The sequence below is a fragment of the Mesorhizobium sp. M0001 genome (genome assembly GCF_040324255.1).
Lineage (GTDB): Bacteria > Pseudomonadota > Alphaproteobacteria > Rhizobiales > Rhizobiaceae > Mesorhizobium.
This window is the reverse complement of the sequence record NZ_JAMYVS010000003.1, coordinates 229417-455809: the sequence shown is the minus strand read 5'-3', so window position 1 is coordinate 455809 and position 226393 is coordinate 229417. Positions and strand designations below refer to the sequence as shown.

The window sequence follows — 226393 nt, the reverse complement described above, 5'->3', positions numbered from 1 at the left end:
CTGCCGGTCAGCTTCTGCTTCGCGCTGGTCGCCTGCTCGGCCTGGCTCAACCTGGTGCTGACCTTCCGCTATCCAGCAGCGCACCGGCTGACCCCGTTCTCAGCCTTTTTCATCCTGACCTTCGACAGCCTGCAGCTTGCCGGCCTGCTCTATTTGACTGGCGGCCTCACCAACCCGTTCTCGGTGCTGATGACCGTGCCCGTCGTCATCTCGGCGGCCTCGCTGCCGCTGCGGCTGACTGCGGTGCTCGGCGCGCTGGTCATGGCGGCGGCCACGTTGCTGGTCTTCTTCCACCAGCCGCTGCCATGGTATGAGGGCGCGCCTCTGCCCATGCCATTCATCTATGTCGCCGGCATATGGATGGCGGTGTTTTCCTCGATCGCCTTCACTGCCATCTATGCCTTCCGCGTTGCCGAGGAAGCCCGCCTGCTCGCCAATGCGCTTGCCGCCACCGAACTGGTGTTGCAGCGCGAGCAGCATCTGTCGGCTCTGGATGGGCTTGCCGCCGCCGCCGCGCACGAACTCGGCACGCCGCTCGCCACCATCGCCCTTGTCTCCAAGGAGATGGAAAAGGCACTTGGCGACGACCCAAAATACGGTGAGGACGTCAAACTTCTGCGGTCGCAGAGCGAGCGCTGCCGCGAGATCCTGAAGCGGCTGACCAGCCTGTCCTCCGAGGGCGAGGCGCATCTGTCGCGTCTGCCGCTGACCTCGCTGGTCGAGGAGGTGACCGCGCCGCACCGCGATTTCGGCATCTCGATCAAGCTTCGGCCGGGCGAGCGCGTCGGCCCCGAACCGGTGGGACGGCGCAACCCCGGCGTCATCTACGGCCTCGGCAATCTGGTCGAGAACGCCGTCGACTTCGCCCGCAACAGTGTGACGGTGCGATGGAGCTGGGACGAACTCGACGTCACCTTCTCGATCATCGATGACGGGCCGGGCTTTCCCCCCGAAATCATCGATCGCATCGGCGAGCCCTATATGTCGACACGCCAGGGCAACGAGGCTGGCGGTGGCCTGGGTCTCGGGCTGTTCATCGCCAAGACCTTGCTCGAACGCTCCGGCGCCACGCTCGATTTCCGCAATTCGAGCGGACTGGGCGAAGGCGCGATCGTGCAGATATCGTGGCCGCGCACGGTCTTCCTCAACCCGGAATCGGTGGGGATCTCGATGTTCGACACCGCGTAAAAGCCTTGGCGGAGGCGGCAAAATTGGACAATGGCGTTCAGGAACTATATCTGCGTAAAATTAAGGCAGCAGGATTTTTTGAGATAATGACTGGCGAAGAAGCAATTGGCGCAATGGTCGAAGGCGAGGACACCTCGCTGCTCATCGTCGACGACGACAAGCCGTTCCTGACGCGGCTGGCCCGCGCCATGGAAACCAGGGGTTTCGTGGTCGAGACGGCCGAGAGCGTCGAGGAGGCAGTGGCCAAGGCGCGCGCCCACCCGCCGGCCTATGCGGTGGTCGACATGCGGCTTGGCGACGGCAACGGCCTCGACGTCGTCGCCGCCATCCGCGAGAAGCGCGACGATGCCCGCACCGTCATCCTCACCGGCTACGGCAACATCGCCACCGCGGTGACCGCGGTGAAGCTCGGCGCCATCGACTATCTGTCGAAGCCGGCTGACGCCGACGACGTGTTTGCAGCGCTCACCCGCACCGCCGGCGAGCGCGCCGCCCCCCCGGAAAATCCGATGTCGGCCGACCGCGTGCGCTGGGAACACATCCAGCGCGTCTACGAAATGTGCGACCGCAACGTGTCGGAAACCGCGCGCCGGCTCAACATGCATCGCCGCACGCTGCAGCGCATACTCGCCAAGCGCGCACCACGCTGAGGTTCCGGCGCCGGCCGCCAATTGCCGAACCTCAGCGCTGCCCCTCACCTGCCTGCCGGCATCCTCTCCCCGTATAGAGACGGGGGAGAGGGGCGCTCTCATCGCCGGTTTCGCCAATCGCCGGCGTTGCAGGAGACGACGGCTAGGCTGAAGCTGCCTCTTTCTCCCCGTCGCTATGCGGGGAGTTGAGGAATGGTCCGCGAAGCGGACGAAAAGCCAACTGCTTGGCTTTTCGAATAACGAACGTCCGGCAGGACAATGAGGGGCGGCGCCAACGCTGGAAACAGTTGCGCTTGCCGTGCCATCGACCTTTGCCCATCATCGGCAATAACGCCGCCGGAAAACCCGGCAACGGAGCACAGATGCGCGACAAGCAGCCGAAATCCATCCTTCGCGAATTCCTCGATGGCGAGGCGGCGGGCGGCATCATCCTGATGGTTGCGGCAGCCCTTGCGCTGATCGTCGCCAATTCACCATTGGCCGAAACCTATTTCGCCGCTCTCCACGCCTATCTCGGCCCGCTCAGCGTGTCGCACTGGATCAATGATGGGCTGATGGCGGTATTCTTCCTGCTGGTCGGCCTCGAGATCAAGCGCGAGATGCTCGACGGTCAGCTCTCGACCTGGCCGCGCCGCGTGCTGCCGGGCGTCGCCGCCGCCGGCGGCATGCTGGTTCCCGCGCTGGTCTATGTCGCCATCAACCGCAACAACGCCGCCGCGCTCTCCGGTTGGGCGATCCCGACCGCCACCGATATCGCCTTTGCGCTCGGCGTACTGTCGCTGCTCGGCAACCGCGTGCCGGCGTCGCTCAAGATATTTCTCACCGCGCTCGCCATCATCGACGATCTCGGCGCCGTCATCATCATCGCCATCTTCTACACAAGCGGCCTGTCGCTGGCCTATCTCGGTGCGGCCTTCGCCGTCATCGCGGTGCTCATCGTGCTCAACCGCATGCGGGTGACGAGGCTGACGCCTTACCTCGTGCTCGGCGCCGTGCTGTGGGTGCTCGTGCTGAAATCGGGTGTGCATGCGACGCTGGCCGGCGTGGCGCTGGCGCTCACCATTCCGCTGAAAACTTCTCCCGGCAGCGGGCACGATCTCGACCATTCGCCGCTGCACCGGTTGGAGCACGGCCTGCACAAGATCGTGCCGTTCTTCGTCATCCCGATTTTCGGCTTTGCCAATGCCGGCGTGTCGCTGGCCGGCCTCAGCGCCTCTGCCCTGGTCGAGCCGCTGACGCTCGGCGTTGCCGCCGGCCTGGTGCTGGGCAAGCTGGCCGGCGTCTTCGGCTCCTCGGCGCTGGCGATCCGGCTCGGCTTCGCCGACCTGCCGGTCAATGCCGGCTGGCTGCACATGATCGGCATTTCGCTGCTCTGCGGCATCGGCTTCACCATGAGCCTGTTCATCGGCCTGCTCGCCTTCGCCAACGACATGGCGCTGCAGGACGCCGTCAAGGTCGGCATCCTGGCGGGGTCCTTCGTTGCAGCGCTGCTGGGTGCCGCCGTGCTCCTGATGGCGCCGGCGGCAGGGGTGGAGGAGGTGGTGGAGTAGGTGTTCTTGGGTTCCTCGCCCCCGCAAAGCGGGGCGAGGAACTTGAGCTTCGTCTACTCGCTCTCTCCCGCCAGCGCCGGCACCGCCACACCCGCCAGTTCCGCCGCCAGCAGCCGCGCCGCACCCGCCCGTGCGATGCGCAGCATCAGCGCCTTGCGCGTTGCTGCGGCCATGCGGTGCTCGGGCGCCTCGCGCAAAATCTCGGCGCCGTAGCCGTCGGACAGGATGAAGCCGCATTCCTCCGGAAAAATATCCGAGGGCACGCCGGGATGCGTGGCGAAGAAGAAGCGGTCGGAGTGCAGCCGGTAATCAGGCCATTTGCGGTCGACGCGAAAATCCTCGATCGAGGATTTGATCTCGATGATCCAGATATCGCCCTGCCGGGTCAGCGCCACAAGGTCGGCGCGCCGCCCGGTGGCCAGCGACAGTTCGGGCAGCACATGCATGCCCATTTGCATAAGCAGCCGCTGCACGCCACGCCGCACCAGCATGGCGCGTTCCGACTGGCGGCCATCGATCAGGGGATTGAGGAGAATCGGGGAGATCATCGGCATGGCAGCCACCATGCCAGATTTTGTTCACGGTTTGAACCCGTGCTTGGACGGCGATTATCCGGTTGACAAACCCATAGGCGAATTTTCTCATCGCAATGATAAGAAGCACGGTCCTTGGCACGAGGGGAGACACCATGGGGTTTTTGGGATTCATCAACCGGCTTTTCCCCGCGACCGAAGAGTTGCGCCGGTACTCAGCGATCGCGGGTCCCTATTCATTCATGTTTCTGGTGAAGCGCATCCCAGCCGAAAACCGGAAATTCGTACGCTTCCGCCTCAGCCATATGGGAGCGGTCCAGGATAGTTACACATTCAGCGTCGAGGAGTTCGGTTCCCTCGTTGATGCCGTCCTGAAGACAAAGGCAGAGCTAGATGACCCACTGCTCACGAGCGCTACCCAGCCGTAGGGGAATGGCGGCAATTATACGGTTGACAGAACTGAGGCTACGACTTGATCCGAGCGCCTTCCGCGATCGCACCATATCTGTATCGGCGCGGTCTGGTATTGCTCCGGAACGCCCTTGCGTCCGCCGATCAACTTCCGTTCTTAGCTATAAGGCGGCCGGACTAAAGTCTTGCGCCGGGAACGCAAAGGTCTGATGTAACCGCTTTGGTTCCGTTCTTGTCCCTTGGACGTTCCCGTATTTTAGTCAGTCGAGATACTACCTATATGGCCGAAGCCGGCCTGTTCTCGAGCAGCGCAGCCCCCGCAATATCATCCAAAATCGGGCAGTCCGGCCGGTCGTCACCATGGCAGGCATGGATCAGCTTCTGCAAGGTCGTGCGCATCGACTGCAGCTCGCGCACCTTTTCCTCGATGGCGCTGACATGGGCGGCGGCAATCTCGCGCACATCGTGGCTGGCGCGGCTGCGGTCCCGGTAGAGCGCCATCAGCTGCCGGCAATCGTCGATTGAAAAGCCGAGGTTGCGAGCGCGGCGCAGGAAGGCTAGCCGATGGATGTCGTCGCTGGAATAATCGCGATAGCCATTGCCGGCGCGCGCCGGGGCGATCAGGCCGATCTCTTCATAGTAGCGGATGGTCTTGGCCGGCAGGCCGGACCGCGCCGCGGCATCGCCTACATTCATTGTGATTCCTCGATGTGGTTCCCTGATTCTAGGCTATCCGACAGGACCGACCATTGTTTTTCCTTCACAATCCCGTGAGTCCTGTTGCCGAAATGCCATAGTTGCCGGCTTACCGGCACGTAAGCTCCTGCATATAGGCATCGCGCGCTTGGCAAGCAAAGCAAATGCCAGCATGAATGATTTCAGGAAAAGCGGCCGTAACGTGTCGCGACATCTTGGTGGGGCATCGGACCATTTCATGCGCATGAAGTCATTTGCAATCGTCGCCGCACTTGCGTTGTCGGCCGCGATCTCGGGTTGCAGCACGATCGGCTCGCAGCTGTTCACCAACAACTACGGTTCGGTGAACGATGCAGGCTACCAACTGCCGCGCATCCCGATCGAGAGGGTGCCGCTGAAGTACCACCGGCAAGAGGTGAACTACGACACATCGGAAAAGCCGGGCACCATCGTCGTCGATACCCAGAACAAGTTTCTCTACTTCGTCGAAGGCGACGGCCGGGCGATCCGCTACGGCATCGGCGTCGGCCGCGAAGGCTTTGAATGGCACGGCACCGCCCATATCGCGCTGAAGCGCGAATGGCCGACCTGGACGCCGCCGCGGCAGATGATCCAGCGCCAGCCGGAGCTAGCGAAGTTCGCGAGCGGCATGGAGCCGGGCCTGAAGAACCCGCTCGGCGCGCGCGCCATGTATCTGTTCAACAAGGGCGGTGATATGGGCTACCGCCTGCACGGCAGTCCGGAATGGAATTCGATCGGCAAGGCGATGTCGTCAGGCTGCATCCGGCTGATGAACCAGGACATCATCGACCTCTACGACCGCACGTCGGTCGGCGCCAAGGTCATCGTGATGTAGGGACCATGATCCGGAACCGAGGTCCACGAAAGCGAAAAGTGGAACCGGTTTTCGGGAAGATCATGGTCAAAGTAGGCGTTACCCTTCGTACGCGGACCGTCTAGGCAACAACGGACGTCCAAAACAGAAAACCGGGCAATCTGGCCCGGTTTTTTGTTGCTCGCTCGAATGCGTGAAGGGGTCTTAGGAGACCTGCTCGACCTGCTGTACTTCCGGCACGAAGTGGCGGAGCAGGTTCTGGATGCCGTGCTTCAGCGTCGCCGTCGAGGACGGGCAGCCGGCGCAGGCGCCCTTCATGTGCAGGAACACGGTGCCGTTCTCGAAGCCGCGGAAGGTGATGTCGCCGCCATCCTGGGCAACCGCCGGGCGCACCCTGGTGTCGAGCAGTTCCTTGATGGTGATGACCAGTTGCTCGTCGGCCTTGTTGTAGAATTCGCCGGTCTGGCTGGTCTCGGCGGCGGGGCCGGCATTGACCATGACGGGCGCGCCCGACATGAAATGCTCCATGATGGCGCCCAGGATCGCCGGCTTCAGGTGCTGCCAGTCCGGGCCGTCCTTGGTCACGGTGATGAAGTCATAGCCGAAGAAGACGCCGGTCACGCCGGGGATCTCGAACAGCCGGCCTGCCAGCGGCGAGGCGCTGGCTGCACTGTCGGCGTCGCGGAAATCGGCGGTGCCTTCAACAAGGACTTCCTTGCCGGGCAGGAACTTCAGCGTTGCCGGGTTCGGCGTCGATTCGGTCTGGATGAACATGGCCGTCTCCGTGCCCCAGTCGGGCAGCTAGTTTGGAATAGTTCTAAATAGGCTCAATCGGCTGGACATTCAAGCGAAACGCGTCGCTCAAAACGGCTGGCTGGCGGAATGTTTTTGCTGGCTGGGAATGAATCCCGCGCGGGCTATAAATCCAGGATCGTGATGTTATCCGAAACCGCTTCACACTTCCGGCATCACTCTCTATGCGAGGCTGTCGATCTCCTCGTCAGACAGGTTCTGCGGCACCACTGTGACCGGAATAGGGAAGGCGGCGCCCTTGCCGGCAACAGCCCCGACCAGCGGCCCGGGTCCTTCCTTGCCGGCACCTGCCGCCAGCACCAGGATGGCGATGTCCTGGTCTTCCTCGATCAGCTTGTGGATCTCCTCGGTCGGCTTGCCTTCGCGCACCACCATCTCGGGCTCGATGCCGAGCTTCTGGCGCACCTTGTTGGCGTAGCCGTCGAGTGCCGCGCGCGCCGTGGCGTTGGCTTCCTCGCGCATGATCTTCTCGACGCCCAGCCAGTGCTGAAAGTCGTCCGGTGTGATGATGTAGAGCAGCACCAGCGTGCCGCTGGTGCTCTGCGCCCGCTTGGAGGCGTACGCGACGGCGCGCTCGCACTCCGGCGTGTCGTCGATGATCGTCAGGAATTTCCTGCGATGGCCGGCTTCGCGACTGAGGCGTTTGGAGACCATGTCTATCTACTCGATGTTTTCGGCCGCAATCTGCCACCGCGACAGACCGGCGGCAAGCCGCCGGCCTTGGGCCAGAATGGTGCGGTGCACTGACGGTAGGATCAGCCCTGCAACAGGCCGATAATGTCGCGTACTGTCTTCATGGTGGTCTCAGCCAGCGCGCCGGCGCGTTCGCCGCCGTCTCTCAGCACCGCGTCGACATAGGCGCGGTCGCCCTCGATACGGCGCATCTCGCCGGCGATCGGCGCCAGTTTTTCCACGGCAAGGTCGGCGAGCGCCGGCTTGAACACGGAAAACTGCTGGCCGCCGAATTCCTTCAGCACGTCCGCCTTCGACATCTCGGCCAGCCCGGCATAGATGCCGACCAGGTTTTCCGCTTCCGGGCGGCTTTCCAGTCCGTCGACTTCGCTTGGCAACGCTTCCGGGTCGGTCTTGGCCTTGCGGATCTTCTTCGAGATGGTGTCGGCATCGTCGGTCAAATTGATGCGCGACAGGTCGGACGGGTCCGACTTCGACATTTTCTTCGAACCGTCGCGCAGGCTCATGATGCGCGCCGCCGGCCCGCCGATCACCGGTTCGGTTATCGGGAAGAACCCGTTTACCGTCTCCTCGCCAACCTGCATCTCGACGCCGACGCCAAGACTGGCGATGCGGCTCGAAAAATCATTATTGAACTTTTGCGCGATGTCGCGGGTCAGCTCCAGATGCTGCTTTTGGTCCTCGCCCACCGGCACATGGGTGGCGCGGTAGAGCAGGATGTCGGCGGCCATCAGCGAGGGATAGGCAAGCAGGCCCAGCGAGGCGTTCTCGCGGTCCTTGCCGGCCTTGTCCTTGAACTGCGTCATCTTGTTCATCCAGCCGATGCGCGCCACGCAATTGAAGATCCAGGCAAGCTCGGCATGCTGCATCACCCGCGACTGGTTGAAGACGATGTGCTTCTTCGGGTCGATGCCGGAGGCAAGGAAGGCGGCGGTGATCGAGCGGGTCTGGTCTGCGAGGTCATCATGGACGAGTTGTGCCGTCAGCGAATGCAGGTCGACGACGCAATAGATGCAGTCTGACGTGTCCTGCAGGGCGACGAATTTCTTGATGGCGCCGAGATAGTTGCCGAGATGCAGATTGCCGGTCGGCTGTACCCCGGAAAAGACGAGCTGTTTGAAGGCGGTCATGGGTTCCTCATGGCTTGTGGAGGGCCGTATAAGCGTGATTCCGAAAAGTTGCAGACTTTTCGGAGCCAATCACGCGGCTGGAAACCACGCGCGGCGAAAGTCTTGCGACGGCGCGCTTATGGACGAAGGGGCGGAGAGGATCAAGACCGGTGTTGCTGTTAGCTCGCCCGGACTATTCGTCCAGATCGGCGTTTGGCGCTGGCGCCGCTGCCTTGCCCGAGCCGCGTTTCACATTGCGCCGGATCATTCCGAAATCGGCGCCGCCGGTGGCGAAAGCCGTGACGAAGTAGAGCAGCGCCCCGCCGGCCACCAATGAGAGAAGCGTCACGGCCTTGATCACCAGTGGCGAGCCGGGGCCGAGCCTGACGGCCAGCCAGTGCTCGGCGAAATAGAGCGCCACCGCCATCACCGCAGCCGACAGCACCAGGCGCGGAATGCGCTTCAGCAGCGGCGCGTCGCGGCCCCAATGGCCGCGTCGGATCAGCACGGCAAGCAGCATCACAGCGTTGACCCAGCCGGCCACGGCCGAGGCCACCGCAATGCCGGGCGCGCCCATTTTCGGGAACAGCGTCAGTGCCGTGATCACGTTCACGCCGACCGAAATGGCGGCGAACATCATCGGCGTGCGCGTATCCTCGCGGGCGAAATAGCCGGGAGTGAAGGCCTTGATCAGCACGAAGGCCGGCAGGCCGAGGCCGAAAATCGCCAGGATCGCGGCCACGGTCGGCGTCGAGGCGTTGGCGGCGAAGGCGCCGCGCTCATAGACCAGCCGCACGATCGGCTCCGCCATTACCCAAAGGGCCGCCGCCGCCGGCAAGGTCATGAACAGGGTGAACTCGACCGAGCGGTTCTGCAGATTGGCCGCCTCGACCAGATTGCCCGATTTCAGCGCCCGCGACAGCTCCGGCAACAGCACGATGGCCACCGCGACGCCGACGACGCCGAGCGGCAGCTGGTAGACGCGGTCGGCGTAAGCAAGCGACGACACGGCGCTGTCCTGCGCCGACGCGATCGCCGTGCCGATCAGCTGGTTGATCTGGGTGATGCCGCCGGTGATCGCCGCCGGCAGCGCCAGGATCAGCAGGCGCTTGACGTTGGGCGTCATCTTCGGCCGGCGAAAGCCGATGGCGATGCCGGCATTGCGCACCGCCACCCAGACAATGGCGAGCTGTACCAGCCCCGCCGCCAGCACGCCCCAGGACAGGCTGAAACCAACCTCACGGGCATCCATGCCGTGGTACCAGGCGTAGCCGAGCACGCTGATCAGGATGATGTTGAGGAATGCGGGCGCCACGGCAGCCGCGAAATAGCGGCGCAGCGAATTCAGCATGCCGGCCATCATGGCTGCGAGCGACATGCAGATGAGATACGGGAACATGATCGTCGCCAGCAGGACGGTCGTCTCGAATTTGCCCGGCGTGTCGGCAAAGCCCGGCGCCACGAGATAGCGCACGATCAGCGGCATCGCCAATTCCATGACGATGGTCAGCGCCAGAAGTGCGGTGAACAGGACGCCGAACACTTCCTCCGAAAAGCGCTTGGCGCCGTCGGTGCCGTGAGTCTCGATCTCCTTGGCAAACAGCGGCACGAAAGCGGCGTTGAAGGCGCCTTCGGCAAACAGCCGGCGAAACGTGTTGGGAAACTGAAAGGCGGCGTTGAAGGCGTCCGCCACCGGCCCGGTGCCGAGTGCGGCAGCCATCAGCATTTCGCGGCCAAAGCCAAGGGCGCGGCTCATCAGCGTGCCGGACGCAACCGTGGCGAATTTCTTGACGAGGCTCATGCGCGGGGAGATTGCCTGGATGATTGGGACAAAGGGGATGATTGGGACAAAGGGGGTGATTGGAACAAAGTGATGGTCACTCGGCCGCCGCCTTGGCCTTGCCGCCGCGCTCCGGGACAACGCCTTCAAGCGCCGCGATCAGCGTGGCGTGGATGGTGGCGGTGCGTGCCGGGTTGTCGATCTTCTGCCCCGTAAGGTCGGTGACATAGAAAGTGTCGATCACCTTCTCGCCGAAGGTGGTGATGTGAGCCGAGGCGATGTCGAGCGAGAGATCGGACAACGCACTGGTGATTTCCGACAACAGCCCAGGCCGGTCCAGTCCCTCGACCTCGATCACCGAAAACCGGTTCGACAGCGTGTTGCGGATTTCGGCGCGCGGCGGAATCTTGAACACCTTGGCGCCGCGCCGCGGCCGGGTGCGCTTCTCGATCATCTCCGGCAGCCAGCTCTTGCCCGACAGCACGTCCTCGATCAGCCGGCCGACGCGCTCGGCGCGACGGCGCTCATCCTCATCGCGGTCGAATTCCCGTGAGATCAGGATGATGTCCAGCGCGCGGCCGTCGGACGTGGTGAAGATCTGCGCGTCGACGATGTTGCCGCCGGCTCCCGCGCAGGCGCCGGCAATGACCGAAAGCAGGCGCGGATGATCCTGCGCCAGCACGGTTATCTCGGTCACCGCCTCGAATTGGTGGGTCCTGACCACGGTGGCGAGCTTCTTGCCTGCCGCGTCGGCTTCGCGGATGAATTCGGCATGGCGCAACTGATCGGGGAGGTCGACCGTCAGCAGATAGTTCTCGTAATGCAGGCCGACATAGCGCTTGCGGGCCTTGTCCGGCCAATCGGCCAGCGCCTCGGCCAGCCGCTCGCGCGCCGCCGCCGTCCGCTTGGCGCGCGACACTTCCGAGAAGCCGCCGGTCAAAAGCAGTTCGGTTTCGTAGTAGAGCGTGCGCAGGAGCTGGCCCTTCCAGCCGTTCCACACGCCCGGCCCGACACCCCTGATGTCGCAGACGGTCAGGATCAACAGCATTTTCAGCCGCTCGACCGATTGCACGATCGAGGCGAAATCCTCGATCGTCTTGCGGTCGTTGAGGTCGCGCGTCTGCGCCGTCATCGACATCACCAGATGGTTCTCGACCAGCCAGGCGACGGTCTCGGTGTCGGCGGCCGACAGCCCCATATGCGGGCAGATGCGGCGTGCGATCCGGGCGCCGGCCTCTGAGTGATCCTCCGGCCGGCCCTTGGCGATGTCGTGCAGCAGCACCGCGACATAGAGTGCCTCGCGGCTCTTCTCTAGCCCCGGCATCAGCGTGTGCGACAGCGGATGCACCTTTTCACCATCGCCGCGCTCGATCTCGGCCAAGACGCCGATGCAGCGGATCAGGTGCTCGTCCACCGTATAGTGGTGGTACATCGAGAACTGCATCATGGCGACTATTCTGCCGAAATCGGGGATCAGCCTGCCGAGCAGGCCGGCCTCGTTCATGCGCCGCAAATTAAGCTCGGCATTGCGGTCCGAGGTCAGGATGTCGAGGAACAGCCGGTTGGCCTCCTCGTCGCGCCGCAGCGACTTGTTGACCAGACCGAGCGAGCGGGTGAGCAGCTTCAGCGCATCGGGATGGAACTCCAGCCCGTGCTTGTCGGCGAACCAGAACAGCCTGAGCAGATTGACCGGGTCGCGCTCGAACACGCTGTCGTCGGCGACGTTGATGCGGTGATTGTCGACAATGAAGTCCGACGTGCCTGCCAGCTTGCGCTTGCGGCGCTGGAAGGTGAGGAAGATGCGGTTGAAGCCGGGCACATGCTTGGCCTGCTCTTCCTCGAGCGCGGCGCAGAAGATGCGGGTGAGGTCGCCGACATCCTTGGCGACGAGGAAGTAGTGCTTCATGAAGCGCTCGACCGCCGACAGACCGGGATGCGTGGTGTAGCCCAGCCGTTCGGCGATCTCGCGCTGGATATCGAAATGCAGCCGTTCCTCTGGCTTGCCGGTGAGGAAATGCATGTGGCAGCGCACCGCCCACAGGAAGTCTTCGGCCTTCTGGAATTCGCGGTACTCGGCTTCGGTGAAGACGCCCTTTTCGACCAGTTCCTCGCCGGTGCGCACGCGATAGAAGTATTTGGCGATCCAGAACAGCGTCTGCAAATCGCGCAGGCCGCCCTTGCCGTCCTTGACGTTGGGCTCGACCAGATAGCGGCTTTCGCCGGCCTTGGCATGGCGATCATCGCGTTCGGCGAGCTTGGCCTGCACATATTCCGGTCCGGTGGTGCGCACCACTTCATGGTCGAAGCGGGTCAGCAATTCGTCGAAGAGCTTCTGTTCGCCCCATAGGAACCGCGCTTCCAGGATCGTGGTGCGGATGGTGATGTCGCTGCGCGACAGCCTGAGACACTCGTCGATGTTGCGGGTGGCGTGGCCGACCTTCAACCCGAGGTCCCACAGCATATAGAGCATATATTCGACGATCTGTTCGCCCCACGGCGTCTGCTTGTAGGGCAGCAGGAACAACAGGTCGATGTCGGAGCCCGGCGCCAGCGTGCCGCGGCCATAGCCGCCGACGGCAACGACCGCCATGCGCTCTGCGGTCGAGGGGCTTTTCACCCGGTAGACGTGGGTCGCGGCGAACTCGTAGAGGGCGCGGATGATCTCGTCCATCAGATGCGACAGCCGGGCGGCGCAGGCCGTGCCGCTGCCATCGTCCATCAGCATGCGCTCGGCAACCTTGCGGCCCTCGGTCAGCCGATCCTTCAGCAGCCGGAGCGCACCGACGCGCGCGCCGGGCTCGGCGCCGCTGGCCGCCGAGATCAGCGCCGTCATGTCGCGGCGCAAAGCCTCGCTGTCGATCAGCGCGTCGAGCTTGAGGGAGATTTTTGCCATGGATTGCCGGTGGGCCTCGCCTTTGCGCGGCGTCTATAGCGCGTTTTCACGGCGCTGTGTATGGGGCGGACGGACGCGTCGGCCGCGATACCAGAAAGGGATGATCATCTCGCGCCGGAGCCGGAAGAGATCGGCGATCTGCCGCGTCAACCGCCTGGCCTCGATCCTTGCCTTGGCGGTGATTGGCTTCTGGCGCTGTTTACCTATCCCGCTTGCCACCCATTCCTCTGTTCGCTCCTGCTTGAGCAGGCTTGGCAATCTCACCGGAATGTCGCCGAGGAATTGTGCCTGCAGGCACAATGCCGGGACGAGTTGGTAAATGACCTTGTCGGACGAGGTCGCAAAACGCGGATTGAAGATGAGGTGATCGACGGGAATGCTGATCTCGTTCGTTGCCGCAAGAAGGTCCCGCGCGGCCTGTCTGGACAGGATGTATCCCGCCGTACCGATATGGAGCCCGTGCAGTCTGCTCGCGGAAAATCCGTGGCCGCAGGCGACTTGCTTGCGTGATATTACGGTTCGGTTGAAGAACGTTTCCAACTTGACGATGTCCGCATCGGCGGGGATCCAGCCCGCATCGGCAAGCAAAGCACCGGCTTTGTCCGGGAAAACGACATCGTCCTCGAAAATCGCCGCGTAAGCATCCTCACCTGTCGCGATCATCGACCAACACTGTTGGTGGCTGAGCAGGCATGCAATCTCGGCGTCGGCCAGACGCAAATGCTTCTTGCCCTGCGGCATTTCGGCCAGATCCGGCCGATCTCGCGCATCGATGGCGGCGACCCGCTCGAAGGCGGTGCCGATGCGCGCGAACTCCGCCGTTACATGGGCGAGGCGATCGCGGGACCGATCGAGATTGATAATCAGGCATTTCATTTGGGTGGGATCGATGCAGTGGGACGCGCGTCCATAGCATGGGAACAAAGTTGCGTAAGCGATTTTCCCTCGATGTGCGCGATGACGGCCATGATCGAAAAGTCGAAATCGCCCCTTGACCTTCCAGTTACTGGAAGCACTACCTCCTCACCCAGACAGATATAAGGCATTTTTCGATGGCGCATTCCGAGCATCACCACCACGCGCACGCGGCCGATGGCAACTGCTGTACGGCAAAGGCTGCTGAGCCGGCCGCCGAAGCCGTGGTGCGCGATCCGGTCTGCGGCATGAGCGTCGATCCGGCCGCGGGCAAGCCGACGGCCGAGCATGGCGGCCGTCTCTTTCACTTCTGCAGCGAGGGTTGCCGTACGAAATTCGTCGCCGGGCCCGAAAAATACCTGACCGCCACCGACCCCGTCTGTGGCATGAGTGTCGACCGCGCTACCGCCAGGCATTTTTTCCGCCACGAAGGCCAGGGTTTCTATTTCTGCTCGGCCGGCTGCCGGGCGAAGTTCGAGGCCGAGCCGCAAAACTATCTCGGCGACAGGCCGACGCCGTCGCCGGTGCGGAAAGGCACGCAATACACCTGCCCGATGCATCCCGAAGTGATAAGAGACAAGCCCGGCTCCTGCCCGTTCTGCGGCATGGCGCTTGAGCCGATGGGCGTTCCCACTGGCGATGAGGGCCCGAACCCCGAACTGGTAGACTTCACCAGACGGTTCTGGGTCAGTGCGATGCTGTCCGTGCCGCTGCTGATCGTTGCCATGGCGCCGATGCTCGGCCTGACGTTCCAGGCGTTTGTCGACGAGCGCACGATGGTCTGGCTGGAATTGGCGCTGGCCAGCCCGGTGGTGCTGTGGGCGGCCTTCCCCTTCTTCCACCGCGGCTGGGAGTCGCTGGTCAACCGCAGCCCCAACATGTGGACGCTGATTTCGCTGGGTGTGGGTGCGGCCTACCTCTACAGCGTCGTCGCCGCACTGTTTCCGGACATCTTTCCGCATCAGTTCCGTGGCCATGGCGGCACCGTCCCGGTCTATTTCGAGGCAGCTTCCGTCATCGTCGCGCTGGTATTCCTCGGTCAGGTGCTCGAATTGCGGGCGCGCGAAAAGACCGGCTCGGCCATCCGTGCGCTGCTCGACCTGGCGCCGAAGACGGCACGGCTGATCGGGGAGGACGGCTCCGACACCGACGTGCCGCTCGATGCGGTCAAGACCGGCGACCACCTGCGCCTCCGTCCAGGCGACGCCGTGCCGGTCGACGGCATCGTAACGGAAGGCCGTTCCTCCATCGACGAATCGATGATCTCGGGCGAGCCGCTGCCGGTCGAAAAAACGAAAGGCGATGCCTTGACCGGCGGCACGCTCAACAAGAACGGTTCGCTGATCATGCGCGCCGAAAAGGTCGGCTCCGAAACGACGCTTTCGCGCATCGTCGAGCTGGTCGCAAAGGCGCAGCGTTCGCGCGCGCCGATTCAAGGTTTAGCCGATCGCGTCTCCTTCTACTTCGTGCCGGCCGTCGTGCTGGTCGCGCTCATGGCCTTTGCCGCCTGGGCGATCTTCGGTCCCGAACCCAGCTTGATCTTTGCCATCGTCTCGGCGGTCTCGGTGCTGATCATCGCCTGCCCCTGCGCGCTCGGCCTGGCGACGCCGATGTCGATCATGACTGCCACCGGGCGCGGGGCGCACGCGGGCGTGCTGATCAAGGACGCGGCCGCGCTCGAGCGCTTCGCTTCGGTCGACACGTTGATCGTCGACAAGACCGGCACCTTGACCGAAGGCAAGCCTCGCTTGACCGATGTCGTCGCTGCCGAAGGCCTGTCCGAGAATGAATTGCTGGCGCTCGCCGCCGGCCTGGAAAAAGGCTCGGAGCATCCGCTGGCCGAGGCCATTGTCGGCGGCGCCGGCGAACGCGGCCTGACGCTCGTTGAGGCCGGCGGCTTCGACGCCGTCACCGGCAAGGGCGTATCCGGCACGGTGTCTGGCAGGAAGGTTTCGCTCGGCAACGCCGCCATGATGGCCGATGTCGGCATCGACACCGCTTCCCTGTCGGCCAGGGCCGAGGCGCTGCAGGCAGAAGGCAAGACGGCGATGTTCGTTGCGGTGGACAAAAAACTGGCCGGCATTGTCGCGGTCGCCGATCCGGTCAAGGCAACGACAGCCGAGGCGATCAGGGCGCTGCACGACAGAGGCTTGCGGATCATCATGGCGACCGGCGACAATGAATGCACGGCGCGCGCCATCGCCAAAAGCCTTGGCATTGACGAGGTGCGCGCCGGCCTGCTGCCGGAACAAAAGGCAGCCCTTGTCGAGGAGTTGCGTGCGAAAGGTGCCGGCGTAGCCATGGCCGGCGACGGCGTCAACGATGCGCCGGCCCTGGCCAGCGCCGATGTCGGCATCGCCATGGGCACCGGCGCCGATGTCGCTGTCGAGAGCGCCGGCATTACGTTGGTCAAGGGCGATCTCAACGGCATCGTCAGGGCCCGAACGCTCGCCCAGGGGACGATCCGCAACATCCGCCAGAATCTGTTTTTCGCCTTCCTCTACAATGTGCTTGGCGTGCCGGTTGCCGCCGGCGTGCTCTATCCGCTCACCGGCACGCTTTTGTCGCCGATGCTGGCGGCGGCGGCCATGAGCCTGTCTTCGGTTTCGGTCATCGCCAACGCATTGCGGCTGCGGACGTTGAAACTCTGAGCAAAGCCCCCAGATACGAATATCAATCAACAGGAGATCATGGATGACCTTGGCTAAGAAGATCGTGCTTTTGATGATGGCGGCGGGAATGCTGCTTGCCGTTTTCCTCGAAAGCGTCCCGGCGCAATCCGAAGAGATGAAACACGACATGGGCGCGATGGGCGCGCAAGGTCCTTCGACCGACGGCTACAAGGCGGCGATGGACAAGATGCACACCGACATGATGATCGAATATTCCGGCAATGCCGATGTCGACTTCGTGCGCGGCATGATCCCGCATCATCGGGGCGCGATCGACATGGCCAAGGTGGAACTCGCCAACGGCAAGGATCCCGAAATCCGCAAGCTGGCCGAAGATGTCATCGCCGCGCAGGAAGCGGAGATCACCAAGATGCAGGCCTGGCTCGCCGCCCATCCGGTCAAATAGCGCAGCAACGACTGCGGAGAAGAATGCGGGATCTATTCTGGATTTCTCCCTGTGCTTGTGATGCCATGCGCATTGACCGCCATACGAGGAGCCTCCATGCCCACGACCATAAGAACCACCACGTTGCCTTCGGGCGAGGCCGTCCAGGTGCTGGGACAGGGCACATGGAAGATGGGCGAGGATTCCCGCCGCCGCGCCGGGGAGGTCAATGCCCTGAAGCTCGGGCTGGACCTCGGCATGACGTTGATCGACACCGCTGAAATGTATGCCAGCGGCGGCGCCGAGGAGGTGGTGGCGGAAGCCATTGCCGGGCGCCGCGACAAACTCTTTCTCGTCTCCAAGGTATTGCCGTCCAATGCCTCGCGCGCCGGCGTGGCGCGGGCCTGCGAAAACAGCTTGAAGCGCCTGCGCACCGACCGCATCGATCTCTATCTCCTGCATTGGCCGGGCAGTGTGCCTCTAGGCGAAACGGTCGAGGCTTTCGAGGCGTTGAAGAAGGCCGGCAAGATCCGTCACTGGGGCGTCAGCAATTTCGACACCGACGAAATGGAGGAGCTGACCGGCCTGTCGTCTGGAGATCATGTCCAGACCAACCAGGTACTCTACAATCTGTCGCGGCGCGGCCCCGAATTCGATCTCGCGCCATGGAGCCGGCAGCGCGGCATCCCGCTGATGGCCTATTCGCCGGTCGAGCAGGGCGCGCTGGCGCGCAATTCCAGGCTGGAAACCATCGCCGCCCGCCACAACGCAACGCCGGCACAGATCGCCCTGGCCTGGGTGATGGCGCAGCCCGGTGTCATCGCCATCCCGAAGGCGAGCAGCCAGGAGCACGTCCGCCAGAATGTTGCCGCGCTCGACATCGAGCTGGAGGCTGAGGATTTCGTCGAACTCGACCGCGCCTTTCCACCGCCGACGCGCAAGCGCGGCCTGGAGATGATCTAGATTGGAACGGATTTCGACCGGGTATAATCATACGGCGTATAGAGTCGGAGCCATGACGGTCACGTCGCTGCGCGACGGTTACGTCGACATGCCAATCAGGCGGCTGCGCCAGCCCGGAGACCGGACATTCGGTGACAACCTGCCCTCGCATGTACCGCTCGTCGACGGTGCGCTCAGGCTGTCGGTCAACGCCTTCGCCATCGATGACGGCGACGACATCACGCTGATCGACACAGGGGCTTCGAACGCCTGGCACCCGACAATGGGGCACCTGCCCGAGGCGCTGCGCGAGGCGAAGATCGCCACCGAGCGGATTCGGACTGTTGCTTTCACCCACACCCATCTCGACCATATACACGGGCTCATCCTTGCCGATGGTGGCGACGGCTTCCCGCAGCTCTCTCGGCTGCTTGTCCCGCGCGCTGAGCTCGGCATGTTTCGCGACGTGGCGAGGCTGGAACGCTTCCACGATCGCGCCCAGCCTCTCGATGCTGGACAGCGCGTCAGCGCTGACATCGATACGATCGGCTCCGCTGGCCATGAAGCCGGCCACACTTGCTTTCGCGTTGTGAGCGCAGGCGAAACACTGTTGATCTGGGGCGACATCGTACATGTGCCGTCGCTTCAATTCGATCGACCCGAGATCACGTGGGAATTCGACGCAGACCAGCAGCAGGCGAGGGCAAGCCGGTTGCAAATGCTGGCGCTTGCGGCCAACAACGACTGCTACGTCGCCGGCGCGCATCTTGATTCGCCCGGCGTCGGCCGGGTTTTTCGAACCGAGACGGCTTTCCGCTTCGAGCCCTTGTAGCACTCTAGCCGAGCGCCGCCCACGCCCGTCGCAACGCGCGCGAAAACACTACGGTGTCGTCGAAGGCGCGCGCCAGCGTGAGCGCGCCCTGGATGGCGCCGACCGTTTCTTCGGCGAGTTCGTCCGCCCTGGCAGCGCTGTGCCCGCTTCGGGTCAGCGCTTCGGCAAGATGCGCCACCCAGCGGCCGAAATAGCTTTTGATCGCAATGGCGAAGAGGTCGCGGGATTCGTCCAGCGCGAAGGCGCCGATCAGGCACACCCGGCGTCCCGAGCGGAAATAGCTGTCGGTCGCTTCGAACATCCGATCGATGCCCGTGCGAGGGTAGGCCCTGTCCTGCAACGGCACGAAGACATTCTCCTCGAACCAGCCATCTATATGGGCAATGACAGCCGCCGCCATCTCTTCCTTGCCGCCGGGGAAGAAGTGGTAAAGGCTGCCTTTGCCTAGGCCGGTCGCCGCACCGATCCGCGCCAGGCTCGCCCCTTCATAGCCGTGTTCGCGGAAAACCTCGCCGATGATGGAGAGCAAATCGGCGCGATCGGGCGCGATCCTGCGCATGCGCTAGTTTTTCCGCTTGAGCATGATCTTTGCCGAAAACCGCGACACAGCTCTAGGGATCATATTCTAAAATCCGAGTTCGGACAGGCCGGGATGGTCGTCCGGCCGGCGGCCGAGCGGCCAGTGATATTTGCGCTCACCCTCGGCGATCGGCAGGTCGTTGATGCTGGCGACGCGCCTACGCATCAGCCCGGCCGCGTCGAATTCCCAATTCTCATTGCCGTAGGAGCGGAACCAGTGGCCACTGTCGTCGCGCCATTCATAGGCAAAGCGCACCGCGATGCGGTTGTCGTTCCAGGTCCAGACCTCCTTGATCAGGCGGTAGTCGAGCTCGCGAGCCCATTTGCGCGTGAGGAAGGAGACGATCTCATTTCTGCCCGAGACGAACTCGGCGCGGTTGCGCCAGGTGCTGTCCTGCGTATAGGCGAGCGAAACCCGTTCGGGATCGCGGCTGTTCCAGGCGTCTTCGGCAAGCCGAGCCTTCTGCGCGGCGGTCTCGGCGGTGAAGGGCGGCAGCGGCGGACGGCTCATGTCATTCTCCCATCGGCAAAGGCGATGGCGAGCATTGTACCAATCGGTACAATTGGTCAAGGCCGAAATCGGGCTAGGTTTTCCCCGCCAGCCCCTTCAGCCGGTAGAGCGCTTCCAGCGCCTCGCGCGGCGTCATCTCGTCTGGATTGATCTCACCCAGCGCTGCGCCCAATGCGTCGCTCTCCGCAGGCTTTGCCGCTTCCCGCTTCATTGCCACCGAAAACAGCGGCAGATCGTCGACCAGTCGGTTGGCCTTGCCGGAGACATCGCCTTCCTCGAGCTGATGCAGCACCTCTTTGGCGCGGCCGACCACCGCTTCCGGCAGACCGGCAAGGCGAGCGACCTGAACGCCATAGGAGCGATCGGCGGCACCCTTGCCGACCTCGTGCAGGAAGACGACGTCGCCTTCCCACTCCTTGACCCGCATCGTGACATTGTGCAGTCGCGGCAGCTTGCCGGAGAGTGCCGTCATTTCGTGGAAATGAGTGGCGAAGATCGCCCGGCAGCGGTTCTTCTCGTGCAGATACTCGACCGCCGCCCAGGCGATCGACAGGCCATCGAAGGTGGCGGTGCCGCGGCCGATTTCGTCGAGGATCACCAGCGCCCGCTCACCGGCCTGGTTGAGGATCGCGGCCGTCTCTACCATCTCGACCATAAAGGTGGAGCGGCCACGCGCCAGATCGTCCGAGGCGCCGACGCGCGAGAACAGCCTGTCGACGACGCCGATATGGGCCGATGTCGCCGGCACGAAGGAGCCGGTCTGGGCAAGGATGGCGATCAGTGCGTTTTGCCGCAGGAAGGTCGACTTACCGCCCATATTCGGACCGGTGAGCAGCCAGATGGCGCCGGCCTTGGCACCGTCTTGCGGCGACAGATCGCAATCATTGGCGACGAACGGCCCTTCGCCCGAACGGCGAAGCGCCTGTTCGACCACCGGATGGCGTCCGCCCGAGATGTCGAAGGCGAGGCTGGAATCGACCAGCGGCCGGCACCAGGCTTCGCTCTCCGACAACAGCGCGAGCGCCGCCGACACGTCGAGTACGGCGAGCGCATCGGCGCCGGCGCGGATCTTCTGCGCCTCGCCGACCGCCTCAGCCGTCAGCGTATCGAAAGCGGCAAGCTCGATGCTCAGCGCCCGGTCAGCGGCATTGGCGATTTTGGTCTCGAGTTCGGCAAGTTCCGTCGTGGTGAAACGCATGGCATTGGCCATGGTCTGGCGGTGGATGAAGCGTGCCTTGGCGCCATCGCTGCCGGTCATGATCGAATGATGGTTGGCGGTCACCTCGATGTAATAGCCCAGCACATTGTTGTGGCGGATCTTCAGCGAGCGGATGCCAGTCTCCTCGATCAGCGAGCGCTCCAGCCCGGCGATCACCTTGCGAGACTCATCGCGCAGCGCCCGCATCTCGTCGAGCTCGGCATGGTAGCCGCCGCGCACGAAGCCGCCGTCGCGCCTCAGCAGCGGCAGTTCCTCGCCAAGAGCCTGGGTCAGATGCCCGGCCAGCGCGCGCGGCAGCGCCTTTATCGCGGCAAGTGCCGCTGTCAGCTCCGCGGGCAGGACGGCCGTTCCGAACAGTTCGGCAATGGTGGCCGCCGCTTCGAAGCCGGCACGCAGCGCGCCGAGATCGCGCGGGCCGCCGCGGTTGAGCGCCAGCCGCGACAGCGCCCGCGGCATGTCGGCGACGCTCTTCAGGCCTGACCGCACCGCCTGGCAAAGCTGCGTCTCCGCACGGAAGAACGACACAGAATCGAGCCTGGCGCCGATCGCCGCCGGGTCAGTCAGCGGCGCCATCAGCCGGTCGGCGAGCAGCCTGGCGCCGCCGCCGGTGACCGTGCGGTCTATAGCCTTGAACAGCGAGCCGTCGCGGCTGCCCGACAGCGTGCGCAACAGTTCCAGATTGCCGCGTGTCGCAGGATCGATGAACAGCGTCGAGCCCTGCTCCTCGCGTTCGGGACGCGACAAAGGCGGCCGCTCGGCCTTCTGCGTCTTTTCGACATAGGCGATGGCGCCCGAGATCGCCGACAATTCGGCGCGCGAGAAGGCGCCGAAACTGTCCGGCGTCGCCACTTCGAAGAAACGCGCGATCCGCCCCGCTGCCGAAGCCGAATCGAAAAGCGACGGCGGCTGCGGGCTGGCAACGCGGCCGATGACGTCGAACACCGGCTTCAACTCGGGATCGTAAAACACCGGCTCGGCGACGATCAGCTCGCGCGGGTCGACGCGGAAGACATCGGCCAGCAGGCGGTCGGTCGTGGTTTCGGCGACGCGGAAGACGCCGGTCGAGATCTCGATCCAGGCCAGGGCGAAGGCGTCACCGCTGTTGCCGCCCTTCACCCGCCCTAGCGCCATCAGGAAGCTCGATTCCGACGGCGCCAGCAATTTGTCCTCGGTGATGGTGCCGGGCGTCACCAGGCGCACCACGTCACGGCGTACGACCGATTTGCCGCCGCGCTTCCTGGCTTCCGCCGGGTCCTCGATCTGCTCGCAGACGGCAACGCGAAAACCTTGGCCGATCAGCTTTTGCAGATAGTCGTCGGCCGCATGCACCGGCACGCCGCACATCGGAATGTCGTTACCCTGGTGCTTGCCGCGCTTGGTCAGGACGATGCCCAGCGCCTTGCTCGCCTTTTCGGCGTCGTCGAAGAACAGCTCGTAAAAATCGCCCATGCGGTAGAACAGCAGAGAATCCGGGTTCGCCGCCTTGATCTCGATAAACTGCTCCATCATCGGCGTGACGCTGCCGACGGGCGCAGACGGTGTCACCTCTGGGGCGTCGGTTTCTGCTGAAGTGTGCATGTTCATGCCCGCACGCTAGCAGATGTGGGTGCGGGGTTTAATGCAGGCGGCTCGAAAAGCAGGGGACGACCGGCCTCGACGGCGGCTTGTGCTCCCTCTATGCCGGGTGAAGCCGTTGGTTGCATCGGGCGACAACCAGACCCTATGATCGCCATGGCGGGGATAAGCGGCATGGATCAGGACAAACAGGAGGCGTTCGAAGAGCTGGTCGGTCCGGCTGGATCGGCGCTTGAGCGCCTGCTGCTGTTGGCGGCGCGGCGCGTCCACCGCACCAAAAGCAAGCTTAGGGGGACAGTGCGCAAGCGCGTCCCCTTCCTCCTGCCGACACGGGGACCGCTGTCCGATCTCGATAGCGGCATCGAGATGTCGCTGCATGTGCTCAGCCGCGACCCGCTGGTGCTCTATGTCCCGATTGGCGGAGCCCGTCCGCTCTATCCGCTGGCGGCCCTTGGCCGGCGCCTGGCGGGACGGCGCGTCACCTTCCTGACGATGCAGACCTGGACCATGGAGCGGCCGGCTGTCATCGCCCGGATGGGCCGCGATCTCGCCTGGTATGCCGGCCGGTTTCCGCTGCACGAAATCATCTTCCTGTGCAACACCGAGGAAGAGCGCCGTCTCGTCGCGGCTGCGGGCGGCAATGCCATCTTCTCCAACCACAATCTGATGGTGTCGGAGGATATATTCCGGCCGCTGCCGGACGTGCCGGTCGAATTCGACGCGGTCTACAATGGCCGCATCTCGCCGATCAAACGTCATCACCTGGCCTTCGACATAGAGCGGCTGGCCCACATCACCTATTCGATCGGCGAATTGCCGCCGGTTGCCGCCCTCGCCTTTGTTCGGCGACTGCAGGCGCGTTCGCCGCTCCACCAGATCGCCAATCCGCTCGTCGACGGCTGGCCGGGCAAGCTGACGGCGCAACAGGTCAACCACGTCTACAACCAGGCCGCCGTCGGGCTGTGCCTGTCGGCCGTGGAAGGAGCGATGTACTCCTCGATGGAATATCTGATGGCCGGCCTGCCGATCGTCAGTACGCCGAGCCTTGGCGGTCGCGACGTCTATTTCGATCCGGATTATTGCATCGTCGCCGATCCGGAACCGGCTGCCATTCGCCGCGCCGTCGATACGCTGCGAGATCGTGCCATACCGCGTCAGCAGATCCGCCGCCGCACGCTGGAGAAGGTTCACGCCCAGCGCATCGAACTCATGGCGTTCCTGACTGCATTGCTGCGGCGCAAGGGAAGCCGTGCGCCACCCATCGAGACGTGGCCTTTCCCCGGCACAGACGGCATGATGCGGCGGGGAACGGTGCGCGAAATCGCTGCCTTCGTCAGCGAGCCAGAGCCGACGTGACGCCGTTCGACTTCGGGAGATTCGCTGCGGGCGTGAAGATCGCTTGGCGATTTACAGCGGTGGCGTGTAGCCTTGATCCAGAAGTTTCAAAAGCACGCACCCGTCTCAAGGGGGCGACACCGGCGAGGAAATCAAAAGCATCATGGCCAAGAAAACCGAAAATAGCGGCCCCTCCGTCAGCGCCGAGGAGGCGCTGGAATTCCACGCCATGGGCCGCCCCGGCAAGCTGGAGATCGTCGCCACCAAGCCGATGGCGACGCAGCGCGATCTGAGCCTCGCCTATTCGCCGGGTGTCGCGGTTCCCGTGCTGGCCATTGCCGAAGACCCCAGCCGCGCTTTCGACTACACGACGCGCGGCAACATGGTCGCCGTCATCTCCAACGGCACCGCCATTCTCGGCCTCGGCAATCTCGGCGCGTTGGCCTCCAAGCCGGTGATGGAAGGCAAGGCGGTGCTGTTCAAGCGCTTCGCCGATGTCGATTCCATCGACCTCGAGGTCGACACCGAGGATGCCGACGAATTCATCAACTGCGTGCGCTTTCTCGGGCCGTCCTTCGGCGGCATCAACCTGGAAGACATCAAGGCGCCGGAATGCTTCATCATCGAGCAGCGGCTGCGCGAACTAATGGACATCCCGGTCTTCCACGACGACCAGCACGGCACCGCCATCATCTCGGCCGCCGGGCTGATCAATGCGCTGGAGATCACCGGCCGCGACATGAAGACCACGAAAATGGTCTGCAACGGCGCCGGCGCCGCCGGCATTGCCTGCATCGAACTGATGAAGGCGATGGGTTTCGCCCCGGAAAACATCATCTTGTGCGACACCAAGGGTGTCGTCTACCAGGGCCGCACCGAAGGCATGAACCAGTGGAAGTCGGCGCATGCGGTCAAGACCGACTCGCGCAGCCTGGCCGAGGCGCTCGATGGCGCCGACGTCTTTCTCGGCCTGTCGGCCAAGGGCGCGTTGACCACCAGGATGGTGCAGTCGATGGCCAAGAACCCGATCATCTTCGCCATGGCCAATCCCGATCCGGAGATCACACCGGAGGAAGTGGCCGAGATCCGCACCGATGCCATTATGGCCACCGGGCGTTCCGACTATCCGAACCAGGTCAACAATGTGCTGGGCTTTCCCTACATCTTCCGCGGTGCGCTGGATGTCAGGGCCACCACCATCAATGACGACATGAAGATCGCCGCAGCGAGAGCGCTGGCCGACCTGGCGCGCAAGGACGTGCCCGACGATGTCGCCGCCGCCTATCAGGGCAACCGGCCGAAATTCGGCCCGAACTACATCATCCCGGTGCCGTTCGATCCGCGCCTGATTTCGGCCATCCCGCTCGCGGTGGCCAAGGCGGCGATGGAGTCGGGCGTCGCCCGCAAGCCTATCCTCGACCTCGACCGCTACGCGCAGGAGCTGTCGGCCCGCCGCGACCCGATCGCTTCGACCTTGCAGCGCATCTACGATCGCGTCCGCCGCCAGCCCAAGCGCATCGTCTTTGCCGAGGGCGAGGAAGAACAGGTGATGCGCGCCGCCGTCTCCTATGTGAACCAGAAGCTCGGCACCGCGATCCTGCTCGGCCGCGACGATGTAATCAAGGAAAACGCCAGGCACGCCGGCATCGACCTGAACAAGCAAGGCATCGAGATCATCAATGCCAGGCTTTCGCGCCGCAACGGCATCTACACCGATTATCTCTACGAGCGCATGCAGCGCAAAGGCTTCCTGTTCCGCGACTGCCAGCGGCTGATCAACAACGACCGCAACCATTTCGCTGCCTGCATGGTGGCGCTGGGCGATGCCGACGGCATCGTCACCGGCGTCACCCGCAACTATTCCACGGCGCTTGACGATATCCGCCGCGTCATCGACGCCAAGCCCGGACACCGCGTCATCGGCGTCTCCATCGTGCTCGCGCGGGGCAAAACAGTCCTCGTCGCCGATACCGCCGTGCACGACATGCCCAATGCCGAACAGATCGCCGACATCGCCGAAGAGGCGGCGGGATTTGCCCGCCGCATGGGCTACGAGCCGAGGCTCGCCATGCTTGCCTATTCGACCTTCGGCCACCCGCAGGGCGAACGCTCCGAGCGGGTGCAGGAAGCGGTGCGTATCCTCGACAAGCGCCGCGTCGATTTCGAATATGACGGCGAGATGGCCGCCGACGTTGCGTTGAACGCCCGTGCCATGGCGCAGTATCCGTTCATCCGGCTGACCGGCCCGGCCAACGTGCTGATCATGCCGGCGTTCCACTCGGCCTCGATCTCGACCAAGATGCTGCAGGAACTCGGCGGCTCCACCGTCATCGGCCCGCTGCTGGTCGGCTTGAACAAACCGGTCCAGATCGTCTCGCTCAACGCCAAGGATTCGGACATCGTCAACATGGCTGCGATCGCGGCCTATAGCGCGGGAGCCTGATTGGCGGCAAAATCGCCAACGCATAAGAGATTGATAATATTCGGCTGCTATAGGGAACGTTCTCGCCCCCTATGGCCTTATGGCATTGGCGGCGCGCTCAGACCGCCAAAACGGGGGTGCGGCCATGAAGCATGACACGGCATCTGTGGTCGGCCAGGGGGTCTATCACGACGAGCGCCTGGATGCGCTGCTGAGCATCACCGGCCGCATGGACGGTTATCTCTACCGTTGCCGCAACGATGCGTCCTACACCATGCTCTACATCAGCGACGGCATTTTAACCGTCAGCGGTTATCGGCCGAGCGACTTCATTCAAAATGCCGTGCGCGACTATGTCTCGGCGATCCACCCGGATGATCTCGCTGCGGTCTATGCCGCCGTCGATACCGCGCTCGAGGCGCGCTGCAACTGGAACGTCGACTACCGCATCGTGCCACAGGTCGGCGAGCCGCTCTGGGTGCGCGAGATCGGAGGCGGGGTCTGGGATGGTGCCGGCGAACTCGAATTCCTCGAAGGTTTCGTCGTCGACATTAGCGACCGTAAGGTAGTCGAGGATCTCAATGCCGAACTGCTGCTCGAACTCAAGGCCGCCAATGAGGAACTCTCCGTACAAAAGCGCGAGATCGAGCTGGCCAAGCAGCAGAGCGATCATTCGGCCAACCACGATGCATTGACCGGCCTGCCCAACCGGCGCGCCTTTCACAACGAGCTGAGGTCGGTGATCGACCGCTGCGACAGCACCGGCCAGGCGGCCGGCCTGCTGTTCATCGACCTCGATAGGTTCAAGAAGGTCAACGACACGCTCGGCCACGAGGCCGGCGACGCGCTGCTGCAGGAGGTGGCGGGTCAGCTTCGCACCATCCTGCGCAGCGCTGATTTCGTGGCGCGGCTCGGTGGAGACGAGTTCGCATTCCTGTTTTCAGGAGAGGCTAGCCGGGCCCGACAGAAGGCCGTGGGCGTCGCCGAACGTATCCTGGAAAAGCTGCGGATCAAGGTGCCGACGCCGAATGGAGCCATCCATGTTGGTTGCACCGTTGGCGTCGCCATCTACCCGGCGGAAGCGTCCGATTCGGAGGCGCTGATAACGCTCGCCGACCGACTGATGTACATCGGCAAAAAGAGCGGCCGCAACCGGCTGGTCACCGCCGGGGCTTTGGAACCCGGGCCTACGTCCGACGACCTTCGCCGCACCGCCTGAGCGGAGCGCCGGACAGCCTGATCCGGCGGGAACCCCTCATCTGGCTCGGCGCTGCGCGCCGAAAGACGGCCCTACAGCAACCCCGCCAATTGGGCCGCGCTGCGCAGGTTTTGCCGCGGCCGTGGCCCGAGCTGCTGGATCACCAGCCCGGCGGCCAGCGAGCCGAGATCGCCGCAATCCTTCAGGCTGCGCCCCGAGGTGTAGCCGTAGAGGAAACCGGCGGCATAGAGGTCGCCGGCGCCGGTGGTGTCGACCAGTTCGCGGATCGTCGTCGCCTGAATGGTGACGGTCTCGTCGCCGCGCACGATCACTGAGCCTTTTTCGGAGCGGGTGACGGCGGCAATCTTGCAGTCTTTGCGGATAGCCGCCAGCGCCTCGTCGAAGGATTTTGTCTGGTAGAGCGACTTGATCTCGTGGCTGTTGGCAAAGACAATGTCGACAGTGCCCGAGCGCATCAGCTCGAGGAACTCGTCCCGGTAGCGGTCGACGCAGAACGAATCCGACAACGTCATCGACACTTCGCGCCCGGCCTCGTGTGCGAGCTTCGCCGTCTGCCGGATCGCCTCCTTGGCGCGCGGCGGATCCCACAGATAGCCCTCGAAATAGGTAACCTTGGCGCCGGATGCCTTGTCGGCCTCGACGTCTTCCGGGCCGAGTTCGACGCAGGCGCCGAGATAGGTGTTCATCGAACGCTCGCCATCGGGGGTGACGAATATCATCGAGCGCGCCGTCGGCGGCTGTCCCTCAAGCGGCCTGGTGTCGAAGGCAACGCCCTGGGCATGGATGTCATGGGCGTAGATTTCGCCGAGCGGATCGTTCGACACCTTGCCGAAGAAGGCGGCGCGGCCGCCGAAGCTGGCGACGCCCGCCGCCGTGTTGCCGGCGCTGCCGCCCGAGGCCTCGATCGCCGGCCCCATGCGGCTGTAGAGCAGCTCGGCGCGCTTGGTGTCGATGAGGTTCATCGCACCCTTGATGATGCCGTTGGTCTCGAGAAAAGCGTCGTCGCACTGGGCGATGATGTCGACAATGGCATTGCCGATGCAAAGCACGTCAAAATCCGGCATCAATGTCTCCGCCTTGGAACCTGCCGGCTTTCTGCCGCGCCCGGGCGGGTCTACAGCATCACCCCGAAAAATGGCAACCGATTTCCACCCTTTGCCGCCCAGGCCGGCGCGCGCGCCTGGGACGAGGCTCCATCACAGTTCGACCGTGGCCGAAGCATCTGACCGCCGGGTCGCCTACAAGCTTGGCCTCAGATCAAGCGCTGGAAGCACCCTGCATGCAAGCAAAGACCGACATGGCCACCGAACTGGCGCTGCTTGGCGTGCTGGCCGCCCTGTGGGGCGCGTCCTATACCTTCATCAAGATCGGTGTCGAGACGATCCCGCCGATAACCTTCATCGCTGCTCGCACCCTGATCGCCGGCGCCATCCTGCTCGCGCTGATCCGCTGGCGCGGCCTTTCCATGCCCAAGGACGGCGCGACCTTGTGGCGGTTCATGGTCCAGGCCTGCCTCAACAGCGTCGTGCCGTTCACGCTGATCGCCGCCGCCGAGCGCTCCATCGACGCCGGTCTGGCCACCATTCTGAACGCGACCTCGCCGATCTTCACCTTCCTGCTGACCGCGCTTATCATCCGCCACGAATCCGTGACCGCACGCAAGCTGTTCGGTGTCGGTGCCGGCATTGCCGGCATTTGCCTGATCGTCGGCACCCAGGCGCTTGGCGGGCTCGGCCATCAATTGTGGGCGCAACTTGCCGTCATTGCCGCCACGGTCTGCTATGCCGGCGCCGCCATCTTTGGCCGCGGCTTTAGGGGACTCGACCCGATGCTGCCGGCCGCCGGCTCGATGCTGTGCGGCGCAGTCATCCTCGTCCCCTTGAGCCTGGCCTTCGACCGCCCGTGGACCCTGTCGCCTTCAATGGCGTCGATACTGGCCTTGTTGGCATTGTCGGTGTTCTCCACGGCGCTGGCCTTCTGCATCTTTTTCCGCCTCATCCACACGCTTGGTTCGGTCGGCACGACGTCGCAGGCCTATCTGCGCGTGCCGATCGGCGTCGGAATCGGCGTCGTGTTCCTCGGCGAGAGCCTTGGGCCGACAGCTTTCTGGGGCATGGGCTGCGTCGTCGCCGGCGTTGCGGCGATGACCATCCCCGCCCGCTCCCGGGCGCTGGCGCGCTAGATCATGATGAGATTTGGTTGAAATCTCATCATGATCTAACCCTTTGTTGGAGCATGATCTTGTCCAAAAACCGGTACCCACTTTTTGGGATCATCCTCTAGTTCCCGTCCGGAATTGCGCCCGCTCCGGCAGGCTTGCGGCTGACAGGGTCTCCGCCTATGTCGGAGATATCCGTTTGTTCCTGGGGGTGAAACGCCGTGATCTCCAACGCTGCCCGCGCCGCCTTCAGCCGGCTGTTTTCTCCCGAATTCCGCGCGGTTTTCCTGAAGACGCTGGGCTTGACCGTCCTGGCGCTGGTCGCCTTGTGGTTCGTCTTGACCGGGCTTGTCGATTGGCTGGCCCTGCCATGGGTTCACTCCTTGCTGCCCGGCCTGCCGTCCTGGGCCGGATGGCTGAGCGGCATCATCGCTGCCATCGCGCTTGCCTTCGGGATGGCGCTGCTGATCGCGCCGGTGACGGCAATCGTGGCCGGCCTGTTTCTCGACGACATCGCCGAAGTGGTCGAGCGCACCGACTATCCGGCCGATCCCGTCGGACGCGCCATGCCGGCGCTGCGCTCGCTCGTGTTGTCGGTGAAATTCTTCGGCGTCGTCATCCTGGGCAACATCGTCGCCTTGCTCCTTCTGTTGGTTCCAGGCGTCAACATCGCCGCCTTCTTCATCGTCAACGGCTATCTGCTCGGACGTGAATTCTTCGAATTCGCCGCCATGCGCTTCCGCCCGGAAGATGAGGCGAGGGCGTTGCGCCGGAAATATGCCGGCACCGTCTTTCTGGCCGGGCTGCTCATCGCTGCCTTCCTCGCCGTGCCCCTGCTCAACCTGCTGACGCCGCTCTTTGCCGCCGCCATGATGGTGCATCTGCACAAGGCGGTCGGCGCGCGGGAGAGCGCCGGGCGATAGGCCTATCAACGCAGAAGAAAACCGCGTCCCAATTCGTCATCCGGCTCGACGGTGAATTCCGCCCGGCCCGAATAGTAGGCGCGGCCGCCGACGCGGGCGATGATCGCATCATGCGGGCCGGCCATGGTCGTGCGCGCCACCGCTCCGGAAAAGCGCGAGCCGGCGATGCTTTCGAAGGACCGCTCCTGACCAGGGTTGATTTCACCCTTGGCATGCATTGCCGCCAGCCGCGCGGTGACGCCGGAGCCGGTCGGCGAGCGGTCGACCTCGGCATCGGCAAAGACGCAGATGTTTTTCGTTGCCTCGCTGGAGAACGCATCTCGTCCATCGGTGAGGATGGTGCCGTAGAGGAAAGCGAGATCGGCATGGTCGGGATGCGATAGAGGGAACTCCGCCTTCAGCCGCTCGGTCAGCGCGGTTGCCGCGTCGACGAAATCGCGCACCCGGCTGCGGCCGAACTCCAGGCCGAATTGATGGCAGTCGGCCAGCGCGTAGAAGGCGCCGCCATAGGCGATGTCGAACGCAATCTTGCCGTATCCCGCCAATTCGATTTGTTGGTCATGGGCAAACAGAAAGGCCGGCACGCTTTCGAACGACACGGATCCCGCTTTGCCGTCCTTGACCTCCACCGAAGCGACGACCAAGCCGCACGGCGCCTCGATGTTGACCATGGTGATTGGCTCCTGTTTCGCCACCAGTCCTTCGTCGACGGCGTAGCGGCCAAGCGCGATGATGGCGTGGCCGCACATGGTGGAATAACCCTCATTGTGCATGAACAGCACGGCCAGGTCGGCGCCGGGCAGGTCGGGCTCCACCAGCAGCGCGCCATACATGTCGTAGTGGCCGCGCGGCTCGAAGATCAGCAGCTTGCGCAAATGGTCGAGGTGGTCGCGCACATAGGCGCGCTTTTCCAGGATCGTGCCTTTGGGAATGTCTGGATAGCCGTCGGTGACGATCCTGAGCGGCTCGCCGCCGGTGTGCATGTCGACGACGGTGAGCGTCATGCGCCGGGACCCCTAGCCTGAGGATTTGGAAAACAGCGCCTGCAATTTGCCGAACGGCATGGCGGCGCGGGTGAAGCCGAACGTGCCGTCCTGCTGGATCTCTCGCGCCGCGGTTTCCAGCATGCCGAAGGCGAAATTGGTCAGCCACGGCCCAAGCGAGATGCGCTTGACCCCGGCCATGGCGAGGTCGGCGATGGTGAAGGCCGGGAGTGCCATGACATTGACCGGCCTGCTCACTGCCGAGCAGACGTTCCGGATGGTCTCGACATCTTTGAGGCCCGGCGCATAGAGCACGTCGGCGCCGGCCTTTTCGAAGGCCTGCAGCCGCTTGATCGTGTCGTCGAGATCCGGTTTGCCCCAAAGGAAATTCTCGGCCCGCGCGGTGAAGACGAAATCATGCTTGAGCGCCCGTGCGGCTTCAGCAGCAGCTGCAACGCGCTCGACGGCGTGTGAAAACTCATAGATGGGCTTGTCGGGATCGCCGGTATGGTCCTCGATCGAGCAGCCGGCGAGACCTGCCGCTTCGGCCGCAAAAACCGTCTCGGCGGCACTCGTCGCGCTGTCGCCCTTGCCTTTCTCGAGATCGGCCGACACCGGCAGGCTGGTTGCCGCCGTCAGCTCGCGGCAATGGTGGATCATCGCCTCGAAGGTCACTGCGCCATCGGGCAGGCCGCGCGAGAAGGCAAAACCGGCGCTGGTGGTCGCCAGCGCCTTGAAACCGAAGGACGCCAGGAGCTTGGTCGTGCCAACATCCCAGGGGTTGGGCATGACGAAGGTCGAGGCGTGCAGGTCGCGAAAGATCTTGCCCTTGTCCATGAGTGCTCCCTTCAGATGCGAAATGCCGGCAGATTCTATCGTGCAGCAATGCACCGAGCAAACGAATGCGGTTGGCTCAGAAGCGTTTGGCGTTCTCTCCTGCCAATCTGTCCAGCGCATCGGAATCGTTGACATAGTGCAACGTTTTTTTGTCCCAATGATAGGTGACGGAAATTGCGTGGGCTTCAGGCTTGGGCGGCTGGTCGTCGCAGCTCTCGCCGTTGAGCACCGTGGCGTCGGTCACCGTCACTTTGACCGCGGCATAAGGCTGTCCGTCAGCGATCGTCTGGAAAGCAACGTCCTGCTTCCGGCTGTAGGCGCACAGGTCCTCATCGAAGGTGAAGATCATGTCGATCAGTTGGAATTTGTCGTCGCGCACCATGATCAGCGGCGTGATTGCGTAGTTTTGGCTTGAATTGAAATGCGCGCTCATGGTGATCACGATGTCGTCGTTCGGCCCAACGGAAAGCTTGCCCGGTTCACGGAAATAGGTGCCGCGGTCGAGCGCGACATTGACGGCGTCGAGCAGCTTCGGCTTGTCTGTGATGTCGTAGAGCGCCAGCACGGCATAGCCTTCGGCGCTGTCGGGAGAGTCGCCGAGGTCGTAGAGCATCGCCAGCCGGTCCTTGCCCCCGGCCTTGATGGCGAGCACGCCGGCGTTGGAGAGGCCCGATGTCTCAGGCGGCGAACCGCCGCCATCCGGTCCCTCGATGTGGCGCATCTCGATCGGCAATCCACCCCGGTAGAAACCGTTGCTGTTACCTGCGAGGCCGGGAATGACCATCCTTGCGAGGTCCAGATAGGTCACATCCATGTGGCCGGGGATGGCGCTGCCGAATTCCGGGAAGCTGACGGCTTGCGCGCCGGCTGCGGTCCAAAGCCACGGCAGCAGCACAAGCGCTAGAGCAATTTCAGGAAAAGTGTGTGCGGTTTTCCGGCCGAAATTGCGACAAAACAAAAAGATAGAGCGGTTCGCCGTTTCCATGAAACGGTGAAACGCTTTAGGATGGAGCGAAGCAGGTTCGTTGGCATGGGCGCCTCAGGCTGGCCGCGCGGAACCTAACACAGCTTCAGTGGATCGGCACCAGCCCGGCAAGTTCGCGCATGTCGTCGAACAGGACGCCGCCGGCGCTGGCCAGGCCATCGCGGTCGGAATAGGGATCGCCATGATAGGAATAGACACGCATGCCGGCGGCAATGCCGGCCTGCGTGCCGGCAACGCTGTCCTCGATGACGATGCAGTCGGCGGGCACAAAGCCCATGGTCTTTGCCGCATGCAGGAACAGGTCCGGGAACGGCTTGCCGCGGCTGACCATGGTCGAAGAGAACATGCCATGCTCGAACAGCGGCAGCAGCCCGGTCTGGCCGAGCGTGATGTGCATCTTCGAGATACGCGCGGAAGTGGCGACGCAATAGGGAATGCCGGCCGCGCGAACCGCCTCGATGAAGTCGCGCACATAGGGGATCGCCTCGACGCCATGCGCAAACAGATCGGGCAGGCCGGCATTCCAGCGATCGACGAAATCGGCGCCGAGCCGCACCGTGGTCGTCTCTTCGATTTCCTTCTGCACCGAAGCCATGCTGCGGCCGGAAAAATATTTGCGGCAATATTCGAATGTGGTGGGATAACCGGCGGCAACAAACCACTCGGCAAGCCGCCGGTTGGCAAGGTTCTCGGTGTCGACCAGGATGCCGTCGCAGTCGAAGATGACCAGTTTCGGTATGCTCATTTCAGGCGGTGCCGGTCGATCCGAACCCGCCCGCGCCGCGCGTCGTGGCGCCGGCCAGCGAGCGCTCCTCAACCGTCACCTGCGTCACCGCGGCAAAGACGATCTGGGCAATGCGCATGCCGCGCGTCACCGCGAAATCCTCGTCGCCAAGGTTGATCAGCAGCACCTTGACCTCGCCGCGATAGTCGCTGTCGACCGTGCCCGGTGAATTGAGGACGGTCAGCCCATGCTTGAAGGCAAGGCCGGAGCGCGGCCGCACCTGGCCTTCCATTCCTTCGGGAATTTCCAGGATCAGACCGGTCGGCACCAAGGCGCGCTTGCCAGGCAGGATCAGCAGCGGCCGGTCTTCCGGCACCGCGGCGCGCAGATCCATGCCGGCGGCGCCGGTGCTTTCATAGGCGGGAAGGGGAAGTCCATCTCCATGCGGCAACCTGACGAAGCCGACAGTGGGACCAATGACGGAGGAATTTTGGAAGGCTGCGCGCATAAAATCGATCCTATCGGCGCGAACGGCGATTCGGTCAACTCGTCCGCAGGCCTATCAACGGCTTTCTTTCAGGCGTCAGTGTGACCTAGCGCAATTCCATCGGAACGACGGTCGTCTCCTTGATCTCCTCCATGACGAAGGAGGCCGAAACGTCCGACAGCGCCACCTTGGCGATCAGCCGCTGATAGAGCCGGTCATAGGCCTTCATGTCAGCGACGCGGGCGCGCAGCACGTAGTCGAGATCGCCGGACATGCGATAGACCCCGGTGATCTCGGGAAAACCGGTCACCGCCGCACGGAACTTCTGCAGCCAGTCCGGGTCATGATTGGAGGTGCGGATCAGGATGAACACCGAAAGTCCGAGCCCGAGCTTGTCGGCATCGACCAGCGCCACCCGTCCGGTGATGACGCCGTCCTCTTCCAGCCGCTTGACCCGGCGCCAGCAGGCGTTGCGCGACAGCGACACTTTTTCGGAGAGCTGATCGACCGATAGTGTGCCGTCGCGTTGCAGCTCGGCCAGCAATCTTCGGTCGATTTCATCAAATTCAAGCGCCATGTGGGATGAATGTCCCGAACCACGGCGTTAGACAAGGACAAATTGAGACCGATGAACCTTTACCCTGTGGCAGGATACCCACATCGGGGCTTATCCCGGCAGGAGGGATCACCATGACGACGCTGTTTTCGAAGCTGTTCACCTCTCACCCGGCCAAGGTGGGCGAGACCTATTTCAGCCATATGGCCTTTGCCGCCTGGTTCTGCTCGCGCCTCCTGATGGCCGCTGGTGCGGCACTCGTTCACGCTTTCTTGCCGTTTCTCTTCGAAACTACGGCAAGCCGAATCGTTCGCGAACTCTACGAGCGGACGCACAACAGAGGCTCGCACGCGGTCAAGGAGCCCCAGGCTCTCTTGGATCGCGCCTAGGATTGGTTAGAAGCCATGTGCCGATGGGCGGCCTATCTGGGTGAAGCGGTCTTCCTCGAAGACGTCGTCACCGCACCTTGCCACTCGCTGATCGCCCAGAGCCATTGCGCCCAGGAAGCCAAGTCGCCGACCAATGGCGACGGTTTCGGCCTTGCCTGGTATGGCGACCGGCCCGAGCCCGGCCTCTACCGCGACATCCTGCCGGCCTGGTCGGATCCCAATCTGAAAAGCCTATGCCGGCAGATCAAATCCGGCCTGTTCCTCGCCCATGTCAGGGCGTCGACCGGCGGCGCCACCAGCCGCATGAACTGCCATCCCTTCATCTCCGGCAACTGGTCGTTCATGCACAACGGCCAGATCGGCGGCTTCGAAAAGATCCGCCGCGCGCTGGAGAACTCGCTCTCTGACGCCGTCTTCGACCAGCGCGAGGGCACCACCGATTCCGAATTGTTTTTCCTGCTGATGATCGACGAGGGTCTTGCTGGCGACCCGCAAGGGGCAGTATCGCGCGCCACCGCTCGGGTTCTGGAGGCGTCACGCCACGCCGGTCTCGAACCGGCCTTGAAACTCACTGCGGCCCTTTCGGATGGGCGCGCGCTCTATGCCGTGCGCTACGCAAGCGATGCCCACGCACCGACCCTGTACACGTCGCTCCGCAACGGCGGTCGTTGCATCGTGTCCGAACCCTTCGACCGCGAAGGCGGCGACTGGCAGGCGATCCCGCCGGCGAGTTTTGTCACGATCACTGGCGATGGGATGAGCATTCGGCCGTTCGTGCCGGCTGTGGCAAGGCTGGCACTGGTCGTCTAGGCCCTAGTCTAAGCCGCATTCCTTCGCGCCCCCCTCTGTCCTGCCGGACATCTCCCCCACGAGGGGGGAGATTGGAGGTCACGGCGGCCTTCGCCAATTTTCAACGCAGGAAAAGGGGCGCCGAAGCCAAAGCTGCCAATCTTCCCCCAAAGTGGGGGAGATGTCCGGCAGGACAGAGGGGGGCGCCGTAGAGCGCCAACCTCTACCGACCGGCAAGCGCAATTTTGATCAAGCGCCGATGATCTCCGAATGCTGAACTTGGTTTTAAACCGCGATACGTTTGGCAGCAGCCGGAGCAATCATGGACCTCGCCTTTTCCTCGACCATCGATCTCGCCGCCGCAATCGCGGCGCGAAAGATCTCCGCCGTCGAAGCTCTGGACGCCCATCTGACCCAAATCGACCGACACAGCGAGGCGGTCAACGCGGTCGTCAATCTCGATCGGGAAGGCGCCCGCGAGCGCGCGAAACAAGCCGACGCGGTGCAGGCGCGCGGCGATGCGCTCGGACCGCTGCATGGCGTGCCTTTCACGTTGAAGGACATGCACCAAACCGCTGATATGAAGACCACGGTTGGTTTCGCACCATTCGCCGACTATGTGGCAAAGGCAGACAGCCCGGTCGTCGCCCGATTGAAAGCCGCAGGCGGCATCCTGATTGGAAAGACCAATGTCGCGACGATGCTGGGCGACTGGCAATCGGACAATCCGCTGTTCGGTCGCACCAGCAATCCGTGGAACCGATCGCGCACGTCAGGCGGGTCCAGCGGTGGCGCAGCGGCAGCGGTGGCGACCGGCATGACGCCGTTCGATGTCGGCACCGACATGCAGGATTCGATCCGCCTGCCGTCGGCTTTTTGCGGCGTCTACGGGTTGAAACCGACCGAGCACCGCGTGTCCCTGGCCGGCGCCTTCCCCGATCCGAACGGCGCGGCGCGTAGCGTGCGGCTGATGTCCTGCCTCGGCCCGCTGGCGCGCAGCGTGGAGGATCTTGCGCTGATCTACAAAATCATCGCCGGCCCGGACGGAGCAGACACCGACCTCGCGCCGGTGCCCGTAGAGGCCATGCCCAGGCTCGACCTCAAGACATTGCGCATCGCCGTCGCGCCGTCCTTCCCCGGCTTTCCGGTGGCTGGTAAAATCGCTGCCGCGGTCGAAAGCCTGGCCAAGCGGTTGCAATCAGCAGGGGTGATTGTGGAAGAAGCGAACTTGCCTGAGATCGATCTGCATGACGATCTGGAGCAGGGCGGCGATCTGATCGGCATGATGCTGGAGGCAGCGCAGCCCGAACCGCCGGAGCAGCCAACGCCGATCACCAATTGGTTCGAGGCGCTCGCTCGCCGCGACCGCTCGATCCTGGCCTGGGACAGGTTCTTCGAAACCTGCGATGCCTTGCTGTGCCCGGTCGCCATGACCACGGCCTTCGCGCATTGTGAGCCCGGCACGCCGATCGAAGTCGACGGCAAGGAGCAAAGCTATTGGATGCTACCGGCCTATGGCGCGGTCTTCAATTATTCCGGCCATCCGGCACTCTCGCTGCCCTGCGGGCAAGACCGCGACGGCCTGCCTATCGGCCTGCAACTGGTCGGCAAGCGCTGGTCGGAATCGCGGCTGCTCGGCATCGCCAAGGCGATCGAAGCGCTGACCGGCGGCTTCAAGCGTCCGCCGGGCTACTGAGCAAACCGACCCAACCCATAAGGCGTCAGCAGCGGATCACGCTCGCCGTCGAGAATTTCGCGCGTGGCGAACAGCCCGACCGCGGGCGCCAGCGTTATGCCGGAATGCATGACGGCGACATAGAGACCTTCCGTGCCCTCGGCGCGGCCGATGATCGGAAAGCCGTCGATCGGCGTCGGCCGGTAGCCAACCGTGTGGAAATCGAATTCCAATTCGTCGGCGCCGCGCAAAGCCGCCTTCATTGCTGCAAACAGCTCGCGCGCCGTGGCGTCGGGATTCTCACCGGGATCGCTCCCCGCGAAATCCGAGCCGGCGATGATGCGGCCCTCCGCCGTCTGGCGCATATGCAGCTTTTCGGCATGCACCAGCCCGTTGAGGAGCTTCTTGTAGGGCTGCGAGTGGACGATCAGACCGGGCGGCGTCTCGATTGGCAGCTTGATGCCGGCGGTAGCGGCAATATCGGGCGCCCCGACACCGGCTGCGATCACCACCTCTTCGGCTGGCATCAGCCCATGCGATGTATCGACACCGGCAATCCTGCCATCGGTCTGGACAAGTGCGGTTACAGAACTGGAGAGAACGCGCGCACCTTGCCGTTCTGCGTGGGCCAGCAGCGCCTTGGCCGCTGCGACCGGTTCGGCCACGCCTTCCTCCGCGACATAGACAGCGAATTCCGGCGGCTCGACGAGATTGGGCTCGATTTGCGCTGCCCGCCCGGCGTCGACGCGTTCGATGCCGTAACCCCAGCAAGCGTGCTCAGCCGCGTAGGCTTCGAGCCTGTCGGCCGGCAGATCCCAGCACAGCCCGCCGCACCAGGCGAGCGGCAGGCCGGGCAGCTCGTTTGCCAGCCGCTTCCATTCGGCCATCGCACGGATGCGCAGCCGGAAATAGATTTCGGGATTGCCCCAGCTGGCGTTGATCCAGGCAAAGGAGTTTGGCGTGGCGACGCCGCCGGCACCACTATCGGAAATCACAGTCACCCGCGCCCCGGCCTTGGTCAGGTGCCAGGCTATGGACGCCCCGATAATGCCGGCGCCAATGACGATGACTTCTTTAGCGCTGCTCATACCGGACCTCTCAGAATGGGCTCCTCTGATGCCACCGTAACGATTCAAGCTCAAGTGTGGTCGGCCTGCCGGCCCGAAACTGTCGACAGGCCAGCAATGCGCTGCTAGAAGCCCGCGCCACAGACAGGATTCCAGAAATTGGCTGAAGACATCGAACAGGCGGTATCGCGCCGCCGCACTTTCGCGATCATCGCCCACCCCGACGCCGGAAAGACGACGCTCACCGAAAAGCTGCTGCTGTTCGGCGGCGCCATCCAGCTTGCCGGCGAGGTCAAGGCCAAGAAGGATCGCATCCAGACCCGGTCCGACTGGATGAAGATCGAGCGCGAGCGCGGCATTTCGGTCGTCACCTCGGTGATGACCTTCGAATATGAGGACAATGTCTTCAACCTGCTCGATACGCCCGGCCACGAGGATTTTGCCGACGACACCTACCGCACCCTGTCGGCGGTCGATAGCGCCGTCATGGTCATCGACGCCGCCAAGGGTATCGAGCCGCGCACGCTGAAACTGTTCGAAGTCTGCCGGCTGCGCGACATCCCGATCATCACCTTCATCAACAAGATGGACCGCGAAAGCCGCGACCCGTTCGAAATTCTCGACGAGATCGAGCAGAAGTTGGCGCTGGACACTGCCCCCATCACCTGGCCGATCGGCCGCGGCAAGACTTTTGCCGGCACCTACCACCTGGCGCTCAACGCTGTGCGCAGGGGCGATGCCGAGAAAGACCGCACGCCGGTCAACGGCCCCGACTCCAACCGCGTCGCCGGCCTGCTGCCGGAAAACGAGCGCGAGGCCTTCATCGAGGAGCTGGAGCTCGCGCGCGAAGCTTGCCGCCCGCTCGACATCGACGCCTTCCGCGAAGGCCATCTGACACCGGTCTATTTCGGCTCGGCGCTGCGCAATTACGGCGTGCGCGACCTGATCGAGGCGCTCGGCGCCTTCGGCCCGCCGCCGCGTGCGCAGGACGCAGACACCCGCAAGGTCGAGGCGACGGAGGAGAAGATGACGTCCTTCGTGTTCAAGATCCAGGCCAATATGGACCCCAACCATCGCGACCGCATCGCCTTCGTGCGCGTCTGTTCGGGCAAGCTCGAGCGCGGCATGAAGGCCAAGCTGGTGCGCACCGGCAAGCCGATGAGCCTGTCGGCGCCGCAGTTCTTCTTTGCCCGCACCCGCGTCACCGCCGACGAAGCGTTTGCCGGCGATGTCGTCGGCATTCCCAACCACGGCACGCTGCGTATCGGCGATACGCTGACCGAAGGCGAGGAGATACTGTTCCGCGGCGTACCCAACTTCGCGCCGGAAATCCTGCGCCGTGTGCGCCTCGGCGACGCGATGAAGGCGAAAAAACTCAAGGAAGCGCTGCACCAGATGGCCGAGGAAGGCGTCGTGCAGCTGTTTTCGCCGGAAGACGGCTCGCCGGCCATCGTCGGCGTTGTCGGCGCGCTGCAGCTCGACGTCTTGAAGGAAAGGCTGAATTTCGAATACACGCTGCCGGTCGAATTCGAAATGTCGCGCTTCTCGGTCTGCCGCTGGATCTCTGCCGACGACAAGGCCGAAACGCTTCGCTTCATTGAGGCGCATCGCGGCGACATCGCCCGCGATCTCGACAACGACCCGGTGTTTCTGGCCCAGAACGCCTTCTCGCTGAACTACGAAGCCGAACGCTGGAGGGCGATCCGCTTCGCCACCATCAAGGACTACCAGGTCCGCGACAAGGCGGCGTAAGGCGCCCCTTTTCCTTCTGCCCGCTTACGCGGAGAAGGTGCCCGAGGGCGGATGAGGGGCAGCGCCGACCTTGAAGGGTCAATTGGCTCCAACGCGCGCCGGCCGTTCGCGTGGCTCAGGGCGTTCGAAGCTCGAAAAGCAAAGCAATTGGCTTTTCGTCCGCTACGCGGCCGCTTCTCACCCCTTCGCAGCTTCCTCGATCTTGGCAATATCGATCTTGCTCATCTGCATCATCGCCGACATCACCCGCCCGGCCTTGGCCCGGTCCGGATCCAGAAGCAGGCGCGGCAGTTGCTCCGGCACGACTTGCCAGGAGACGCCGAACTTGTCCTTCAGCCAGCTGCATTGCGACGGTTCGCCGCCGCCTTCGATGAGCTTGTCCCAGAAATAGTCGACCTCTTCCTGCGTCTTGCAGTCGATCGACTGTGACATCGCCTCGTTGAACTTGAATTGCGGTCCGCCGTTCAGCGCCTGGAACTGCACGCCGTCGAGTTCGAACGTGGTTACCAGCGCCTTGCCGGCATCGGTATGGCCTTCGGGCCAACGCAGCACGCTCAGTACCTTCGAGTTCTTGAAGATGGAAACGTAGAAATTCATCGCCTCTTCGGCCTGGCCATCGAACCACAGGCAGGTGGTGATCTTTTGCATGTCATGCTCCTCGGGTGTTTGGTTGCGGTTACAGGTGAAGCGGCTGACTTATAGAAATGGTGCCATTCCCTTGCCGTCGTCCCAAGGACGGATGCCGGGCTAGCGATCCGACACTGGCCGGCAATCTTTTTCGAAACCCTGATTTCAGCGAGACTCTGGCGCATTGCAAAAATGTGGCCAGACCATACTTGCCGGTCTATAAACCCCGCGGTCCAAATTAAGCGCCGCCACGCTCCGCGTTGAGCGCAGCCAACCAGCCAAGGAACATTCATGCCGGCCTATCGCTCCCGCACTACCACCCACGGCCGCAACATGGCCGGCGCCCGCGGCCTGTGGCGCGCCACCGGCATGAAGGACTCGGATTTCGGCAAGCCGATCATCGCGGTGGTCAATTCCTTCACCCAGTTCGTGCCGGGTCATGTCCATCTCAAGGACCTTGGCCAGCTGGTGGCGCGCGAGATCGAGAAGGCCGGCGGTGTCGCCAAGGAATTCAACACCATCGCCGTCGATGACGGCATCGCCATGGGCCATGACGGCATGCTCTATTCGCTGCCGTCGCGCGAGCTGATCGCGGACTCGGTCGAATATATGGTCAACGCGCATTGCGCCGATGCCATGGTCTGCATCTCCAATTGCGACAAGATCACGCCCGGCATGCTGATGGCCTCCTTGCGCCTCAATATCCCAAGCGTCTTCGTCTCCGGGGGGCCGATGGAAGCCGGCAAGGTGGTGCTCGCCGGCAAGACACAAGCGCTCGACCTGGTCGACGCCATGGTTGCCGCCGCCGACGACAAGATCTCCGACGAGGACGTCAAGGTCATCGAACGCTCGGCCTGCCCGACCTGCGGCTCGTGCTCCGGCATGTTCACCGCCAATTCGATGAATTGCCTGACCGAGGCGCTCGGCCTGTCGCTACCCGGCAATGGCTCGACCCTCGCAACCCACGCCGACCGCAAGCGGCTGTTCGTCGAGGCCGGCCATCTCATCGTCGATCTCGCCCAGCGCTGCTACGAGCAGGATGATGAGTCGGCACTGCCGCGCAGCATCGCCTCCAAAGGCGCCTTCGAGAACGCCATGACGCTCGATATCGCCATGGGCGGCTCGACCAACACCGTGCTGCATATCCTGGCCGCCGCCCATGAGGGCGAGGTCGATTTCACCATGGAAGACATCGACCGGCTGTCACGCCGCGTTCCGGTGCTGTGCAAGGTCGCACCGGCCAAGTCCGACGTGCATATGGAAGACGTCCACCGCGCCGGCGGCATCATGGCGATCCTCGGCCAGCTCGACAATGCCGGGCTGCTCAACCGCAACCTGCCCACGGTGCATACGGCAAGCCTGGGCGAAGCGCTTGACCATTGGGACATCTCCCGCACCTCGAGCCAGAGCGTCCGCGACTTCTTTCTCGCCGCTCCGGGTGGCGTGCCGACACAGGTCGCCTTCAGCCAGGACCGCCGCTGGGACGAGCTCGACCTCGACCGCGAGAAGGGCGTCATCCGCTCAGCCGAGACGCCGTTCTCGAAAGACGGCGGCCTTGCCGTGCTGAAAGGCAATCTGGCGCTCGACGGCTGCATCGTGAAGACGGCCGGCGTTGACGAGTCGATCCTGAAGTTCACCGGCCCGGCCCGCGTGTTCGAAAGCCAGGACGCTTCCGTGAAGGCGATCCTGTCCAACGAAATCAAGGCCGGCGATGTCGTCGTCATCCGCTATGAAGGACCGCGCGGCGGTCCCGGCATGCAGGAAATGCTCTACCCCACGAGCTATCTAAAGTCGAAAGGCCTCGGCAAGGCCTGCGCGCTGGTCACCGACGGCCGCTTCTCCGGCGGCACATCAGGCCTGTCGATCGGCCATGCCTCGCCCGAAGCAGCGGAAGGCGGCACGATCGGACTGGTGCAGGAAGGCGATACGATCGAGATCGACATCCCCAACCGCACGATCCGGCTTGCTGTCAGCGACGCTGAACTCGACGCGCGCCGCGCGGCCATGGAGGCGAAGGGCGCCATGGCCTGGAAGCCCGAGGAAAAGCGCAAGCGCAAGGTGACGACCGCGCTGCGCGCTTACGCCGCCTTCGCCACCAGCGCCGACAAGGGCGCGGTGCGGCACGTACCGGAGTGAGGGGTGCGGCGCCGACCCCACCCCGCTGCTGCGCAGCGACCCTCCCCACAAGGGGGAGGGTAAAGCTCACGGCATCAGCTGATATTCGTAAAGCTTCTGATACAGCCCGCCCTGGTTGAGCAGCGTGCGATGCGCGCCGCTTTCCACCACCTTGCCGGCCTCCAGCACCACGATCGTGTCGGCCTGGTGCACGGTCGACAGGCGGTGGGCAATGACGATGGTGGTGCGCCCGACCGTCAGCTGCTGCAGCGCGTCGCGGAAAAGCGCCTCGGATTCGGCGTCGAGCGCGCTGGTCGCCTCGTCGAGCAGCAGGATTTCGGCATTGCGCAGCATGGCGCGCGCGATCGAGATGCGCTGGCGCTGGCCGCCTGACAGCAGCGCGCCATTCTCGCCGACATCCGTGTCGTACCCTTTCGCCTGGGCGCTGATGAAGTCATGTGCATTGGCGGCCCTTGCGGCGGCCATTACTTCCTCGTCCGTGGCGCCCTCGCGCCCGAGCCTGATGTTGTGCATGATCGTGCCGGCAAACAGGAACGTGTCCTGGCTGACATAGGCGATCTTTTCCCTGACCGAGGTGAGCGTGGCACAAGAAATGTCCTGCCCGTCGAACATCACCCTGCCGACCTGCGGGTCGTACATGCGCATGATCAGGTTGAGGATGGTCGACTTGCCGCTGCCCGAGGGTCCGACCAGCGCCGTCATCTTGCCTGCGGCAAGCGTCAGGTCCAGTCCCTCGAACACCGGCGCGCTTTCGGGGTAGGCGAAGCTGACATTGTCGAAATGGATCTCGCCCGGCCCGGCCCGCAGCGGCTTTGCATCCGGCTTTTCGGCCAGCGTCAGCGGCCGGTCGGCGAGCTGGAACATCATGCGCACGCCGACAATGCCGGTTTCAAGCGAGATGCGTACGCGGGCCAGGCGCTTGGCCGGCTCATAGGCCAACAGCAGCGCCGCGATGAACGCCATGATGTTGCCCGGCATCTGACCGCCGCCGCCCAGAACCAGGAAGCCGCTGACAAAAACGGCGCCAGCGATGGCCAGCCCCGCAAGCGTTTCCATCACCGGGCTGGTGGCGGCCTCCAGCGTGGCGATGTTGTTGGCGCGGCTCTCCACGTCCGACACGGCCTTGTACATGCGCTTGCGCATGGCGCCTTCGAGACCGAAGGATTTGACGACGCGCACGCCGATCGCCGTTTCCTGCATCACCTGCACGATCTGGCCGAGCGAACGGAATTCTTGCGAGGCAATTTTTCGGACGCGCTTGAGGATACGATTGACGCCGTAAATGGCGATCGGCCCGATCACCAGACAGATCAGGGACAGCGCCGGCTGCTGCCAGACCATCACACCCACCAGCGCAGCCAGCGTCACCAGGTCGCGAACATAGGACGTGACGATTTGGTCGAGCACGCTGCGCGCGGCCTGGGCATTGTTCGTCATGCGCGAAATCAGTTCGGACGAAGAGGTCGAATGATAGAATTCGATGCCTTGTGCAAGAATGCTGTCATAGATCTTGCGCTGCCGGTCGGCGATGATGGCATTGCCGACCCTGCTCATGAAGTAGGCCTGGATGAAGTTTGCGAAGCCCTTGAGAATGAAAATCGCTCCGGTCGCCGCCGCGATCAGATTGACCTGCCCAATCCTCTTGTAAACCACGAATTCATTGGTGATTTCGCGCAGCATATAGGCGCTGGCTGCTGTCGTTGCCGCCACCACCAGCATCGACAGAATGGCCGCAGCGTAGCCAAATCTATGTGCGTGAAAGGATTCCCGCAAAAGCCTTGCGATAAGGCGCTGGTTTTCCGTCGAACGGAAGAAGCGAAACAAATGGCCGATCCCATGACTGACTGACGAATTTCGGATTCGCCACCGGGGCGAAAGGCGGCTTATAGAGCGAGTTGTGGCCGGATGGAACCTTTCGCTGTCGCGGAGACAATCGGCTGCGGCACGGTGTCTTTTGCGCCACGATTGCGGCGTTCGAGCTTCAGGGAGATGACGACAGATGGATTTCGACCTTGTTGTGCGCGGCGGAACGCTGCCCGACGGCACCGTCGCCGATCTCGGCATCATCGGCGAGACGATCGTCGCCATCGAGCCCGAACTGCATGTCAGCGCCGGCACGGCGATCGACGCCCGTGGCAATCTGATCTCGCCGCCCTTCGTCGATCCGCATTTCCATATGGACGCCACGCTGTCCTACGGCATTCCACGCATCAACGCTTCGGGCACGCTGCTGGAAGGCATTTCGCTGTGGGGCGAACTGAAGCCGCTCTTGACCCATAACGCGGTGCGCGAGCGGGCGCTCGCCTATTGCGACTGGGCGGTCTCGATGGGCCTGCTCGCCATCCGTACCCATGTCGATGTCTGCGACGACCGGCTGCTGGCGGTCGAGGCGCTGCTCGACGTCAAGAAGATTGTCGCGCCCTATATCGATCTGCAACTGGTAGCCTTCCCGCAGGATGGCTTCTACCGTTCGCCGACGGCGCGCCAGAACACGCTGCGCGCGCTCGACATGGGCGTCGACATCGTCGGCGGCATCCCGCATTTCGAACGCACCATGGCCGACGGCACGCGCTCGGTGACCGAATTGTGCGAAATCGCGGCTAAGCGCGGGCTGATGGTCGACCTGCATTGCGACGAGACCGACGATCCGCTGTCGCGCCACATCGAGCAGCTTGCCTATGAGACCCACCGCCTTGGCCTTCAGGGCAAGGTGGCCGGCTCGCACCTCACCTCGATGCACTCGATGGACAATTATTACGTCTCCAAGCTCCTGCCGCTGATTGCCGAGGCCGGTGTGTCGGCGATCCCCAATCCGCTGATCAACATCATGCTGCAGGGCCGCCACGACACGTTTCCCAAACGGCGCGGAATGACCCGGGTGAAGGAGATGCTGGCGCTCGGCATCCGCGTCGGTTGGGGCCAGGATTGCGTTCTCGACCCCTGGTATTCGCTGGGCACCGCCGACATGCTCGACGTCGCCTTCATGGGGCTTCACGTCGCTCAGATGTCGAGCCCTGCCGACATGGCACGCTGCTTCGACATGGTCACCAATGTCAACGCCGCCATCATGGGCCTCGATCATCTCGGCCTTGCCGTGGGCAAGCGCGCCAGCTTCGTCATCCTCGATGCCGGCAATCCGATCGAAGCCTTGAGGTTACGTGCCGAACGGCTGTGCGTCGTCGCCAGGGGCAAGGTGGTGGCCGAGCGCACGAAACAGGAGACACGGCTGTCGATCGCCGGCCGTCCCGGACAGGTGAACCGGCGGCACAAAACTGCGTAGAAACAGCCGATTTCCGCCGCTGGTCTTACCGATTTGCCTCGTCAAAGCGACCGCTTGCAGCTAGGGAGCCGCATGGCCCAGTCGCTCGTCCGCACCTTCACTATCAGGAACGCGCTTCTGGCCGGCATCCTCTTGATGCTGGCCGGCGACTTCATGTTCGCGCTGAACGACGCGATGGGCAAATGGCTGGTCGCCAGCTTCTCGGTCGGCCAGGTGGTGCTGATCCGATCCATCGGCGCCTTCATCGTGCTCGGCCCGATGATCGCCAACCAGGGCGCCCGCAGACTGTTCCGGATGGAGCGGCCGGTCCTCCAGATTCTGCGCGTGCTGGCGACCACGGCGGACACGGCGCTGTTCTATGCCGCCGTCGTCTATCTTCCGCTTGCCGACGTGATGAGCTTCTACATGGCCGGGCCGATCTATGTGGCGGCGCTGTCGCATTTCCTGCTCGGCGAAAAGGTCGGCTGGCGCCGCTGGGCCGCCATCATGGTCGGCTTCTGCGGCGTGCTGATCATCTTGAAGCCGTCTTCGGCGGCGTTCTCGCAGTCCTCGCTGTTCGCACTGGTCGGCAGCATCGCCTTCGCCTTTGCCATCATCCTCAGCCGCCGCCTGCGCGGCACCAGCGACACAACGCTGGTCACCTGGCAGACTATCGGCACGCTGCTGGTCGGCGGCGTGATGACCATAGGCGCTTGGCAGACGCCCTCGGCACTCGATTTCGGCGCCATGCTCCTGCTCGGCATCGTCTCCTGCAGCGCGCATCTGATGATTACCAGGGCGCTGAAACTGGCCCCTGCCTCGACGCTGGCGCCGCTGCACTACAGCCTGCTTCTATGGGCGGTGATCTTCGGCCTGGCATTCTTCGGCGACCTGCCGGGACCGCGCATCCTGATCGGCTCGGCCATCGTCGTGTTCGCCGGCCTGTTCATCTTCCACCGCCAGAAGGTGGTCGAAACAGTCGTGCCGCCGGAGAACGTGCCGAAAGGCGTGAATTGACCTAACCTTGGCGCACCGCCGCCAGATGCCGTGAAAACTCAGGCGTTTCCATCAGCGCCTTGCAACGGGCGAAGCGGCCGTCGGCATAGGCGTGGAAGTCCTCGACCGGGTTGTTGTTGGCAAGCTGGATCAGCCCCCACAACGTCCACAACAGGTCGCACATCGCCTTGTAGATAACGACGCGGCCGCGCTCGGCCGGTTTCGCCTCGCCGCCGAAATAGGCGCGCATCATCTCTTCCTCTTGCGTGGTGTCGAACCGACCTTCGACCGAGAGGTCGCCGAGGTCCCAGAGCGGGTCGTTCATCCCCGAATATTCCCAGTCGACGATCCACATCCGCTCGCCCGTATCGAGAAAATTCTCGCACAGTGGATCGCAATGGCAGGCGGCAATCGGCAGTCTATGGGCAGCAAGGGCGGCACGCACGGTGTCGGATTCGCGCACCACGTCGTGGTAGCCCGGCGGCAAGGCGACGTCCTTGGTCGACAAGACCTTGAGATAGTCGTCGATCATTGCAAACAGCTCGAAGCGGAACGGAAACACCGCACCGGACGCGTGCAGCCTGCGGAAGGCTTCGCCGGCGCGGGCCGGGCTGCCGGCGCGCAGCTTGAATTTTTCCGGCGACATCGTCACGGCGCCGGCAACGAAGCGGCTCGCCAGCACGCCTGTCGCAGGGTCGACATGCAGCACTTCGGGGCTGACGCCGGCTTTGGCCGCCTCACGCGCCGCCACCGCTTCATTGGCGCGGTTGATATATTCCTCGGTGCCTTTGCCGGGGATACGCAGGCAGATATCGCCGGCCCGAAAGACGAGATTGGTCATCCCGCCGAGCCGCTCCAGCGGTCCGTCATAGCCCGCCAATGCCGGAATCGCCGCAAGTGTTGCGCGTGCCTCGTCGGTCCCCATGCCTGTTGCCCCTGGCGTGTTATTTCTTGCGACAACGGTTCCACAGTTTTCGCCGTTTGGCTATCATCCCGATCGAGGGTGAGCAGCGAGCTGGCGGAGAAACAGCCATGGCGGGCAACAAGGATCATGGCGGGCTTGGCGCCGCCTATGCGGCGCAACGGCCCGAGGACGTCGCCGCGATCTATGACAAATGGTCGGAAACCTACGATGCCGATATGTCGGCCGCCGGCTACCGCCATCCGACGATCTGCCTGGCCCTGCTGGCCCGCCATCTGCCGCGCGGCGCCGCACCGCTTCTCGACGCCGGCGCCGGCACCGGGCTGATCGGCGAGTGGCTGGCCATCACCGGCTATCCCCAGGTCGAAGCGCTCGATATTTCGCAAGGCATGCTGGCCAAGGCAGCGGCAAAGGGCGTCTATTCGGCGCTGCATTGCCTGGCGCTCGGCGGCCCGCTGCCCTTTGCCGACAATGCCTATGCCGGCATCGTCTCGGCCGGCGTTTTCACCTCCGGCCATGTCGGCGCCGGGGGGCTGGATGAACTGATCCGCATCTGCCGGCCGGACGGCATCATCGTGCTGACGGTCAAGAACACGCTGTGGAACGCCGGCTTCGCCGAACGCATCGCTGTACTCGAAGCTGAGGGCAGGGTCGTTCGTGCCGAGGAGACTGCGCCTTATGTTTCGATGCCGGGCGAGGCTGACACCGTGCCCAGCCGCGGCCTTGTGCTGCGCGTGAGCTGAGTCTGGCGCAGCCTATGCCTTGATCCTGCTCATCGAAGGATCGTACATCGGTTCGAGATGGATCTTCGCCGGCGTCCGTTCCATCGCGACCACCAGCTCATAGTCCCCTGAGCTGAGAAAATCGTCGCTGACGCCATCGGCGTTGCGGACATAGCCATAGCCGATGTTCTTAGCCAGCGTGTAGCCATAACCGCCGCTGGTGAGATAGCCGACCGGTTCGCCATTGCGCAAAATCGTCTCGCGCCCGACCAGCACGATATCGGGATCGTCGACCGTGAAGCCGGCAAAGCGTTTCTTCAGGTCGGCGCCGCTGATCTTTTCGAGCGCCCGCCGGCCGACGAAATCGGTGTTCTTCCTCAGCTTCACCGCCCAGCCGAGGCCGGCCTCCTGAGGCGTGTCGTTGGGGGTGATGTCGGAGCCCCAGGCGCGGTAGCCTTTCTCCAGCCGAAGTGATTCCAGCGCCCGGTAGCCGATCGGCCGGATGCCGTGCGGCTTGCCTGCCGCCATCAGCGTGTCGAAAATCTCGCCGGTGGCGGCGATCGGCACATGCAATTCCCAACCAAGCTCGCCGACATAGGTGACGCGCAGCGCCCGAACCGTATGGCCGGCAGTCGTGATCTCGCGGATATGGCCGAACGGGAAGGCGGCGTTCGAGACATCGGCATCGGTCACGGCAGCCAGAACGTCGCGGGCCCGCGGTCCCATCAGTGACAGCGTGCCGAAATCCTCAGTGACATCTTTCAGCGTCACGTCGAGACCCTTGCCGACATGGTCGCCGATCCAGGAGAGATCATGCGTGCGGAAGCCGGTGCCGGTCACGATGTAGAATTTGTCTTCGGCGAGCCTGGCCACCGTCAAATCGGCCTCGATGCCGCCGCGCGTGTTGAGAAGCTGCGTGTAGGTCAGCCGTCCCACCGGCTTGGCGACATCGTTGGCGCAGATCCAGTCCAGCGCCTTAGCCGCATCCGAACCCGTCATTTCGTATTTGGCGAAGGACGACTGGTCGAAGATGCCGACTTTCTCGCGCACATGGCGGTGCTCCTCGCCGACCGGGCCAAACCAGTTCTGCCGGCCCATGGAATAAATGTCTTCGGATGTGGCGCCCTGCGGCGCGAACCAGTTCGGCCGTTCCCAGCCGAGCTTGGAGCCGAACACCGCGCGGTGCGCTTTCAGCCGCTCGTAGAGCGGCGAGACGATGCGCGGCCGGCCCGACAGATACTCCTCATGCGGAAAGCCGATTGTGTAATGCTTGCCATAGGCTTCCAGCGTGCGATCGCTGACCCATTGCCGATCGCGGTGCAGACCGGAAAACCGCCTGATGTCGACCACCCAAAGGTCGAGCGGCGCTTCGCCGTCGACAACCCATTGCGCCAGCACCCAGCCGGCGCCGCCGCCGGAAGCGATGCCGAAGGCGTTGAAGCCGGCGCCGACGAACATGTTGGCGCATTCGGGCGCGACACCGAGGATGAAATTGCCGTCCGGCGTAAAACTCTCCGGCCCGTTGATCATCTGCTTCACGCCGACCGTCTCCAGCGCCGGCACGCGCGCGATCGCCTGGCTCATATGCTGCTCGAAATGATCGTAGTCGTCGTCGAACAGCCGGAACTCCCAGTCATCGGGGACATCGCCGCCGGGCAGGCCGGTCGCCCAGGCTTGTGGGTTCGGCTCATAGCCGCCCATCACCAGCCCGCCGACCTCTTCCTTGAAATAGGTACGGCGGTCGGGATCGCGGATTGTCGGCGCGTCGGTCGCCAGCCCGTCGATCTTCTCGGTGATGATGTACTGGTGCTTGACCGGTTGCAGCGGCACGCAAATGCCGGCCATCGCGCCGACCTGGCGTGACCATTGCCCGGCGCAGTTCACCACCTTGTCGCAAGCAATGTCGCCCTTGTTGGTCTTCACCGCGGTGATGTGCCCGTCCGTCATGTCAAAGCCGGTAACGCGGACGTCCTCGAACAGCTTGGCGCCATGCATGCGCGCGCCCTTGGCCAGCGACTGCGTGATGTCGGAGGGGCTGGCCTGCCCATCGGTCGGCAGCCAGGAGGCGCCGACGAGGTCGCCGGTCTCCAGCAGCGGCCACATCTTTTTGACCTCCCCCGGCGACAGCAACTGCATGTCCATGCCGAAGCTCCTGGCCGTCGTCGCCAGCCGTTTATATTCGGTCCAGCGGTCGGCATTGGTCGCAAGCCTGAGGCACCCGGTCATCTTCCAGCCGGTAGCGAGCCCGGTTTCGGCTTCCAGCCCCTTGTAGAGCTCGACCGAATATTTGAGCACGCGGGTGATCGAGGCGGACGAGCGCAGCTGGCCGACCAGCCCGGCCGCGTGCCAGGTCGAACCCGAGGTCAGCTTCCCCTGTTCCAGCAGCACGACATCGGCCTTGTGGTCGCGTGCCAGGTGATAGGCCGTCGAACAGCCGATAATACCGCCGCCGATGACGACGATGCCGGCATGTGTAGGCAATGTCATGGCTGTGTCCCGTATTTCGTCCGGTAATTGTCCAGCGCCGCGTCGAGCCGCGTCAGGTTCTGCGCGGTGTAGGCGACGTAGTCGATGCCGGGCGCGTCGAGGTAAAGTTCGGAAACCATGCTCCACATCGCCTCGCGCAGCAGCGAGGCGCATTGCATGGCCGCGTGCGAGCGGCGGATCGCCTCATCCGGCTCGCGCATGAAATACGCGGTGAGGAAAGTGAAGGACTCCGCGTCGCTCATCTCGGCGTTGGAGGCAACGCCGGCAAGATCGAACATCGCGGTGTTGAAACCGGCATATTCGAAATCGATGAGCCACAACCTGTCGCCATCGTCGAGAATATTTGCCGGCAAAAGATCATTGTGGCCGAAGACGATCGGCAGCAGTTTCTGGGCCCGCTCCAACTCGTCGGCCAGAGCCAGCAGCCTGGGCAGCTCGTCGCGCTTGCGGCTGCCGCCTTCGCTCAGCGTTCGCGCATAGTCGCGGATGACATGGAAGACCCAGAACATGAAGCCGGCGCCGGAGATGTGATTGGGCATCTCGCGATGGAACCCGCGCATAAGGGCCGCGACGCGGCCGATATTGGCGCGCACGTCCTCGGCAACATAGGTTTTCGCGCCGAGAAATTCCGTGACCATGATGCCGGGTTCGGAATGGTGGACCGCCGGCGCGAAGCCTGCGGCGTGCGCCGCGCGGGCCGTCATCACCTCGCGGTCGCGAAAGACGTGGTGAAATGGATAGTCCTGGCCGAAGCGCACGACATGCCGCCCGGCCGCGTCCTTGACCAGATAGTTGGCGTTGCTGAGGCCGCCCGGCAGCGGCGCAATGTCGATGCTGCCATTCCAGCAAGGCAAGGCCCGGATGCGGTCTTCAGCAGTCACGGGGCCATCCCTGACTTTTGCGGAGCTTTCCTGGGCGCCATGCGCCGCGCAACGAGCGTTGGGAAACGCAAAAAATCTCGTCGGTGCGGGACGCAGGAACTCCTATCCCGCGCCGCACCGACGAGCCCCTCTGGCCAGGTTTTGATACCCGGTCTCCGCCCCCGCGGATTTGAGAAACTTTTGTGCCAGTTCAAACCCAGACGGTCTGGCCAGACGGTCCGGTCCGTGAATTGCGGCTCTGCCATCACCCTCCCGTGGCAGTTCCGAAGCTGTCACGCCGTCAATGTCACGCCAGTGCTACCTAACTGTCAATGAAATGTTGTGACTTTTTTTGGGTGTTTTGCCCGAAACCACGAGCAATTCCTTTAAAAACGGCGGCATTGCCCTAAAACCGGGCAGGCCGCAAATTCAGGAAGCCAGATGATCCATTCGAAACGGCATGGCGAAATCCTCCGCCTCCTCAAGGAAGAGGGCACCGTCACCATTGCCAGCCTCGCCGACCGGCTGGGGGTTTCGCTTGAAACGGTGCGCCGGGATGTCAAGCCACTGACCGGCAATGGCTCGGTGCTCAAGATGCATGGCGCCATCGGCCTGCCGTCGATGGCCGGCGAAGCGCCGTTCGAGCGGCGCATGCGCGACAATGCGGAGGCCAAGCGGCTGATCGCCCGCATGGTCGCTGCCACCATTCGCGACGGTGAATCGGTCATGCTGGACACCGGCACCACGACCTCGTTCCTGGCCCGCGAACTGCTCGGCCACCGGCGGCTGACCGTGGTCACCAATTCATCCGACATCGCCCGCACGCTGGCCACCGTCAACGGCAACAAGGTCTATATGGCCGGCGGCGAATTGCGCAGCGATTCCGGAGCCGCCTTCGGCGCCTCGGCGATCGATTTCGTCAGCCGCTTCTCGGTCAGCCATGCGGTGATTTCGATCGGCGCCGTCGATGCCGCCGCAGGCCTTGCCGACTACGATCTGGAAGAGGCGGAGTTCGCCCGCATGGTGCTGTCGCGCGGCCAGCGCTCGCTGGTCATCACCGACCACACCAAGTTCGGTCGCCAGGGTCTGGTCCAGGTCTGCGGCTTCGACGGTTTTTCCGAACTCGCCACCGACCAGCCGCCGCCGCGCGACATTGCCTCGGCACTTGCCGAGGCTGGAGCGCGCCTCAGCATCGCTGCGGCCTAGCCAAACACCAGCGACTGGCGCGCCGCGATCCCGGCCCATGCCGCCACCCGATACCACGAAGGCGATGTTGTGCATCATGCGCGCCGCGTCGCCGGCCGCATAAGATGTCGTTCTGGTGAAAAATTGCTTTTTTCAATCATCCCGCTCTTCGCAATGTCCATGCAACTTGGCAGCCGCAAACAGCGCCTCGTCGAAATGCGGGCCGGGCGAATCGCCCGCATCAGCAATGAGGCCACCATGCTGCAAACGATGCCTTGTCTTTCCTGGACGCTTGCGCGCTCCGACCTGGAAGCGGACCCGGCTTGGCCGGACATTCCGCAACTTTCCGCCGGCGACGGTGTATGACGGTGTATAAGGTGTCCAGGATCAAGAACCTCAAAACCTATGACTGGCGCTTCGCATGACTGATCCACTGTCGGCGATCCTGGGCTTCGGCCTGCTTGGTGTCGGCTGTCTCGCCTTCACTGAAAAGATCCTGCCGCTGCCGCCCTCGCATGTGCTGCTGCTGTTCCTCGGCATGACGGCAGCCTCCGATCTCCTGGCGCTGGCGATCCTGCTTCTGGTGACGACGCTGTCCGCCATCACAGGCTGCCTTGTCTGGTATAGTGTGGGCCGTAGGATTGGATTGGATCGTGCCGACAGGCTGGTCGAGCGTTTCGGCAAATATGTCTGCTTGCGCTATGCGACCTACAGCAAGCTTGGTCAGGCCTACCGCCGCCATCATGTCCGGGTCTCCTTGCTGGCGCAGTTCATCCCGACGGTTCGCAACTATCTGCCGATCGCGGCCGGCGCGCTCCGTCTTCCACTCTTGCCCTTCGCGGCGGCGACGCTGCTCGGCGCCACGCTATGGAACACCGGCTTCCTCGTCACCGGCTACCTTATGCGCGGCAGCGGCCGGGATTCCTATGCCATCGGCTTTCGCATCATCGTCATCGTCCTGGCGCTGGAGACGGCGTTCATGCTCGCGCTTCGCTACGGTCCTGCCTGCCGGCGGCGCCTCGGGTTCGGCTGACCAGGAGGCGCCTCAAGCCGTATGGGTATAAGCTCCGCCTTCGGCTTTCCTTCCCCGGCGCGCCGGTGTTTAGTCCGGCCATGGCTTTCACCATCCGCCAGCTGCAGTTCTTCATTGCCGTCGCCGAGCAAGGCACGGTGTCGGGCGCCGCACAAAACCTCTCCATCTCGCAATCCTCGGTCACCGAGGCGATCAAGGAGCTGGAGAGCGATCTCGGCGTCGAATTGTTCGAGCGCCATCCGCGTGGCCTCAACATTACCCACAAAGGCCACCAGTTCCTGCGCCATGCGACCAAGATCCTGGCCGACGTCTCCGACGCGCGCCGCGCTTTTTCCGACGACCAGGTGGTGGCCGGCGGGCGGCTGCAGCTCGGCGTCACCTCGCTGGTCGCGGGCTATGTGCTGTCCGATCTGCTGGCGCGCTACCGCCGCGCCTATCCCGGCGTCGATGTCTCGGCCATCGAGGACAATGGCGACTATCTCGAACATCTGCTGATCGGCGGCAAGCTCGACATTGCCGTCATGGTCACCTCCAATTTGCGCGACCGCACCGCTCTGCAGTCGGAAATCCTCGAGGTCTCGGCCTACCGGCTGTGGGTCCCGCTCGGCCACAAGCTGGCCAGCGCCGACATTATCGGCATAGGCGACATTGCCGGCGAGCCGCTGATCATGCTGACCGTCGACGAGATCGAGGAGAACACCGGCAAGCTTCTGGCGGCGATCGGCGCCAGGCCGCATGTCGCCTTTCGCACCCGCTCGGTCGAAGCCGTTCGCAGCCTCGTCGCCACAGGTGCGGGCGTGGCGTTGCTGCCCGACCTAGTCTACCGGCCGTGGTCGCTGGAAGGCGACCGCATCGAATCGCGCGACATTTCGGGTTCCCTGCCGGTCGTCCAGGTCGGCATGGTCTGGCGCCGCGGCTCCGGTCTGCCGCAGGCGTCGCGCGACTTCATCGGCCTTGCCCAGTCGCAGCGTATGGTACGCCAGCAGCGTTGATAGGGTGCGTGGTTATCTATCGGAAAAACCGATATCGCGTTTCTGATAAATGAATTTGCGAAACCGGAATTTTCCGAGCACTTTTCATGTCAGGGACGAAAGCCGCGATCAGAGCGGCAACGTGCCATCGGATGAACTGACGCTTTTCAGCCTGCGGCTGACCGCGGCGGCGACTCGCTTCGCAGTCAGGCGCCAAAATGGGAGATTGACGATGAATTCATTCCTGAAGACGTGCACCGCCTTGACGGTCGCGCTGACCTTTTCCGGTCAGGCCGTCGCCCAGGTCAAGGAACTTGGCAAGGGCGAAGGGGAGGTCAGCATCGTTGCCTGGCCGGGGTACATCGAGCGCGGCGAAACCGACAAGGGCTATGACTGGGTGACCTCCTTCGAGAAGGAGAGCGGCTGCAAGGTCAACGTCAAGACCGCGAACACCTCCGACGAGATGGTCTCGCTGATGAATGAGGGTGGGTTCGATCTAGTCACCGCTTCGGGTGACGCATCGCTGCGCCTCGTTGCCGGCAAGCGCGTGCAGCCGATCAACACCGATCTCATCCCGAGCTGGAAGGCGGTAGACGACCGTCTGAAGGATGCGCCCTGGTTCACCGTCGACAAGGTGCATTACGGCGTTCCCTATCAGTGGGGCCCGAACATCCTGATGTACAACACCGATGTCTTCAAGGAAGCGCCCAAGAGCTGGAACGTCGTCTTCGAGGAAATGAACCTGCCGGACGGCAAGTCCAACAAGGGCCGCGTCCAGGCCTATGACGGCCCGATCCACATCGCCGACGCCGCCAACTATTTGATGTTCCACAAGCCGGAACTCGGCATTAAGGACCCGTACGAATTGAACGAAGACCAGTACAAGGCAGCGCTCGAGCTGCTGCGTGTTCAGCGGACGCTGGTCGGCCGCTACTGGCATGACGCCGCCATCCAGGTCGACGATTTCCAGAACGAAGGCGTCGTCGCTTCCGGTTCGTGGCCTTACCAGGTCAACACGCTGGTTGCCGCCAAGAAGCCGGTCGCCTCGACCGTGCCGGAAGAAGGCGTCACCGGCTGGGCCGACACCACCATGATGGAGGCCGACGCCGCGCATCCCAACTGCGCCTATATGTGGCTTGAGCATTCGCTGTCGCCCAAGGTCCAGGGCGATGTCTCGGCCTGGTTCGGCTCGCTCCCCGTGGTGCCCGCTGCCTGCAAGGGCAACGAGCTGCTCGGCGAGGAAGGCTGCAAGACCAACGGCTACGAGAACTTCGACAAGATCAAGTTCTGGAAGACCCCGGTCTCCAAGTGCGCAACCCAGAACGACCAGTGCGTGCCTTACTACCGCTGGGTGTCCGACTATATCGGCGTCATCGGCGGGCGTTGAGCTCCCTTTAACCCACCCCCTTGTGGGGAGGGTCGACGCGCAGCGTCGGGGTGGGGGCAGCGCTGACGTCCGGTGCTAGTCACCCCCACCCGCGGCTTCGCCGCGACCTCCCCATCGAGGGGGAGGTGAAGTGCCGTGCCCGCTGGCCTGATTGGTGGCGGCAAGAGCTATTTCGACGAACCACAAACCGGCAACAGATCAGGACAGCCCATGACCTCGGCCGTTTCCTTCCAGAAAGTCTCTCGCCATTTCGGCAGCGTGCGCGCCGTCGATGCGGTCGATCTCGACATCGTGCCGGGCGAGTTCTTCGCCATGCTTGGTCCGTCGGGGTCCGGCAAGACTACCTGCCTGCGCCTCATCGCCGGCTTCGAGCAGCCGACATCGGGCTCGATCTCGATCTTCGGCGACCGCGCCGAGGGCGTGCCGCCCTATCGCCGCAACGTCAACACGGTGTTCCAGGACTACGCGCTGTTCCCGCATTTGAACGTGCTGGACAATGTCGCCTACGGGCTGATGGTCAAGGGCATCGCCAAGCCGCAGCGGCAGAAGGCGGCGGAAGAGGCATTGTCACTGGTGCGGCTTCCCGGCTATGGCGCCCGCCGTCCCGGCCAGCTCTCCGGCGGCCAACGCCAGCGCGTCGCGCTGGCCCGTGCGCTGGTCAACCAGCCCAAGGTGCTTTTGCTCGACGAGCCGCTCGGCGCGCTCGACCTCAAGCTGCGCGAGAACATGCAGGAAGAGCTGAAGTCGCTGCAGAAGGCGCTCGGCATCACCTTCGTCTTCGTCACCCACGACCAGGGCGAAGCGCTGTCGATGGCCGACCGCGTCGCCGTCTTCAATGACGGCAAGATCATGCAGATCGGCACGCCGGAAGACATCTACCAGCGGCCGAAGACCCGCTTCGTCGCCGATTTCGTCGGCTCCTCCAATGTGTTGCCGCCGGATTTCGTCCAGCGTTATTCCGGCCAGGACCGCTGGGGCAGCTTGCGCCCCGAATCGATCCGCATCGGCAGCATTGCGAAAGGCGAAGGGGTTGCCGCGCGCCTGGTCGGAACCAACTATCTCGGCGCCACGACCAGGCTGGCGCTCGACGCCGACGGCTTGAGGCTGCACGCCATCGTGCCGGTCGGGACAAAGCTGCCGGCGGAAGGCGAAGCGGTGGTGCTGACGTTCAACCGCGAGCATTTGCATTTGATGGACGAGCCGGCATGATTGAGGTTTGCGCCAAGCACCCCCCTCTGTCCTGCCGGACATCTCCCCCTCAAGCGGGGAGATTGGCTGTTCCTCCCGGTTTCGCCAATCTTCAACGTTGGGGATTTGGCGAGGCAGCGAAACTGCTGATCTCCCCCCTTGAGGGGGAGATGTCCGGCAGGACAGAGGGGGGTGTGAAGGAACGCGGCTTCTCAGGGTTCCTTCAGCACGCGAGCGCCCCATGACCATCGCCGCGCTCGACTCAACCACCGCCCCCGCCATCCTGCCCGGCAGCGGCGGCGTGCGCGGTGGGCTGTCCGACCTGTTCTGGCGCAAGCCGCAACTCCTGCTGTTCCTCATGTTGGCGCCGCCGGTGCTGTGGCTCGGCGTCGTCTATATCGGTTCGCTGTTCGCGCTCTTGGCGCAGAGCTTCTTCTCGATCGACGAATTTTCCGGCCTCATCAACCATGAGTTCACGCTGAAGACCTATGGCGACCTGTTCCAGCCCGCCAATCTCGACATCATCCTGCGCACGGTGACGATGGCGGTTCTGGTCACGCTGGCCTCCGCCGTCATCGCCTTCCCCATTGCCTATTACGCGGCGCGCTATGCCCGCGGCCGGTGGAAGGCGCTGTTTTATCTCGGAATCATGCTGCCGCTGTGGTCGAGCTACCTCGTCAAGATCTACGCCTGGAAGTTGATCCTCGCCAAGGAAGGCATTCTGACCTGGCTGCTGGCCAAATTGCATCTGCTTTGGATGCTCGATGGCTGGCTGTCGCTGCCGGTCGTCGGCGGCAATTCCCTGTCGGTCTCCGCCACCGGAACCTTCATCGCCTTCGTCTATGTCTGGCTGCCGTTCATGATCCTGCCGGTGCAGGCGGCATTGGAGCGCGTGCCCGGCAATCTGGTCGAGGCGTCCTCCGATCTCGGGGCGTCGCCGGGCCAGACCTTCCGCAACGTGCTGTTCCCGCTGGCGCTGCCCGGCATCGTCGCCGGCTCGATCTTCACCTTCTCGCTGACGCTGGGCGACTACATCATCCCGCAGATCATCGGCACGTCGCGGCTGTTTATCGGCCAGGCCGTCTATTCGCAGCAGGGCACAGCCGGCAACATCCCTCTCGCCGCCGCCTTCACCGTCGTGCCCATCGTCATCATGGGTTTCTATCTCTGGGGCGCCAAGCGCATGGGGGCCTTCGATGCGCTCTGACGGTTCGCAATCCGCCCCGCTCGGCCTCAAGATCGCAGCCGCTTGCGGCCTGCTCTTCCTGCACCTGCCGATCCTGCTGATCTTCGTCTATGCCTTCACCACGGAAGAGAAGAGCTTCGTCTGGCCGCCGCCGGGGCTGACCACGCAATGGTTTGCCGTCACCTGGAACCGGCCGGATGTCTGGCAGGCGCTGTCGCTGTCGGTCCGTGTCGCCGCCATCTCGACGGCGATTGCCTTGATCCTGGGCACGCTGTGCGCCGCCGCCGTGTCACGGACGAAATTCTTCGGCCGCGAGACGATCTCGCTGCTCGTCATCCTGCCGATCGCGCTGCCCGGCATCATCACCGGCATCGCGTTGCGCTCGGCCTTCTCGCTAGCCGACATCCCGTTCTCGTTCTGGACGATCGTGCTCGGCCACGCCACCTTCTGCGTTGTCGTCGTCTACAACAATGCGGTCGCCCGTTTCCGCCGCACTTCCGGCTCAATGATCGAGGCCTCGATGGATCTCGGCGCCGACGGCTTCCAGACCTTCCGGCACGTCGTGCTGCCCAACATCGCCACCGCTCTGCTTGCCGGGGGGATGCTCGCCTTCGCGCTCTCCTTCGACGAGGTCATCGTCACCACCTTCACCGCCGGCCAGCAGCAGACCGTGCCGATCTGGATGCTGGAAGAGCTGATCCGCCCACGCCAGCGTCCGGTCACCAATGTCGTCGCCATGGTCGTGGTGCTGGTGACGCTGCTGCCCATCCTTGCCGCCTATTACCTGACCCGCGACGGCGACCAGATCGCCGGTTCGGGCAAATGAAGAACAGCGAATAGGGAGTAGCGAATAGCGAATAGGGGAGATTGCACGACCAGCCCTATTCGCTACTCGCTATTCGCTACTCGCTCCTGACCGAGGAGAACCTGCATGGACACCCAGATGCTGATCGGCTCGAAGTTCGAGAACGGCACCGAGACCGAGGAGCCGATTCTGAATCCAAAGACCGGGGCGACCATTCTCAACCTGCCTGAAGCAAGCCAGGCGCAGATCGAGGCGGCTGTTACTGCCGCCGGGCGAGCATTCGTCTTGTGGTCACGCACAACGCCGGCGCAGCGCTCCGGCTATCTCCTCAAGATCGCCGACCGCATCGAGGCCAACGCGCGGGAGTTCGCGGCGCTCGAGGCGCTGAATTGCGGCAAGCCGATCAACGCCGTGCTCAATGACGAGATCCCGGCGATCGTCGACTGCTATCGTTTCTTTGCCGGCGCTGTGCGTTCGATGCCGGGCGTGGTCGCCGGCGAATACATTCCCGGCCACACCTCGATGGTGCGGCGCGATCCGATCGGCATTGTCGCTTCCATCGCGCCGTGGAACTATCCACTGATGATGATGGCCTGGAAGCTGGCGCCGGCCATTGCCGGCGGCAACACCGTCGTCTTCAAGCCGTCGGAGCAGACGCCGCTGACGGCGCTGAAGCTGGCCAGGATCCTGGCCGAGGTTCTGCCCGAGGGCGTCGTCAATGTCGTGCTCGGCCGCGGCGACAGCGTCGGCAACACGCTGATTAATCACGCCAAGGTCAACATGATTTCGATCACCGGCGACGTCGCCACGGGCAAGAAGGTGCTGCAGGCCGCCGCCAAGTCGGTCAAGCGCACGCATCTGGAACTCGGCGGCAAGGCGCCGGTCATCGTTTTCGACGACGCCGACCTTGGCGCCGTGGTCAACGGCCTGCGCGCTTTCGGCTACTACAATGCCGGGCAGGATTGTACAGCCGCCTGCCGCATCTATGCCGGCAAGAAGATCTACGACAAGCTCGTCGCCGATCTCTCATCTGCCGTCTCGACCATCAAATACAACCAGCCCGACGACACCGAAAACGAGATCGGGCCGCTGATCTCGCGCCGCCAGCGCGATCGCGTCTCGAGCTTCGTCGAGCGCGCTTCGGAACTGAAGCACATCGAGATCACCACCGGCGGCAAGCCCGGCGAAGGCTCCGGCTTCTATTACCAGCCGACGGTGGTTGCCGGCGCGCTGCAGGAAGACGAGATCGTGCGCCGCGAAGTGTTCGGTCCGGTCGTCTCCATCACCCGCTTCTCCGAAGTCGATGAAGCCGTGAACTGGGCCAATGACAGCGACTACGGCCTGGCATCCTCGGTGTGGACCAAGAACGTCTCGCGCGCCATGGCGACGGCCGCCCGTCTGCAATATGGCTGCACCTGGATCAACACCCATTTCATGCTGACCAACGAGATGCCGCATGGCGGGCTGAAGCAGTCTGGCTACGGCAAGGACATGTCTCTCTATGCGCTGGAGGATTATACCGCCGTTCGTCATGTGATGGTGGCGCATGGGTAGAGGCCGCCACTATCTCTAAAATATTCGCCAACCCGTTTTCTGTACATTAAGCGAGAGTTACTTTTGCGGTACGGCGGGAGTTCACGATTTACTGAATATTCAACCTGAACGAGCAGCCTCTTGCCGGGAAACCGCGCGGCGAGGGGTTTGCGCATGAACACGACCAAGATCAAGCTGGTACTCATTGCCGGCTTCTGTCTGATGATCGCTGTGTTCGGCGGCAAGGACATGATCAAGAAGAGCGGCTGGCCCGAGGCGCCTGCTGAAATCCTCGCGGTCAATGTCGAATGCGACATGGAATCGACCACCCACAAGATTGTCTACAAGACCGTCAGCACCGCCACGATCCCGTGCGAACTGGTGGATGCGTTCAAGACGGTTCATGCTGACAAAGAGTGGAAGGTGACCCAGAAATTCACCGGCACCTTGCGCGTCGGCACCGGCGCCGACGCCGTCGAGGCCACGATGGAGCTGAACAAGAACGGTGCCCGCGAACCGCAGGTCGGCGACAAGCTCACCGTCGTCCAGAACCCCGCCAACCCCACCCAGATCGAACGCACCGGCATGACCGGCACGCGTTTGACGATCGTCATTGGGGCTGGACTGCTCGGCGCGTTGCTTCTCTATCTTGCTTTCAAACCCCGCCGGCGGATGTCGACCTCCGCCGTGGCGGGCAACCCTGCCGGAGATGCCGGCGCGGACCAGCGCGCGCGCCAGGCCGACGCCTTGATAGCGGCGGCCCTGGCCAAGCAGGCCACATTGCCCAATCAGCCGGCACGTGTCGCGGCTGCCGGATTGGCCAGGGAAGGGCGGTTTTCCGGGCAGCGGACGAGTTTCGGCCGCCGCAACTGATGGCCGAAAACTGCTGCACCTGCCACGGCTACTCCACGATGCGGTAGATGTTCCAAAGGCTGGTGCCTGAAACGACGTAGGGCTCCATCTCCTTGCCCCATTTGGCGTGGGCGTCGATCATGCCGATCCTGGCGAAGAAACCCTCCAGCTGGGCAAGGCTTTCGACCTGATGATGCGATTCGACCGTCGCTTCCCGAGCTCCGATCGAACCGGTCATGATCTGGAACTCGAGATCGGCAATGCCGACCTGAGAGCCGATCTCGCGTTCCCATTTCTTCAACAGGTCGAGCACGGTCTGCTTGTGCCCGAACTTGGCGTCGATCTGCCATCTGGCGCTGAACATTTTTGTCTCCTCCAGTTTTGCGGCCCAAACCGCGGTTGATCTTTTCGCGGTGCAACTACTCGTCCCAAGCCTGCACGACCGTCTGTCGTGCAATCCGCCCATTCTTCAGCTCCAGCATCGCCGCGCAGAACACTTTCGTTCCGTCCGGATAGACGCAGGCCTGGGTGAAGGCGAGATTGTCGCCGTCGGCGATGGTGGTGTCGACCTTGTGGGTCATCGCCCGGCTGCAGATGTCGTCCCAGAACGTGCTGATCGCCGCCCGGCCGCGGATCTCGCGCGGCTTGCTCGGCGGATTGTTGCGGTCGATCACCCGCACCAGCGCGTCGTCGGCATAGAAGCTCGCCAGCATCCTGCCGTCCCGTCCTTCGATCGCTTTCTTGATCGCCGCGCCGTCCACGCTTTGCGTCTTTGTCAGCATTTCTTCCTCCATGGCCCGTCGATCGGGCGGTTGATGATCAAGCACTGCCCGGCGCGCACCGCCGGGCGTTTGTCTTTCACTGCGACTTGGCTTTGACGGCTGCGAACACGCCGTCGGTCTGCTGTTTGAAGGTCGCGAAATCGACCTGGCTGCCGTTGAGCATCGTCGACCAGTGGCGAACGATGGCCGCCATCGCGATCGCTTCCTTGATCTCCTCATCGGTCGCGCCATTGAGCTTGGCGGCCTCGGTGTGGAAATAGATGCAGTACTGGCAGGGGATCTGCGAGGCGACGGCCAGCCCCAGCAGTTCCTTGGTCTTGCCGTCGAGCGCGGTCTTGGGGTTGAGCTGCACACCCTTGATCTCGGCCCAGGCGCCGGCAACCGCGACATCCGGCAGCGTCTTGAACATGTCCGGCACCGAGCCGAGCGTCGCCTCGATGTCCTTGTAGGCGGCGGCCGCCGAGGCATCCTCGGCCCTGGCGGGAGCGATCGTGAACAGCGCGCCAACGCCTGCCGCTATCACCAGCGATTTGATCGACCTGTTTGACTTCAGCATTGCATCCTCCATCCGCAGTGCCTTTCCCGGCGACATCCGCCTGGCCTGCGTGGAGAGAATTGGTACGCCTCGACCCCACCTGGCCGCTTCGCCCGAAAGCGCCATGGTCCCTATGGCCCGTCCGGGCCAGCCTGCCTGGCGGAAAATGCCGCTGCCGCCGCCCGTGACGGCAAATCGAGCTTCAGCAATATGTTGGCGACATGACGCTTGACCGTATGCTCGCTGAGCCTCAGCTCGGCGGCGATCGCGGCATTGCTCTTGCCGTCGGCGATCAGGATCACCACCTCGCTTTCGCGCGCCGTCAGTTGAGCCGGCTCGGCGGGTTTCGCCTTGGGGCGGCAGGCCGGCTCCAGGTGCTGTTCCGACGTCGCCTGGACCAGCGCCAGCGGCTCGTCCAGCTCATCCACCGTGACACGCCCGGCATCGATGAAATACAGGCCGGACCCCGCCGCCAGATCGGCCGCCAGCCGCGACGCCAGAATGTCGCCGCGCCCGGCATGGGCGGCGATCTGCATCGTCACCCGTGCCATCAGCCCCACGGGCGGCCCGCGCATTTCGACCTCGCCGACATGGGCGCCCTGGGCGCTTGCAATGCCCATATGTTGCGCCGCATCGCGCAGTGCCGCCGCGCAGCGTATGGCCCGCGCCGGCCCGTCGAAGCGCGAGATCATCAATTCGCCATGGATGCCGGCAACGCGTCCGCCATGACGGCCGACCAGCTGCCGCCAGCTCTCCTGGAAGCGCTCGCTGCGCTCGCTCCACATGCGGTCGCCAACCCGCGCCGTGTCGTAGATGCGTGTCGCCAGAAGAGCGGCAAGCACGCGCTCCGCTTCGGCCACGGCACGCTCGCCGGTCAGGAATTCCTCGATCAGGTCGGCCACCCGGTCGACATCGCCGGTCCAGATCGGGTGGTCGCGCCCGGGGACCTCGACCAGTCGCGCATTCGAGATGTTTTTCGCCAGAAAGCGGCTGGCTCCGGGGTCCACCCGCGCGTCGTTGCGGCGATGGATGAGCAGAGTCGGTGCGCCGATCGCCGAAAGCACGCCGCGCACGTCGATCCCGGCATTCATTCGGGCAAGAGCGGCCGCTGCCGTCGGACTGGCCGACAGCCGCTCGAAGCGGGCCCACCACTGGGTGAAATGCGCATCATCTACCCGGCCGGGAGCGAAGTTGGGCAGTGTGGCGCCCGTGCCCCATTCCGTGCCGGCCGTCGCGATGAAGGCCTCGAGGCGCTCCGGCGACATCACCCATTTGTGGAAATGCGCATAACCGCCATAGAGCGCCAGCGCTCGTGTCCGTTCCGGATAGGTGGCGGCAAACAACATTGCCATCGGCGCGCCTTCCGAAGCGCCGAGCAAGGCCGCGCGGCCGCTGCCGGTGGCATCCATCACCGCGCGCACATCGTCCATGCGGGTTTCGAGGCTGGGCAGGTGGCGTGGGTCGACGCGGTCGGACAGGCCGGTGCCGCGCTTGTCGAACAGGATCAGCCGCGAGAACGCCGAGAGCCGTTTCAACAGCCTGGCGTAGCCCTCGTCTTCCCAATGCAGGTCGAGATTGGAGATGAAGCCAGGCACGAAAACCAGGTCGAACGATCCCTGGCCGACCACCTGATAGGCGATCCGCACGTCGCCGCTGAGGGCATATCGCGTCTCGATCGGCCTCACGTTGCTATCCCGCCCGGCCAGACGATTTCTGATCGCCGACCATAGCAGACGCCCGGCGGATGCGGCAGCCAAACTTTAGAAGACAGGAATATAGCCCGCGGCGAACCGTGTTCGCCCGCCATTTCTGGGGGAGGCTATTTCTGGGGAGCGGCGCTCTCTGCACCCGTGGGTTGGACGTAGCCGATGCTCACATCGGCCTGCTCCTCGGTCTTCGGCCGCTTGATCCTGGCCGAGGCCACGACGACGAGTTCGTCAAAACCTTCGCCGCCGCTGTCCAGCATCTCGAAGAACTGCCGGCGCATCCTGGGCTCCCAGAACTTGTTGATGTGCTCGGCCACGCCCGCCACACCTTCCTCGCGGGGCCTTGAATGGAAGAAGGCGGCGATCTGGTTGGCCATGCGCACCAGCTTTTCCCCGGTGCTCGTGATGTGTTCTTCGTCATGCGACATGCTGGGCAACTCCCAAGACCACCCGTTCCGGGTGGGTGAAAACATCGAAATCGTCGCCGCGCACCAGCGCCACCAGCGTCATGCTGGCCTCATCAGCGGTGCGGATGGCGAGCGCTGTCGGCGCCGAGACGGCGATGATGAAGGCCGAGCCGATCGCCGCCGTCTTCTGCACCATCTCCACCGAGACGCGTGATGTCACCACCACCGCGCCCGATGCACCGTCAATGCCGGCCTTCGCCAGCGCGCCGGCCAGCTTGTCCAGCGCATTGTGCCGGCCGACATCCTCGCGCGCCATGACGATGCCTTTGCCGGGAATGTAGAAGCCCGCTGCATGCACGGCGCCGGTTTCTGAATGCAGAGGCTGCACCTTGGACAAAAGCTTTACCGAACGGGTGATATCGTCGGCTTCAAGCGTAAGCTTGGACGCACCAACCTTGTCGACCGAGCGCATCGCTTCCTCAATCGATTCGATGCCGCACAGCCCGCAGCCAACCGGCCCGGCCAAGCGCCGGCGCCGCGTCTCGAAGCGCGTATTGGCCTGGTCCTTCAGCCGGATCTGGATATCGATGCCGGCGCCATGGTCCTCGACCTCAATCGCATCGATTTCGTCAGGCAAGGCTATGATGCCTTCGGTCAGAGAGAAGCCGAGCGCGAAATCCTCGAAATCGGCCGGGCTCGCCATCATCACCGCATGGGTGGTGCCGGCAAAGGAGAACGCCACCGGCGTCTCCTCCGGCACCATGCGGTTGGCCGCCGCAGTGCCGCTGGCGCGGTGGGCAAGGCGAGAGATTTGGGTGGTGGCTTGGCCTTTTCGGGTCACGAGGCGCGCCCCTCTGCCCTGTCCGTCCTTCGCAGTAGCTGTGGAGGCTCGCGCCTTTCCTCTCCCCCCACCGGAGGGAGAGGAAAGGCGCCAGGCGGCATAAGCTCGCGTCCTTCCTCTCCCCCGTCGATCGGGGGAGAGGTGTTGAGCAAAGCTCGACGGAGTAGGGGTCGACCAACCGTCAAGATTGAAGCTCTTATTGTCGAACGCCGTGGCAAGACTACTCCGCCGCTTCCAGCTTTGCGATGCGGCGGCTCTGCTCGGCCTGCTCGTTATAATCGCGCTGCCAGTCCGAAGGCCCGTTGGAGGCGCCGACCTGCACCGCGGTCACCTTGTACTCCGGGCAGTTGGTCGCCCAGTCGGAGAAGTCGGTGGTGATGACGTTGGCCTGCGTGTCGGGATGGTGGAACGTTGTGTAGACCACACCTGGCGACACCCGGTCGGTGATCAGCGCACGCAGCGTCGTCTCACCCGAACGGCTGGTCAGCCGCACCCAGTCGCCATCGCGCAGGCCGCGGTTCTCGGCATCGTGCGGATGGATCTCCAGCCGGTCCTCCGAGTGCCACATGACGTTTTCGGTGCGCCTTGTCTGTGCACCGACATTGTACTGGCTGAGGATGCGGCCGGTGGTCAGCAGCAACGGGAAACGGGGCCCGGTCCGCTCGTCGGTCGCCACATATTCTGTGCGGATGAACTTGCCCTTGCCGCGCACGAAGCCGTCGATATGCATGATCGGCGTGCCGAGCGGCGCCTTCTCGTTGCAGGGCCATTGCACCGATCCGACACGGTCGAGCAGATCGAAGGAGACGCCGGCGAAGCTTGGCGTCGTTTTGGCGATCTCGTCCATGATTTCGGAGGGATGCTGGTAGTTCCAATCCAGCCCGATCGCGCGGGCAAGCTCCTGTGTCGCTTCCCAGTCGGCATAGCGCGCCTTCGGCTCCAGCACCTTGCGCACCATGTTGATGCGGCGCTCGGCATTGGTGAAGGTGCCGTCCTTTTCCAGGAAGGTCGAGCCCGGCAGGAAGACATGCGCGTAGTTAGCTGTCTCGTTGAGGAACAGGTCGTGCACGACGACGCATTCCATCGCCGCCAGGCCGGCCGCGACATGCTTGGTATCAGGGTCGGATTGCAGGATGTCCTCGCCCTGGATGTAGATGCCCTTGAAGGAGCCGTCGACGGCGGCATCCAGCATGTTGGGGATGCGCAGGCCCGGTTCGTCGTCGAGCTTCACCCCCCACAACGTCTCATAGATGTCGCGCACCGCCTCGCCGGAGATGTGGCGGTAGCCCGGCAGTTCATGCGGGAACGAGCCCATGTCGCAGGAACCCTGCACGTTGTTCTGGCCGCGCAGCGGATTCACCCCGACGCCCGGGCGGCCGATATTGCCGGTCGCCATGGCAAGGTTGGCGATAGCCATAACCGTGGTCGAACCCTGGCTGTGTTCGGTCACGCCGAGGCCGTAATAAATCGCGCCATTGCCGCCCTTGGCATAGAGCCGTGCAGCACCTCGGATCAGTTCGGGATCGACGCCGGACAGCTTGCCCACGATTTCGGGGCTGTTTTCCGGCAAGGCGACGAAAGAAGCCCAATCCTGGAACTCCGCCCAGTCGCAGCGATCGCGGATGAAGGCTTCGTCGAAAAGCCCTTCGGTAACGATGACATGCGCCAGCGCCGTCAGCACCGCCACGTTGGTGCCGGGCTTCAGCGGCAGGTGATAGTCGGCCTCGATATGCGCCGACTTGACCATTTCGGTGCGGCGCGGATCGAGCACGATCAGCTTGGCGCCCTGGCGCAGCCGCTTTTTCAGCCGCGAGGCGAACACCGGGTGCGCGGAAGCCGGATTGGCGCCGATGATGACGGCGACATCGGTGAAATCGACGGAATCGAAATCCTGCGTGCCGGCCGAGGTGCCATAGGTCTGGCCGAGGCCGTAGCCGGTCGGCGAGTGGCAGACGCGCGCGCAAGTGTCGACATTGTTGTTGCGGAAGCCTTGGCGCACCAGCTTCTGGACGAGATAGGTCTCTTCATTCGTGCAGCGCGAGGACGTGATACCGCCGATCGAGGTGCGGCCGTATTGATACTGGATACGGCGGAATTCCTTGGCCGTATGGGCGATGGCCTCTTCCCAACTCACCTCGCGCCAGGGATCGCTGACCTTTTCCCGGATCATAGGCGACAGGATGCGGTCCTTGTGGGTGGCATAGCCATAGGCGAAACGGCCCTTCACGCAGGAGTGGCCGTGGTTCGCCTTGCCGTCCTTGTAGGGCATCATGCGAATGACTTCGTCGTCCTTCACTTCGGCCTTGAACGAGCAGCCGACGCCGCAATAGGCGCAGGTGGTGACAGCGGAACGCTCGGGCATGCCTTTCTCAAGCACGGTCTTTTCACGCAGCGCATCGGTCGGACAGGCCTGCACGCAGGCGCCGCAGGACACGCATTCGGAGGCGATGAAATCCTCGTGCATGCCGGCGACCATGCGCGATTCGAAACCGCGGCCCTCGATCGTCAGCGCGAAGGTGCCCTGCACCTCCTCGCAGGCCCGCACGCAGCGCGAGCAGACGATACATTGCGCCGGATCATAGGTGAAATAGGGGTTGGACTCGTCGCGGGCGATGTAGTCGACCGCCAGCGAGCCATGGCCGGGCGCGACGCCGTTTTCCTGCTTGACGTGGTTGCGGCCCTCAATGCCGAAGCGGTTCTCGGTCAGGCCGACCGATTTCGCCACAACGTCGAACTCGCTGGCGCCGGTGCCGGCCTTCTCGTTCCAGCCGGTCGGGTGGTCGGAGACGTAAAGCTCCATGACACCGCGGCGGATGGCGTCGAGCCGCTCGGATTGCGTGCGCACCACCATGCCTTCGCCGACGGGGGTCGTGCAGGATGCCGGCGTGCCGCCGCGCCCGTCGATCTCGACCAGGCAGACGCGGCAGGAGCCGAACGAGTCCAGCATGTCCGTGGCGCAGAGTTTTGGGATCTCGACCCCGCCTTCCATCGCCGCGCGCATGATCGACGTACCCTCCGGCACGCTGATGCTGCGGCCGTCGACGATCAGCGTAACCTGCTTTTGCGCCTTCGATTCCGGGGTTCCGTAATCGAGTTCTTCGATGAGTGTCGGGAAGTCGGCCTTGATATTCATCTGCCAGCTCCTATTCAGCAGCCACGCGCGCCGGCGCGGGCTTTAAATCTTCGGGGAAATGGGTGATCGAGCTCATCACCGGATAGGGCGTGAAGCCGCCCAGCGCGCAGAGCGATCCGAACTTCATCGTGTTGCAGAGATCGGTGACCAGTGCCAGGTTCTTCTCCGGCTCGATGCCGGCGGCAAGCCGGTCGATGGTCTCCACCCCGCGTATCGAGCCGATGCGGCAGGGCGTGCACTTGCCGCAGCTTTCGATGGCGCAGAACTCCATGGCAAAGCGCGCCTGCTTCAGCATGTCGGCCGTGTCGTCGAACACGGTGATGCCGGCATGGCCGATCAGCCCGTCGCGCTTCGCGAACTCTTCGTAGTCGAACGGCGTGTCGAACAGGCCGCGCGGGAAATAGGCGCCGAGCGGGCCGCCGACCTGCACCGCCTTCACCGGGCGACCTGTGGCCGTACCGCCGCCGATATCGTCGACGATCTCGCCCAGCGTCATGCCGAACGCCGCCTCGAACAGGCCGCCGAACTTGACGTTGCCGGCGATCTGTATCGGGATCGTGCCGCGCGAGCGGCCCATGCCGAAATCCTTGTAGAAGGCAGCACCCTTGTCCATGATGATGGGCACGGAGGCCAGGCTGATGACGTTGTTGATCACCGTCGGCTTGCCGAACAGACCCTGGATTGCCGGCAGCGGTGGCTTGGCTCGCACCACGCCGCGCTTGCCTTCAAGGCTGTTCAGCAGCGAAGTTTCCTCGCCGCAGACATATGCGCCGGCGCCGACGCGGATTTCCATGTCGAAGGCGTTGGGCGAACCCAGCACGCTGACGCCGAGCACGCCTGCCTTGCGGGCGACCTCGACAGCCTTGTTCATGACAGCCACCGCATGCGGATATTCCGAGCGGATATAGACGAACCCCTTGGTCGCGCCGGTGGCGATGCCGGCAATCGTCATGCCTTCGATGAGCACGAAGGGGTCGCCCTCCATAATCATGCGGTCGGCAAAGGTGGCGCTGTCGCCCTCGTCGGCATTGCAGACGATGTATTTGCGGTCAGATGTCGTATCGAGCACCGTCTTCCACTTGATGCCGGTCGGGAAGCCGGCGCCGCCTCGGCCGCGCAAGCCCGATTCCGTGACCTGTTTGACGATGTCGAGCGGCGCCATGGCCACCGCGTTCTGCAGGCCCTTGAGCCCGCCCAGTGACTTGTAGGCATCGAGCGATAGCGGGTCGTTGATGCCGCAACGCGCAAAGGTCAGGCGCGTCTGCTTGGCCAGGAACGGGATTTTGTCGGGCGCGCCCAGCCAGCGCTTGTGATGCCCGCCGGTGAGAAAGCCGCTGTCGAACAGGCTCTTGACGTCCGATGGCTTGACCGGCCCGTAAGCGACGCGGCCCTTTTCGGTCGCGACCTCGACCATCGGTTCGAGGAAATAGGCGCCGCGCGAGCCGTTGCGGACGATCTTGGCCTCGACACCCCGTTCGGCCAGTTCCGCACGAACAGCCTTGGCGACTTTTTCGGCGCCGAGCGCCAGCGCGCCGGAGTCACCTGGAATGTAGATGCGCGGGATCATGAGCGTACCTCCGCGACGATCTCTTCGATCTTCTCGTCATCGAGCCGCCCGATCACCTCACCATCCAGCATCGCCGACGGTGAACAGGCGCACAGCCCGAGGCAATAGACAGGCTCAAGCGTAACCGATCCGTCGCGGGTGGTCTCATGGAAATCGATGCCGAGCAACTGCTTGACCTTTGCGGCGATCGCATCCGAACCCATCGACTGGCAGGCTTCCGCCTGGCAAAGCTTGAGCACATGCCGGCCAGCCGGCCGGGCACGGAAATCATGATAGAAGGTCACGACGCCATGCACTTCGGCCCTCGACAGGTTCAGCCCATCGGCGATGACGGGCACGGCGTCCTGCGGCACGTGGCCAAATTCTTCCTGGATCTCGTGCAGGATCGGCAGCAGGGGGCCTTCGAGGCCCTTCAACTCCTGGATGATCGCCGCCGTGCGCGACTGTATCTCGGTACTTGCAGGCTGCATCGTCACGCAGCGCCCTCCCTATCGTAGCGACCGATGCATATAATCGTCCAAAAGCATGAAGCAGTTTTGGAACAACGACATGCCTACGCCGCTTAATCGCTAAGTGCTTAAGAAATCAGAGAAAACCTCTGAAATCAATAAAGCGGTTTCGTTGCACGATAGAAAATTTCTATCGCGCCGATTGACCAGTTATGACTAGCTCAGCGATTGGCGCGGAAATCGTCTGCCAGCGCCATCGCCTCGTCCAGCAGCGCCTGCACCAGCGGCGTGTGCGGTTCGCGCGGCGCGGCGACCAGCCCGACAGTGTGGCTGGCATCCGGTTCGACGATCGGAATGGCCCGGATCGGTTCGGAAAAACCGAATGTTTCCGCCAGGTTGAGCGGCATGATCGACGACCATTTGCCTGTCCGTATGTGGGAGAACAGCACGATCATCGAGTTGGATTCCAGTGTCGGCCGCACCTGCACGCCGGCCTCGGCCAGATGCTGGTCGATGATGCGGCGGTTCTGCATGTCCGGCGTCAACAAGCAGAGCGGCAGCTGGCTGATTTCGGCCCATGTCACTTTGTCGCGATCCGAATAGGGATTTCCGACCGCCGTGATCAGCTGGTAGCGCTCGTCATAGAGCGGCACGCTGGTCACCCGTCCGAGAGGCTCGTTGTCGAGATAGGTGATGCCGGCATCGACGTCGAAATTGCCGAGCAGCGACAACACCTCGATCGAGGTGCGCGACAGGATAGAGAAGGTGACGCCCGGATGCTTCTCGCGAAATGGCGTCGTAAGCCGCGCCACCATGGCGAGGGCGGTTGGGATGGCGGCAATACGGATACGCCCGGACAGGCCATGTCGCGCCGCCCGCATCTCTTCGCGCATGGTCCTGGAATCGCCGACGATGCGACGCGCCCACACCAGCACCTGCTTGCCTTCCGGCGTCAGCCCCTGAAAGCGCGAACCGCGATTGACCAGCATGACGCCTAGCTGGCCCTCCAGCTGCTTGATCCCGGCCGACAAGGTCGGCTGCGTGACGCCGCACGCTTCCGCCGCCCGGCCGAAATGCTCCTCCTTGGCCAGCGCGATGAAGAATTCGAGCTTGTCGATCATACCATCCGTCCGTTCGTTGCGCGCAAGGTCGGGGAAATTGCCTTTCGCCGCAAGCTCTACCCGCAATTGGCCATGCATCCACATCTTTGGGCCGGCTGGCTGTTTCCCCCGGCCGAACACGGCGCTATGTGGTTGGATGGAATACGAGGAGATCGGACATGCTGGGCTGGTTCCGCAAGCTTTTGCCGCGCGAAGATCGCTTCTTCGACCTCTTTGAACGGCATTCCCGCACCGTGGTCGGCGGCGCCGAGGCGCTGGAGCAGCTCCTGCAGGGCAAGGACATCGATCGTTGGTGCCAGAAGATCATCGATCTCGAGGACGAGGCCGATCATATCACGGCCGAAGTGCTGCTGGCGGTGCGGCGTTCCTTCATCACGCCCTTCGATCGCGGCGACATCAAGGACCTGATCCAGTCGATGGATGACGCCATCGACACGATGCACAAGACCGTCAAGACGGTGAAGCTGTTCGAAAAGAAGGAATTCGACCCGCTGATGCAGGAGATGGGCGGCGTCATCGTTGCCGCCTCCAGGCTGGTTGCCGAAGCAATCCCGCTGCTCAGCAAGGTCGGCACGCACACGGTACGCCTCAACGCCATCGCCGAAGAGGTGATGCGCGTCGAAAGCCGCGCCGACGATCTGCATGAGCAGGGATTGAAGGACCTGTTCAAGCGGCATGGCCGCAGCGATCCGATGGCCTACCTGATCGGCTCGGAGATCTACGGCCAGCTGGAGAAGGTGGTCGACCGCTTTGAGGACGTCGCCAACGAGATCAGCGGCATCGTCATCGAGAACGTTTAGGCAATGGAAGCCACCATCGCCTTTCCCGTGCTGATCGGCCTTGTCGCCGTCGCGCTGTTTTTCGATTTTCTCAACGGCCTGCACGATGCAGCGAACTCCATCGCCACCATCGTCTCCACCCGCGTGCTGAGACCGCAATATGCGGTCCTGTGGGCGGCTTTCTTCAATTTCATCGCCTTCATGTTCTTCGGCCTTCACGTGGCTGAAACTGTGGGAAAAGGTATCGTCGACGTCAGCATCGTCACGCCGGCGGTGATCTTCTCGGCGCTCGTTGGCGCCATCGTCTGGAACATCGTCACCTGGATTGCCGGCATCCCGTCCAGCAGTTCGCATGCCCTGATCGGCGGGCTCGTCGGCGCCGGCGTTGCAAAGGCTGGGCCCGGCGCCATCGTCTGGACCGGGCTTGGCAAGACGGTCGCCGCAATCGTCGTGTCGCCGGCGACAGGGTTTGTTCTGGCGCTGGTCCTGATCCTGGCCGTTTCCTGGCTGTTCGTGCGCCAGACACCGTTCGCCGTCGACAGCACCTTCCGCGTCATGCAGTTCTTTTCGGCCTCGCTTTATTCGCTAGGGCACGGCGGCAACGACGCCCAGAAAACCATGGGCATCATCGCCGTGCTGCTCTATTCGCAAGGTATGCTCGGCGGGACGTTCTACGTGCCGCTGTGGGTCGTCCTCACCTGTCAGACAGCACTGGCGCTCGGCACTTTGTTCGGCGGCTGGCGCATCGTTCACACGATGGGCTCGAAGATCACCCGGCTGAATCCGATGCAGGGCTTCTGCGCCGAGACCGGCGGCGCCATCACCCTGTTTGCCGCCACCTGGCTCGGCGTCCCCGTGTCGACCACCCATACCATCACCGGGGCCATCATCGGTGTCGGCGCCGCCCGCCGCGTCTCGGCCGTGCGCTGGGGCATTGCCGGCAACATCGTCATCGCCTGGATCGTCACCTTGCCGGCCACGGCTGCAATTTCGGCGCTCACCTACCTAGCGGTTGGCCTGGCAGGGTGAGGCGGACACCGGTGGTGCTTGGAGTCGCTGCCAATCTGCACTATCTGAGCCGCAGCCAAACGCCTTAGGGAATAATGCATGTCCGTCACCAAGGAAATCGTCACCGAGCGTCTGAAGACGGTCAACGGGCCGGACTTCACCGGCAACATCGTCGACCTCGGCATGGTTTCGGAGATTTTCATCGCCGATTCGAAAGTGTTTTTCTCGATCACCGTTCCCGCCGCCCGCGCACAGGAGATGGAGCCGCTGCGCGCCGCAGCCGAGCGTGTCGTCAAGGCGATCCCTGGTGTCGCCGGCGCCGTCGTCGCGCTGACGGCGGAGAAGAAGGGCGGCGGCATGGAGGCTCCGGTTGCGTCGCGTCCCGCGCCCAGGCCCGCACCGCCGGCTGCGCCAGGCGGGCCGCGCCCAGCTCCACACACTCCAGCCCCGCACGCCTCGGCCTCGCAAAGCTCGGGCAAGCGCGGCGTGCCCGGAATCGAGGCGATCATCGCGGTGGCGTCCGGCAAGGGGGGCGTCGGCAAGTCGACCACCGCTGTCAACATCGCGCTTGGCCTCGCCGCCAACGGTTTGCGTGTCGGCGTGCTCGATGCCGATATTTATGGCCCGTCCATGCCCAGGCTGCTCAACATCCATGGCCGGCCGCAGACCGTCGACGGCAAGATCCTGAAACCGATGGAGAATTACGGCCTTAAGGTGATGTCGATGGGCTTCCTCGTCGACGAGGAGACGCCGATGATCTGGCGCGGTCCGATGGTGATGTCGGCGCTGACGCAGATGCTGCGCGAGGTCGAATGGGGCCGCCTCGACGTGCTCGTCGTCGACATGCCGCCCGGCACCGGCGACGCCCAGCTGACCATGGCCCAGCAGGTGCCGCTGGCCGGCGCCGTCATCGTCTCGACGCCGCAGGACCTGGCGCTGATCGACGCCCGCAAAGGATTGAATATGTTCAAGAAGGTCGACGTGCCGCTGCTCGGCATCGTCGAGAACATGAGCTATTTCATCGCCCCCGATACCGGCAAGCGCTACGACATCTTTGGCCATGGCGGGGCGCGGCGCGAGGCCGAGCGCCTCGGCGTGACTTTCCTCGGCGAAGTGCCGTTGGAAATGGGCATTCGCGAAAGTTCTGATGAAGGTGCTCCGGTGGTGGCGTCGAAGCCAGACAGCGCCGAGGCGAAGATCTATCGCGGCATTGCTTCGAAGGTCTGGGACCGGGTCAACGAAGAACGCGGCGCGGCCGAAGCGGCGGTGCCGAACATCGTGTTCGAGTAGCTCGGATATCCCTCCCCTCAAGGGGGAGGGGAACCCACCTTCTCGCCAAAGCTTGAAAAGAACTGCAAGGCCAGCTTCTTCGAAGTCGATTCGATGAGCCGGCTGCCGAGTTGGGCGATCTTGCCGCCGACTTCGGCTTTGGCAAAGTATTTGAGGACCGTCGCATCCGGCCCGTCCGCCGTCAGCGTCACGTCGGCGCCACCCTTGGCGAAGCCGGCAATACCGCCCTTGCCCTCGCCCTGGATGGTGTAGGAGTGCGGCGGCTTCAGGTTCTTCAATGTCACCTCGCCGTTGAATGTCGCCTTGATCGGTCCGATCTTCAACACCACCGTCGCCGCCATTTCGGTCGGCGATTTCATCTCCAGGTGCTGGCAGCCGGGAATGGTCGCCTGCAAAACCTTCGGATCGTTCAGCGCGTCCCACACTTTCTGCAGGGGGGCGGCAATGCGTTCCTCGCCTTCGATCACCAAAGCCATCGACACCTCCCGGACAGACTTCGAAGGCCTAACGCACGGTCTGGTCTGTGTCTATCGCACCAAAGTCCGGTTGCGACGGTGCGCCCTCTTGCCTGCTTCCGCGCGTTGCCATATCGATTTGTCTTACAAATACGGAGACCATGATGGCAGGCGCCCCCACCGGAAAGAAGAAATTTCGCTCGCAGGAGTGGTTCGACAATCCCGACAATCCAGGCATGACCGCGCTCTACCTCGAGCGCTACCTGAACTACGGCCTGACGCGGGCCGAGTTGATGTCGGGCAAGCCGCTGATCGGCATCGCCCAGACCGGCTCGGATCTGTCGCCGTGCAACCGCCACCATATCGAACTCGCCAAGCGCGTGCGCGAAGGCATCGTCTCGATGGGCGGCATCCCCTTCGAATTCCCGTGCCATCCGATCCAGGAGACCGGCAAACGCCCGACCGCGGCACTCGACCGCAACCTTGCCTATCTCGGCCTGGTCGAAGTGCTTTACGGCTATCCGCTCGACGGCGTCGTGCTGACCATCGGCTGCGACAAAACCACGCCGGCGCTGCTGATGGCGGCGGCCACCGTCAATATTCCGGCCATAGCACTTTCGGTCGGACCGATGCTCAATGGCTGGCACAAAGGCAAGCGCACGGGATCCGGCACCATCGTCTGGGAATCGCGCCAGCGGCTCTCCGCCGGCGAGATCGACTATGACGAGTTCATGGACATCGTCGCCTCATCGGCGCCGTCGACCGGCTATTGCAACACCATGGGCACCGCCACCACGATGAACTCGCTGGCCGAGGCGCTCGGCATGCAATTGCCGGGCTCGGCTGCCATCCCGGCGCCCTATCGCGAGCGCGGCCAGATCTCCTATGAGACGGGCAAGCGCATCGTCGAGATGGTGCATGAGGATCTGAAGCCGTCCGACATCATGACGCGCAAGGCCTTCGAGAACGCCATTGTCGTCAATTCGGCGATTGGCGGCTCGACCAATGCGCCGATCCACCTCAACGCGATTGCCCGCCATCTCGGCGTGCCGCTCACCAATGACGACTGGCAGACGGTCGGCCTCCATGTGCCGCTCATCGTCAATCTGCAGCCATCGGGCGAATATCTCGGCGAGGACTATCATCATGCCGGCGGTGTGCCGGCTGTGGTTGCCGAACTGATGAAGGCCAAGCTGCTGCCCTATCCCGAAGCCATGACCGTCAACGGGAAATCGATCGGCGACAATTGCAAGGGGGTCGCCAACGAGAATACCGATGTCATCCGCACTGTTGCCGAGCCGCTGAAGGCCAATGCCGGCTTCATCAATCTCAGCGGCAATCTGTTCGATTCCGCCATCATGAAGATGAGCGGCATCTCGCCGGAATTCCGCGAACGCTATCTCTCCAACCCGAACGACCCGGAAGCCTTCGAAGGCAACGCCATGGTCTTTGACGGGCCGGAGGACTACCACGCCCGCATCGACGATCCGGCGCAAGGCATCGACGAGCACACCATCCTGTTCATGCGCGGCGCCGGCCCGATCGGCTATCCCGGCGGCGCCGAGGTGGTCAACATGCAGCCGCCCGCTTATCTCATCAAGAAGGGCATTCACGCGCTGGCCTGCATCGGCGATGGCCGCCAGTCGGGCACATCGGGCTCGCCCTCTATCCTCAACGCCTCGCCGGAAGCCGCCATTGGCGGCGGCCTGGCGCTGCTCAAGACCGGCGACCGTGTGCGCATCGATTTACGGAAAGGCACTGCCAACATCCTCGTCACCGACGAGGAAATCACGCGCCGCCGTGCCGAACTGCAGGTCGATGGCGGCTATCATTATCCCAAGCATCAGACGCCATGGCAGGAGATCCAGCGCTCCATGGTCGACCAGTTCTCGGAGGGCATGGTGCTGAAGCCGGCGGTGAAATACCAGGACGTCGCGCACACCAGCGGCGTGCCGAGGGACAACCACTGAGCACCCGCTTGATATGAAAATGCCGGCCTGATCGGGCCGGCATGAAAGCCTTGGCGTAAGCTTGTTTGGATGGCGGCCTCAGGGTGGAGGCGGGCCGGACGAAGCGGCGATGGCTGTGATGCCGGAGAGTCGTCCTGCCTTGCGGATGACTGGTGTGTGATACTGTTTCTTCATAGGACCCGTTGCCCGTTTTAGATCACTGCTCGCACGCCAACTGATCCCACCTGTCAGTATGACATTGCAGTCCTCGTCAGTTTCGGGTTTTTTGACACGAAATCAAGAGGGGTCCAGAGCGTCGTCCATGATGATGGTTTTCCGCCACGGGCGTATCCTTGCCGCCTAGCCCGATCGACATTGCCCCGGTCGACATTGCTATTGTCGGCGCGGGCATGGCCGGTCTCTTCCTGGCGTGGCGCTTGTCCCAAAGTGAAAAGCCCGCAAGGATCGCAGTTTTCGAATCCGCCGGTCGCGTCGGCGGTCGGGCCTCCACGGTCTCATTTCCCGGAGAGCCGAACTTCGGCATCGATCTCGGCGCGATGATGCTGATGCCACAACATCGGCTGCTCAAAAAACTCATGGCGACGCTGGATGTAAAGCTGTCGGGTATGGACGTCGTCACCGGCGCCAACCGGCTCCATCTGCGCGGTAGGAGCCTGCCCTACGCCGCTATATCGCGCTTTGCGCCGCGCCGCCTGTTTGCCTATGACGTGACGCGTCGGCTGCAGGAAAAAGGCCCGTCCCGCCTGCTGCGAAAGGCGGCAGCACTGATCCTGCCGGGTTCGGAGGCCTTCGGCAGCGCCGAATGGAACGGCGCCGCAGGCTTCGTTTATCGCGGCCGCAAGCTGGCGGATTGGGCGACTTGGGATGTGCTGGCGACGGTCTTGACCCCGGAGGAAATGGCTTTTGCCGAGGACGCGGTGGGCTATTCGTTGCTCCTGCGCGGACCCAACGCCGCCGAGACGTTCAGGCTTGCGCTCGGCGAGCTGAGCGGCGGCCGCTCCTATTGTTCCCCCGATGGTGGGTTCCAGCCGGTTGCGGAGCGAATGGCCGGGCGGATCGCTGTCAGCGGCGGCGCCGTCCATCTCGATCACACCGTGACCGCCATCGCCCGCTCGGCGCAAGGGATGGTCTTGTCTGTCGAGGGGCAGGGCGGGACGGTCGAGGCGCGCAAGGTCGTGCTGGCGTTACCGGTCCGCCCCCTGCGGACCCTGCTGGAAAAGTCCGGCATCGAGCAGCCCAGCGATCTGCCGGCACCGGAACCCTGGCCGATGCTCACGCTGGCCGCCTGCTATGCCAGCCCATGGTGGGCTCGAAACGGCATCGCGGCCGGCCACAGCGTGACCGATCTGCCGGCTCGCCAGATATGGCAGTTCACAAAAGCGGACGCGCGCGACGCGACGATTCGGCGGAGCGTCGCCATGGCCTATTGCGATGGCAGGCACATGGTATTCTGGCGCTCACTGCTGCCTGAGCTCGCTCGGCGCCACGGTTTTGCGGTTTTGGCCGAGGGACATTCCGCGCTGGAGGCCTTTCACGGCCAGATGGTCGAAGTCCATGGCAAACACGGCGCCATCTCGAAACCCATCGGCGGGTTTGCGCAGGATTGGGGTGCGCCGGCCTATGGCGGCGCGTCGCATGTCTGGGACCGTGGCATAGATATCTCCGGTATAAAACTGGCGAGCCATACGCTTGCTCCGGGCATTCATGTCTGTGGCGAAGCGTGGTCCAACAATCACGGCTGGATCGAGGGCGCGCTGGAAAGTGCGGAAGACCTGTTGCAGCGGGAATTCGGGCTCGACGCCTGGCTTGCCTGAGACTCCGCAAGGGCGATGAAAAACGATCCTACATTCCCATATGAGTGGTCGGCTATCGGACGGAAAGTATCAACGTGACTAAACGGCGCTCTTCAATCGGTTTCCTCGGCATGTTCGGTCGCTCCGGCGATTTGCGGGAACTCGACACCGCGCTGCGCGGCGCCGATCTGCATCCGGCGCTTGTCCCTGAGGGGGTAAAGCTCACCATCGTCAATTTGATGAAGGATCATTGGCCGGACGAGCCGCCGCCCGACGCCTACCGGTCCGTGGCGCAGCTGTTTGGCTATTGCATCGCGGGCCCACAAACCTTCGAGCAGGCCAATGGGCCGGAGCGGCGGCTGGACGCTGAGCGCCGCATCGAGGCTGCGCTTGAAACCGGCGACAGCCTGGATGCCCAGATCGTGTTGATGGCGCTGCATGGCAAGCTGATTAGCGCCGAAGTGGTCGAGCGCTTTGGGTTAAGTGCGGACTGACCTACGTAAGGTGAAGCTTACCCGCCCATGCCGCTGCGTGGCAGCTTGATCATCTCGCCGAAGCGGGCGCGCAATTTGTCGTCGAGCAGCTTCGGCACATGGCGCGGGAAGCGCTCGGCAAGCACGCGCTTCTTTTCGATGATCGCCCGCTGCAAGATGTCGGGCCGGCCCTTCTCGTTCCATTCCTTGGGCGAAAAGCGGTCGCCGACGGCCGGATAAAAATACTCGGTCTGCATCAGGCGCAGCGTCTGCTCGTTGCCGAGATAGTGGCCCGGGCCATTCATGCAGACTCCGGTGATGGTGTCGATCGACAGCGCTTCGTCGGTCACTTCGATGCCCCGCACGCAGCGCAGGCAGTGGCCCAGCATGTCATTGTCTATGATCAGGCTCTCCAGGCAAAAGCCGAGCAGCGAGGCATGCATACCGGCCGATTCATAGACCAGATTGAGGCCGGCAAGGCCGGCCATCACGTCGGTGATGCCCTTTTCATAGCCGGACTGGATGTCGGGCAGTTTCGAATCCGTCATGCCGGCGGCCGAACCGCCCGGCAGATCGTAGAACTGCGCCATCTGCGCACAGGCCGAAGTCAACACTGCCTGCTCGGCCGAGCCGCCCGACATGGCGCCGGTCCTGAGGTCGGAGACGAACGGCCAGGTGCCGAAGATCGCCGGATGCCCGGGCTTGATGGCGTTGACGTAGATGAGGCCGACAAGCACTTCGGCCACCGCTTGCACCACAGCGCCGGCAATCGCCGCGGGAGCGGTGGCGCCGGCCTGGCCGGCCGATAAAAGCAGGATCGGGATGCCGCCGTCGACACAGGCTTCGAGCACGCCGCAGGCGTCCTCGGCAAACTTCATCGGCGGCACGACGAAGCAATTGGAGTTCGACACGAACGGCCGGGCGCGGAAATTCTCCTCGCCGCCGGCGATCGCATAAAGCATTTCCAGCGCCGGCTGCACGTTCTCGCGCACCGTGAACGAGGTGCCGACATGCTTCGACGTCCCCATCACGCAGGCATAGAGCGTGTTGAAGTCCATTTCGAGCGGATCGGGAATGTCGCGCGGCACCATGGGCCGCTGGAAGAAATGGATGTTGTCGAGCCCTTCGACGAGGCGGGCGGCGTCGTAAATGTCCTGCACCAGCGACTCGCGGTATTCGCGCTTTTCGACATCGACCAGATGCACCGCCGCACCCGCCGTGCCGTAATGCACGCGCTTGCCCTGGATCAGCATGTCATGCCTGGGGTCCTGGCCGTGCAGCGTAAAATTCCGCGCGGCTCGTCTGATCGTGTCCATCACAAGCCCGCGTGGGAAGCGGACGCGGCCGTCATCGCCATAGACGGCGCCGACCCCGGTCAGCGCCTCGATGCAGGAGGGAATGGCATTGGCGAAGCCGACGGTCTCCAGCAGCGTCAGCACCGCTTCATGGATGCGCTCCTGGTCGTTCTGGTTGAGCGGCCCGTAGCTGCCGCCTTCGAGGCCGGCGCGCACCGGCCGGATATCGTCGGCAAGCGGTGCGGCGCGCATGGCGCGGCGCGCTTCGCGCCCGCCGGATCGTCGCGAACGCTGGTCGGCTGATGTATCTTTAGGAGCCGCATCCTTAAGAGCCGCATCCTGCTGCTCAACAGCCACTGACATGGGGGGCACTCCACCTTTAGCTTGCGAAACACGGCGCGGTGATTGGTCCACCGTCGGCTTGCTTCGTCCCTCTGTCAGCCGACTATGCCGTTGCCATTGGCCCAGCCTATGGGCCAGTCAACGCAGCCGAGTATGCCAGAGAGCTAATGCAGAATGTTGGTGATCATGCCAAGGGCCGGGGCTGTTCAAAGCTCCGGCACAGGCAAATCAGGCTGCCGCGGGCCTGCGTCCGGCCGCAGTCGCGAGCTCGCGAATACCCGGCTCGATGTGCTGCAGCGCGATCGAGGAAATGCCCAAGCGCATGAAACGCGAGGGCTTTTCGGTGCGATCGAAGAAGCGGTCGCCCGGCTCGATGATGACGCTGCGCGACGCCGCGGCCTCGGCCAGTCCACGTGAATCGGTGCCGCGCGGGCCTTCCAGCCAGAGCGATGTGCCGCCGGCCGAATCGGTCGAGCGCCATTCCGGCAGGAATGCGGAAATCGCATGGACCAGACGCTTGCGCCGCTCATCGAAGGCCGACGACAGCCGCCGCACCAGGGCCTCGTGATGGCCGAGCGACAGGAACAGCGCGACCGCGCGCTGGTTGTTGGCCGGCGGGTGCCTGAGCATGAAGCGGCGCAGCGCCCTGAGCTCGGAGATTAGTCCAGCCGAAGCGACGATGTAGCCAAGCCGCAGGCCCGGAGCCAGCGTCTTCGACATCGAGCCGACATAGACGACGCGACCCGAGCGATCGAGGCTCTTCAGCGCCTGCTGCGGCGCCTCGTCGAGAAGCTGGCTGTCATAGCCGTCCTCGATGATGATCTGGTTGTGGCGGTTGGCGCGCGCCAGAAGGTCCTGCCGCCGCTCTGCCGACAGCGGCACCATGGTCGGGCAATGGTGGCTGGGGGTGACGAAGACAAAGCCGGAATCGTTGGGGATGGACGAGGTGACGATGCCGGACTGATCGACCGGAACCGGCTGGATTTCGGCGCCTGCCAGGCGGAAGATCGAGCGCGCGTCGGGGTATCCCGGGTCTTCCATCGCGACCTTGGAGCCCTTTGTCATCAGCAGTGTCGCCAGCATATAGAGCGCGTTCTGGGCGCCGAGCGTGACGATGATCTCGTCCGGATTGGCGAAGATGCCGCGCCGCGGCAACAGCCGCGCCTGGATCTGCTCGATCAAGAGCGGATCGTCGCGGTCGACCATGTCCGAGGCCCAGTTGCGGATCTCAAGCACGGCCAGCGCCATGCGGTTGCACTCACGCCATTCGGCGGTCGGGAACAATGCCGGGTCGAACTGGCCGTAGACGAAGGGGTAGGACGACTTGATCCAGTTGTCGTGCTTGGCCGGCGGCGGCATGTCGCTGGCAGCGATCTGCCGGCGTGCCTTCCAGTCGATCTCGTTTTGCTGGTCCGGCGCCTTCTGGTGCGGCTTGGCGGGGGTGGCCAGCACATCCGGATTGACGAAATGGCCGCGCCGTTCGCGCGCCACCAGGAAACCTTGGTCGACCAATTGCTGGAACGCCAGCACCACAGTGCCGCGCGCGACGCCGAGTTTTTCAGCCAGGATGCGGCAGGACGGAAGCGGCATCGAAGCGGCGATCTGCCGGTCGAGAATGGCGGCGACGATCGCCTGACGGATCTGCGCCTGCAGGGTCTGGCCCGATTCCGCCGAAATCCGGAACAGGCCGGACCATATGGCCGTGTCGTTACGCTGTGGCATGGAAGGTGTTCCTCGATGGCCAGTCTTTTTTGCTTGGCTGGACCAGCGGAAGGTAACCGTGGCACAAGGGGTTGCGCCAATCAATTTTTCTGATCGCTGGGATTTATGCCAGTGATCTATGCGCGACGCGCAGCGTCGTCGCATCCCCGGGTGACGCTTGCGTCATCCCGCAGCGCGGACGCCCGCGCGATGCGAAGCGTCGTCGCGCCTCACTATCCCCAGCGCGACGCGCAGCGTCGTCGCTACTCCCATCACATCCTCCAGCGCGACGCGCAGCGTCGTAGCTCCATCACATCGCATTATGCTGCACTGCGTCATCCCCACGCATTGAAACATGCGGAATTCGGCTCGATAACATCACCCCGACGACACGCGCCGGAAACATCCGGTCTGATAAGATGTCGTGAAAAACGATCAGGAGCCGGCAGTGGATCATTCCTCCTTCGACAAACAGCTTGTCGCCTTGCGTGCTGCGCGCTCGGCTGCATCGGGCACGATGCGCGAGGCTTTTGCCGCGGACCCCAAGCGCTTCGAGACATTTTCGGCCAGCGATGGAGACCTTTTTCTCGATTGGTCGAAATGCGCGGTCGACCAGGGCACGATGGAACTGCTCGAGAAGCTCGCCGCCGCCGCCGATCTCGAAGGGCGCCGTGCCGCAATGTTTTCCGGCATGAAGATCAACATCACCGAGGACCGCGCCGTGCTGCACACGGCGCTGCGCAACCTCTCGGGCAAGGGCGTCACCGTCGACGGCCAGGACGTCAAGGCGGATGTGCTGTCCGTGCTCGACGCCATGGGCGCTTTCGCCGATGCCATTCGCTCCGGCAAGGCCGCCGGCGCCACCGGCAAGAAAATCACCGACATCGTCAACATCGGCATTGGCGGCTCCGATCTCGGCCCGGCCATGGCGACGCTGGCGCTGGCGCCCTATCACGACGGCCCGCGCGCGCACTACGTCTCCAACATCGACGGCGCCCATATCCACGACACGCTGAAGGGCCTGTCGGCCGAAACCACCCTGTTCATCATCGCCTCGAAGACCTTCACCACGGTCGAGACGATGATCAATGCCGAGACGGCGCGCAAATGGGTGCAGAAGGCGCTCGGCAAGGAAGCTGTCGGCAAGCATTTCGCCGCCGTCTCGACCGCGCTCGACCTGGTTTCCAAGTTCGGCATCGAAGCGGATCGCGTGTTCGGCTTCTGGGACTGGGTCGGCGGCCGCTATTCGCTGTGGGGCGCCATCGGCCTGCCGGTGATGATCGCCATCGGCCCGCGCAATTTCCGCGCCTTCCTGGGCGGCGCGCATGAGATGGACGAGCACTTCCGCACCGCACCCCTGCAGAAGAACCTGCCTGCGCTGCTTGGGCTGGTCGGCTGGTGGCATCGCGTGATCTGCGGTTATCCGGCGCGTGCCGTCATCCCCTATGACCAGCGACTGTCCAGGTTGCCGGCCTATCTACAGCAGCTCGACATGGAATCGAACGGCAAGGGCGTCACCCTCGACGGCACGCCGGTGACGACGCCGACCGGACCGCTGGTCTGGGGCGAGCCCGGCACCAATGGCCAGCACGCCTTCTTCCAGCTGCTGCACCAGGGCACCGATTTCATCCCGGTCGAGTTCCTTGCCGCTGCCGTCGGCCATGAGCCTGATCTCAAGCACCAGCACGATCTACTGCTTGCCAATTGCCTGGCCCAATCGGAAGCGTTGATGAAGGGCCGCACGCTGGACGAGGCGCGCGCGCAGATGCTGGCCAAGGGCATGAAGCCGGCCGATGTCGACAGAATAGCCCCGCACCGCGTCTTCTCCGGCAACCGCCCATCGGTGACGATCCTCTACCGCAAGCTCGACCCGCGCACCTTCGGCCGGCTGATCGCGCTTTACGAGCACCGCGTCTTCGTCGAAGGCACTCTGTTCAACATCAATTCCTTCGACCAATGGGGCGTCGAGCTCGGCAAGGAGCTGGCGACCGGCCTGTTGCCAGTCGTGGAAGGCAAGGAGAGCGCCGACAAGCGCGACGCATCGACCGCCGGGCTGGTGGCGCGCATCCAGCAACTGCGGGGGGCTCAATGAAAAATCCGGCCGACATCAAGGGCATCTTGTTCGACAAGGACGGCACGCTTGTCGATTTCAACGCGACCTGGCTCGGCATCGCCGATTTCATGGCCATGGATGCCGCCGAGGGCGATCGCTGGAAAGCCGACAGGCTGCTTTCAGCGGCGGGCTTCGATTTTGTCGCCAAGCGCTTCAAGCCGGATTCCATCTTCGCCTCGGGCACCAATATGGATGTCGTCGAACTGTGGTTCCCGCGCCTGTCCGACGAGGACCAGATGCTGGCCGTCGCCCGCTTCAACGAGATCACCTCGGTGCAAGGCTCGTCGATGGCGGTGGCCTTGCCCGGCGTCGTCGCGGCGCTGACGGCTCTGCACAAGCGTGCCTACCGGCTCGGCGTCGCCACCAACGATTCGACCGCCGGTGCCGAAAAGACCATGGTCACGCTCGGCGTCGCCCAGCTGTTCACCGCCGCCTATGGCTATGACGCGGTCGCCAATCCGAAACCGGCGCCGGACACGATCGTCGCCTTTTGCGACCTGACCGGGCTGAGGCCGTCAGAGATCGCCATGGTCGGCGACAACCGCCACGACCTGGAGATGGCGCGTGCCGGCGGCTGCGGCCAGGCGGTCGGCGTGCTCTCCGGCACCGGCACGCGTGAATCGCTGTCCTCGATCGCCGATGTCGTTCTCGATTCTGTTGCCGACCTGCCGGACTTTCTGTCGGCGCGGGTCAAGGAGGCGATCTGACGGGGGAAGTTAGGGCAAGGCGAAAGTCAGCTGGGCTTTCCCGCCAATGGCCGAGATTGGTGGAAAGCGGAACGGCCGATTTCGGATTGGTTAAAGAAGAAGCAGTCTTCAGTAGCTCAACGCTTTCCCGGTTCCCCTAGCGGCGGCGTCCGCGCTCCGAATGCTTGTCGAAGGTTTCTTTGAATTCACGGTATTGGTGATAGAGCTTCGCAACGTATTTCTCATGGTGGCGCAGCAGGTAGAGCACAAAGAGACAGAACGCGACCGAGCCCGCCCAGAGCAAAATGCCAGTCGAATAGCACCAAAAGGCCTCGCATGTCCTCCAGCTAGTGAACCTGCCTTTCCATCGGCCGGTTGTGACAAGCAATATGAGCCGCCAGCTGGAGAAGGCGAGAACCACCAGAACCACGGCGTAGGAGATGATCTTCGCTCTCTTGGTCATCCGACTGCCCCCTCTATAGTATGGCCCCGAAAGCAATTGCCAAGGCCGGGCTCCGGTTCATGACATAGCCCGGGCCGAAGACGGCGGCGAGGGCGTCGGGATCGACACAGCGCACACTGGTACAGGAACCACCTCGCGAAACCGTAAAGATCGCAGTCGGAATCCGAGTTATCAGCGGCGGCGTGCGGCCTCCGGCCATGAACGGCAGAGATGGGGGCGAACTCACTCATTTCGACTGATCTGTTTTTGATCCTGGCGCTAGCTAGCAGTCTTCCTGCTCGAACGAAAACACCCCGCTCGGCCTGGTCACAGCACCCCTCACGTCGCCGAAATCCAGCACCTGATATTCGGCCAGCAACCGCAGCCGGGCTAGCGGCAGGTCGGCGCGGCGGGGATCGCCGACCAGCACCTCGATGCCGGCTGCCAGGCAGCGGTCGAGGAACGGGATCACCCGCAGAGCAACCTCGCGGCCGTAGAACACGTCGCCGGCAAGCACGAGGTCGACGGCCGGCGGCGGGCCTGTGGTGATGTCCTTGTCGACAATGGTGATCTCGACGCCGTTGGCCGCGGCATTGATGCCGATCGCGGCGACGCCGTTGCGGTCGATCTCGGCCGCGATCACCGCGCTGGCGCCGGCCTTGGCGGCGGCGATGCCGACAAGGCCCGAGCCGGCGCCGAGGTCGAGCACGCGGCGGCCGGCCACGCTTTGCGGATGGTCGAGTATATAGCGCGCAAGCACGGCGCCGCCGGCCCAGGCATAGGCCCAGTAGGGCGGCTGCGGCTCAGCTTCGTGCTCCTTGGTTTGGCTGCCGTCTTCCGGTCCATGAGCTCGCCACTCGACAAGCCGCCTCAGGCCGCTGCCGGGATGAGCCGTATAGAGCTGGATTTCACGAAGGGCGGGAACGGGCGCAAGCCGCAGGTTCGCCTTGATGAACACTACTGCATCGGGACGCCGACTATCGTCCGCCATCCCGCCGTCGCCAGGCTCGCCGTTCAAACTATTCCCGCAGCGCCCGGCGCAAAATCTTGCCCACCGGCGTCTTCGGCAGCTCGGTCCTGAACTCGATGTATTTGGGTCGCTTGTAGCCGGTCAGGTTCTCGCGGCAATAGGCGGTCAGTGCCTCGACGGTCAGCGCCGGGTCCTTCTTGACCACGAACAGCTTCGGCACCTCGCCCGAATGCTCGTCCGGCACGCCGACCGCCGCCACTTCGAGCACGCCCGGATGCTGGGCGACGACTTCCTCGAGTTCGTTGGGATAGACGTTGAAGCCGGAGACCAGGATCATGTCCTTCTTGCGGTCGACGATCTTGGTGTAGCCGCGCTCGTCCATGAAGCCCATGTCGCCGGATTTGAAAAACCCGTCCTTGGTCATCACCTTGGCGGTCTCGTCCGGCCGGTTCCAGTAACCGGCCATGACCTGCGGCCCGCGAATGCAGATCTCGCCGACCTCGCCGAGCGGCAGGTTGTTGCCGTCATCGTCGCGGATGACGATCTCGGTCGACGGCAGCGGCAGGCCGATCGTGCCGGTGAAATTGCTGTCGCTGAACTTGTTGGCGGTCGCCACCGGCGAGGTCTCCGACAGCCCGTAGCCCTCGGTGATCGAATTGCCGGTCAGCGCCTTCCAGCGCTCGGCAACCCCCTTCTGCACCGCCATGCCACCACCCAGCGTCATGATCAGCGGCTTGAAGTCGAGCTTGCGGAAATCCTCGTTGTTGAGCAGCGCGTTGAACAGCGTGTTGAGGCCGGGGAAAATGTGCATCGGGTATTTCTGCAGCTCCTTGACGAAGCCGGGAATGTCGCGCGGGTTGGGAACGAGCACGTTCTGGGCGCCCTGCTGCATGCCCATCAGCGCGTTCACCGTCAGCGCGAAGATATGGTAGAGCGGCAGTGCGCAAATGAAGTTGAGATGCGCCGGTTTCGGCTTGATCGCATAGGCGTCCTGCAGCCACAGCGTGTTCTGCGCGACATTGGACAGCACATTGGAGTGCAGCAGCACAGCACCTTTGGAAATCCCCGTGGTGCCGCCTGTATATTGCAGGAAGGCGACGTCGCTGGCTTCCATCTTGGCCGGCTTGAAGGCGATGCCGGCGCCGGCCTTCACCGCCGCATTGAACTTGACATGGCCGGGCAGCGACCAGGCCGGCACCATCTTCTTCACCCGGCGCACGACGAGGTTGACGATCGTGCCCTTGAGGCCGAGCATGTCGCCCATCGCCGCGACCACCACATGCTTGACCGCCGTCCTGGCAATCACCGCGTCCAGGGTGCTGGCGAAATTCTCCAGAATGACGATCGCCTGCGCGCCGGAATCCTTGAGCTGATGTTCGAGCTCGCGTGGCGTGTAGAGCGGATTGATGTTCACCACGACATAGCCGGCGCGAAGCACGGCCATCATCGCCACCGGATATTGCAGCACATTCGGCATCATCAGCGCCACGCGTTCGCCCTTCTGCAGGCCCTTCGATTGCAAATAGGCGCCGAAGGCGGCCGATTGCCGCTCGAGTTCGGCATAGGAGATCGACTTGCCCATGCAGACGTATGCCGGCTGGCCGGAAAACTGCTTGCAGGCGCCGACGAGGAAGTCGCCGATCGAACTGTAGGGCAGGGCGCCGATCTCCGCCGGCACGACTTTCGAATAGCTTTTTAGCCATGGCTTTTCCGGCAAGCCCGCGGCAAGCGCCGTCAGCGTATTCGGCAGTTTTTTGGCCACGCCCGTCGACGGCTTCGAGGCGGGCTTCGCCGCGGCTGTCTTGGCGGCTGGCGGCTGGGCGGGCTTTGCAGCGGGTGCTGTCTTCGCAGCGCGGTTGACCGCAGGTTTCGCTGCCGGCTTGGCGCTTGCCTTCGCCGGCGTCGAGGTTGCCGTTGGCTTGACGGCGGGAGTGGCTTTGGCCGGTGGCGCTTTCGACTTGGCGGCAGCGGCGGCCGGTTTTGAAGCTTTCGCCGCTTTTGCTTTCGCCGGGGCCGTTGACTTTGTTGCTTTCGCCACCTCTAGCCTCCCTAAGTCGTTCTGTTGCCTGCTCCATGCTGCGCCGCCTCGATGTGGTGAGGCGTCCTCCGCTGCAGCGATGTCGCGGATCCCGGAAAATCCAGCGTGTCATCTATCTATTGCGACTATCGGCGGCCGTGCAAGTCTTGCCCCAGCGGCAGGACGGCAAAGATTTGCCGTCGAAATCCTTCCCGCGACGCCGGCTCGGCAATGCCGTCCTGTCGTGTCGGTGGCGAAACCCAGGCTTGTGGATTTTTGGCTTACGATTGCTGCGATCAATGAAAAAATGCGGTCGTTAACAATCCCGTGATTAGCAGATTTTGCTATTTGTTTCTGCAGTTCGTCAAAGACCGAGAAATATTTTCTGCTTACGGTGGGGTAGGCAAACAGGGTGTTCCAAAGCCGGAAAAACGGTGCTTATATGCGCGCTTCGCGAGCCTATAGAGGGGCTTGGAAGAACATCAGGGAGTGCTCAATGAAAAAGAAACTGACTTTTGCAGCCGCGTTGCTGGCTGCAAGCGTCCTCGGCGGTGTGGCCAATGCCAAGACGCTGGTCTATTGCTCGGAGGCCTCGCCGGCCAACTTCGACCCGGGTACCACGACGGGCGGCAACGACTTCGACGCCTCGTCGCGCACCGTCTATTCGCGCCTGGTCGAGTTCAAGCATGGCGGCACCGAAGTTGTGCCCGGTCTCGCCGACAAATGGGAGATTTCGGACGACGGCCTGGTCTATACTTTCCACCTGCATCCGGGCGTGAAGTTCCAGACGACAGATTTCTTCAAGCCGACGCGTGATTTCAATGCCGACGACGTCGTCTTTTCGTTCGATCGCCAGTTCAACAAGGAAAACCCCTGGAACGGCGAGAAGTACCTGCCGAACCTGACCTGGGACTACTACACCGGCATGGACATGCCGAAATACGTCGCCAAGTGGGAAAAGGTCGATGACCTGACCGTGAAGCTGACGCTGACCGAGCCGAACGCGCCGATGCTGGCCAATCTCGGCATGGACTTCGCCTCGATCGTGTCGAAGGAATATGCCGACCAGCTGGAAAAAGACGGCAAGATGGCCGACTTCTCGACCAAGCCGGTCGGTACAGGTCCGTTCCAGTTCGTCGACTACCAGCTGGATTCGGTCATCCGCTATGCGGCCAACCCGGACTACTTCAAGGGCAAGGAAAAGATCGACGATCTCGTCTTCGCGATCACGCCTGATGCCACCGCCCGCATCCAGAAGGTGCTCGCCGGCGAATGCGATATCGCGCCCTATCCGAATCCTGCCGACATCGGCACGATCAAGGCCAACGCCGACGTGACCCTGATGGATCAGGCTGGCCTCAACATCGGCTATATGAGCTACAACACCACCATCCCGCCGCTCGACAAGCCTGAAGTGCGCCATGCGCTCAACCAGGCGATCGATCGGGAATCGCTCATCAAGTCGCTGTTCCAGGACGCCGGCGCCACGCCGGCCGTAAACCTGATCCCGCCGACCATGTGGTCGTGGAACAAGGACGTGAAGTCCGACGCCTATGATCCGGAAGCAGCCAAGAAGGTGCTGGCCGATGCCGGATTGAAGGAGATCCAGCTTTGGGCCTCCGACCGCGTCCGTCCCTACAACCCGAACTTCCAGCGCGCCGCGGAACTGATCCAGGCTGACTGGGCCAAGGTCGGCGTCAAGGCGGAGATCGTCAGCTACGAGTGGACGAAGTACCGCGAAGAAGGCAAGAAGAAGGAGCGCCCGGGCGCCTTCCAGATCGGCTGGACCGGTGACAATGGCGATCCGGACAATTTCTTCGCCACGCTGTTCGCCTGCTCGGCCATCGGCGTGTCGAACTACTCCAGCTGGTGCGACAAGGACTTCGAGGATCTGATCCAGAAGGCCAAGAAGACCAGCGACCAGGCCGAACGCACCAAGCTCTATGAAGAGGCGCAGGTTGTCTTCCAGAAGCAGGCTCCGGCCTTCCTCATGGCACACAGCCAGGTCTACGCAGTCGTGCGCAAGAATGTCAGCGGCTTCATGATGGACCCGCTCGGCATTCATCGCTTCGACGGCGTCGACAAGGCCGAATAGAACTGTTAGGCGGGCGGCGCGCAATCAGGCGCCGCCCGCTTTTCAAGATGCTCCGATATCTCCTAAACAAAATCGTCTTGGTGCTGCCGACGCTGATCGGCATCACCATCTGCGCCTTCGCTTTCGTCAGGCTGCTGCCCGGCGATCCCATTCTTGCCATGGCCGGCGAGCATGGCGTGTCGCCCGAGCGTTACGCGGAACTGAAGGAACAGTTCGGCTACAATTTGCCGATCTGGCAGCAATACGCGCATTATGTCCGCGATGCCGCGACCGGCAATTTCGGCGTGTCGATTTCGTCCAAGCGGCCGGTCATCGAAGATTTCATGACGCTCTTCCCGGCAACCGTCGAGCTCTCAGTCTTCGCCATGATCTTCGCCATGGTGCTGGCCATCCCGGCCGGCATCATTGCTGCGGTCAAACGCGGCTCCTGGTTCGACCAGGGGCTGATGGGCACCGCCCTTGTCGGCTATTCCATGCCGATTTTCTGGTGGGGTCTGCTGCTGATCATCTTTTTCTCCGGCTATCTCGGCTGGACCCCGGTTTCAGGACGCATCGGCCTTCAGTTCTTTATCAAGCCGATCACCGGCTTCCTGACCCTCGACAGCCTGCTCTACGGCAAATGGGATGCTTTCCGCTCGGCATTGAGCCACCTGGTGCTGCCGACAATTGTGCTCGGCACCATCCCGCTGGCGGTGATCGCGCGCCAGACGCGCTCGGCCATGCTCGAAGTGCTGGGCGAAGACTATGTGCGGACCGCCCGCGCCAAGGGCCTGTCGTCGTCCCGCGTCATCGGCGTGCATGCGCTGCGCAATGCGCTGATCCCGGTGGTCACCACCATCGGCCTGCAGGTCAGTACCCTGCTCGCCGGCGCCATTCTCACAGAAACCATCTTCGCCTGGCCGGGCATCGGCAAGTGGATGGTCGAATCCATATCCAAGCGCGACTATGTCGTCGTGCAGTCAGGCTTGCTGCTGATCGCCCTTATCGTCATGGCGGTGAACCTGATCGTCGACGTGCTTTATGCCGTCATCAACCCGCGCATCAGGGCGGCGTGATGAGCCAGTCGACCGAAATCGCCCCGATGGCCGCCGGCAACCCTGACCGACTGACCGGCTTCAGGACTTTCTGGCACTATTTCTCGGTAAACCGCGGCGCCGTCATCGGCCTGTTCGTCTTCATCCTTTTGGTGCTGGCCGCGCTCTTTGCACCGCTGCTCGCGCCCTATGCGCCCGACATCCAGGACAAGACCGCTTTCTTGCGTCCGCCGGCCTGGCAGGCAGGCGGCAGCATGGAATATCTGCTTGGCACCGACGCGGTCGGCCGCGACATGCTCTCGCGCCTGCTCTATGGCGCGCGTTTCTCGCTGCTCATCGGCGCCGTCGTGGTCACGCTGGCGCTTGTCGGCGGCATCACGCTCGGCCTTTTGGCTGGCTATTTCCGGGGCTGGGTCGACGTGGCGATCATGCGGGTCATGGATCTGATCCTGTCCTTCCCGTCGCTGCTCTTGGCGCTGGTTCTGGTCACCATCCTCGGCCCCGGCCTGTTCAACGCCATGCTGGCCATCGCGCTTGTCCTGCAACCCCACTTTGCCCGTCTGGTGCGCGCTGCCGTCATGGCCGAAAAGAGCCGCGAATATGTGGTCGCCGCCAAGGTCGCCGGCGCCGGCCATATAAGGCTTATGCTGCGCACCATCCTGCCCAACTGCCTGGCGCCGCTGATCGTGCAGGGCACGCTGTCCTTCTCCAACGCCATCCTGGAGGCGGCCGCTCTCGGCTTTCTCGGCCTTGGCGCCCAGCCGCCGACACCGGAATGGGGAACCATGCTCGCCTCGGCGCGTGAATTCATCCTGCGCGCCTGGTGGGTGGTGACCTTCCCCGGTCTGGCCATCCTCATCACCGTGCTTGCCATCAACCTGATCGGCGACGGTCTGCGCGATGCGCTCGATCCGAAGCTGAGGAGGTCGTAATGGCGCTGCTCGACATCCGCAATCTCGTCGTCGAGTTCCAGACCGCATCCGGCCCGTTCCGCGCGGTCGATGGCGTCTCGCTCCATGTGAACGAACGTGAAGTGCTGGCCATCGTCGGCGAATCCGGCTCCGGCAAGTCGGTGTCGATGCTGGCTGTGATGGGGCTGTTGCCGTGGACGGCGACGGTCACTGCCGACCAGATGAGCTTCAACGGTCGCGATCTTCTGAAGATGAGCCCGGCCGACCGTCGCAAGATCGTCGGCAAGGACATGTCGATGATCTTCCAGGAGCCGATGGCCAGTCTCAATCCGTGCTTCACCGTCGGCTTCCAGATCGAGGAAGTGCTGCGCTTCCATATGGGCATGGACAAGGCCCAGCGTCGCGAGCGCGCCATCGAATTGCTGACGCAGGTCGGCATTGCCGAGCCGGCCGAACGGCTGAACTCGTTCCCGCACCAGATGTCGGGCGGCCAGTGCCAGCGGGTGATGATCGCCATCGCCATCGCCTGCAATCCCAAGCTTCTGATCGCCGACGAGCCGACCACCGCGCTCGACGTTACCATCCAGAAGCAGATCCTCGACCTGCTGGTCTCGCTGCAGGTCAAATACGGCATGGGCCTGATCATGATCACCCATAATATGGGCGTCGTCGCCGAGACCGCCGACCGCGTCATCGTCCAGTACAAGGGCCGCAAGATGGAAGAGGCCGACGTGCTGTCGCTGTTTGAATCGCCGAAGAGCAATTACACCCGCGCGCTTTTGTCGGCGCTGCCGGAAAATGCCGTCGGCGACCGGCTACCGACCGTCTCGGACATGCTGTTCGAACCGGCTGCCGGGGGCGTCTGATGAGCATCAAGGTCGTCGAAGGCAAGGACATCGTGCGCGACTATCACGTCGGCGGCGGCCTGTTTCGCGGCGCGCGCACCGTGCATGCGGTCAAGGGCGTCTCGTTCAGCGTCGACAAGGGCAAGACGCTGGCCATCGTCGGTGAATCGGGCTGCGGCAAGTCAACGCTGGCGCGCATCATCACGCTGATCGATCCGGCAACGTCGGGCGAACTGTTCATCGACGGCAACAAGGTCGACATCGCAAGGAACGGCCTGACCAGGGAGATGCGCCGCAAGGTGCAGATCGTCTTCCAGAACCCTTACGGATCGCTCAATCCGCGCCAAAAGATCGGAGATGTGCTGGGCGAGCCGCTGCTCATCAACACCGACAAGCCGGCCGAAGAACGGCGCGACCTCGCCATGAGGATGCTGAAGAAAGTCGGCCTCGGAACCGAGCACTACAATCGCTATCCTCACATGTTCTCGGGCGGCCAGCGCCAGCGCATCGCCATTGCCCGCGCGCTGATGCTGAACCCGAGCCTGCTGGTGCTTGACGAACCGGTCTCCGCGCTCGATCTTTCGGTGCAGGCGCAGGTGCTCAACCTGCTCGCCGACCTGCAGGACGAATTCCAGCTGACCTATGTCTTCATCAGCCACGATCTGTCGGTCGTGCGCTACATCGCCGACGATGTGATGGTGATGTATTTCGGCGAAGCCGTCGAATACGGCTCGCGCGAGGAGGTCTTCGCCGACCCCAAGCACAACTACACCAGGACGCTGTTCGCCGCGACGCCGCGCGCCGACGTCGCCTCGATCAAGGCGCGGCTGGCGAAGAAGAAGGCCGCCTGACCTCTCACCGAGAATTGTTTTTGAACAATCGGAAATGCGTCGCGGCGGTGGTTTGCCGGCAGGATTGATCGCGATCTGCGAGCTGCCGGGCGTAAGCCGCGTCGCAGGTTGGGGTGCGCCCCATCACTCACCCGCTCCGTGCTGGTAAAGCTCGTCCATGCTGAGCATTGCCAGGGTTGCGAAGGGGGCCTGTTTTTTCACCCGACCGCGGCTCAAGATCACCACGTCGTCGCAGAACGATATGGTGCTGTAATGATGACTGATGACAATGGTGGTGCGGCGGCCGGCCCGCGACTTCAGCGTCTCGACAATAGCGGCTTCTGACAACCCATCCACCGCACTGGTGGCTTCGTCGAGGATGAGAATATCGGGATCGCGCACCAGCGCCCGCGCCAGGGCGATCCTTTGCCTTTGTCCGGCTGACAGGTTGATGCCCCGGTATCCGACCAGCGTCGCGTAACCCTGCGGCAGGTGCTCGATGAATTGATGTGCCTCGGCCAGCCTTGCGGCGCGCATGGCGTCGCTGGACGAGGCCGTGTCGTAGCCGTAGATAATGTTTTCAAAAATGGTGCCATCGACCAGTTCCAGCTCCTGACTGGCCAGGGCAATGTTCCGCCGCCACTGGCTTGGGTCGACTTCATCGAGCGGTGCCCCATCGACGAGGATCCTGCCGCTGTCGGGTTTGACGAAGCGGCACAGGAGATTGACGATCGTCGTCTTGCCGGCGCCCGAGCGGCCGATCAGCGCCGTCGAGCGGCCGCTGCGGATATCGAACACCGCCTTATGCAGCACCGCCTCGCGCGCGTCGGGGCCTGACAGGGGACCGGAATAGGCGAAGCTCACATCATCGAAGCTGATCCCTTGGCGCAAGCCGTCGAACGGCAGGCTGCCCTGCGGCGCCTCGGGCTTGTCGGAAGGATCGAGCAGCCATTGTACCTCCTCCAGCGAGCCGCTCATGCCTTGCAACTGACTCCAGGACATCTGCAAGGCCCGCATATGCGGCTGCAGTCGGTAGAGCAGGATGAGGAAGGCGACGGTCAGCGGGAAGCTTACATTCGCCAGCCAGGCTCCGATCACCACCGCCAGGAACAGCATCGCGTGCAATACCTCGGTCAGTGGCGGCAAGACGCCCTGGCGGATTGAAAGCACGAAAGCCGCCCGCCGCACCCCGTCGGACGCTTTGGCGAAGACCGCCTTTTCGCGGTTCTCCTGCCCGAAGATGCGAATCAGGCGCCCGGCATGCACCAGATGCAGCATCTGCGACGCCAGTGCGCTGTTGCGCGAGACGACGCTGCGGCTCGGCGCCTTCAGATTGGACGACAAAACCCCGTGCGCCAGCTGGACAAGCGCCAGCCCTAGAGTCACCAGCAGCGTCATCTGCCAAGAGAGGAGCAGGAGGAAGGCGAGCAGGATGACGGCGGCCGAGGCACTGACGATCGCGCCGAGCAGGGCCTGGATAGCGTCGGATGCTCGCCAGGATTCGTTGGAGATGATGTTGAGCAGCCGCCCGGGGCTTTGCTGCAGGAAAAAGGGGTAGCCGACCCTGAGCAACTGCTCCGACAGTGCGCTACGGATCGAATAACCTGCCTTGCCGTAGATGTAGCTGGTCAGCAGAGTGTTGGCGAAGGCAAAGACATTTTTCAGTACGATCGAACCGAGGATCGCGGCCGAAATGGCGATCAGCCGCTGGCGCTCGCCGAGGTCCGCTCCAACCTGCTGGAGGAGGGCGGAGAAACCGGCCATGCCTGATGTTTCGCCACGTCCCATAATGATGCCGAGCAGCGGAATGATGAGACCGATGCCGAGGCCTTCCAGCGCGGCGCCCGCAAGCCCGAGCCCCACCACGACGGGAACGAGCCGCAACAGCCTGCCACCAAGCGCGCGGCGCAGCATTGGCAGGGCTGACGGAATCAGTGACATTATCGCGCTCTGGCCTCCGCATTGGCTTCGCTGGCTTCTCGGTCGTGGCGCAGCGGCAGCCGTTTTGGCCATCCCATCATGACGAGCAGCGCAAATCTGGCGGCACCTGCCAGATTCATAACAACAATAGGCCAGTGCGACAGATCGAGGTCGCGGTCAAAGCGAGGACGGCCCGCCAGTTCCCTGAACGCGGCCCGCGCGGACCAATAGACATGGCGAAGCAGCCAAGGGGCGTGGCGGACATGTTTCAGGCACAGCGCACCATTACCGAGGCTATAGTCGCGGTGCAGCCTGTCGATCGATTTGCGGTCTCGCCGGCCGTGATGATGCAAGACCGTCATGTCGGGCACATACTCGACCGGCATGCCGAGCAGCATCGCCCGCACGAGATAATCAGTATCTTCAGCCGAGCGTAGCGGGCCGCCAGCGCCGAAGCGTTCGTCGAACGAGCCGATGCGGGCCGCGACGTCGCGGTGCATGGTCATGTTGCAGCCGAGCACGAAGCCGCCGGGGTGGACCGCCGGGGTCAGCCGCTCGCTTGCCTCGCGGAGCTTTATGGTGAAGGGCAGGTCCCGGGCATCACCGAGCTCGACCCGGCCGCCGCGGATCAGCCACTTCTCGCCACTCCGGTAGTGCCGCTCCAGGTCGCGGAGATAGTCGCGGTCGAGCTTGCAGTCGTCGTCGACGAAGACCAGCACGCGGCCTCGCGCTCGCGCCAATCCGGCATTGCGGGCAGCGGCTAGTCCGGGGCGAGTCTCCGAGACGGCTGTGACTGGGATGTCGGAAGTTTCGGCGATAGCGGCCAGCCGCTTTGACGTGCCGTCCCGTGAACCATTATCGACCACCACCAACTCTGCCGCGAAGGTGGCGTGCACCCGGCATGCGGTCTGGATCGAGGCTATGCAAGCCTCCAGCACAGCGGCGCGGTCGCGCGTGCAGACGATGAAACTGACCTCGAGCGACGGCCGCTCCGATCGGGGAGATGTCGGGACAGGTGCACTCGCAAACTGGTGATCGCGCAGGAGCGGGTGGGGCCTGTCGGTCATACCAGTCCCCGCTGATAACGCGCAAGCACCGCTTCGGCCGGCGTGGTTTTGAAGAAGTACGCCACCGCGTCCGCCCGCTTTCCGGCCCTTATCGAGAGCAGGCTGAGCCAAGGCGCCCGGACGCCGGGACGCAGCGCATATTGTTCGCGGCGCCGGATGAAATTCCATCTCGCCGTCCGCGTGAGCAATTCGTGGGTCAGCGGCGGTTCTCCTTCGTCGCCGACGAGTTGGTAGAGGAAATAGAACAGGTTCAGCGCGCCTGCCTCGAAGCTTGGCCGTGTGTCGGTCGGCAGCTCGGAAATCCGCTCTTCGAGCGCACGGATGAAATCGGCTGCGCGCGAAACCGTGTCGAAAGAGACGGCCTCGCCGATGTCGCGCAGATCCGCTGTGGTTTCCGCAAGCCCCTCACGCTCGAGATTTTCGGCCACGATCCGCAAATGCGTCCTGCGCATTTCCTTGGCATGCCGCATGGTCACGCTTCCCGCATGGATGCGATAGACGAGCAGGCTATCGGGCAATATGGTCGCCGGGAAACGGCCGGCAAGCCGTCTGAAGAGATCAAAATCCTCGGCATGTCTATATTTGGGATCGTAATAGAGATCGTTGTTCCCAATGACATTCCTGTTGTAGATCACCGTCGGATGTAAGAATATCGTAAAGAACATCGACAATATGTCGAGCCGGCCGAGCCGGAACACCGGGTCTAGCCTGCCTTTGGCGATACGGCCGTGAAGCAAGGTATCGACGCAGGCGCCGCAGAAGCCGAGATCGGGCCGCCGCTCGAACAGTGCGACCTGGCGCGAGAGGCGCCGGGGATAGGCGACATCGTCCGCATCCATTCGCGCAACAAGCTCGCCCTGGGCCAGTCGTAGCCCTTCATTGAGGGTGGCGACGAGGCCGCGGTTCTCACGCGAGATGACAGAAACGCGATTGTCTGCCCGGCGGTATCGTTCGAGAATCTCGAGCGAGTTGTCAGTCGATCCGTCATCGATAGCGATGACCTCCAGGCGATCGTAGTCTTGCCGCAGAATGCTCTCCAGCGCAGCGGTGAGATAAGGCCCGGCATTGTAGACCGGCAGCAGGACGGAGACGAGCGGCGCGGTGGTCATCTCTGCGCATCCGTTCGCCGGAGTTCGAGTGCGGCGCGGCCATCGGGGGATCCGCCGGGATAGGCGTCCGCCGCCCTGCCGAGCCAGCCGGCATCGCCAGAGCGTGCCTGGGAGCGGCGGCGCGCTACATAGGGGAAGCGGCGCTTGAGGCCGTTGAGCGGCTTTTCGAAAGCCGTCCACGAGATCGAAGCGACGGCGATCGTGGCGGCGCTCGCGACCAGGAAACGCCCTGGCCCCTGCTCCGAGACATTGAGCGGGATCCAGGGCTGTGACTTGACGGCGAGCGACAGAAGGATCGGATGGTAAAGATAGACGCCGTAGCTGATGCGGCCCAGTGACAGCAGCGGTGGCAGTTCGAAAACCCTGCCGAGGACGCCGCCAAGGCCGGCTGAACAGGCGGCGACAACGGCCACCAGCGGCACTAGGGGCAGGATCTGCAGCAACGCCCAGCGGGCCCATTCCAGCATAGGATCGGCCGGCGCAGGGATAAGCCACTCAATCGCCAGGAAGACAGCCGCAAGGGCTGGCCAGCCTAGCCGCATCCATTGCGGCAGGCCGGCGCCTCTGGTCCGCCGGCAGGCAAGCAAAGCACCAAACGCCAGCGCGTCCATCGATGCTGGCGGCAGCAGGTCGCGCGCTAGCGCCGGGGTGGCGGTGATCGGCCAGTAGAAGCGATAGGCCAGCGACAACAGGATGACGCCGATAGTGATCGCTTCCACCCGCCGGCGGGGTGCGAGAAGCACGACCAGCGGCCAGGCGATATAGAACTGCTCCTCGATGCTCAGGCTCCAGAAATGGCAGAGTAGCCAAGGCGTCCATTCGTTGCGCAGCGCGTACCAAAAATTCGACAGGTAAAGCGCATGCCAGACGAGCGATCCACTGGACTGCTCCAGATCTGTCAGCCAGACGAACCCAAGCACGGCGAAATAGGGCGGGAATATGCGCAGCGCGCGCCTGATGTAGAAGGAACTCAATGCAGGGCCGGCTTTGAATTCGGCCGCGGCGCGCGCTTCGAGCAGCAGTCGTGTGATCAGGAAGCCGCTCAGCACAAAAAAAAGCCGCACCCCGATGTGGCCCCAAAAGGAGGACCCGTTGGGTGCAAGGAAATGGGAATAGAGAACCATCGTGACAGCGATGGCGCGCAGAGCGTCCAACTGATTGTCACGCGCGACCGCCATCAGCCATTTCCGCCGGTCTGAAATCTCCGATGAAGCCAGCGGCCCTGCATTCCGGGCCTCAGGTCGAGGCCTGCCAGCGTCGAGAGTGCGCCGACAACATCAAACCCACGCCTTGTGCGCGGGGCAGCCTCGAAATCGGTGCTGGCCAGCGAAAAATTCAAGCTGATCAACTTGGCGGAATCCTCCACGGCGCACTTCTCAGTACCAAATCCCCCAAGAAATGGTGCAACCGGGCAATGGTGCAGTGCAACACAAAATATCTATCGAGCTGTAATATTTGTGTGAGTTAGTGCTAAAAATGGGTATGATTTGCGAGTGCGTTGCGTCGCTGAGGGTTTTTCACGTCCGCAATGCTGTACGAGCAGTAGTACCATGTCAGAAAAGACACGGTTTAATTACACAACTATAATCCGGAGTGTCTGGTATAGGCCAAAATTGACGAAGATTATTCTAAGGTAGTGGTTTTGTATCTTATAAATTATGCTTGTATTGTCGGGTTCTCTAGGCTGTCGATCTTGCGCGATGCAGCATAGTCGATGGTCAAGCGTCTGACGACGCAATCCTGTGGCGGCGGCATATGGCGCATGTCGACGAGGCAGACAGGAAGTGCCGGTGTTGGCGTAGGGAGTGACGTGCATTAGCCTTGCACCTGCCGTCACGCTTGCGTCGGATGGAGAACTGGTGCCGCTTAGGTGACTCGAACACCTGACCCCATCATTACGAAACAGGTTTCCGGGCTATCTAGCGCATATCAGCATTACGCAAACCGTAGCGTTTGCGCGTTCTGTCTTCTCACTTGATATCAGTGAAACGCCTTCCATTGCGCAATTCTGCTACCGATGTGCTACCAGACGTTGACAAACGGCAAACGAGACCCTATTCGTGATGCATACCGTAGTTTGCAAAAGATCAATGAGGTATCCGGTAGCATGGCCGAGAATACGAAAGACCGACCGGCCGCCTCGGGCGCTTCTGGCACTGCATGGAACGACCCGAAGGTGCCAGGACTTCGGCTCCGCTACTTCGCCACCAAGGCGGTTTGGTATCTGTTCTACCGGACGAAGGTCGGCCGGCAGCGCAACATGAAGCTCGGCGATTTTCGATTTTTGTCGCTCACCGCTGCCCGAACCTCGGCGAAAGATATACTCGCCAAGGTTGCCGGGGGTGAAGATCCCGCCGGGGAAAGGGCCGAGAGCGCGGCGCGGCCCACGATGGCCGAGCTTCGCGACAAGCACATGGAATACGCCGAGGGCCGCAATAAGGCCGGCTACAGGCGCGACAACGAAGGCCTCTATAACAACCATGTCTTGCCCCACTTCGGGGCGGGCAAGGCCGTGGCGGATGTTACAGACGCCGAGGTCGAGGCGTTGCATTTCAAGTTGCGGAAGACGCCGAGCCAGGCGAACCGGGTCGCCGCCCTGCTATCCAAGGGCTTCAACCTGGCCGAAAAATGGGGATGGCGCCCCCGCAAATCGAACCCGGTTCATGTCGAGCGCTACAAAGAGAAAAAGCGCAAGCGGGTGCCCCAGGCCGACGAGGCGTTCCGCCTGCTACTGGCGATCAATGCTCTATGGGAACCTAGCCCGTTTTTCGCCGGGCTGATCGAACTGCTTTGCTTCACAGGCGCCCGCCGCAATGAAATTCAAACCGCGAAACGGGCATGGGTAAAGACGGACGGCCTGCACCTGCCGGACTCCAAGACGGGCGAGAAAATCGTTCCGCTGTCCGCCCTGGCGCGCGACGTCATCGCCAAGATCCCCGAGGTGAAAGGCAACCCGTATCTGATACCGGGCCGGCATGGTCACGGCCATCTAGTCAACGTCACCAAGCCGTGGGCCGCGCTCATGAAGGCCGCCGGGATCGAGGAAAGACTAGTGCCGCACGACCTCCGGCGTTTCTTCGCCTCGGCCGGCCTGTCCGCCGGTCTAGACCTCACCCAGGTCGGCGGCTTGCTCGGGCACATGGATTCGCAGACAACCAAGCGCTACGCCTACCTTCTCACCGGGGCCGCTCAAAAGATGGCGGACACGGCGGCGGAATCGGTCAGGGGGATAATGACCGGCGGCGGTAAGATTGCAGTATTGCGGCGTTGATGGGGGACTATGCGCAATGTATATTCACGACATGACAAACGCCGCTGACGATCAACGCGAATTCGAATTGCTCTTTGAGAAATCAGGGCTTGAACAGAAACAGCTTGCCGGGCTTCTCGGCAAGACGCCGGTTCAAGTTAACCGATGGCTTCGGGACCGCCAGGACAGCGGGGTCCCGCCCTTCTATGCCATCAATTTTTTGCGGATCTATTTGATGCTGCCGGCTTCGGCGCGGGCGCATCTGCCCGTGCGTGCGATGGGCGGGGCCGCCAAGACGCCGGCCTAAGCTTCCTTTTTCTTCGCCGAGTTATCCAGCCATTTGTCGAGCCGGTCGCCGAGCCGGTCGATAGACTGCACGATTCGCTCTTCCACCTGGCGGATTGATGCGTTCGTAGCGAACCGCTCGGCGGCAGCAAGCTTGTACTCGGCCAATTCATGCGCGGTCCTTCCGCGCACCTCTTCCGCCTTCTCTATGGCCTTTTCGGTCTTGAGGTTCGCTAGGGCGACGGACGCCGCCAGCGTGGTCAACTGCTTGCCCATGTCTTCCTCAAGCTTCTCGATTGCCTTGGTGTTTTCCTGCCCTTTTGCGCGTACCGCATACCATGCGCCTATACCCGAACCCGCCAGCACAACGATAGTGATCAGCGTAGGAATGCCCACGGTCATATCAAATTGCAGCATAGTCTTAGAGCCCCGCATTCCATTCGCGCACGCCATCCACCTGGCCGGCGCACGTATCAAGCCCAGCGCCGTTGACGTCGCCGCGCACGATCCAATCTTCTGTTTTCTCGGGGCCGCCCTTTTTGTGCCAGCGCTTCGGGCACGGTTGAATCAGGTAAGCCGGCACCTTCTCCCGAACCGTCACGGTCTTGATCACGACCGGCGGGCTAGTGGTCGTACAGCCGGCGCAAACTGTCAGGGACAGGAGCGTCGAGATAAGAGCGAACGTTTTCATCTTTGCCTTTCAGGTCGGCCCGAGCCGTGGTTGTTTCGATCAATACAGTGTTGGCGGCGGCGAGCTTCAAGGCGAGGTCCGCAGCAATCTTGTCGTTGGCGGCATCCTGCTTTTGCATCCTGTCTATGGTGTCCGCGCTCACCCTGTTCGCATCGACCGCCAGGTCTAGCGAGGCCTGCACCCGAGCCGTTTCCGCCTCGGCCTTGATGGCGTTGCCTCGATAGACGGCCGCCGTAGCGAAGAGCCCGAGGAAGGCGAGCGCCACCAGGCCGGCAATGATGAGTTTGAATTGCATCACCACACCCACCAGATGAGAAAGCCAGCGATGACGGCCAGGGCGGCGGCGCCAACGACTCGCAGAAAGCGGTCGAAGGCCGGAATAATTAGCTCTTTGAAGCCTTCCATCACTGCGCCCTTTCGAGGCCAGACACGCAAAGCTCGGCCTCGCCGATACGCTGCGCGTCACCCATTTCGCGGCGAAGCACCAAGCCTTTGACGACATGGCCGCCGGCTTTGTTGAAGGCGGTTTGCGCCAGGCAGGCCGTATAGAATTGGTTCAACCGGGTGTAGCGGGCCGCCGAAGAGCCGCACGCGGCACCGACGCCGAAGTTGTAGGCGCCCGAAATGAGCGCGGCTTGAAGGCTGATCGGCTTGCTGTCGAAACCGGCAATGCACTTCGTCAACGGCACGTAATAATCGCGGGTCACGCGTTCGATCAGTAGGTCGTGACACCGCGCCGCCGTGAACCTCATTCCGGGCTTCACGGGCTTGCCGTCTATCAGGGTGTCGCCGTGGCAGATATCCCACCGGTTGGAATAGCGGTCCCAATGCGACGTTAGAACCAAGCCCTCCCAAGGCATGATTGCGGCGTCAACGGCAAGCTGCACGGCCGCCGGAATAGGCTCGGGCTTCGCAACCATGTATCGGCCGCCTACCAGGGATGCGACAGCCATGACGGCAGCAATAGCCCCGCGCGCGCGGTTGCTCGATTTGATCTTACCTACGGGCATGACGGCGGCGCCTTTTTCCTGAAACGGATTCTTGGGGGATGAAACGGAAGACGCCCGCCAACGCTGAGAAGATCCCGGCGAGCGCGCCGAACACCGGAGTCGGTATCGGCAAGTAGCCGTTGAAGTAGGGCCAGGCGGTGTCGAGAAAGAACAGCAAGCCGGACACGGCGCCGGCAAGGTTGAGGTGAAAGGAATAGGCGCGGAGCGCCACCTTTCGAGCGTTGGGGATGAGCCGAGGGAAGAGCTTCATTGCTCGCCCCTAGCTCGGAACATCGATAATGAAGCCATCGGTCGGCGACGTGGATTCCACCGGCTCGGGCGGGGCATCCGGGTCGATCTTGTCGTCGTCCGTGGGCGTGGTTTTCTTGACACTGGCCGGAACGTCCGCCTGCTTTTCGGCGAACAACTCGGCGTCAATTTGCGTCTTGTAGCCGCTCGCATTGAAGACGTGCGACGCGCTCTTCACCCGCCAAGCCGCCGGGATATAGGGGCGGAAGCTGGACAGGGTAAGCTTTGCCTCGGCTTGAACCGAGGGCCTGCCCACCGCGAGGGTGCAAGAGAACGAAGCCTTACCCCGAGCGCTCTTGTTCTTGTACGAGTCGGCGGCGGCCTGGGCCTCGGCTTCGTTGTGATAGGTGTAGCGAAGATCATGGAACGGCGCTTTGCCGACCGTGGATTCCTTCGTCTCGCCGCTGCGAATATCGGTCCAGAAAGCGCGAACCCCGCCCTTTTCCTCGACGTCGCCGCTTTCATCTTCCGGCACGTCAATAATGGACTCGCCTTCGGTCTGCCCCGAGGCGGAATCACCGGCGGCGCCGGCCGCGCCTTGAGCCGAGGAACCGCCACCGGAATCCAGGCCGCCGGCCTCGCCCGCTTCGTCCCTAGCCGAGTATTTGAACGACCACGTTTCGCAATCGGACTCGATGAGCGTAACGCCGGTGAGGGCTTCGCCCGTCACACTCTTGCCGGTGCCGCGCTTCGCAACCGCCAGCTTGCCCGCCACCGGCCTGGCGACGCCATCGTGAAGCGCGGCGAGCCGGGTCGCGAAAGACATATCGGACTCGTTGCGCTGGTCGATATGGCGTATGACGATGCCGGACAGTGCGGGATCGATCTTTGCCTCATAGCCGTTGCGCCCGGCGATTTCCTGCATGATCGCGCCGATGGTCTTTTGATGGTAGCTCTTCGTTTTCGGGGTCCGGTACGACTTCGGCATCGCGGCCGACCGGCCCGTGACTCGAAGCACCCGAGGCGGCGAAGACACGTCCAAGTCGTCAATGAGGTAGGGGCCGAACGTGGCCGAAGCGCCCTCGCGAAAGCCGAGGGTTACGGTGATGGTGGAGCCGATGAGCGGCAGCGCAGCAACGGCGCCGTCGCTCCACCTGGCGCGGTCGTCAAGCTCGATAGTCACGCGGTCGGACTTGTCTTCCGCTTCGTCATGGCACTCAATGGACAAGAGCCGGTCGGCGAGGCCGCCGGTGATGTCAGCGCCCCCGGACGAGATCGAGGCAAAGGGGGTCATTGCGCCCCCCAAATCCGAATTATCGGGGTAGCTGACGGGCGCGGAAGTTCCGGCAGATTGACGAGAGTTCCGGCCGTAAGCACCGGACCCAGGGCGGCGAGGCCTTGGTTCGCCTCATAGACCCGCTCAACAGCAAGCGGTTGCTGGCCCTTCTCATAGAAGCGCCAACAAATTTCATCGACCATGTCGCCGTCTTTGGCGCGGTAAATGTCCACTTGCACACCTGTTTGCAATTCGCAAACACCATACCCGAACAAGCCGGGGCGCCGTACCCACAATAAGAGGGTCGGGCCCTAGAACAAACCGCCATCGGCGCCGTAGCTCTTAAGATCAAGGTTGAATTCTTGCTTGCGAGGTGCGCCGTTGCTCAAGAAGTATGTTTGCGTCTCGCCCACGCTTGCGATCACAAACAGGCCGAATATCCGGCCCACCCCTGAAACCAGCATTTGAGGCGCGCCGATTGCGGCAATCGCCCTCATGGAGTCCAACTGCCCGAGGCCGCCCCGAAACGCGGGATAGATGACGCCGCTTAGCGTGAACGTTGAAGTGCCGGCGCCGATGAACTGCATAGCCGGGGCGCGGCCGATGCGGGCCGCCTCTTCCCATCGGTATTCCTCGGCCCGCTCAAGGGACTGGTAGGCCGCCGTTGAGAGGCTGAAACGGAACGGCCCGAGGCCCATCATTGTCGGCATGGCATCAATCCGAAAGGCTAGATTGCAGATTCGCGGCGTGCTTGGCCTGGGCGGCCCCGATGGCGCCCGTGACCATGGCTTGCGCCTCGGCCGGCGTCATGCCCTGCACGTTCACAACGATGCCGCCCACGTTTAGCGGCGCGCTGATCGTTTGCGGCTCATGAGCGATCAACGGTTCCGACATTTGAATGCTGCCCGTGGTGACGGTGCCGGCCTCTACCTTGTCCGTCTTCTCGGCGCCGCCGCTGCCCTGTTTGACGATATCGCCAATCGGCTTCATGAGATCCCGCCACGCCGAGGCGAAGCCTTCCATGATGCCGCCGGTATCCATCGGCCGAACGCTCGGGGCAAAGGCAGGCGAGGCCGCCGGTACCTTCTCTGTCGGTCCTACCATTGCGCCCACGGCGGCACCGGCGGCGCCCGCCTTGGCCGTCTCGGGGCCGCCTGGCGTCACGCTGGACAGGTCAAAGCCGAGCCGCGACTTGATGCTTTCGGGAAGCCAGCCGATGAGATCATTGACGGCGCCCTTAAGCCAGGCGACGACATCGCCCCACTTCGATTTCAAGCCTTGCCAGATGGAATCCACCATGGCGGCGCCAACGTCATAGAGCTTGATCGGAATGGACTGGATATAGGCAACCGCCGAGGCGAACAGCCCGGTTACATAGGTCCAGAAATCGCCGAAGAATTTCGCGATGGAATCCCAATTCGAATAGATGAGATACGCGGCGCCCGCGATGGCCGCCACAGCGGCGAGGAACCACCCGACCGGGGTCGCCATGATGACGATACCGAGATTGATGAACGCGGCGCCAACGGCTACCAGGGCGGCAATGAGCGGCGCCGCTGTCCAAGTGCCGAGCGCGATAAGCGTCGCTTGCATCGGGCCGCCTATGAAGTCCACCACGGGCCGAATGGCAGCAAGAAACGAATTGAAATTTGCGGCGACCCGGCTGATCTCTTGCCGGATATCCGACGCCGGGTTCATGAGGTCGCGAAGCACTTGCGCGAACGTCTTGACCCATTCCGAGATAGTGGAGCGGACAAGGCCGGCGTTGGCATCGAACCATTTCGTGGTCGATTCAATAACCTCATTCATGACGGGCAAGAGTTGCACGCTGAGGAAGAGCTTAAGGCCGTTGACGCGGATCAAGAGGGCGTCAAGGTTATCGCCGAACTTGTCGGCGGCCGCCGCCGCCCCCGCGCTCATAACGGACCCGGTAAGCCTGGCCTCATGGCGCATGTCCGCCAAGCCCTCGGCGCCGTCCGAAAGCATCTTGACCATATCGACGCCGGACTTGCCGAAGAGCTTGAAGGCCAGGGCGTTGCGGCGCAACGGGTCTTTGATCTTTGAGAGGCCGGTAAAGGTATCGTTCAAGATGGCTTCGGTCGACCGCATCTTGCCGTTAGCATCCTTCAAGGGGATGCCGAGCGCCTTGAAGCTCTTCGCCATCAACTTGTTGCCCTTGGTGGCCTCCGAAGCGTTGATGCCGAGCTTCTGAATTCCCTTCGTCAGCGACTCCGATTCTATGCCGCTCATTTTCGCGGCGAAGCGGTATTCTTGTAGCGCCTCAACCCCGATGCCGAGCTTAAACGAAGCTTCGCCGATCTCGCTGCCGAGGTCCGACGCACTCTTCGCCAGGGCGAAGGCGCCGGCAACTGCACCCGAGGCGCCGAGGCCGAGCAGTGAGACGAAGGAAGCGAGGCGGCCAGTCGTTCGGGCCAGGCCCACGCCAAGGCCCTGTAGGCTTCGCCCAAGGCGGCCTACAGACGCGCCGATGCGGTCGAAGCCAAGACGGGCGCTAAGAGCAGACAAGCGCGCCTGTAGCCGCTTAATCGGCCCGGAGATCCGGTCGATAAGTGTGAGCTTGACGGATGCTTCGGCTACGGGCTTCCCGGCCATTACCTTTTTGCCTTAGTCCGGTCGGCGGCGAGCTTGCGCCACATGACGATTTCCGAAAGGTCCATTTCCCACATTTCGGACGGCGGCCAATGGAAGATCGAGGCGATATCCGCCATGAGGTTTGAGACGGACTCGAGCGTTAAGCTCGCTTCCGCCTCCCCATAAAACCCTCAATGATCTTCGTAAGGCCCTCGATATCGGCGGCGTCCAGAAGGTCGAACGCCTCGGGCGGCCAGCCGGCAAGGCTGCAGATGATGAGCGCGGTTTTGTCCAGGCCGGACTCCTCGCGCTCCATATCGCGAATGTCCTTACCCTTGATCCGACGCAAAAGCGCTTCCTTCACTTCCCGGCCTTCGAACGTGATCGGGTCGAGAAGGGTGTATTTCGTCTGCTTACGAATATCGGTCATGTCATGCTTTCCTTACAGGCCGATTGCGAGGCGTTGCGTCGCAAGCTGGTCGACGCCGCCGATGCGGCGCACCATGTTGATGATGTCAATTTCCATGTACTCGACCTCGGCCTGGCGATAGCGGAAGTAATCGAGTTCATAGGTGAGGGTCTTGAGGGACTTACTGCCGGGCTTCCACTCGGCGAGTTCCAGCGCCATCAACATGCCGCGCATGTTGAGCACCACGGGCTCGGCGGGCTTGCCCTGCGCTTGGACGGCACCACGCGCCACAAGCGGCACGTTGTCCACGCCGAACAGGCTGATAAGCGCGGGGTCGTAATCGGAAATAATGAGTGTGGCAGTCATTGCCTCCATGCCCATTTCCAATTTCTTCGGGCCGTCCATACCGCCGGCCCGGTGCTCTTCCGAAGTGAACGTGAGGGTAGGCGGCGTGATGCTGTCCACTCGGCCGGCGTAGGAGTTGCCGTCATAGTAGAGGTTGAACGCCTTAAGCTGGCGGGGGAGTCCGAAAGTGGGGTTGCTCATAGCACCAGATCCTCAAGAAAGTCGTTGACGATGCGCGAGCGGAAAATGACGTGCTCGGCCGGGTAGGGCGGCGTGAAATCGATGTTGAACCAAACCTTGCCCTCGGAAATCGAGGCCGGCGAATTCAGGTCCGGGTCGGCGTAGCATCGGCCGCCGATAAGGGCGCCCATCGCAACCAGGCTGCGAATGTAGGCGTTCACGGACTCCTCAACGTCATCAATGTAGGTCTTGGTGATGTTGCGATCCACGGCCCATAGGTGGGCGCGGAGGATCGAGTCGTTGATGATATCCGCCGTGCGAACAACGGACAGGAAAGCGAACTTCGGGTCGCTGGACAGCGTGCGGTTACCCCAAAGGCGGAACCCGTCTTCGCGGATGATCGTTGCGACGTTGCCCTCGTTGAGAAGGTTTGCGCGGCTGTTGGCGTCGCCGAGTGCGAAGTCGACCGAGCGGTCCGTTCCAACGATCCCGTTGATATTCTGGTTTGAAGGCGACCACCAGAATCCGCGGTCATTATCGATCTTGGCGATAAGGCCGGCCACGGCGGCCGAAGCCGGCTCGCTGTTGACATTGGCGCCGCGAGCAACCTTGACGCCAGGGTCGATCACATAGACGCGCTTGGAACCGAAGTCGTCGGCATAGGTGAGCGCGGCGGCGTCCGTGGTGTTCGGGCCGTCTGCGATGATGACAGCCTTAAGGCGTTCCGCGATACCGATCAATTCGGCCACAACCGCGTTCGCGGTGGCGCCGAGCGTGACAGGCGAAGCGGCACCCACAAGGCCGGCCGAGGCGGCAAACGAGAAGGCAGGGGCAACCGTGTAGCGGCCCGCCGAGGTGATGGTGATCGCGGTGAGCGAACCGCCCGCCACTGTGAAGGTGCCGGCCGCGCCGGACCCGGTGCCGCCGGTGAAGGCGAGCGGGAAGGTGCCATTTGCGCCACTGTTGCCGGGGGTGATTGCGCCGTGCCCGGCGATGCCGACCGGACGCTCGCCGGTGAAGCCTGGCGCGACAAGAATGCGGGGGCTGACGCCTACCGCCGACTTTGCATCAATGGCGACATGGACGCCCTCAAGAACGTTCGCGAGGGTTTCGCCAGCGCTGGCGCCTTCATCGACTCGGCACACCACGATAACGGCGCCGATTTGATCGAGGATGAGGTCGACCGCGTTCGGCAGTGTGCCGAGGCGGGTTTTGCCGACTGACATGTCCAGCTTGGAAGCTTCGCCCCGGCTACCGGCGATCATCACCGGAGTCATGATAGGGAAGGCGAGGTCGTCGGCATCGGGCGCGGTGCCCACGATGAAAATGACGGATGAGCGAACCGTGCGGATGGGGCGGGGGCCGTCATCGATCTCAATGAGTTCGACGCCGTGCAGAAATTCAGTGCCAGCCATAATGTGCAATCTCCGATGTCACATTTTCTATAGGCCGGCGTTGACGTTTCGCAAACGCACAATGCGAGAGTTGGAGCGGATGCCGAGCTTAGGGAAGCGTCTCGCCGTCAAGAACCCGCTGATATAGGGCGACGTATGCCTTCGCTGTCTTGTCGATCGGGAACCTATCGGCGGCTGATTCTCGGCACCGTTGCGGGGAAATGCTACCCACCTCGTTAAGGCCGCGCGCGAAGTCTTCGTCGGTTTCGAAGAAACGCCCGGTTTCGGCGTCCACTGTTTCCGGCAACGCGCCTAGGGGCGTTGTCAGTACAGGCGTGCCGCAAAGCATGGCCTCGACCGGGGCCATGCCGAACGGCTCTTCCCAAGAAATCGGGTTAAGAAAGGCCCTGGCCTCGCCGAGGTATCGAAGCTTTTCCGCTCCGTCGATAACGCCGGTGAAGTGGAACCGGCCGGAAAGGCTCTTGAAGAATACGCCCTCTTTGCGGGTCTGGCTTCGCCCTAGTAGTTTCCAGCGGGAGCCGCCGGCAATATCGAGCCCGAGGCCGAATTTCTTCGCCAGGTCGACCGCCTTGTTGAGGCCCTTACCAGCCCGAGCGATGCCGCCGAGAAACAAAAGCCGGTCTGTCTTCACACCGGCGAGCCGGTAGGCGTCAACGGGGAAACCGTTATAGACGAAGGTTTGCCGATTGTGCCGGCGGGCGTGGCTAGCGCTTACAAAGCTGAAATTCTGGCCTTCCCTTGGCGTGTTCGGGACGTATCCATGCAGCGTGTAGAGCGCTCGATATGGGCCGCTAAGCTCATACCATCCGTTAAAATGAACGATGTCGGCGTCGCCAGGAATCGCGGCTGCGCATTCCTCCGGTGTTGAGGCCTGCCGGACCTCGCAAAGCGGGTGCCTTGATCCCGGCCCCGCTATGAGCGTGACCTCATGGCCGAGGCTCACAAGTTCGCTGGCGAGCCAGTCTATTTGCCGCTGAGTACCGCCGTAGCCTTCACAGGGAATCTTGCCTTGCACAACTATAGTTATACGCATCGGCAACGCATTAACCGAAGTAGAGCGAATTACAAGGTCGACGCTATGATCCAAAAGTTGTCGATCTGCTCTTCGGTCCAGCCGAAGCCGGCTCCGAATGCCGATGTAAGAGGATGAGCCCGCTTGAATTCCGTCGCCCCAGACAGAAGCATTTCAGCGCCGAACCGGGCCGGCTCGGGCAGGCCTGCGATAAGCGGAACCATGCCGCTCGGAATCGCGCCTGTCTTGACGGCCGCCAACGCTTCGGCGTTGGTGATTACCCCGGCCACCGCGAGGCCTTGAAAGAATTGCCGGTCCGAAATCACGGCCGGAACGGGCGGCGGAAGCGACTCCACCTCGGACCAAGCTTCGCCAAGCCATACCTGGCGGGCGTCGTGCGGCGCCTCGGGCACCTCGATACCATCGGCCGGCGTTTCCACGCCTTCGCCGGCAAAAGCGCCGAGATAGTTCCCCTCGGAATCCACGAAATATTGCGTCACAGCCATGCCCTCATAACGATTTTCCAACTTGCGTTTACGATACTGCCCACGCCGCCGGTGTCCTTTCGGATGATGGTGTAGGCAAAGCTATCATTGCCGATACGAACCAAGAGAGTGGTCGCGGTCGGCACGATAGAGAGGCCGCGCCCGCTAGGATCGGTGGCGCTGAAATTCGGATTAACGGACACTTCGTCGCCAATCGCGTAACCCTGATCTGCCGTGGTGCATTGAAGAAACGGCATATAAAGCTTTGGCTTGGCGGCCAGGCCATGCGCCAGCGTGAGAAGGCCGCCCGCTGTGATCGTCTGTTGCGGGCTTTCGTAAAAGCCTTGCAACTTCGCGGTCGAGGCTAGGAGATATCGGGCGTCTTGCTCCACCTGGCTAAGCATGAGCTTATACCAAGCGCCCCAAACGCCGGCCTGTTGGTGCCGGCGATAGGCTAGCGTGTTGCCGGCGGCGGCCAAGGTGAAGTTGTGAACCGTCTGCGTCCGGTAGAGCGACCCCGCCGTCTGGCTATGAGATTCGACGGTCCCGATATACCAATCAACGGTCGGGCCATTGGCGCCCGAGGCGCACATGTACCAGCCATTATCAAGGGCGCTGTTCCAATCCGTGACTATCTGCGCGGCAGCGAAGTTGAGGCTCGCGCGGTAGTCAAGCTTGAGGTCATCGGCGGCCTTGACGTGCGCGGTCGTCGCGAGCTGCGTCGTGTTGGTGCCAGGCGCCGCCGTGGGCGCCGTAGGAACGCCGGTAAGCGCGGCGTTGGCAGCGTTGGCCTTGAGGGCGCCTAGAGCCGCCGCGAACGCCGTGGTGGCAAGCTGCGTCGTGTTGGTGCCAGGCGCCGCCGTGGGCGCCGTAGGAACGCCGGTAAGGCCAGGACTAGCCAGCGGCGCCTTAGTGCCGACCAACGTGGTCAGGCTGGTAATGATGCCGGGGTCGTTTTGCAGTGCGGCGGCAAGCTCGGCGATGGTATCGAGCGCGGCCGGCGCGGCGCCCACGATGTCGGCGAAGTAGAGCCGAGCCCAAGCCGTGGTCGCGATCTTGTTTGAGTTGTCCGCCGCTGCCGGGGTCGGCGCGGTAGGGGCGCCGGTGAGGCCCGCGTTTAGTATCGGCGCCTTGAGCACAAGCGTTGAAAGAATGTTGGCGACGTCAAGGTCTGCGGCCTGCAATGCCGCGATCAACCGGGCGACATCGTGGTCAAGATTGTTGCCGCCGTTCGGAAGCTGCCAATTTCGATTAGCCGTTACGTTGTCAGTGGGCATCGTTCAATCCTCAAATCGAAAAGGCGCGGAGGTCGGAAACAGCCGGGCGCGCCGCCGGGGTGCCCGTTTCGGTAATGCGGATACGGCCCTGAATCGCGGTGAGGCCGGTCGTGCGGTATGTCCGCTCAAATGTGCCATCTGCTAGAGCCGTGGCGGATACTTGCGGCAGCGGGAGCCAGACGTCGTCGGCCTTGTCATATTCCACCGTGAGGGTGGAGCCGGCGGGCAAACGGGTTTTCATCACGCCGTCGATACGGATGGCGGCGCCGAAGGCAAACGCCTTGCTGATGTAAACGCCGCTCGCCTGCATCGTTCCTTTGATGGCGAGGACATCGCGCCCCATGATGGGCGAAACCTTCTCTGTACCCGCCAGGATGGCACGCAAAGCGGCGTTGCCGCTGAAGAAGCTTTGACGCTCCCATACCTGGCCTGGCTCGATACGCACCGCCGCCTCGCCGATGGGCTGGATTTCGAATTGCAAGCGGGTGTCGCCGGTCGGCAAGAACACCTGTGCCTCGGCGATGAAATCCGAAAGGTTCGCCGCCGTCACGGTGCCGAGGGCGATGGTTTTCGACACCGGGCTAAACTTTGCAGCGTTAAGCCGGAACGACAAATCTTCGTCTTGGTGAGCCGTCCAGGTCGTCGCATTCGAAGATGAGAAACGGACGCCAACGGTATAGGGCTGCGCGCCGATCCACTCTTGCCGGGCTGCATCGAAGCCGCCCCGCGAGGCGAACGAAACCGAATGGTTCGGATCATTCGTCTTGAGCACAAACGCGGTTTCAACGCCCGCCGGGATGAACACGGGCGGGTCGAACGTGAACTTATGCCAAGGGCCGATCAAAGCCATGTGCATGTCGGTTTCGGTTTGGGCGATGACATCGGCAGTAGGATAGCCGTTGTCCATCGTGACGATCTCGCAAAGCACGGGCTGAGAAGCGTTGCCGATGGCGCAAAACTTCACCTCGATAGAAGAGATATGCCGGCCTTCCGTGAACTGGAAAGACTGCGCCACCGGGTCGGTACGGCCGCCCGCGCTTCCGTTGCCGGAATTGCCGCCATTGCCGCTAGTCGCCCGAGGCGGTGATTCTTGGAACCTCTGCACGGTCGTAAGCTGTTGATTGGTCGTGATCTCGATTCGGCCTTGGCCGGTAAACTCGGCGTTGGCGTAGTCTCCGCCGGCGCCCACGGCGGCGACGTGCTTGGTGCCCGAGGGCACATTCGCCGGAATGACGAAGCTTCCCGAAACGCGGCCGTTGGCGTCACCCACAAGCGGGCCGGCTGGCGTCACTGCGATGCCGTCAAACGTCAGGGTTTGAAGGATCTCGCCAACGCCGAACCCGTCAATAACGAAAGCGACGTTGATCTGTCGAAGAAAGCGCGCGGTAACTTCGCGAGTCGAGGTGATGACCTCAACATTTGTGACGCGGCTTCGGTTGCCCTGGCCGAACACCTGGGTAACAGGCGAAAGCGAAACGTCTTGTGTTTCGGTCCAAAAATCCTGCGAGGGCGTCAACGTCATCCGGCCCGGCAGCGGCGCGAACGACTGATAGGGGTTGATCTTTGTGCAACCCGTTACCGCTTCCTGGGCAATCAACACCTCTTCGGTGAAATTGAGATATTGAGGCTTCGGCAGAGAGAAGAATTGGAAAGTCGGGATGATCGGAATCTGAAACGTGCCGTTGAACACGGCGCCGTTTTGGACCTCGCCGGCATCGCGGTAGCGGTCGTCGTTGAGGGGATCAACGAAGACGCCTTTTTTCGCCACAGGCTCACGCGCGGTGATGTCCATTTGCAGACGCGCCAGGGCGATCAGGTCGATAGCATCGACAAGGCGGTTGTACATGCGGTCGATGGTTGAAAACGGATAGGCTCGGATGCCATTATTGATGACGTTCGGCGTTCCGAACCAATCGTTTTCGACCACGCAAAGCGCCAGCAACGTGGCCGGCGGGGCCGGGGGCTGCGGCTGTTCAATCGCCGGAATGCCTTTGAGGTAAACGATATTGCCGTCCCTATCGAGGCAGATAAGGTCGTGACGCGGCAGGTTGAAATTGTAGGTAACAAAGACCGCGCCGCCGGTGACCCCACCGGCAACAGTGATCCCGGTCGAGGTGACAGCCGAGGGAACCGCCGGGGCAAGATAGCGGTAAGTGACATCGTAGGATGAGCCGCCGGCCGGTTCCGCGCCGCCTGCCGCCCAATCAATCCGGTCGTTTACAAGCGAGTAGCTGGCGGGCGCCGCGTAGGTCGTGGCTCCCTGCTTTACTAGCGAGACTGACGAAACGCTAGAATGCCCGAGTAGGTCGGCGGTGTTCGCAACCCCGCCGCGCACAATCGTTTCCGTCACTTCCTTCGTGATGATGACGGTCCCGACCGAATTGATCGGGGTTCGGTTGAGCGCAATAACGGCGGTGCCAGTGCCGCCATCGGCGAACGAATGGGGCTCGGAAGCAATGTTGAGAATGTCCGGCTCTTCGGTCTGACCGAAGCGCGTCGCGGTGTTCCGGGTCCGCTTGTAACCCAAAATATTGGCGGTGCCTTCCTCGATAGAAAACCATTGCTTGCCCGCCGAAAGGCCGAGCGGCGTTACCCTGCAGCCGCGTGCAATGTAGTTTTCGTGGGCGTCATAATCGTAGGGCGCAATCGCCGCGTTGAAGCCTGCCAGGGAAGGCGGCGGCGTCTGATCGACAACGAAGCCGTTGCGCAACTGATAGACGCGGTAAAGGTCGCCATCCTCGCCGTCGCCATCCCATCCCCATGCCAGCGAAAGCACCTCACGGGCGGCGCCAGGTTCCCCGTAAGAGACAATCGATTCCTCATGAAGGCCGAGAAGGGATTCATCTTCCTCGTGGGTGATGACCGTTTGCAAAACGCGAACGCCGATGACGACGTCGCCCACGATAGGCAGGCCATTAAAGGCGGCGGCCCCGACCGGGCGGACATCGCCGCGCACATAGACCTCGCCGGCAGAAATCGTGGTGTCGCCGGTGAGATCACCCACGATGATGTCGCAACCCTTGATCCGGTCGCCGTCATGGGCAATCATATTGCCGATATTCGTACGCTTGCGGGCTTCGATGGAAAACGCTTCGGTTGCCTCGCTGGCCTGCGCATATTTGCGCTCGCGAAAAAGCACGCGCTCACGCGGCTCGCTCACCTTCGAACGATCATAGATGTCCGCAAGGTCCGGGCGAAGAGCCGGGTCGAACACTAGAAATTCTTCATTCGCCATTTTCAGATTTCCAAAGTGAGCGTGACGTGCTGCCGGACGGTGCGGCGGAAAGCGAAATCAACCGCAACCGGCCCGAGGGTCATGTCGTCGGATTCAAAGCCGTCTTCAAATTCTATCTCTTCCGGCTCAAGCCAAAGCTTGCCCGGCTTCGCGGCATCGGCGTTGCGAGCCCGGAACACCAAGGCAACGGAAGCGCATTGCGCACCCTCGCCGTCGCCGAAATCGGTACGGGCTTCGTACTCAAAAAACACATGGTCAGGCACGGGGGCGTGACCCGCCGTCACGTTCCGAATCGCCACGGGCCGGCGGTAGCCGATGGGCTCGCCGTTCGGGTCATAGAAGCCTATATAAGCGGGCAACCGAGCCATTAGAAAACCCTTGAAGGCGCCGACATCGGTAATCCCATTCCAAGACACGCCGGGCGCATTCCAGGGGAAGTCGCCCCAGGGCAGCGAGCCGCCGGCAGTGACATTCACCCCGAGCGCGATGCGGTCTGCGGTGTCCGCCGCGATGGGGTGGGTGAGGTCTTCGCCGTGGCTCCATTTGACGGTTCCGCCGTCAAGACGGATGCCGCTGTCGTCGCCCCAAATCGAGCCGCCCCAGGTCTGTTCACTCCATTCCAGGGCGCGCACATTGTAGCCGTGCCATCCCCGTATGAACGCGGAGCGCGCGGGGTCCGAGATCCCGACGAGATATTCGGCGTGCATAAGCACCGGCAACTCGGACTCGGGGACCAAACCCATGCCGATCTGATAGCGGTTCCACTTCCGGCGGCGGTCGTTTTGATCTTCGATAACCGGGGAAGCGTAGCTAATCCAAGACAGCGCTTTCGTGATCGCAAGCGAGGTGCCCCGGACCCGCTGCCACGGGATGCCGGCGGCGATCACCTCGGCGTCGGTATCGAAGAATTCGGAAATCGGGCCGAGTCCGTATTCTGCCACAACCCAAGGCGAGAAGGTCGCCGGAATGGTCCCGTATTTCAGGCCTGCGATACTATCGATGTACGGGCCGAATTCCGGGGTGCGGTCAAGCACCTCGGAAAGTGCCCGCTCAAACGGCGTCGCATTTTGCGGGAGAAGGTGAAGAGCGTTCACCGCGACCGTCCCGCAAAGTTCACGGTGATAGTGCCGAGCGTGGCCGCTTGGTTGTCGTTCTCAATGACCGGCGCCGCCGGGCTTACCACCACAACGCGCGAAACGCCGGGAAGGTGAACGCGAGCCGTGATCCATGAAGGATTCAAGTCGAACCCGATCCCGCCTTCGTCAAACCAGGCGGAACGGATCAATGTTTCCATCGAGTCGATGATGGCGAGCGGCGCGTTCGGCAGAAGCCAGACATTAAGAATGATATCTTGCGGTGCCTGGGTGGCGGACACAACCTCGATAACGTCATTGATGGCGCGGACGCCTGGCGCCGTCACAGCGGCCGTTACAGCGGCCAGCATAGGCGCGTCCGGCACGCCGCCGTTGACGGCAGACAGAAGGGCGACGCGAAGCTTGGGGCCGCCGTCCACCTGATAGACTGCAACGTCTTTGACGCGCACGTCTGCGGTGCGAGCAACGTATTTATATTGCTCTTCGGTGCCGCCGGTGGAGCGGCCCTGTATCGCCAGGATGGTGCGGGTTTGGAGCGCGGAGTCCGTCTCGCCGACGAGCCGAAGGACATCGTAGAAAGTGGCCAGATGGTCAAGGTCGGCGCCCCTGGCGAAGAACAAAAGGTTTGCCCGAGCCGCGTCGTTGACACGCTGGCGCAAGACAAGATCATCGTACGAAGCGGCCTCGATAGCCTTGATCGCAGGGTCGCTTTCGAGCAACGCCGAATAGGTGGGATCAATACCAACAAGCTTGTTGATCGTATTTAGGCGGATTTCCTCGTAAGAGAGGGTCGCAATAATCGCCGGGACCGGAAGCCCTTCAAGCGTATATTGCGTTTGCGTCATTTGATGACAATTCCGTTAAGTGAAATGATCTTTCCATCCGGCAGATAATCGCCGGTGAGCCCGAATTCTATAACACCGTCGCCGAGCGGAAAAAACGAAGCTTCCCGCAATCGTAGCCGGGGCTCCCATCGTCCAAGCGCCTCGGCCAGGGCCATGTAGATATCGACGGCAAAATCCGCGGTGACGGGACGATCAATGAGATTCGGAATATCGGACCCGTAGTCGCGGCGCATCACCCGCGTTCCGATGCGGGTCGTGAGTATGTCTTTGATCGATTGCTTGAGGTGTTCCAGCCCTTCAAGCGGCTTGCCGGCGGCGGCGTCCATTCCGAGCATCGTTGTTCCCCTAGCCGGCGACGGGGCCGGTATTGCTGCCGCCAGGCTCGACCCCGGTGTGCTTGTGGGTTTCGGAAATGTCTTTTCCGTTGTGGGTAAGCGTGGCGGATTCGATTTCGATCCCGCCAGGTGCCTTGATTTTGAGCCCCTCGCCGCTCGCGTGTATCGAGGCGCCGCCGCCAATGTTCAAGGCGTAGCTGCCGCCCTCGGCGACGTCCATCTTGTAGGCCTTGGCCTCGTCGTCATACTCAACGACCGTGCCGTCCGGGTAGACGGTTCGATGAATGTTGCCCTTGTCCGCCGCTTGCTTCGCCTGGGTAGCGATGGACCCCACAATGACGGCCTGCGAGGGGTCGCCAGAGGGCGAAACCATAACCACCTGTTCGCCAACGTCTAAGCTGTCATAGGTCTTCGTGTTGCCTGCCCTGGCGCTGGTAAACGGTAGCCAGTCGCTTTCGAATTCGCCGGCCTTGACACGGTAGCGAGCCTTTTTGTGATCGACCTGCGAAACCTTGCCGACAATGACGGTGTTGGAAACGCGCCGCTCGATCTCTGTGATGTCTTTTTCGCGCCGCTCAAGCATTAGATCAACGCCGTTATATCGTTGTAGAGCGGTTCATTCCCGATGCCGGTTTCGGGGTCAAAGCCGAGCATGACAGTCGTCGGCCGGCGGCCGTCATCCTCGATAAGTTGCGTGTAATAGATGATATCGAAGGTAAGAATTGCGGTCCAAAGCGCGACCTCGCCTTGTTCGGCGAACGCGGTGTCGGTGCTGAAAATCGTACACCACCCGACCCGATTGCCGAGCGTGGGGTTTGCATGAAGCCAGGTTTCGACCTGATTTGCGCAATCGTCCACGGCCTCGGCGCCGTCATCGCCTACCGCGTAGCATTCAACGATGAGCTTGAGGAATCGGCGGCGGATTCCGCCATCGTGCCGGTGATCCGGGTCGATAATATCGGCGCCAGTGTAGACAACGCAAACCGGCATGATGCGGGCGTCGGCTGGAAAGTCACGACTGTCGTAAACCCGAGCCTTGGCGGCCGTGGGGTACACCAGCGGGTCGCTCGCGTCCGGCGTTGATAGCAAGGCGGCCACTGCGGCGCGGATTAGCTTTCGCGGGTGCGGGGCCATCGCCTATTTCTTCCGAAGGTGAAGCTTTGTGTTCTTGGATGAGTCCGGAAAGGTGTCGATGACGCGGAAAGAGCCAAAGCCGGAAACCGTCACCTCGTCATCTGGCATCGGTTCAAAGCCGAGGTCTGCGTCGCGGACATCGAGCACCGGGATCTTGGACGTGGTCGGCACCCTGCCGCCAGCCTCGAGTCCTACGTGCTCGTAATCGAAAATCGCCGCGAGGTCCGCTTTGATTTCGCCAGTCTCAAACCTCTTGTAGATGACGAGAACGGACTCCCTGAAAGTATCCCGAACGACTTCGGTCATACCGTCAAGGAGCCCGCTCCAATCCATGGCTAGTCGCCGGCCTTAGCCGGCGGCCTTCTCTTTAGCGGTCAGGAGCATTTCCGGCCGCGTGCAGATGAACAGCGGATAGGAATAGACCTCGGGGCGAACCCAAAAGTTCCGATCCTTGTCGCGGATCATCATCGCGTAGAGCGGGCGGCCGATGGTGTTGACCATTTCGAACGCCTCGCCAGGTGCGAAAGCCTTCTGATAAACGCCAGGGGCGCCCATCGGGAAGAACTTGCACTTGGTCGACTTGATGCCGAGGCCGGTTTTCGTGCCGGCATCGGCGGCGTCGCTGAAATCATCGGTGCCGCGATAGTTGATAAACAGGATGCCGCCGTAATCGAACACGGCATAGGAGCCCGCGCTAAATGCGGACTGCGTCGCCACGCCGAAAGCACGATTGAGGGTCTGAGCCTGCGAGGTGTTGAGATACACCTGTTTGACAGTGGTATGACCGGTGAGCTTGTCGAAGAAGCTGTCGCCGGCCAGGCCCACAACGCGGGTGCCAATCGTCCAGGCGCCGCGCGAAGCCTTCTGCATGAGGCGCAGAACGTCCCGGCATTTCTGTTCGACGTTGGTGCCGGGGGTGTCCAGCGCGAAGTCGATTTCGGCCGGCGCCGCGATTCCCCACTCGGCGAACCAGTCGATGATAACCGAGCCGTCCGCGTCCAAGACCTTGCCCTGCAACGCGCCAAGCTGCATGTTTTCCCAGGTCAGTTCAACGTCGCCGATAAGACGCTGTTCGTAGCGGCCAACGTAGGAGATCATGGTTTCCAGTTCGGACTCGGTGCCGAACGCGCGCATGTTCTGGATCTCGGAAGCCTGAATCGTGTGACCCTTCGCGATGCGGGTCGTGTCGTATTTGCGAAGGTTGGCACGGTCCCGCTTGCCCTCGGCCAGCGGCGCGCCGCGTTCCGAAGTCTGGATGATGGAAAGCACGTTGCCGGCGCGGCGCTCGACCGAGACGGTTTCCGTTGCAATCGGAACCTCTTCGAAGAGGTTCATCGAGCCGATCAGGTTGGGCTTGAATTCGAAGTCTTCAAGCGCCACGGTCATCGAGACGGTGGAAAACGCGTCGTCGTTGAATATATCCATATGCATTGGTGCGATTCCTCGTTTTCCCCGTCGCCGTGCTTAGCGAACGATGATGCTTTTTGCGGCGAGAGCCGCGATTACGATTGCCTTGTTCGGCGCCGAGATACCCACGGGCCAGGTGATTTCAGCGCCGTTGATTTCGGTGTCCCGCATACTCACGACGATGGGCTTGTCCGCGAGGGTGGCGTCGATGTTGCCGAAGAGAACGGCGCGGGCATTCTGCGAACCGTCCACGGCGGCCGGGTCGTATGCCTTGAATTTCTTGGTGCCGGCGGCCACGGTGATGTTGAAGCCGTCGCCGGCCACCATCGGGGTCGCGCCGACCGTGATGGTGAAGCCGAGATCATCGGCATAGGCGACTCCGGTCGAGCCGGATTTGATCTTGAAGCCTTCCGGGTCCACCACATCGAACTTGGTCGCGGCGGTGAACTCCACGGAATAAACGCCGACCTTGGCGCCGGCGCCGGGGGCTACCGCCGAAATGGTGGCGTTGCCGGTATTGCCACCCTTGGCGGCTGCAACCGGAACGGCCGCAACGGTAATCTGCCCGAGGATGGTTCCGTCGACCAGCTTGGCGGCGCCGGTGAGAATGCCGGCCTCGCGGGAACGCATCCCGCCGGTGGCGCCTGCGGCTTCACTGACGATATAGGCGCCGGGGCGGCGGCCTTCATAAAGAATGGTCATTGCGGTCGACTCCTGTTGTCGCGCTTAGCGGCGCTTCATTGCCTTTTTCCACACGGACTCTTTTGCGCCCGCGTCCAGAACTTTCCCGGCCTTCGGCGTCTCGGCCTTGGGCGTTGCGATGGTGGAAACGGGCGCGGCATCGCCAGCGGCGGCGGCGTCCAGAACCTTGGAGCGGGCATCGGACACGCTCATGTTCGTTTTGATGGCTTCGCCCACGTTGAAAGTGACGCCGAGCCGGTCGGCCTGGGCAGTGATGGCGGCGAGGCCTTCGCAGCGGGTCCGCTCGGCCGTGGTGGCGCGCTCGGCGTCGGTGGCGTTCGCTTCGGCGGCGAGCCTGGCAGTCTCGGCCTCGGCCGCGAGACGCGCCGTTTCAGCCTCGGCAGCAAGCCTGGCGGTTTCGGCTTCGGCGGCAACTCGGGCCGTCTCGGCCTCGGCAGCGGCGGCAGTCTCGGCGGCGGTTAGAAGCTTGGGCATAAGACCTACCTTTAGTTTCGATTTTGAAGACGTTTGCGGAGAGACTGTTTGCAATTCGTCAACACTACTCGCGAACGCTTCAAGGGCTTCGTCAAAACTGCCGGACACATCGGCCAGGCCAGACTCAACCGCATCAATACCGCGATACATGCATGCTTCCGTAGCACGGATCGCCGAGGCGTCGATTCCACGATGTTGCGAAACAAGCTGCACAAACATTTCGCCGAGGGCGTCAACATCGGCCTGCACCGCTGCCTTGGCGCGATTGCTCAAGGGCTCATGCATGTTGCCGTCTGCCTTCTCGGCACCATAGAAAATATAGGTCCACCGAACGCCGGCCATCTTGTCCGCTTCGGACACGTCCACATGGGCGGCGAGACAGCCGATTGAACCGACCTCGCCTGTGGTAGGCACCCAAATTTGCGACGCCGCGCTCGCGATGGCGTAACCGGCCGAGGCCGCCACTTCGTTGACGTGGCACCATACCGGCTTGCCGGCTTCCTCGCTCGCACTGCGAATGAATTGGGCCAGGTCAAAACAGCCGTTGGCTTCACCGCCGGGGGAATCAAGCTCAAGCATGAGCCCGCGAACCGCCGGGTCGTACATGATCTCTGTCACCGCATCGGACAGCGCGGAATAGCTGGTGAGGCCGGACTCCGAGTCCAGCCACGTACCGCGCCGGATCAACGTTCCAAGGACGGGCAAAACAGCGATGCCGTTGTCGGCCATGTAGCCGCCGCTGCGGAAGGCTCGGCCTTGGCCTGCACGCGCTTCGCGTGGGGCACGCGGCAACTCACTTGCCGATACCGCTAGGCCGTCCAGAATGCGGGGACCGATGGCGGTAAGGATGGTGTTCGCCTTGCCGCGATGGATAAGCAGCGGCGTATCAAAAAGCAGGCTGGCAACTAGCGGAAGGTCACGCGGCATCTGGAAGATCCTCCGGGTCGTCTATGGGTTTGGCGCGGCCCGGTTGCGCCACCGGCGCCGGGACCGTGCCATCTGTGTCGAACACAAGCGGCATCGCTCGGCCCGCCGCCTGGCTGCGCTCTTGCTCGATCTCGTCGTCAATGTCCTCGATATCGTAGCCGCGTTCCGCAACGCTTTGCGTCCGGCTCTTGAGGCCGCCCGAGATAGCTTCCTTTTCGGCCGCAATATCCTTCGCCGGGTCAAGCCATTCTTGACGCGGCGGCAGATGATCGCACGACCAATATTCGGTCGGGTCTTCGTTATAGCCGGGAAGCTCGATAAGGCCCGCCATCACGGCGCGCTCAACGAAGGCAATCCACACCGGCCGGCAAAGCTGAAAGATCAGCGTATTGTTTTGCCACTGCGAAATGCGGCGCCGGAACGCAACGATGGCGGTTCGGACATTCGAAAAATTGCCCTTGGTCATATCGCCGGTAACGATGGAATAGGGCACGCCGAGGCCTGCGCAAATCTTCAAGGTTGTGCGGTATTGGAAGGCCTCATATGACCCGCCAACTTCGGCCGGCGAAGAGAACTTAATATCCCTGTCATTACCGAGGTCGATAATCGCGCCCGGCTGCATTCCTGCAATCGGGGTGTCTTCCTCGTCGCCGTCATCGTCATCGTTGACAGTGATCGGGTTGTCGCCCCGGCCGATGAGAAAGCCAGCGAACAGCGCGGCCGTTTTCTTCCGCTCAATTTCGGCGTCGTCATAGACCTCAAGGCCGAAGATTTTGACAAGCGAGCGGGCGACGCGCGGGACGCCTCGGATCTGACCGCCCTGACGGCCGTCAAAGACGTGCAACACCTCGGCGGCCGGAACGCGCACCCGGTCACGCGTCGCGGTAGACATCGGCGGCCGGGTGTCGTTCGGATGGAAGCGCCAGAAATGATATGCGACGCGGGCGCCAATCGCGTTGAACTCGATACCGGCCACAACGAAGTTTCCGCCAGGAAGCGAGGTGCTGAAAGCGAGGTCCAGCATTTCGGCCGGAAGCATCTGCAATTGAAACGGGACCGTCCACATATCGGAACGGCGGCGCGCCCGGATGCGAACGAAGCACTCGCCGGCCATGTAGGCCTCACGGGCGATCTTCTCTTGAAGGCCATAGTAGTCGGTGAGCCCTTCGGCGTCCGCCTCGTCTGTCCACTTCATGAACAGCGCGATCAATGCGGCTTTGGCGGCCTTCCGCTCTTTCTTGAGGCGGGGCCGAGGCTTGATGCCGTCGCCCACGGCGTGAGAGGTCCATTCGTCAACCGCGTTGCCCGCGATGCCGTCATTTTCGTAAAGCCAACGGGCGCGAGCTACCAGGGTAGGGCCGGCGGCGGCGATAGCGACATTGACGTGGTTCTTGGATGGGTTGAAGCCGCGCAACCGGCGGCCGTTGCCGGCGGCCTCAAATGAGTTGTTGCCGCCACTATTCAGCCGGAACGCGCTCGCGACTCGGGAGAGAACGCCCATCAATACCCCCGCCGAGCGTCAATGTAGAAAACCCGTTTTTTGGGCGCGCCTTCAAGGTCCGCGATCTCGTCTTTGATGCCGTCCAGAGCATCCCGCATTTCGGACATGCTGCGATACTGGACGCGCTTGTCGCCATGTTGGACGATGAGCGCACCGGAACGCATCGCCTTAAGCAAGGCGGCCTTTTGAGCTTTGAGCAATTCCAAGTCGGTCATTGAGATCACATGAACGGACTGCCGACGACGCGTCGGCGTTTCCGGTTCACCTTAGCACCGGCGGGCGGCGGCTGGATTCCACGATGCTGCGCTGCCGGTTCATCTTCGCCAGGCAAGGCCATGGCCTCGGGCTCCGGGGCCGGCGCCGCGATCTCGGCTAGATAGCGCTCCACCTTCGCGGCTTCCCGGTTCAAGACGAAGCCAGCGGCGATCAGGCCTTGCAACGAAGCGTAGGCGTAGACGCGGCAGTCTAGCGCCTCATTCCTGGCGTGGTCCGGCTTCCACCAATAGATATCTTTGAAGCCTTTGACGTAGCGGGTTTTCTTCACCTCGGCCGTCATTTGATCGAAGTAGTCTTTGTCGCGTTCCATCGGGTAGTGACATGCCCCGGCGCCGCTCACTAGCGCCCCCGTTTTCTCAAGCCGCTTGATGATGGTTTCTTTCGCGCTGTCGACGCCGATGGCGTAAAGGTTGATCCGACCTTTGTTGGTTCGCGACGGCTTCCTCGGCCACACCGGACGATGCCCGGCATAACCCTTGATCCCCCAAATCCGGCGCCCCTCGCGCGGCTTCACATAGCGGTAAGCATCTTGCGTATTGGCGCCGCCGGTGTCTACGGCCGTGGCCGCTATCGCTATTCCGTTCGGGAATGCGGGGTGCGGCCATCGCTTGGAAAGCAAGTCGTCGAGTTGATCCCAAACCTCTTGTTGTGAGGGGTCGCCCGCAAGCACCTGATAATCGAGTGACCAGGACTCTTCGTCTCGGCCCCACGCCACGACCTCGACCTCGAGACGGTCGGGTTGCACGTCAACGCCAGCGGTGAGCAACGCCACGCGGGGCGGGCAATCTGTGAACGCTTCCCGTTTCGCTAGTAAGGTGTCCGGGTCCGCCTTCTCGCCCCCGGTGTCTTCCCAAGGCTCGCCTAGCACCGTGTTGACGAAGATCTGCAGGAGCGCGGGGTCGTCTTTCGCCGCCAGGAATTCGGACACGCATTCCGCCCACTTGAACCATGGGGAATAGAGCGCGGAAAGATGGTAGCTGCGCACGTTCGGCCGCACCGGCACCTCCGTAGGTAGCCAGGCGGCGCCGCGCTCTTCCGATAGCAGGAACTTTTTCCGCGCTTCGGTATGCCGGTGTTCGCAAATCTCGCCGGTTTCGGGGTCCGAAGCCTGGCAGATAAACGCCGCGGAATCTGGCTTCCCCGATTCCCATTTGATGGCGGCCCATATGATCGGTTGAGCCGTCCCGCACTTCTCGCACTTCACGTTATAGTATCGTTGGTCGCCCTCGGCGAACGACTTAGCGATACGGCTGTTGAGCTTGAGCTTTGGCGAAGAAGTAATGAAGATTTTGCGACGCGGAAAATTTGCGGTTCGCTTGATCGCGAGCATCGCGGGGTCGCCTTCGTCATCCGCCGATGCCGGGTAGGCGTCCACTTCGTCCAGTACCAAGCGAGACACCGGGGAACCGCGAAGGCCGGAACCCGAATTCGCGCCGGTCATGAAGAGGGCGCCGCCGTCAAAATCCTTTTGCATGACGGTGTTGCCGGAGTCTCGCGACCTCGCCGGCTTGATCTTTCCGGACAGCACCGGGCTTTCCGAAATCATGGGATCGATGCGGGTTTTAGAAAACTTTTTCGCCATGTCGATGGTGGGCAGGACGTACATAATCGGCCCTGGCGAGTGGTGGATTGTGTAGCCGACGAAGTTGAACCCGCCTTCCGAGGCGCCGATTTGAACACCCTTCATGAGCGAGACAGTTTCAATCGCCGAATAGGTGGACAGCGAGTCCATGATCTCGCGTAGGTATGGGGTGCGCGAGGTCCGCCACTTGCCGGGCTCGGATGACGAAACCGAAGTCAGGTGTCGGTGTTCATCCGCCCATTCCGAAACGGTGAACGGCGGGTCGGGCTCGATAGCCTGGGCGCCTTGCTCAAAGAGGTACTCAAAATCGGTCACGCCGATTCCCCGAAGGCGCCGGCATCCATTGGCGCCCGCGTCTTCGCCAGCTCGCCGAGCGCGAGTCGCATGTGCTCTTCAAGGGTGCCGGCGAGTTGGACCGGGTCGGCCTCTACAACCGCCGCTATATCGGACGCGTAGCGGTTCGCGAAATTCAGCATCGCGGCGCGGAACACTCGCATAAGCGAACGGATCGCCCGGCGAGCTTCCTCTTTGTCGACCGTGGTTTCCCTAAGCCGCTCAAGATTGATCTTGGCGGCCTCAAGGTCGACTTGCATCCGCTCGACCTTGAGGTCGTATTCGCTGGTATCGGCGGCCTCTTCGCCGGCCTGAAAAAGCTTCGAAGTCTTCGGGGTCGGCTTCCGCCTGGCTTGGTTTGGGTTGCTATTTGCAAACCATTGGACCCGAGCCGCCACCGCGTCGACCGAACCATCGGGAAAGATAGACCCGGCCAAGCTCCCCCGCTGCACTCTTTGACGCACCGCGTTAGGCGTAACACCCATTTCGCGGGCAAAAGCGGCTAGGCTGATGCCGTCCAGTTTTTTCCTGCCGCCCACTTTTTTGATCCTAGCTATATACACCACGCATATTGCGCGCTATGCGTCGTTTGCGAATTGCAAACACTCTAGCTGAATCGGAACCGACAATGAAGTCGTACAATGTCAAGTCAAATGCGAAGCGCTTTGCCAAACAACTTGCCGCAAAGTTTCCCGGCTATAGCCCCGATGAACCGGCCGAGGTGAGCCCCGGCGCAAAGGAATGGTTCCCCGCCCTGGCTGCGCCGTTCAAGACGATGGCCGCCGGCATCCCGGAAGAGATCAGTTCAACCGCCTACGTCAACGGCAAGCTCGCGGAGGTGACGGGGGCACGGGTCGCCGCTGCACTCGCCGAGCCCGTGATACAGGGGAAGGCCACCGGCAAGTCCAAGCTGCGGCCATTCCAACAAGCGGCTGTTGACGCCATCGCGGCTGGCCCCGCCGTGATGACGCTCGGCGCGATGAAAGCGGCGGTCGCCGATCTCCCGCCCACGAAGTCGACCCCGGCTGAAATCGCGGAACGCCGCGCCGCTCGGGCCGCCGCCCGCGCCTCGGCCCCGAAGCCGGTTAAGGTGGCGAAGGTCACGAAAGCGGACACGATCATTGAACTTGTTTCAACGGCGGACGGCGCAACCCTTCGCGACCTCATGGCGGCCACCGAATGGCAGGCCCACACCTTGCGCGGCTACATCGCCGGCACGCTTCGGAAGCGCGGCCACAACATCGTTGCGAAAAGGATCAAGGGCGAGGAAACCCGCTACGTGATCCCGCGCGCCGAGGTGGAAGCATGAGCGGCGCCGCTGTAGAGGTCGCCCGCGCCGAGGCGAAGCGGTTCCGTTCGCCTGGGTCATGGCGGCTTGTCATTCTCGAGTCGCCCTATGCCGGTGATATCGAAAAGAACGTGGCCTATGCGCGGGCCGCGATGCGGGATTGCTTGAGCCGAGGCGACGCCCCAGCGGCAAGCCATTTGCTCTACACGCAACGCGGCGTCTTGGACGATGGCAACCCCGAGGAACGGGTAACAGGCATCGACGCCGGCCTGGCGTGGGGCCGTGTTGCCGAGGCAACCGTGGTCTATGCTGACCTCGGGATTTCTCGCGGCATGGCCGAGGGCGTCGCCCGCGCGGAGGCCGAGGGCAGGCCGGTGGAGTATCGCCGGCTTGAGGCGTGGCAGTCATGACAGCCCCGAGTGACCAAGCCGGCAGCTATCAGACTGCCGAGGAACACAACGCGGCTGCGGCGTCCCGTTCGAAACGGCCCGATGTCCGCAACCCGGTGCTATCACTGCCGGCGGCGGCCAGGCTTATGGCGCTGCCGCCGGAGGTCCGCCAGGAGGTCGCCGAGGTGTTCCGCGACCTGTCCATTGATGCCCGCGCCAGGGCGCAAGTATCCTGGCGCAAGAACAAGGGGCCGATGGCTGCTTACTGGAAAGCGGTCGGCGCGTACGCTACCCACCTTTACAGGGCGGTGAGGCCATGACACCGGCACAGATGCGAGTCCTTCGCGGGCTTACCGACGAGTGGGTGGACGTGCCGGACGGGGCGGACCCGGTTGTCCGGGGCAAGGTCGTCTTTCTCGGCTTGGTCAATGCGGGTCTAGCGGACATGCGCCAGGCGCCGGCCGGGCTGGTTGACTTGAGCGCGGGGCCGGCGCCGGCTATCCGCTGGCAGCGCAAGATAACCTCGGCGGGCCGTGCCGCTCGCGGGGTGACATCGTGGAAGGCTAAGAGCATGGACCCCTCGCTGTAAGGCCGCGTGACCGGAACCTTTTTGCCGCCGACAGGTTGGGCTTGCGTAGTAGGCGTGTCATGGAAAAAGAGCGCAAGCGGATAGAGGTTGAAGCCCTCGCCTCCCGATTGGCGAAAGAGACCGGCATATCGGTAGAGCAATCATGCCAGCTTATTGAACTGATCGGCACCGACTGGAATTCGCTACTTCGTGAGGCTCGGAATCTTAAAAGAGGCCACTAGCGGTCAGCGTTTCCGGCACGCCGCAGTAGTTCCGCCTCGTCGGTAATTCCATTTTGAAAAAGGAGGATGACTCCCCAAGCCAGGACTTCCATTTTTTCCGTGTCTTCTCGGACGATTCCCGCGCTCGCCGCTCAAACGGTCTAGCACCCGCTGAAGCAGGTCGGGATCCTTGGGTTCGAATACCCCACGGTAACTTTCTAACGGCATCGCCGGCCCTCTACACGGCTATTGGCCTACCCACACAAGGATCGCGGTGCAAAGTCAATTCACCGTGAATTGGGCCGTCCCTGCCTATCTTCTCCACCTCAACGGCCACGACCTCCGCGACATCGGCTGCAAGGCCCGCCGGGAAATGCTGCATAGCATCGTGAAGCCTGGCACCCGGATTCAATTCAGCGAGGCGCTACCAGGCGAGGCGAAAGCGATCTTCTATTTGGTCGAGCAAGCCGAGCTTGAGGGGATGGTTTCGAAGCGGGCCGATAGCCCGTATCGAAGCGGCCCAACCACGAATTGGCTGAAGACGAAAGTTATATGTACAGTGATCTTGATCTAATCGGATACCAGCGGGAAACAGGCAAGGCGGCTCAAGGCTTGTTCGCGGAACCAGGAACCGGACGCTACGTAGGAACCGCTATGATCACCCTCGGCCGAGATATGCGCGACCGGCTTTGGCAGCGGGTCCAGGCCAGGGCCGGCGGCGCGGCGCCCGAAGCGCTCGGGAAGAAACGCGACGCCTCGATACAATGGATCAAGCCAGGGGTGCGCGCCACGGTGAAGCATCTGCGAGGCGAAGAGATCTTGCGGCACGCGTCGGTAAAGGCGTTGCTAGAGGATGGGGAAGAGGGCGGCGGTTAGCGGATCAAGATCGCATCGCGTAAAAGAGATTCGTGTCAACGCGTTTATCTACAAGTTATAATTTGCCTGTGGATGCTTGTGTGGGTCTGTGGAAGGCGGTGGGTTCCAAGTGCACCTTGGGCTCCATTTCAGTAAGGAGGAAGGCTCTGCAAAAACGAGGGATCCTCATTCTCGCTATCATTGCTTCAATTTCTTTGGCGATCGTTGCCGATCAGACATTCGGCAAAGGATTTTCGTGGCAAGATATGGATTGGAACGGTGATGGTCATACCTCATTTGCGGAGTTCTTTCACACGTTTGACGTAGGCTCCCGCGAAGTAGAGGTAAATAGTAACGAATGCAGGGAAGCCTATCTCTTGAAGGATGGGACACCAGTTAAGCTGCTGTGCCCCTGACAAAGGGCCGATACTCCGGCGTGGAGGCCCCCAACTGTCGAAGGAGAGCAGATATAGCTCGGTAGCGGCGCACACGGCCAGACCGTCGTTCGTTGGGGGCTTGGCACGATTGTTTGCATACTCGACGGCCGCAGGGGGTATTTAGGGAGTCATCTTCAACAAAGTGATTCCCTAGATGAGGCCGCTTCAAATCTCCTAGCTGATGATCGCCGCGTCGTACCTGCTACCTATGCCCTCAATTCGTCTCACTAGCGGGCCGAGCATATCGCCCGGCGCCAGCCCTCGCGACCACGCCCAAGCCTTAAGCGATTGATCCCGTTGGAGGATTCCGTCGGGGAAGAAAGCCCGCGGTTCTTTGATGCATTCGCAAAAGCGATGGTTTCTTATCGGGGCGAATAGTTCGGATATGCTTTCCGGGATTTCTGCCGCTAGTGAAAACGTGCGATGCAGCGCTCCCCTCACCATGGCACCCAGGGGGAAGGACCCGCGTTTTTTATAAACCATTGATATCATTGACGTTTCGAGATTGGCACCGATGCACCTTGATCGTAGCAAGGGCGAGGGGTGACGCGTAGGCCTTCCCCTAATCCATTCGTTACGTTGGTGCATTCAACCCCGGAAGGCGTAGCGCTTAAGCTGTCGCACTACGTTCGTGGTGAGCTTGGCTTGGGCGTCCGCTTCAATCGTACCCATTGTGATCGCTTGGCTCATTACCTGGGTGACACCGGAACCCCATAGTTCTTTGATCGGGTTTCGCTTTTTTGTTTCCCGCACAAAGACGCCCTCATGCCCTGACTTCATGGTCGCGATGAACGTATGTTTGTAGAGCTTGCGCACCCCCCAGGCGTTCGCGGTCACACCGCCCTTTGTCTGTCTCGCAGCGAACTTGATGAGGGCTATAGGCCTCCCGCTGCCCCGGACAGTAGCGCTTAGCGTTTGCGGGGTGGAATGGGGATAGATGCGTATCGAGGGATCGACGTCACCTCGCTTCAATCCCCCTGCCTTCGCTACGATGCGAGCGGCAAAGGTTCGGACCTGTTTCGCTGTCGTGTTGACTGAAACGGAGAGCGCTTGATTCAGCCTTGGGGGCTGCAGCTTTCGCATCAACGCGCGGACCTCGGAAGTATTCCAGTCCGCGCGGATCTCAAGGTCGGACATCGTGGCCTTACTTGGCCTTGCCCTTCGGGGCAGACAGGGCAGGAGCTTCCTCGGGTGCCGGTGAAACCACTTTAACCACGGCCTCGGGGGCGAGCCCACCGGCGCGGCGCAAACGGTCCAGCGTACCGGGGCCGATGTTGGAAGGCACTGGACCTTTCAGGAACTGCCGCGCGTTGCCATGATCGGAAACAATCACGTTGCGGATGAGGTCAACCATTTCGGGAATCCTTGTTCGGGAAGTCGGGAGCGATGGCGCATTAAGCAAAACCGTTTGCGCTTCGTCAACCGATCCGCTTCGCGGGTCCAGTGTATGGAATGCTTGAGGCCCCATACACCGATCCATACATCGAAACATACAGCCTAAACCACTGTTCTATATATATATATTTATTTGTATGGAAATATATAATAAATATAGGTCTTATAATGCACGCCTCTATGCGCCTCGCTATGCGCTATGCTTGTATAGCTCTATGTTTTCGACGAAAATTCCATAGTTCATATTGATGCAATGATTTCAATGGGTTGATTGTATTTTTCGCCATATGGAAGCTTGTATAGGCCTGGCTCTACGGTTTTTCAGGCCAGAAATCGGACCTCGGCCCCAAAATCCCTCTTGCCACCTCGATATTCGGAACGTATATTAGTGTTGCCAAAACGCAAACAGATGCCGGACCAATGATTTACTTTTCTTCCCGTTCCGAGTGCCCGAACCGCGCCAAGCTCGCCACGATGACGAAGGATGAGGCCGCTACCTGGACCGCTTCCGCGTCGACTAACTGTGGCGAAGTCTCGCGCCTCGCCGAGATCGAGACCTATTACCGGCTCACCCGCGCCGAAGGTGGACGCGCTGCACGCCGCCGCCGTTTCCGCCCTTGTTGCTTCCAAGGTGACCGCATGAGCCCGAAGACAGCCGCCGCTTTCGCCGAGATCGAGGCCGCCGTTGCCACGGGGCAGGCCCGCTTGGTGCCCGCGCTGTTCTCATGGCAGTTCGGGCGCGCTGCCTCGGCCGCCGCGTTCCGCGCCGCCAAGGCCGCCGGCATCATCGAGGTCGCTTACATCAGCTTCTCCGGCACGCCGGTCTTTCAGGCCGCCGGCATCAACGCCGCCCTCGCCCTCTTCTCGACCTCAACCTACGCCACCTACTAGGCAGAAAGCTTCACCCCGAACAGATGCAGTTGGGTGTGTCCGACGCCCACGGCCTCAAAACCTACGTCGAGCCGTACGGCTCGCGCCTGCCTGTCGCATCGCCGCTTACTGGGCGAAATGCACGCCCGGCAGCACGGCAAGCATCGCCTTGCCTCGGCTAAAGTGCTAGACGCAGCACAATGGCTTGCTGGGGGAATACGTGATGAGGGTCTTAATCGGCCTTGCTCTTGCTTGTACAATGGTGGTGGGTTCTTCTAATTCATCACTCTCGCAAGAAGCCAAGAAGGAACAAGATTTTCGGACCGGTCAGACGATGGCCGAGTGCGCGGCGTTTTTCAGGCTCGCTGCGCAACTCTATGCGTCCAAACCCAGTTTGGCGGAACAGGCAAACAACAAGGCCAATGGGTGGGAATTGGCGGCCACGCTCTTCATTTTGAACGGATCAAGTGAAGAGCAGCAGTTCCATGTCAAAGAAACAATGCAGCATATCGTTGACGCGAAAAAGACTGAGTACCTGGCCCGTGTTGAATCGCTTGGCGCGAAGGGCTTTGAAGATATCTCGAAGGAATTCAACGAAACCTGCATGCCTATGGTCCCGCTACAGGAAAAGGTAATAGAAGTTATGAGACGGGGATAGGTAAGCGATCTCGTCAGTGCACGCTAGGCTGATCATCGCAACGACCGTTCGTCGTCATGGGTTGATATCCACCTTCGCAATATGCCTTGAACGCGGCGTTACCTATTTCGGCGTGGCCTTCTAAGCGGTAACCGGCAACGCGCATACATGAGACCACATAGTCCTCAATGTCGGAGGCGTGGGCCTGATAGGCGGCGACGCGACAAGTGGCGTAGTCAACTTCGCGGGCATTTTCGGCTGCAGCCTTGTCGGCGGCTGCACCGGCAGCACTTTGTTGGGCAGCGGCGGTCCATACGGGGTTAGCGATCAATATAGCCGCTACAACTAGAAGCGTTCTCATTTCCTTTTCGTTTCGATCATGGTGTGCTCATCATTTTTGTCCGGAATGCACCGCGAGAGCGCTCGTCCATCAGTTTATAGGCCCCGTTCACGATTTCCGTGAGCGGGTTTTCACGACAATACTTGTCCATCCAGAGATAGGTCTGTTCGGCATTGATCTGCCGTCCGTCCGCCATCCAAAACTCGGTTTGCGATCCGAAGGCTACGCCGTCTAGAAAGCCAACGAGATAGGCCTCGAAGGAAATAGCTTTTCGCCCAGAACGGGCCTCGACCCATTTACCACAATCTATAGCGCCAAGTGTCGAAATGCTGCCTTCAGCAACTGCACCCGATATCGAGAAGAGAGCAGAAATGAAAACCACTGCTCGAAAGAAAGAACTCTTCATGACGCCGATCCCCCAGAACCCATATTCGCAATAGTAGCACGTGGGCGCTGGCCTGTTCAGTAGGGTCCGCCCCGCAGTCCACAACACCGAGCGTGAAAAGATCACCTCCAAAACGTTTGCGTATTGCAAACCAACTATTCGCTATGTATGGAGAGTTAGCGAAACGCAAACGAAGGGCGCCTCCAAATGATCGACTTCGCTGACCTCGATACCGACCCGAACACCTCGGCCCCGCTGGCCCCGACCTCGGCCGAGGCGATCCGCGCCGCCGCTCATATCGCGAACGGTGGCGACGCCTCTTCCCCCTGCCCGAAGTGCAAGGGTTCCGGCACCTGGCGCGGGGGCTTCGCGGTTCGCCAGTGCGTTGAGTGCAAAGGCAAGGGTAAGGTTTCGAAGGGCGTTGTCGCCGCCGCTAAGGGCAAGGTGACGAAGGCCGCTAACCTCGCCGCTGCCAAGGCCGAGTTTGAAGGTTCGAACCCCGCGCTCATGGCCGACCTTCGCGCCATCGCCTCATGGCATTCGTTCTCCCGCGAATTGCTCGGCAAGTTCGATCAATACGGCTCACTCACCACGGGCCAGGTTGTCGCCGCCCTGAATTCGATTGCCAAGGTGAAGGAAGGCCAGGCCGCCCGCGCCGCTGCACGCAACGCCGAAAACGCGGGGAACTCAGGCGAGGTCGGGGTCGAGCGGATCACCGCACTGTTCGCCACCGCTTCGGCCGCCGGCCTAAAAAAGCCGGTGTTCCGCACCGAACGCCTCACTATCAAGCCCGCGAAGACGCATCCCGGCACCCTCTACCTTACCGACAAAGCCCTCGCGGATGCCTATGTCGGCAAGATCGTTGCGGGCAAGTTCGAAGCCCGCCGGGAAGCCAAGCCGGACACCCTGGCCTTGCTGTGCTCGATTGCAGCGGACCCGATGAAAGCGGCCACCGAATACGGTCGATCGACAGGGGAGTGCGGCTGTTGTGGTCGCGAGCTTACCGACCCCGCATCCGTCAAAGCCGGCATCGGCCCGATTTGCGCGACGAAGTGGGGCATTTAGCCCCGCCCTCGGCGCTCCGGACACCATCACCTCAAAGGACTCCCGAAATGCTTTCAACCCACTCTCTTCGCGTGCTTGTTGCCTGCGAATTTTCCGGCACTGTGCGCAACGCCTTTCTTGATCGCGGCCACGACGCTTGGTCCTGTGACCTCCTGCCCTCGGCAGACGGCAGCAACCGCCATATCAGGGGCGACGCGCGTGACCTTCTCGGCGATGGGTGGGATTTGCTCATGGTAGCTCACCCGCCTTGTACCCGTCTCTGCAACAGCGGTGTCCGCTGGCTCACCAAGGCACCGCCGGGAAAGACGCTGGCCCAAATGTGGGGCGAGTTGAATGAAGGCGCCGCGCTCTTCTCGGCGTTTTGGAATGCGCCGATTGATCGCGTCTGCATTGAAAACCCGGTGATGCACAAGCACGCGAAACAGCGGATCACGAATTACGAAGATTTCGCGCAATCGGTCCAGCCCTGGCAGTTCGGACACCCCGAGGTGAAGCGAACTTGCTTCTGGCTTCGCAACCTTCCCGCCTTGACCCCGACCAACGTGGTGGACGGCCGCGAGGCTCGAGTCCATCGGGCATCGCCGAGCCCGGACAGATGGAAGGAACGAAGCCGTTTCTTTTCCGGCATCGCCGACGCCATGGCGGACCAATGGGGTCGCCTCGCGCCGCTCAACCCGATGTCACAAGCCGCATGATCGCCTTTCAAGCAATCGGCCGAGGCTTTCGCGAAGTTCGCGAGGGTCCGGCCATCCATCAACATGGGACACTAGGACGCCACGCCATGACCGTAACAACTGATTCCGAGGTCCGCACGGCCGAGCACGCCTTACTCGCGACAAAGGTGCGCAACTCGCTTCTCGCAGAATGCCATCATTTGGAACGCCAGGGGAGGCCAGAGGTCGCGGCCGCTCACGCCCGCTTCGTCAATGACCTGTCTTATGACCAGATCTTGCGGATGCGCCGCGCCATCCTTGGGGCATGAAGATGACGACTCGCCGAGAAATCCCATGCAAGATTTGCCCTGACTGCTACCGCGTGGTCGCCTCGGCGACAGCGAGGTGCCCGACATGCGGGACCGCGCTAACCACTCGGGAACTCGCAAAGGAAGCCGCGCGCAATCTGGTAGCGCTCAGCCTGGCCTGTGCCGAATTCAATTCACGCCACACCGTGGGCGACGTCATCATGTGCTGGCCTGGCGTCGCGAGGGGCCGCCCTCGGCCAGGATAGTGAGGGCGCCCGCTCAAGTCTTGAGCGGGCATACCGCCGTTGTTTACGTAGCGGGCGGCGGCGGCTGCATTGGCCTTACTCACGTCCAAATTATCACCGCTTAACATTAGCGGGAGCGCAAGTACTTAGCATTTCTTAAGGAGCATCACAATTTGTAACAAGGCGGTGGAAACCATTACGATCATAGTTGCCGCACCGTAAATACCTGATAGAAGCCGCCGGGCATAGTAACCCGGCAAACGACACAACGGCTTTGCTGCGCTTCCTTTCGCGTTTGGCTGAACTTTGGCCGCGCGCATCCGCCTGGCGAAAGTTCCAGGCGCGTGACGGCTTGTCGTCACTGATAGTATCTATCCCCCGGCACGCCGCCCGACGGACGCGGCGCATAGATCATACAAAACGTACGATAATTCGTACAAAACGCGTTGACTCTTTTCGCGTAGTGAGTTCTCATTGTGTTCTCGTAAATCAGTCTCGCCAGGAAAGCCCCGCCCGCATGTTGCATTCCATAGTTGTAGCTGTAGCAACGTTCGCAAAACCTCGCCTCGCCATCCTACTTCATAGCGCCGGCGTCTTCGCGCCAGGAAGCAAGCCGAAACCTTCGATAGAGCTACCGCTCGATGTCGCCACGGGCTCCACGTACCGGGCCAGGAACGGCGCCAAGGTCGGCCCGCTTCGCCCGTTCCGCGACGAGAAAGATGGACCCCACACTGATGCCGCCGGCCGCTCCGCTTGGTTCATGGCCGAAGGTGTCGGCGCCTTCGATCGATACGGCCGCCACCTCACCGGGCACCGGGGTGACAGCCTTTCCGACCTTATCGCGGAATGGACGGGGGAACCTATTGAAATAGATCAATTTTCTTCGCTCAAACCCTTGCAAACCGATATTCGTAATGTATATTCCCATTAACGAAACGGGGATACCGCCATGGCCTACACCACTGAAAAGCTTTCGAGGAATCGCACCGCGATCTACCGCGACGGCGTCTACCTCTGCCAGCTACGGCCGGCCGAGGCTGCGGGCTGGATTTTCAGGGCGGAACGCTCGGACGCAAACGACATCGAGTGGGAGAAGTTGCGCCGGGGCCACCGGATCGAGGCGGCTACCGCCTACCTGGCGAAGCGGGCGACCCGCGCCGCTGCATCCGTCCAGCTCACGCTATTCTAGGAGTCCGTGACATGATCGCTTTCAACCCCGGCCAGACCTATAAGACCCGCTCGATTTGCGACTCCAATTGCTGGTTTTCGATCACGGTTGCTTCGCGCACCGCGAAGACGATCAAGACCTCCGAAGGCAAGACCCTTCGGGTCGGTTCGCACGATGGCGCCGAGACGGTGAAGCCGTACGGTTCCTATTCTATGGCACCCGTCATTTCGGCGGACAGGTAAGGAGTTTAAGCTAATGATCGCACTGCCCGACGCGCCGCTGCCCTGGCGCTTGAACAGCAAGCTAGACGTCACCGAATTGGTCGACGCCAACGGTGAGCCCGTCATTATTTCGGACGAAGAGGGCAACATGGTTGCGCCGGCCGACACATGGTCTTTCATCCTGGCCGCCGTCAACGCCTACGCCTTCAAGCGCGACCGAGACACCGCCGCTGCGGTGTTGGTCCCGAGGCGCCCCCAGCTTCTTATGGATACCGCGTTCATTGGCTACCTCAACGATTGCGAGCGGCGAAACATGATGCCGACGATTGCGGAGCTTTGGCCCCTATTGCTTGCCTCCGCTTTGAAAGCGGAGCGCTAGGCCTCGTCCTTTATTTCCGTTGATCGTTTGCAAAAAGCAAACGTTGTGTTATTCGTTGCGTTATCAAAACGGGGAAGACGCATGAACACCCACCACTATACCGACGCCGAGTTGGCCGGACCCGATTCAACGGCGCGGACCTCGCGAAACGCGCCCTCGGCTTCGTCATCGGAACCGTCACCCTCGCCATCTTTCTCGGCGCTTCCATGCTTAGCGGAGTCCTCGCCGCCGCCATCTTTGGCGCCCCGCTGTGACGAAGCTTCTGCATCCGGAGTCAGAAGCGTTTTCGGTCAAGCGGACGCTTCAAGAGAAAGCGTACCAGATTGCCCAATGTCCTACTAACTGGCGTGTTCCCGATCCCTTCAATCGCACCCTTGGCCGCAACGTCTTCGCGAAAGCGAGCCAGCCATTCTTCCGTCACGCTGTCTCGTTGAATCATGAATTTCGAAGCAGGCGTGCTTTCCGGAGCCGGCACCTCCATAAACTCAGCGAACGCTTCTAGATAAAGAGTTGGGTCAGGCTGCAAATCTTCATAGACAAAGATTCGATGATCCAACCCAAGTAGGTTAACGTAGGATCGCCAATACGCATAGCTTAGCTCAATTTGGAAATACGCTTGGCTAATACCACTAAAGCTATAGGGTACAGTTCGCAAGGTGGTCCGTTCGTGGTTCTGGCTGGTAAATACTCCGGACATATTTGCCCGGTAAGCTGAGATAGCTTGTCGAAGCCGGTCTCGACGTTCCAGTAAAATGACGAGCAGATCATGCTTCCTGTTTATCTCGAACAGAAAGTCTTTGCCGAACTTGTTCTTACATGATTCCAAGTGTCGCGGAAATATCTTGATTGCGAACCGTCCGTTATCGGTCGACCCTTTTCTAATAACAGCTTCTTCGAAAGCAACGTAGCTGCTGGGCTCGAATCGCAAATTTTCCGAACCTAGGAGCCATTCCTCCGAATGCCCCATCAGGCCAGTTGCATTTGTCAAACTCCCTAACCAGTTCGAGCCGCTTCTTTGCTCTGTTAAGATTGCGACACCCCGCATGGAAACCTCGCCTTCGCTGTGGCACGCAAGCGCGCGCCATCCTTCAATCTGCTTGACTTGCGATACGCCCTATAGTCAACAGCGCCAGGGCGCGGAAAGGGGATCAAGCCATCCCGCGCCGCGAATCTTTCCGGCTTAGCCGGCGCGCTGCCCGTAGGCCCGAACGATCCCGTTCGCCTTGCCTTGGCAAGGGTAGCAGGGCCGTTCGCATCGGGAGTCGCATATCATTAGAGCGACCTCGGCGGCCGTTGGCTTCGCTGATGCTGTCATGAGCTTAAGCCCCACGAATAGGGCGGTGTCCGGTGCCAGCGTGACCCGCTTCCCCGCATTGGCACGCGCCAGGATAAGCGCGGCAAGCTCGGCCTCCCCGGCCCATCGCCTCGGCATAAAAGATCATCCGTTGAATTTATTCCTAACGGTAGAACGGAATAAGAACGGAGGTCAAGCTAAGGGCGTGTACTCATAAATCGCGCGTTTGTGTGGGAGCTTGAGGCGAAACGGGCCAAAGACGGAGCCTACTAAGCCCGACAAGCTGTCTTAGCCGCCGTGTGCGCACTGTCGAGCGAGACCCTCGATGAAGCGCCACTGTAGCACCGCGCGGCGGCATCAGGGCTTCAGGTTGATAAGTTCTGGATCGGCACGTTGATATCGACTGATAGTCCGTCAGGCCGCCAATCGTAATCGAGCGTGCCACCGAATTCGCGGACGATGGTGTTGTGGGTGAGCGTACTGCCGAAGCCCTTCCTGATCGGTGCAGCCATGATCTGCGGGCCGCCGTTTTCCTGCCAGTGCAACAGCAGATACTCGTCTTTGCGGGTCCATGACACTTTGATCCTGCCTGGGCCGAGCGTCAGCGCTCCGTGTTTGGCGGCGTTGGTCGCGAGTTCATGGAAGACCATCGCCACGCCATTCGTGGCACGATCACCGAGGTGGACCGGCGGTCCGTTGATTTCGAAGCGGCTAAAGGCCGAATCTTCGTGCGGGTTGAGGATCTTCCGGAGAAGCTGGTCGAGTTCAGTCCCTTCGCTCACCGTCTCGTCGCCGATCTGACGCCTGACGAGGTCGTGGGCCGCCGCCAGCGCATGGAGGCGGCCGGAGAGAAGTTCCGACATCTCGGCCGGTGAGGACGCAGCCTTGGCGCTGACCCGGATCATTCCATAGGTGACGGCGAAAAGGTTCTTTACCCGGTGGTTCATCTCGCGCGTCAGCGTCTGCTGATGCTCCAGTGCCCGCTTCAAGTTCTGCTCAGTCTGTTGCACGTGAAGCGCGATGCCGACGAACGAGGCGAGCTCGGTCATCACCCGCGCATGGCCGCTGTCATAGTAGTCCTCATCTTGCGAAACCAGCCACAACGTCCCGATTGGTTTCACGCTGCCAACATAGAGCGGCACGAGCAGCAATTCTGGCAGCGAAATCTCCGCATCCTGAAGCCACGTGTAGGTCCTCTCAGGACGCTTGCACAAAACCGGCGAGTTGCGGTCTAAGGTCACGCCGCAAGGCGAAAACATCCGGGGCGTCGTTTCACCGGTGAACTTCTCCAGACGGCCACGCAGGTGATGCCAGCGGAAAATGCCCGGCGCCGGGTCCGGTTCGAACAGACTGAGGCCGCCGGTGACACTCCCGGTCATTTCCAGCGCCAAGTCAACGAGGCGCGGCATGATCTCGCCGGGATTGTCAGCCATCCGCGCGGCGAGGTCCTGTATCGCCAACTTTTCCATGAGGTAGTCCGTTGTTTTGGGCGCGCGACGGCTTAGCTCGCCGGTGATGTATACATCGACCGAAGCCTCAACTTCCTGCAACATTGTCATGAGCGCCCCTCCGATCGAGGCCGATTTCACCCTGCGCTACTTATCCCGAATAGGCGAATCTTTTGATTTAACGGGCTCACCGCATCATCGGCGGGAGCGCAACCATCACGGTACATCGGGCTGCGCACTTATGAGTCGACACCCTAGTCCGTGATGCCGGGGGTTTGATAATGGACAATGGCGTCGAGTATGGCTTCGTAAACGCTGCCGCCGGCACCCTCGGCGACCTCGGCGCCGTCAATCCCTTGGCGTTGCGCGTCATGGAAAAGCTTTTCGGTTGCCTTGCCCACCGATATGACATCTGCCCCCACCAGGCTCGGTAGGTTTTCGGCAAGCCACCGATCAAGAAAATTTATACCCCGTGCGCTCATAGGGCTTCAACTTGCACGGTGCAGTTAGGTTCCGCACGCTATTATTCGTCGACATCAATACGTCCATCATCCCTAAATGTGACGCGGTAGGCGAAGTCGGCGAAGACATTGTCCGTTCCGTCATCGGGGCCGCAATGCACCTTGACGACATCGCCTCGGGCGTCCTCCCCTTTCTTCCAAGCCATCTTAGCCGCCGGGCAGTTGAACCCGGCGTTCCGAATGACCAGGGCCGCACCCTTCGCCATGTCCGGGGTAAGCTTCATTTCTTCGGCCGCGGCCGAGGTGGCGACAAGAGCGAAGAGTGCGGCGAGGATCTGTTTCATCGGTCGAGCGTAGCGTCGATCCGGCACGGCGTGCAAGGTCGATGCCGGCGAATTGGTTGCGGCAGGCGGATTCGAACCGCCGGCCTAACGGGGCATGAACCGATCGCTCTACCAGGCTGAGCTACCCCGCCCGCTACCTGCCGGGTTTTTCGTTTGCCGTTGACAAAACGCAAACGACTCGGGCTTATCGCCAGGGTACGGCATAAGGGCGGTGCGAGCCGGCGGCCGCCTTGGGGAGGCGATAGACCGCGAACAGCATGACAGCGGCGCCGGTGACGGCAACCGCAGGCATAGGTCGGGCCTCGCGCGAGGCGGCGACGATGGCGAATTCAGCAGCAACAGCAAGCGGCGCTGGGCTTGGCGGGTGTTCCTGGGCAGCGGTGGCGATGGTGACGCGGTCGAGCTCGGCGGCCGGCGACGAACACGCGGAAAAGGCGATCATTGCGACGGCAAGTGCAGACAGAAGGAAGCGCTTGTGCATCTTGGTTCCTTATTCAGACGAAGGCAAAAAAGGGCGACCGGCCCGTGAGGTCTATGACCGGCCGCCAACGTTTGAAGTATCAGCGAGTCGTTTGCATTTTGTCAACGCTCAATCCGCCTCTTCGCCTGGTTCGCGTTCCCCGAGCAACGCATTAAGCGGGACAGTCACAAACGGCGTGTTGATCCCGCTTGAAAAGTAGCGATTGCCCTTGCCTGGCTTGGCGCCGGGGATCGCCTTCAAGATGTCTCGATACTTTGTAGCCGCCCATTCCGTGTTTCGCAGCACAAGGCGCTTGAAGGTTTCGTGCGTCGTGGTGATGTCAACGGCCATTCCGTCCGCTGCCCGCCATACCCGTATCCCGAGGCGAGCCAGGGCGGCCACGGCAGAACCCTTTTTCTTGTTCGGCTCCATACCGTTGTAGCCATCGCCGAGGGGCAGTTGATCGGCGGCATAGGCCGCCAACTCCAATAGCTCGCCGACCGTCCGCTCCCAGGTGCCGCCCTCGGGCGTGTTGTGGCGGACTAGATGGCCGGTGACATGCTGCAAGAAGCGTTCGGAATCCTTGGTGGCGCCCTTCGCGCTGTGATCGGTCCAGTCGTTGGCGCGTAGCCATTCCAGGGCCGTTTTAACAGTCACAGGTTTCGTGGTGTTGAGAAGGTACGCGCCGGCCAGCATAGGCCCTAGCTGATCGCCGAGGCGTTGCGTGCCGAGGTGTTGAGCCGCCGCCACCGTGAACACGTCCACATAAGCCCGAAGCGTGGGCAAGTGCTGGATGGTCCGCGCGATCAACCGCTTTGAAAATGTTGGCGTGAGAAGGCTGACGATATCGGACAGTAGCTTTTCATAGTGAACCTTGTTCGCGGCCTTCTCTTCCTCGGAATCTTGCGCACCATCCGCGAGGGTCAATTGCGTGATACGCGACTCGTCCGCGTAGCCTTCGATTTGCGTGACGATGGACGCGAAGACGAACATTGACCTGGCCCGGAAGCCCTTCGTTTTTTGGTTCGCGGTGCCCTTGAGAATGAGGCCATCGCCTTCCGAGGCGGCGACGCGCGCCAGGTCCATAATCGCTCGGATGCGTGCTTGGTTGTTTTGATCCTTGGGCTCGACTTCGTCAAAGATGATGGGCAGCGCATCCATGCCGAGGGCGCCGCGCACTCCCGCTTCCGTCGTGTTGCCGACCACGCTCAACGCGGTGGCGCCGAGACACCGGCGGATGATCTGATCCATTACGGTGGACTTGCCTGAACCCGAGGGACCATTGACCCAAACGTGAGGCCTCCATTTCAAGAAGCCGCACACTGGGGCGACAACACACCATCCCGCGAGAAGGTAGCCGGACAGCGGGGAAACCCACCGAAGGCTTTTGCAAAGCTCTAGGAGCTTACGCGCCTCGGCGGTGTTCACCGGGCCGTCAACGTCCACCGCCAGGGCTTCGCCTTCGTCATAGACAAACCGGCTTTTGTGATCGTGAAAGGATGACTCCGAGCCGTCAACAATGAGGCGGTCGCCGGCATGATAAATTGCGGTTTCGCCCTCGAACCATGCACCTCGCCCCCGCACCGAATTGTGAGGCACAAACTTGCGCCGATACATGCACGCTTGCATACATGCGTTGATCGCTGCGCTCCAATCGACACCAGTTTTCGCGCCGGGGAATTCGGACTCCCACCATTGCAGTTTGGCAAGACGCATCATGTTCGAAGATGACAGTTGCGACGCGGTAAGCGAGATCACTTGCGCCACGTTCGCGGGCTGAAAGAACAGCGTTGTTTCATCGACCCCAAGGCAACGGAAATGAGGTTCGCCGAACGTAGCAAGCGGGTGCTCCACTTCGTCCGCATCGACGCGCGACGCGCCGGGCTCGGCGTGGTCGGGGCCGTGGTCTTGATCGTCCGGGTGATAGCCGCTGCCGTCATCCTCGGCCGGCGGCGGCGCCGGATTTTCTTCATCCTGCGATGCCGGCGGGTTGAGTACCGCGTTGATGAGATCGCGCACCCGGCCGACCCCATACTTTTGGGCGAGGTCATCGAAGTCGGTTAGCTCGATATCGGCGGCGTCGAACTCGGGGCACGCGACAAGCCCGGCGACCGTTTCTGCCGCTTCCTTCGCCTTGGTGAGGCCCGGGTTCATCCTTCCGTCTGGCATCGGGGTGAGTCGGTCATTGTCCGCCGCGAAGAGCAACCGCGCCTCAGGGTACTTGGCGCGGATCGCCTTTGAAACCGACGCCAGGTTGCCGGCATCGAAAGCGGTAATAGTGAGGTAGCCGGTAGCCTCATGAACGCGGGCGGCGGTGCTGTAGCCTTCGGCGATCACGATGACGGCGCCGGGCTCTTCCGGCGGCTTGCCGATGGAATGATAGTTCCCCTCTTTCGCGGTGCCCTTGAGAAAGCGTTTCGTGCCATCATCGGCGATAAGCTGGACACTCACCAGCACCTTGGCCGGCGAGTAGAGCGGCACGACAAGCGAGCCGGCCCGAGCGGTGCGGGGCTCTTCCTCGGGGTCGATGACGTAGCGAACGCTTTTCTTGAGTCTGCGAAGGCCAGGGAAGGGCGGCAGGCCCTTTCGGGCGAGGTAGGGGTGCGATGCCGGCGCCTTCTCTGTTTCCGCCATGATGAGGGCCGCAGCGGCAGCAGCGGCGGCATGAAGCGCGGCTCGCTCTTCCTCGCGCTGGCGTTGCGTATCGATCATGCGTTGTTTCAGGGCCGAACGTTCCGCCGCCGTCATCGTTGACGGCCGCTTTTCGGTCCAAGTATCTTGCACGCCGGTTTGCAAATCGCCGAAGGCGCCCGAGGCCGGGGAGTCCAAGTGCAGCACATACCAGACGTGTTGATTTTTGGCCTGCTTTTTACCCTGGGCGTTGGCGCGATGTATCTTGCCGTCCGCTATCGGATGGGATGAGCCGCGAGCGTTGGAGGTGTCCAAGTGGACGCCGGCCGAGCGCATCGCCTCAATGAAATCGAGGATCTGTTGTTCACTGTCCGCCACGGTATGCCTTGAGAGTTTCGAGCGCGTCCGCTTCACTTCTAATGATCGTGCCGATGCCACCGGCGCCAGCGATGAAACCCGCGAAATGGGCTTGTTCCTTCGTCGGCCTGCCCGTCCCGTCTTTTACTTCCCAGGACCCGAACACGGCGACTCGGCGGCCGACCATTTCGGGCGTGATGATGATAGAGGCGAGGCCGATGATATCACCGGACCCGAGGCATAGACCGGCCTTGATAGGGTAGGCGTCAAGCACGACTCGCTCGCCGCCTCGGGCAGTGTATTTCTCGCCGGCCGACAATGAAAACGATTTGCCAGCCCACCCCGATGCCGTGGTGTTTCTCCACACCGTTGCCCCCGCCTTGGACAAGACGATGAGGCAGCGGTTCATAAGATTTGTGCCGGTGCTCATAGCAACGCCGGCATGGCTTGAAGCTCGGCCCGGTGTTCGGTATCCGCCGGCTTCCATTTGTCAAAGTCCGCCTCGATCTGCCCGTAATTTACGGGATGGGCGAGGCGGAGGTTCAAGGCACTGCGACCGGCGATATAGCGGCCCCGCTCGGCGGCAGGGGCAAGCCAGCGCATATCAAGCCAGCGCTTCCGGTCGATGCCGATTAGCTTGAAATCGGCGATGGAAACGAAGCCTCGGCGTTCCAAGATTATGCAAATCTTGATCGCCTTAATCTTCCATTCCGATAGCTGCGAAGGCCCCGAAGCGCCCGCGATGACATCGGGCACGTAGGCCGGAACCTTGCACCGTTCCGCCGGGCAATGGTCCGCCCAGGTCTTCCGCCAGTCATAGCCGAAGGCCGGAAGTTCCGGGGTGAACCACGGCTTGTCGCTGGTATGGGCGCGGCGATAGGAAAGCCCGAACCTTTCCGCGAAAGCCTTTTCTTCGGCGACGCGTTCCCCTTCGCTTGTCATGACGATCACGACGACACCGAGATAGCTTGCTACGGCCTTCAACTCGACCCCGGCGGCGCCAGACGGCACCAAAGCGGCCCGGAAGTCAGGGCCGGCGTGCTCGCGGCCGTGCCCCGAATAGATGCCTTCAATGGCCTGCAGAAGCACCTTCGGATTGAGGGTCATTTTTGCCTCAACGCCGATTTGGCCGCCGTCAACGTCGCGCACCAAGAGGATATCAAAGCCGGCGGTTTCCGGGTACGCGGTCCAGCCCTCGGGCAGGCGAGCAATGAAGGCGGCGCAAAGCGCGGCCTCGGACTCGAAGATGGCTTTTGCCTTAGCCATTGGAAGGCACCGCTGGAACCTGGCGCTCGCAAATCTCGGCGTAGTGGCGCAACACCTCGCCGGCAGCGGGGGCGCCATACCACTCGACCAGCTTAACCGCCAGGGTATCGAGCACGCCGAACGCGGCGGCATCTGCCGGCAGGCCGTCGCGGACGTGAGCGGCCAGGGCAGCGGCCATGTGCGCGCGGCCACCGTTGCGAATGGTGTTGTGCTTGATCGCCTCAAGGTCGGTCATCTGGCCGGTTTTGATGTAGTCGGAATAAGAGCGGGGCATAGGCTTCCTTTCAGCGGACGTAGCGGGTTTGAGATTTGGACATTCGGGCGGCGTGAACGTGCTTCGCCCACCCGTGGGGGTTCTTCATGCCGCGCATCTTTCCGAGCGCGACGAGGTCTTCCAAGCTCTTCGCCGAGCTTTGCTGTTGCTTCGCCACCACGCGGGCGGTGCGGTCGATCTCCGCCAGTTCGCCGGCAAGTTCCTTCACCGTCCGGCCCATGGTGGGATAGACGTGCTGGCATTGCGGGCAGGTCGGCGCGGGTTGGTGGACGCGGAAGCAATTCGGGCACTGCCGTGTCGTAACGGCGGGCTCGTCGTCGTCTTCGTCTTCCTTCGTCCGTTTCTTTTTCTCGTGACCCTCAAGCGTCCATTCCCGATCGTCATCGGGCAAGCCGTGGCCGCGCCCGCCTTGTTCCTTCGGGATGCTGTTTCCGGCGTGGTCGAGGATGAGGGCGTAAGGCTTCGGCCCCGCCGCTATCGCCACGAGGCGGCCGGCCTGGGTATCGAGGTCGAAACCTGGCGCGTAGACGGGACGAAGCACGCGGCCGACTTGCTGTAGAAACAGCGGCAACGAATGCGTGGGCCGCAAGAGAATGGCGACCTCAATCGCGGGCAAATCGAAGCCCTCGGAAACAAGGTCCACCGATGACAGGATCTGAATCGTGCCGCGTTCATAGGCGCGAAGGATGGCGTCGCGGTCAGGGGAGTCGCCATCGATATGGGCAGCGGTGTAGCCGGCGGCCTGGAATTGCTCGACCACGCTCAAGCTGTGCTTGATGGACACGCAAAAGATCATGGCCTTACGGCCGTGGGCGAGACGCCGGTAATGCTCGACCGCGTTGCCGGTGATGGCGGTAGTCGCCATGCGCTTGGCTAGTTCGGCCTTGTTGAGGTCGCCGCCGGTGCGCTTGATGCCCGAGAGGTCCGGCGAGGTAGGCGCGAACACGCGATAGGTGGACAGGTAGCCTTGTTCCATGAGCCAGGCCACGGGCGGCCCCTGCACCATGCGGCCGAACCACTTCCCTAGCCCGGTGCCATCCATGCGTTCCGGCGTCGCCGACAGGCCAACGATTTTGGCTTTCTTGCCCGCGTATTCTTCAATGATGTCCGACCACGTTTTTGCGCCCGCGTGGTGCGCTTCGTCCGGCACATAGAGGTCGGGGGTGCCGTGTTGTTCCATCCGCTTACCGAGCGTTTGGATGCTGGCGATCTGTACCGGCTGGCGGCGGTCGCCAGTCATGCCGGAACAAATGATCCCGTAAGGAATTCCGACCTTGTCAAAGGTGAGGGCGGTTTGCTTGATAAGCTCGCGCCGGTGGACACCGAAGATCACTCGCTTGCCGCGCTTCGCCGCAGACGATGCCATGAAGGCGGCGAGGCCGGTTTTGCCGCCGCCGGTTGCCATCTGGACAAGAACGGAATTGACCTCGCGAAGCGCGTCCCGCGCCTCGACTATTAGCTCTTGCTGGTAGGGGCGAAGGACGAAAGCCATTTAAGCCACCACCGCCTCGCGAGTGTCCGCCGCTATGGCGTCCCGCACCGCGCGGCGCTCTACCGGCGTGCCCTTCCCGGTCGTGGCGAGGGCATGGAAACCGCAATAGGGTTGCCGGAAGCCAGGAATCCGCGGTGCCCCGCAAAACAGCGAGGTGTCGGCGTCAAACTGTTGGTGATGTCCCCAAAGCGGGAACTCGCATTTGCATGAGGTGAGGCGGCCGTGGGGAACGCCATCGTAGCCGGGCGCCTTCGCCGGAAACTTCACATTGAACGGACGGGGCGCCGGCCCCTCGACTTGAGCCGGGGCAGCGGTCTTGCGAACCCGCTTCCGGCCGTGCCCCCGAGGTGCAAACTGATCGGGGTTCCGGCGAGCCAGGCCGTAAAGCTCTTCCGGCGATGAACCGACAAGCTCGGCGATCTCGGCGCCGTTCATCCCGGTTGCCCATAGGCGCCGAGCCTCGGCCTTGTTTTCAGCATTCCATTTCATAGGGGAGTTCTCCAAAACGTTTGTGTTTTGCAAACGATCAGTTCAAGCGACAAGCTTTTCGCGGGCGTTGATTTGCGAGACGTGGGCAACCGTGGCCTCTCCGAAGAGTGGGAGGCCCTCGGCGGACTCGAGGGCGGTTCGCGCCCGTTTCTTGGTTTCAGGGCCGGCCAGCACTAGCGACATTCGCTTCGCTATATCGCGCTGGTATTCTTCCTCGCGCTCTATCAGGATGGCGTTGCACCCTTCCCAAAACGCGGCCTCGCCCGTGGTGCCCGTCCCGGCAAAAGGATCAAGCACCGTGCCGCCCTTGTGGCAGACGAGACGGACAAGCCAGCGCATCAAATCGACCGGCTTGACGGTAGGGTGTTTGGAGCCGAGCCGGTCGTCGCCGTCCGCCTTGGCGCTGTAGAAAAAACGGACAGAAGAGCCCGCGTCGCCTCGCGGCTCGCTGGCGGCCCGGTTGTACTCTCCGTGAGTGTTCTTGGTGCTGGCGCTGTCTTCCCGGCCCGTGACGCGGCCTTGCGCGCCGACAGCATCGGGGAACGCGGCTTCCACCTCGGCGGAACCATCCGTTACGATGTTGGCCGGATATCGGCCTTGCACCGGGCGGGCTTCACCGTCTTTGCAAAGGCCGCTGTTGTCTTCGGTCCAGGTGCCGCCACCGCTGGCCTTGCCGCCCCATCCTGTGGCCTTCTCCGCATCGATCCGGCAGGCATCCACATTGAGGCCGCCGGTGCCGTGGGCCAGGGTGTTTTCGGCCACGGTTCCGATCATCGGCTTACGGGCCAGGCATATAGGCTCCCATGCGGGTTTAAGCGCGGTGCCCCATCCATTCCACTCGGCGGCCTTGTCCGTTGCGGTGGAATAGATATCCCGATCATAGGCGGGGCGTTCTTCGCCCTTGCCTACGTTCAAGAGCGCGGAATTGCGCATGTCATTGACAAGCGTTTCTTTGCCGAGGAATTCACCGCGAAAGCCGCCGATGCGTTTGAATGCGGTTTCGATACGTCCGCGAAGTCCGCTTGAGATCCCGCGCTTGTCCCGCCGCTTCGCCCATTTTGTGAGGCGCTTGTATCGGGCGAGTAGAGCCGGCTTGGTTGCCAGCCATTCGCGAAACAGATGGTCGTCGATGCCCTTCGAAACGCTATGGCTCTTCGGGAATCCGGTGCCGTAGCACCAAGCCAGCATCCCACCGAATTGGCTATCTTCGATGCACCGAAAGAACGCTTCCACCTGTGCTGGCGAAAGGCTTTCAAGAAACTGCACGACCGCCGTATCGGAGGCGAGCATGTTGAGAATGTTGTCGCGGACTTCGAAGCCTGCCCCGGCTATGGCGACCGCCATATCGTGATAGGTCCGGGTGCCCGAGAAGGCCGCAACGTAGCCGCCGGGTTTCAGGACGCGAAGCACCTTCGCCCATAGGTCAGGGCGGAACGCGATGTCGCCGCCGTCCCAGGTCTTGCCCATGAACCCGGCGCTCGCCCTGGCATAGGCCCCGGCGCTGCCTTCCTTCGGCGTCGCGGGGGCGGCGTCATCGCCACCGAAGCGGTTGACAATTGAGGTGAGGTGATAGGGAGGGTCGCACACCACGGCGTCGACCGAGCTTTCGGGGATATCGTCAAGGCGAGCAAAGCAGTCGCCGGAAAGCAGCGTGACGCGGCCGTCCAAAAATGCGGTTGAGGTGTTCATGCTAAAAGAGGTCCCCTTGGTTTGGAGGTGCGGGCGGTGGCGGCGGCGCCGGTGCTTCCACCGGCTCGGCCTTGTAAATCGTTTGCGTTTCGTCAACGCGATGGGCATAGCAACGCCAGTTCCCGAGCCGTCCGACCCTCAATTTCACGTTGTAACCGAAGCTCGCGGCACCGCCGCACCTCTCGCAAACAAAATCACCTGGGCCGGCCGGTCGTGTCACGTTTGATATAATCCGCTAAACGTTGACAAAATGCAAACCATGTTCGCTAACCGATGGCAAGCCGAAAATTAAAACTAGGCAAAGGATCAAAATCGATTTAATTTCGTTAGCGGTAGCTTGATCCCGCGTTTGCCTATTCCTGCGGCAGTTTGGGCCACGTAACGGCGGGTTCTGCCCCGTCCGAGAGGTCCGGGTATCTATGCTTATGATCCCTTCCGCCTACCCCTGGCAAGCTTATGTCGCGGAGTTGTGCCAATTCGGCACGTCTGCCGAGTGCAAACAGATTCGTGACGAAATGCAAAGTGAAATGGGCCTTTCGGCACTGATATCGTTTGCTAAATGTTAACAACTGCGATATGCACCGAATCAGATGCGGTGTTAGCAGTGCCTTTTTTGGAGTGCCTTATTATGAAGCCTGATGTTGATTGGTTCCGCCGTAAGTTAGAAGAGCACCGGCTTTCACAATCCGGCCTCGGCCGGATGCTCGGCATAGACAAATCCACAATGAGTCTAATGCTCGCCGGCAAGCGGAAGCTATCTCTTACCGCCGCCGCCGATATGGCGCGCCTTCTCGGCGTCACCGCCTCCGATGTCATGGAACACATGGGCGTTAGGGTTGACGGCATCAAAGCCGGTGGAGCTGCGGCGCCTCAAATGCTCCCGTTCGAAGGTTGGATCGATCACACCGCCCGCGTGCAGCCAGAGAGCGGCGCCGGAAAGCGCAAGCGCATGGTTGATATCGGCGTAAACGTTGAACCTGGGTCGACGGCGTGGCAGTGGCGGACTCCGCAAACGAAGATGGATATTCTCGACGGCTGGATTGTTGTGTCTGGCGCGAGGCGGGAACCGGACGACCGGATGATCGGCCGGGGATGCGTTGTTGGCACCAAGTCCGGCGAAATTTTGCTGCGCACGATTCGGCGCGGCTACACCCCTGGCTCGCATACTTTGCTCGGCCTCGGCATCCCGGAATCCGCCGAGGTAGAGGTCGAATGGTATGCGCCGATCCTGCTTATGAAGCCCGCGACGGCCTGATAAGTCACGCCGCTAGATAATAAGATACAATTTTATCAATCAGTCGCAGTTAGACGTTGACGGCGCCCGTAGCGTGTTTGCATATTACAAACGGTTAGCGATTTGCAAACGAAGGATTCGGGCAGCATGTTGGTTCGTACAGGTGGAATTTACCGCACTCGCGGCGGTAGAAAGGTAGGGCCGCTTCGGCCCTTCCGTGACAAATCAGACAGCCCGGCAACGGACATCATGGGCCGTTCCGCATGGTTCTATGCGGATGGCATCGGCGCCTTTGACAAGCATGGCGCCTACCTCACCGGCGGCTTGGAATGTCCCCAAGACCTCACCGCCGAGGTGAACGACCTGCCCTCTATCGACGGCCATATCGAGCGCGGCGAAACTGACCGCGAGATCACAGTCGGCAGCACCGTACCGGTGGGCGTCTTACTCGCCGAGGTTCGGGTTAACGGCCAAGCGGTCGCCATTGACCGGGCTTGGGTTGAGGGCGCCGGGGGCGTTGTCATCCCGCTCGAGGGCTCCACCGTTGACACCTTCGGCATCTTTCACGCAGGCCGCTGGCGGACCTTCCGAAGCGTTATCACGGCCGCCGCGCTCGCCGAGGTGGACGCATGAGCAAGACCCCTTATTCGCCCGACGCGTCTTGGTTCTGGCCGCGCAAAGAAAACACCTGGCACAAGCTACGGGAACCGGACATCACAGCCACCGGCTCGGCGACGCTGTTCGGCTGCAGCCCCTACATGACGCCGTTCGACATGTTCCACCGGATGGCCGGAAACATCACCGTCGAATTCGAAGAAACCGAGCGAATGCTTTGGGGCAAGCGTTTGCAAAACGCAATCGCTTTAGGCGTCTGCCAGGATCATCGATGGGAGATCGTGGACGCTCACCCCTTCCTCTACGCCAGGTCCAAGACCGTTAAAGGCATGGGGGCGTCGCCCGACTACATCATCCGCGACCCCGCCCGGCCCGAACTCGGCTTCGGCGTTCTGGAAATCAAGAACGTCGACTTTTTCATCGCCGGCAAAGACTGGTCAGACGAAGAGGCGCCCCCGCATATCGAGTTTCAGGTGCAACACCAGCTTGCGGTCACAGGCTTCAAGTGGGGCGCCCTGGCCGGCCTTATCGGCGGCAATACGGTGCGAGTGTTCCGCCGGGACCGTGACGACGAAGTGATCAATGAGATCATCGTTCGCGTCGATGACATGCACGGCCGCGTCGCCAGGAATGAGGCGCCGCCGGCCGACTACCTGGCGGACTATGAGACGATCCGCACGCTCTACCGGCACGCCACCGTGGCGAAGTCTTTTGATCTCGACCACCCCGGCGAGGAACCCGAGCTAGACCCGGAAAAGCTTACCGCCCTCATGGCCGCGAAGTTCGACGCGGATATCGCGTTCAAGCTCGCCGAGGAAGACAAGAAGCGGGCCGCCGCCGAATTGCTCGACTTCGTCAAAGACACCGAAACCGTGTTCGGGGGCGGCTGGAAGCTTTCCGCCGGAACGGTCCACCGCGAAGCCTCAACGATCAACTACCCCGCAACCACCTACCGAAACCTTCGGCTGTCCAAGCCGAAGCCCAAGGCCGCGAAGGCCAAGAAAGGCTCATGACAATGACGACCCCCACCGGACAAGCTGTCGCCCTGGCGGCGCCCGCTCCACACCGCGCGATTTCGGTATTCTCAAGCGAGGCCGATTTCGCCGCCGGGCAGCGCCTTTGCAAGGCGCTTACGTCTTCGAACCTTGTCCCTGTCAGCTACCAGGGCGAGCAAAATATGGGCAACGCCCTTATCGCGCTCGACATGGCGAACAGGATGCAGATTCCACCCATCATGGTTATGCAAAACCTCAACGTGATCGAGGGCCGGCCGGCGTGGGCATCGCAGTTCATCATCGCCGCCCTCAACGCTTGCGGGCTATTCTCGCCGATCCGCTTCCGCAAAGCGAACCTCGGGCAGCAAGAGGTTTCCAAAACGGAATGGACCGGTCCGAAAGGCGCCCGCCAGAGTCGGATTGTGAAGTCCACGATCATCAACAAGGAATGCACGGCATACGCGGTCGAAAAGGCCACCGGCGAGACGCTTGAAGGCCCGACCGTTTCCATCGCAATGGCGGTGGCGGAAGGCTGGTATTTCCGCGCCGGTTCGAAGTGGCAGACGATGGAAGATTTGATGCTGATGTATCGGTCGGCCGCTTTCTTCGGCCGCCTCTACGCCCCGCATATCCTTAACGGCATGAGCACCGCCGACGAGGCTTTGGACCTCGCCGAGATCAGAGACATCACGCCGGCAGCGGAACCGGCGGCGGAAGTCACCGCGAAGCCCGAGGGCAGGCCGAGGGGCGTTCATGCCGCTTTGGCAGCGGCGAAGGCAGCGGACAAGCCGAAAGAGAAGGCGAAGCCCGCCGGCAAGGTCATTGAGGCGGTAGCGGAAGAGCTTCCCGCCCATGATGCGGACGGCGTGATCCTTGAAGACGAGGAAGACGTCGACGGCGATGCCGACCGCGCCGCGAATGCGGATGACGTGTTCGGGACCGGCGAAGACGACGACGACAATTACGACCCGTCTTAAGGAGCTATTATGTCTGGCGTTGATCTTATGCGCGACCTCCAAATCGCAACCACGGGCGCCCGCCGGGCGCTGGCGATTTGCGAGAAGGCGGTCGCCGCCGTGGTCGAGAAGACCGAAGCCTTGGCCTTGTCACTCGGCCAGAACAACGAAGCTCGCGCCGTGGCCTTTGCTGCCACGGGGGAGGTGCTTCTAACCGCTGATGACGTTGCCCGCGTCTTGCATGTCAGCAAGGCCACGCTTGCCCGCTGGCGGGTGCTCGGAACCGGCCCCGGCTATGTCAAGAAACAAGGTCGCATCCTCTACCGGGCCGAGACGATTCAAAGCTTCGTCACGTCCAAAGAGCGCACCAAGACGCGGGATGAGGTGCCGGCATGATCGGGGAAGCGGAACCGTTCACCCGCACCGTTAAGGTGCTGGACAGTTACGACCGGGGCGCCTTGGTCCGGGTGAATGAAACGGGCCGCGAGGGCTGGATTTCTCTAGCTCATGCGGACCTATCGCCGGCCGGCCGGCTGCACGTCTTGACGCTGCCGACCGAGGTGGCGCGGGAAGCGGGATTGCTGTGACTGTCCGCGACCTCGCCCACTTCGAGTCCTGGCTTTCCGACCTCGGCGCCGAGGTAGCGGACATGAACAGCGAACGCGAGATCCTACGCGTTCGCACCTCTACCGGGACGCATGTCGTCTACGCCGACCGGAACGGAAAACAGCGCTGGCCGAAAGAACTTCTCGCCATCGTGAGCGACTACAACGCCGGCCGGGTGCCGCGCCTTGAACCGCGGAATCGGGGGAAACAATGAACGCGATCACACCAGGAGAATTCTACCAGATTGCCGAATTCGACTTGAACCGCCAACGCCACGCGATGGCCGGCTTAGATGCCGAACGGAAGCGCCTCGCCATGCCCGTTGCGGAAATGGAAAACAGGTCCGGCGTTTCGATGAACTCTTTCTTTTCCTGGCGTAGCGTCTCGCGGGAACCGACGCTTGGTTGTCTTGTTTGCATTTCGCTAACGCTCGGGTTCGACGTCATCATGCGACGCCGGGAACCTAGCGCCGCCGACCTCAACCTCAATGACCTCGGGGCCGCCCTGGCCGCCTTGGACGCGGAGCGGAAGCGCCGAAAGATGCGCCTCGGCGATATGGAAGAAAAATCCGGGGTGTCCGCGAACACCTTCCTGGCTTGGAAAAGCGGGTCGAGGAAACCGACGCTCGGGTGCCTTGTCGCTATCGCGCAAACGCTCGGGTTCGACGTGATCCTGAAAAGGCGGCTGGCATCATGACGCTCGCCGAACTGCACGCCGCCGCCGAGGTTAAGGCGCTGGCAGCCGAGACGAAGGTCGCCATTGAAGAGAATGCCCTAGCGGACGCCCAGGCCTTCGCTAAAGAGCATCACCAATCCATGGGCAGTGACTACTGGAAGGCACTTCACCAAGCCCGGCTCAAGGCACAAACCGCCCGCGCCCTCGCTGTGGCAATAACAGAGATTATGGGAGAGTTCGGCAATGAGGCGAATGAACCACTAGCCAACGGCTGCGACGGCACCCGTCCCGGATATGCACCTGACACATCCCTTGCCGCCCGTAGCCAGTCCACCGCATAATGGCGTCACGCAGCTGTCATGCAACGCGCCTAAAGATCCGCAAATCTGGATGGATGGATGCATGGATAAGACTTCAGCCCTGCTCGCATTGGCGGCGCTTGGCCAGGATACGAGGTTGGAAACGTTCCGGTTGCTCGTCCGCGCCGGGGCGGAAGGTATTCCGGCAGGCGACATCGCCTCGCGCCTTGGGATCGTTCAGAACACCATGTCAGCCCATCTGAAGGTGCTTAATCATGCCGGACTGGTCGGCACCGAACGCGAAGGACGTATTGTCCGCTATGTCGCCAGCATGACGGGCTTCCGCGATCTGCTTGCCTATCTCATGGAGGATTGCTGCGACGGTGCCCCAGAGCTTTGCCGCCAATCATCCAGGCGGTCGTCTGTGCAATGCTGAGGAAGAGACGTGACCGCTGATCTGCCCCGCCGCCTCGTCGCCGAAGCCCTTGGCACCGCGATGCTTGTCACCACTGTGGTTGGTTCGGGAATCATGGCCGACCGGCTGACCGACGACGTGGCCCTCTCCCTCCTCGGCAACACCCTGCCAACAGGGGCGATCCTTGTTGTTCTTATCGCCATCCTAGGCCCGATTTCCGGTGCCCACTTTAATCCTGCCGTGACGCTGGTGTTTGCCCTTCGCCGAGAGATCGACCCGAAGGCTGCGCTTGCCTACGTGGCCACCCAAATTCTCGCTGGGATCACAGGCACGTTTGTAGCGCACCTCATGTTCGACCTGCCCTTGATCGAGTTCTCCTCGACGGTGCGAAGCGGGCCCGGACAGTGGCTTGCCGAGGCGGTTGCGGCATTTGGTCTGGTCTTCACCATCCTAGCGGGCCTCCGATTTCGCAGCGATGCGATCCCATGGCTTGTAGGCCTCTACATCACGGCCGCCTATTGGTTCACTGCCTCGACCTCGTTTGCGAACCCCGCAGTAGCCATAGCGCGCGGCTTCTCCAACACGTTCGCGGGCATTCGTCCGGTTGATGTCCCGGCATTCATCGCAGCCGAACTGGCGGGGGCACTACTTGCCTTGGCGCTGGCGGGCTGGCTGCTCGCTGGCCCCAAGACTATCCCCACCATGGAAGCCGCCGAATGACGATCACCATCTACCACAACCCCAACTGCGGAACCTCGCGCAACACGTTGGCTATGATCAGACAAAGCGGGGAAGAGCCCGACATCATTGAATACCTGAAGACGCCGCCGTCGCGTGCCAAACTGGTCGAGCTGATCGCGGCCATGGGCATCACCCCGCGCGCATTGCTGCGCACCAAGGACACGCCCTATGAGGAGCTTGGTCTCGCCGATCCCAAATGGTCGGACGATCAACTAATCGACGCAATGCTCCAACATCCGATCCTGATCAATCGCCCCATTGTTGTGACGCCCCTTGGGGTCGTCCTCGCAAGGCCATCGGAACTGGTCCTCGACGTCTTGCCCAATCCCGGCATCGGCCCCTTCGCTAAGGAAGACGGCGAAGTCATCATTGATGCTGAGGGTAAGCGGGTAGTCTGACAGCGGTCTATTTCGGTATTTGGCGAAATAGGCCTTGACTGCGTCCATCACCTGCGTATGCTATTTCGATGAAACTCGAACAAGCGGCAAAACAGCTCGAAGCGCTCGGCAATCCGACGCGGCTGAACCTCTATCGGACGCTGGTTCGGGCAGGTGAGGCGGGTAGGCCCGTCGGCTACCTGCAGGACAGCCTCGGCATAGCAGCCTCAACGCTGTCGCATCATTTGCACCGGCTCATCCTGACCGGCCTTGTGACCCAAGAGCGGCAGGCGACCACGCTGATCTGCCGCGCGAATTATCCGATCATGAATGAACTCATTGGTTTCCTCGCCGACGAGTGCTGTGCCGACGTCGCTTGCGGTGCCGTGGCAGGCGAGGCCGTAGCCTGATTTCTTTTTGCTCGTTATTTCGGTAATCCCAGAAGGATAGAACTTATGACATTGTTCTCTCGAAACGATCTTCCGGTGGCCGTCATCGGCGCTGGTCCAGTTGGCTTGGCGGCAGCCGCGCACCTCTCTAAACAGGGCCTTCCTGTGAAGGTCTACGAGGCCGGGACAAGCGTTGCGTCCAACCTTAGAGATTGGGGTCACGTCAGGGTATTCACCCCATGGCGCTATTGCATTGACCGCGCCGCTCAAGATTTGCTTGAGGCTCATGGCTGGGAGACGCCAGAGCCGGAGGCGTTCCCAACGGCTGATGAACTGGTCGAACACTATCTGGAGCCGCTTGCGGGTCTACCGGAACTTTCCGGCTCGATTGAGACAGGCGCCCGCGTCGTTGGCATCTCGCGTTGGGGCGCTGACAAGGTGTTGAGCAAGGGACGCGAAACCCGCCCCTTCATGCTGGTGATTGAGACCGCCGACGGTACAAGGCGTGACAGCGCCCGCGCGGTGATCGATGCTTCAGGAACGTGGCAGATGCCTAATCCGCTCGGGGCCGGTGGCATCGCCGCAGAAGGGGAAGTCGAGTTTGCCGACCGCATTGCATACGGCATTCCTGACATTCTCGGCCGCGACCGCAACCTCTATGCGGGCCGCACGACATTGGTTGCTGGCTCAGGCCATTCAGCCGCCAATGCCTTGCTCGATCTTGCATCATTGGCCGATGTTGAACCTGAGACCGCCTTCGTCTGGGTGACGCGCGGTGCCGATCTGGTGCGCATATATGGCGGCGGCGATGCTGACCAATTACCAGCCCGTGGTGAGCTTGGCGCTGATGTCCGCGAACTGGCCGAAAGTGGCCGCACGGCGCTTGTGACTGGTTTTGCGACACTGGCGATCCGCATGGAAGAGGGTCGCCTGATTGTCGAGGGCATGACTAAGGATGGCTTGCAGCGGCTTGGTCCGGTCGACCGCATCATTGCCGCAACAGGGCAACGACCCGACCTCTCGCTAACACGCGAGCTTCGGCTCGACCTTGACCCGTGGCTCGAAAGCGTCAAGGCGCTGGGACCGCTAATCGATCCCAATGAGCATTCCTGCGGCGACGTGCCACCCCATGGGCACCGCGAACTAAGTCACCCAGAGACCGGGTTCTACACGGTCGGCATCAAGAGTTATGGCCGCGCACCGACCTTCCTGCTGCTGACTGGCTACGAACAGGTTCGCTCGGTCGCAGCAGTGCTCGCCGGGGACATCGCAGCAGCCGACGCCCTGCAACTGGTGCTACCTGAGACAGGCGTCTGCACGGTTCCTGCGTCCTCCAAAGGCTCGGCTTCTCAAGGCTGTTGTGGTGGCCCGGCCCCGGCGGCGGTCGACGCTTGCTGTGTTGCTGATGCCGAAGCGAAAGTGGCTGGCAAGAGTGGTTGTGGCTGCAACGTCGCCGCATGATCGTATCGCCGCCCTCGACGCCGCGCAGTCGCCAAAGGGTCATCACCGTACTTGGTCTGACCCAGATCATGGCGTGGGGGTCGTCATACTACTTGCCGGCAGTCATTGCGCCGGCGGTCGCCGCTGATACCGGCTGGCCGTTGACTTGGGTCGTTGGCGGGCTCTCGCTCGGGTTGCTCGTCGCCGGTCTGATTTCGCCGCATGTCGGCTCGTCAATCGAACGGCATGGGGGCCGTAACGTGCTGGCGTTCAGCGCAGCTTGCATCGGCCTCGGACAGATCGGCCTTGCCGCCGCCCCTAACCTTGCCGTCTACATCGCGGCATGGCTGGTGATCGGGCTTGGTATGGGGGCTGGGCTGTACGACGCTGCCTTTGCGACGCTTGGGCGGCTGTATGGCCATAGCGCTCGCTCCGCAATCACCACACTCTCATTGTTCGGTGGCTTTGCCAGCACGGTCTGCTGGCCTCTTTCGGCCCTCCTGATGGGCGAGACCGGCTGGCGGGGCACCTGCTTGGTCTACGCCGCTGTGCAGCTCCTGATCGCGCTTCCGCTGTACATCTTCACGCTGCCGCGCGGGGCACCGCAGCAGAGCGATGGGGGCCTAGCCGGGATCACAGGGGAGGGCAACCCTATGCGCATTCAATCGATGTCGATCATGCTTGTCTTGGCTGCCACTTTGACCCTGGCTGCGGTCATATCCTCAACGCTGTCGGTGCACTTGCTAACCATCCTGCAGGCCAGCGGTCTCACGCTCGCCGCTGCGGTCGGACTTGGGGCAATGGTCGGCCCTTCGCAGGTGTCAGCACGTGCCGTCGAGATGATGATCGCTCGCTTCCATCATCCCATTTGGACAAAACTCGCATCGGTGACCTTCGTCGCAGTCGGCGTTGCAGCGCTTTGGGTCGGGATGCCTGTTGTTGCCGTGGCACTGGCCTTCTATGGTGGCGGCATTGGCCTAGAAACGATTGCGCGAGGCACGCTGCCGCTCGCTCTATTCGGCCCCTCGGGCTACGCAAAGCTAATGGGGCGTCTGGCCATGCCGAGCTTAATCGCTCAGGCAGCAGCGCCATCAATGGGGGCATTGCTGCTGGAGCGCGTAGGCGCCCACGGAACGCTTGCCGTCCTTTTGAGCTTGGCAGTTTTGAACGTTGCGCTGGCCTGTGGTCTGGGCTGGATGATTTTCCGCCACCAAGCCCTGCAGCTTCGATTGCAGTGAGACATCTGTCTGCGAAGACTACTGACACATGTACAATCGACAACAAACCCGCAGCGTGTCACCGGAATAGCTACACCCTCGACTTCCGCCAGCCTGCCCACCAAGCCTCCCATTGAGAGCAAAACCAGCGCTCGCCTTTGGCAGAGTTAACCACAGTATCGTTGTAATAGCGCTGGCCAGGCATGTGATAGATGTGCTCGCCTGTGGTGACACTGATATTTCCCTTTATGTTACATCCGCTTGGCGCGGCGGAGTCACCTTGGTGGTGCACTGTCGGGAGCGGATGCTGGTCGGATTGCGGGATGAAGTAACTCGCGCCCGCAACACCGCAAAGCAACACCGGGAGCAGCGCGCGCTGCTCTAACAACGAACGTTTGCGCCTAGGCCAAGAGACCTTTTTCCTTTGAAGCCCCATACCTCTCTCCCTCTGGGAGAATGCGACTAACTTTTTTAGGAGTCTAGACAGCGATAATCGATGGGGCCGGACTCGCGGACCGGCTGCGCCGGGGCTGTCCTGGCCGAGATCGAAGACGGCCGCTCGGACGCGGGCTGTCGCTCTAGGCGCCCGCGAGGTGTCCAGCCGCGCCGTTGTCGAGGCGCTACAAAGGGCGAACAAATGAGCTACGGATTCGCTACCAGACTGCTACCAGAGCGTTTTTCGCTCTACGCCTCGGGAACCCGCAAAGCCTTGGAAAATAGTGGTGCCGCTTAGGTGACTCGAACACCTGACCCCATCATTACGAATGATGTGCTCTACCAACTGAGCTAAAGCGGCCCGGGAAGCGCGAGGTTCCAGGATCGGCTGGGTGATAGACTCAACCGGCCGCTAATTCAAGATGGGCAACCGCGATTTCGAGCCGGCATCCGGCAATTCGTCCCGGCATTTTCCATTGGCGCGCAATGAGCCACCGCCTCATTTGCTTTTTCGGCTACGCGGAGACGTCGCGGTGGACTGCGCACAAACTGCCCGGCAAGGCGGCAAAAACGGACTGATTTTATTGCCAAAACGCATCGAAATGGGCCTTGAACAGGCCTGTAAGGCAGAATGCGCACGCTCGCCCGTTGATTGATTGGTCGCCTGCGGCTAACGATCATGGCAATGTGAGCGAACGGACAGGGGAAATTCGCTTGGACGCGATCGAAAAAGCGATCCGAAACGCCTTCGAGAAAGGCAATGCCGAGGACCGGGCGTTTCGCGAGAGGGTCTACCGGTCGGCCTTCGCGGCGCTCGACCGCGTCCTTCAGGCCAACCCCGGCGTGACGGTGGGAGCCGCCATCAAGCGCCGCAAGGCGGTGCAGGAAAAGATCGCCGAGATCGAATCCGAATTCCTGCCAGCGGTCCCCGATGTCGCCGCGCAGACGCAAGACGCTGCGCAGACGCAAGACGCCGCGCAAGCGCCAGGCGCCACCGAAGCGCCCGCGGTCGATGCCCCGACAGGTGTCGCGGTCGGACCGTCGCCGGCGATCGTCGTTGATGAACCGGTTCAGCCCGAGGCATCCGACGCGCCGCGTTCGCGCGTGCTGCCGGTCGTCCCCGACATCATGCCTGACGCCACGCTGCCCGGCGCCCCGGCGATCGATATGGCCGATTCCGCGCCGGCCGAGGCCGCGGCGGAAGTGGCGCCTGACCGTGATGAAAGGCGGATAAGGGGCCGCCGCCTGCCGCTGACGGCGATCTTCTTTGGCGTGACGTTGCTCGCCGCCGCCGGCATCGGCCTCTATTTCGCCGTGCAGACCGGGGTCTTCAAGACGCCGGCGCAGCTCGACACGGCGCCGCCCGAAGCGCCGCCGACCGTCGACGATGACGACTTCACGCCGCCTGCCGATACAACTGAGCCGCAGCAGCCTGGCGCGCCGCAGCAGCCTGGTGTCGCCGAACAGACGCGCGACTGGATCAACGTGTTTACACCCACCGATCCAACGCATGTGGCGACCCCGTCCGACGCCAAGGCCGATGTCGTGCAGGACGACACCGGCTCCTTCCTGCGCATCCGCTCCGGTGCTTCCGGCTCGGCCATCAGCTTCGATGTCGGGCAGGGCGTGCTGGAGAAGCTTGCCGGCAAACATGCCGTGTTCGACATCGTCGCCCGCGCCGAGGACGGCAAGGACACGCAGATCTCCGTCGACTGCAATTTCGGCGATCTCGGCGACTGCGGCCGCAAGCGCTATGCGGTCGGCCAGCAGCGTAACGAATATCTGTTCGACGTGAAATTCCCCGACAAGCCCCCGGGCGCGGCCGGCAGCATCGCCATCAACTCCGACTTCGACAAGCAGGGCAAGGCGGTCGACATCTACGAGATCCGCGTTTCGATCGAACCGTAAGCGCCGCCTAGCGATCAAGCAGCGCCTGCAGCGTCTCGATGCGGTCGGCTTCGGCGGTCGGCTTGTCCCAGCGCAGCCGTGAGATGCGGGGAAATCGCATCGCAACGCCGGATTTGTGGCGAGTCGAACGGTTGAGACCTTCGAACGCCACCTCCAGCACCAGGCCTTGGCTGCGGTCGGCGCGCACCGAGCGCACCGGGCCGAAACGCTCGACCGTATTGTCGCGGACAAATTTGTCGATCTGCTTCAACTCCTCGTCGGTGAAGCCGAAATAGGCCTTGCCGACCGGCACCAATTCCTCCGCGCCTTCCGGCCCCGACCAGACGCCGAACGTATAGTCGGAATAAAAGCTCGACCGCTTGCCATGGCCGCGCTGCGCATACATCAGCACAGCATCGACCGTGTGCGGATCGCGCTTCCACTTGAACCACGGCCCTTTCGGCCGTCCCGCGAGATAGGGCGAATCCCAGCGCTTCAGCATCACGCCTTCGATAATCGGGTGCGGCGGCGCGCGGCGCAGTTCCTCCAGCGTTTGCCAATCCCGGAATTCGACGAATGGCGACAGATCGAAACGGTGCGGGTCCAGCGTTGTGATGAAGGCCTCAAGACGGGCCCGCCGCTCGCGGAAAGGTAGCGCGCGCAAATCTTCGCCGTTGATCTGCAGCGCATCGTAGCAGCGCATGAAGGCCGGGTATTGCTGCTGTATCTTCGGGGCCACGCTCTTGCGATTGAGCCGCTGTTGCAGGTCCGAAAACGTGCCGGTCGCCGCGGGCTCGCCGACCAGCAATTCGCCGTCGAGCGCGGCGGAAAAATTCATCGCCTGGGCGAGATCGGGGAATGCGCCGGACACATCGTCGCCGGTGCGCGAATAGAGCCGGCGCACGCCGCCCTCGCACACCGCCTGAACGCGGATGCCGTCCCATTTCCATTCCGCGCCATAGGCGGCCGGATCGAGCTTTTCGAGGTCGCCGTCGCCGACCGGGTTCGACAGCATCACCGGACTGAACAGGGCAAGTGCGGTCCGCTTCGGCTTCTCGGCCTTGCCTTCCAGCCACGCGAACAGCGAGATATAGGGCGGCGTCAGCCCGTGCCACAGCTCCTCGATCTCGGCGACATCGACCTTGCCGAAATCGGCCAGCGCCTGTTTGGCCAGCCGCGCCGAAACGCCGATGCGCAAGCCGCCGGTGACCAGCTTGATGATGGCAAAGCGCGCCGAAATGCCGGCGCTGTCGAGCAGCCCGGCCAGCACCTTGGGTCCGTCCGAGCGGCTCGCCGCCTGCAGCGTCGCCACGACATCGCCAAGCGTCGGCTCCCGGTTGGGGATATGTCCCGGCGTTTGCGGCCAGACCAGCGAGACGGTTTCGGCAAGGTCGCCGACATAGTCGTAGGAATAGCCGAACAGCACCGGATCCATGCGCTCGGTGACCAGCGTGCGCAGCATCGCCGGCTTGACCGCCGCAATGTTGAGGTCGCCGGTGATCGCCGCCAGCGCCAGCCCGCGGTCGGGGTCCTCGACGCTGCGGAAATAGTCGACGAGCAGCGTCAGCTTGCCATTGCGCGACGGCGTCAGCACCAAGCGGTCGAGGAGTTCGGCAAAGCGGTTCATGGATGCAAGGACCGCGTTGACGGCAGAGGTTTGCGTTCTGGCACACCCTCCTCTGTCCTGCTGGACATCTCCCCCGCAAGGGGGGAGATTGGCAGCCTTGATCTTGCCGCCCATCTTGCGAGGTTGGCGATTGGCGAAAGCGGAGGTGACATCTGATCTCCCCCCTTGCGGGGGAGATGGCCGGCAGGCCAGAGGGGGGTGGGAAGGATCGCCGCGCCGGCGATTTCTGGATCAAAAATCACCATCAATCGCCCTCGTCCTCATATCCCACCAGGTGCAGTGGCCTGGCGGCGATGCCTTCCAGCTCGCACCAGCGCACCAGCGCTTCCTCGCGGCCGTGCGTCACCCAGATTTCGCCGGCGCCCGTCTCCTTGACGGTAGCGGTCAGTTCATCCCAGTCGGCATGGTCGGAAATGATCAGCGGCAGTTCGACGCCGCCTTGCTTGGCGCGCTGGCGGATGCGCATCCAGCCCGAGGCGAAGCATGAGATCGGGTCGGGAAAGCGCCGCGCCCAGCGGTCGGCGAAGGCCGATGGAGGGCCGACAACGATGGCCCCAGTGAAATCCTGCTTGCCGCCGCTGTCGACGGTTGCCGGCTCCAGCGTGCCGAGGTCGATGCCCTGGCTCTGGTAATATTCGCTGAGCTTGGCCAGCGCGCCGTGGATATAGATCGGCCTGTCATAACCGGCATCGCGCAGCAGCCGCATCACCCGCTGTGCCTTGCCCAGCGCATAGGCGCCGACCAGATGCGATCGCTCGGGAAACTGCGCCGCCGATTTGAGCAGCCGGGCGATCTCCTCCGTGTCGGGCGGATGGTGAAACACCGGCAGGCCGAAGGTCGCCTCGGTGATGAAGACGTCGCATTGGACCGGTTCGAACGGTGCGCAGGTCGCGTCCTTCTGGCGCTTGTAGTCGCCGGAGGCGACGATGCGCCTGCCCTTGTGCTCGACCGCGATCTGCGCCGAGCCCAGCACATGGCCGGCCGGATGGAAGGTGACGCTGACATCGTTCAGCGCCATCGCTTCGCCAAGCACGGCCGCTTGCGTTGTCCCGGCAAAATCCTCGCCATAACGCAACCCCATAATGTCGAGTGTCTGCTGCGTAGCCAGCACCGAACGATGGCCGGATCGGGCATGGTCGGAATGGCCATGCGTGATCAACGCCCGGTTGACTGGCCGCACCGGGTCGATGAAGAAATCGCCGCATGGGCAATAAAGGCCTTCAGGCCGGGGATGGAGCAGGTCGCTGGCGCGCATCCACTGAAGATAGTGGCTAATTCCAGCGCGGGAAGCCTGTTGCAAGAGACTGCTGACTCGGCCTACAGCCAGCCACCGGCCGCATCAGCCGGCGGGGCCATCGCCATGCAACCGCTGAAAATCTCGTCCGGCGACCTGACCGCCGACCGTCGCGCCGACTATGCCGAGATGCTTTTCGGCTCGGGCGAGCACGCGGCAGCGGCGGAGCTGCTGCTCGGCGCGCTGGAACTGGCGCCGCAATGGGCGGCGGGCTGGTTCCGCCTGGGCGAGATGCAGGAGGCAACGGGGCTGCTCGACCTGGCGACGCAGGCCTGGGCGGCTGTGCTGAAACTGGACCCGGCGGATCGCCTGGGTGCTGCGCTGAAGCTGCAGCTGATCGGCAAGGCGCCGGCTGCCGCAGCGCCACCCAGCGCCTTCGTCGAGACGCTGTTCGACCACTATGCCGAGACTTTCGAGGACTCGCTGGTCGACAAGCTCGGCTACCGGCTGCCGGAGTTTCTCGATCGCGCCATTCGCGCGGCAAGACCGGGCCGCTTTTCGCTGGCGCTCGATCTCGGTTGCGGCACCGGTCTGATGGGCGAGAAACTGCGGCCGGTCGCCGAACGGCTGGAGGGCTACGATATCTCCGCCGCCATGCTGAAAAAGGCCCGCGCCAAGGGCGTCTACGACCTGCTCGCCAAGGCCGATCTGCAGCATTTTGCCTATGCCGGGCCGAAAGCCGATCTGGTGGCGGCGGCCGACGTGTTCATCTATGTCGGCGCGCTCGATCGCGTGGTGAAGACCGTCGCCGGCATTCTGGCCACCAATGGCCTGTTTGCCTTTTCCGTCGAAACGCCAGCCAAGGGCGGGGCGGGCGGCGACGCCGGTTTTGCGCTGCAGCCGTCTCGTCGCTACGCCCATTCTCAAGCCTATGTCGAGCGGGTGCTTGCGGCAAACGGCCTGTCGGTGCTGTCGATGCAGCCGACCGTCATCCGCTGGGATCGCCGCCAGCCGGTCGGCGGGCTTGCCGCGCTGGCGGTGCCCTCGTCCAAGGGTTGATGTCTCGTCTTGTTCGAAAACGTGAATAAGATTTTTGCGGCTGGCGCGGCATCAGGTAGGATACAAGCCGAGAAAAGCCCTCGGCAGGCATTGAGGAGGAACACATGCGCTGGAACATGATGGTCTTGGCGTCCTGCCTAGCGATGGCCGGCTGCAGCAGCTCGATGTCGGAGCGGCAGGACCAGGACGTACAATCGTCGCTGCAGTATGACAATGTGCCTTGCGACCAGTTGCTGGCGCAGCGCAACGAACTGGCGCAGCAATACCATCTGTCGACGGACGCCAAGCCGAGCTTCTCCAATCCGGCGATGGGCTTCGGCCCGTTCACGCCGGATATGCGCTCCAAAAGCAAGCGCGACACCGACCTGGCAAGCGGCCAGATCGATGCCATGAACCGCTCGATCGTCCGCCGCGACTGCGGCACGCCCAACAAGCAGAAGAAGTTCAGTCTGCCGAGCTGAACCTGGACTTCCTCAGTACCCCGCCTTGCGGTCGACCACGTTATCAAGCTTTTCGCCGCGCTCGAAGGCATCCATCTGCCGCAACATGCTCGGCGCCAGGTGGACAGGGTCGGAGGTCGCCGCCGCGTGCGGCGTCACGAACACTTTCGGGTGACTCCATAGCGGACTGGTCTTCGGCAGCGGCTCGACCTCGAACACGTCGAGGCTCGCCTCCTTCAGCGTGCCGTCGCCCAGCGCGCGCAATATGTCGGCGTCCTTCTGCAGCCGGCCGCGCCCGGCATTGATCAGCACCGAGCCGCCGAGGCCGTTGCGCTTGCGCAATTCCTTCAGCACGCCGTAATTGATGATGCCGTGCGTATCCGGCGTCAGCGGCAGCAGCACCACCAGTATGTCGGTGGCGTTGAGGAAGGGGATCAGCCCGGCCTCTCCGGCATAGGTCGCAACGCCTTTCATGGCCTTGTCGCTCCGCGACCAGCCATTGACGGCAAAGCCGAGCGACAACAGCACCGATGCCGCCGCGCGGCCGAGATTGCCGAGCCCCATAATGCCGACCGAGATGTCACCGGCCGGCCGCTGCGGCGGTTCGTGCCAGGTCTTCTTCGGCTGCTGCGCACGATAGAGCATGCCCTGGCGGTGATGGTCGAGCACGCGCCAGACGACATATTCGGTCATGTACTGGGTGAGGTTGTCGGCTACCACTTTGACGATCGGCACATCGGGCAGGCCGGGATCGGCGAAGATATGGTCGACGCCGGCGCCGATCGAGAAGATTGCGCGTAGATTGGGCAGCGATTTCAAGAGGTTCGGCTTCTGCTTCCACACCACCGCATAGGTGATCGACGGATCCGAAGCGCCGTCCGGCTCCAGCACCACTTCGCGCTCGGCCGACAGCAGCTCGCGCCAGCGCTGCGGATGAAAGCCGGTGACGGCAAGCAGGATTTTGCCTTTTTCCATTTGCGGATTGTATTCCCTGTTATTCGCTGACGATACCGACCGGCGCCGTCTCGATCTTGAACGCGGCCGAGATCAGCGCCTTCGTATAGTCGGTCTGCGGCCGCTCGAAAATCTGTTCGGAAGGGCCGGCTTCGACGATCTTGCCATTGCGCATGACGATGACGTCATTGGCAAGGGCGCGAATGACTTTCAGATCGTGGCTGATGAACAGATAGGCAAGGTCGTGCCTGGCCTGCAGATTGCGTAAGAGGTCGACCACTTGCGCCTGCACGCTCATGTCGAGCGCCGAGGTCGGTTCGTCCAGCATGACGAAGCGTGGATTGAGCACCATGGCGCGCGCAATGGCGACGCGCTGGCGCTGGCCGCCGGAGAATTCATGCGGATAGCGGTTCCTGGTCGCCGGATCGAGCCCGACCTCCTTCAGCACGGCGACGACCTTGTCGTCGCGTTGATCGGGCGACAGCTTCGGCTCGTGGATCTTCAAGCCTTCCTCGATGATCTCCGAGACCGACATGCGCGGGCTGAGCGAGCCGAACGGGTCCTGGAAAACGATCTGCAACTCGCGGCGCAGCGGCCGCATGGCGTTGAAGGAAAGCTGGTTGATGTCGCTGCCATTGAACTGGATGGTGCCGGTCGATGAGATCATCCGCGCCAGCGCCAGCCCGAGCGTCGTCTTGCCGGAGCCGGATTCGCCGACGACGCCGAGGGTCTGGCCGGCGCGCACGGTGACGTCGATGCCGTCAACTGCCTTCACATTGTCGACGGTGGTGCGAAAGAAACCCTTCTTGATCGGGAACCAAACCTTGATGTTCTTGCCTGTCATCACCGGCTTGGCGGCATCGTTGGCGGCCGGCGGCTTGCCCTTCGGCTCGGCGGCCAGGAGGTGCTTGGTATAAGCGTGCTGCGGGTTGGCGAAGATGTCCCTGGTCGGCCCGGTCTCGACGATCTTGCCTTTGGTCATCACGCAGACGCGGTCGGCGATCTTTTTGACAATGCCGAGATCATGGGTGATGAACAGCATTGACATGCCCTTGCGGCTCTTCAGCCCCGCCAGCAATTCGAGGATCTGCGCCTGCACGGTGACGTCGAGCGCCGTCGTCGGCTCGTCGGCGATCAGCAGTTCAGGCTCGTTGGCCAGCGCCATGGCGATCATGACGCGCTGGCGTTGGCCGCCGGACAATTGGTGCGGATAGGCGTCGAGCCGCTTTTCCGGTTCGCGAATGCCGACCTCGTTGAGCAGCGCCAGCGTGCGCGCCTTGGCCTGGCGGTCGCCCATGCCCTGATGCAGCGCCAGGATCTCGACGATCTGCTGCTCGATCGTGTGCAGCGGATTGAGCGAGGTCATCGGCTCCTGGAAGATCATGGTGATCTTGTTGCCGCGCACGCTGCGCAACTGCTTTTCGTTCATCGCCAAAAGGTCGGCGCCCTGGAACAGGATCTTGCCCGAGGGATGGCTGGCCGTCGGGTAGGGCAGAAGCTTCAGCACCGACAGCGCCGAGACCGATTTGCCGGAACCGGATTCGCCCACAAGCGCCACCGTCTCGCCCTTGGCGAGATCGAAGGAGATGTGGTCGACGGCGGTCGACTGGTTGCCGCCTTGGGTGAAGGCAACGCTGAGATCGCGGACGGAGAGCAGGAGTTCGCTGCTCATCGGAACGCCTTGCGCGGGTCGAAAGCATCGCGCGTTGCTTCACCGATGAACACCAACAGCGACAGCATCAGCGAGATGACGATGAAGCCCGATATACCGAGCCAGGGGGCATTGAGGTTACTCTGCGCCTGTTTTAGCAGTTCGCCGAGCGACGCGGTGCCGGGCGGCAGGCCGAAGCCGAGATAGTCGAGCGAGGTCAGTGTCGAGATCGAGGCGCTGACCAGAAAAGGCATGAAGGTCAGCGTCGCCACCATGGCATTGGGCAGAAGATGGCGCAGCATGATGGTGCGGTTGGACACACCAAGCGCGCGGGCCGCGTTGACATATTCGAAGTTGCGCGCGCGCAGGAATTCGGCGCGCACCACGCTGACAAGCGACGTCCAGGAGAAGAGCAGCATCAGCCCGAGCAGGATGAAGAAGCCCGGCGGCAGGATGGCGGCGACGATCAGCAGCAGATACAGCAGCGGTATCGCCGACCAGATTTCTATGAAGCGTTGAAAGAGAAGGTCGGTCCAGCCGCCGAAATACCCTTGCAGCGCGCCGGCGGCGACGCCGATAACCGACGAACCCGCAGTCAGGATCAACCCGAACAGCACGGAAATCCTAAACCCGTAGATGATGCGCGCCAGCACGTCGCGCGCCTGGTCATCGGTACCCAGCCAGTTCCAGTTGCCGACAATGCAGTCAGGATCGGCAGCGCCTTGCGGATATTGGCTGCATCGCCTCTGCGCGTCGTATTCCCATGACGGTTTTGCGGGAGCGGCGTCGGGGATCGCATTGTTGACGGTGCGGTAGGAATAGCGGATTGGCGGCCAGATCATCCAGCCATTGGCGTTGATCTCGTCGCGGATGACCGGGTCGCGATAGTCGGTGACGGCGTAGAAGCCGCCGAATTTTTCCTCGGGGTAGGCGACCGCCACCGGGAACAGGATCTCGCCTTTGTAGTAGGCGACGATCGGCCTGTCGTTGGCGATCAGTTCGGCAAACAGCGACAGCACGAACAGAGCGAGGAATATCCACAACGACCAGTAGCCGCGCCGGTTGGCCTTGAAGTTCTGCCAGCGCCGCTTGTTGAGCGGCGACAGCCAGGGGCGGGCGATCCTTGTCGGTGTGATCTCGGCTGCAGCCTGCGTCATCAGACGTCTCTCCGCTCGAAATCGATGCGCGGATCGACCCATGTGTAGATCAGGTCGGACAACAGCGTCACGAACAAACCAAGCAGCGAAAATATATAGAGGTTGGCGAACACGACCGGATAGTCGCGCGCCAACACGGACCTGAAACCGAGCAGCCCGAGACCGTCGAGGGAAAAGATGTTCTCGATCAAAAGCGAGCCGGTGAAGAAGGCCGAGATGAAGGCCGCTGGAAAGCCGGCAATGACGATCAGCATTGCGTTGCGGAACACATGTCCGTAAAGCACCCGCCGCTCCGACAGGCCCTTGGCACGGGCCGTCACCACATACTGTTTGCGTATCTCTTCCAGGAAGGAGTTCTTGGTCAGCAGCGTCGTCGTCGCGAAGGCCGACAGCACCAGCGCCGTCAGCGGCAAGGTCATGTGCCAGAAATAATCGACGATCTTGTCGGGCCACGACAATTGGTCCCAATTGTCGGAGACGATGCCGCGCAGTGGGAACCAGTCCCAGAAGGAGCCGCCCGCGAACAGCACCATCAGCAATATGCCGAACAGGAAGGCCGGTATGGCATAGCCGACGATGATCACGCCGCTGGTCCAGACGTCGAAGGCGGAGCCGTCCTTGACCGCTTTGCGGATGCCAAGGGGGATCGAGATCAGATAGGACAACAGCGTGATCCACAGCCCAAGCGAGATCGACACCGGCATCTTCTCCAGGATCAGGTCAAGAACCGAGATGTCACGGAAATAGCTGTCGCCGAAATCGAAGCGGGCATAGTTCCACAGCATCATGCCGAAGCGTTCGAGCGGCGGTTTGTCGAAGCCGAATTGCTTTTCCAGCTTCTTGATGAATTCCGGATCGAGCCCTTGCGCGCCGCGATACTTCGAGCCGACGTCACCGGCCACATCGAAATTGCCGCCGCCTCCTGCATCGCCGCCGCCGCTGCCGAGGCGGTCGCTGCCGCCCTGGTTGGTCAGGCTGGCGATGACCTGCTCGACCGGTCCACCCGGTGCGAATTGAGTGACGACGAAAGCAACCGCCATGATGCCGAACAGGGTCGGTATCATCAGCAGGATACGGCGCAGTATGTAGGCGCCCATCAGCTTTCACCCTCCCCCTTGTGGGGAGGGTCGATCCGCGAAGCGGAGCGGGGTGGGGGTAGTCTCGATCCGGCGTACGCCGTCACACCCCCACCCCGGTTCGCCATTCGCGCTGCGCACGAAGTGCTCACCGACCCTCCCCACGAGGGGGAGGGTAAAGTGCCGCGCAACAGCCTACCCTTTGCCAATTTTTGCCGCCTTGCCCTTGTCGACCCACCACAGCGCTTCGACCGGGAAGTCGAAATCGGGTTTCCGCTCGGGAAAACCGAACATGTCCCAATAGGCGCTTCGATGATTCGCCAGGAACCAACTTGGAATCCAATCCCTCCGTGCACGCAAGACCCGGTCGAGCGCGCGCATGGCAATTGTCAGGCTTTCGCGACCCTCGGCGGCACCTGCGGCGTCAACCAGGGCGTCGATGGCCGGGCTCGACGTTCCCGGCAGATTGCGAGAGCCCGATACGGTAGCTGCTCGCGAATGGAAAATGGTTTCGAGGTCGTCACGGGTTGGCGTCGCCGGAAACGAGGCCGCGACCGAGACGAGGTCGTAGTCGAACGAATTCTGCCGCAGCTGATATTGCGCGGCATCCACCAGCCGGATCGAGGCATCGATGCCGACCGCCTTCATGTTTTCGACCCAGGGCGAGTAGACCTGTTCGAAGACTTCGTCGTCGACAAGAAACTCTGCGGACAACCGACCACCCTTGTCGTTCACGACGAAATTGCCGGACCGTTTCCAGCCGGCCTCGGCCAGAAGCTTGGCCGCCTTGCCAAGCAACTGCCGGTCGCGGCCGGAGCCGTTCGACGCGTCCTGGATCACGGCTTCGCCAAAAGCCTCGGCGGGAATCTGCTCACGCAGCGGCTCAAGAAGAGCCAATTCTTGTGGCGACGGTCTGCCCTCGGCGCGAAATTCGGATTTCTCGAAGCAGGATTGCGAGCGCTCATAGGAACCGTAGAAGAAATTGCGCCGCGTCCATTCGAAGTCGAAGCAGAGCCCGATCGCCTGCCGCACGCGCGAGTCGCGAAACTGCTCGCGCCGCTGGTTGACGGCGGTGCCCTGCATCGAAGGCACCGTTTCGGCCGGGAATTCGTGCTTCACCACCTTGCCGGCAGTGAACGCTGGGAAGTCGTAGCCGGTCGCCCAGACGCGCGAGGTGAATTCCTCCCTGTAGAGGATTTCTCCCTTCTTGAACGCTTCGAAGGCAACGCTACGGTCCTGATAGAACTCAACGCGGATCCGCTGAAAATTGTTCTGGCCGCGATTGACCGGCAGGTCGTTGCCCCAATAATCAGCCACACGCTCATATTCGATCCAGGCCCCTGCCGACCAGCGACCGACCTTGTAGGCGGCTGACCCCAACGGCGGGTTCATCTGCGAGGAATCGAACGGGTTGGCCGTGTAGAACGCCTTCGACAGGACCGGGAACTCGACGACGTTGAGGATGGTGCGGCTTGTCTGCTTGCCGGAAAACCTAAGCTGCAGCGTGTGGGCATCCACGGCAATCGCGTCATCCAGATGCGTTAGCGGCAGGGAATAGTACGGGTGCCCCTTGTCCTTGAGCAGCTTGAAGGTGAAGGCGGCATCCTCTGCCGTCAATGGCGTGCTGTCATGGAAGCGGGCCTGCGGGCGCAGCGAGAAGGTGAAGTCGTTGCGGTCGTCGGAAATCGTCACGCTGTCAGCGATCAGCCCGTAAACGGCGTCAGGTTCGTCGTACGCTCTCACCATCAGTGAATCGAAGCACATCTCCGTGCGCTGGGGCGAATCGCCTTTGGGAACGAACGAATTCAGCGTGTTGAAGGTCAGCGGCGTCTGGTTGGCAAGCCAGTTGCGCGGCAGGAAGTTGAAGACGCCACCTTGCGGCGCATCGACATTGACATAGTCGAAATGAGTGAAGTCCGGCTTGTATTTGAGGTCGCCGAAAGCCGACAGTCCATGCAGTTTCACGCCGGTTGGGCTGGCGGCGAAAGCCTTGCCCGGCAGCAGCGCAGCAACGGCCGCGGCGCCACTGAGGGCCAGGAAATCGCGGCGAGGGAGCCCCGCCATCAATTGCTGCCCTTGTACTTGGCGGCCAGGGCCTTTTCCTTGTCCGCATCGATCCACCAGGAATCGATATCGGCGCCACGGTAGCCGGGCTGCTTTTCCGGGATGCCGAACTTGTTCCAGTAAGCCAGCCACACAACGGCGCGATAGTATTGCGGCACCACATAGTAATTCCACAGCAGCACGCGATCGAGCGCATGGGTGGTGGCGACGAGGTCATCGCGATCCGTGGCAAAAATGATGCGGTCGACAAGGGCGTCAACGACCGGGTTCTTGATGCCGGAATAATTGCGCGATGCCGGTGTGTCGGCGGCCTTGGAGCTCCAGAAATCGCGCTGCTCGTTGCCGGGCGATTCCGACTGTTGGAGCTGTCCTGTGATGACGTCGTAATCGAAGTTTCTGACGCGGTTGGTGTACTGGCTCGGGTCGACGATGCGCAGTGTTGCATCGACGCCGATCTTGCGCAGATTGGCGATCCAGGGGCTGGAAATGACCTGGTCGGTTTCATTCGAGCCTAGGATTTCAAACTTGAATGGCTCGCCGGTCTTGGCGTTGACCATCTTGCCGCCCTTGATCACCCAGCCGGCCTGGGCGAACAGGTCGACCGCCTGCTTCAGATATTTGCGCTCCGCCTGCGGCGAATCGTAGACCGGCAACTTGAATTCCTGGGTGAATACTTCCGGCGGCAGCTTGTCGCGGTACTTCTCCAGGATCTCCAATTCCTTGCCTTGCGGCAAGCCGCTGGAGGCTAGGTCCGTGCCCTGGAAATAGCTGTGGGTGCGAGTGTTGAAACCGAAGAACAGCGTGCGGTTCATCGATTCGAAATCGAACGGGTAGGTGAGCGCGGCCCTGACCAGACGATCGGCAAACAACCTATGTCTCTGGTTGAGCATGAAAGCCTGCATCGGCTCGGGCGAGGTGGTCTTGAACTCCTGCTTGATCACATCGCCGGCCTTGATCGCCGCGAAATCATAAAATGTCGCCCAGCGCTTCGAGCTGTTTTCCGGCTTGATATCGTCGAGGCCACCTTTCTTGAACGCCTCCCAGGAGGCGTTGTCGTCAAGAATGTAGGTGAAGTGCTGCGTGTCGAAATTCTCCCGGCCGATCTTCACAGCCAGCTTGGCGCCCCAATAGTCGGGGACGCGCTGCCAGACGATTTCCGACCCCGCCTTGAAGCTGGCGATCTTGTATGCAGCCGAGCCCAGCGGCGGCTCCAGCGTCCCCTTGGTGATGTCGCGCTTCTTGCCATTGTCGTCGGTGCCTTCCCACCAATGCTTGGGCAGCACGACAAGGTCGCCGAGGATCTTGGGCAGTTCGCGATTGCCCTTCTGGTCGAAGTGGAACTCGACCTCACGGTCCGAGACAGCGACGGCGTCGGTGACGTTTTCGAAATAGCGGCTGTACATCGGGCTGTTGGCCTTCAGCACCTGGAACGACCAGATCACGTCGTCAGTGGTGATCGGCTGTCCGTCATGCCATTTCGCCCGTGGGTCGAGCCGGTAGGTGGCCGAGGAATAGTCGGTAGGGTACTTGTAGGCATCGGCGATGAGCGGGTGGCTGACGCTGCCTTCGTCAGTCGCTTGATCCATGAGCGTGTCGTAGAGCAGGCCGCCGCCAAATGGCTGCAGGCCGGCCGCCGGCGAGCCCTGCACGACGTAGGGATTGAAGCTGTCGAACGTGCCGGAAACGACCGAATTGTAGGTACCGCCCTTCGGTGCATCCGGATTCACATAATCGTAGCGCTGGAAGTTCTCGCCATATTTGGAGGGGCCGATCAGCGAAGAGGTGGTGTGCCATTCCTGGGGGAAGGATGCCTGCAGGCCGCCTGCGAGGGCGCCCACAACCAGAAAGGACCTCAGAAGCGTTCGGCCAACCGTCATGCGTTCTCCTCGTCGCGATGCCCGGCAATCCTAAATGATTTGACGCCGGTGAAAACCGCCATGCGGCGGCTTTGTCGCCGCATATGCGATTTTCCTAACAAAAAGCCGGGCTGAACCCGGCTTTTTTGAGGTCATGGAGATGACAATTCGGTTATTTGGCGGGCGCCGGTGCCGGCGTCGCAGGGGCTGGAGCTGCACCTTCAGCCGGCTTGGCCGGAGCGGCACCCTCGGCCGGCTTGGCCGGCGCCGTTGCATCGGCGGCGGCACCTGGCGTCGGCAGCGGCTTCGGGCTATCCGACAGCGTGCGCAGATAGGCAATGACGTTGGCGCGGTCCTCGTCCTTCGGCAGGCCGGCAAAGCCCATCGCCGTGCCCTTCACGAATTTCTTCGGCGAGGTGATGAAGTGGTTGAGATTGTCATAGGTCCACTTCTCGGCGCCGCCCTTGGAAAACTCCTTCATGCCGGCCGAATAGGCAAAGCCCTCATGCTCGGCGACGGGGCGGTCGACGATGTCCCAGAGATCCGGGCCGACCTTGTTGGGGCCGCCTTTTTCGCCGGAATGGCAGGCCTGGCATTTCTTAAAGACGGCCGCACCTTGCTCGACATTGGCGGTGGCCAAAAGGTCGGCGATCGGCTTCGCCTCTGCTGCGGGTCCGGCGGCGCCGCCTTCGGCAGGCTCCGTCGCCTCGATGGCAAAGCCGGGTTTTTCCGGCGCCGGCGAGGCAAACAGGGCGTCGGACACCAAACCGACCGAGAAGACGACGAAACAGGTTCCAAGCAACCCGGCGAGCAGTTTGTTGACTTCGTTGGAATCCATACGCCCCAGGGCTCCCTTTTCCGGCGGACCTCTCCGTCCAGTCCGTCCGTCGGTATCGTGACCCACCCCGTCGAGCCGGTCAAATCGGGCGGAAACTAGGTCTTTTGCTTGGGCGTTGCAACACCTATAAGGGCGCTTCCAGTGAGACCTTTTGCCACTTTCCCCATCCTCTTTCGAACGCCTTGCAACCTCGATGTCCACGCTCATCCTGATCCCGGCCCGCATGGCCTCGACGCGCCTGCCGGGCAAGCCGCTGGCCGACATAGCCGGCGCGCCGATGATCGTCCATGTCGCCCGCCGCGCCGCTGAGGCTGGGCTTGGCCGGGTAGTGGTGGCAACCGACACGCGCAACGTGGCCGAAGCGGTGCGCGCGCACGGTTTCGAGGCGGTGATGACGCGCACCGACCACGAATCCGGTTCCGACCGTATCTTCGAGGCGCTGACCGCCCTCGACCCCGATCGCAAGGTCGAAACCATCGTCAATGTGCAGGGCGACCTGCCGACCATCGATCCCAAGATCATCGGTGCGGCGCTGAAACCGTTCGAGGACGCTGCGGTCGACATCGCCACGCTCGGCGTCGAGATCGTCCGCGACGAGGAAAAGGCCAACCCCAACGTCGTCAAGATCGTCGGTTCGCCGTTGTCGGCGACGCGGCTGAAGGCGCTCTATTTCACCCGCGCCACCGCGCCCTGGGGCGAGGGGCCGCTCTATCACCATGTCGGCCTCTACGCCTATCGGCGCTCAGCCCTCGAACGCTTCGTCGCGCTAAAACCTTCGCCGCTCGAACGGCGCGAGCGGCTGGAGCAGTTGCGGGCGGTGGAGGCCGGTATGCGCATCGATGCCGAGATCGTGCAATCGCTGCCGCTGGGCGTCGACACGCCGGAAGACCTCGAACGCGCCCGACAAATTCTTTCCTGAGACCTTCAACCTGAGATATCGGCATGCCTGACAAGACCAACAGAATAGCCTTCCAAGGCGAACCGGGCGCCAATTCCGACACCGCCAGCCGCAACATGTTCCCTTCGATGGAGCCGTTGCCGTGCCCCACCTTCGAGGATGCCTTCAACGCGGTCGAGACCAACAAGGCCGACCTCGCCATGATCCCGATCGAAAACACCATCGCCGGCCGCGTCGCCGACATTCATCATCTCTTGCCGGAATCGAAACTCCACATCGTCGGCGAGTATTTTCTGCCGATCCACTTCCAGCTGATGGTGCTGCCAGGCGTCAAACGCGAAGAGATCAAGACCGTGCACAGCCATATCCATGCGCTGGGACAGTGCCGCAAATACATCCGCAAGAACGGTTGGAAGCCGGTGATCGCCGGCGACACGGCGGGCTCTGCGAAGCTGGTCTCGGAGCTCAAGGACCGCACCATGGCCTCGCTCGCCCCGGCGCTAGCCGCAGAACTCTACGGCCTCGACATCATCGAGAAGAACGTCGAGGACACGGATTCGAATGTCACCCGCTTTGTCGTGCTGACCAAGGACAAGCGATTGGCCGAACGGCCCTCGGCCGACACCAAGATGATGACGACCTTCATGTTCCGTGTCCGCAACGTGCCGGCTGCGCTCTACAAGGCAATGGGCGGTTTCGCCACCAACGGCGTCAACATGACGAAGCTGGAGAGCTATCAGTTGGGCGCCTTCACCGCGACGCTGTTCTACGCCGATATCGAGGGCCATCCCGACGATCCACTGGTCAAGCTGGCGCTGGACGAACTGCGCTTCTTCTCGCGCGAAGTGCGCATTTTGGGTGTCTATCCCGCCAGCGAGTCGCGCGAGCAGTGGAAGGTCGCGGACTAAGGTTCCCTAAACCAGCAGGGTCAGCGGCACATAGTCGATTTCCATGAAGGTTTCGACTTCCGGGATCCAGCGGTCGCGCACGAAGGCAACGTGGTCGGGATGCTCGTTATATCTGGTGTAGGCGGCCTGATCGACGAACTCCATCGAGAAGCCGAAGTGATAGTCGTTTTTCGGGCTGACTTGCCGCAGCGGCTCGAAATGGGTGACGCCCTTGATTGCGCTGAGAATGCGCTTGGCATCGGAGAGGAACCGCTTTTCCTCCAGCGAGTACTGCGGTGCTTCAGGGTGAAAACCACGGTGTGACGGATCATTTTTTGCTCCCGTTAAGCAATTCCAGGAAAAGTGTGAAGCGGTTTTCCGTCCGGAATTGCGTAAAATAACAAGTCTTATTCGCTGTCGACCCAGGCGCGGATCAGATGATGCGCGATCGCGCCTTTCGGCGGCGTGACCAGATTGTCCTTGTGCGTCCTCTCCAGCATGGAACGCACCTCGTCGCGAAAAAACCAGCGGCAATCTTCCAACTCGTTGAGATCGGCCTGGATGTCGTCATTGAGCGGTTCGCCGAAACAGCCGATCATCAGCGAATAGGGGAACGGCCAGGGTTGGCTGGCATGGTAGACGACGCGGCCGAGCCGGATGCCGGCTTCCTCCAGCGTTTCGCGGCGCACCGCCGCCTCGATCGTCTCGCCCGGCTCGATGAAGCCGGCAAGCGCCGAGTACATGCCGGGCCCGAAATGTCGGCCGCGGCCGAGCAGGCATTTTTCCCGCGTCGCCGTCAGCATAATCGCCACCGGATCGGTGCGTGGAAAGTGCTCGGTGCCGCAATTTGGGCAATGGCGCTTGTAGCCGCCGGCCCGCATTTGCGATTCATGGCCGCATTTGCTGCAGAAGCGATGGGTGGCATGCCAGGCAAGCAGGGCGGCGCCTTGCGCCAGCGCGCCCGCTGCCGCCTCGTCGATCAGCCCCTGCATATAGACCGAGCGATAATCGATCGCCTTCATGGTCTCCGGCAGCTGTTCGGGATCGAGGCCGACCGGCACGGCAAGTACCGGGCCGCTCTCGGCAAAGCCAAGCAGCACGCCTTGTGCGAGTGATGGCTGCAGCTTCTGGCCCTCAGCCAGATCGAACCAAGGGTCGAAGCTGCCATCGTGCAATTTCAGATACAGCCGTCCGCCATGCATCGGCAGAAGACGTGCCGAGGGATCGGCCAACGCCCTTTCGACGGAATCGTCGGCGCGGTTCTCGGATTGCCGATCAATCGTGTTTCCGGCGAAGCCGACGAACTGGCTCGGTTCGCGCAAGGGCGCGTCAAAAAGGCGAAAGGTCATGGAAGCTCGAACGTCTAGGGATGGACACAGGCGGCTTATAGCGCCGCCTTGATCTGTTGCGCAAACTGGCGGATGCCTGAACGCTCATAGGGCTCGCGCATGCCGTGCCCCCACACCGGCCCCGGCCAGCCCGGATCGCCTTCCGAGCGGGCGATGACGTGGACATGCAATTGCCGAACGATGTTGCCGAGCGCGCCGGTGTTGATCTTGGTGCAGCCCGTGGTTCTTTTCAGCGCCTGCGCCACCATGTTGGTTTCGAACGTCAACATCGCCTGGTCGAGCGGCGTCATGTCGTGGATTTCTTCGGCCCCCGGCCGCTGCGGCACCAGGACCAGCCATGGCCAGCGGCTATCGTTCATCACCCTGAGCTCGCACAGGCCGAGCCACATCAGCTGCTCGCTATCCGCCTCCAGCCTGGAGTCGAGCGTGAATCCGGCCTTGAGGCCCGGTAGCATTGGCGTTTCCCTTGCGCTTCTCGCATTATTCCCAAACTCATGACGCTAGAGCGGCTGCACGGGGGCTGCAAGCGATTCATTGAGCGGCGGAGTTCACGGGCATCCGATTCTCAATGCACCCTTGCATTTGATCGATGAATTGCCGATATGGAACGCGGGAGGTTGGTGGTGGACGATCCACTCGCCAACCGGGTCAGGTCCGGAAGGAAGCAGCCCTAACGAGCCCGGAACGGGTCATTGTTCCAGCCTCCCACCTCATCGGCCCCTCTCGCGACATTGACGACGCATTGCAGCGCGGGCGAGACTATTGGAGCAATTCCAGGGAAAGTGTGAGCGGTTTCCCGTCCGGAATTGCGTTAAAGCAAAGGGTAGAGCGGTTTGCCGTTTCAGAAAACGGTGAAACGATCTAGCAGGAATCGGCTACGCTGAGACGCGGCCTTTTGGAGCTTTACGGGCGAATGAGCGAAGCCGGAAATTCGGACCCCGAAAACCTGGAGAAGCAAAAGGCCGTCGCCTATCGCGTGCTGGCGCGCAAATATCGTCCGTCGAATTTCTCCGAACTGATCGGCCAGGAGCCGATGGTCCGCACTTTGACCAACGCTTTCTCCACAGGCCGCATCGCCCAGGCCTGGATGCTGACCGGCGTGCGCGGCGTCGGTAAGACCACGACGGCGCGCATCCTGGCGCGGGCGCTCAACTACAAGACGCCGACGGTCGACCATCCCTCGGTCGACCTCGCCCTCCTGGGCGAGCACTGCCAGGCGATCATGGAAGGCCGCCATGTCGACGTCATCGAGATGGACGCCGCGTCGCATACCGGCATCGACGACATCAGGGACATTATCGAGCGCGTGCGCTATGCCCCGGTGTCGGCGCGCTACAAAGTCTACATCATCGACGAAGTGCACATGCTCTCCACCCAGGCCTTCAACGGCCTGTTGAAGACGCTGGAAGAGCCGCCCCCGCACGTCAAATTCATCTTTGCCACCACCGAAATCCGCAAGGTGCCGATCACCGTGCTGTCGCGCTGCCAGCGTTTCGACCTGAGACGCATCGATGCCGGCGCACTGGTCGCGCATCTCGCCTCCATTGCCGGCAAGGAAGGCATATCGGTAGACGACGACGCGCTGGCGATGATCGCGCGCGCCGCCGAAGGCTCGGCCCGCGATTCGCTCTCCATTCTCGACCAGGCAATCGCCCATGGCGGCGGCGCCGTCAGCGCCGAAGCGGTGCGCGCCATGCTGGGTCTCGCCGACCGCGCCCGCATCGTCGACCTGTTCGAACATGTCATGAAGGGCGATGTGGCGGCCGCCCTTGCCGAATTCCGCAACCAGTACGACACCGGCGCCGATCCGGCTGCCGTGCTGACCGATCTGGCCGAATTCAACCACCTCGTCACCCGGCTGCGCTTCGTGCCGACGGCTGCCGACGACGCTTCCCTGTCCGAGGATGAGCGCCGCCGCGGCGCCGACTTCGCCAGCACGCTGTCGGTCAAGGTTCTGTCGCGAACCTGGCAGATGCTCTTGAAAGGCATTCCCGAGGTGCAGTCGTCCAACCGACCGGTCAGCGCCGGCGAGATGGTGCTGATCCGGCTGGCGCATGCCGCCGACCTGCCGACGCTGGACGAGGCGTTGAAATCTCTGGAGAGCGGCGCTCCGGCGTCCGGTGGTGCGTCACGCCCGAATGGTGCGCCGGTAAATGCCGGCAATGGCGGCGGCGCCAGCGCGGTAGCGCAGACCCGGATGCCGTCCGGGCCAGCCGGTGCGCAAACCATGCGATTGGTCGACGCGCCCCCGGTCGCCTTTGTCGCGCCTCCGCAGCCGGTCGTCGAGCCGCAATCGCCGCCGCTGAAATCGCTGGCCGATATTGTCGCTCTTGCCGACGCGCAGCGTGACATCGCCTTCAAGGTGCTGGTCAAGAGCTGTATTCGCCTGGTGCGCATCGAGCCCGGCCGTATCGACGTCGGCCTGACCGCCGATGCGCCCAAGATGCTGCTCAACGACTTGACGACGAAGCTGCGCGCCTGGACCGGCCGCAACTGGCTGGTGTCATTGTCGAAGGAAGAGGGCGGCCAAACGCTGGCCGAGATGGAATCGACCAGGCGCGAGACTGCTTTCTCCGACGCGAAAAGCGATCCGGCTGTGGCCGCCATCCTGGCGCGCTTTCCCGGCGCCAAGATCATCGACGTGCGCATTCCCGACGCGCCGGAAGTCGACACCGACAAGGCCGAAGCGCCGGTCGAGCCGCCGCCGGACGACGACGAAACCTGACCATAGCCACGAATCCGCAAAGGACCCGACCATGAAAGATCTTCTCGGCCTGATGGGCAAGGCGAAGGAAATGCAGGCCAAGTTCCAGGCCATGCAGGACGAGATCGCCACGATAGAAGCAAGCGGGCAGGCCGGAGGCGGGCTGGTCAATGTCACGCTGACCGGCAAGTTCGAGATGAAGTCGCTGAAGATCGATCCGTCGCTGTTCAAGGAGGACGAGGTCGAGATCCTCGAAGACCTGCTGCTTGCCGCTCACAATGACGCCAAAAATAAGGTCGAGCAGATTATGCAGGAGAAGACCAAGGCGCTGACGGCAGGCTTGCCGATCCCGCCCGGAATGAAATTGCCGTTCTGAGCCGGCTCCAACCAGTTAATTGATTATGAAGGGAAATCGGCTGCGGAGGCTGTCGTTAAGACTTTCTCCGGCTTTGCTCACGCGGACATATCCGGCCATTTATAAAGTTTTACCTATGCTGCACGAAAGCTAATCCTTTAGCCATCTTTTTGCCTTTAAGAGTCTCATTCTTGCCACATCTCGGGGCGGGCTGGCATCTGGACAATGAGGCATTTTTGTTGATCGCGACGCGATGGAAGACGCCGCTTCTGCTCGGCATCATCTTCTCCCCTATGTTCCTGGCGGGTTGCAGCCAGACTACGTCTTCGCATGGCCTGTCGGTCGCCAGCCTGACCGACGCCATCACGCCCAGCTTCCTTTCGACGCGCGCCTACCGCAACACGCCGAAGGAGAAGGAATGCCTGGAGCGGGCGATGTTCTTCGAGTCCAACCGCTCGAGCCGTGACGGCATGATCGCCGTCGGCACGGTGGTGATGAACCGGCTGCGCTCCGGCAATCATGGCAGCACCATTTGCCAAGTGGTTGGCGAACCGGGCCAGTTCGCGCCCGGCGTGATGACGCGGGCGATGAATTCGAAAGCGATGCCCGATGTCGAGGAGGCCGCCGATGCGGTGCTCAAGGGCGAGCGCAAGGCCAAGCTGAAGAACACGATGTACTTCCACACCGCCGGACTGAGGTTCCCCTACAAGAACATGCATTACACCATGGTTGCCGGCGGCAACGCCTTCTACGAGAAGCGCGGTCGCAACTGGCAGCCGCTGCCGGATGAATCCACGACCATGGTTGCCTCGGCGCAGCCGCGCGCGCCTGTGCCTGAAGCGCCGGTGCAGGTTGCCTACGCCGAGCCGGTGGTGAAGACCATTGTCCGTCCAGATCCTGCCAAGCAGGCCGCGGCGGTTCGCGCAGCCAAGGCGACACGTGCCCCAGCCGAGCAGACCTATGTGACGGCTTCCGCGGCGCCCGCCAAGAGCGTCCGCATCGCCGCCAAGCAGACGGAGGTGGCGATGCAGGAGCCGATGGCCGAGCCCGATGCCTCGCGTTTCGGCGGCACGCTGAACGCCCGCTACATCACCTCGGTTCCATCGGCAACGCAGGAAGCGTCGATGGGCTTCCAGTCGACGCCTGAGAACACCGACGCTATCGGCGCAATGATCGTCGACCAGACCCGGCCAGCGTCAGCTTACTGACGCCTAAAACAGTTTCCAAGCCCGCCATGGCAGCATGGCGGGCTCGGTGCGTATGCGGCATGTTTCAAAGCGCGCGGAAAAATCCTAGATCAGTGCGATGTCGAAGCGAATCGCCGGTCCCGAGATCGAACGCCTGATCCAGCTCCTGGCCAAGGTCCCGGGACTAGGGCCGCGTTCGGCCAGGCGTGCGGCACTGCACCTCATCAAGAAGAAGGAGCAGCTTTTGTCGCCGCTCGCCGCCGCCATGGCTGAAGCCGCCGACAAGGTGCGCATCTGCACGATCTGCGGCAATGTCGATACCTCCGACCCTTGCATGATCTGCACCGATCCGCGCCGCGATGCCTCGACGCTGATCGTGGTCGAGGATGTCTCCGATCTCTGGGCGCTGGAGCGGGCGGCGGCCATGAATGTGCGCTACCACGTGCTCGGCGGCACGCTGTCGCCGCTCGACGGCATCGGTCCCGAACAGCTCAACGTGCGCTCGCTGGTCGACCGCGTTGCCGGCGGCGAGGTGAAGGAGGTGATCCTTGCCGTCAATGCCACCGTCGAGGGCCAGACGACGGCGCACTATCTCACCGACCAGTTGTCGGGCTTCGAGGTCAAGGTGACACGACTTGCCCATGGCGTGCCGGTTGGCGGCGAGCTTGATTATCTGGATGAGGGTACGCTGGCAGCCGCGTTGCGATCGCGGACGGCGTTTTGACGCAATTGGCGGGCAGGATGTGCGACATGAAAGCTTCGCATTCTTCGAGGTTTGCGCCAAACACCCCCCTCTGTCCTGCCGGACATCTCCCCCTCAAGGGGGGAGATCAGCAGCTTCTCGGGCGGCATTCTTCTTTCAACGCTGGTGGTTGGCGAAAACCGAAGCGACAGCCAATCTCTCCCCTTGTGGGGGAGATGTCCGGCAGGACAGAGGGGGGCGCGACAGAAAGCGGACCTTTCCGATTGGCGCTCGTTGCGCTTCTCGCATCCCTTGTTGCCCTGCTTTTTGTAGCCCCCGCCTCCGCCGCCAAAATCGACGACCAGTTCCGCGCCTGGCTGCAAACCGATCTCTGGCCGGAAGCCCAGACCAAAGGCATCTCCAAATCCACCTTCGACGCCGCTTTCGACGGCGTGAAGCCGAACCTCAAACTGCCCGACCTCGTTCTGCCCGGCGAAAAGCCCAACACGCCGCAGAAGCAGCATCAGGCGGAGTTCGGTTCGCCCGGCGCCTATTTCGCCGAAAAGACGGTGCGCGCCGTCACGTCAGGTGGGCGCACGCGCGAGGCGGCCAACGCCAAGACGCTGGCTGCGATCGAAAAGCGCTACGGTGTCCCGGGCGAGATACTGTTGGCGATCTGGGGCCGCGAGACCGGCTTCGGCGCGGCGAAAATGCCCTACGACGCTTTCGAAGTGCTCGGCACCAAGGCCTTCATGTCGACCAAGAAAGACTTCTTCCGCACCGAAGTGCTGGCGGCGCTCGAGATCGTCGAGCATGGGTTGGCGCCGGTCGGCGCCATGAAATCGTCCTGGGCCGGCGCGCTCGGCCAGCCGCAATTCATGCCGACCTCGTTCCTGAAGCACGCCGTCGACTACGACGGCGACGGCCACCCCGACATCTGGAATTCGACGCCTGATGTGCTGGCCTCGATCGCCAACTATCTCGTCCACTATGGCTGGGGGAAGGGGCGTGGCTGGGGCTTCGAGGTGACGGTTCCGGAAAGCGTTTCCTGCTCGCTCGAAGGTCCCGACCAGGGCAAGAAGATCTCAGCCTGGGCGGCGATGGGAATCAGCCGTGTCGGCGGCAAAGCCTTTCCGGCCAACGAACTGAAGGCGGAAGGGTTCCTTTTGATGCCGGCCGGACGCAGCGGTCCGGCCTTCATCGCCACGCCGAATTTTTACGTGTTGAAGCAATACAACACCAGCGACCTCTACGCCCTGTTCATCGGCCATGGCGCTGACCGCATCGCCCATGGCGATGCTGATTTCGTCGGCAGCTGGGGTGCGGTCGGCGGCCTGCATCGTTCCGACATCGCCGCGCTTCAACAGGCGCTGGAGGCCAAGGGCTACGATGTCGGCAGCGCCGACGGCCTGCCCGGCTTCAAGACCCGCCGCTCGATCGGCAGCTGGCAGGAAAAGAACGGCCGCCCCGCCACCTGCTTCCCCGACGCCGATCTGGTTGCTGCCATCAAGTAGCACCGAAAAGAGCAGATTTTTCCCCATCGGCGGCTGCAATTGGCTCGCCCATGCTTCGACGCGCACAGCATATTCCGGTCCAGTATGCCGGCTCGCAAAAATGCCCGTTGCCGGTTGGAGGGCTGCCGGATAGGGTGTTGACCAACTGGAAAAAAATCAACACGGTATTGGGTCTAACGGTCGTCCTCCGGCCGCGAAAAAGATTACTGCAGCCTGAGCCGGGAACTCGGGGTCAACAATCAACAAAACAGGGAACAATCATCATGATGATGGAAAAGTTTGCTCTACGTTCGCGCGTCTGGCTCGCAGGTGCTGCCATGTCCGCTCTGCTCATAGGCGTTGCGCCCGCCTTCGCCGTGACGCCCGCCGACACGCTGGTCGAAGGTTTCGCCATCGACGACATCATCTCCATGGATCCGGGCGAGGCATTCGAACTGTCGACCGCCGAAGTCACCGGCAACACCTATGATCTACTGGTCCGCCTCGACCTCAGCGACACCTCCAAGGTCAAGGGCGACCTTGCCGAGAGCTGGACCGTTTCCGACGACGGTCTGGTCTATACGTTCAAGCTCAAGCCCGGCCTAAAGTTCGCTTCGGGCAATCCACTGACCGCCGCCGATGTCGCCTATTCCTTCGAGCGCGCCATCAAGCTGGACAAGCCGCCGGCATTCATCATCAACCAGTTCGGCATCAGCGGCGACAATGTTGCCGACAAGGCCAAGGCCGTCGACGATACCACCTTCCAGTTCACCGTCGACAAGGCCTATGCGCCGAGCTTCGTGTTAAACTGCCTGTCGGCAACGGTCGCTTCGGTCGTCGACGCAAAGCTGGTGAAGGAACATGTCGCCGCGGTGACGCCGAGTGCCGACTACAAATGGGACAACGATTTCGGCAACGCCTTCCTGAAGACCGGTTATGCCGGCTCCGGCGCCTACAAGCTGCGCGAATGGCGGGCCAATGAGGTCGTCGTGCTCGAGCGCAACGACAATTACAATGGCGAGAAGGCCAAGCTCGCGCGCGTCATCTACCGCAACATGAAGGAGAGCTCGGCGCAGCGCCTGGCGCTCGAAGCAGGCGACATCGACGTTGCCCGCAACCTCGAGCCGAACGATCTCGACGCCATCGCCAAGAATGCCGATCTCACCACGACCAGCGCGCCGAAGGGCACGGTCTTTTACATCAGTCTCAACCAGAAGAATCCGAACCTCGCCAAGCCCGAGGTTCGCCAGGCGTTCAAATATCTGGTCGACTACGATGCGCTGAGCACGACCATCCTCAAGGGCATTGGCGAGATCCACCAGACCTTCCTGCCCAAGGGCGTGCTGGGCGAACTGGACGAAAATCCGTTCAAGTTCGACGTCGCCAAGGCCAAGGAACTGCTGACCAAGGCCGGCCTGGCCGACGGCTTCAGCGTAACCATGGATGTACGCACGGGACAGCCAACAACGGGCATGGCGGAATCGATCCAGCAGACGCTTGGCCAGGCCGGCATCAAGCTGGAAATTATCCCGGGCGACGGCAAGCAGACGCTGACCAAATACCGCGCCCGTAATCATGACATCTATATCGGCCAGTGGGGCCAGGACTATTTCGATCCGAACTCCAACGCCCAGACCTTTGCCTCAAACCCGGACAATTCGGATGAAGGCAAGACCAAGACGCTGGCCTGGCGCAATGCCTGGGACATCCCGGACCTGACAAAGCAGACCGAAGCAGCCTTGCTGGAGAAGGATGCCGGCAAGCGCGCCGATATGTACAAGAGCCTTGAAAAGACGATCCTCGACACCAGCCCCTTCGTCATCATCCACCAGCAATTGGAAGTGGCAGGCCTGCGCAAAAACCTGAAAGGCTTTGCGCTCGGTCCGAGCTTCGACACCAACTTCGTCGGCCCGGTCTCCAAGGAATAGCGCCGGCGGACGCGCCCTGATGAGCGCGATTGAAAACCAGGCGACGGCGGGGCAGGGAAGCGCCCGCGCCGTCGCTATCTTGTTGGCGATCGGCCGCTTCCTGGTCATCGCCGTCACCACCTATCTCGGCCTGCTCGCGGTGACCTTTTTCATCGGCCGCGTCATCCCGATCGATCCGGTGCTGGCGGTGCTCGGCGACCGCGCACCGGCCAATGTCGTCGAGCGCACCCGCCGCGAGATGGGGCTCGACCTGCCGTTGATCGAGCAATTCTATATCTATCTCAAGCATGCGCTGAACGGTGATTTCGGCACCTCTGTGCTGACCACCAATCCTGTGATGACCGACATCCGCCGTGCCTTTCCGGCAACGATCGAACTGGCGACTTTGGGCACTTTGATAGGCTCGTTGATCGGCGTGCCGCTCGGCGTGCTGGCAGCGGTAAAACGCGGCAGTCTCATCGACCAGATCGTTCGCATTGTCGGCCTGATCGGCTATTCCGTGCCTATCTTCTGGATCGGGCTTTTGGGGCTTGTCCTGTTCTACGCCAAGCTCCAATGGGTGGCTTTTCCCGGCCGCCTCGACATCGTCTACGAGTACACATTCACACCGATCACCGGCTTCTACCTGCTCGACGCCGCGCTGCAGGGCCAGTGGGATGTCTTCTACGACGCTTACCGCCACATCATCCTGCCGGCAGGGCTGCTGGGCTATTTCTCGCTCGCCTATATCAGCCGGATGACGCGCTCCTTCATGCTGAACGAGCTGTCGCAGGAATACATCGTCGCCGCGCGCGCCAAGGGCCTGTCTGAAACGCGAATCATCTGGGGCCATGCGCTGCGCAACGCCGCGGTGCCGATGGTCACGGTGATCGCGCTGTCCTATGCCGGGCTGCTCGAAGGTTCGGTGCTGACCGAGACGGTGTTCTCCTGGCCCGGCATCGGCCTCTACATCACCAATTCGCTGCAGAACGCCGACATGAACGCCGTGCTCGGCGGCACCATCGTCATCGGTTCGGTGTTCATCGGCATCAATCTCCTGTCCGATGTTCTCTACAAGGTGCTCGATCCGAGGACGAAGACAGGATGAGCGCCGAAGCAATCCAAACGCGCCGCGATTGGCTGCTCAGCGATCGGCCGGCCTCGCGCATGCAGGCAAGGCTCGGCCGCGCCTACGTCGCTTGGCGGCGCTTTTCCGCCAACCGGCTGGCGTTTCTCGGCCTGCTCATCATCACCGCGCTGCTGCTGGTCGCCGCCTTTGCCGATGTGCTGGCGCCCTATTCGCCGACCATCGGCGATCTCAAGAACGCGCGGCTTTTGGCGCCGAGTGCGGCGCATTGGTTCGGCACCGACGATCTCGGCCGCGATATCTATTCGCGCATTCTTTTCGGCTCGCGCTGGACGCTCTACGTCGTCATTCTTGTCGCCGTCATCGCAGCCCCCATCGGCCTTTTGGTCGGCACCGTCGCCGGCTATGCCGGCGGCTGGACCGATGCCATTCTGATGCGCATTACCGACATCTTCCTCGCCTTCCCCAAGCTGATCCTGGCACTGGCCTTTGTCGCCGCCCTTGGCCCCGGGATCGAAAACGCGGTGTTGGCCATCGCCATCACCTCGTGGCCGCCTTACGCGCGAATTGCGCGGGCCGAGACGATGACCGTGCGCAATTCCGATTACATCAAGGCGGTGCAATTGATGGGCGCCTCGCCGTTCCGCATCGTGCTGCGCCACATCATGCCGCTCTGCATCTCTTCGCTGATCATCCGGGTGACGCTCGATATGGCCGGCATCATCCTCACCGCCGCCGGCCTCGGTTTCCTTGGCCTCGGCGCGCAGCCGCCGCTGCCGGAATGGGGCACCATGATCGCGTCCGGCCGTCGCTTCGTGCTCGACCAATGGTGGGTGGCCGGCGCGCCCGGCTTCGCCATCCTGATCGTCAGTCTCGGCTTCAACCTGCTGGGCGACGGCCTGCGCGATGCGCTCGATCCCCGGAGTGGCGACCAATGAGTGGTGACCAATGAGCGGTGCACTTCTCGATGTCGACGACCTGCGCGTCACCTTCCCGACTCGGACCGGCCTCATCCAGGCGGTGCGCGGCGTCACCTTCTCGCTCGGCCGAGAGCGGCTGGGCATTGTCGGCGAAAGCGGCTCCGGCAAGTCGCAGACCGGCCGCGCCATCATGGGGCTGACGCCGCCGCAGGCTCTGGTTTCGGCCAAGAAGCTCGCCTTGGACGGCATCGATCTTTTGGACATACCCGCCCGCCAGCGCCGGGCGCTGCGCGGCAAACGCATCGCCATGATCCTGCAGGATCCGAAATATTCGCTCGACCCGGTGATGAGCATCGGCCGCCAGATCGTCGAGACGCTGCGCACGCATGAAAAGGTCTCCAAGGCCGAAGCGCGCGAGCGGGCGCTGGCCATGCTGGAAGCTGTGCAGATCCGCGATCCCTCGCGTGTCTTCGACCTGCATCCGCACGAGGTGTCCGGCGGGATGGGCCAGCGCGCCATGATCGCAATGATGCTGATCGCCGGACCGGAACTGATGATCGCCGACGAGCCGACCTCGGCGCTCGACGTCACCGTTCAGCTCGATGTGCTCGGCATCCTCGACCGCTTGGTCAGTGAGCGCGGCATGGGTCTGATCTTCATCTCGCACGATCTGCGGCTGGTCGCCTCCTTCTGCGACCGCGTCATCGTCATGTATGCCGGCAAGGTGGTCGAGCAGCTCAAGGCGTCGGAGCTGCGCGACGCCCAGCATCCCTACACGCGCGGCCTGCTCAACTGCATGCCCAGGATCGGTTACGAACGCCACCCGCTGCCGGTGCTCGACCGCAAGCCGGAGTGGGCGGCATGACGCCAGCCATTTCGATTGAAGGGCTGGAGGTGGTGTTCGACCGTTTTCGCGCGCTGAAAGGGGCGAACCTCGAGGTGAAGTCCGGCGAATCCTTCGGCCTGGTCGGCGAGAGCGGTTCCGGCAAGTCGACGCTGCTCAAAGCCATTGCCGGCCTGGTGCCTGTCGCATCCGGTACTATCACGGTCAACGGCAAGACGCTGGGAGCGCGCCGCGACAAGGCTTTTTATCGCGAAGTGCAGATGGTCTTCCAGGACCCCTATGGTTCGCTGCACCCGCGTCAGACCGTCGACCGCCTGCTACAGGAGCCGCTCGCCATTCACGGCTTTGCCGATGGCGAGCAACGCATCCAGCGCGCCCTCGACGAGGTCGGATTAGGCAACGGTTTCCGTTTCCGCTACGCGCACCAGCTCTCCGGCGGTCAGCGTCAGCGCGTGGCGATCGCGCGGGCGCTCATCCTCGAACCGTCGATCCTGCTGCTCGACGAACCAACCTCGGCGCTCGACGCTTCGGTGCAGGCGGAAGTGCTCAACCTGCTGGAAGAGGTTCGCCGTCGGCGCAAGCTGACCTTCCTGATGGTCAGCCACGACCTCGCCATCATCACCCATATGTGCGAGCGCCTGATGGTGATGCAGAATGGCGAAGCGGTGGAGAACCTGACGGCGGGCCAGCTGATCGGGCACCGCGTGGAGAAGGATTACACACGCAATTTGCTTAGGGCGAGCGAGGGGTTTGTTCGGACGGCGTGAACTAGTTTCTTCCGCAGAATAATCGCTTGGGGAATTCCATGGAAGAATGGAAGTTTGCAGATCCGCCCAATGTCGCGGTGCTATCGGACAAGAGCATATTCAAACGGGGCGACTGGATCGCATACGTTGTGCATGAAGCTGACGATGACGAGAACTACAACGATGAAGGGGGCAGTTGGCAATTCTATAGCAGCGACTCTCGAGATTGGGATGAACGCGAGATAATGCTCGTTGGCCTGCAAGAGGTGGTGCAGCAGGATGAAAGCATCCTGGCATTGGCCGACTTGCCAAAAGGCTGGCATGCTTGGCGGACGTCAAAATCATCGCCATGGCAGCGAGCGAAATCGCGCCCCGAACCCTCTAACGATAACGAATGATCCGGCAAAGCCTTAAGCGGGGTCTTGCGCCAGTTCGCCGTTCTCCGGAACAGATGGTTCGTCCCCCTGCTTAGGCTCCTTGATCCTGAACCACGTCACATAAAGCGCCGGCAGGAACAGCAGCGTGATCGCCGTGCCGGCGATGATGCCGCCCATCATGGCGTAGGCCATCGGGCCCCAGAACACTTCGCGCGCGATCGGGATCAGCGCTAGGCTGGCGGCCGCGGCCGTCAGCGCGATCGGCCGCATGCGGTGCTCGGTCGCTTCGATCACGGCTTCCCAGCGGTCTTGGCCCTCGGCCACCAGATCCTCGATCTGCACGATCAGGATCACCTGAGTTGCGGATCAGGATGCCGATCAGCGCCAGGACGCCCAGAATGGCGACGAAGCCGAGCGGTGCGCCGCTCGGCACCAGGGCCGCGACCACGCCGATCAGGCCGAGCGGCGCCACCGCCACGACCAGGAACAGGCGCTGAAAACTTTGCAACTGGATCATCAGGATGGTCGCCATCACGAACAGCATCAGCGGCACCACCGCTGCGATCGGTCCCTGGCTTTTGGCGCTTTCCTCGACCGAGCCGGCGGTTGCAACGGAATAGCCGGGCGGCAGTTTGGCGATGAAGGCGTTGACCGACGGCTTCAATTCGTTGACGACGGTGGCCGGCAGCACGTCGCCAACGAGGCCTGCGCGAACGGTGATCATCGGGATGCGGTTGCGCCGCCACACCGTCGGCTGTTCGAGGTCGTAGCGGAAGTTCGCCACCGCGGCGAGCGGGATCGCTTCGCCGTTCCCGGTGACGGGTGAGCTGTCACGGACTGCCCCTTACGTGTATCGGTCGGCTGGTTAAGACCGGTCTGTCGAAGTGGCCCGCATCGACGACAGGCCCAATCGCCCGGCGGCGGTGCCAACTTGAGGAAAACGTGAAATAAGGTCAGAAGAGGCCTTGGCATTCATCTAACGAGAACGGGCGTCGGCCCGATGAGGGACGAAATGAAGAACGCAGCCATTTCTGAGCGCAAGAACCAGTCGATCTCGCGCGGCGTCGGCATGACGACGCAGATCTATGCCGACCGCGCCGAGAATTCGGAGATCTGGGATGTAGAAGGCCGCCGATACATCGATTTCTCCTCCGGTATCGCCGTCGTCAACACCGGCCACCGCCATCCCAGGGTGATCGAGGCGGTCAAGGCACAGCTCGACCGCTTCACCCATACCTGCCACCAGGTCGTGCCCTATGAGAGCTATGTCAGGCTGGCCGAACGGCTGAACGGCATGCTGCCCGGCAAGTTCGAGAAGAAGACCATCTTCGTCACTACGGGTGCTGAAGCGGTCGAGAACGCCATCAAGATCGCCCGCAACGCCACTGGCCGCCAAGCCGTCATCGCCTTTGCCGGCGGCTTCCACGGCCGCACCTTCATGGGCATGGCGCTGACCGGCAAGGTCGTGCCCTACAAGGTCGGCTTCGGCGCCATGCCGGGCGACGTCTACCACGCGCCGTTTCCGGTGCCGCTGCACGGCGTGTCTACAGCCGATTCGCTGGTCGCACTCGACAAACTGTTCAAGGCCGATGTCGATCCGGCTCGCGTTGCCGCCATCATCATCGAGCCGGTCCAGGGCGAGGGCGGCTTCTACGACGCGCCGCGCGAATTCCTGACGGCGCTGCGCAAGCTCTGCGACCAGCACGGCATGCTGCTGATCGCCGATGAGGTGCAGACCGGCTTTGCCCGCACCGGCAAGATGTTCGCCATGGATCATCATGAGGTCGCGGCCGACATTACCACCATGGCGAAAAGCCTGGCCGGCGGCTTCCCGCTGGCGGCGGTCACCGGCCGCGCCGAGATCATGGATGCGCCCGGTCCTGGCGGGCTCGGCGGCACCTATGGCGGCAGCCCGATCGGTGTCGCCGCAGCACACGCCGTGCTCGACGTAATCGAGGACGAAAAGCTGTGCGACCGCGCCAATACGCTGGGCGCCCGGCTGAAACAGCGGCTGCAGTCGATCCGCGACGATGTGCCCGAGATTGTCGACATCAGGGGTCTCGGCTTCATGAACGCGGTCGAGCTCAACGACGTCAAGAGGGGCCTGCCGTCGGCCGAGATCGCCAATGCGATCCGGCTGAAGGCGCTCGACAAGGGGCTGATCCTGCTGACCTGCGGCGTCTACGGCAACGTCATCCGTTTCCTGGCTCCGATCACCATCCAGGACAATGTCATGAACGAGGCGCTCGACATTCTGGAAAGCTCGATCCGCGAAGTCTGCGCTGCCTAGCGCAAAACCCTACCTCCCCCTTGTGGGGAGGTCGGACCGCAGGTCCGGGTGGGGGGCCTCGCGCCGACCCCAACCCCGCTGCTTCGCAGCGACCCTCCCCACAAGGGGGAGGGTAAGTGCGTCTAGCCCGCAGCCCGTGCCGGCTCATCCTGCTGGAACGCTGCCAGTGCAGCCTTCAGCCCGTCAGGTCCCTCAGCAATCGTCTGCGCCATCGGCGAAAACCCGGCCCCGAGCATCTTGCGGCCCAGCATATGGTCGCCCGGCCTGTTGACGGATTCGATGCCGAGCAGCCGGCTTCCAGCATAGTGGTAGATCGAGAACTTGTTCTCAGCGAGGTCGCCCAGCACGACATGGCTGTCGCCGCCCGAGGTCAGCCCGACCATCTGCAGTTTCATGTCGCCGATGTCAGACCAGAACCACGGCACCGCCGCATAGGCGTCCGTATGGCCGGTGATCGTGCGTGCGGCAAGCCGCGCCTGGTCGGTGGCGTTCTGCACCGATTCCAGCCGCACGTCGCCGCCGGTCGACCAGTGGCGGTAGGAAGCGGCGTCGCCGATGGCCAGAATATCAGGCACTGAGGTGCGCATCTGTTGGTCGACGCGGATGCCATTGGCGACAGTCAGTCCGGCAGCCTGCGCAAGTTCGACATTCGGCACGGCGCCGATGCCGACGATGACCATGCGCGCGGGCAGCCTTTCGCCGGTGGAGGTGATGGCAGCGCAGACATGGCGGTTTTCCCCTTCCAGCCTGGCAATGGTGGTGCCGGTGAGGATACGCACGCCGATCGCCTCCAGCCGTTGGCGGACATGGCTCGCCACCACCGGCGCCACGGCGCGGCCAAGCAGCCGGTCGACAGCCTCGACCAGGGTGACGTTGCGGCCGGCGGCCCTCAGCGTTGCCGCGATCTCCAGCCCGATGAAGCCGCCGCCGAGGATGACCACGTCTTCGCTTTGGGCGCTGAGCGCGCGGATCAGCCGCGCATCGGCGATCGAGCGCAGCGACAGCACGCCCGAGAGGTCGGCGCCCGGCAGCGGCAGAAGCCGCGGCCGCGAACCGGTGGCCAGGATGAGCCGGTCGAACGGCAGCACGCCGCCGCCCGCTATGTCCAGCTTGCGGCCTGCCGTATCGATGCTGTCGATTCGGACGCCCGGCCTGAAGTCGATGGCGCTGCCGGTGTAAAAGGCCTCGCCGCGCAAGGGTTGCGGCTTGGCATCGGCGTCCTTGATGAAGGTCTTCGACAGCGGCGGCTTGTGATAGGGCAGATCGGTTTCGTCGCCGATCAGTATGACAGGCCCGTCATAGCCTTCCTCGCGCAGGCTGGCGGCCGCTTGCACGCCCGCATGACCCGCACCGACAATGACGACCCCGTTCTTCATCGCAACCCGAATTCCTGTTTCAAATCTGGAGCATGATGCCGAAAAGTGTGAAGCGGTTTTCGGACGACATCATGCTTTGATTGTGAGCCGTTCCGCCAGATGGCGATTGTCTGCCGCCGTCGCAAGAGCCCCGGTCCGGGTCGCACCCGGAACGGTCGCTTGTCAATCGCGGCGTCTCTCACCTTGGCTGCTGGCTACGATTTAAAGTTGATAGTGCTAGTTTAGAATAATTCTAAACTGTTGTTTCAATTGAATTTTCTAGGGTTCACCAGTTGACTTCCGGCCTCGCCATCGTTTTATGGAGGCTCGCGCGTCAGCGCATCCCTTTGATGTTTGGGCCTTGAACCCGTTCGATTGGAGGCATTTGGTGTCTTTCTCCCGTGAGCCGCAGAGCGGCGCGGCATCTGTGGTGTCCTACGGCATGCCTATGTCCCGGCACCGTTTGGCACGCGCGCCTTTTACCGAATCCCCTTTGAACTGGAGACTGATGATGACAGCGCGATATGGCGGCAGACTGGCTGCGATCGGTGCCACGGCTATGTTGACGGCGGCGGTTTTCATCCTGCCGGCCAAGGCGGCGGAGATCGATGCCAAGGCGGTCATCAAGACCTATTCCGACATCGCGCTGGCCAAGTACGAGGATTCGCTGACCACGGCGCAGGCGCTCGACAAGGCTGTCGACGCGCTGCTTGCCAACCCGTCGGCGGACACGCTGAATGCCGCCCGCGATGCCTGGAAGGCGTCGCGCGTGCCCTACCAGCAGACCGAGGTCTACCGCTTCGGCAACAAGATCGTCGACGACTGGGAAGGCAAGGTGAACTCCTGGCCGCTCGACGAAGGCCTGATCGACTACGTCGCCAAGAGCTACGGCACCGAGTCCGACGCCAACGCGCTCTACACCGCCAATGTCATCGCCAACAAGGACATCGAGATCGACGGCAAGAAGGTCGACGCCTCGAAGCTTTCGCCGGAGTTCCTCGCCGGCACGCTGCAGGAGGCCGGCGGCATCGAGGCCAATGTCGCCACCGGTTATCACGCCATCGAATTCCTGCTCTGGGGCCAGGATTTGCACGGCACCGGCCCGGGCGCCGGCGAGCGTCCGTACACCGACTACGACCTCAAGAACTGCACCGGCGGCAATTGCGATCGCCGGGCCGAGTATCTGAAGTCGGCCAGCGATCTTCTGGTCTCCGACCTGCAGGAGATGGTCGGCAACTGGAAGGAAGACGGCGCCGCCCGCAAGAACCTCGTCGATGGCCAGCCGAACACCGCTATCTCGGTGATCTTCAACGGCATGGGCTCGCTGTCCTACGGCGAACTGGCCGGGGAGCGCATGAAACTCGGCCTGCTGCTGCACGATCCCGAAGAGGAGCACGACTGCTTCTCGGATAATACCTACAACTCGCATCTCTATGACGCCATCGGCATCCGCGCCGCCTATCTCGCCAGCTACACGCGCATCGACGGCACCGTCGTTTCAGGCCCGTCGGTGCACGATATGGTCAAGGCGGCCGATCCGGCGATCGACAAGGAACTGTCCGACAAGCTCGATGTCTCGGTCGCCAAGATGGAGGCGATCAAGGCGCGGGGAGTGGCCGGCGATGCCTACGACCAGCAGATCGCCGAGGGCAACACCGAAGGCAATGCTACCGTGCAGGCGGCAATCGACGCGCTGGTCGACCAGACCAAGTCGATCGAACGCGCCGTCGGCGCGCTGAAGCTGAACAACATAGCCTTCGAGGGGTCCGACAGCCTCGACGCACCGGACAAGGTGTTCAAGTAGCACCCCAACCAACCACCAGCCAAACGGCGCGGAGGGGCGCCGTCAGCCAGAGCCAATCCATGCTGATCTGCCATTGCAACATCATCACCGAAAAGGAGATTGAGCAGACGATCGTCGATCTGCTGGATCAGGACCCCTGGCAACTGATGGTGCCGGCGAAGGTCTATCACACGATGCAAAAGCGCGGTCGCTGTTGCGGCTGCTTCCCAAATGTGGTCGAAACGATCATTCGGGTCACCGAAAATTACCACGCCCGTTCGGAGGCGAGCGGCGTGGACATCGTTTCACACCTGGATCGCGTCAGAGGCCTGCGCGTCCAATATGGGAGCAGAATCCATGAAAGGCGAACCGCAGATCATCGAGCGGCTTAACGAGGCTCTGTTCCTGGAGCTTGGCGCCGTCAATCAATACTGGGTGCATTTCCGCCTGCTCGAAGATTGGGGATATGCCAAGCTGGCAAAGAAGGAACGCGCCGAATCGATCGAGGAGATGCACCATGCCGACCGGCTGGTGGCCCGTATCATCTTCCTCGAAGGGCATCCCAATTTGCAGTCCGTGGCGCCGTTGCGCATCGGCCAGAACGTCAAGGAAGTGCTCGAATCCGATCTCGCCGGCGAATATGACGCACGCACCGCCTACAAGCGTTCGCGCGAGATCTGCAACGAAGCCGGCGACTACGTGACGATGAAGCTGTTCGAGGAATTGCTGGCGGATGAGGAAGGTCACATCGACTTCCTCGAGACGCAGCTCGACCTCCTTGCCTCGATCGGCGAGGAAAAATACGGCCAGCTCAACGCCGCATCGGCGGACGAGGCGGAATAGGACCATGCAGGAATGCGGCGCCCCCTAGATATTCTGCGCCGCTTGCGGCGGGCCGCCGGCCCGCTGCTCCTCAAAAACCCGCGATATCAGGCCTTTCGCGGGCTTTCGGTTGTAACCCTGGCGGCAATTTTGGCCCCGGCCCTGGCCGGATCGTCGGAACCGGTCGGCCTCGCCACGAGCCGCACCGACCTGACGCCGAAGGACCGGTCCCGCGTCCTTGCCGTTACCAGGCCAACCCAGGATTTCTCCAAGCCCGAATCCTTCGAAACGATGCAAGGCGGCGCCGGCACGTCGCGCAAGCAGGTCAACCGCGACGCCTTCTCGCAACCCTCTGAAAACATCACCTTCGAGGAACAGGGCAATTTCAAGCTCGGCAATGCGCTTTTCCGCAAGAACTGGGTGTCGTCGCCATCCTCGACCCAGGCCTCGGATGGTCTCGGACCGCTGTTCAACGAGCGCGCCTGCCAGAATTGCCATTTGAAGGATGGCCGCGGCCGACCGCCGGCCGCCGACCGCCGCACCACGTCGATGTTCCTGCGGCTGGCGCGCGATGCGAGCACGGCCGAGGAAAAAGCCGAGATTGCCGTGCACAAGGTGCTGAACTTCCCCGATCCGGTCTACGGCGCGCAGTTGCAGGGACTGGCGGTGCCCGGCCTCAAGGGCGAAGGCCGCATGTATGTCGACTATCGCGAGGAAAAGGTCACGCTCGGCGACGGCAGCCTGGTTTGGCTGCGCAAGCCGAGCTATTCGGTCGACGGGCTTGGCTACGGCCCGCTTGACCCGCGCACCACGCTGTCGCCGCGCCTGACGCCGCCAATGATCGGCCTTGGCCTGATCGAGCAGATCGCGCCGGCCGACCTCCTTGCCCATGCCGATCCCGACGACCGCGACGGCATTTCCGGCAAGCCCAACATGGTGCGTGACCTCAGCAGTGGGCAACTGACGCTTGGCCGCTTCGGTTGGAAGGCCCAGACCGCGTCGATCCGCCAGCAGGCGGCGGACGCCTTTGCCGGCGACATCGGCATTTCGACGCCGGAAGAGCCCAGTCACTGGGGCGATTGCACCGCAGCCGAAGAGGCCTGTTTGGCCATGCCCAATGGCGTGCAGAAGCGGCTCGGCCCGGTCGAGGCGCCACCACCGGTGATGGACCTCGTCACCTTCTATTCGCAGAACCTTGCGGTGCCGGCGCGGCGCGATGTCGGCGCACCCGCCGTGCTCGCCGGCAAGAAGCTGTTCTACGAGATGGGCTGCATTGCCTGTCATACGCCGAAATTCGTCACCATGCGCGGGAACAAGGCGCAGGCGTTCCAACTGATCTGGCCCTATTCCGACTTTCTGCTGCACGACATGGGGCCTGGCCTTGCCGACGGCCAGGCGGTGGGCGATGCCACGGGCAGTGAATGGCGCACCCCGCCGCTATGGGGCATCGGCCTGACAAAGACCGTCAACGGCAACGCTTTCTTCCTGCATGACGGGCGTGCGCGCACGCTTGCCGAAGCGATCCTGTGGCATGGTGGCGAGGGGCAGAAAGCGCGCGATCGCTTCGCCGCCGCCAATACGGCCGACCGCGATGCTCTCATCAAATTCCTGGAGTCATTCTGATGCTCAAGCGGGTTTTGCCTGTTCTACTCCTCCCATTGGCTCTGTTCGGTGCGTCCCCGGCATCGGCCTCGGTGAAAGCCTCCGACGTGATCCAAAGAGCGATCGACGGCTTTGTCCGCCCCGCCTATGCCAGCCTGCATGGCCATGCCGGCACCTTGGCGAAGGCCATGGACGCGCTCTGCCAGGCGCCGTCGCAGGGTAACCTCGATGCCGCGCATGCCGGATTCTCGGCCACGGTCGCAGCCTGGTCGTCGGCTGAAATCATCGGCTTCGGGCCAATCAAGGAGAACAACCGGCTGGAGCGCATGCTCTACTGGCCGGACCGAAAGAGCATCGGCCTGAAGCAGGTGCAGGCGGCGCTGGCCGGCAAGGATCCGACCGCCACCGATCCGGCGCAGCTGGCGGGCAAGAGTGTCGCGATGCAGGGATTAGGGGCGCTTGAGTTCGTGCTTTACGGCGACGGCGCCGAGACGCTCGTCGGCAAGGACGAGCCCTATCGCTGCGCCTATGGCGCGGCGATCGCCAAGAATATCGAGACCATGGCGGCCGATGTCGACGCCGCCTGGAAAAAACCGGACGGTTTTGCAGCCTTGTGGGCCAATCCCGGACCCGACAATGCGCTTTACCGCGACGGCACTGAAGCGGTGACCGAATTGGTCGGCGTGTTCATCAATGAACTCGAAATGGTGCGCGACGTGCGCCTCAAAGGTTTTCTCGGCGCCAAACCGCAGGGTGACAAGCCGAGGCAAGCGATCTACTGGCGCTCGCAAAACACCGGCCTTTCATTAGCCGGCAACCTCTCCGGCATTGATGCGCTGTTCCAGGCCTCGAAGCTCGGCGACGCGCTGCCCGAGGATAGCAGATGGATGGCGGAATCCATCCATATCCAGCTCATCAATGGCGTTGCCACTGCCAAATCCATCCAGGGTCGGATCGACAAGACGCTCGCCGATCCCGCGGAGCGCGGAAAACTCGAACATTTCGCGCTGATCACCTCCAGCCTGTCGGGCTTGATCGGCACCCGGCTAACCGCCGAGTTCGGCCTGACCGCCGGCTTTTCGTCACTGGACGGGGACTGACCAATGGTTGCGACACGCACGCCGCTGATGGACCGCCGCGATTTTCTCAGAGCTGCCGGCGCCGGCTTCGTCGCGTCAATGGCGCCGCGGGCCTGGGCGGACACGCTTGCCGCCGATGCCGTCTTTGCCACCGCCTTCGTCAAGCGCGACGGCAGCTTTGGCGCCGCTGTGTTGTCGGAAGCCGGAAAAGTATTGCATGCGATCGACCTGCCCGACCGTGGCCACGACGTCACCTTCGATCCGGTCTCGAAGCGCTCCGTGGTCTTCGCCCGGCAACCCGGCACCTTCGCCGTGGTCTTCGACCATGCCGGCCGCGAGCCGCCGCTGACCATCGCCAGCATCACCGGTCGGCATTTCTTCGGCCACGGTGTGTTTTCCACCGACGGCGCGCTGCTTTACGTCACCGAAAACAATTTCGACAATGCCGCCGGCGTCGTCGGGATCTACGACGCACGGGCCAAGTTCAGCCGCATCGGCGAGTTTCCGACCTATGGCATGGGGCCGCATGAGCTCTTGCTGCTCGGAGACGGCCGGACGATCGCCATCGCCAATGGCGGCATCGAGACCCATCCCGACTATGGCCGCGCCGAGCTCAACATCGCCACCATGAAGCCGTCCTATGTGCTGGTCGATCGCACAACCGGCGATCTCATCGAAAAGCACGAACTGCCGCCGGCTCTGCACCAGCTGTCGATTCGCCACATGGATGCCGACCCCACAGGCACCATCTGGTTCGGCTGCCAGTACCGCGGGCCGGGCACCGAGCGGCCACCGCTGGTCGGCCGCGCCACGCGCGGCAAGGGGCTGCAGCTGCTCGACATGCCGCAGGACGTGCTATCCGGCTTCCGGAATTACATCGGCTCGGTCGCCGCCAACCCGATTGCCGGCACGGTCGCGGTGTCTTCGCCGGAAGGCAATTCGCTGGCCGTCATCGACGCCGCCAGCGGCAAGATCGTCGCCACCAAGGCGCTGGTCGAGGTCTGCGGCCTGGCGCCTGACGGCCCGGGCTTCATGGCAACCACGGGTGCCGGCGAAATCATCGAAGGCAGCGGCGCGACGCGCTCCGAGCCCGACTATGTCTGGGACAACCACATGCTGCGCATCGCGCCGGCGGCGTAAGCCGTCCGGCCTGCACCGAAGCGAAGCCGCTTAACAATTTACGCGCTGGCTCTTGCGGCGGCGCGCCGTGGCGGGCAGAGGGAGACTGTTTTTCGAACCGGTCGCCCATGAAACTGCTCGCCATCGACTGTGCCGCCAATCTCTGCGCCGCTTGCGTCTATGACGCATCGGGCGGCAGAGAGCTCGGCCGCTCGGTACTCGATCTCGGCAAAGGCCACGCCGAACACTTGATGGCTGTCATTGACGAAGCGTTGAAAGCGGACGGCACCGATTATGCCGGCCTTGGCGCCGTTGCGGTCTCCATCGGTCCGGGTTCCTTCACCGGCCTGCGGGTGGGCGTCTCGGCGGCGCGCGGCCTGGCGCTGGCGCTGAAGATCCCGGCGATCGGGGTAACGACACTGGAGGCGCTGGCGGCCGAGGCGAGGGCGGCATTTCCCGGCCGCCCGATCCTGGCCGCTCTCGATGCAGGCCGCGAGGAGATCCATGCCGCGTTTTACGATGCGGAAGCGATTTTGCGCTATGGTCCGGCGGTGACCACACTTGCGCAAGCCGCGGGAATGGCGGCGGACAATCGTCCGGTGCTTGCCGGCACGGCCGCCGTGCAGATCGCAGCCGCGGCCGGTCGCGATTTCGATATCGGCCCGACGGCTGCCACCGCCGACATTGCCGTCTACGCCCGGCTCGCCGCTGCAAAAGGTGAGGGCGACAAGCCGAAGCCACTCTATCTGCGCGGCGCCGATGCCAAGGCGCAGGCCGGGTTCATCCTGTTGAGGCAGGAAAAGTGATGCGCATCCCTTTCCTCCAGCCGCGCCGCAGGGACTATGCGCTCGAGCCGCTGACCATCGCCGACAGCCCGGCAGCGTCGGTGCTGCATCGCGAGGATTTCGTCCGGCCCTGGACCGATGGCGAGTTCGCCGCGTTGCTCGAACAGGAAACCGTGTTCGGCTATGCCGCGCGCGAAATCGGCCAGGGCGCCAAGCCGCCGGTCGGCTTCGTGCTGGCCAGGCTTGCAGCCGGCGAGGGCGAGATTCTGACCGTGGCGGTGGCGCGCTCGCATCGCCGCCAGGGGCTCGGCTGGCAATTGATGGACGCCGTGCTGCGCGAATTGCATGCGCAGCGCGCCGAGGCGCTGTTCCTTGAGGTCGACGAGACCAATGTCGCTGCCATCGCCCTTTACCGGCGGCTCGGCTTCCGCCAGGTCGGCCACCGCGCCAATTATTACCGCTCGACCGAACATGGTCCTACCGGCGCGCTTGTCATGCGCCGCGATCTTCGCTAGCCAAAGTTTTGGGGCAGGGCCAAGCTGCATGATCGGAAAAATCAGGATTTTCCTGGCGCTGAGCCTCGTTGTCATCGGTTCGCTGGTCCTTGTGCCTTTGCAGCTGCTGTCGATGAAGACTGGAATCTGGCGCGAGACGGTCATTCTGAAGGCCTGGCACAGCCTCATCGTCCGGACGCTCGGCCTGCGCATCCATGTCAAAGGTGCGCTGTCCAGCCAGCGCCCGCTGCTGGTCGCCTCGAACCATATCTCCTGGACCGACATCATGGTGCTGGGCTCCTTTGCCGATGTGACCTTCATCGCTCGGGCGGACATGGAGGGATGGCCGCTGATCGGCTGGCTGTCGAAACTGCAGCGTACGGTCTTCATCGAACGCGAGCGCAAGCGGACAGCTGGCGACCAGGCCAGCGAGATCGCCAGCCGCATGGCCAAGGGCGACGCCATGGTGCTGTTTGCCGAGGGCTCTACCGGCGACGGCAACACCATCCTGCCGTTCAAGAGCACCTTGTTCGGCGCCGCCTCGATGGCGATTTCGGAAGGCGCGGCCGAGCAGGTCTTCATCCAGCCGCTGGCGATTGCCTACACGCGGGTGCACGGCGTGCCTCTCGGCCGCCGCCACCGGCCGCTCGCTGCCTGGATCGGCGATCAGGACCTGATGCCGCATCTCAAGGTGCTGATGGCCGAAGGCGCCATTGACGTCGAGGTGCATTTCGGCGAGCCCATCGCCTTTTCCAAGGGCTCGAACCGCAAGGAAACGTCGAGGATGATGGAAAGCCAGGTGCGCGCCATGATGCAGGCCGCGCTCGCCGATCCCCGACCGAGCTGCTAGCGCAGGCCGAGCGCCTACAGGCCGATGCCCGAGAATCGTCTGTTTTTTGTCACGGAAAGGCGTTAGAAGCCGCCGGATGGATTTGAACACGATAGAGCGGAACGAAACCGACAGCGCCTCGCAAAGCGCGGCTGCGGCGTCCGCCCCGGCCAAAAAGGTCTTCGTCAAGACCTATGGCTGCCAGATGAATGTCTATGACTCACAGCGCATGACCGATGCGCTGGCCGCCGACGGCTACACCGCGACCGATGTCATCGCCGACGCCGACCTGGTGCTGCTCAACACCTGCCATATCAGGGAGAAGGCGGCGGAAAAGGTCTATTCCGAGCTCGGCCGCATCCGCGACATGAAGGCTGAACGCGCAGCAGTTGGGCGCGAAATGCTGATCGGCGTCGCCGGTTGCGTCGCGCAGGCCGAAGGCGCGGAAATCATCCGCCGTTCGCCTGCTGTCGATCTGGTCATCGGCCCGCAGACCTATCACCGGCTGCCCGATGTGCTGGCCCGGGTGCGCGGCGGCGAGAAGATCGTCGAGACCGAATACGCCATCGAGGACAAGTTCGAGCATCTGCCGCAGCCGAAGCGTGCCGAAATGATCAAGCGCGGCGTCAGCGCCTTCCTCACCGTGCAGGAAGGCTGCGACAAATTCTGCACCTTCTGCGTCGTGCCCTATACCAGGGGCTCGGAAGTGTCGCGCCCGGTGGCGCAGATCGTCGCCGAAGCCGAGCGGCTGGCCGATGCCGGTGTGCGCGAGGTGACGCTGCTGGGGCAGAACGTCAATGCATGGCACGGCAAGGGTGAGGATGGCAAGGAATGGGGGCTTGGTCGCCTGCTGTTCCGGCTGGCCGAAATTCCCGGCCTGGCGCGACTGCGCTACACCACTAGCCATCCGCGCGACATGGACGACGAATTGATCGCTGCCCATCGCGACCTCCCGGCTTTGATGCCTTATCTGCACCTGCCGGTGCAATCCGGGTCAGACCGCATCCTCAAGGCGATGAACCGCAGGCACACGGCCAAGGACTATCTGGCGCTGCTCGAGCGCATTCGCGCTGCACGCGGCGACATCGCGCTATCCGGTGACTTCATCGTCGGCTTCCCCGGCGAAACCGACGCCGATTTCGAGGCGACGATGGATCTGGTGGGCCAGGTGAACTACGCCTCGGCCTTCTCGTTCAAATATTCGCCGCGTCCCGGCACGCCGGGCGCCGATATGCCCGATCACGTGCCGGAAGCGGTCAAGGACGAGCGCCTGCAACGGCTGCAGGCGCTGCTGCTGAAACAACAGCAGGATTTCGGCCTGAGCCTGGTCGGCTGCACCATCGACACGCTGATCGAGAAGCCCGGCCGTCAGGCCGGCCAGAAGGTCGGCCGCTCGCCCTGGCTGCAGCCGGTTATTGTTGATGAAAAGGCCGGCGAAATCGGTGACATTATCCGGGTGCGAATCACGAAGACGGGCTACAATAGCCTGTTCGCCGAGTTGGCTTGATGGCCTCGGCAGATGAGGAGAGACGGTTGAGCGCTGCTGAAGTGAAGACTCTGCCCCAGAACCAGACATCCGGGGCCTCTGACATGGCGCACATCGTTCTGACTTTCGACAACAACAAGCTTGCCAGCGCCCTGTACGGCCAGTTCGACGAGAACCTGGCCCGGCTTGAGCAGAAGCTCGGCGTCGACATCCGCTCGCGCGGCAACCAGTTGACCATCAAGGGCTCGGCCTCGGCGGCCGAACAGGCGCGCCGCGCGCTCGACAATCTCTACGGCATTCTCCAGAAGGGCACCGATATCGGCCAGTCCGACGTTGATGGCGCCGTGCGCATGGCGATTGCCGCCGACGACCAGCTGACGCTGCCGACGCTGGAACGCAAGGGCAAGGTCTCGGCCGCCCAGATCTCCACCCGCAAGAAGACGATCTATGCCCGTTCGCTCAATCAGGACGCCTATATGCGGGCACTGGAGCGTTCGGAACTTGTCTTCGGCATTGGCCCCGCCGGCACCGGCAAGACCTATCTGGCGGTGGCGCATGCGGCGATGCTGCTCGAACGCGGCATGGTCGAGCGCATCATCCTGTCACGGCCAGCGGTCGAGGCCGGCGAGCGGCTGGGTTTTCTGCCCGGCGATATGAAGGAAAAGGTCGATCCGTACCTGCGGCCCCTCTATGACGCGCTCTACGACATGATGCCGGCCGACAAGGTCGAGCGTGCTATCGCTGCCGAGGTCATCGAGATCGCGCCGCTGGCCTTCATGCGCGGCCGCACGCTGGCGCATGCCGCCGTCATCCTCGACGAGGCGCAGAACACCACGCCGATGCAGATGAAGATGTTTTTGACCCGCCTCGGCGAGAATTCGCGCATGATCGTCACCGGCGATCCGACGCAGATCGATCTGCCTCCAAGCACCAAGTCGGGCCTCGTCGAAGCCTTGCGTGTCCTTGACGGCGTGGCCGGCGCGGTAACCGTGCGCTTCAAGGATGTCGACGTTGTGCGCCACCCGCTGGTGGCCGAAATCGTCAGGGCCTATGACCGCGACGCCAAGCTGGCGCGCGGCCTCGGCGCCGAGAACTGATGTGACGATGCGGGCTCATGCCTGAAGACATAAGACCTGGCGGCGGGGATAGTTCGGTTCCAGTCGAGATCGATATGTCGGTCCAAGCCGGCGACTGGCCCGATGAGGCGGCGCTGACGCGTCTGGTCGATCGCGCCGTGTCGGCTGCCTTTGCCGAAACCGCTGCTGCCGGTCCTTCCGAACTCAGCATCGTCTTTTCCGACGATGCCCATATCCGTACCCTCAATGCCGGCTGGCGCGGCAAGGACAAGGCGACCAACGTCTTGTCTTTCCCTGTTTTTCCGTTCCCCAGGGGTGGCAAGCTGCCGCCCATGCTGGGTGACATCGTGCTGGCCGCCGAGACGGTGGCGCGCGAAGCAGCCCTGGAAGACAAGCCCTTCGAGAACCATATCACCCATCTCGTCATCCACGGCCTGCTGCATTTGCTGGGCTACGATCACGAGACCGATGCAGAGGCCGATGAGATGGAAGCCATCGAGCGCTCAGCGCTCGCAAGGCTTGCCATTCCCGATCCCTACACGTAATGACAAAAGACCAATTGACCGGACGACGATGAACGACAAACCAGAAACTGCCGCCCGCCCCGAGGCTGGCAGTGCGACAAAGCCTTCCGATACGACGGAAGAGGGATCGAGTCCGAGTCCCAGTTCCGGCAGCCCCGCTTCTGGTAGCATTGCCAGCGAGCCATCGCCTGCCGGTCCGTCCCTGTTCGACCGCGTCTTGGGCCTTTTCAGGCAGCGGAACGGCACCAGCCTGCGCGAGGAAATCGCCGGCGCGCTTGCCGAAACGACCAGCGATGCCGGGTCTTTCTCGCCCGGCGAACGCGCCATGCTCAACAACATATTGCGCCTGCGCGAGGTACGCGTCGAGGACGTCATGGTGCCGCGCGCCGATATTGAGGCCGTCGAGATCACCACGACGTTGGGCGATCTGCTCGGTCTGTTCGAGCAGTCCGGCCATTCCCGCATGCCGGTCTATTCCGAGACGCTCGACGATCCGCGCGGCATGGTTCACATCCGCGACGTGCTGGCCCACATCACCAAGGTCGCCCGGGTCAAGAAGGGCAGAACATCCAGGAAGACGCCGGCAACGACGCTTCTCGACCTCGCCCAGGTCGATCTCGGCCGCACCATCGGCGACCTCAATCTGATCCGCCCGGTGCTTTTCGTGCCGCCCTCGATGCTTGCCTCCGACCTGATGGGCCATATGCAGACGACGCGAACCCAGATGGCGCTGGTCATCGACGAATATGGCGGCACCGATGGTCTCGCCTCGCTGGAAGACATCGTCGAGATGGTCGTCGGCGATATCGAGGACGAGCATGACGAGGACGAGCCGCTGATCACCCAGACCGGCGAGGGCGTGTTCGTCGTCGACGGCAAGGCCGAGATCGACGAGGTCGCCAAGATGATCGGCGAGGACTTTACCGCCGGTGAGCATGGTGAATATGTCGACACGATCGGCGGCATGATCTTCAACACGCTGGGCCGCGTGCCCGCGCGTGGTGAGGTTGTGCAAGCCATCCCCGGCTTCGAATTCCACGTGCTCGACGCCGATCCGCGCCGCGTCAAGCGGGTGCGCATCGTCCAGAACCAGAAGGGCGAGCGTCGCCGCCGCGTGACCGCCCCCCGCACCGAGCAGGCCTAGGACAGAACGTCGCCCGGCCGATGACGATCGACGATCCCTTCAAGCACTCAACCTTTGGCTCGGGTGTGTTCTACAAGGACCCGCGAGCCGCATTGAAATGGCTCGAAACGGCCTTCGGCTTCGAGCCGAGCATGGTGGTCAGCGACGCCGACGGACGGCTGGTCCATGCCGAAATGCGTTTTGGCGACGGCTACATCATCGTCGATTCCGAATGGGCCGATCATATTGCCAGTCCGGTAAGCGTCGGCGGCAAGAACACTCAGTCGGTCTGTGTGCATCTGAAAGACGGCCTGGACGTGCATTGTGAGCGGGCAATGGCGGCTGGAGCCCAAATCGTCGAGGAGCCTGCCGCCCATTTCTACGGCGAACGGCAGTATCGGGCGCGCGACCCCGAAGGCCATGTCTGGACCTTCACCCAGACCGTGCGCACCGTGCCGCGCGAGGAGGCCGAGCACCTGAGCGGGCTCACCATCGAGGGATGGCACCGATAGCGCAGCGATCGGCCGGTTCGCGTTTCAATAAATCTGATAAATCTTGGCTCCTGATTCGCGCGACTTGGGAAGTCTGTATGGAGCGCCTTGCCGGCCGGATAATTCTGCTTTGGGGCTGGCGACGCGCGCTGGTGGCGTTTCTTGCCGGGGCGCTGGCGGTGCTCGCCCAGGCGCCTTACGATTTCTTCGCCGTCTGTTTCGTCTCGTTTCCACTGCTGGTCTGGCTGCTCGACGGCGCCACCGGCGAGGCTTCCGACGGCTGGCTCAGGCGCCTGCGGCCGACTTTTGCCATCGGCTGGTGGTTCGGTTTCGGCTATTTCCTCGCCGGCCTGTGGTGGATCGGCGAGGCGCTTCTGGTCGAGGCCGACAGTTTCGCCTGGGCCTTACCCTTCGCGGTCGTCGGCATTCCTTTGGCGCTGGCATTTTTCTACGGCTTCGCCGCCGTCGTCGCGCGGCTGTTATGGACCAACGATATTGGCCGCGTTGCCGCCCTTGCCTTTGCTTTTGGCCTGACGGAATGGCTGCGCGGCTTCCTGTTCACCGGCTTTCCCTGGAATGCCGTCGGCTATGCGGCGATGCCCGTGCCGCTGTTGATGCAAAGCGTGTCGGTGACCGGCATGGTCGGCATGAACGCGCTGGCGGTCTTTGTCTTCGCCATGCCGGCCTTGCTTGCAGCACGCCGGCATGTCCGTCTCGGTGTGGTCCTGCTTGCCATTCTCGTCGCCGCCCATGCTGGCTTCGGCTATTTCAGGCTCGCGACCCCCGACAAGCCGACAACCCGCACTCTCGATGTCCGTATCGTGCAACCGGATGTCGACCTCAGCGAAAAATGGGACGCCTCGGTGCGCGACCGCATCTTCGCCACGATGATGGGCCTGTCGGCCGCAGCGCCCGATCCCGGCCATAACAAACCGCAGTTGATCCTGTGGCCGGAGACCTCGGTACCCTTCCTGTTCACCGAGCGTCCGGACGCGCTGACCGCGGTCGGCGACATGCTGCAGCCTGGTCAGATGCTGATTGCCGGCGTCGTGCGCGAGGAGCGCGGATCCGGGGCGGATGCCGACAGCCGCTACTACAATTCGGTGGTGGCGATCGATGACAAGGGCGAAATCGCTGATGCCGTCGACAAGGTCCATCTGGTCCCGTTCGGCGAGTATCTGCCGTTTTCCGGTCTGCTCAGCCGCTTCGGCATCGGACAGCTCGTCGCCGGGCCGATGAATTTCGCCGCCGGCAACGAGCGCCATCCGATCGCTTTGCCCGGCGGCATCAGCGCCTTGCCGTTTATTTGCTACGAGGTGATCTTTCCTGATCTTGTGGCTGTTGACGCAACGTCATCCCAGCTTATTGTGAACGTCACCAACGACGCATGGTTCGGCGACACGCCTGGGCCGTACCAGCATTTCAGGCAGGCTCAGATTCGCGCGGTGGAAAACGGATTGCCGCTGTTGCGCGCCGCCAACAACGGCATTTCCGCCGTTGTCGATACGCGGGGACGCATCGTCGACGCATTGGCGGTCGATGCACGTGGCGCCATCGACGTGCGGGTGCCGATCTCCGGCCAAGCCTTCATCTCCGCCGCGGGGCGGCGCATTAACGGAATGCTGATCATGTTGGTGTTTGCCGCAATCGCCCTCAGCTTGAACGTAAGGCAACGGCTACGGGTGAATTGACAGTCGACACATTAGAAACTCATACTGTTACCGCCTAATTTTCTCGAAGTCGGTTGGTGTTTCTGTTGGGGCAGTTGGCTCCGGCTTCGTTTGGGCGAGAAAAATAGAAAAGGCCGGAAAAATTCGGCGAGGAAAAAATGACAGAAGAAAACAAGAAGAAACCGAATCCGATCGACATCCATGTCGGAAGTCGCGTCCGCCTTCGGCGCAATATGCTTGGAATGAGCCAGGAAAAGCTTGGTGAAAATCTCGGTATTACGTTTCAGCAGATCCAAAAATATGAAAAAGGAACGAACCGCGTCGGCGCCAGCCGTCTGCAGGCAATAGCCTCGATACTCAGCGTGCCTGTCGCCTTCTTTTTCGAGGATGCGCCAGGGCAGGAGCCGGTGGGTAATAGAGGATTTGCCGAGGACACTTCGATGGCTTTCGCCGTCGAATTCTGCGGCAGTCCGGAAGGGCTTCAGCTCAACCGCGCGTTCGTAAAGATCGCGGATGTGAAGGTGCGCCGCCGGATTATCGACCTTGTGAAGTCCCTTTCTGCCGAAGATGCCGAGTGATTCGGTGGGTCGATTGACCCATTGGCCCCAGTAATCCCCCGGGCCCGAGTAGCCCAGAGGCTCGACTGCCGGCGGCGCCAAGCCGCCGGTGGTACAAGATATATTGCTGCGGCACTCATGCCAGAACCGCGGCACCGCTTGACGAGCGGCGCCCGGCACCGTTAACACGTGGCGCGCCAAAATCGGCAGCCCTGCCGATCGTTTTTTCAAGAGGGGACACCCGTGACGCGGCAGAACTACTTCTTCACCTCGGAATCCGTGGCCGAGGGTCATCCCGATAAAGTCTGTGACCGCATCTCGGACGAGATCGTCGATCTGGTCTATCGCGAGGCCAAGAAGACCGGCATGGACCCGTGGAAAGTCCGCGTCGCTTGCGAGACGCTCGCAACCACCAACCGCGTCGTCATCGCCGGCGAAGTAAGGGTTCCCGATACTCTGCTGAAGCGGGACAAAGCCGGCAACATCCTCAAGGACGCCGCCGGGCATTCGGTCGTCAACCCGGCCAAGTTCAAGTCGGTCGCCCGCAAGGCGATCCGCGAAATCGGCTACGAGCAGGCCGGCTTCCACTGGAAGACGGCAAAGATCGAGGTTCTGCTGCACGGCCAGTCGCCCGACATCGGCCAGGGAGTCGACAACGCCGCCGACCGCCAGGGCGAAGAGGGTGCCGGCGACCAGGGCATCATGTTCGGCTATGCCTGCCGCGAGACCCCGGACCTGATGCCGGCGCCGATCTATTACAGCCACAAGATTCTCGAACTGCTCGCCGCTGCCCGTCACGAAAACAACGGCGAAGCCGGCAAGCTCGGACCCGACGCCAAGAGCCAGGTCACCGTTCGCTATGTCGATGGCAAAGCCGCCGAAGCGACGCAGATCGTGCTGTCGACGCAGCATCTCGACGCGACCTGGGATTCCAAGAAGGTCCGCAAGGTCGTTGAGCCTTACATCCGTGAGGCGCTCGGCGACCTCAAGATCGCCGACGATTGCATGTGGTACATCAACCCGACGGGCAAGTTCGTCATCGGTGGACCGGACGGCGACGCCGGCCTGACCGGCCGCAAGATCATCGTCGACACCTACGGTGGTGCTGCCCCGCACGGCGGCGGCGCCTTCTCCGGCAAGGACACCACCAAGGTCGACCGCTCCGCCGCCTATGCGGCGCGCTATCTCGCCAAAAATGTAGTGGCGGCCAAGCTCGCCGACCGCTGCACCATCCAGCTGTCCTACGCCATCGGCGTTGCCCAGCCGCTGTCGGTCTATGTCGACCTGCACGGCACCGGCAAGGTCGACGAGGCCAAGCTCGAGGAAGCGCTGCGCACGGTGATGGATTTGTCGCCATCCGGCATCCGCAGGCATCTCGACCTCAACAAGCCGATCTACGCAAAGACCTCGTCCTACGGCCATTTCGGCCGCAAGGCCGGCCGAGACGGGTCCTTCTCCTGGGAAAAGACCGATCTGGCCAAGGCGCTCAAGGACGCGATCGCTGCTTAGGCATGATTCCAAAAAGTGGTACCGGTTTTTTGGAAAAGATCATGCTCCAACAAAGGATTAGATTGAGATGAGATTTCAGCCAAATCTCATCTCAATCCCAAATCTCATCTCAATCTAAGCGCGGCGCGCGACCAGGCCATGGATCCACAGGACAGGCGGAGCCGGGCGACCGAAGGGTTCTTCGGCCGCCGGCACGGCAAGACCATTCGCCCGCAGCAGGCCGCGGCGCTGGAAAGCGGTCTTGGAGCGTATGGCCTCGACCTCTCCGTCCAGGCACCGGCAGAATTGCGCGCGCTATTCTCAGCGGATGTTTCAACGGTTCGGCTGGAAATCGGCTTCGGCGGCGGTGAGCATCTGCTGCACCGTGCCAGGGAGGCACCGGCGACCGGCTTCATCGGTGTCGAGCCGTTCGTCAACGGCATGGCCAAGTTGATGATGGCGGTGCGGGAAAAGCCGCTTGCCAATCTTCGCGTTTATGACGACGACGCCACGCGCCTGCTCGATTGGTTGCCGCAGGCGTCGCTCGACGGCATCGATCTGCTCTACCCCGATCCCTGGCCGAAGAAAAAGCATTGGAAGCGGCGCTTTGTCAGCCCGCTCAACCTCGATCGGTTCGCGCGCGTGCTGAAGCCGGGCGGAAAATTCCGCTTCGCATCCGACATCGACACCTATGTGAACTGGACCTTGTTGCACTGTCGGGCGCATGGCGCGCTCCTCTGGCAGGCGCAAGATGGGGCCGACTGGCATCGGCCCTATGAAGGCTGGCCGGGCACACGCTACGAGGCGAAAGCCATTCGCGAGGGCCGACGGCCGGCCTATCTCACCTTCATCAGAAAATAGTTCGATGGGAAAGTGTCCCGCATCGACAGCCGGTCTGGCTTCAGAAACGGCCGATCTTGCCGAAAGCGGTCGGGTCCATGCCGAGCCGGCGCAGATCGTTGGCGCGCGGCTTGCGGCCGGCTTCGACGGCCCGCGAGGCGGCAACGGCGCTGCCGAAAAGGGCAAAGGCGTCGCCTATGGCGGAAAACACGGTACGGTTGCTCATTGTCTTGACCTTTCGCGCGCCACCGCGCGCTCATCTTAATTTGTGCAGTGCAGCATAGATAGCGAAGTGACATCCGGGATCACAGGGCCGTTACCGCATAGCCGGCATGCGCCCCGCGCAATCCTGCCAGCCGTCGCCGGCTGCAGCTCTGCCCGGCCCCTCAACAGACTTGAAACACTGGCCGGGATCGTCTATATCAGCCTCAAATTCTTGGTCGGTATGACGAAGAGTGGGTCCACCCGGTCCCGCTCTTTTTTATTACCTGCCGGTCAGCCATCAGCAAAGAGATGGTTCGGGACGACGATCATCCTGATCCGGAGAACGACAGGAACCGCATGACTGCAAGGGCAAGCGAAGCCGACGACCGCATCATCCGCGAAAGCGGTATCGATGCGCGCATCGCGCTGATCGTTCAGCCGGTGTTGCGAGGCATTGGCTTCCGCCTCGTGCGGGTGCATCTGTCGGGCCAGAACGGCCTGACGCTGCAGATCATGGCCGAACGCGAGGACGGCACCATGACCGTCGAGGATTGCGAAGAGGTCAGCCGCGCTGTGTCGCCGGCGCTCGACGTCGATGACCCGATCGAGAAGGCCTATCATCTCGAAGTGTCGTCGCCGGGCATCGACCGGCCGCTGGTACGCAAGTCGGATTTCGTCACCTGGACCGGCCATCTGGTGAAGATGGAAACCTCGGTGCCGGTCGCCGACCGCAAGCGCTTCAAGGGCAAGATCGCCGAAGCCGGCGAAGACGACATGCTGCTCGAGCGCGACAAGGCCGCCTACGGCGAAGAGCCGACGGTTCGCATTCCTTATGACGCGATCGCCGATGTGCGGCTGATCCTCACCGACGACCTTATTCGCGATGCCCTTTCGAAGGACAACCGGGAACGCAAGGAAGCCAAGAAACGCCGCGGCGAAGCTGATGATGCACCCGAAGGTGCTGAAGGCGGCGCGGAAGACGAAATCGAACAGGAACTATGATGAGCGGCCGGGCCTAAAAGCTCGGCAACAAGCTCGGGAGAAATAAGATGGTTGTAAGCGCCAACAGACTTGAACTGCTGCAGATCGCCGACGCGGTGGCGCGTGAAAAGTCGATCGACAAGTCGATCGTCATTGCCGCCATGGCTGATGCGATCCAGAAGGCCGCGCGCTCGCGCTACGGCCAGGAAACCAACATCCGCGCCGACATCAACGCCAACACCGGCGAGATGAAGCTGCAGCGGCTGATGGAAGTGGTCGAGAAGGTCGACGACTACGCCACCCAGATCGCCATTTCCTCGGCCCGCGAGCGCAATCCGGACGCCCAGCTTGGCGACTTCATCGCCGAACAGCTGCCGCCAATGGATTTCGGCCGCATCGCCGCCCAGTCAGCCAAGCAGGTCATCGTGCAGAAAGTGCGCGAGGCCGAGCGCGACCGCCAGTATGACGAATACAAGGACCGCATCGGCGAGATCGTCAACGGCACCGTCAAGCGCGTCGAATATGGCAACGTCATCGTCGATCTCGGCCGTGGCGAGGCGATTATCCGCCGCGACGAGCTGATCCCGCGTGAAAACTACAAGTACGGCGACCGCGTCCGCGCCTATGTCTACGACGTGCGCCGCGAACAGCGCGGCCCGCAGATATTCCTGTCGCGCACCCATCCGCAGTTCATGGCCAAGCTCTTCACCATGGAAGTGCCGGAAATCTATGACGGCATCATCGAGATCAAGTCGGTCGCCCGCGACCCAGGCTCGCGCGCTAAGATCGCCGTCATTTCGCGTGACTCGTCGATCGATCCGGTCGGCGCCTGCGTCGGTATGCGCGGCAGCCGCGTCCAGGCCGTGGTCGGCGAATTGCAGGGCGAAAAGATCGACATCATTCCGTGGTCGCCTTCGGCCGCCTCCTTCATCGTCAACGCGCTGCAGCCGGCGGAAGTCGCCAAGGTGGTGCTCGACGAGGATGCCGAGCGCATCGAAGTGGTGGTTCCCGACGACCAGCTGTCGCTGGCCATCGGCCGTCGCGGCCAGAACGTGCGTCTTGCCTCGCAGCTCACCGGCTGGGACATCGACATCCTGACCGAGGCCGAGGAGTCTGAGCGCCGCCAGAAGGAATTCGTCGAACGCTCGTCGCTGTTCATGGAAGCCCTTGATGTCGACGAGATGGTCGGCCAGGTGTTGGCCTCCGAAGGCTTCACCAGCGTCGAGGAAGTTGCCTACGTCGATTCGGGCGAGATCGCCTCGATCGACGGTTTCGACGAAGACACCGCTTCGGAGATCCAGACCCGCGCCCGCGAATATCTGGAGAAGATCGAAGCCGAGCATGACGACAAGCGCAAGGCGCTGGGCGTCACCGACGAACTGCGCGAGATCCCTGGCGTCACCACCGCCATGATGGTGACGCTCGGCGAGGATGGCGTGAAGACGATCGAGGATTTCGCCGGCTATGCCGCCGACGACCTGACCGGCTGGAAGGAACGCAAGGACGGCGAGACCAAGGTATTCCCGGGTGTGCTCGCCAATCACGGCGTGTCGCGCGCCGACGCCGAGCAGATGGTTCTGGCAGCCCGCCTCAAGGCCGGCTGGATCACCGAAGACGAGCTTGCAGCCGAACAGGTCCCGGCTGACGAAGCCGTTGGTGCGTGAGGTGAAACCGCATCGCACACAACCCGCCCCAGGACGAGATGAACGATCGCACCTGCATCGTCACGCGCAAGCAAGCCGAGCCGGATGAGCTGATCCGTTTCGTCGTCGGCCCGGATTCGGCCGTCGTTCCTGACCTAAAGAGAAATCTGCCCGGCCGTGGTTGTTGGGTGAGCGCCGACCGCCTACATATCGACAAGGCGGCGGCGAAGAACCTGTTTGCCCGCGCCTTCAAGGCGCAGGTCGTCGTGCCGCCCGATCTCGGCGGCATGGTCGACGGACTGCTTGCACGATCCGCTTTGGGTATGCTCGGCCTTGCCCGCAAGGCTGGCTCGATCGCACTCGGCGCAACCAAGGTCGAGAGCGCGGTGCGCTCGGGGTTGGCGCTTTTCGTGCTCCACGCGACCGAGGCATCCGACGATGGCGTGCGCAAGATCAGTCAGGCGCGGCGGGCAACTGTCCACCTCGGCGGGCCGGCAGTCCTTGCCTACAAACTTTTCTCCGAGGCCGAGTTGAGCTTGGCATTGGGGGGTACAAATGTGATACATGCTGCCGTTCTCGCGGGAGACGCGGGCAAGGCGGTTGAGAGGCGCATGGTTGCGCTCGACCGATATCGGGGCGGAACCCCCGACGATCTGGCAATGCTTGCGGCCGTTGCTGACGAAGATGATGCTGCAGAGGATATGGAATGAGCGATACGAAATCGGGCGACGATAAGACGTTGAGTGTTACACCGAAGAAGACCTTGACGCTGAAGCGCCCCGGTACCGAGCAGAGCGTCGTGCGACAGAATTTCTCGCATGGCCGCACCAAGCAGGTCCAGGTCGAGATCAAGAAGCGCAAATTCTCCATGCCCGGCGACAAGCCGGAGCCGGTGGCTGCACCCGTATTTACGCCCAAGCCCGCGGTAGTGGCAGCCCCCGTCGTGCAGGAAGCGCCCAAGGCGCCGCCTCCGCCGCCCCCGGCCGAACGCGGCGGCATGGTGCTGAACGAACTGTCGCGCAATGAAATGGAAGCGCGCCGCAGGGCGCTCGAAGGCTCCAAGGTTCGCGACGTCGAGGACCGCCAACGCGCCATCGAAGAGGCCAAGCGCCGCAACGAGGATGAGGAACGCCGCAAGCGCGAGCGCGAGGAATCCGCGCGCCGTCAGGCCGAGGAAGAAGCCCGCCTGCAGACCGAGGCCGAGTCCCGCCGCCGCGCCGAGGAAGAAGCGCGCCGCCGCGCGCCGCAGGCTGCCGAGCTTGTGGCGTCGGACGATGAGGAAGAGGTCAAGCCGAAGCGCACCGCCGCCGGTGCCCCGGTACGCCGTCCGGTTACGCCCGAAGTGGCGCGCCCGGCCAAGCCGACCAAGGCCGAGGAAGACCGTCGTCGCGGCAAGCTGACCCTCAACACGGCTCTTTCCGACGAGGACGCGCGCGCCCGCTCGCTGTCGTCGATGCGTCGCCGCCAGGAAAAATTCAAGCGCGCGATGCATAATGAGCCGCGCGAGAAGGTTATGCGCGAAGTGATCCTGCCTGAAACCATCACCATCCAGGAACTGGCGCAGCGCATGTCCGAGCGCGCTGTCGATGTGGTCAAGTACTTCATGAAGCAGGGCCAGATCCTGAAGCCGGGCGACATCATCGACGCCGACACGGCCGAGCTGGTCGCCACAGAATTCGGCCACACGGTCCGCCGCGTCGCCGAGTCCGACATCGAGGAAGGCCTGTTCAACATTGCCGACAATGCCGAGGACCTGGTGTCGCGGCCGCCTGTCGTGACCATCATGGGCCATGTCGACCACGGCAAGACCTCGCTGCTCGACGCCATCCGCAATGCCAATGTCGTCTCCGGCGAAGCCGGCGGCATCACCCAGCATATCGGCGCCTACCAGGTCGAGAAGAACGGTCAGAAGATCACCTTCATCGACACGCCCGGTCACGCCGCCTTCACGGCGATGCGCGCCCGCGGCGCTCAGGCGACCGACATCGCCATCCTGGTGGTGGCGGCCGACGACAGCGTCATGCCGCAGACCATCGAATCGATCAGCCATGCCAAGGCGGCCGGCGTTCCGATCATCGTGGCGATCAACAAGATCGACAAGCATGATGCCGATCCGCAGAAGGTTCGGTCGGAACTGCTGCGCCATGAGGTGTTCGTCGAATCGATGGGCGGTGAAGTGCTGGACGTCGAAGTGTCGGCGACCAAGGGCACCAACCTCGACAAGCTGTTGGAAGCGATCCTGCTGCAGGCCGAAATCCTCGACCTCAAGGCCAATCCGGACCGTACCGCCGAAGGCGTGGTCATCGAAGCCCAGCTCGACAAGGGCCGTGGCCCCGTCGCCACCGTACTGGTGCAGACCGGCACTTTGATGCCGGGCGACATCCTCGTCGCCGGCAACGAATGGGGCCGGGTGCGCGCGCTGGTCAATGACCGTGGCGAGCAGATCAAGGAGGCTCCGCCGGCAATGCCGGTCGAGGTGCTTGGCCTGCAGGGCACGCCGCAAGCCGGCGACCGCTTCGCTGTCGTCAACAACGAGGCCCGCGCCCGTGAGATCACCGAATATCGCCAGCGTCTGGCGCGCGAGAAGGCAGTGGCTCGCCATGCCGGCCAGCGCGGCTCGCTCGAACAGATGATGTCGCAGCTGCAGACGAGCGGGTTGAAGGAATTCCCGCTGGTCATCAAGGGCGACGTGCAGGGTTCGATCGAGGCGATCAACGCCGCTCTCGACAAGCTTGGCACCGACGAGGTGCGTGCGCGCATCGTTCATGCCGGCGCCGGCGCCATCACCGAAAGCGACGTGTCGCTGGCGGAGACCTCGGGGGCCGCGATCATCGGCTTCAACGTCCGTGCCAACGTGCAGGCACGTGCGGCCGCGGCGGCCGCGGGCATCGAAATCCGCTACTACTCGATCATCTACAACCTCGTCGACGATGTGAAGGCAGCACTTTCCGGCCTGCTGTCGCCGGAACGCCGCGAGACCTTCATCGGTAATGCCGAGATCCTCGAGATCTTTGACATCACCAAGGTCGGCAAGATCGCCGGCTGCCGTGTCACCGAAGGCAAGGTCGAACGTGGAGCGGGCGTGCGCCTGATCCGCGACAACGTCGTCATCCACGAAGGTACGCTGAAGACCCTCAAGCGCTTCAAGGATGAAGTCGCGGAAGTTCCGGGCGGCCAGGAGTGCGGCATGGCTTTCCAGAACTACGAGGACATGCGCGTCGGCGACATCATCGAGTGCTTCCGCGTCGAGATGGTGACCCGGACGCTCTGAGTTCGTATACTGTCGATACGACCGGGCGGTGGTCGAAAGACCGCCGCCCTAACTTTAATGCCTGTCGCCCAAAAGTGCGGGATAAACGACATGCATAGAACAAATATGAGACATGGCGGCACGGTCCCATCCCGCGCCTCACGCTTTCCGGATTGAGAAAAATGCCCCGTCCAACCGCCTCCAGCCCATCCCAGCGCATGCTTCGCGTCGCCGAACAGGTGCGCCATGCGCTGTCGGAAACCTTGCAGCGCGGCGAGATTATCGACCCGCTGATCGAGAACACCGTGGTTTCGGTCTCGGAAGTGCGCATGTCCACTGATCTGAGGGTCGCAACGGCCTTCGTTTCGCCGCTCGGCGCCAAGGACACGGGTGCGGTCATCGACGCGCTCAACAAGCACGCGAAGTTCGTGCGTGGCCGCGTCTCCGGCGCGCTCCGCCAGATGAAGTTCATGCCGGAGTTCCGCTTCAAGCTCGATACGTCCTTCGACAATTTCGCCAGGATCAACGATTTGCTGAAATCGCCGGAAGTCGCGCGAGACTTGGGTACCGATGGCGAAGACAACGACAAGGACGAGAAATAGTGGGGCGCCGCGGCAAGAAGAAGGGCCGGCCGATCTCCGGCTGGGTGGTGCTGGACAAGCCGGTTGGCATGGGTTCGACCGAAGCCGTCTCCAAGATCAAATGGCTTTTCCAGGCCGAAAAGGCCGGCCATGCCGGCACGCTCGACCCGCTGGCCTCTGGCATGCTGCCGATCGCGCTGGGCGAGGCAACCAAGACCGTGCCTTATGTGCAGGACGGCGCCAAAATCTACCGGTTCACCGTCGCTTGGGGCGAGGAGCGTTCGACCGACGATCTCGAAGGCCCGGTGACGCAAAGTTCCGACCGCCGTCCGGCGGAAGAAGATGTCAGGGCGCTGCTGCCGAACTACACCGGCGTCATCATGCAGACACCGCCGCAATTCTCGGCCATCAAGATATCAGGCGAACGCGCCTACGATCTCGCCCGTGGGGGCGAGACAGTCGACATCCCCGCGCGCGAGATCGAGATCGGCCGTCTGGACATCGTCGAGCACGCTGCCGACCACACTTCGTTCGAGGTCGAATGCGGCAAAGGCACCTATGTGCGCTCGCTGGCCCGCGACATGGGCCGCGACCTCGGCTGCTTCGGCCACATCGCCGAATTGCGCAGGGTCGAGGTCGAGCCGTTCACCCAGGAGGATTTCGTCACCGTCGCCGAACTGGAAGCCGCCCGTTTCGGCGAACAGCGCGAAGCTGACGAAGAGGGCGACGCCGATGTTGCCGACGCGCCGATCGACTTTGGCGCAATCGATGCGCTGCTCGTCGACACGGCCGCCGCGCTCGACTGCCTGCCGCAGATTGCCATCAGCGACGAAGCGGCGACCAAGATCCGCCTTGGCAATCCCGTCATCATCCGCGGCCGCGACGCGCCCGTGGAAGCCGAGGAAGCCTGCGCCACCGCGCGCGGCAAGCTTGTCGCCATCGGCGCCATCGAGCAAGGCATGTTCAAGCCGAAGCGGGTCTTTGCCGGCTGACCACTCCCGTCTAGTTTTACGTCGACGTCACATCCGAGGGGCACATGGCAAAGGCTGAGGCGGTGAAGAAGCGGGCGCCGGTGACAACGCGCCGGCCGCCGGTTGGAGCCTCGCCCGGCACGCTGATCGCCGATCCGGCGGCGCGACGGTCCGAGCTGCGGCTGACGCTGATTTCGCCTGAAAAATTCAAGACCATCAACGATGCCAGCATCGACGATCTCAACACCCATTGCGACAACTGGCCGGTCGTCTGGTTGGACTGCACCGGTCTCGCCAACATCCAGCTGATCGAGGAGATCGGCCGGATCTTCAACCTGCATCCACTGGCTCTGGAAGATGTCGTCAACACCGGCCAGCGGCCGAAGGTCGACTTCTTCGAGGACCACGCTTTCGTCGTCATGCGCATGATCGACGACGTCAAGGTGCATCGCTATGAGCAGATCGCGGTGTTCTTCGGCAAGAAATTCGTCGTCACCTTCCAGGAGCGCGAAGGCGATCCGTTCGACCCCGTGCGCAAGCGCATCGCCGCAGCGTTGCCCAACCGCTTGCGGATGCGCGGCGCCGACTATCTGGCCTATGCGCTCATCGATTCCATCGTCGACAGCTATTTCCCGCCGATTGAGGCCGCTAGCGAGGAGGTCGATGGCATCGAGGACGAGATGCTCAACACGCCTCACAAGCATCAGATGCGCCAGCTGCACGAATTGCGGCGCGACGCCAATGTGCTCAAGGGCGTGCTGTGGCCGATGCGCGACACGCTGGCGACGCTGATCCGCAACGACGTGCCCTATGTGAAGCCGGAGACGAAAATCTTCTTCAACGACACGCTCGACCACGCATTGCGGCTGATCGAGCTGGTCGAGAACCAGCGTGATATGCTGACCGGCTTGATCGAAATGCATTTGTCGCTGAGCCAGGCGCGCACCAACGATGTGATCTCTTATCTCACCATCGTCTCGGTGATTTTCATGCCGCTAACCTTCCTGGTCGGTATCTGGGGGATGAATTTCGATCCCGAGAGCTCGCCGTGGAACATGCCGGAACTGAAAGCCTACTATGGCTACCCGGCTTCGCTGCTGTTCATGCTGGCCGTTGCTGTCGGGCTGATCGTCTTCTTCAAAAGCAAGAAGTGGCTGTAAGCTTCAGGTATCAGGGGGATCCTGGATTCCTGAGCAAAGGGCTGCGACGAGCCGGCTTTATGAATGGGCTGGTGTTTTCCAGGGAATTGCCTTATATGCGCCGCAGCATCGCGCCATGTCGCTTTGCTTGCACCGGCCCCTGCTGGACGACATCCCGGCTGAGGGCGACCCGTTTCCTCAAACAGATAAGGAAAAACACGATGTCGATTACTGCCGAGCGCAAACAGGAATTGATGGGTGAATTCGCAACCGCCAAGGGCGATACCGGGTCTCCGGAAGTCCAGGTGGCCATCCTTTCCGAGCGCATCAAGAACCTGACCGACCACTTCAAGGACCACAAGAAGGATAACCATTCCCGCCGTGGTCTGCTCGCTCTCGTCTCCCAGCGCCGCAGCCTGCTTGATTATCTCAAGCGCAAGGATGACGCGCGCTATCAGACGTTGATCGAGAAGCTCGGTCTGCGCCGTTGACGAATTGACCGGCGGGCTTTCGAAGGAGAGCCCGCCGGTCGCGCATTCTGCCAGTCGCATCGATTGGCCAGACCCGGTTTCGAGCGCGCAGAGGCCACTCGAAACCGCCCATGGACGGTCATGGGGCAGGATTGCAGGACGCTCGTGCGCTAACCAGCGCCGAAATCTACCCGAGCTTCCCGTTGTCTTGCCCGTGGCTGCCCGAGAAAGGAAGCCAGGGAAAGGGCATCCGCGCACCGTGAAACGGCGCGGCCCTTTCCGCTTATTAAGGACAAGATATGTTCAACTACCACAAAGTGGAAATCGAATGGGGCGGCCGTCCGCTCATCCTGGAAACCGGCAAGATCGCACGTCAGGCTGACGGCGCGGTGCTTGCGACCTACGGCGAAACCAAGGTTCTCGCCACCGTCGTTTCGATGAAGGAGCCGAAGCCAGGCCTCGATTTCTTCCCGCTGACCGTCAACTACCAGGAAAAGACCTACGCCGCCGGCAAGATCCCCGGCGGCTACTTCAAGCGCGAGGGACGTCCGAGCGAAAAGGAAACGCTGGTTTCCCGCCTGATCGACCGCCCGATCCGCCCTCTCTTCGCCGACGGCTACAAGAACGACACCCAGATCGTCGTCACCGTCGTCCAGCATGACCTCGAGAACGATCCCGACATCCTGTCGATCGTCGCCACCTCGGCCGCTTTGACGCTCTCGGGCGTTCCCTTCATGGGCCCGATCGGCGGCGCCCGCGTCGGCTACATCAACGGCGAATACGTGCTGAACCCGCATGTCGATGAGATGCAGGAATCCAGGCTGGACCTCATTGTCGCCGGCACCGCCGACGCCGTGCTGATGGTCGAGTCCGAAGCCAAGGAACTCGGCGAAGAGCTGATGCTCGGCGCCGTCATGTTCGGCCACAGGGGCTTCCAGCCGGTCATCGACGCCATCATCAAGCTGGCCGAAGTTGCCGCCAAGGAGCCGCGCGATTTCACGGCGCCGGACTACTCCGCGCTTGAAGCCGAAATGCTGAAGATCGTCGGCGACGAGCTCAGCAATGCCTACAAGAACGTCGACAAGCAGAAGCGTTACGCCGCCGTCGACGCCGTCAAGGCGAAGGTCAAGGCAGCGTTCGCTTCGGCCGAAGGCGAAGACGCCAAGTACACCTCCGAGCAGATCGGTTCGGTGTTCAAGGAACTCCAGGCCAAGGTCGTGCG

Annotated in this window: 225 protein-coding genes, 2 tRNA genes, 1 other RNA gene and 3 pseudogenes (2 of these 231 running past the window's edge); 123 read left to right on the top strand and 108 right to left on the bottom strand. The window is 62.6% G+C overall.

Annotated features, from left to right (window positions below):
- The 3 genes from NKK50_RS12085 to nhaA all read left to right on the top strand — a co-directional run.
- Positions 1-1188, top strand: partial view of an ActS/PrrB/RegB family redox-sensitive histidine kinase gene (locus NKK50_RS12085; protein ID WP_023834377.1) — the 3' portion only. Its footprint begins 138 nt before the window's first position; the window shows 1188 of its 1326 coding nt (coding positions 139-1326); its start codon lies off the left edge, out of view; the stop codon is at positions 1186-1188.
- A gap of 86 nt (positions 1189-1274) precedes the next feature.
- The gene (locus tag NKK50_RS12080; RefSeq protein WP_023672848.1) at positions 1275-1838 is read left to right on the top strand and encodes an ActR/PrrA/RegA family redox response regulator transcription factor; all 564 of its coding nucleotides are present in this window, start codon (positions 1275-1277) and stop codon (positions 1836-1838) included.
- Positions 1839-2200: 362 nt separating this feature from the next.
- Entirely contained in the window at positions 2201-3388 is a 1188-nt protein-coding gene (gene nhaA / locus NKK50_RS12075) for a Na+/H+ antiporter NhaA (protein ID WP_023732524.1), read from the top strand.
- Between the two features lie 53 nt (positions 3389-3441).
- Here nhaA and NKK50_RS12070 read toward each other — a convergent pair whose 3' ends face one another.
- A complete protein-coding gene (locus tag NKK50_RS12070) occupies positions 3442-3942 on the bottom strand; it encodes an MmcB family DNA repair protein (RefSeq protein ID WP_198025860.1) in 501 nt (166 codons plus the stop codon).
- A 134-nt stretch (positions 3943-4076) separates the two neighbouring features.
- Here NKK50_RS12070 and NKK50_RS12065 point away from each other — a divergent pair, with 134 nt between their 5' ends.
- Positions 4077-4349 (top strand): hypothetical protein, encoded by a 273-nt coding sequence (locus NKK50_RS12065; RefSeq protein WP_156935500.1) that lies wholly within the window; start codon positions 4077-4079, stop codon positions 4347-4349.
- A 259-nt stretch (positions 4350-4608) separates the two neighbouring features.
- Here the strand turns inward: NKK50_RS12065 and cueR are convergent, their stop codons facing one another.
- Positions 4609-5028, bottom strand: coding sequence for a Cu(I)-responsive transcriptional regulator (gene cueR, locus NKK50_RS12060; protein ID WP_352543470.1), 420 nt, complete (start codon positions 5026-5028; stop codon positions 4609-4611).
- A gap of 238 nt (positions 5029-5266) precedes the next feature.
- On the opposite strand from cueR, the gene NKK50_RS12055 reads away from it, so the two are divergent.
- Positions 5267-5884 carry a L,D-transpeptidase gene (locus tag NKK50_RS12055; protein WP_023692663.1) on the top strand — a complete coding sequence of 206 codons (618 nt, stop codon included), beginning with the start codon at positions 5267-5269 and terminating at the stop codon, positions 5882-5884.
- 183 nt (positions 5885-6067) lie between these two features.
- Here the strand turns inward: NKK50_RS12055 and NKK50_RS12050 are convergent, their stop codons facing one another.
- The 6 genes from NKK50_RS12050 to NKK50_RS12025 all read right to left on the bottom strand — a co-directional run bounded on the left by NKK50_RS12050 (position 6068) and on the right by NKK50_RS12025 (position 14027).
- A complete protein-coding gene (locus NKK50_RS12050) occupies positions 6068-6637 on the bottom strand; it encodes a NifU family protein (RefSeq protein ID WP_023822841.1) in 570 nt (189 codons plus the stop codon).
- A 201-nt stretch (positions 6638-6838) separates the two neighbouring features.
- Positions 6839-7330 carry a universal stress protein gene (locus NKK50_RS12045; RefSeq protein WP_023672856.1) on the bottom strand — a complete coding sequence of 164 codons (492 nt, stop codon included), beginning with the start codon at positions 7328-7330 and terminating at the stop codon, positions 6839-6841.
- A 101-nt stretch (positions 7331-7431) separates the two neighbouring features.
- Positions 7432-8499: a tryptophan--tRNA ligase gene (gene trpS, locus NKK50_RS12040; RefSeq protein ID WP_023672858.1), complete on the bottom strand. Its 1068-nt coding sequence runs from the start codon at positions 8497-8499 to the stop codon at positions 7432-7434.
- A gap of 172 nt (positions 8500-8671) precedes the next feature.
- Positions 8672-10279 carry a murein biosynthesis integral membrane protein MurJ gene (gene murJ / locus NKK50_RS12035; protein WP_352543469.1) on the bottom strand — a complete coding sequence of 536 codons (1608 nt, stop codon included), beginning with the start codon at positions 10277-10279 and terminating at the stop codon, positions 8672-8674.
- 76 nt (positions 10280-10355) lie between these two features.
- On the bottom strand, positions 10356-13151 hold the full coding sequence (locus NKK50_RS12030) for a [protein-PII] uridylyltransferase (protein ID WP_352543468.1): 2796 nt from the start codon (positions 13149-13151) through the stop codon (positions 10356-10358).
- Between the two features lie 33 nt (positions 13152-13184).
- The gene (locus NKK50_RS12025) at positions 13185-14027 is read right to left on the bottom strand and encodes a glycosyltransferase family 25 protein (RefSeq protein WP_352543467.1); all 843 of its coding nucleotides are present in this window, start codon (positions 14025-14027) and stop codon (positions 13185-13187) included.
- Between the two features lie 176 nt (positions 14028-14203).
- Between NKK50_RS12025 and NKK50_RS12020 the strand changes: the two genes are divergently transcribed.
- The 4 genes from NKK50_RS12020 (at position 14204) to NKK50_RS12005 (ending at position 18897) form a co-directional block, all read left to right on the top strand.
- On the top strand, positions 14204-16717 hold the full coding sequence (locus NKK50_RS12020) for a heavy metal translocating P-type ATPase (protein ID WP_352543466.1): 2514 nt from the start codon (positions 14204-14206) through the stop codon (positions 16715-16717).
- A 43-nt stretch (positions 16718-16760) separates the two neighbouring features.
- On the top strand, positions 16761-17144 hold the full coding sequence (copM, locus tag NKK50_RS12015) for a CopM family metallochaperone (RefSeq protein ID WP_023823806.1): 384 nt from the start codon (positions 16761-16763) through the stop codon (positions 17142-17144).
- A 96-nt stretch (positions 17145-17240) separates the two neighbouring features.
- Entirely contained in the window at positions 17241-18086 is an 846-nt protein-coding gene (locus NKK50_RS12010; protein WP_023672864.1) for an aldo/keto reductase, read from the top strand.
- Positions 18087-18138: 52 nt separating this feature from the next.
- Positions 18139-18897: an MBL fold metallo-hydrolase gene (locus tag NKK50_RS12005; RefSeq protein ID WP_245260269.1), complete on the top strand. Its 759-nt coding sequence runs from the start codon at positions 18139-18141 to the stop codon at positions 18895-18897.
- 4 nt (positions 18898-18901) lie between these two features.
- On the opposite strand, the gene NKK50_RS12000 is transcribed toward NKK50_RS12005, so the two are convergent.
- From NKK50_RS12000 to mutS, 3 genes are all read right to left on the bottom strand, one after another.
- On the bottom strand, positions 18902-19456 hold the full coding sequence (locus NKK50_RS12000) for a TetR/AcrR family transcriptional regulator (RefSeq protein WP_352543465.1): 555 nt from the start codon (positions 19454-19456) through the stop codon (positions 18902-18904).
- A 66-nt stretch (positions 19457-19522) separates the two neighbouring features.
- Entirely contained in the window at positions 19523-19987 is a 465-nt protein-coding gene (locus tag NKK50_RS11995) for a nuclear transport factor 2 family protein (protein WP_023685130.1), read from the bottom strand.
- A gap of 73 nt (positions 19988-20060) precedes the next feature.
- Positions 20061-22790 carry a DNA mismatch repair protein MutS gene (gene mutS, locus NKK50_RS11990; RefSeq protein WP_352543464.1) on the bottom strand — a complete coding sequence of 910 codons (2730 nt, stop codon included), beginning with the start codon at positions 22788-22790 and terminating at the stop codon, positions 20061-20063.
- A gap of 165 nt (positions 22791-22955) precedes the next feature.
- Here mutS and NKK50_RS11985 point away from each other — a divergent pair, with 165 nt between their 5' ends.
- The 3 genes from NKK50_RS11985 to NKK50_RS11975 all read left to right on the top strand — a co-directional run bounded on the left by NKK50_RS11985 (position 22956) and on the right by NKK50_RS11975 (position 27757).
- Positions 22956-24137 carry a glycosyltransferase family protein gene (locus tag NKK50_RS11985; RefSeq protein WP_032997472.1) on the top strand — a complete coding sequence of 394 codons (1182 nt, stop codon included), beginning with the start codon at positions 22956-22958 and terminating at the stop codon, positions 24135-24137.
- 142 nt (positions 24138-24279) lie between these two features.
- Positions 24280-26559, top strand: a complete 2280-nt coding sequence (locus tag NKK50_RS11980) for an NADP-dependent malic enzyme (RefSeq protein ID WP_352543463.1) — start codon at positions 24280-24282, stop codon at positions 26557-26559.
- A 124-nt stretch (positions 26560-26683) separates the two neighbouring features.
- Positions 26684-27757 (top strand): sensor domain-containing diguanylate cyclase, encoded by a 1074-nt coding sequence (locus tag NKK50_RS11975; RefSeq protein WP_023732507.1) that lies wholly within the window; start codon positions 26684-26686, stop codon positions 27755-27757.
- Between the two features lie 71 nt (positions 27758-27828).
- Here the strand turns inward: NKK50_RS11975 and NKK50_RS11970 are convergent, their stop codons facing one another.
- Positions 27829-28821, bottom strand: coding sequence for an adenosine kinase (locus tag NKK50_RS11970; RefSeq protein ID WP_023692653.1), 993 nt, complete (start codon positions 28819-28821; stop codon positions 27829-27831).
- Between the two features lie 215 nt (positions 28822-29036).
- On the opposite strand from NKK50_RS11970, the gene NKK50_RS11965 reads away from it, so the two are divergent.
- Both NKK50_RS11965 and NKK50_RS11960 read left to right on the top strand, forming a co-directional pair.
- Positions 29037-29939: a DMT family transporter gene (locus NKK50_RS11965; protein WP_023725829.1), complete on the top strand. Its 903-nt coding sequence runs from the start codon at positions 29037-29039 to the stop codon at positions 29937-29939.
- A gap of 197 nt (positions 29940-30136) precedes the next feature.
- Positions 30137-30838 carry a sulfate transporter family protein gene (locus NKK50_RS11960; RefSeq protein WP_023672874.1) on the top strand — a complete coding sequence of 234 codons (702 nt, stop codon included), beginning with the start codon at positions 30137-30139 and terminating at the stop codon, positions 30836-30838.
- 5 nt (positions 30839-30843) lie between these two features.
- On the opposite strand, the gene NKK50_RS11955 is transcribed toward NKK50_RS11960, so the two are convergent.
- The 6 genes from NKK50_RS11955 to NKK50_RS11930 all read right to left on the bottom strand — a co-directional run bounded on the left by NKK50_RS11955 (position 30844) and on the right by NKK50_RS11930 (position 35431).
- A complete protein-coding gene (locus NKK50_RS11955) occupies positions 30844-31842 on the bottom strand; it encodes a proline racemase family protein (protein ID WP_023725827.1) in 999 nt (332 codons plus the stop codon).
- 12 nt (positions 31843-31854) lie between these two features.
- Positions 31855-32658, bottom strand: coding sequence for an isocitrate lyase/PEP mutase family protein (locus NKK50_RS11950; protein WP_023672876.1), 804 nt, complete (start codon positions 32656-32658; stop codon positions 31855-31857).
- A gap of 76 nt (positions 32659-32734) precedes the next feature.
- Entirely contained in the window at positions 32735-33553 is an 819-nt protein-coding gene (locus NKK50_RS11945) for a hypothetical protein (RefSeq protein ID WP_352543462.1), read from the bottom strand.
- Positions 33554-33728: 175 nt separating this feature from the next.
- Entirely contained in the window at positions 33729-34388 is a 660-nt protein-coding gene (locus NKK50_RS11940; RefSeq protein WP_023713561.1) for an HAD family hydrolase, read from the bottom strand.
- A 1-nt stretch (position 34389) separates the two neighbouring features.
- Positions 34390-34875 carry a dUTP diphosphatase gene (gene dut / locus NKK50_RS11935; RefSeq protein ID WP_023672879.1) on the bottom strand — a complete coding sequence of 162 codons (486 nt, stop codon included), beginning with the start codon at positions 34873-34875 and terminating at the stop codon, positions 34390-34392.
- Between the two features lie 85 nt (positions 34876-34960).
- Complete coding sequence (locus NKK50_RS11930; RefSeq protein ID WP_023672880.1) at positions 34961-35431, bottom strand: Lrp/AsnC family transcriptional regulator; 471 nt, start codon at positions 35429-35431, stop codon at positions 34961-34963.
- 113 nt (positions 35432-35544) lie between these two features.
- Between NKK50_RS11930 and NKK50_RS11925 the strand changes: the two genes are divergently transcribed.
- From NKK50_RS11925 to NKK50_RS11915, 3 genes are all read left to right on the top strand, one after another.
- On the top strand, positions 35545-35799 hold the full coding sequence (locus tag NKK50_RS11925; RefSeq protein ID WP_023685117.1) for a DUF6356 family protein: 255 nt from the start codon (positions 35545-35547) through the stop codon (positions 35797-35799).
- A gap of 15 nt (positions 35800-35814) precedes the next feature.
- A complete protein-coding gene (locus NKK50_RS11920; protein WP_023685116.1) occupies positions 35815-36609 on the top strand; it encodes a class II glutamine amidotransferase in 795 nt (264 codons plus the stop codon).
- 301 nt (positions 36610-36910) lie between these two features.
- On the top strand, positions 36911-38284 hold the full coding sequence (locus NKK50_RS11915) for an amidase (protein WP_023725823.1): 1374 nt from the start codon (positions 36911-36913) through the stop codon (positions 38282-38284).
- Here NKK50_RS11915 and NKK50_RS11910 read toward each other — a convergent pair.
- Positions 38278-39351, bottom strand: a complete 1074-nt coding sequence (locus NKK50_RS11910; protein ID WP_023672884.1) for an NAD(P)/FAD-dependent oxidoreductase — start codon at positions 39349-39351, stop codon at positions 38278-38280. The genes NKK50_RS11915 and NKK50_RS11910 overlap by 7 nt on opposite strands.
- Positions 39352-39489: 138 nt before the next feature.
- Between NKK50_RS11910 and NKK50_RS11905 the strand changes: the two genes are divergently transcribed.
- Positions 39490-41082 carry a peptide chain release factor 3 gene (locus NKK50_RS11905; RefSeq protein ID WP_023685113.1) on the top strand — a complete coding sequence of 531 codons (1593 nt, stop codon included), beginning with the start codon at positions 39490-39492 and terminating at the stop codon, positions 41080-41082.
- Between the two features lie 177 nt (positions 41083-41259).
- On the opposite strand, the gene NKK50_RS11900 is transcribed toward NKK50_RS11905, so the two are convergent.
- The gene (locus tag NKK50_RS11900; RefSeq protein ID WP_023685112.1) at positions 41260-41730 is read right to left on the bottom strand and encodes a VOC family protein; all 471 of its coding nucleotides are present in this window, start codon (positions 41728-41730) and stop codon (positions 41260-41262) included.
- 270 nt (positions 41731-42000) lie between these two features.
- Here NKK50_RS11900 and ilvD point away from each other — a divergent pair, with 270 nt between their 5' ends.
- Positions 42001-43845 carry a dihydroxy-acid dehydratase gene (gene ilvD, locus NKK50_RS11895; RefSeq protein ID WP_023725822.1) on the top strand — a complete coding sequence of 615 codons (1845 nt, stop codon included), beginning with the start codon at positions 42001-42003 and terminating at the stop codon, positions 43843-43845.
- A 66-nt stretch (positions 43846-43911) separates the two neighbouring features.
- Here ilvD and NKK50_RS11890 read toward each other — a convergent pair whose 3' ends face one another.
- Positions 43912-45669, bottom strand: coding sequence for an ABC transporter ATP-binding protein (locus NKK50_RS11890; RefSeq protein ID WP_023698913.1), 1758 nt, complete (start codon positions 45667-45669; stop codon positions 43912-43914).
- A gap of 175 nt (positions 45670-45844) precedes the next feature.
- On the opposite strand from NKK50_RS11890, the gene NKK50_RS11885 reads away from it, so the two are divergent.
- Both NKK50_RS11885 and NKK50_RS11880 read left to right on the top strand, forming a co-directional pair.
- A complete protein-coding gene (locus NKK50_RS11885; RefSeq protein ID WP_352500265.1) occupies positions 45845-47125 on the top strand; it encodes an amidohydrolase family protein in 1281 nt (426 codons plus the stop codon).
- A 72-nt stretch (positions 47126-47197) separates the two neighbouring features.
- Positions 47198-48121: a DMT family transporter gene (locus NKK50_RS11880; protein WP_352500264.1), complete on the top strand. Its 924-nt coding sequence runs from the start codon at positions 47198-47200 to the stop codon at positions 48119-48121.
- A gap of 1 nt (position 48122) precedes the next feature.
- Here NKK50_RS11880 and NKK50_RS11875 read toward each other — a convergent pair whose 3' ends face one another.
- Positions 48123-49025, bottom strand: a complete 903-nt coding sequence (locus tag NKK50_RS11875; RefSeq protein WP_352500263.1) for a phosphotransferase — start codon at positions 49023-49025, stop codon at positions 48123-48125.
- 107 nt (positions 49026-49132) lie between these two features.
- Here NKK50_RS11875 and NKK50_RS11870 point away from each other — a divergent pair, with 107 nt between their 5' ends.
- Positions 49133-49765, top strand: a complete 633-nt coding sequence (locus NKK50_RS11870; RefSeq protein WP_352500262.1) for a class I SAM-dependent DNA methyltransferase — start codon at positions 49133-49135, stop codon at positions 49763-49765.
- Positions 49766-49777: 12 nt separating this feature from the next.
- On the opposite strand, the gene NKK50_RS11865 is transcribed toward NKK50_RS11870, so the two are convergent.
- Both NKK50_RS11865 and NKK50_RS11860 read right to left on the bottom strand, forming a co-directional pair.
- Positions 49778-52231, bottom strand: coding sequence for a GcvT family protein (locus tag NKK50_RS11865; RefSeq protein ID WP_352500261.1), 2454 nt, complete (start codon positions 52229-52231; stop codon positions 49778-49780).
- Positions 52228-53112 carry a phosphotransferase gene (locus NKK50_RS11860; RefSeq protein ID WP_352496892.1) on the bottom strand — a complete coding sequence of 295 codons (885 nt, stop codon included), beginning with the start codon at positions 53110-53112 and terminating at the stop codon, positions 52228-52230. Before NKK50_RS11860 ends, NKK50_RS11865 begins: the two co-directional genes overlap by 4 nt.
- A gap of 420 nt (positions 53113-53532) precedes the next feature.
- Between NKK50_RS11860 and NKK50_RS11855 the strand changes: the two genes are divergently transcribed.
- The 10 genes from NKK50_RS11855 (at position 53533) to NKK50_RS11810 (ending at position 63252) form a co-directional block, all read left to right on the top strand.
- Positions 53533-54297, top strand: a complete 765-nt coding sequence (locus tag NKK50_RS11855; protein WP_023685103.1) for a DeoR/GlpR family DNA-binding transcription regulator — start codon at positions 53533-53535, stop codon at positions 54295-54297.
- 69 nt (positions 54298-54366) lie between these two features.
- Positions 54367-54642: a hypothetical protein gene (locus tag NKK50_RS11850; protein WP_155923951.1), complete on the top strand. Its 276-nt coding sequence runs from the start codon at positions 54367-54369 to the stop codon at positions 54640-54642.
- A gap of 55 nt (positions 54643-54697) precedes the next feature.
- A complete protein-coding gene (locus tag NKK50_RS11845) occupies positions 54698-55309 on the top strand; it encodes a DedA family protein (RefSeq protein WP_023692634.1) in 612 nt (203 codons plus the stop codon).
- Between the two features lie 80 nt (positions 55310-55389).
- Positions 55390-56301: a LysR family transcriptional regulator gene (locus NKK50_RS11840; RefSeq protein WP_023673412.1), complete on the top strand. Its 912-nt coding sequence runs from the start codon at positions 55390-55392 to the stop codon at positions 56299-56301.
- Between the two features lie 211 nt (positions 56302-56512).
- Complete coding sequence (locus NKK50_RS11835) at positions 56513-57667, top strand: ABC transporter substrate-binding protein (RefSeq protein ID WP_023692632.1); 1155 nt, start codon at positions 56513-56515, stop codon at positions 57665-57667.
- Between the two features lie 210 nt (positions 57668-57877).
- Positions 57878-58876: an ABC transporter ATP-binding protein gene (locus NKK50_RS11830; RefSeq protein ID WP_352543461.1), complete on the top strand. Its 999-nt coding sequence runs from the start codon at positions 57878-57880 to the stop codon at positions 58874-58876.
- A gap of 220 nt (positions 58877-59096) precedes the next feature.
- The gene (locus NKK50_RS11825) at positions 59097-60062 is read left to right on the top strand and encodes an ABC transporter permease (RefSeq protein ID WP_352543460.1); all 966 of its coding nucleotides are present in this window, start codon (positions 59097-59099) and stop codon (positions 60060-60062) included.
- Positions 60052-60867: an ABC transporter permease gene (locus tag NKK50_RS11820; RefSeq protein ID WP_023673416.1), complete on the top strand. Its 816-nt coding sequence runs from the start codon at positions 60052-60054 to the stop codon at positions 60865-60867. The genes NKK50_RS11825 and NKK50_RS11820 overlap by 11 nt, the downstream gene beginning before the upstream one ends.
- A 105-nt stretch (positions 60868-60972) precedes the next feature.
- On the top strand, positions 60973-62400 hold the full coding sequence (locus NKK50_RS11815) for a gamma-aminobutyraldehyde dehydrogenase (protein WP_023673417.1): 1428 nt from the start codon (positions 60973-60975) through the stop codon (positions 62398-62400).
- A gap of 153 nt (positions 62401-62553) precedes the next feature.
- A complete protein-coding gene (locus NKK50_RS11810) occupies positions 62554-63252 on the top strand; it encodes a DUF3592 domain-containing protein (RefSeq protein ID WP_352496888.1) in 699 nt (232 codons plus the stop codon).
- Positions 63253-63280: 28 nt separating this feature from the next.
- Here the strand turns inward: NKK50_RS11810 and NKK50_RS11805 are convergent, their stop codons facing one another.
- From NKK50_RS11805 to NKK50_RS11760, 10 genes are all read right to left on the bottom strand, one after another.
- Positions 63281-63595 carry a hypothetical protein gene (locus NKK50_RS11805; protein ID WP_023834344.1) on the bottom strand — a complete coding sequence of 105 codons (315 nt, stop codon included), beginning with the start codon at positions 63593-63595 and terminating at the stop codon, positions 63281-63283.
- A 55-nt stretch (positions 63596-63650) separates the two neighbouring features.
- A complete protein-coding gene (locus NKK50_RS11800) occupies positions 63651-64013 on the bottom strand; it encodes a nuclear transport factor 2 family protein (protein WP_352496887.1) in 363 nt (120 codons plus the stop codon).
- A gap of 76 nt (positions 64014-64089) precedes the next feature.
- Entirely contained in the window at positions 64090-64569 is a 480-nt protein-coding gene (locus NKK50_RS11795; RefSeq protein WP_023688798.1) for a carboxymuconolactone decarboxylase family protein, read from the bottom strand.
- A 110-nt stretch (positions 64570-64679) separates the two neighbouring features.
- Positions 64680-66233, bottom strand: coding sequence for an alpha/beta fold hydrolase (locus tag NKK50_RS11790; protein WP_023823790.1), 1554 nt, complete (start codon positions 66231-66233; stop codon positions 64680-64682).
- 134 nt (positions 66234-66367) lie between these two features.
- Positions 66368-66682, bottom strand: coding sequence for a formate dehydrogenase subunit delta (locus NKK50_RS11785; RefSeq protein ID WP_023688796.1), 315 nt, complete (start codon positions 66680-66682; stop codon positions 66368-66370).
- Complete coding sequence (gene fdhD, locus NKK50_RS11780) at positions 66672-67502, bottom strand: formate dehydrogenase accessory sulfurtransferase FdhD (protein ID WP_352496886.1); 831 nt, start codon at positions 67500-67502, stop codon at positions 66672-66674. The genes NKK50_RS11785 and fdhD overlap by 11 nt, the downstream gene beginning before the upstream one ends.
- A gap of 220 nt (positions 67503-67722) precedes the next feature.
- Positions 67723-70635 (bottom strand): formate dehydrogenase subunit alpha, encoded by a 2913-nt coding sequence (gene fdhF / locus NKK50_RS11775; protein ID WP_023673425.1) that lies wholly within the window; start codon positions 70633-70635, stop codon positions 67723-67725.
- A gap of 10 nt (positions 70636-70645) precedes the next feature.
- Positions 70646-72202, bottom strand: coding sequence for a formate dehydrogenase beta subunit (locus NKK50_RS11770; protein ID WP_352543459.1), 1557 nt, complete (start codon positions 72200-72202; stop codon positions 70646-70648).
- Positions 72199-72678, bottom strand: coding sequence for a formate dehydrogenase subunit gamma (locus NKK50_RS11765; RefSeq protein ID WP_023738147.1), 480 nt, complete (start codon positions 72676-72678; stop codon positions 72199-72201). The genes NKK50_RS11770 and NKK50_RS11765 overlap by 4 nt, the downstream gene beginning before the upstream one ends.
- Positions 72679-72872: 194 nt before the next feature.
- Complete coding sequence (locus NKK50_RS11760) at positions 72873-73772, bottom strand: LysR family transcriptional regulator (protein ID WP_023688790.1); 900 nt, start codon at positions 73770-73772, stop codon at positions 72873-72875.
- A gap of 158 nt (positions 73773-73930) precedes the next feature.
- On the opposite strand from NKK50_RS11760, the gene NKK50_RS11755 reads away from it, so the two are divergent.
- From NKK50_RS11755 to NKK50_RS11745, 3 genes are all read left to right on the top strand, one after another.
- On the top strand, positions 73931-74572 hold the full coding sequence (locus NKK50_RS11755) for a DUF47 family protein (protein WP_352543458.1): 642 nt from the start codon (positions 73931-73933) through the stop codon (positions 74570-74572).
- 3 nt (positions 74573-74575) lie between these two features.
- Positions 74576-75580 (top strand): inorganic phosphate transporter, encoded by a 1005-nt coding sequence (locus tag NKK50_RS11750; protein ID WP_023703518.1) that lies wholly within the window; start codon positions 74576-74578, stop codon positions 75578-75580.
- Positions 75581-75658: 78 nt separating this feature from the next.
- A complete protein-coding gene (locus NKK50_RS11745) occupies positions 75659-76849 on the top strand; it encodes an Mrp/NBP35 family ATP-binding protein (protein WP_023703517.1) in 1191 nt (396 codons plus the stop codon).
- 17 nt (positions 76850-76866) lie between these two features.
- Here the strand turns inward: NKK50_RS11745 and NKK50_RS11740 are convergent, their stop codons facing one another.
- Positions 76867-77325 carry an SRPBCC family protein gene (locus tag NKK50_RS11740; RefSeq protein ID WP_023712599.1) on the bottom strand — a complete coding sequence of 153 codons (459 nt, stop codon included), beginning with the start codon at positions 77323-77325 and terminating at the stop codon, positions 76867-76869.
- A 143-nt stretch (positions 77326-77468) separates the two neighbouring features.
- Between NKK50_RS11740 and NKK50_RS11735 the strand changes: the two genes are divergently transcribed.
- The 3 genes from NKK50_RS11735 (at position 77469) to NKK50_RS11725 (ending at position 81561) form a co-directional block, all read left to right on the top strand.
- Entirely contained in the window at positions 77469-79274 is a 1806-nt protein-coding gene (locus tag NKK50_RS11735) for an IlvD/Edd family dehydratase (protein WP_027049317.1), read from the top strand.
- Between the two features lie 332 nt (positions 79275-79606).
- Positions 79607-81088, top strand: a complete 1482-nt coding sequence (locus tag NKK50_RS11730; protein ID WP_023682062.1) for a flavin monoamine oxidase family protein — start codon at positions 79607-79609, stop codon at positions 81086-81088.
- A gap of 74 nt (positions 81089-81162) precedes the next feature.
- Positions 81163-81561 carry a hypothetical protein gene (locus NKK50_RS11725; protein ID WP_023826842.1) on the top strand — a complete coding sequence of 133 codons (399 nt, stop codon included), beginning with the start codon at positions 81163-81165 and terminating at the stop codon, positions 81559-81561.
- Between the two features lie 17 nt (positions 81562-81578).
- On the opposite strand, the gene NKK50_RS11720 is transcribed toward NKK50_RS11725, so the two are convergent.
- Both NKK50_RS11720 and pdxR read right to left on the bottom strand, forming a co-directional pair.
- A complete protein-coding gene (locus tag NKK50_RS11720) occupies positions 81579-83198 on the bottom strand; it encodes a trimethylamine methyltransferase family protein (protein ID WP_352543457.1) in 1620 nt (539 codons plus the stop codon).
- 207 nt (positions 83199-83405) lie between these two features.
- Positions 83406-84899 carry a MocR-like pyridoxine biosynthesis transcription factor PdxR gene (pdxR, locus tag NKK50_RS11715; RefSeq protein WP_023669484.1) on the bottom strand — a complete coding sequence of 498 codons (1494 nt, stop codon included), beginning with the start codon at positions 84897-84899 and terminating at the stop codon, positions 83406-83408.
- A 427-nt stretch (positions 84900-85326) separates the two neighbouring features.
- Here pdxR and pgi point away from each other — a divergent pair, with 427 nt between their 5' ends.
- Together pgi and NKK50_RS11705 are read left to right on the top strand one after the other, a co-directional pair.
- Positions 85327-86970, top strand: a complete 1644-nt coding sequence (pgi, locus tag NKK50_RS11710; protein WP_502896554.1) for a glucose-6-phosphate isomerase — start codon at positions 85327-85329, stop codon at positions 86968-86970.
- On the top strand, positions 86967-87698 hold the full coding sequence (locus NKK50_RS11705; protein WP_023816160.1) for an HAD family hydrolase: 732 nt from the start codon (positions 86967-86969) through the stop codon (positions 87696-87698). The genes pgi and NKK50_RS11705 overlap by 4 nt, the downstream gene beginning before the upstream one ends.
- A 136-nt stretch (positions 87699-87834) precedes the next feature.
- Here the strand turns inward: NKK50_RS11705 and NKK50_RS11700 are convergent, their stop codons facing one another.
- The 3 genes from NKK50_RS11700 to NKK50_RS11690 all read right to left on the bottom strand — a co-directional run bounded on the left by NKK50_RS11700 (position 87835) and on the right by NKK50_RS11690 (position 91127).
- Positions 87835-88140, bottom strand: coding sequence for a hypothetical protein (locus NKK50_RS11700; RefSeq protein WP_023669488.1), 306 nt, complete (start codon positions 88138-88140; stop codon positions 87835-87837).
- A gap of 262 nt (positions 88141-88402) precedes the next feature.
- Entirely contained in the window at positions 88403-89110 is a 708-nt protein-coding gene (locus tag NKK50_RS11695) for a class I SAM-dependent methyltransferase (RefSeq protein WP_032894559.1), read from the bottom strand.
- A gap of 28 nt (positions 89111-89138) precedes the next feature.
- Complete coding sequence (locus NKK50_RS11690; RefSeq protein WP_023696765.1) at positions 89139-91127, bottom strand: long-chain fatty acid--CoA ligase; 1989 nt, start codon at positions 91125-91127, stop codon at positions 89139-89141.
- A gap of 475 nt (positions 91128-91602) precedes the next feature.
- Between NKK50_RS11690 and NKK50_RS11685 the strand changes: the two genes are divergently transcribed.
- Genes NKK50_RS11685 through NKK50_RS11665 form a run of 5 tightly spaced genes read left to right on the top strand, consistent with a single transcriptional unit; the run spans position 91603 to position 96842 of the window.
- On the top strand, positions 91603-93201 hold the full coding sequence (locus tag NKK50_RS11685) for an ABC transporter substrate-binding protein (RefSeq protein ID WP_023669491.1): 1599 nt from the start codon (positions 91603-91605) through the stop codon (positions 93199-93201).
- A 47-nt stretch (positions 93202-93248) separates the two neighbouring features.
- Positions 93249-94256 carry an ABC transporter permease subunit gene (locus NKK50_RS11680; protein WP_023692619.1) on the top strand — a complete coding sequence of 336 codons (1008 nt, stop codon included), beginning with the start codon at positions 93249-93251 and terminating at the stop codon, positions 94254-94256.
- Positions 94257-94282: 26 nt separating this feature from the next.
- Entirely contained in the window at positions 94283-95167 is an 885-nt protein-coding gene (locus NKK50_RS11675) for an ABC transporter permease subunit (protein WP_050485757.1), read from the top strand.
- Positions 95167-96012: an ABC transporter ATP-binding protein gene (locus NKK50_RS11670; RefSeq protein ID WP_023692618.1), complete on the top strand. Its 846-nt coding sequence runs from the start codon at positions 95167-95169 to the stop codon at positions 96010-96012. The genes NKK50_RS11675 and NKK50_RS11670 overlap by 1 nt, the downstream gene beginning before the upstream one ends.
- On the top strand, positions 96012-96842 hold the full coding sequence (locus NKK50_RS11665) for a dipeptide ABC transporter ATP-binding protein (protein WP_023682050.1): 831 nt from the start codon (positions 96012-96014) through the stop codon (positions 96840-96842). The genes NKK50_RS11670 and NKK50_RS11665 overlap by 1 nt, the downstream gene beginning before the upstream one ends.
- Before the next feature lie 123 nt (positions 96843-96965).
- On the opposite strand, the gene NKK50_RS11660 is transcribed toward NKK50_RS11665, so the two are convergent.
- Genes NKK50_RS11660 through NKK50_RS11645 form a run of 4 tightly spaced genes read right to left on the bottom strand, consistent with a single transcriptional unit; the run spans position 96966 to position 102095 of the window.
- Complete coding sequence (locus NKK50_RS11660; RefSeq protein WP_352543456.1) at positions 96966-98762, bottom strand: ABC transporter ATP-binding protein; 1797 nt, start codon at positions 98760-98762, stop codon at positions 96966-96968.
- Positions 98762-99808, bottom strand: coding sequence for a glycosyltransferase family 2 protein (locus tag NKK50_RS11655; protein ID WP_023712595.1), 1047 nt, complete (start codon positions 99806-99808; stop codon positions 98762-98764). The genes NKK50_RS11660 and NKK50_RS11655 overlap by 1 nt, the downstream gene beginning before the upstream one ends.
- A complete protein-coding gene (locus NKK50_RS11650) occupies positions 99805-100917 on the bottom strand; it encodes a glycosyltransferase family 2 protein (RefSeq protein ID WP_352543455.1) in 1113 nt (370 codons plus the stop codon). Before NKK50_RS11650 ends, NKK50_RS11655 begins: the two co-directional genes overlap by 4 nt.
- Positions 100914-102095: an acyltransferase family protein gene (locus NKK50_RS11645; RefSeq protein ID WP_023669499.1), complete on the bottom strand. Its 1182-nt coding sequence runs from the start codon at positions 102093-102095 to the stop codon at positions 100914-100916. The genes NKK50_RS11650 and NKK50_RS11645 overlap by 4 nt, the downstream gene beginning before the upstream one ends.
- A 929-nt stretch (positions 102096-103024) precedes the next feature.
- Here NKK50_RS11645 and NKK50_RS11640 point away from each other — a divergent pair.
- Complete coding sequence (locus NKK50_RS11640) at positions 103025-104188, top strand: tyrosine-type recombinase/integrase (RefSeq protein ID WP_352543454.1); 1164 nt, start codon at positions 103025-103027, stop codon at positions 104186-104188.
- 16 nt (positions 104189-104204) lie between these two features.
- The gene (locus tag NKK50_RS11635; RefSeq protein WP_352543453.1) at positions 104205-104474 is read left to right on the top strand and encodes a helix-turn-helix domain-containing protein; all 270 of its coding nucleotides are present in this window, start codon (positions 104205-104207) and stop codon (positions 104472-104474) included.
- Here NKK50_RS11635 and NKK50_RS11630 read toward each other — a convergent pair.
- The 30 genes from NKK50_RS11630 to NKK50_RS11485 all read right to left on the bottom strand — a co-directional run bounded on the left by NKK50_RS11630 (position 104471) and on the right by NKK50_RS11485 (position 129756).
- On the bottom strand, positions 104471-104869 hold the full coding sequence (locus NKK50_RS11630; RefSeq protein WP_352543452.1) for a hypothetical protein: 399 nt from the start codon (positions 104867-104869) through the stop codon (positions 104471-104473). The two genes, NKK50_RS11635 and NKK50_RS11630, sit on opposite strands and share 4 nt — an antisense overlap.
- A 4-nt stretch (positions 104870-104873) precedes the next feature.
- The gene (locus tag NKK50_RS11625; RefSeq protein ID WP_352543451.1) at positions 104874-105065 is read right to left on the bottom strand and encodes a hypothetical protein; all 192 of its coding nucleotides are present in this window, start codon (positions 105063-105065) and stop codon (positions 104874-104876) included.
- A 10-nt stretch (positions 105066-105075) separates the two neighbouring features.
- Positions 105076-105441, bottom strand: a complete 366-nt coding sequence (locus tag NKK50_RS11620; RefSeq protein WP_352543450.1) for a hypothetical protein — start codon at positions 105439-105441, stop codon at positions 105076-105078.
- Between the two features lie 106 nt (positions 105442-105547).
- On the bottom strand, positions 105548-106153 hold the full coding sequence (locus NKK50_RS11615) for a lysozyme (protein ID WP_352543449.1): 606 nt from the start codon (positions 106151-106153) through the stop codon (positions 105548-105550).
- Positions 106140-106403 (bottom strand): DUF7940 domain-containing protein, encoded by a 264-nt coding sequence (locus tag NKK50_RS11610; RefSeq protein ID WP_155923765.1) that lies wholly within the window; start codon positions 106401-106403, stop codon positions 106140-106142. Before NKK50_RS11610 ends, NKK50_RS11615 begins: the two co-directional genes overlap by 14 nt.
- A 9-nt stretch (positions 106404-106412) precedes the next feature.
- On the bottom strand, positions 106413-107675 hold the full coding sequence (locus NKK50_RS11605; protein ID WP_352543448.1) for a phage late control D family protein: 1263 nt from the start codon (positions 107673-107675) through the stop codon (positions 106413-106415).
- The gene (locus NKK50_RS11600; RefSeq protein WP_352543447.1) at positions 107672-107890 is read right to left on the bottom strand and encodes a tail protein X; all 219 of its coding nucleotides are present in this window, start codon (positions 107888-107890) and stop codon (positions 107672-107674) included. Before NKK50_RS11600 ends, NKK50_RS11605 begins: the two co-directional genes overlap by 4 nt.
- A gap of 78 nt (positions 107891-107968) precedes the next feature.
- A complete protein-coding gene (locus tag NKK50_RS11595) occupies positions 107969-108367 on the bottom strand; it encodes a phage tail protein (protein ID WP_352543446.1) in 399 nt (132 codons plus the stop codon).
- Positions 108368-108371: 4 nt separating this feature from the next.
- Positions 108372-110270, bottom strand: coding sequence for a phage tail tape measure protein (locus tag NKK50_RS11590; RefSeq protein ID WP_352543445.1), 1899 nt, complete (start codon positions 110268-110270; stop codon positions 108372-108374).
- On the bottom strand, positions 110270-110386 hold the full coding sequence (locus NKK50_RS11585) for a GpE family phage tail protein (RefSeq protein ID WP_352543444.1): 117 nt from the start codon (positions 110384-110386) through the stop codon (positions 110270-110272). The genes NKK50_RS11590 and NKK50_RS11585 overlap by 1 nt, the downstream gene beginning before the upstream one ends.
- A 23-nt stretch (positions 110387-110409) precedes the next feature.
- Positions 110410-110679, bottom strand: a complete 270-nt coding sequence (locus NKK50_RS11580; protein ID WP_352543443.1) for a phage tail assembly protein — start codon at positions 110677-110679, stop codon at positions 110410-110412.
- A 12-nt stretch (positions 110680-110691) separates the two neighbouring features.
- Positions 110692-111204, bottom strand: coding sequence for a phage major tail tube protein (locus tag NKK50_RS11575; protein ID WP_352543442.1), 513 nt, complete (start codon positions 111202-111204; stop codon positions 110692-110694).
- A complete protein-coding gene (locus NKK50_RS11570; RefSeq protein WP_352543441.1) occupies positions 111201-112598 on the bottom strand; it encodes a phage tail sheath subtilisin-like domain-containing protein in 1398 nt (465 codons plus the stop codon). The genes NKK50_RS11575 and NKK50_RS11570 overlap by 4 nt, the downstream gene beginning before the upstream one ends.
- A gap of 88 nt (positions 112599-112686) precedes the next feature.
- Positions 112687-113613 (bottom strand): glycosyltransferase, encoded by a 927-nt coding sequence (locus NKK50_RS11565; protein WP_352543440.1) that lies wholly within the window; start codon positions 113611-113613, stop codon positions 112687-112689.
- A 47-nt stretch (positions 113614-113660) separates the two neighbouring features.
- Positions 113661-114116: a hypothetical protein gene (locus NKK50_RS11560; protein ID WP_352543439.1), complete on the bottom strand. Its 456-nt coding sequence runs from the start codon at positions 114114-114116 to the stop codon at positions 113661-113663.
- Positions 114107-115372, bottom strand: coding sequence for a pyocin knob domain-containing protein (locus tag NKK50_RS11555; RefSeq protein ID WP_352543438.1), 1266 nt, complete (start codon positions 115370-115372; stop codon positions 114107-114109). The genes NKK50_RS11560 and NKK50_RS11555 overlap by 10 nt, the downstream gene beginning before the upstream one ends.
- A gap of 10 nt (positions 115373-115382) precedes the next feature.
- The gene (locus NKK50_RS11550; protein ID WP_352543437.1) at positions 115383-118607 is read right to left on the bottom strand and encodes a DUF4815 domain-containing protein; all 3225 of its coding nucleotides are present in this window, start codon (positions 118605-118607) and stop codon (positions 115383-115385) included.
- A 2-nt stretch (positions 118608-118609) separates the two neighbouring features.
- Positions 118610-119701, bottom strand: coding sequence for a phage tail protein (locus NKK50_RS11545; RefSeq protein WP_352543436.1), 1092 nt, complete (start codon positions 119699-119701; stop codon positions 118610-118612).
- Complete coding sequence (locus NKK50_RS11540) at positions 119698-120546, bottom strand: baseplate J/gp47 family protein (protein WP_352543435.1); 849 nt, start codon at positions 120544-120546, stop codon at positions 119698-119700. The genes NKK50_RS11545 and NKK50_RS11540 overlap by 4 nt, the downstream gene beginning before the upstream one ends.
- A complete protein-coding gene (locus NKK50_RS11535) occupies positions 120543-120872 on the bottom strand; it encodes a GPW/gp25 family protein (RefSeq protein WP_352543434.1) in 330 nt (109 codons plus the stop codon). Before NKK50_RS11535 ends, NKK50_RS11540 begins: the two co-directional genes overlap by 4 nt.
- Positions 120873-120891: 19 nt before the next feature.
- Positions 120892-121464, bottom strand: a complete 573-nt coding sequence (locus NKK50_RS11530; RefSeq protein ID WP_352543433.1) for a phage baseplate assembly protein V — start codon at positions 121462-121464, stop codon at positions 120892-120894.
- Entirely contained in the window at positions 121464-122015 is a 552-nt protein-coding gene (locus NKK50_RS11525; protein ID WP_352543432.1) for a hypothetical protein, read from the bottom strand. The genes NKK50_RS11530 and NKK50_RS11525 overlap by 1 nt, the downstream gene beginning before the upstream one ends.
- 3 nt (positions 122016-122018) lie before the next feature.
- Positions 122019-122348 (bottom strand): head-tail joining protein, encoded by a 330-nt coding sequence (locus tag NKK50_RS11520; RefSeq protein ID WP_352543431.1) that lies wholly within the window; start codon positions 122346-122348, stop codon positions 122019-122021.
- 15 nt (positions 122349-122363) lie between these two features.
- Positions 122364-123446, bottom strand: a complete 1083-nt coding sequence (locus tag NKK50_RS11515; RefSeq protein ID WP_352543430.1) for a major capsid protein — start codon at positions 123444-123446, stop codon at positions 122364-122366.
- Positions 123447-123479: 33 nt separating this feature from the next.
- Positions 123480-124124 (bottom strand): head decoration protein, encoded by a 645-nt coding sequence (locus NKK50_RS11510; protein WP_352543429.1) that lies wholly within the window; start codon positions 124122-124124, stop codon positions 123480-123482.
- Between the two features lie 24 nt (positions 124125-124148).
- Entirely contained in the window at positions 124149-125525 is a 1377-nt protein-coding gene (locus NKK50_RS11505; RefSeq protein ID WP_352543428.1) for a S49 family peptidase, read from the bottom strand.
- Positions 125515-127026, bottom strand: a complete 1512-nt coding sequence (locus tag NKK50_RS11500) for a phage portal protein (RefSeq protein ID WP_352543427.1) — start codon at positions 127024-127026, stop codon at positions 125515-125517. Before NKK50_RS11500 ends, NKK50_RS11505 begins: the two co-directional genes overlap by 11 nt.
- Complete coding sequence (locus tag NKK50_RS11495) at positions 127026-127241, bottom strand: phage head-tail joining protein (protein ID WP_352543426.1); 216 nt, start codon at positions 127239-127241, stop codon at positions 127026-127028. The genes NKK50_RS11500 and NKK50_RS11495 overlap by 1 nt, the downstream gene beginning before the upstream one ends.
- Positions 127242-127246: 5 nt before the next feature.
- Positions 127247-129199 carry a phage terminase large subunit family protein gene (locus tag NKK50_RS11490; protein ID WP_352543425.1) on the bottom strand — a complete coding sequence of 651 codons (1953 nt, stop codon included), beginning with the start codon at positions 129197-129199 and terminating at the stop codon, positions 127247-127249.
- Entirely contained in the window at positions 129196-129756 is a 561-nt protein-coding gene (locus NKK50_RS11485; RefSeq protein WP_352543424.1) for a hypothetical protein, read from the bottom strand. Before NKK50_RS11485 ends, NKK50_RS11490 begins: the two co-directional genes overlap by 4 nt.
- Positions 129757-129845: 89 nt before the next feature.
- Here NKK50_RS11485 and NKK50_RS11480 point away from each other — a divergent pair, with 89 nt between their 5' ends.
- From NKK50_RS11480 to NKK50_RS11450, 7 genes are all read left to right on the top strand, one after another.
- A complete protein-coding gene (locus tag NKK50_RS11480) occupies positions 129846-130526 on the top strand; it encodes a DUF3489 domain-containing protein (protein WP_352543423.1) in 681 nt (226 codons plus the stop codon).
- Entirely contained in the window at positions 130523-130915 is a 393-nt protein-coding gene (locus NKK50_RS11475) for a DUF7768 domain-containing protein (protein WP_352543422.1), read from the top strand. The genes NKK50_RS11480 and NKK50_RS11475 overlap by 4 nt, the downstream gene beginning before the upstream one ends.
- Positions 130912-131214 (top strand): hypothetical protein, encoded by a 303-nt coding sequence (locus tag NKK50_RS11470; RefSeq protein WP_352543421.1) that lies wholly within the window; start codon positions 130912-130914, stop codon positions 131212-131214. The genes NKK50_RS11475 and NKK50_RS11470 overlap by 4 nt, the downstream gene beginning before the upstream one ends.
- An 11-nt stretch (positions 131215-131225) precedes the next feature.
- Complete coding sequence (locus NKK50_RS11465) at positions 131226-131483, top strand: hypothetical protein (RefSeq protein ID WP_352543420.1); 258 nt, start codon at positions 131226-131228, stop codon at positions 131481-131483.
- 573 nt (positions 131484-132056) lie between these two features.
- Positions 132057-132257 (top strand): DNA ligase-like domain-containing protein, encoded by a 201-nt coding sequence (locus NKK50_RS11460; protein ID WP_352543518.1) that lies wholly within the window; start codon positions 132057-132059, stop codon positions 132255-132257.
- 80 nt (positions 132258-132337) lie between these two features.
- Positions 132338-132559, top strand: a complete 222-nt coding sequence (locus tag NKK50_RS11455) for a hypothetical protein (protein ID WP_352543419.1) — start codon at positions 132338-132340, stop codon at positions 132557-132559.
- 80 nt (positions 132560-132639) lie between these two features.
- Positions 132640-132954, top strand: coding sequence for a hypothetical protein (locus NKK50_RS11450; protein ID WP_352543418.1), 315 nt, complete (start codon positions 132640-132642; stop codon positions 132952-132954).
- Between the two features lie 609 nt (positions 132955-133563).
- On the opposite strand, the gene NKK50_RS11445 is transcribed toward NKK50_RS11450, so the two are convergent.
- Both NKK50_RS11445 and NKK50_RS11440 read right to left on the bottom strand, forming a co-directional pair.
- Entirely contained in the window at positions 133564-134112 is a 549-nt protein-coding gene (locus tag NKK50_RS11445) for a phage tail protein (protein ID WP_352543417.1), read from the bottom strand.
- 7 nt (positions 134113-134119) lie between these two features.
- Positions 134120-134329: a hypothetical protein gene (locus tag NKK50_RS11440; protein WP_352543416.1), complete on the bottom strand. Its 210-nt coding sequence runs from the start codon at positions 134327-134329 to the stop codon at positions 134120-134122.
- Positions 134330-134790: 461 nt separating this feature from the next.
- On the opposite strand from NKK50_RS11440, the gene NKK50_RS11435 reads away from it, so the two are divergent.
- A complete protein-coding gene (locus NKK50_RS11435; RefSeq protein ID WP_352543415.1) occupies positions 134791-135261 on the top strand; it encodes a hypothetical protein in 471 nt (156 codons plus the stop codon).
- A gap of 202 nt (positions 135262-135463) precedes the next feature.
- Positions 135464-135898, top strand: a complete 435-nt coding sequence (locus tag NKK50_RS11430) for a hypothetical protein (RefSeq protein WP_352543414.1) — start codon at positions 135464-135466, stop codon at positions 135896-135898.
- 13 nt (positions 135899-135911) lie between these two features.
- Here NKK50_RS11430 and NKK50_RS11425 read toward each other — a convergent pair whose 3' ends face one another.
- Both NKK50_RS11425 and NKK50_RS11420 read right to left on the bottom strand, forming a co-directional pair.
- Positions 135912-136238, bottom strand: coding sequence for a hypothetical protein (locus NKK50_RS11425; RefSeq protein ID WP_352543413.1), 327 nt, complete (start codon positions 136236-136238; stop codon positions 135912-135914).
- A 16-nt stretch (positions 136239-136254) separates the two neighbouring features.
- A complete protein-coding gene (locus NKK50_RS11420; protein ID WP_352543412.1) occupies positions 136255-136623 on the bottom strand; it encodes a hypothetical protein in 369 nt (122 codons plus the stop codon).
- Positions 136624-136809: 186 nt separating this feature from the next.
- On the opposite strand from NKK50_RS11420, the gene NKK50_RS11415 reads away from it, so the two are divergent.
- From NKK50_RS11415 to NKK50_RS11385, 7 genes are all read left to right on the top strand, one after another.
- The gene (locus tag NKK50_RS11415) at positions 136810-137667 is read left to right on the top strand and encodes a DUF6011 domain-containing protein (RefSeq protein ID WP_352543411.1); all 858 of its coding nucleotides are present in this window, start codon (positions 136810-136812) and stop codon (positions 137665-137667) included.
- A gap of 47 nt (positions 137668-137714) precedes the next feature.
- Positions 137715-138362, top strand: coding sequence for a hypothetical protein (locus NKK50_RS11410; protein WP_352543410.1), 648 nt, complete (start codon positions 137715-137717; stop codon positions 138360-138362).
- A gap of 86 nt (positions 138363-138448) precedes the next feature.
- Positions 138449-138649 (top strand): hypothetical protein, encoded by a 201-nt coding sequence (locus NKK50_RS11405; protein WP_352543409.1) that lies wholly within the window; start codon positions 138449-138451, stop codon positions 138647-138649.
- Between the two features lie 741 nt (positions 138650-139390).
- Positions 139391-139804, top strand: a complete 414-nt coding sequence (locus NKK50_RS11400; RefSeq protein WP_352543408.1) for a hypothetical protein — start codon at positions 139391-139393, stop codon at positions 139802-139804.
- An 18-nt stretch (positions 139805-139822) separates the two neighbouring features.
- The gene (locus NKK50_RS11395; RefSeq protein WP_352543407.1) at positions 139823-140062 is read left to right on the top strand and encodes a hypothetical protein; all 240 of its coding nucleotides are present in this window, start codon (positions 139823-139825) and stop codon (positions 140060-140062) included.
- Between the two features lie 11 nt (positions 140063-140073).
- Positions 140074-140283, top strand: coding sequence for a hypothetical protein (locus NKK50_RS11390; protein WP_352543406.1), 210 nt, complete (start codon positions 140074-140076; stop codon positions 140281-140283).
- A gap of 13 nt (positions 140284-140296) precedes the next feature.
- Positions 140297-140641, top strand: coding sequence for a hypothetical protein (locus NKK50_RS11385; protein WP_352543405.1), 345 nt, complete (start codon positions 140297-140299; stop codon positions 140639-140641).
- Between the two features lie 274 nt (positions 140642-140915).
- Here NKK50_RS11385 and NKK50_RS11380 read toward each other — a convergent pair whose 3' ends face one another.
- From NKK50_RS11380 to NKK50_RS11320, 13 genes are all read right to left on the bottom strand, one after another.
- On the bottom strand, positions 140916-141686 hold the full coding sequence (locus tag NKK50_RS11380) for a Stf0 family sulfotransferase (RefSeq protein ID WP_352543404.1): 771 nt from the start codon (positions 141684-141686) through the stop codon (positions 140916-140918).
- A 614-nt stretch (positions 141687-142300) separates the two neighbouring features.
- Positions 142301-143494: an HWE histidine kinase domain-containing protein gene (locus tag NKK50_RS11375; protein WP_352543403.1), complete on the bottom strand. Its 1194-nt coding sequence runs from the start codon at positions 143492-143494 to the stop codon at positions 142301-142303.
- A gap of 143 nt (positions 143495-143637) precedes the next feature.
- Positions 143638-143865, bottom strand: a complete 228-nt coding sequence (locus NKK50_RS11370) for a uroporphyrinogen-III synthase (protein WP_352543402.1) — start codon at positions 143863-143865, stop codon at positions 143638-143640.
- A 41-nt stretch (positions 143866-143906) separates the two neighbouring features.
- Positions 143907-144188: a hypothetical protein gene (locus tag NKK50_RS11365; RefSeq protein ID WP_352543401.1), complete on the bottom strand. Its 282-nt coding sequence runs from the start codon at positions 144186-144188 to the stop codon at positions 143907-143909.
- A 53-nt stretch (positions 144189-144241) separates the two neighbouring features.
- Positions 144242-144319 (bottom strand) — tRNA-Met (locus NKK50_RS11360).
- Between the two features lie 53 nt (positions 144320-144372).
- The gene (locus NKK50_RS11355) at positions 144373-144669 is read right to left on the bottom strand and encodes a hypothetical protein (protein ID WP_352543400.1); all 297 of its coding nucleotides are present in this window, start codon (positions 144667-144669) and stop codon (positions 144373-144375) included.
- Between the two features lie 108 nt (positions 144670-144777).
- The gene (locus NKK50_RS11350; RefSeq protein ID WP_352543399.1) at positions 144778-147657 is read right to left on the bottom strand and encodes a primase/helicase family protein; all 2880 of its coding nucleotides are present in this window, start codon (positions 147655-147657) and stop codon (positions 144778-144780) included.
- Positions 147644-148066, bottom strand: coding sequence for a hypothetical protein (locus NKK50_RS11345; RefSeq protein ID WP_352543398.1), 423 nt, complete (start codon positions 148064-148066; stop codon positions 147644-147646). The genes NKK50_RS11350 and NKK50_RS11345 overlap by 14 nt, the downstream gene beginning before the upstream one ends.
- A complete protein-coding gene (locus NKK50_RS11340; RefSeq protein ID WP_352543397.1) occupies positions 148063-148902 on the bottom strand; it encodes a hypothetical protein in 840 nt (279 codons plus the stop codon). The genes NKK50_RS11345 and NKK50_RS11340 overlap by 4 nt, the downstream gene beginning before the upstream one ends.
- Positions 148895-149176 carry a hypothetical protein gene (locus NKK50_RS11335; RefSeq protein WP_352543396.1) on the bottom strand — a complete coding sequence of 94 codons (282 nt, stop codon included), beginning with the start codon at positions 149174-149176 and terminating at the stop codon, positions 148895-148897. Before NKK50_RS11335 ends, NKK50_RS11340 begins: the two co-directional genes overlap by 8 nt.
- Positions 149177-149186: 10 nt before the next feature.
- The gene (locus tag NKK50_RS11330) at positions 149187-150668 is read right to left on the bottom strand and encodes a DEAD/DEAH box helicase (RefSeq protein ID WP_352543395.1); all 1482 of its coding nucleotides are present in this window, start codon (positions 150666-150668) and stop codon (positions 149187-149189) included.
- Complete coding sequence (locus tag NKK50_RS11325; RefSeq protein ID WP_352543394.1) at positions 150669-151157, bottom strand: hypothetical protein; 489 nt, start codon at positions 151155-151157, stop codon at positions 150669-150671.
- Positions 151158-151199: 42 nt separating this feature from the next.
- Positions 151200-152846 carry a DNA methyltransferase gene (locus NKK50_RS11320; protein ID WP_352543393.1) on the bottom strand — a complete coding sequence of 549 codons (1647 nt, stop codon included), beginning with the start codon at positions 152844-152846 and terminating at the stop codon, positions 151200-151202.
- Between the two features lie 628 nt (positions 152847-153474).
- Between NKK50_RS11320 and NKK50_RS11315 the strand changes: the two genes are divergently transcribed.
- From NKK50_RS11315 to NKK50_RS11245, 15 genes and pseudogenes are all read left to right on the top strand, one after another.
- Entirely contained in the window at positions 153475-154101 is a 627-nt protein-coding gene (locus NKK50_RS11315; RefSeq protein WP_352543392.1) for a helix-turn-helix domain-containing protein, read from the top strand.
- Positions 154102-154329: 228 nt separating this feature from the next.
- Entirely contained in the window at positions 154330-154713 is a 384-nt protein-coding gene (locus NKK50_RS11310; RefSeq protein WP_352543391.1) for a hypothetical protein, read from the top strand.
- A complete protein-coding gene (locus tag NKK50_RS11305; protein WP_352543390.1) occupies positions 154710-155708 on the top strand; it encodes a YqaJ viral recombinase family nuclease in 999 nt (332 codons plus the stop codon). The genes NKK50_RS11310 and NKK50_RS11305 overlap by 4 nt, the downstream gene beginning before the upstream one ends.
- Complete coding sequence (locus NKK50_RS11300) at positions 155705-156667, top strand: hypothetical protein (protein WP_352543389.1); 963 nt, start codon at positions 155705-155707, stop codon at positions 156665-156667. The genes NKK50_RS11305 and NKK50_RS11300 overlap by 4 nt, the downstream gene beginning before the upstream one ends.
- A 9-nt stretch (positions 156668-156676) precedes the next feature.
- Entirely contained in the window at positions 156677-157042 is a 366-nt protein-coding gene (locus tag NKK50_RS11295) for a helix-turn-helix transcriptional regulator (protein WP_352543388.1), read from the top strand.
- Positions 157039-157233: a hypothetical protein gene (locus NKK50_RS11290; protein ID WP_352543387.1), complete on the top strand. Its 195-nt coding sequence runs from the start codon at positions 157039-157041 to the stop codon at positions 157231-157233. Before NKK50_RS11295 ends, NKK50_RS11290 begins: the two co-directional genes overlap by 4 nt.
- Complete coding sequence (locus tag NKK50_RS11285; RefSeq protein ID WP_352543386.1) at positions 157230-157466, top strand: hypothetical protein; 237 nt, start codon at positions 157230-157232, stop codon at positions 157464-157466. Before NKK50_RS11290 ends, NKK50_RS11285 begins: the two co-directional genes overlap by 4 nt.
- Positions 157463-157948 carry a helix-turn-helix domain-containing protein gene (locus NKK50_RS11280; RefSeq protein ID WP_352543385.1) on the top strand — a complete coding sequence of 162 codons (486 nt, stop codon included), beginning with the start codon at positions 157463-157465 and terminating at the stop codon, positions 157946-157948. Before NKK50_RS11285 ends, NKK50_RS11280 begins: the two co-directional genes overlap by 4 nt.
- Complete coding sequence (locus tag NKK50_RS11275; protein WP_352543384.1) at positions 157945-158268, top strand: hypothetical protein; 324 nt, start codon at positions 157945-157947, stop codon at positions 158266-158268. Before NKK50_RS11280 ends, NKK50_RS11275 begins: the two co-directional genes overlap by 4 nt.
- A gap of 61 nt (positions 158269-158329) precedes the next feature.
- Positions 158330-158682 (top strand): annotated as a pseudogene (locus tag NKK50_RS11270) (ArsR/SmtB family transcription factor).
- Positions 158672-159361, top strand: coding sequence for an aquaporin (locus NKK50_RS11265; RefSeq protein WP_352543382.1), 690 nt, complete (start codon positions 158672-158674; stop codon positions 159359-159361). The pseudogene NKK50_RS11270 and the gene NKK50_RS11265 overlap by 11 nt, the downstream one beginning before the upstream one ends.
- Positions 159358-159780 (top strand): arsenate reductase (glutaredoxin), encoded by a 423-nt coding sequence (gene arsC / locus NKK50_RS11260; protein ID WP_352543381.1) that lies wholly within the window; start codon positions 159358-159360, stop codon positions 159778-159780. The genes NKK50_RS11265 and arsC overlap by 4 nt, the downstream gene beginning before the upstream one ends.
- Positions 159781-159848: 68 nt before the next feature.
- Entirely contained in the window at positions 159849-160169 is a 321-nt protein-coding gene (locus NKK50_RS11255; RefSeq protein ID WP_352537457.1) for an ArsR/SmtB family transcription factor, read from the top strand.
- Positions 160170-160214: 45 nt separating this feature from the next.
- A complete protein-coding gene (locus NKK50_RS11250; RefSeq protein ID WP_502896553.1) occupies positions 160215-161609 on the top strand; it encodes an NAD(P)-binding protein in 1395 nt (464 codons plus the stop codon).
- Positions 161606-162826, top strand: a complete 1221-nt coding sequence (locus NKK50_RS11245) for an MFS transporter (RefSeq protein WP_352543380.1) — start codon at positions 161606-161608, stop codon at positions 162824-162826. The genes NKK50_RS11250 and NKK50_RS11245 overlap by 4 nt, the downstream gene beginning before the upstream one ends.
- 70 nt (positions 162827-162896) lie before the next feature.
- Here NKK50_RS11245 and NKK50_RS11240 read toward each other — a convergent pair whose 3' ends face one another.
- Positions 162897-163241, bottom strand: coding sequence for a sunset domain-containing protein (locus tag NKK50_RS11240; RefSeq protein ID WP_352543379.1), 345 nt, complete (start codon positions 163239-163241; stop codon positions 162897-162899).
- Positions 163242-163525: 284 nt separating this feature from the next.
- Positions 163526-163601: transfer RNA gene (locus NKK50_RS11235), tRNA-Thr, on the bottom strand.
- 353 nt (positions 163602-163954) lie between these two features.
- On the opposite strand from NKK50_RS11235, the gene NKK50_RS11230 reads away from it, so the two are divergent.
- Positions 163955-165148, top strand: a complete 1194-nt coding sequence (locus NKK50_RS11230) for a hypothetical protein (protein WP_352543378.1) — start codon at positions 163955-163957, stop codon at positions 165146-165148.
- Positions 165149-165155: 7 nt separating this feature from the next.
- On the opposite strand, the gene NKK50_RS11225 is transcribed toward NKK50_RS11230, so the two are convergent.
- Complete coding sequence (locus tag NKK50_RS11225; protein WP_023755180.1) at positions 165156-166754, bottom strand: cisplatin damage response ATP-dependent DNA ligase; 1599 nt, start codon at positions 166752-166754, stop codon at positions 165156-165158.
- 244 nt (positions 166755-166998) lie between these two features.
- Positions 166999-168009: a ligase-associated DNA damage response exonuclease gene (locus NKK50_RS11220; RefSeq protein WP_023731394.1), complete on the bottom strand. Its 1011-nt coding sequence runs from the start codon at positions 168007-168009 to the stop codon at positions 166999-167001.
- A gap of 105 nt (positions 168010-168114) precedes the next feature.
- Here NKK50_RS11220 and NKK50_RS11215 point away from each other — a divergent pair, with 105 nt between their 5' ends.
- Positions 168115-169047, top strand: coding sequence for a class I SAM-dependent DNA methyltransferase (locus tag NKK50_RS11215; protein WP_023699440.1), 933 nt, complete (start codon positions 168115-168117; stop codon positions 169045-169047).
- A 104-nt stretch (positions 169048-169151) separates the two neighbouring features.
- Entirely contained in the window at positions 169152-169508 is a 357-nt protein-coding gene (locus NKK50_RS11210; protein WP_023692609.1) for a hypothetical protein, read from the top strand.
- Positions 169509-169520: 12 nt separating this feature from the next.
- On the opposite strand, the gene NKK50_RS11205 is transcribed toward NKK50_RS11210, so the two are convergent.
- The 7 genes from NKK50_RS11205 to NKK50_RS11175 form a co-directional block, all read right to left on the bottom strand.
- A complete protein-coding gene (locus NKK50_RS11205; RefSeq protein ID WP_023682039.1) occupies positions 169521-170462 on the bottom strand; it encodes a 2-hydroxyacid dehydrogenase in 942 nt (313 codons plus the stop codon).
- Positions 170463-170481: 19 nt separating this feature from the next.
- Positions 170482-172113 (bottom strand): ABC transporter ATP-binding protein, encoded by a 1632-nt coding sequence (locus NKK50_RS11200; RefSeq protein WP_023806306.1) that lies wholly within the window; start codon positions 172111-172113, stop codon positions 170482-170484.
- Positions 172110-173249, bottom strand: a complete 1140-nt coding sequence (locus NKK50_RS11195) for an ABC transporter permease (RefSeq protein WP_023682037.1) — start codon at positions 173247-173249, stop codon at positions 172110-172112. Before NKK50_RS11195 ends, NKK50_RS11200 begins: the two co-directional genes overlap by 4 nt.
- Complete coding sequence (locus NKK50_RS11190) at positions 173249-174346, bottom strand: microcin C ABC transporter permease YejB (RefSeq protein ID WP_023669509.1); 1098 nt, start codon at positions 174344-174346, stop codon at positions 173249-173251. The genes NKK50_RS11195 and NKK50_RS11190 overlap by 1 nt, the downstream gene beginning before the upstream one ends.
- A gap of 174 nt (positions 174347-174520) precedes the next feature.
- A complete protein-coding gene (locus tag NKK50_RS11185) occupies positions 174521-176389 on the bottom strand; it encodes an extracellular solute-binding protein (RefSeq protein ID WP_023682036.1) in 1869 nt (622 codons plus the stop codon).
- A complete protein-coding gene (locus tag NKK50_RS11180) occupies positions 176389-178266 on the bottom strand; it encodes an extracellular solute-binding protein (protein WP_023682035.1) in 1878 nt (625 codons plus the stop codon). Before NKK50_RS11180 ends, NKK50_RS11185 begins: the two co-directional genes overlap by 1 nt.
- A gap of 151 nt (positions 178267-178417) precedes the next feature.
- Positions 178418-179083 (bottom strand): c-type cytochrome, encoded by a 666-nt coding sequence (locus NKK50_RS11175; protein WP_023669512.1) that lies wholly within the window; start codon positions 179081-179083, stop codon positions 178418-178420.
- A 193-nt stretch (positions 179084-179276) separates the two neighbouring features.
- On the opposite strand from NKK50_RS11175, the gene NKK50_RS11170 reads away from it, so the two are divergent.
- Both NKK50_RS11170 and NKK50_RS11165 read left to right on the top strand, forming a co-directional pair.
- The gene (locus NKK50_RS11170; protein ID WP_023669513.1) at positions 179277-180002 is read left to right on the top strand and encodes a 3-deoxy-manno-octulosonate cytidylyltransferase; all 726 of its coding nucleotides are present in this window, start codon (positions 179277-179279) and stop codon (positions 180000-180002) included.
- A 23-nt stretch (positions 180003-180025) separates the two neighbouring features.
- The gene (locus NKK50_RS11165) at positions 180026-180889 is read left to right on the top strand and encodes a prephenate dehydratase (RefSeq protein ID WP_023682034.1); all 864 of its coding nucleotides are present in this window, start codon (positions 180026-180028) and stop codon (positions 180887-180889) included.
- 6 nt (positions 180890-180895) lie between these two features.
- Here the strand turns inward: NKK50_RS11165 and NKK50_RS11160 are convergent.
- The 3 genes and pseudogenes from NKK50_RS11160 to NKK50_RS11150 all read right to left on the bottom strand — a co-directional run bounded on the left by NKK50_RS11160 (position 180896) and on the right by NKK50_RS11150 (position 182672).
- A pseudogene (locus NKK50_RS11160) lies at positions 180896-181200 on the bottom strand (Dabb family protein).
- Positions 181201-181275: 75 nt separating this feature from the next.
- Positions 181276-182217: an NAD(+) diphosphatase gene (gene nudC, locus NKK50_RS11155; protein ID WP_023712582.1), complete on the bottom strand. Its 942-nt coding sequence runs from the start codon at positions 182215-182217 to the stop codon at positions 181276-181278.
- Positions 182218-182252: 35 nt separating this feature from the next.
- The gene (locus NKK50_RS11150; RefSeq protein WP_023682032.1) at positions 182253-182672 is read right to left on the bottom strand and encodes an HIT domain-containing protein; all 420 of its coding nucleotides are present in this window, start codon (positions 182670-182672) and stop codon (positions 182253-182255) included.
- A 157-nt stretch (positions 182673-182829) separates the two neighbouring features.
- Between NKK50_RS11150 and ffs the strand changes: the two genes are divergently transcribed.
- From ffs to NKK50_RS11090, 12 genes are all read left to right on the top strand, one after another.
- Positions 182830-182926, top strand: an RNA gene (gene ffs, locus NKK50_RS11145) — signal recognition particle sRNA small type.
- Between the two features lie 204 nt (positions 182927-183130).
- Positions 183131-184942 carry a DNA polymerase III subunit gamma/tau gene (locus tag NKK50_RS11140; RefSeq protein WP_023745254.1) on the top strand — a complete coding sequence of 604 codons (1812 nt, stop codon included), beginning with the start codon at positions 183131-183133 and terminating at the stop codon, positions 184940-184942.
- Between the two features lie 31 nt (positions 184943-184973).
- On the top strand, positions 184974-185297 hold the full coding sequence (locus NKK50_RS11135; RefSeq protein ID WP_023669519.1) for a YbaB/EbfC family nucleoid-associated protein: 324 nt from the start codon (positions 184974-184976) through the stop codon (positions 185295-185297).
- A 218-nt stretch (positions 185298-185515) separates the two neighbouring features.
- On the top strand, positions 185516-186484 hold the full coding sequence (locus NKK50_RS11130; RefSeq protein WP_023745255.1) for a cell wall hydrolase: 969 nt from the start codon (positions 185516-185518) through the stop codon (positions 186482-186484).
- 97 nt (positions 186485-186581) lie between these two features.
- Positions 186582-187187: a recombination mediator RecR gene (recR, locus tag NKK50_RS11125; RefSeq protein ID WP_023745256.1), complete on the top strand. Its 606-nt coding sequence runs from the start codon at positions 186582-186584 to the stop codon at positions 187185-187187.
- 194 nt (positions 187188-187381) lie between these two features.
- Complete coding sequence (locus NKK50_RS11120) at positions 187382-188659, top strand: lytic murein transglycosylase (RefSeq protein ID WP_023745257.1); 1278 nt, start codon at positions 187382-187384, stop codon at positions 188657-188659.
- 263 nt (positions 188660-188922) lie between these two features.
- Positions 188923-190566 (top strand): ABC transporter substrate-binding protein, encoded by a 1644-nt coding sequence (locus NKK50_RS11115; protein ID WP_023682026.1) that lies wholly within the window; start codon positions 188923-188925, stop codon positions 190564-190566.
- Between the two features lie 19 nt (positions 190567-190585).
- The gene (locus tag NKK50_RS11110; protein ID WP_023669524.1) at positions 190586-191653 is read left to right on the top strand and encodes an ABC transporter permease; all 1068 of its coding nucleotides are present in this window, start codon (positions 190586-190588) and stop codon (positions 191651-191653) included.
- On the top strand, positions 191650-192570 hold the full coding sequence (gene nikC, locus NKK50_RS11105) for a nickel transporter permease (RefSeq protein WP_023745258.1): 921 nt from the start codon (positions 191650-191652) through the stop codon (positions 192568-192570). Before NKK50_RS11110 ends, nikC begins: the two co-directional genes overlap by 4 nt.
- A gap of 10 nt (positions 192571-192580) precedes the next feature.
- Entirely contained in the window at positions 192581-193417 is an 837-nt protein-coding gene (locus NKK50_RS11100) for an ABC transporter ATP-binding protein (RefSeq protein ID WP_023669526.1), read from the top strand.
- On the top strand, positions 193414-194163 hold the full coding sequence (locus NKK50_RS11095) for an ABC transporter ATP-binding protein (protein WP_023669527.1): 750 nt from the start codon (positions 193414-193416) through the stop codon (positions 194161-194163). Before NKK50_RS11100 ends, NKK50_RS11095 begins: the two co-directional genes overlap by 4 nt.
- Positions 194164-194201: 38 nt before the next feature.
- Positions 194202-194540, top strand: a complete 339-nt coding sequence (locus NKK50_RS11090) for a DUF2185 domain-containing protein (RefSeq protein ID WP_023696743.1) — start codon at positions 194202-194204, stop codon at positions 194538-194540.
- Between the two features lie 12 nt (positions 194541-194552).
- Here the strand turns inward: NKK50_RS11090 and NKK50_RS11085 are convergent.
- Positions 194553-195336: pseudogene (locus NKK50_RS11085) on the bottom strand (efflux RND transporter permease subunit); the annotation flags it as partial.
- A gap of 195 nt (positions 195337-195531) precedes the next feature.
- Here NKK50_RS11085 and NKK50_RS11080 point away from each other — a divergent pair.
- A complete protein-coding gene (locus NKK50_RS11080) occupies positions 195532-196809 on the top strand; it encodes a 4-aminobutyrate--2-oxoglutarate transaminase (RefSeq protein WP_023738174.1) in 1278 nt (425 codons plus the stop codon).
- A 122-nt stretch (positions 196810-196931) separates the two neighbouring features.
- On the opposite strand, the gene NKK50_RS11075 is transcribed toward NKK50_RS11080, so the two are convergent.
- Entirely contained in the window at positions 196932-198185 is a 1254-nt protein-coding gene (locus NKK50_RS11075; RefSeq protein ID WP_023696740.1) for an NAD(P)/FAD-dependent oxidoreductase, read from the bottom strand.
- A gap of 490 nt (positions 198186-198675) precedes the next feature.
- Here NKK50_RS11075 and NKK50_RS11070 point away from each other — a divergent pair, with 490 nt between their 5' ends.
- From NKK50_RS11070 to trmB, 18 genes are all read left to right on the top strand, one after another.
- Positions 198676-199968, top strand: a complete 1293-nt coding sequence (locus NKK50_RS11070) for an imelysin family protein (RefSeq protein ID WP_023834333.1) — start codon at positions 198676-198678, stop codon at positions 199966-199968.
- Between the two features lie 59 nt (positions 199969-200027).
- Complete coding sequence (locus NKK50_RS11065) at positions 200028-200339, top strand: (2Fe-2S)-binding protein (RefSeq protein ID WP_023834332.1); 312 nt, start codon at positions 200028-200030, stop codon at positions 200337-200339.
- Positions 200305-200790 carry a bacterioferritin gene (bfr, locus tag NKK50_RS11060; RefSeq protein ID WP_023669537.1) on the top strand — a complete coding sequence of 162 codons (486 nt, stop codon included), beginning with the start codon at positions 200305-200307 and terminating at the stop codon, positions 200788-200790. Before NKK50_RS11065 ends, bfr begins: the two co-directional genes overlap by 35 nt.
- A gap of 12 nt (positions 200791-200802) precedes the next feature.
- Positions 200803-202392 carry a di-heme oxidoreductase family protein gene (locus tag NKK50_RS11055; protein ID WP_352543377.1) on the top strand — a complete coding sequence of 530 codons (1590 nt, stop codon included), beginning with the start codon at positions 200803-200805 and terminating at the stop codon, positions 202390-202392.
- Positions 202392-203471 (top strand): imelysin family protein, encoded by a 1080-nt coding sequence (locus NKK50_RS11050; RefSeq protein WP_352543376.1) that lies wholly within the window; start codon positions 202392-202394, stop codon positions 203469-203471. The genes NKK50_RS11055 and NKK50_RS11050 overlap by 1 nt, the downstream gene beginning before the upstream one ends.
- Before the next feature lie 3 nt (positions 203472-203474).
- Entirely contained in the window at positions 203475-204590 is a 1116-nt protein-coding gene (locus NKK50_RS11045; protein ID WP_023669540.1) for a DUF1513 domain-containing protein, read from the top strand.
- A 107-nt stretch (positions 204591-204697) separates the two neighbouring features.
- Complete coding sequence (tsaB, locus tag NKK50_RS11040; protein ID WP_023682015.1) at positions 204698-205375, top strand: tRNA (adenosine(37)-N6)-threonylcarbamoyltransferase complex dimerization subunit type 1 TsaB; 678 nt, start codon at positions 204698-204700, stop codon at positions 205373-205375.
- Complete coding sequence (gene rimI, locus NKK50_RS11035; RefSeq protein WP_023669542.1) at positions 205375-205869, top strand: ribosomal protein S18-alanine N-acetyltransferase; 495 nt, start codon at positions 205375-205377, stop codon at positions 205867-205869. The genes tsaB and rimI overlap by 1 nt, the downstream gene beginning before the upstream one ends.
- Positions 205870-205897: 28 nt before the next feature.
- Positions 205898-206698 (top strand): lyso-ornithine lipid O-acyltransferase, encoded by an 801-nt coding sequence (olsA, locus tag NKK50_RS11030; protein WP_352543375.1) that lies wholly within the window; start codon positions 205898-205900, stop codon positions 206696-206698.
- Between the two features lie 76 nt (positions 206699-206774).
- Positions 206775-208184 (top strand): tRNA (N6-isopentenyl adenosine(37)-C2)-methylthiotransferase MiaB, encoded by a 1410-nt coding sequence (miaB, locus tag NKK50_RS11025; RefSeq protein ID WP_352543374.1) that lies wholly within the window; start codon positions 206775-206777, stop codon positions 208182-208184.
- A gap of 83 nt (positions 208185-208267) precedes the next feature.
- Positions 208268-209260, top strand: a complete 993-nt coding sequence (locus NKK50_RS11020) for a PhoH family protein (protein ID WP_502896552.1) — start codon at positions 208268-208270, stop codon at positions 209258-209260.
- Between the two features lie 17 nt (positions 209261-209277).
- A complete protein-coding gene (gene ybeY / locus NKK50_RS11015) occupies positions 209278-209784 on the top strand; it encodes an rRNA maturation RNase YbeY (RefSeq protein ID WP_352543372.1) in 507 nt (168 codons plus the stop codon).
- Positions 209785-209812: 28 nt separating this feature from the next.
- Positions 209813-210907 (top strand): hemolysin family protein, encoded by a 1095-nt coding sequence (locus NKK50_RS11010; protein ID WP_023682011.1) that lies wholly within the window; start codon positions 209813-209815, stop codon positions 210905-210907.
- A gap of 20 nt (positions 210908-210927) precedes the next feature.
- Entirely contained in the window at positions 210928-211398 is a 471-nt protein-coding gene (locus tag NKK50_RS11005) for a VOC family protein (protein WP_023669548.1), read from the top strand.
- 77 nt (positions 211399-211475) lie between these two features.
- Complete coding sequence (lnt, locus tag NKK50_RS11000) at positions 211476-213068, top strand: apolipoprotein N-acyltransferase (protein ID WP_023669549.1); 1593 nt, start codon at positions 211476-211478, stop codon at positions 213066-213068.
- 137 nt (positions 213069-213205) lie between these two features.
- Positions 213206-213625, top strand: a complete 420-nt coding sequence (locus NKK50_RS10995) for a helix-turn-helix domain-containing protein (RefSeq protein ID WP_023669550.1) — start codon at positions 213206-213208, stop codon at positions 213623-213625.
- A gap of 222 nt (positions 213626-213847) precedes the next feature.
- The gene (gene metK, locus NKK50_RS10990; RefSeq protein WP_023669551.1) at positions 213848-215113 is read left to right on the top strand and encodes a methionine adenosyltransferase; all 1266 of its coding nucleotides are present in this window, start codon (positions 213848-213850) and stop codon (positions 215111-215113) included.
- A gap of 138 nt (positions 215114-215251) precedes the next feature.
- Positions 215252-215953, top strand: a complete 702-nt coding sequence (gene trmB, locus NKK50_RS10985; protein ID WP_352543371.1) for a tRNA (guanine(46)-N(7))-methyltransferase TrmB — start codon at positions 215252-215254, stop codon at positions 215951-215953.
- A 40-nt stretch (positions 215954-215993) separates the two neighbouring features.
- Here the strand turns inward: trmB and NKK50_RS10980 are convergent, their stop codons facing one another.
- Positions 215994-216158, bottom strand: coding sequence for a hypothetical protein (locus NKK50_RS10980; RefSeq protein WP_023669553.1), 165 nt, complete (start codon positions 216156-216158; stop codon positions 215994-215996).
- Between the two features lie 335 nt (positions 216159-216493).
- On the opposite strand from NKK50_RS10980, the gene rimP reads away from it, so the two are divergent.
- The 9 genes from rimP to pnp form a co-directional block, all read left to right on the top strand.
- Entirely contained in the window at positions 216494-217138 is a 645-nt protein-coding gene (gene rimP, locus NKK50_RS10975) for a ribosome maturation factor RimP (protein WP_023745268.1), read from the top strand.
- Between the two features lie 47 nt (positions 217139-217185).
- Positions 217186-218781 (top strand): transcription termination factor NusA, encoded by a 1596-nt coding sequence (gene nusA, locus NKK50_RS10970; protein WP_023669555.1) that lies wholly within the window; start codon positions 217186-217188, stop codon positions 218779-218781.
- 38 nt (positions 218782-218819) lie between these two features.
- Entirely contained in the window at positions 218820-219470 is a 651-nt protein-coding gene (locus NKK50_RS10965) for an RNA-binding protein (RefSeq protein WP_023669556.1), read from the top strand.
- Positions 219467-222031, top strand: coding sequence for a translation initiation factor IF-2 (infB, locus tag NKK50_RS10960; RefSeq protein ID WP_023669557.1), 2565 nt, complete (start codon positions 219467-219469; stop codon positions 222029-222031). Before NKK50_RS10965 ends, infB begins: the two co-directional genes overlap by 4 nt.
- A gap of 161 nt (positions 222032-222192) precedes the next feature.
- On the top strand, positions 222193-222612 hold the full coding sequence (rbfA, locus tag NKK50_RS10955; protein ID WP_023692585.1) for a 30S ribosome-binding factor RbfA: 420 nt from the start codon (positions 222193-222195) through the stop codon (positions 222610-222612).
- Complete coding sequence (truB, locus tag NKK50_RS10950) at positions 222612-223583, top strand: tRNA pseudouridine(55) synthase TruB (protein WP_023703480.1); 972 nt, start codon at positions 222612-222614, stop codon at positions 223581-223583. The genes rbfA and truB overlap by 1 nt, the downstream gene beginning before the upstream one ends.
- A gap of 44 nt (positions 223584-223627) precedes the next feature.
- Entirely contained in the window at positions 223628-224722 is a 1095-nt protein-coding gene (gene corA, locus NKK50_RS10945) for a magnesium/cobalt transporter CorA (RefSeq protein ID WP_023688739.1), read from the top strand.
- A gap of 95 nt (positions 224723-224817) precedes the next feature.
- Positions 224818-225192, top strand: a complete 375-nt coding sequence (gene rpsO / locus NKK50_RS10940; RefSeq protein WP_280790898.1) for a 30S ribosomal protein S15 — start codon at positions 224818-224820, stop codon at positions 225190-225192.
- Positions 225193-225470: 278 nt separating this feature from the next.
- Positions 225471-226393, top strand: partial view of a polyribonucleotide nucleotidyltransferase gene (gene pnp, locus NKK50_RS10935; RefSeq protein ID WP_023745269.1) — the start only. It continues 1225 nt past the right edge of the window; 923 of the gene's 2148 nt are visible here — the first part of the coding sequence; it begins with the start codon at positions 225471-225473; the stop codon falls past the right edge of the window.

Excerpts from the sequence above, each read along its gene's own strand:
- NKK50_RS11585 (WP_352543444.1), bottom strand. The coding sequence starts at position 110,386 with ATGGCGGATATCGCCTCGATCTTCCATTGGCCGCCGTCCGAAATGTGG.
- lnt (WP_023669549.1), top strand. The coding sequence starts at position 211,476 with ATGGAGCGCCTTGCCGGCCGGATAATTCTGCTTTGGGGCTGGCGACGC.
- NKK50_RS11615 (WP_352543449.1), bottom strand. The coding sequence starts at position 106,153 with ATGCCCGTAGGTAAGATCAAATCGAGCAACCGCGCGCGCGGGGCTATT.
- NKK50_RS11595 (WP_352543446.1), bottom strand. The coding sequence starts at position 108,367 with ATGCCGACAATGATGGGCCTCGGGCCGTTCCGTTTCAGCCTCTCAACG.
- NKK50_RS11530 (WP_352543433.1), bottom strand. The coding sequence starts at position 121,464 with ATGCTTGAGCGGCGCGAAAAAGACATCACAGAGATCGAGCGGCGCGTT.
- NKK50_RS11920 (WP_023685116.1), top strand. The coding sequence starts at position 35,815 with ATGTGCCGATGGGCGGCCTATCTGGGTGAAGCGGTCTTCCTCGAAGAC.
- NKK50_RS11880 (WP_352500264.1), top strand. The coding sequence starts at position 47,198 with ATGGCCCAGTCGCTCGTCCGCACCTTCACTATCAGGAACGCGCTTCTG.
- nudC (WP_023712582.1), bottom strand. The coding sequence starts at position 182,217 with ATGACCTTTCGCCTTTTTGACGCGCCCTTGCGCGAACCGAGCCAGTTC.
- NKK50_RS11010 (WP_023682011.1), top strand. The coding sequence starts at position 209,813 with ATGAACGACAAACCAGAAACTGCCGCCCGCCCCGAGGCTGGCAGTGCG.
- bfr (WP_023669537.1), top strand. The coding sequence starts at position 200,305 with ATGAAAGGCGAACCGCAGATCATCGAGCGGCTTAACGAGGCTCTGTTC.
- NKK50_RS12070 (WP_198025860.1), bottom strand. The coding sequence starts at position 3,942 with ATGCCGATGATCTCCCCGATTCTCCTCAATCCCCTGATCGATGGCCGC.
- NKK50_RS11985 (WP_032997472.1), top strand. The coding sequence starts at position 22,956 with ATGGATCAGGACAAACAGGAGGCGTTCGAAGAGCTGGTCGGTCCGGCT.
- NKK50_RS11305 (WP_352543390.1), top strand. The coding sequence starts at position 154,710 with ATGAGCAAGACCCCTTATTCGCCCGACGCGTCTTGGTTCTGGCCGCGC.
- NKK50_RS11815 (WP_023673417.1), top strand. The coding sequence starts at position 60,973 with ATGGACACCCAGATGCTGATCGGCTCGAAGTTCGAGAACGGCACCGAG.
- NKK50_RS11825 (WP_352543460.1), top strand. The coding sequence starts at position 59,097 with ATGACCATCGCCGCGCTCGACTCAACCACCGCCCCCGCCATCCTGCCC.
- corA (WP_023688739.1), top strand. The coding sequence starts at position 223,628 with ATGGCAAAGGCTGAGGCGGTGAAGAAGCGGGCGCCGGTGACAACGCGC.
- NKK50_RS11980 (WP_352543463.1), top strand. The coding sequence starts at position 24,280 with ATGGCCAAGAAAACCGAAAATAGCGGCCCCTCCGTCAGCGCCGAGGAG.
- nhaA (WP_023732524.1), top strand. The coding sequence starts at position 2,201 with ATGCGCGACAAGCAGCCGAAATCCATCCTTCGCGAATTCCTCGATGGC.
- NKK50_RS11205 (WP_023682039.1), bottom strand. The coding sequence starts at position 170,462 with ATGGAAAAAGGCAAAATCCTGCTTGCCGTCACCGGCTTTCATCCGCAG.
- NKK50_RS11740 (WP_023712599.1), bottom strand. The coding sequence starts at position 77,325 with ATGGCTTTGGTGATCGAAGGCGAGGAACGCATTGCCGCCCCCCTGCAG.
- NKK50_RS11925 (WP_023685117.1), top strand. The coding sequence starts at position 35,545 with ATGACGACGCTGTTTTCGAAGCTGTTCACCTCTCACCCGGCCAAGGTG.
- dut (WP_023672879.1), bottom strand. The coding sequence starts at position 34,875 with ATGCGCGCAGCCTTCCAAAATTCCTCCGTCATTGGTCCCACTGTCGGC.
- ilvD (WP_023725822.1), top strand. The coding sequence starts at position 42,001 with ATGCCGGCCTATCGCTCCCGCACTACCACCCACGGCCGCAACATGGCC.
- NKK50_RS11245 (WP_352543380.1), top strand. The coding sequence starts at position 161,606 with ATGATCGTATCGCCGCCCTCGACGCCGCGCAGTCGCCAAAGGGTCATC.
- NKK50_RS11220 (WP_023731394.1), bottom strand. The coding sequence starts at position 168,009 with ATGCGCGCCAGCGACCTGCTCCATCCCCGGCCTGAAGGCCTTTATTGC.
- NKK50_RS11460 (WP_352543518.1), top strand. The coding sequence starts at position 132,057 with ATGCTGCATAGCATCGTGAAGCCTGGCACCCGGATTCAATTCAGCGAG.
- NKK50_RS11640 (WP_352543454.1), top strand. The coding sequence starts at position 103,025 with ATGGCCGAGAATACGAAAGACCGACCGGCCGCCTCGGGCGCTTCTGGC.
- NKK50_RS11375 (WP_352543403.1), bottom strand. The coding sequence starts at position 143,494 with ATGACAATGTTGCAGGAAGTTGAGGCTTCGGTCGATGTATACATCACC.
- NKK50_RS11540 (WP_352543435.1), bottom strand. The coding sequence starts at position 120,546 with ATGACGCAAACGCAATATACGCTTGAAGGGCTTCCGGTCCCGGCGATT.
- NKK50_RS11310 (WP_352543391.1), top strand. The coding sequence starts at position 154,330 with ATGGGCCGTTCCGCATGGTTCTATGCGGATGGCATCGGCGCCTTTGAC.
- NKK50_RS12065 (WP_156935500.1), top strand. The coding sequence starts at position 4,077 with ATGGGGTTTTTGGGATTCATCAACCGGCTTTTCCCCGCGACCGAAGAG.
- NKK50_RS11290 (WP_352543387.1), top strand. The coding sequence starts at position 157,039 with ATGATCGGGGAAGCGGAACCGTTCACCCGCACCGTTAAGGTGCTGGAC.
- NKK50_RS11080 (WP_023738174.1), top strand. The coding sequence starts at position 195,532 with ATGAAGAACGCAGCCATTTCTGAGCGCAAGAACCAGTCGATCTCGCGC.
- NKK50_RS11280 (WP_352543385.1), top strand. The coding sequence starts at position 157,463 with ATGAACGCGATCACACCAGGAGAATTCTACCAGATTGCCGAATTCGAC.
- NKK50_RS12030 (WP_352543468.1), bottom strand. The coding sequence starts at position 13,151 with ATGGCAAAAATCTCCCTCAAGCTCGACGCGCTGATCGACAGCGAGGCT.
- NKK50_RS11870 (WP_352500262.1), top strand. The coding sequence starts at position 49,133 with ATGGCGGGCAACAAGGATCATGGCGGGCTTGGCGCCGCCTATGCGGCG.
- NKK50_RS11680 (WP_023692619.1), top strand. The coding sequence starts at position 93,249 with ATGCTCCGATATCTCCTAAACAAAATCGTCTTGGTGCTGCCGACGCTG.
- arsC (WP_352543381.1), top strand. The coding sequence starts at position 159,358 with ATGACGATCACCATCTACCACAACCCCAACTGCGGAACCTCGCGCAAC.
- NKK50_RS11170 (WP_023669513.1), top strand. The coding sequence starts at position 179,277 with ATGTCCACGCTCATCCTGATCCCGGCCCGCATGGCCTCGACGCGCCTG.
- NKK50_RS12055 (WP_023692663.1), top strand. The coding sequence starts at position 5,267 with ATGCGCATGAAGTCATTTGCAATCGTCGCCGCACTTGCGTTGTCGGCC.
- NKK50_RS11655 (WP_023712595.1), bottom strand. The coding sequence starts at position 99,808 with ATGACCGACAGGCCCCACCCGCTCCTGCGCGATCACCAGTTTGCGAGT.
- NKK50_RS12020 (WP_352543466.1), top strand. The coding sequence starts at position 14,204 with ATGGCGCATTCCGAGCATCACCACCACGCGCACGCGGCCGATGGCAAC.
- NKK50_RS11345 (WP_352543398.1), bottom strand. The coding sequence starts at position 148,066 with ATGAGCACCGGCACAAATCTTATGAACCGCTGCCTCATCGTCTTGTCC.
- rpsO (WP_280790898.1), top strand. The coding sequence starts at position 224,818 with ATGCGCCGCAGCATCGCGCCATGTCGCTTTGCTTGCACCGGCCCCTGC.
- NKK50_RS11610 (WP_155923765.1), bottom strand. The coding sequence starts at position 106,403 with ATGAAGCTCTTCCCTCGGCTCATCCCCAACGCTCGAAAGGTGGCGCTC.
- NKK50_RS11735 (WP_027049317.1), top strand. The coding sequence starts at position 77,469 with ATGGCAGGCGCCCCCACCGGAAAGAAGAAATTTCGCTCGCAGGAGTGG.
- NKK50_RS11855 (WP_023685103.1), top strand. The coding sequence starts at position 53,533 with ATGATCCATTCGAAACGGCATGGCGAAATCCTCCGCCTCCTCAAGGAA.
- NKK50_RS12050 (WP_023822841.1), bottom strand. The coding sequence starts at position 6,637 with ATGTTCATCCAGACCGAATCGACGCCGAACCCGGCAACGCTGAAGTTC.
- NKK50_RS11645 (WP_023669499.1), bottom strand. The coding sequence starts at position 102,095 with ATGGCGGTCGCGCGTGACAATCAGTTGGACGCTCTGCGCGCCATCGCT.
- recR (WP_023745256.1), top strand. The coding sequence starts at position 186,582 with ATGTCGAAGCGAATCGCCGGTCCCGAGATCGAACGCCTGATCCAGCTC.
- NKK50_RS11195 (WP_023682037.1), bottom strand. The coding sequence starts at position 173,249 with ATGACGCAGGCTGCAGCCGAGATCACACCGACAAGGATCGCCCGCCCC.
- NKK50_RS11385 (WP_352543405.1), top strand. The coding sequence starts at position 140,297 with ATGATCGCACTGCCCGACGCGCCGCTGCCCTGGCGCTTGAACAGCAAG.
- tsaB (WP_023682015.1), top strand. The coding sequence starts at position 204,698 with ATGAAACTGCTCGCCATCGACTGTGCCGCCAATCTCTGCGCCGCTTGC.
- NKK50_RS11705 (WP_023816160.1), top strand. The coding sequence starts at position 86,967 with ATGAAAAATCCGGCCGACATCAAGGGCATCTTGTTCGACAAGGACGGC.
- NKK50_RS11440 (WP_352543416.1), bottom strand. The coding sequence starts at position 134,329 with ATGGTTGACCTCATCCGCAACGTGATTGTTTCCGATCATGGCAACGCG.
- NKK50_RS11165 (WP_023682034.1), top strand. The coding sequence starts at position 180,026 with ATGCCTGACAAGACCAACAGAATAGCCTTCCAAGGCGAACCGGGCGCC.
- NKK50_RS11650 (WP_352543455.1), bottom strand. The coding sequence starts at position 100,917 with ATGACCACCGCGCCGCTCGTCTCCGTCCTGCTGCCGGTCTACAATGCC.
- NKK50_RS11755 (WP_352543458.1), top strand. The coding sequence starts at position 73,931 with ATGCTGGGCTGGTTCCGCAAGCTTTTGCCGCGCGAAGATCGCTTCTTC.
- NKK50_RS11325 (WP_352543394.1), bottom strand. The coding sequence starts at position 151,157 with ATGAAATGGAATGCTGAAAACAAGGCCGAGGCTCGGCGCCTATGGGCA.
- NKK50_RS11795 (WP_023688798.1), bottom strand. The coding sequence starts at position 64,569 with ATGCTGAAGTCAAACAGGTCGATCAAATCGCTGGTGATAGCGGCAGGC.
- NKK50_RS12025 (WP_352543467.1), bottom strand. The coding sequence starts at position 14,027 with ATGAAATGCCTGATTATCAATCTCGATCGGTCCCGCGATCGCCTCGCC.
- NKK50_RS11550 (WP_352543437.1), bottom strand. The coding sequence starts at position 118,607 with ATGGCGAATGAAGAATTTCTAGTGTTCGACCCGGCTCTTCGCCCGGAC.
- NKK50_RS11590 (WP_352543445.1), bottom strand. The coding sequence starts at position 110,270 with ATGGCCGGGAAGCCCGTAGCCGAAGCATCCGTCAAGCTCACACTTATC.
- NKK50_RS11660 (WP_352543456.1), bottom strand. The coding sequence starts at position 98,762 with ATGTCACTGATTCCGTCAGCCCTGCCAATGCTGCGCCGCGCGCTTGGT.
- NKK50_RS11930 (WP_023672880.1), bottom strand. The coding sequence starts at position 35,431 with ATGGCGCTTGAATTTGATGAAATCGACCGAAGATTGCTGGCCGAGCTG.
- NKK50_RS11750 (WP_023703518.1), top strand. The coding sequence starts at position 74,576 with ATGGAAGCCACCATCGCCTTTCCCGTGCTGATCGGCCTTGTCGCCGTC.
- NKK50_RS11525 (WP_352543432.1), bottom strand. The coding sequence starts at position 122,015 with ATGGCCCCGCACCCGCGAAAGCTAATCCGCGCCGCAGTGGCCGCCTTG.
- NKK50_RS11745 (WP_023703517.1), top strand. The coding sequence starts at position 75,659 with ATGTCCGTCACCAAGGAAATCGTCACCGAGCGTCTGAAGACGGTCAAC.
- pdxR (WP_023669484.1), bottom strand. The coding sequence starts at position 84,899 with ATGCCACAGCGTAACGACACGGCCATATGGTCCGGCCTGTTCCGGATT.
- NKK50_RS11700 (WP_023669488.1), bottom strand. The coding sequence starts at position 88,140 with ATGACCAAGAGAGCGAAGATCATCTCCTACGCCGTGGTTCTGGTGGTT.
- NKK50_RS11250 (WP_502896553.1), top strand. The coding sequence starts at position 160,215 with ATGACATTGTTCTCTCGAAACGATCTTCCGGTGGCCGTCATCGGCGCT.
- NKK50_RS11430 (WP_352543414.1), top strand. The coding sequence starts at position 135,464 with ATGAGGGTCTTAATCGGCCTTGCTCTTGCTTGTACAATGGTGGTGGGT.
- NKK50_RS11495 (WP_352543426.1), bottom strand. The coding sequence starts at position 127,241 with ATGACCGACTTGGAATTGCTCAAAGCTCAAAAGGCCGCCTTGCTTAAG.
- rimI (WP_023669542.1), top strand. The coding sequence starts at position 205,375 with ATGCGCATCCCTTTCCTCCAGCCGCGCCGCAGGGACTATGCGCTCGAG.
- NKK50_RS11770 (WP_352543459.1), bottom strand. The coding sequence starts at position 72,202 with ATGATCCCGCGCATCTACATTCCAGGTGACTCCGGCGCGCTGGCGCTC.
- mutS (WP_352543464.1), bottom strand. The coding sequence starts at position 22,790 with ATGAACATGCACACTTCAGCAGAAACCGACGCCCCAGAGGTGACACCG.
- NKK50_RS11215 (WP_023699440.1), top strand. The coding sequence starts at position 168,115 with ATGCAACCGCTGAAAATCTCGTCCGGCGACCTGACCGCCGACCGTCGC.
- NKK50_RS11400 (WP_352543408.1), top strand. The coding sequence starts at position 139,391 with ATGTTGCATTCCATAGTTGTAGCTGTAGCAACGTTCGCAAAACCTCGC.
- NKK50_RS11580 (WP_352543443.1), bottom strand. The coding sequence starts at position 110,679 with ATGACCGATATTCGTAAGCAGACGAAATACACCCTTCTCGACCCGATC.
- NKK50_RS11395 (WP_352543407.1), top strand. The coding sequence starts at position 139,823 with ATGGCCTACACCACTGAAAAGCTTTCGAGGAATCGCACCGCGATCTAC.
- NKK50_RS11505 (WP_352543428.1), bottom strand. The coding sequence starts at position 125,525 with ATGCCGCGTGACCTTCCGCTAGTTGCCAGCCTGCTTTTTGATACGCCG.
- NKK50_RS11445 (WP_352543417.1), bottom strand. The coding sequence starts at position 134,112 with ATGTCCGACCTTGAGATCCGCGCGGACTGGAATACTTCCGAGGTCCGC.
- NKK50_RS11835 (WP_023692632.1), top strand. The coding sequence starts at position 56,513 with ATGAATTCATTCCTGAAGACGTGCACCGCCTTGACGGTCGCGCTGACC.
- NKK50_RS11225 (WP_023755180.1), bottom strand. The coding sequence starts at position 166,754 with ATGAACCGCTTTGCCGAACTCCTCGACCGCTTGGTGCTGACGCCGTCG.
- cueR (WP_352543470.1), bottom strand. The coding sequence starts at position 5,028 with ATGAATGTAGGCGATGCCGCGGCGCGGTCCGGCCTGCCGGCCAAGACC.
- NKK50_RS11050 (WP_352543376.1), top strand. The coding sequence starts at position 202,392 with ATGCTCAAGCGGGTTTTGCCTGTTCTACTCCTCCCATTGGCTCTGTTC.
- NKK50_RS11475 (WP_352543422.1), top strand. The coding sequence starts at position 130,523 with ATGAGCGGCGCCGCTGTAGAGGTCGCCCGCGCCGAGGCGAAGCGGTTC.
- NKK50_RS11255 (WP_352537457.1), top strand. The coding sequence starts at position 159,849 with ATGAAACTCGAACAAGCGGCAAAACAGCTCGAAGCGCTCGGCAATCCG.
- NKK50_RS11560 (WP_352543439.1), bottom strand. The coding sequence starts at position 114,116 with ATGGCTGTGACGCAATATTTCGTGGATTCCGAGGGGAACTATCTCGGC.
- NKK50_RS11175 (WP_023669512.1), bottom strand. The coding sequence starts at position 179,083 with ATGGATTCCAACGAAGTCAACAAACTGCTCGCCGGGTTGCTTGGAACC.
- rbfA (WP_023692585.1), top strand. The coding sequence starts at position 222,193 with ATGCCCCGTCCAACCGCCTCCAGCCCATCCCAGCGCATGCTTCGCGTC.
- NKK50_RS11830 (WP_352543461.1), top strand. The coding sequence starts at position 57,878 with ATGACCTCGGCCGTTTCCTTCCAGAAAGTCTCTCGCCATTTCGGCAGC.
- NKK50_RS11115 (WP_023682026.1), top strand. The coding sequence starts at position 188,923 with ATGATGATGGAAAAGTTTGCTCTACGTTCGCGCGTCTGGCTCGCAGGT.
- NKK50_RS11380 (WP_352543404.1), bottom strand. The coding sequence starts at position 141,686 with ATGCGGGGTGTCGCAATCTTAACAGAGCAAAGAAGCGGCTCGAACTGG.
- NKK50_RS11910 (WP_023672884.1), bottom strand. The coding sequence starts at position 39,351 with ATGAGCAGCGCTAAAGAAGTCATCGTCATTGGCGCCGGCATTATCGGG.
- NKK50_RS11805 (WP_023834344.1), bottom strand. The coding sequence starts at position 63,595 with ATGTTCAGCGCCAGATGGCAGATCGACGCCAAGTTCGGGCACAAGCAG.
- NKK50_RS11190 (WP_023669509.1), bottom strand. The coding sequence starts at position 174,346 with ATGGGCGCCTACATACTGCGCCGTATCCTGCTGATGATACCGACCCTG.
- NKK50_RS11390 (WP_352543406.1), top strand. The coding sequence starts at position 140,074 with ATGATCGCTTTCAACCCCGGCCAGACCTATAAGACCCGCTCGATTTGC.
- NKK50_RS11500 (WP_352543427.1), bottom strand. The coding sequence starts at position 127,026 with ATGGGCGTTCTCTCCCGAGTCGCGAGCGCGTTCCGGCTGAATAGTGGC.
- NKK50_RS11885 (WP_352500265.1), top strand. The coding sequence starts at position 45,845 with ATGGATTTCGACCTTGTTGTGCGCGGCGGAACGCTGCCCGACGGCACC.
- NKK50_RS11415 (WP_352543411.1), top strand. The coding sequence starts at position 136,810 with ATGATCGACTTCGCTGACCTCGATACCGACCCGAACACCTCGGCCCCG.
- NKK50_RS11675 (WP_050485757.1), top strand. The coding sequence starts at position 94,283 with ATGGCCGCCGGCAACCCTGACCGACTGACCGGCTTCAGGACTTTCTGG.
- NKK50_RS11720 (WP_352543457.1), bottom strand. The coding sequence starts at position 83,198 with ATGTCAGTGGCTGTTGAGCAGCAGGATGCGGCTCTTAAGGATGCGGCT.
- NKK50_RS11900 (WP_023685112.1), bottom strand. The coding sequence starts at position 41,730 with ATGCAAAAGATCACCACCTGCCTGTGGTTCGATGGCCAGGCCGAAGAG.
- NKK50_RS11955 (WP_023725827.1), bottom strand. The coding sequence starts at position 31,842 with ATGACGCTCACCGTCGTCGACATGCACACCGGCGGCGAGCCGCTCAGG.
- NKK50_RS11465 (WP_352543420.1), top strand. The coding sequence starts at position 131,226 with ATGCGAGTCCTTCGCGGGCTTACCGACGAGTGGGTGGACGTGCCGGAC.
- NKK50_RS12010 (WP_023672864.1), top strand. The coding sequence starts at position 17,241 with ATGCCCACGACCATAAGAACCACCACGTTGCCTTCGGGCGAGGCCGTC.
- NKK50_RS11075 (WP_023696740.1), bottom strand. The coding sequence starts at position 198,185 with ATGAAGAACGGGGTCGTCATTGTCGGTGCGGGTCATGCGGGCGTGCAA.
- NKK50_RS10995 (WP_023669550.1), top strand. The coding sequence starts at position 213,206 with ATGACAGAAGAAAACAAGAAGAAACCGAATCCGATCGACATCCATGTC.
- NKK50_RS11120 (WP_023745257.1), top strand. The coding sequence starts at position 187,382 with ATGTCCGGCAGGACAGAGGGGGGCGCGACAGAAAGCGGACCTTTCCGA.
- NKK50_RS12000 (WP_352543465.1), bottom strand. The coding sequence starts at position 19,456 with ATGCGCAGGATCGCGCCCGATCGCGCCGATTTGCTCTCCATCATCGGC.
- NKK50_RS11820 (WP_023673416.1), top strand. The coding sequence starts at position 60,052 with ATGCGCTCTGACGGTTCGCAATCCGCCCCGCTCGGCCTCAAGATCGCA.
- NKK50_RS11020 (WP_502896552.1), top strand. The coding sequence starts at position 208,268 with ATGGCGCACATCGTTCTGACTTTCGACAACAACAAGCTTGCCAGCGCC.
- NKK50_RS11055 (WP_352543377.1), top strand. The coding sequence starts at position 200,803 with ATGCGGCGCCCCCTAGATATTCTGCGCCGCTTGCGGCGGGCCGCCGGC.
- miaB (WP_352543374.1), top strand. The coding sequence starts at position 206,775 with ATGGATTTGAACACGATAGAGCGGAACGAAACCGACAGCGCCTCGCAA.
- NKK50_RS11370 (WP_352543402.1), bottom strand. The coding sequence starts at position 143,865 with ATGAGCGCACGGGGTATAAATTTTCTTGATCGGTGGCTTGCCGAAAAC.
- NKK50_RS11210 (WP_023692609.1), top strand. The coding sequence starts at position 169,152 with ATGCGCTGGAACATGATGGTCTTGGCGTCCTGCCTAGCGATGGCCGGC.
- NKK50_RS11915 (WP_023725823.1), top strand. The coding sequence starts at position 36,911 with ATGGACCTCGCCTTTTCCTCGACCATCGATCTCGCCGCCGCAATCGCG.
- NKK50_RS11455 (WP_352543419.1), top strand. The coding sequence starts at position 132,338 with ATGATCACCCTCGGCCGAGATATGCGCGACCGGCTTTGGCAGCGGGTC.
- NKK50_RS11800 (WP_352496887.1), bottom strand. The coding sequence starts at position 64,013 with ATGCTGACAAAGACGCAAAGCGTGGACGGCGCGGCGATCAAGAAAGCG.
- NKK50_RS10980 (WP_023669553.1), bottom strand. The coding sequence starts at position 216,158 with ATGAGCAACCGTACCGTGTTTTCCGCCATAGGCGACGCCTTTGCCCTT.
- NKK50_RS11865 (WP_352500261.1), bottom strand. The coding sequence starts at position 52,231 with ATGACATTGCCTACACATGCCGGCATCGTCGTCATCGGCGGCGGTATT.
- NKK50_RS11100 (WP_023669526.1), top strand. The coding sequence starts at position 192,581 with ATGAGCGGTGCACTTCTCGATGTCGACGACCTGCGCGTCACCTTCCCG.
- NKK50_RS11965 (WP_023725829.1), top strand. The coding sequence starts at position 29,037 with ATGCAAGCAAAGACCGACATGGCCACCGAACTGGCGCTGCTTGGCGTG.
- copM (WP_023823806.1), top strand. The coding sequence starts at position 16,761 with ATGACCTTGGCTAAGAAGATCGTGCTTTTGATGATGGCGGCGGGAATG.
- NKK50_RS11135 (WP_023669519.1), top strand. The coding sequence starts at position 184,974 with ATGAAAGATCTTCTCGGCCTGATGGGCAAGGCGAAGGAAATGCAGGCC.
- NKK50_RS11410 (WP_352543410.1), top strand. The coding sequence starts at position 137,715 with ATGCTTTCAACCCACTCTCTTCGCGTGCTTGTTGCCTGCGAATTTTCC.
- fdhF (WP_023673425.1), bottom strand. The coding sequence starts at position 70,635 with ATGAATATCAAGGCCGACTTCCCGACACTCATCGAAGAACTCGATTAC.
- NKK50_RS11425 (WP_352543413.1), bottom strand. The coding sequence starts at position 136,238 with ATGAGAACGCTTCTAGTTGTAGCGGCTATATTGATCGCTAACCCCGTA.
- NKK50_RS11200 (WP_023806306.1), bottom strand. The coding sequence starts at position 172,113 with ATGAGCAGCGAACTCCTGCTCTCCGTCCGCGATCTCAGCGTTGCCTTC.
- NKK50_RS11995 (WP_023685130.1), bottom strand. The coding sequence starts at position 19,987 with ATGAGCCGTCCGCCGCTGCCGCCCTTCACCGCCGAGACCGCCGCGCAG.
- NKK50_RS11845 (WP_023692634.1), top strand. The coding sequence starts at position 54,698 with ATGACTGATCCACTGTCGGCGATCCTGGGCTTCGGCCTGCTTGGTGTC.
- NKK50_RS11045 (WP_023669540.1), top strand. The coding sequence starts at position 203,475 with ATGGTTGCGACACGCACGCCGCTGATGGACCGCCGCGATTTTCTCAGA.
- NKK50_RS11065 (WP_023834332.1), top strand. The coding sequence starts at position 200,028 with ATGCTGATCTGCCATTGCAACATCATCACCGAAAAGGAGATTGAGCAG.
- ybeY (WP_352543372.1), top strand. The coding sequence starts at position 209,278 with ATGCCTGAAGACATAAGACCTGGCGGCGGGGATAGTTCGGTTCCAGTC.
- NKK50_RS10965 (WP_023669556.1), top strand. The coding sequence starts at position 218,820 with ATGAACGATCGCACCTGCATCGTCACGCGCAAGCAAGCCGAGCCGGAT.
- NKK50_RS11365 (WP_352543401.1), bottom strand. The coding sequence starts at position 144,188 with ATGAAACAGATCCTCGCCGCACTCTTCGCTCTTGTCGCCACCTCGGCC.
- NKK50_RS11970 (WP_023692653.1), bottom strand. The coding sequence starts at position 28,821 with ATGCCGGATTTTGACGTGCTTTGCATCGGCAATGCCATTGTCGACATC.
- NKK50_RS11275 (WP_352543384.1), top strand. The coding sequence starts at position 157,945 with ATGACGCTCGCCGAACTGCACGCCGCCGCCGAGGTTAAGGCGCTGGCA.
- NKK50_RS11515 (WP_352543430.1), bottom strand. The coding sequence starts at position 123,446 with ATGCATATGGATATATTCAACGACGACGCGTTTTCCACCGTCTCGATG.
- NKK50_RS11335 (WP_352543396.1), bottom strand. The coding sequence starts at position 149,176 with ATGCCCCGCTCTTATTCCGACTACATCAAAACCGGCCAGATGACCGAC.
- NKK50_RS11950 (WP_023672876.1), bottom strand. The coding sequence starts at position 32,658 with ATGGACAAGGGCAAGATCTTTCGCGACCTGCACGCCTCGACCTTCGTC.
- NKK50_RS11785 (WP_023688796.1), bottom strand. The coding sequence starts at position 66,682 with ATGTCGCATGACGAAGAACACATCACGAGCACCGGGGAAAAGCTGGTG.
- NKK50_RS11320 (WP_352543393.1), bottom strand. The coding sequence starts at position 152,846 with ATGAACACCTCAACCGCATTTTTGGACGGCCGCGTCACGCTGCTTTCC.
- NKK50_RS11420 (WP_352543412.1), bottom strand. The coding sequence starts at position 136,623 with ATGAAGAGTTCTTTCTTTCGAGCAGTGGTTTTCATTTCTGCTCTCTTC.
- nusA (WP_023669555.1), top strand. The coding sequence starts at position 217,186 with ATGGTTGTAAGCGCCAACAGACTTGAACTGCTGCAGATCGCCGACGCG.
- NKK50_RS11140 (WP_023745254.1), top strand. The coding sequence starts at position 183,131 with ATGAGCGAAGCCGGAAATTCGGACCCCGAAAACCTGGAGAAGCAAAAG.
- infB (WP_023669557.1), top strand. The coding sequence starts at position 219,467 with ATGAGCGATACGAAATCGGGCGACGATAAGACGTTGAGTGTTACACCG.
- NKK50_RS12005 (WP_245260269.1), top strand. The coding sequence starts at position 18,139 with ATGACGGTCACGTCGCTGCGCGACGGTTACGTCGACATGCCAATCAGG.
- NKK50_RS11090 (WP_023696743.1), top strand. The coding sequence starts at position 194,202 with ATGGAAGAATGGAAGTTTGCAGATCCGCCCAATGTCGCGGTGCTATCG.
- NKK50_RS11470 (WP_352543421.1), top strand. The coding sequence starts at position 130,912 with ATGACAGCCCCGAGTGACCAAGCCGGCAGCTATCAGACTGCCGAGGAA.
- NKK50_RS11185 (WP_023682036.1), bottom strand. The coding sequence starts at position 176,389 with ATGGCGGGGCTCCCTCGCCGCGATTTCCTGGCCCTCAGTGGCGCCGCG.
- NKK50_RS11760 (WP_023688790.1), bottom strand. The coding sequence starts at position 73,772 with ATGATCGACAAGCTCGAATTCTTCATCGCGCTGGCCAAGGAGGAGCAT.
- NKK50_RS11535 (WP_352543434.1), bottom strand. The coding sequence starts at position 120,872 with ATGGACGCCGCCGCCGGCAAGCCGCTTGAAGGGCTGGAACACCTCAAG.
- NKK50_RS11520 (WP_352543431.1), bottom strand. The coding sequence starts at position 122,348 with ATGGATTGGAGCGGGCTCCTTGACGGTATGACCGAAGTCGTTCGGGAT.
- NKK50_RS12045 (WP_023672856.1), bottom strand. The coding sequence starts at position 7,330 with ATGGTCTCCAAACGCCTCAGTCGCGAAGCCGGCCATCGCAGGAAATTC.
- NKK50_RS11480 (WP_352543423.1), top strand. The coding sequence starts at position 129,846 with ATGAAGTCGTACAATGTCAAGTCAAATGCGAAGCGCTTTGCCAAACAA.
- NKK50_RS11510 (WP_352543429.1), bottom strand. The coding sequence starts at position 124,124 with ATGACCATTCTTTATGAAGGCCGCCGCCCCGGCGCCTATATCGTCAGT.
- NKK50_RS11435 (WP_352543415.1), top strand. The coding sequence starts at position 134,791 with ATGATTTACTTTTCTTCCCGTTCCGAGTGCCCGAACCGCGCCAAGCTC.
- murJ (WP_352543469.1), bottom strand. The coding sequence starts at position 10,279 with ATGAGCCTCGTCAAGAAATTCGCCACGGTTGCGTCCGGCACGCTGATG.
- NKK50_RS11635 (WP_352543453.1), top strand. The coding sequence starts at position 104,205 with ATGTATATTCACGACATGACAAACGCCGCTGACGATCAACGCGAATTC.
- NKK50_RS11670 (WP_023692618.1), top strand. The coding sequence starts at position 95,167 with ATGGCGCTGCTCGACATCCGCAATCTCGTCGTCGAGTTCCAGACCGCA.
- NKK50_RS11555 (WP_352543438.1), bottom strand. The coding sequence starts at position 115,372 with ATGCCCACTGACAACGTAACGGCTAATCGAAATTGGCAGCTTCCGAAC.
- NKK50_RS11840 (WP_023673412.1), top strand. The coding sequence starts at position 55,390 with ATGGCTTTCACCATCCGCCAGCTGCAGTTCTTCATTGCCGTCGCCGAG.
- NKK50_RS11340 (WP_352543397.1), bottom strand. The coding sequence starts at position 148,902 with ATGGCTAAGGCAAAAGCCATCTTCGAGTCCGAGGCCGCGCTTTGCGCC.
- NKK50_RS11810 (WP_352496888.1), top strand. The coding sequence starts at position 62,554 with ATGAACACGACCAAGATCAAGCTGGTACTCATTGCCGGCTTCTGTCTG.
- NKK50_RS11575 (WP_352543442.1), bottom strand. The coding sequence starts at position 111,204 with ATGAGCAACCCCACTTTCGGACTCCCCCGCCAGCTTAAGGCGTTCAAC.
- NKK50_RS11940 (WP_023713561.1), bottom strand. The coding sequence starts at position 34,388 with ATGAGCATACCGAAACTGGTCATCTTCGACTGCGACGGCATCCTGGTC.
- NKK50_RS11975 (WP_023732507.1), top strand. The coding sequence starts at position 26,684 with ATGAAGCATGACACGGCATCTGTGGTCGGCCAGGGGGTCTATCACGAC.
- NKK50_RS11875 (WP_352500263.1), bottom strand. The coding sequence starts at position 49,025 with ATGGGGACCGACGAGGCACGCGCAACACTTGCGGCGATTCCGGCATTG.
- NKK50_RS11095 (WP_023669527.1), top strand. The coding sequence starts at position 193,414 with ATGACGCCAGCCATTTCGATTGAAGGGCTGGAGGTGGTGTTCGACCGT.
- NKK50_RS11005 (WP_023669548.1), top strand. The coding sequence starts at position 210,928 with ATGACGATCGACGATCCCTTCAAGCACTCAACCTTTGGCTCGGGTGTG.
- olsA (WP_352543375.1), top strand. The coding sequence starts at position 205,898 with ATGATCGGAAAAATCAGGATTTTCCTGGCGCTGAGCCTCGTTGTCATC.
- NKK50_RS11665 (WP_023682050.1), top strand. The coding sequence starts at position 96,012 with ATGAGCATCAAGGTCGTCGAAGGCAAGGACATCGTGCGCGACTATCAC.
- NKK50_RS11240 (WP_352543379.1), bottom strand. The coding sequence starts at position 163,241 with ATGGGGCTTCAAAGGAAAAAGGTCTCTTGGCCTAGGCGCAAACGTTCG.
- NKK50_RS11110 (WP_023669524.1), top strand. The coding sequence starts at position 190,586 with ATGAGCGCGATTGAAAACCAGGCGACGGCGGGGCAGGGAAGCGCCCGC.
- NKK50_RS12080 (WP_023672848.1), top strand. The coding sequence starts at position 1,275 with ATGACTGGCGAAGAAGCAATTGGCGCAATGGTCGAAGGCGAGGACACC.
- NKK50_RS11605 (WP_352543448.1), bottom strand. The coding sequence starts at position 107,675 with ATGACCCCCTTTGCCTCGATCTCGTCCGGGGGCGCTGACATCACCGGC.
- trmB (WP_352543371.1), top strand. The coding sequence starts at position 215,252 with ATGGATCCACAGGACAGGCGGAGCCGGGCGACCGAAGGGTTCTTCGGC.
- NKK50_RS11695 (WP_032894559.1), bottom strand. The coding sequence starts at position 89,110 with ATGGCGGACGATAGTCGGCGTCCCGATGCAGTAGTGTTCATCAAGGCG.
- NKK50_RS11150 (WP_023682032.1), bottom strand. The coding sequence starts at position 182,672 with ATGCTACCGGGCCTCAAGGCCGGATTCACGCTCGACTCCAGGCTGGAG.
- NKK50_RS11330 (WP_352543395.1), bottom strand. The coding sequence starts at position 150,668 with ATGGCTTTCGTCCTTCGCCCCTACCAGCAAGAGCTAATAGTCGAGGCG.
- NKK50_RS11295 (WP_352543388.1), top strand. The coding sequence starts at position 156,677 with ATGTCTGGCGTTGATCTTATGCGCGACCTCCAAATCGCAACCACGGGC.
- NKK50_RS11070 (WP_023834333.1), top strand. The coding sequence starts at position 198,676 with ATGACAGCGCGATATGGCGGCAGACTGGCTGCGATCGGTGCCACGGCT.
- nikC (WP_023745258.1), top strand. The coding sequence starts at position 191,650 with ATGAGCGCCGAAGCAATCCAAACGCGCCGCGATTGGCTGCTCAGCGAT.
- trpS (WP_023672858.1), bottom strand. The coding sequence starts at position 8,499 with ATGACCGCCTTCAAACAGCTCGTCTTTTCCGGGGTACAGCCGACCGGC.
- NKK50_RS11405 (WP_352543409.1), top strand. The coding sequence starts at position 138,449 with ATGACCGTAACAACTGATTCCGAGGTCCGCACGGCCGAGCACGCCTTA.
- NKK50_RS11315 (WP_352543392.1), top strand. The coding sequence starts at position 153,475 with ATGAAGCCTGATGTTGATTGGTTCCGCCGTAAGTTAGAAGAGCACCGG.
- NKK50_RS11180 (WP_023682035.1), bottom strand. The coding sequence starts at position 178,266 with ATGACGGTTGGCCGAACGCTTCTGAGGTCCTTTCTGGTTGTGGGCGCC.
- NKK50_RS11300 (WP_352543389.1), top strand. The coding sequence starts at position 155,705 with ATGACAATGACGACCCCCACCGGACAAGCTGTCGCCCTGGCGGCGCCC.
- NKK50_RS11355 (WP_352543400.1), bottom strand. The coding sequence starts at position 144,669 with ATGCACAAGCGCTTCCTTCTGTCTGCACTTGCCGTCGCAATGATCGCC.
- NKK50_RS11685 (WP_023669491.1), top strand. The coding sequence starts at position 91,603 with ATGAAAAAGAAACTGACTTTTGCAGCCGCGTTGCTGGCTGCAAGCGTC.
- rimP (WP_023745268.1), top strand. The coding sequence starts at position 216,494 with ATGACTGCAAGGGCAAGCGAAGCCGACGACCGCATCATCCGCGAAAGC.
- NKK50_RS11630 (WP_352543452.1), bottom strand. The coding sequence starts at position 104,869 with ATGCTGCAATTTGATATGACCGTGGGCATTCCTACGCTGATCACTATC.
- NKK50_RS11570 (WP_352543441.1), bottom strand. The coding sequence starts at position 112,598 with ATGGCTGGCACTGAATTTCTGCACGGCGTCGAACTCATTGAGATCGAT.